This window comes from Saccharopolyspora hattusasensis, assembly GCF_050972075.1.
Taxonomy (GTDB): Bacteria; Actinomycetota; Actinomycetes; order Mycobacteriales; family Pseudonocardiaceae; genus Saccharopolyspora; species Saccharopolyspora hattusasensis.
The window spans coordinates 7,520,170-7,750,855 of the sequence record NZ_JBPCDC010000001.1; the positions used below are offsets into that span (position 1 = coordinate 7,520,170).

Consider the following 230,686-nt stretch of genomic DNA (forward strand, 5'->3'; position numbering starts at 1 on the left):
GGTCCGCCGCGATCGCCGAGGCGATCAAGCCGCGCTGCCGCTGACCCCCAGACAGCTCGTACGCCCGCTGTGACGCCCGCAGCTCCGGTTCCGGCACCCCAACCTGGGTGAGCAGCTCCACCGCCCGGCGGTGGGCCCGCTCCCCCCGGGCGATGCCGTGTGTGGTGAGCGACTCGGTGATCTCGGCGCCCATCGTGCGCGGCGGGTCGAGCGACACCAACGCGTCCTGGGAGACGAGACCGGCGAGCCGGCCACGGACCGCCCGCCACTGCTTCTCGGAGTACTGGCGCACGTCCTGGCCGTCGACCTCGAACCGTTCAGCGTGAACGACCGCGCCCGGTCCGGACAGCCCGACGATCGACCGGGCCGTGACGCTTTTGCCGGACCCCGACTCGCCGACGAGGGCCACGCACTCGCCGCCGCGGATCGAGAGCGACACCCCGTGCACCACCTCGACCGGCGGCCGGCGGCGGCCGGCCGGAAAGCTCACCCGCAGTCCGGCGATCTCGACCAGGTCGCCACGCGCAGGTTGTGACCGCAGCCGTGTCCGAGCCCTTCGAGGGCGTCGTACTCGCAAAAGACGCCGATGGTAGGGCCCTCGCCGTTACGGTGGTCGGCGACGAACGCGGTCGGGAGGTCGGCGCTGCCGCGTTCGACACTGAACCCGGCGGAGTCGAGCTCGTCGGCCAGCATTCCGCTCGCGTAGGTCTCGTCGAACCGGAGCTCCGGGCGTTCATGGATTAACCGGGCGATCTCGGCCAGCCGCGGCCGGAGATGGGCGATCTCTTTCCTCAGCTCGCCGAGAATCTCTGCCGTTCCGGTCGCGTGTGTCATCGCTGGTCTCCGGTCGACGAGCCGGCGCGCAAACGTGGCAGGGTGCGGGCGATGATCTGTAGCCCGGCAGTGAGGTCGTCCTCGCCGGTCGCGTAGCTGATCCGGATCCGGCCGGGCGCGCCGAAGGAGCTGCCGGGGACGGTGATGACGCCCTGCTCGATCAGCGCGCTGACGACGTCGACGTCGGTGCCGTACGCGCTGACGTCGGGGAAGACGTAGAAGGCACCCTCCGGTTCGGGGTCGAACAGGCCGAGCGGGCCGAGCACGGCCTTGCACAGCCCCCGGCGACGGGCCAACACCTCGCGGAACCCAGCGGTGACATCCTCGCCGGTCAGCGCGGCGAGCGCAGCGGCCTGGGTGACTTCCGCAACGTTGGACGTCGTGTGCGACTGGACGGCGGTGGCGGCGGTGACGATCCGGCGAGGGCCGGCGACCCAGCCGACCCGCCAGCCCGTCATCGCGAACGACTTGCTGACCCCGCCGATGGTCACCAGCCGGTCGGCGATGCGCGGGTCGACCCGGGCCGGGGCCGGGACGGGCCGTATCGCCAGGTCGGCATAGGTCTCGTCGGCGACCAGCCACAGGTCGCGGTGGACGGCCCAGTCCAGGATCGCGGCCAGCTCGGTCTCGTCGTGGACCAGGCCGGTGGGGTTGTTCGGCGAGCACAGCAGCAGCACCCGAGTGGTCGGGGTGCGGGCGGCCTCCAGCTCGTCGACGGTGACCTTGAGCGTGCCGGGGGCGGGTTCGACGATGGCCGGGGTGCCGCCGGCCAGCCGCACCGAGGACGGGAACGTCACCCAGTACGGCGCGGGCACCAGCACCTCGTCACCTCGGGAGAGCAGTGCGCTGAAGGCACCGAACAGGGCCTGCTTGGCGCCGTGGGTGATCAGCACGTCGTCCAGGCCGATCCTGCGGAACCCGTGCACCCAGTCGTTCGGCGACCGCCGCGCGCAGCTGGGCGTTGCCCGCGGTCGGCCCGTAGCGGTGGTTCTCCGGGCGATGCGCGGCGGCGACGGCGGCGTCCACGACGTGGTCGGGAGTGGGCAGGTCCAGTTCGCCGGCGGAGAAGTCGATGACCCGGATGCCGGTGCGGCGCAACGCGGCCGCACGCTGCCGGAGTTGCGCGGTCGGCGAGAGCGTGACCGTCATCGGCACACCGCCTGGGTCAGGCGGTCAGTGGTCGGGGTCAGGCGTGCTGCGCTGATTGGACTCTCCTTCGAATTTGTCCACGGGGAGGGGGCCCGTGCGTCGGTTGCGCTCGGGTGCCGTGGCTGCCGGGTGGGCGACTGATGAGAGCGTCCAGGGCATGCGTGACCGTGGCGTGGCTGCAACGTGAACGAAGGATAGATATTCCAGATCGTAATATTTACTGGGAAAAGATATCCAACGGCTGGTAGCGTGGGGGCCGTCCGTTCCCCCAACTCGAAGAAGGTCGCGTGACTGCATCGATGGTTCTCGCCGGGGGCGAGTTCCTCACCAGGGTCAACTCGACGTTGCCGTCGCTCGGCGAGACCGACCGGCGGGTCATCGAGACCATGCTGGCCAATCCCGAGGCCGTGGTGCGCGGCACCGTCACCGACCTGGCCGCTCGGGCCGGCACCGCCCAGTCGTCGGCCGTGCGCACCTGTCAGCGGCTCGGCTACCGCGGCTATCAGGACGTCAAGGTCGCGATCACCCGCGACCTGGCGAACCAGACTCAAAACAGCTCCGAGCTAGCCCACGAGGACGGCATCGACGCCGCGACGTCGGCGTCCGAGATCGTCGAGCGGATCTTCCGGCGCAGCGGCCGGGCGCTGATCGACGCGGCAGGCACCGTCGACGCCGACACGCTCTCCGCGGCCATTGAGCGGATCGCCACCGCGAATCGGGTCCTGGTCATCGGCAACGGGACGTCGGCCGCGCCCGCCCACGACGCCGCCTATCGACTGCAGGTGCTCGGGATCGTCGCGTCGGCCCCGCCGGAGGTTTTCGCCCAGCACTTGGGTGCCCGACACCTCGACCCCGGCTGCGTCTGTCTGGTCATCAGCCACACCGGGGCCAGCCGGGAAAGCCTGCTCGTCGCCGAGGCTGCCCGCGCCGCCGGGGCCTATGTCGTCGCGATCACGAGCTTCGTCAGCTCGCCGCTGACCCGCACCGTCGACGGCGTTCTCGTCGCCGGTGGCCCCGAGTACGGGTTCCGGCTGGAGGCGATGGCCAGCCGGCTCGCTCACCTCGCCGTTGTGGACGCACTGTTCGTCGGTGTCGCCGTCCGGCGTCCGCAGACGTCGGCGACCGCGCTCGACCTGATGGCCGACGTCACCGTCGACCACTCCCTGTGATCTTTCGAGAACGGAGTTCTGAATTGCCCCAGAGGTCCTGGCAGCTGGTCGTGCTCGATATGGCCGGGACGACGGTCCGCGACGACGGCATGGTCGAGGCGTCGGTCGCGGCGGCCGTCGATGCGGTCGAGCCGGGCCGGGTCGTCACCGCCTGCGACTTCGTCGAGGCCCGCGGCCTGCCGAAGATCGAGCTGTTCGGCGCCCTTTTCGGCCGCGACCACCCCGATGCTGAGAAGGCCCTCGCTGTGTTCGAACAGGACCTGCTGGCCCGAGCCGCCGCCGGCGCGGTCACCGCCGTCGATGGCGCCCCGGCCGCGCTGGAGGCACTCCGGACCGGCGGGGCGGCGGTGTACCTGGCCACCGGATTCCCGCGCGCGGTCACCGACGCGATCATCGCCTCGCTGGGCTGGGGCGATCTTGCCGACGGGATCGTCGTTCCCGACACGACCCTGCGCGGCCGCCCCCATCCCGACCTGATCCTCTCCGCCGCCCTGGCCGTCGGGGTGGACGCAGTGAGCCGCATCGCTGTCGTCGGCGACACCGTCAACGACTTGCGCACCGCCGCCAACGCGGGCGCCGGCGCGGCGATCGGCGTGCTCACCGGCGCGCACGACCGGGCCCGCCTGGAAACGGTGCCGCACACCGCGATCGTGGACTCGATCGCCGACGTCCCCGCGACGCTGGCCGGGTCCTGATCCTGAAACGCGGCCGCGGTTCTCGGCGAGCGGGTACTGGGCCGACGTCCGCCGGTTCCGGGCGACCGTGCTGTACGTCTTGGGGAGCATGCCGCAGCTGCTGGCGGGTCCGGATCCTCACCGAGACCGGCTGCGCCCGGACGAACCCGGCGAGATCGTTGTGGTTCACAATCATGTCCTCCTGGCCGCCGACCAGGCGGCGCCGCCCGACCTCCAGAAGGATCGTGCTGGAACGCGGCTTCGCCCGGGATAAGGTCGACGCGATCCTGCGGCGGAACCCGGCCCGGCTGCTCCCTGCCCGGGTGACGTCGTTGGTCTTGTGAACCGAGAGCTGTCGACGGCCGTGTCGGCCAAGACGGCCAACCGAGACGAAACAATCCGCCTCGACATACATCGACACGATCGCCTCGGCGGCATACTCAACGAATCCGCGCCTGCCGAAGGACGTGCGCAGGCCAGAATCCCGCGGCCGTCTCTCCTGTGAGGCCTGTCGGTCAGTACGCACACCCGGGAGATGAACTCTGGGCAGGGAGCCGTCAGCGTTACGGGCTCACGTCCACAGAAGACTCGACTCCCGTCTCGGGTCGAAATCTTGATATTGGGCGGTACGGTGGGGGCGCGCCCTTGCACCGAACGCGGCAGCCCGGACGGAGTGGTCCCGTCGGTTTCGTTTCGGGGTTGTTGTCCCGGCCCATCCGGGGGCCGGGGCAGGGATGTCGTTGTGGGATCGTCGATCTTCGCCGGCTGCTTTGCCTAGAGGAGGCAGCCACATGACCGCACATGCTTCCCGTCCCTGCGCCCTGCCACTGCGGGTGGCCCAAGATCCTCCCAGGCTCCGCTCGGGTCTGGCTCTGCAGTGCTCGCGCCCGACGAGCACGTCCGTGGTGATACAGGCCGGCGGCGACCTAGACTGCCGAACCGCCGCCCGCCTTCATGAACTGCTAGCGGCCCGGTTGTCCTCGATGGTCGACACGGTCGTGCTAGACCTCTCCGGGCTGAACTTCATCGGTGTAGCGGGGCTGGAACTGCTGCTGCACGCCCACCGGCAGGCCGACAGCCGCGGTGTGGACCTGCGGCTGGTAACGAGTGCCCACTGCCTGCAGCGGGCGCTGATCGCCGCAGAGCTGACCGAGTCGTTCCGGTGCTATGCCACGCTGGAGCGGGCGCTGGCCACAGTGACTGGACGCGTGCGCGACCTGTACGCCGCCGGCTGAGCATCACGCCCTGCCGATGAGCCGGGCTCGCATGCGGCGCGACCGCGACACGCGTAGCAGCGTTCGCTTAGGACGCTGCAGGGCGGCGCGGGTCGCCGCCTCGGCACCCAGCGGGCCGTCCCTCGCTTCCGCGACCCCGCCGCCGTGCACGGCGGGCTGGACGCACGGTGGCGGCGTTCGTTCCCCTGTGACCCGCCGTACCTCCCGCACTTCGCCGACTGCCGCGCCTGAAAGTGATTGCCTCCAGTCGCCTCCACGCAATCCTCTTACGTTTGCTCCCGTCTCGCGCCGGTTACCCGAATACAGCCGACCAAGCAAACCGAGCAAACCGGAGGGCGGCACCGTGAGTACTGCACAAACTGAACGCCAGGAAGCCGCGAGACTTCCAGATGGGGACGTGGTTCGCGTTCTCCTGGAGCAGCACGCACGCATCCGTGACCTCTTCGCGGAGGTCAAGAACGCACAGGGCGAGCTGAAGCAGAACCGGTTCGACGAGCTGAGGGCTTTGCTGGCCGTCCATGAGACCGCCGAGGAATTGGTCCTGCGGCCTATCGCGAAGAAGACGGCCGGCGAGGCCGAAGTCGAAGCGCGAAACCACGAGGAAGAGGAAGCCAACCACGTACTCGCCGAACTGGAGAAGATGGACGTCAACAGCATGGACTTCGACGCCAAGCTCGCGGATTTCGAACGTTCGGTGATTGATCATGCCGAACACGAGGAGCGGGAGGAATTTCCCGCCGTACGCCATGGTTGCCAGCAAGATCAGCTCAACGGTATGGGTAGTCGGCTGCAAACGGTCGAGAAGATGGCCCCGACCCACCCCCACCCCACTGCCGCGGGGTCCCCGACTGCCCAGATGCTCACCGGCCCCTTCGCAGCGATGGTCGACCGCGTTAAGGATGCGATCGGATCCGGTGGCAGATGAGGGCCAAGGACCCGTGAGTGTTTCTGGGCGCGATAGCACCCGAAAACGCTCACGGGTCCTGGCTGTGATTATCGGCTGCCCGATCGGCACATCACTTCCAAAAGATTTCACGTGTTATCCCGCCGCTTGGTAGTGGCGCGCACCCTGAACCCTGGGCGGGGTCAAATGGTCGCGCGGGAGCCAGCTCGCTAATGTAAGTGTGTGGTCCATGCCAGGGGGGCATGGGAGAACGCTGCCACGCGGCTCGGGCCCTGTGGAGCTCAAGCTGGGTGTTTCTGCAGGAGTCGCTCCCGCGCGACAATCAATCGTTTCTCCAGCTGCATGCAGGCGGCTTCCGTTTGTCCCGCCCGAAGCATTATTGGATGCGGGAATTGGCACTGTAATGTCCTTCGCTATACCACTTTCGTTCGCCATCCTTCTGTGTTGGGGCGCGCTGTTCGTGATTTGGTACCTGACCGGTGTCCCGTTGGGGCCGGGGGCTACCTCTACTGAGCAGAGGGGAGCCGGCTGTCGCCCTACCGGTAAGTGCGTATGTGAGCGGCAGGTCGCACACTTTGTGGCCGGTTTCAGTAGATCCGCCCACTCCCGTGCGCTGTCGGCCTGCTTCGTGGCTACTCAGCAGTCGTTGAGTGACGGTTTCACTTGCGACTCGGTACGCGGCGGGCCGTTGGCAGTGTGCACCTGGGCATGTACTGCCTGCTCGAGGGTCCGAAAAAGCATCTGGCCGGTTTGCTGTAACCCGCCGACCTTGGCTCAGTCGACCACTCGGTTGATCAGGTGCTCTTTCGGCCCATACGGGCCCGCCGCGGCAGGCTTCAGGTCTTCCGCCTTCTCTACGCCAGACATCAGCATCTCGGTCATCGGTACGTCTCCCCGGATCGGTGGGTGGTGACCGGTGACGGCGACGCTCTGTCCATCGGCGGAAACCACCTGATCCACGCCCTGCGCCAGGATTGTCACTAGGAGGGAGCGCAATTTCGTGAGAAATTGACGTTCACCCGGGTGACGGTAAATTTCTCGCGAAATCGCAACCCCACCGACGACGCGGCCGCGATCTTCCTGGTCGAGCACGGTGATCCTCTGTGGCCGTACTTCCGGTTCGCCCAGCCGGCCCGCGATCTCCCGCCAAGTTGAGTACGACGAACTGGCACCGGTCGAACGGCATCCGGAAGCTGAAAATTGGCAGATCACGTCCAACCGGGTGCGGGGCGTGCAAGCTCTTGAAGGTCGGCTACGACGCGAACCCGCTGGAAAGCGGCGAACTGGAGCGCTACGCGGTGCACCAGGTCGCGATGGCCACCCTCACCCAACCCCGCAGCGAGCAGCCAGTGCACACCGACCACCAGGACCGGGCCCGCCAGGTGCCCGGCTGCCCGGCAACGCGGAGCGGATGCGCGCGGAGATCGCCTCCGAGATCCTCGGTGTCGAGTACTTCGCGCGGGTCTCCCGTTGCACGTGGTCGAAGTTGCCGGGGTCTGGCAAAGAGGGATGCGCTCCGGGCTGATTTACACCGTTCGTCTTTACAGTCACTCAGCTACCAAGTTCCCCTGGTTCCTGAAGGTGCGCGGGCGGTTCCATGTCCAGGCTCGTACCAACGGCTTCGGCCCGAAGCTGGTTGAGAAAGGCATGGGCGGCGAGAGCATGCTCGCGGTGGCCGCCGGGTAGAAAGTTCCATCACCAGGGCGTGGGCTAGCGTCATCACAGCAAGGACTTCATGGGTGGGCTCATCCCTCCATTTGACAAGCAGCCCAACCCTCATCTGCGCCCCAGCCCGGTCGTACCGTACAGCGGACGCAGTTCGACGGGAGCTGTTTCGGGCGCCTCGCGTGAAAGTTATGAGGAGGCTGGCCTGCGATTGTGGCGCTGTAGGTCGACGCCGGGTCGTTGGCAGTGCGATCAGGAGATGATCACTTCGACGGCCGCGTCGGCCAGCGCGTCGCGCAGGTCCCCGGTGGGCTCGGTGTCGACGACGACGCCGGTGAGCTGGTTGAGTGGGCAGACGTGGTGGCCGGCGATTCGGCCGAACTTCTCGCTGGAGACCAGGGCGTAGGAGCGGTGGGCGTTGGCGAGCACGGTCCGGCGCACCGCGATCTCCTCGAGGTGGTAGTCGGTGAGCCCGGCTTCGGGGTGCAGGCCGCCCGAGCCGAGGAAGGCGACGTCCGGGTAGGTGTCGGCGAAGAATCCGGCGGCGGTTGCGTTCGACAGCGCTAGATCTCCGGCTCGCACGCGGCCGCCCGAGACCAGGACGTCGAGTCCGGGGCGATCGGCCAGTTCCGAGGCGACGACCAGCGAGTTGGTCAGGATAGTGGCGGACAGTCCGGGTGGGAGCGCCCGGGCCACGGCGGCGGCGGTCGTTCCGACGTCGATCATGATGATCTGGCCGTCCCGCACGAGCGAGGCGGCTGCGCGACCGATCTTGCTCTTGTTCCCGGTGCCCAGGCGTTGGCGCTGCTCGATGGGCGGTTCCTGTGAAATCGGCGGCTCGGTGCTCGCCGCGCCGCCGTGCACGCGGGTGAGGATCCCGCGTTCCTCGAGCGCCACGAGATCTCGCCGGATTGTCTCCCCGGAGACGGCCAGTTCCCGCACGAGCGTGTCCGTGCTGACGATCTGCGCGCTGCGCACCATCTCGATGATCAGGGCATGGCGTTCTGCGGCGAGCATAGATCGGATTGTAGCTGTGGACTTCTGTGGAGCGTGTGCCTCGCGTTGGCAGACCGGCGCGTCGCGGTCTTCTCGATCGAGCGCGCCCAATGCAGGTTCTCGGCTGGTCCAGCGATCTCTGATCTAGCGGGCAACGGAACACCCGGCCTCGCAAATCCTCGAATTTGCACAAAGCCGAGACCAGCCTTTCCTGGAGGCACCCGCGCAGCACCCGCTGCCACCGGCGCCCCTGTCCGGGCCGACCAGCCGACCTTCAGCCATCGAAGGAAAAAGCTCATGGATCTATCGCATCGGCGCTGATCCCGGTGGTGCAGAACTACGGCGTGATCCTGCTCCTGCGCTTCGTGCAGGGATGGGGCTGCATGGTAACGGTCACCAGCGCGGTGGTCAGTTCCTGGTTCCCGACGCGGGAACGCGGCCTGGCCATCGGGGTGCTGCTCGGCGCCATCGGCCTGGGGTCGGCATTGGGAGGTTACGTCGCGGGCGTGCTCACCCCGGCCATCGGTTGGCAGAACACTTTCTGGTTGATCAGCGCGGCGACTGGGTTCGGAGCTGCGCTGTTCTACGCACTGGTCCGGCAGCGCCACCTCTGGAGGAGGAACGGACGCTCGCCGCTGCCGGACCTGCCCTTCGCACTCGCAGCATCTACCGGGAGCCCAAGCTGTGGCTGCTGGGCCTGATGGTGATGTGCTGTTTCTTCAACGCCTACGGCATATACGCCTACCTCGCGCAGTACCTGTACACCGTTCCTAAAGTTTCAGTGAATCTCTAGGAGTCCACCGTTACCGGCGGACGGTCCCCGTCTTGCCCGCGTGGACGCAGTGCGGGGTGGACGCTTCCCAGCGACCTGCCCGCCTGCGCGGGTCTTCCGGTCCGCTCCACGTCCTTTCGACCCATTCGGGTCTGGGTTTCCGGCCACTCCGGCACCCATCATGATGTCCTCGGCCAGTGTGGCGAGGTTGTGTGCGGCATTCAGGTCACGGTCGATGACCAGGCCGCACGCGGTGTTGTCGCAGCGAAACACCCGGTCCGAGAGGCGTAGCTTGGCTTTCACCACACCACAGGCCGAACATGTTTTGCTGGACGGAAACCACCGGTCAGCGACAACCAGCCGGCCGCCGTGCCAGCTGGTTTTGTAGTCGAGTTGCCTCCTGATCTCGGCGAACCCGGCATCGCTGATGGCGCGCGCTCACTTCCGGTTGGCCAACATCCCTGACACGCCCAGGTCTTCGACCACCACGGTGCCGATGTGGGCGGCGAGTCCGGTAGTGAGCTTGTGGATCCCGTCGCGCCGCAGGTTGGTCACGCGGTGGTGGATTCGGTTGCGACGCCGGTTGGCACGTTTCCACCGATTCGACGCCTTCTGTCCCGTACGTTTGCCCGGTCCTTGCCGACGCGACACCGTGCGAGACCACCTGCGCAGCTTTTTCTGAGCCTTGCGCAGGTGTTCCGGGTTGCCCACGGACCCCTGCTCGTCGGTGACACCCGGAACTGGTCGCGAGCACATCGCGAGGTGCGAGATCCCGAGATCCACTCCCACGGTCGCGGCAGGATCAGCGGGTTTCGTCTCGCTGCGTTGGACTTCGCAGGTGAAAGCGACGAACCAGCGTCCACCCTCGAACCGCACAGTGGCCGACAAGATGCGTGCGGTTCCCGTTTCGATACGCCGGGCGAGCTTGCGGGTGGACTCGTGCGTCTTGAGCGTCCCCAGCCTGGGAAGTGTGACGTGGTGCCGGTCCGGTTCGATGCGGATGGTTCCGGTGGTGAACCGCACTGACAATGCTGACCGGTGCTTGGACTTGAACCGCGGAAACCCGACCTTTCGGCCCACGCGCTTGCCGCTGCGGGAGTCGTTCCAGTTCTTCAACGCACGAGCCAGGTTGTCCAGTCCGGTGTTGTAGGACTCTTTGGAGTTTTCCGGCCACCACGCAGCCACCTCGTCCTTGGTGGCGTTCCAGGCGCGCCGAAGACCAGCCAGGGACCAGTTCAACGACGACGTGAGCTGATCTTCGCCGATGCCGTAGGTGCGTTCGGCGGTGCGCTGGTCCAGGTTCGCCTTCACCCCAGCCAACGCCCAGTTGTAGGCCACCCGCGCCGCTCCGCAGTGCGACAACACCGCACGCTCCTGCGTGGGCGTGAGGTCGAGCGCGTACCGGTACGCCTGATGCACCATGCTCACAGACCAGTGACCTCAGCGGTCGCGCACGCGACACCCGCTTCCGCGCGTTTGCGTGCCGACCTGCGCCCGTACAGGCGTGCACACATCGAGGTGAGCACGTCCACCATGTCCCGCACGAGGTCGTCTTTCACTTCTTCTGGGTTGAGCACGACGATCCGACGTCCGGTGGCGGCCAAGGCGGATTCCAGGTGTTCGACACCAAAACGAGCCAACCTGTCGCGGTGCTCCACCACGATCGTGGACACCCGTGGGTCAACGAGGAGTTTCCGCAACTTCGGCCGGTTCCCGTTCAGACCAGAACCGACCTCCTGGTGGCTGCGGTCGGCTGCGCGCTCGTCCCGCACGTCGCCCCGCTGGGTCTTGGTGCCGCCGTGCTGATCGCGCTGGTGGCCGGCTGGGGGACACCGGCCACCAATGGTCCTGGACTGTCGTTGCCGTCGGACCTGTTCGGTAGTGCCGCCGCCGGCCCCGGCGTCGGTCTGGTCCTGCTGGTCGCCGGTGCCGGCGGGATCATCTCGCCGATCCTGGCGCCCTACATCGCTTCGGTCAGCAACTGGACCGTCGGCTGGTACGTCACGGCGGACGCCACATTGGTCGGTCTACTGATCAACCTCGTGCTGGGGTCCGAGCGGTCGTCTCAAACGGCCGCCGAGCGACCACTCATTACCGCCAAGGAGGCATGACGTGTGGTACCGGGCAGGAGTACTGGCCGCGTCTGCTGTGGCTCAAGGAGAACGAGCCCGAGATCTGGCAGCGCGCTGACAAGATCGGGCTGAACACCTATCTCAAGTGGCGGGCTACCGGGCGGTTTGTGACCGAACCCTCGGACGACTTCATCCGGTCGCCCAAGCCCGAGGTCGCCGACCTGTACACCCGCATCATCAAGGCGGCCGGCCTCGTGGAGGACCTGGGGAAGTTCCCGGAACAGACCCGCTCGACCGATATCGTGGGGTCGCTGACCGCTGCGGCTGCCCGCGATCTCGGCCTGCGTGAAGGCGTGCCGGTGCTCGGCGGGTTCGGCGACCTGCCTGCGATCACCGCGGGGGTCGGACGATCCGGCTTCAACGACGTCCACATCTACTTAGGGACGTCGTCGTGGTTGGTCAGCGTCGTGCCCGATCGCAGTTCGCTGGACGCGCCGCTGAACTTCAGCTTCGACGCGGATCGGGAGGGCGCGGTGTTCGCGCTGCAGACCGGCTGCCTGGCCTATGACTGGGCGACCGAGCAGCTGTACCGGGCCGAGAAGGGCGTTCTCGGCGATTCCCTGCACGACTTCCTGGCGAAGGAGGTGGCCTCGGTCGAGCCCGGATCGCTCGACCTCGTCGCGACGCATTGGCTGGCCGGTGAACTGCCGCCGCTGTCCAAGAACGCCAAGGGGATCTTCCTCAACCTGACGACCTCCCACGACCGCCGGCACATGCTGCGGGCCGTCATGGAGAGCATCTGCTACACGCACCGGATGAACCTCGAACGGTTCTCGCGGAGCACCGGCGCCCAACTGGAGAGCATCCGCGTGGTCGGCGGGGGAGTGACCAGTGGGGTCTGGATGCAGATGCTCGCCGACGTCCTCCAGATGCGTATCGAAGTTCCCCGGGCACCGCGCTACACCGGCGCTCTGGGGGCTTACTACTGCGCGATGATCGGGTTGGGCCAGATCGCCGACTACGACTCGATCGTCGACGAGGTGCCCATCGAGCGGGTGTTCACCCCGAACCCGGAAACGAGGCGGTCTACGACCGGCTTTACGACGTCTACCGCCAGCTTTCCCCGGCGCTGCGTGATGTGTTCGACCAGCTCAACGGCAAGTACTGAACCAGTTGGAGCGTGTTTCCACGTGCGTATCGTCATGACCGAGTTCCGCCAGGAGAGCAATTCCTTCAGCCCCGTACGCTCGACCCTGGAGCAGTGGCGCCAGGGAGGGATCCTGGATCCGGAGCAGGTCCACGAGTCCCTGGCGGGCAAGCCCTGCGCCATCGGCGGAATGATCCAGGCCCTGGAGGACCACGCGGCCGACGCTGAAGTCGTGCACGGGACCGTCATGTTCTCGCAGAGCGGGGGCATCGCAGAACAAGCCATGGACCACTACCTCGAGCGACTGATTCCGCAGCTCGAGGCGTGCCTGCCGCTGGACGGGGTGCTGTTGTCGTTCCACGGCGCCCTGCAGACGACCGAGTTCGACGACCCCGAGGCGGAGATCACGCGGCGGGTTCGTGCGATCGTGGGCGACCGATGCGTGATCGCAACCTCGACGGATTTGCACGGCTACATCTCGCAGGACCTCGTCCGGGACGCCGACCTCATCGTCGGGTACCAGACCTACCCGCACGTCGACTTCTTCGAAACCGGTTACCGCACGGCGAAGTTGGCATTGGAGGCGATCGCCGGTGGCACGCTGGAGATGGCTTGGGTACCGATCCCGATGATCGTCTCCGCGTCCGCGTACAACACGCTCGAAGGCCCGTTCCGGGATTTGATCGACGATCATCAGCCTGTTGACCTGCGCAATCTACAAGAACGGCCGTCGGATGCCGAACAGTCGGATCGCGATTTCTCAGCCTTCGACGAGTACCGGCTGGTCGTGTGGGTTGTGATGGAACTGGCCGCCTCCAGCGGTTTAGGCGAGGGACTCAGGCGTTGGGGGTGAGGTCGGTGAGGAGGGTGTCGAGGACCAGTTCTTCTTCGACTGCTTTGCCGGTGTTGCGCAGGGCCTCGGTGAGGTCAGCGTCCCATCGGGCGGTCACCTGGTTGCCGGTCAGGTCGTGGCCGCGTGCCGCGACCGCCAGGTAGGACTCCGTGTCGAAGCGCCAGGGGCGTGCGGGGAAGCGGTCCAGGACGGCATTTGCGATGCGCAGGCCGCCCCAGTCGAAATCGCCGTGGTAGCGGAGTTCGGCTCCCGCTTCGGTCAACAACCGCAGCAGGTGAGTCACCGCTGCAACCGGCTGGCCGTTGGTGCAGATCAGCGGTCGGCATGTGCTCCCGAGGCGGTCGGCTGCGGCCGTGACCACCACCGGGTTTTCGCACACCGACACCAGTTGCTCGGTGAACACAGGGGGATCGCGGACCAGTTGGCGCAAGGTCAACACCACCGGCTGTCCGGCCTCGTGCCAGGCGGCCAGCGCGCGGCCGGTCGGCGTGCGGTCGTCGCCAGGCAGGCCCAAGGTCAACACGGTGCTGGACACGTCGTCACGCAGCAGGCCGACCGAGGCCCATACCTCGTGCCGCCATTCGGAGCCGCTGCCGTTCGGGATGCCTGTCAGAGCACGTGCGGCCCCGAGTGCGAGAGTCGCGAGGGGGCCCTCGTCCAGGGCATGCGCACGACCTGTTACCCGTGCCGCGAAGTGCCCCAGCGGCTCGCCATCGGCAGGCAGGTTCCGAACGACCCCAGCTAGATCGTGCAGAATCGGGCCAGCGACTTTTGGGCTGCCCGCAAGCCTGCGGACCAGGCCAGTATCGCGGATTGCCGAGTACCAGTCGGCGAGTTGCTGGCCGACCACTTCTTCCAGCGGGGCGAACGCATCCTGCCAGGCTCGCGCCAGTTTCGCTGCAACCGCTGCCTTTTCGGACACCGGTCCGGTGAGCGCTACGACCGCGGCCGCCAGGCCATCCTCGCAGGCACCTGATCGGCGCAACACATCGTCGACGGTGTCCAGTAACACCGTTACCTTGCTACCAGCACGTGGGCGCCGTCCTAGCAGCCGGTGCACGGCGGCACGTTGGGCGGCGGTAGCGTCAGCGAGCGTGACCGTGCCGTGCAGGGTTTGGCCGCGTTCCATTCGGGTGCGGATCCGGTTGACCAGCCAAACCAACTCAGGATCGCCGAGCAGCCGTCGCAGCCGATCTTGATCCAACGGGCTACCCCCACAAACCTTGCTGCGCAAGGGAATCCTGCAGGGGTACGCGGGTTCGCGTCGAACCGTCCCATTCCCAGTTCGTCACCAGCACGGCGGGAACCCCGTCCACCCTCGACAACTGCGCGATCCGCAAGCCGGGAACCTCCGGGTAGCAGCCCCATTCGCGTTCACTGGTCAGCACCACGTCGAGGTCGAAGGCGGCGAGCAGACCCAGGTACTTCGCCCGCGCGTTGTCGTCGACGCCGGCGAAAGCCTCGTCGAGGGTGACCAGGCGCGGTGCGTTCGGGTTACCGGCCGAGGCGTAGTGCGACGATGCCGCAGCGAACAGCGGCACGCTGGCGGCGAGCACGCGCTCACCGCCGGAGGCCGGTCCGCTCGCCGATCGCCATTGCCCGTGTTGGTGCCGCTGGATCACGAACCGGTTCCACTTCCGGTAGTCCAGCGCCTCCGTCAGGTGTTCCAACCAGGTTCCGGCCGTGTTCCGGGCGCGGACCTCGGCGATCTGAGCCTGCAGGAACCCGCCGACAGCGGCCCTGTCGTCCGCCGACCACGCATCCGACGTTTGCCGCAGCAGCCGCTCCCTGGCTACCGCAAGCCCCGCTGGGCCGTCCTCCAGCGGCCGCCACAGCAGCCGTAGCTGCATACCGGTGCTGGTCGGTCTGGCCGCCAACTCCTGGTTCATCAGCGCCACCTGTGTCTCGGCCGCCGAGATGAGTTCCTGCAGGGTGCTCGCCACCTCGTTGACCAGGTGGTTTTCCAGGGTTTCCCGTTCCCGTTCGTTGAGCAGCCGCTCCCGGTCGGCGACCTCGGTGGCCAGTGCCTCGGTCAGTTCCGGCACCGACGCCGGTCGGCCCTGGAACTCGATCTCCACGACCACGCCGTCCTCGCGCAGATCAGCGGAAGCCCGGTTACCGTGCCGCGACAGCGTGTCGTGCAGCGCCTTGTGCTCGTTGTTGACGCGGTGCTGCGCCCGTTCCCAGGCGTTGTCGTCGTCGGTGACGTCGGCGAGTTCCTCGTTGACCCGGCGGGCCAGCCGAACCGTGGGGACCGGGGCCCACGTTTCGGCCGCGTCGGGGATCTCGAGCTCCGGCAAGGCGATCGCCAACAGCCCCGTCCCGGCGAACCGGCGGAACAACTCGGCCGCCGTCGCGCGTTCCTCGGCCGCCTCCTTGAGCCGTTCGCCCAGCTCTTCGCGACGCCCCTTGGCCGCCCCGCGCTGCTCGATCGCGCGATCCCGGTCCAGCCCGGTCTGTTGCTGGCCGGATTCGTTGTCCCGCAAGGATTCCGCGACCTCGGCGAGTTGTCGCTGCAGCTCGGCCACCGCCGCGCCAACGGTACTGCTGAGGGTGCGCTGATGTTCGTCGGCGGCAGCGGCCTCGTGCTCTGCCGTGCCCGCGCGGTCAGTCAGCTCTTCAACCGTGGACTCGGCGTGCTCCAAGTCGACCACAGTCTCCCCGGCGTGCCTGTCGGCCTCGCGGACTGCGTCTACCGCTGGCCAAAGGCCCGCAATGACGACGCGGTACTCGCCCAGGGCATTGTCCACTTCGGATAGTTCGGAGCGTGCGGTGGGAAGGCCGGCATCACCAGCACCCTCGTCCAGCGCGGTTCGGGCAGCTTCCTCGACCGCGGTTGAGGTCACGACATCCTGTTCGGCTTTCCCCTGCCGCGCGGTGAGCCGCTGGTGTTCCTGATCAAGTGAGGCCAGCTGCGCGTGTGCTTGACGCAACCGTGTGTCGCTGGGCACCGCCGCGACTTCCTCGGCGAGCTTGGCCTTGCGTTCCTCAAGACGTCGGCGTGCTTCGGCGACTTCGGCGAGCTCAGCCTGCACGCGCGCGAGTTCTTCGCGCAGCTCGCCAAGCCGGGCGCGGCGAGCCGCTTCGCGAGCGCCGCGTCCGATGTAGGTGGCGACTGGTTTGTGCCACGCGCCTTCCAACACCCCGATCTGGAACCGCCCGTCCGGGCTGACCCAGGTCTGTCCGTGCTCACCGAGCCCGATCGAGGCAAGCACGCTCATGACCGTGGCGTCGGAAACCGCGTCGGCGTGCGGGTCGGCTCGGTCCACTGCTGGTTTGAGCAGCGCACTCAAGTTCACCGACGCGGGTTCGCCGGTCCGCAGCAGGACATCGTTGGTGTCGGTGGCCCGGAGCTCGCCGCCTGGCGTTACCCAGGCGTCGAGGATTCCGGCCGCTTCCAGCGCGGCTTCGAGCCCGGCCCGGCGTGCCTCGTCGACGTTCTCGGCGAAATCCACCAGCCGCCATAGCGGCGCACCCGGACGCCCTTCACGGGCTGCGTTGTCCCTCGTGTGCGGAACCGGTGGGGCGCTGTCTTCCCCGCTTTCCAGCCGATCGATCTCGTCGGTGAGTTCGGTCCTGCGCTGCCGACCGGCGCGTTCCTGCGCTTCGAGATCGGCCGCCGCCGCGGCGAGGTCCCCGGCCGCCGCGTGACCGGCAGCGCTCACCGCCGTCGCGGCAGGGTTCGGCCCGGCGAGCGTCTCCACCCACAGCTCCAACTCGGCCATGACCGCGGCAAGATCTGCGAGCCGGAGTTCCGTCGCGTTCTCCAGGTGCTCGCGCACCGCCGACACCAGCTCGACGCCGTTTTCCCGTAACCTGTTGTCGGCGTCGACGCGCCGATCCGCCAGATCTGCGGCTTCCGCGTCGAGCTCTGACACGCGACGGCGGGCAGCCGCGAGTGCCTGCACAGCGTGCTCGACCGCCTGGACCAATCCGGTCACGTGTTTGATCGCTCGCTGCTGCCGAACCGCGAGCTGCTCGGCAGCTCGGCGCAGCGCCGCCAGATCAGGTTGTTCGTCCAGCGGACGATCGATGTCCTCGGTGTGCTCGACGGCAATCCTGGCACGGTCGGCGACGTCGACACCGGAGCGTCGGACGCCGGTCAGGGTCTCCCGCGCGGCGGACAGCCGCTGCATCGCGGCTTGGTGCCGATCGCGTTGCGTGGCCAGCCTTCCGACTGCGAGGTTGCGTTCACCGGCGATCCGCTTCGCTTCGCCTGCCAGCCTTTGTGCATGCTGCCCGGCTAGTTCCAGTTCGCGCGCGCTGCGCATTTCCGGGCTGGCGCGCAGCGCCTCGTCCCGAGCCTGCAGTCGTTTCCGGGTGGTAGTGAGCTCGGTGAGCTTCAACCGGATCGCGGTGAGTTCTTCCTCGGCCCGGGTGAACTCGGATTCCGCCGCACTCAAGTCGCGGCCGACCCGCTCGTAGTTCGCCTGCGCGAGGCGAGGCTGCGCCGCCCGCCGCCGCGCCGCGATCCGCGCGTACCGGCGGTAGTGGGTGAGGAACGACTGCGCGGCATCGCGTGCTTCGACCATCGCGGCCAGCGCCTCGCGGTCTTCCTCAAGACTGCGGAAAGCTTCGGCGACATCCGCGATCAGCGCTTGGTCCAGCATGGGCAACGCTTCGGTTAGCGCCTTGGACAGCGCCTGCTCGCTGGGGCGTTTGGACAGTTGCGGCTGGCGGAGCTGGATGAGCAGGTCGACCAGCGCACTGTAGCGCTGCTCGCCGAAACCGAAGAAACTCTCGTCGACCGCACGCCGGTAGTCCCGGGCGCGGTCGTAGACCGTGCCCTGCTCATCGAGCGCGTCGATCAGCCGGTCCCGGGACAGTGCGGTTCCGGTCGCATCGACCAGCGCCAGGTCATCGCCGATCCGCTTGCTGGTGACGAAGTACCAGTGCCGCGCGATTCCCTTGCCGGACACCGCTTTCAGGCCACAGCCGATGGTCCGGAACACCGGCGCACCTTGCTCGTCGACGCGGCCGAATTCGAGCCAGGTGTAACCGAGACGCTCCGGATGCGGATGTTCGCCGCCGAGCAGCAGGTTCCACTCCATCCGCTTCTTCGGGTCGGCATCCGGCTCGACCCGGTGCGGCGAGAGATCACCATCGAGCAGGAAGGGAAGGGTGAGCGCGAGCACCTTGGACTTGCCCGTGCCGTTGTTACCGCGCAGCAGCAGCCGGCCGTCGCGGAACCAGAACTCCTCGGCGTCGTAGTAGAACATGTCGATCAGGCCGGCACGCAGCGGCTGCCATCGCTGCACCGCGGGTTCCGGCAGTTCTCGGGTCATTTCGCTTCCTGGAGGGTGGGTTCGGCCAGCGCATAGCGGGAGAGAGCGGGCAGCGCAGTGACGAAGCCGTCCGCCCGATCGACCAGCCGCAGCGCCTCCAACCTGCCCAGCGCGTTCTCGGTCAGTTCGACTTCGGCGCCCGGATCGGTTGCGTTGCGCCGCCAGTAAGTGCGGTGCTCGTCGCCCTTGCGCCGGAGATACCGGTGCAGTTCTTCCAGCGGCACGGCGCGGTTGGGGTGCTGGGCGAGGTGCTCGGCGAGCAGCAGTGTCGCGTGACCTTCGGTGCCGCTTTCCGGCATCCGGACGTCGGTGAGGTCATCGAAAGGATCCACCATGGCGATGCCCTCGGCGCGCGCCTCGGCCACCAGACCCGTGAGCTCGGTGATCCGTGCAGTGATGGCGGCACGCTGGCTGGTGAGATACGCGCGCTCCGCATCGTCGAGTCCCTCGTAATACAACACGGGTTCGTCCAGCAGCCGCCGGGTGAGGCGATGCCGGATGCGCTGGTTGCGCAGGTCGTCTGTGGTAGGCGGGATCTCGTAGAGCAGCGCGGCCAAACGGTCCTCGAATCCCTCAGCCGTCACTGTCGACGGGCCACGCGGAGCGGCGAGAAGGGCGGACAGCACGCGGCGTCGCACGTCGTAAAGCGCGTCGCCGGTGTCTTTGACGAACGCCTCCTCGTCCCCGGCGACCCGGGTGAGCACACCTAGGTCGAGCAACAGCCGCACCACCGTCGCCAGGTCGGAGCGCTCCGCCCGGCTGCTCAGGGTGAATTCGACCCCGGCCGTGACGAGTTCGGGATCGGCGGCACCGAGCACGACCTGCTCGGCGAGGCGACCGAGGGTGATCTGCGCGTCGGCGCGTTCCAGCGCGGCCAACGCCAGGCACGTCAGGACGTAGCGGCGGCGACCGAACGGCTGCTTGGACCGCACGTCCCGCGCCGGATTCGTGGTGTCGGTGTTGTCGGCCGGCTGCTTGACGAGCCGGGCGACTTCGCTGTCGATATGCAGCCGCCAGCCGGTGTTGCGGTCGAACCATTCCCGCAGGTCGGGTGCGTACCGGCGGATGAGGACGAACGCGGGATCCGTGGCACGAAGCAAGGGACGCCGCAGCAGGGCCCGGGCGGCACGGCGCATCTCGTCGGCGCGGGAAGCCGACATGGCATCGCCGAGCGCGCTCATGCCTGGTCCGCCTCTCCGCGATTCACAGTGGTGGTTGCGTCCAACCCAATCTCCGGTTGCGTGGTTTCTTGTGGCTGGTTTGCGTCACGGTCCCCTGGGGTGCGTTGAGGAGGACTGAGATTGTCCCAGGGCTACTCATGCGCTTTGCTCCACTTGCACTTCGGCGGTCAGATCGATGATCTCCACCAGGTGATCGGGCCCCCGGAAGACCCCTTGCGGCGTGTGGATCTCGGCTTTCCGGCCGTCATCGAGGGAAGTGAGCCGGATGGTCATGGTGCCATCGGTGGTAGTGGTGATGACCGTATGCTGACCTGGTGCGCGCGCCGCCAGGGCATCGCCGAGCAGGTGGAGGAACAAGCGGAACGCGGCCGGGTCCAGCTCGCCGAGATCGGTGAGGCGCGTCGGGTGTTCGGTCACGAGAGCGCGCCTGGCCGCCGCGGTCTCGGCTGCCTCCTTCGCCGCGAATTCGGCTAGATACTGGCGCTGCGCCGAGCGGTCGACGACCCGGTTGGGCTTGCCGCGACGTTCATAGCTGCCGGTCTTCCGCAAGCGCGGACTGATCTCCAGAGGAGGTGCCTGCGCCCATGGAGTGTTCGCCGGAACCGGGTTGTCCGCTTCGTCGTTTTCCGCAACCAAGTGCCGCGACGGCGAAAGCCCGAACGCAGCACGCCACAGCCGATGCATGTCCTCCTCCCTGGGCGCCTGCGCGAACCAGCGTGCCAGGCTGCGGAAATCGGCGGACCGGTCGGAACGCCCGGCGCGGCGCTCGTTGAGCGTCGCCACCACCTGCAGCAGTTGTGGAATGGCCGTGCGAGCCCGGGCGCGAAGCAATTTGGCCTGACTGGGATGCTGCGGCTCGCTGATGAACCAGCCCCGGAAGCCACGCCAACGGTCAAGCCAGCGCAGCCGCCCGCGTTCGAACTCAACCTGGCGCGGATCGTCCCCATCCTCGCCCACGCCGGGGGCGGCATCGGCGGCTTCCCGCTCGGCAGCCACGTCCAGCAACCGCGCGACGCCGATCTGCTCGATGTTGCCGACCAGCGCGGCGATCTCTCCGCCGGTGGCGACCAGATCCTTGATGAAACGCTCCAGATAGTCGATCAACCGGTCTTTATAAGCACGAAAGGCGTCCAAGTCGGCGTCGTGCAGATCGATGGTGCGCTGCAGCGAACTCATGAAGGCTTGCGCGTTGTCGGCGAGATCGGTGAAACGGTCGACGAGCGATCGCAGCGACAAATGCACCTTCGCCGGATCAGGGTCATCCTGATGCACCAATTCCAGCAATGCGCGGAGCTGCGTTGCGATGTCCGTGAGTGCAACGGCCTGCAGAGCCCCGCGCCTGCCAAGGGCCTCGTCGTAACTCGCGAGCGCCTGCTCGGCAGCCTCGCCCGCATGCGTGAGCTGGTAGAGGAACCGGGCGCGGTGGAAGTCCTCGACCGTGGTGACGCGGCTGGTGTCCGGATCGGAGCGAAGATTCCCCCAATCCACCAGCCTGGAAAGCGCATCGACGATGGACGGCAGGTCCCCACCGATAACCTCGTGGACATCCTCGGGCCGAAGGTGAACGATGAACCGAAGCTTGGCCCGCACGAAAGAGCCCATGATCCGGCGGTAAAGCTCAGCATTGGGCGCACTGAGATGAGCGAAAGGACGAAAATCGACCTCACTCAAGCCTGTACCCCTCTCTCGAAGACCGCATTCGAGGGTACGGCAAGCCCTCGGGAATGCCACCGCCACCCTCATCGATTCCGTGGGCGGCCTTGGCCGGGAGCGCCGAGGCACGGTCACGCCGTGTTCGCGGTAGATGCGGCGGACCTTGGCGCACACCCCGGGGCGACTTCATCGGCAGGCGCTCCTTCTGGGAGCGAGCGAGTGACTGGCTGGCCGGTGCGGAAGTTGTGCCAGATCGCGGCGGCCAGGGCCAGCACACGCTGGGCGACGCGCACGCTGACACCCTCGACCGTGCGGGCGCCGTGTTGTTTCAGGCCCAGAACAGCCGTGAGCGTTTTTGGGTGCCATAGCACCCAAAAACACTCACGGGTGTTCTCTGCTTACCGAGGGTGTCCAGGTCAGTATTCACAAACGGATCATGGACGCCCTCGCCTCATGCCGGCAGGAAATTGGACTTACTCGTCTAGGCCTGGTGGAGCACGCCCGAGCGGGCGGTGCCCCAGACGGGGATGTCCCGCAGTTCGGTCGGGCTTACCTGGTAGGGATCCTCGTCGAGGATGGCGAAGTCGGCGAATTTGCCCGGCTCCAGGCTGCCCGCGGTGCGCTCCATTCCGAGCATGTGCGCGGCATCCACCGTGATGGCGCGCAACGCGCGGTCAACGCCGATGCGCTCACCCGGGGCGAGCACGGTTCTGCCATCGGCCCCGAAGCGGTTGACCGCCACCCAGGCCGCGGTGAGGGGGTGCATTGGCACCGCGACGAGGGAGAAGTCTGAGTGGAGGGCGAACGTCACGCCCTCGCGCTCCAGCGACCCGAGCCGTCCCACAGCCTCTGACCTGTCCGGGCCGTAGCCGTGGTGGCTGTGCACGTGGCTGCGGTAGTGGACGAAGTAGCAGTTGACGCTGGCTTGCGCGCCCAGTGCCTTCATCCGCCGGGCCTGGTCGGGCGTGCTGATGCAGTAATGCTCGAGGGTGAAGCGGTGATCGAAGCGAGGACGGGCGTTCTGCAGTGCCGCCAGCGCATCGAGTGCGGCGTCGATGCTCTCGTCCCCGTTGGCGTGGCAGTGGATCGGAATGCCCGCTTCCCAGAAGGGAAGCATGCGTTCGTGCAGCTGCTCCCATGGCACGTCGTTGCGCACGCCGTTGCTGAGATCGAGATAGCCGGGGAAGCGCACGCGCAGGGACATGGCGGGGAACGAGCCGTCGGCGAGGAACTTGACTCCGTGGAAGAAGAGCGTTTCGCTGTTGCGCCCGTGCCGCTCGGCCAAGTGGTGGGTGGCCTTGGCGCCGTGCTGGTCGTGGAGGGTCATCTCGTAGGAGACCAGCGCCATCCGCACGGGTGTGGTGGGATCGTTGAACGCGGCGTCGTGAATGCGCCACTCGTGCTCGGGGTCGGTCAGGCCGAACAACAGCTCCGCAGTGGTCGTGACGCCCGAGTGCACGGCGAGTCTGGCCATGTCGCGCAGGCCTTGTTCTCCGGTGTCCGCCACGAGATCGGCGGCCGAGCGGCCTACGGCGGCCTTGTGCGCGGCGAGCTCGATGAATTGGCCGTTGAGCCGGCCATCGTCGTATCGTCCGACGCCGTGCACGGTGCTGTCCTCGCCGACGTGCGTCGTCTTCAGCGCGGCGCTGTTGGCGTACAGGAAATGCGGTGCATAGGAGATGATGAACACCGGCCGATGACCCACCACCGCGTCCAGTTCGTCGCGATGCAGGTGTCCGCCTTGGATGGCCGGGTCGAATCCCCAGGCGACCAAGGTCTTGCCGGGTGGCATCTTGTCGTCGAGGGCGCGCAGTTCCGCCACGACGCTCTCGCGCGTGGGGTGTCCCGGGTTGGTACCGCACGGACCCGGCGAGTCGATCGGGCCGACGTAGGGCACGCCGAGGTAGCCGGAGGAGAGCGCGAAGTGGGTGTGCGGGTCGATGAAGCCCGGCATGATGACCTTGTCGCGCAAGGTGTCGTCCACCTCGTAATCGTGCCGGTCGAGCCACGGCTTCATCGATTCGATACTGCCGGTGGACAGCACTCGGCCGTCCATGACGGCGACGGCGGACGCACTCGGACGTCCCGGGTCCATGGTCAGCACGCGCCTGGCGGGGAAAACGGTGATCTTGGGGCTCATGAGGACATCGCTCCAGGGTGGAAAGCCGAGTTGGGGTCGGAGAGAGAGCGGCGAGAGGTTTCGGGAATACGCCACGCCGCGACGAGCGCGACAACCGAAGCGATCACGAGGTAGTAAGCGGGCGCCAGCGGGTTACCGGTCGCCCCGATCAGGAACGTCGCGATGAACGGTGCCGTTCCGCCGAACACCGCGTAGGCGAGGTTGTAGGTGAGCGCGGAGGCCGTGTAACGAACCCGCGTGGGGAACAGCTCGACGAGCATCACCGCGGTCACGACGTTGCAGGACACGGCACCGAGTGCCAGCAGCAGTTGGCCGATGACCGCCATGGCCAGCCCGCTGCTCCCGGCCAGCAGGAACGCGGGAAGTCCGCCGACGACCAGGAGGCCGGCGGCGGTGAACATGGTCATGCGCCTGCCGACCCGGTCCGAGATGCGGCCGACGACCGGGCACAGCGCAGCCGCGAACAGCAGGGCGAGCACATTGGACAGGAGCGTGGTCGATGCGTTGTGGCCCGCGGTGACCTTGAGATAGGTCGTCATGTAGGTAGTGAACATGTAGAACGACAGCGCGGTGGTGCAGATGAACAGCCCGAGTTTGGCCATGGATCGTCCGTGCGATCGCAAGGCTTCCCGCACCGGTGCCGAGGCGACCGCGTCGTTGTCCGATACCTGCTGGAAATCCGGTGTCTCGTCGAGCTTCTGACGGATGTAGAAGCCGCACACGCCGAGCGGTGCCGCGATGAGGAACGGGAGTCGCCAGCCCCACTCGGTCATCGATGCGGCGCCGAGCGCGCCGCTGCACGTGAAGGACACGATGCCCGCTGCGCCGAACGCGGTGAAGGTGCTCACCGGGAGGAAGCTCGAATACCAGGCGCGCTTGTCCGTGCGGCTGTGCTCCAGTACGAACGCGCAGGCTCCGGCGTACTCGCCACCGGTGGAGAATCCCTGCACGCAACGGATCAGCACGAGCAGGATCGGCGCGACGATGCCGATCGTGGCATGGGTTGGCAGGATGCCGAGGGCGACCGTGGATCCGGCCATGAGCAGGATGGTGATGGCCAGGGTGCGTTTGCGGCCGATGCGGTCGCCCAGCGCGCCGAAGTACGCCCCGCCGATGGGACGCAGCGCGAAGGCCACCGCGAACGCGGCGAAGGTCTTGAGCAGACCGGCCGTCGGGTCGTTGCTGGGGAAGAAGTTGGTGGCGATCTCGGTGGCGAGGAAACCGTAGAGGGCGAAGTCGAACCATTCGACGAAATTGCCGATGGATGCCGCGTAGATGACCTTGCGCAGCATCTTCGCTTCTTGGGCGTCTTGCTTTGTCATGGCACCTTCTAGGTGGCTGGTGTGTTCCGGGAAGTACCCGGCAGGTGCCTCGAACTTCGAGGCTCAGCGTGGACTGGATTCGATCGGCGACCGTCTTTCCGGCCGTTTACGGCGATCTCAGCCCTGCAAGATTTGTCCGAATTCGGTCTTTTGATGAAAATGAGGCCGTTCGACACCAGTCACCTAGGGTCAGTTGCTGGTGAAGACGCACTCCTCAGCATTGACAGCGCACTGAATCTCGCGGACCGCCACGCGCGAAGGGTCCTCCGACGCGTAGTCGAGCGCGCCCTCGAACCAGGCCTCGAACAGGTAGCAGGCCCTGTCGACGGATCGCGTCGAGCCTGCTACCGGCAGCAGCGCGGAATGCGCCACCCGTACCTGCAGCACACCGTGGCCGGGGTCAAGTTCGTCGATCTCGAAGCGTCCCCATCCGCGGCGGCTCAGGCGGTCCAGGTAGTGCCGCACGATCGCGGCTCCGGACAGCCCGAGGCGCGTGGCCTCGTGGGCGCACCAGTGTCGCGCCGAGCGGCGGCCGGCGCCGCGGAACAGCTCGGCGGAGGAGTCCCGGCCGACGTTCCGCTCCACGGCATCCAGGTTGTTCACGAGCAGGTGCTGAGGCACCAGCACCATGGGCAGACCGTCGACGCTCCACCTGCCTGTTTCGGCATCGACCTCGACCGTTACCGGCAACTCACGTGCCCCGGGGTTCTGCATGCAGAAATAATACAGAGCGCCTAAGATGGGTCAAGGTCGCGAAATCGCTATGCCAGGATGGTCGACATGGGACGGCGGCAGCGGACGCAGATGGAACGGGCCTATGCAGAGATCAAAGCGCGATACATGACGCTGCGCCTCGCCCCCGGCGAGTGGGTCGACGACATGCAGCTGAGCCAGGAGCTGGGGCTGAGCCGTACGCCGCTGCGCGAAGCGCTGTTCCTCCTCGCTTCCGAGGGGCTCATCCAGGCCCAGGCGGGCGGCGGCTTCACCGTGCGACCGCTGGACATCGCCGGCATCAGCAGCCTGTTCGAAGCGCACATCGTCACCGCGAAGGCGATCGCGAGACTGGTGGCCATTCGCGCTCTCCCCGAGGAAATCACCGAACTCCGCGAGGCCGATGCGCTGGTCAACGACGGGATCCGGCGACGGTCCGCGCCCGATATCGCCGAGGCCAACGCCGCGCTGCACAACCTGGAGGCCCGAATTGCGCGGAATGAGTACCTCTCGGCGCTCGCCGCCCGGATCTACGACGAGGGGCAGCGGCTGGGTTACCTCGCGTTCGGTGGCGCGGAGGACTGGAACGCCAGCCGCCTCGATGACCACTTCACGCGGGTCAGCCACGATCACTCCGCGCTCATCGACGCCTACCAGGCCCGCGACCCGGAGAAGGCGGAAACCGTTGCGGTGAATCATGTTCGCCTGTTCCGCGAGCGCATCCTCACCTACATCGCGTCCAGCGGCGCCGACGAGGTCGACCTCGGCGGCGACGTCATGACGTCGGTCCACCTCACCACCGAGGACCTGCGACGGGCCATCGCGGATGGGAAGCGGCGAGAAGCGGGCGCCTGACCCGCGGACCCCGGTAGGAGAAAGCGCTCGGCCGACGTGCAGCCGGCCGAGCGCAGCCGACAGTCGAGTGAAAATTCGGGGTCGCCGGAAGAGTGCCGATAGCTTGGCGAGGCCCTCGGAGACCACGAATTCGAACGCAGATGGCCGAGGTACGTTCGAGCGGATCGGCGAGGAACAACAACGGTGGAGTGTCGGCGGACGAATCGCTGAACACCGTTTGCGGCCACCGCTACGGGCGACTCGACGTCGGGCCGATCGCCATCCGAGACGACACACGAGACGACCGGCCGGGGACAAGGATGCTGGATCCCTGGCCGGTCGTTGCGAGGAGGACACGTGCAACTGCTCCTGCGGATCGGCTTAGCGCTGCTCGCACTTGGCGAAGGCATCCCCACGTTGTGGGCCGCGCTCGCCCCGTTGTCGTTTCACCTCGGCTTCCCCACTCCGGAGCTCGCGTGGCTGACCGGGTTCCCGCCTTTCAACGAGCACATGACGCGCGACTTCGGGCTGATCGGGCTCCAGTTCGTGCTGATCGTGGCATACGCCGCGGTGTCGATGCGGTGCACGTTGGTTCGCGTGGTCTTGGCAGCCTCGCTCGTCTTCAACGTTCCGCACCTGATCTACCACCAGCACCACGGTGCGACCGGTAACGCGGTGCAACTCCAGGTGATTTCCCAGGTCGCACCGATCGCACTGGCCGTCCTACTGCTGATCACCAACGAACTGGCGAACCGGCCGACACCACGAGAATCCACCGCGGAACAGGCGTGACCGCTGACTCGCGTCGGCAGGGCACCACCGTGACGGCCACGACGTCGTGCCGGCCAGTGGGTGCTCGAGTGTCACCAGGCCGACGACGACGGCCGGGCACCCGGCCCCGAGGTAGAAGGCCAAGCACTACAGGATTGGGCCAATCGTGCGAATCTTCGTCGTCGTCCTCATGGACGGCGGTGTGGTCGCCGATGATCGGTTGCGGTTCTGGAACAGGTCGCTGGGGAACGGGAGGAACTTCCGCTGGGACAGCCGAGGAACGGGCAGGACCCCCTCCTTTCGGGGTTTCACCCGTCGCACTGCCGACTTTGCCAGGATTGGATTTCCCGATCCGGCGGCGCTCGGGGGCACGTGCCGAACCTGCGTCGCCAGCCGTATCCGCCGCAGCACTACCCGGCGCTCCCGCCGCACTACCCGGTTCCGCCGCCGCAGCCGTACTTCTTCCAGCGGAAGCGTTGGCAGGAGCAGGCGAAGCGGGTTGTCCTCACCGTGGTCGCGCCGTGGATGGCGGCGCGGTTCCTGCTCAAGCCGGAGACCGGTGAACGGGTTCGTGACCGGAAGCTGGTGCTGCTTGCGTCCTTGCGCGCGGTGTTTGTCACGTTGGTGGTGGCGGCGGTCGTTGGCTTCCGGCGGACGGGGGGCGTGCTCGTCGGCTCGCTGCAGGTCTTTGCGCACATCTGGTTGCCTGCCGCGGTGCTCGTCCCGGTGCTGTTCGTCGGGCTGCTCGTGGCGACGCGGTCCGGTCAGCGGAGCAGGTTGTTGCCGGGGGCGCTGCGGATGCTGTGGCGGCTGCTGCTCGGCGCGGTCTGCCTCTCGTTGTCGTTGCTGGTGTTGGGGCAAATAGCCGATGAATCCCCGTTGGTGGAGCGCGGAACGCTGCGCATCGTGGAGGACGGCCGCGTAACGGACCGCTACTACGAGACCACCCGCGACGGGGACGGCAACCTGATCACCCGCTTCGACAACGGCGACAGGGTTTTCTCCGATGAGGAGGAGGGCAACGCGCTCATCGAGAGCGTCGGGGCGCTGATCAGCTACGTCTGGTTCCCGATCTTCGGTTGTTGTGCCGTGTACTGGGCGGCGCGGTCCGGGCTGTGGCTGGGCGAGGTCCATCCGTTGCTCGGGTTGATGAGTTCGGTCGTGCTGATGTTGCTGGTCACCGGGCAGGGGGTGGCTGAGCTCGGCTCCGCGGGAACGTTGTTGCTCGTGCTGGTGGGTTGTGGCGTTGTCGGGACGCTGGTGCTCGCGGTCTTCGAGTTCAGGCGGGCCCGGGCGGTCGGATTCCGGGTCCGCAGCGGGCCGGAACCGGTGCAGCAGGACTGCGGCGCTGCGTCACCCGATGCTCCGACGTTGCCGTTCGGACTTCGGGCACTCGACCAGCTTCCGGAAACCGGTGGAAATGCGGGGGTTTCGGCGCAGCACCGGCAGCGGGCGGGACGCATCGCGGCAGGTGCCGGCAACGCGATCGCGGTCGTGGGACGCAGGATCGCGAGGCCGTTTGGCCCGATCGTCCGCTTCGTGCGGCGAAAGCGGGTGGCACGCCAGGTTGATGCGGCCAAGCCACGAATGTTCGCCGTCGTGGTCTTCCCGTGGTTGACGGCCAGATACCTGTTCAAGCCCGAGGTCGGCCCGCTGCACCGGGATCGGTTGCTGGATCGGCTCGGTTTTTGGCGCACGGTCGCCGGTTTGGTCGTCGTCGTCGCCACCACGATCAGATTCCGGGGCCCGTCAGATCTGTTCTGGGACCTGGTGGGGAAGGGTTATGCCACCATCGGGCTCGCGGTGTTCATCGCGCCATTGCCGATCTTGATGGCACTCGATGCGCGGCGGAACGGCTACGGCCCCCAGCTGTGGCCTGGGTTCGTGCGGATGGTCAAGCGGGCAGCACTCGCGCTGATCGTGATTCCGCTGCCGCTCGGGATCATCGTCGGCGTGGTGTTGCTGGCCTTCTTAGCGGCTTGGCTGACCTTCGTCGTGGCTTTGCCGGTCATCCTGCTGGGCGTAGCCGCGCTGCTGTGGTGCGTGCCGTTCGTGGTGTGCACGTTCTTCTGGGCCGTGCGCACCAGCGTGTGGATGAGCGAGGTCAACCCGTTGCTCGCGCCACTCGCGGGCACCGCGTTCGCGGTGTCGATCAGCATCCAGGAGCTCGTCGGCGGCGACACCAGGAACGTTCCGCCCGCGTTGTGGCTCACGCTGAACATCTTCGGACTGATCACCACGGTGTTGCTGGGAACCGCCGAGTACCGGCATGCCAAGGCGCTCGGCTACCGGCTGCTGCGCTTCCAGGAGGCGGTTGCGGCGCCGGTCGATCCACCGCGGCCGAGCTCGGGGTTCGTCCGCCCGGTGCTGCGTGATCTGGGCCGCTTGGCCCGCGAGCACTATCGCTACATCCGGCAGTACGACCGGTAGGCGGTCCGCCCAGGTCGGCGAGCCCTGGTTCGCGGTTGCGCACCGCGCCTGCGACCCCGTCTTCGCGCATGCCGCCGCCACCGGCCGCCGCCCCGTTGCTGGCCAACTTGTTCCGGCCACCGATGGACAGCCCGATCATCCCGATCATCCCGGTTGCTCAGGGTTCGATGCCCTTTCGGGCAACGTTGATCGAATTCGGCCGGATCTGTGCGGTGGACGCAACCCCGGTGGGCGTGGTGCGTCTTTCTTGTTGACAGAGCGGTGAGAAACCGTGGACACGCCAAAGGAAAAGGGGAGCACGATGCTCAAGCGTCACCGTATGACGACGGCCATCACCGGCATTCTGGGTGGAGCACTGCTGGTCACCGGCTGCGGAGCCGCCGCCGCACTACAGCCCTCGCCGGCGCCCGGGCGTGACGCGGGCAATGCCGGTATGGCCTCGGGCGGGGGCGGCGGGGACATCGGCACGTCGAATTGCTCGGAGGCCGATTTCCTCGCCACCGCGACACCTGTGGAAGGCGAGCCCGGCAGTTTCATCGTGGCGTACGGGAACCGGTCGGACAAGACCTGCACGATCAACGGCGGCGTGCCCAACCTCAAGGGCGTGGACATGAGCAACTCGCCGATCGAGGACCTGCCCGTCGAGGACGTGCGGCTTCCCGACGCGCCCAAGAAATTCACTCTCCAGCCCGGCGAGAGCGCATACGCCGGCATCGGCATGATCCTGACCGACAGCGGCGACCCGGACGCTCATGTCCTCACCGGGTTCCAGTCCTCGCTGCCGGACATGTCCCAGGCCCAGCCGGTCAACGTCCTCGGCGACGACGAGGTGAAGTTCGCCGCGAAGTACCTGCGAGTCAGCTCGCTGGTGCCTACCGCAGACGAACTGCGGAACTAAAACCCATGCGAGTCCCGCAGAATCAACCTCGCCGTGCGATCAGTCGGGCCGTGTCCGCGCAGGTGTCGTGACGGTAGCTGGCGACGGCGACCGTGCACTCCCTGTGGCAGCGCGAGCCCGATGGCTTCAGCGAGGCCTGCCGGGCTTCTGGTGACCAGCGCGACCTGTCCGGCCATGTCGGTCGTTGTCACTCCACCGGCTTCGAACCGGTCCCGGCCTGTCGGAGCCGGTGGTCCAGCGCGGTGTGGCGGCGGCCGGAGCCGACGGTGCGCACCGCCTGCCCGAGGGCCTTTTTCGAACCGACGAGGACCACGACCTTCTTGGCCCGGGTGACCGCCGTGTAGAGCAGGTTGCGCTGCAGCATCATCCAGGCGCTTGTGGTCAAGGGGATCACCACGCACGGGTATTCGCTTCCCTGCGAACGATGGATGGTCACCGCGTAGGCGTGCACCAGTTCGTCGAGTTCTGTGAAGTCGTAGTCGATGTCCTCGTCCTCGTCGGTTCGCACGGTCAGGGTCTGTGCTTCGTTGTCGAGCGCGGTCACGACGCCCTGCGTGCCGTTGAACACGCCGTTGGTGCCCTTGTCGTAGTTGTTGCGGATCTGCGTGACCTTGTCGCCGACGCGGAAGATCCGTCCGCCGAACCGCCGCTCTGGCAGGCCCTCCCTGGCCGGGGTGATCGCTTCCTGCAACAGCTGGTTCAGCGCGCCTGCACCTGCGGGGCCTCGATGCATCGGGGCGAGCACCTGCACGTCGGTGCGCGGGTTGAACCGGAACTTCCGCGGAATCCGGCGGGCGACGACGTCGACGGTGCGCTCGGCGGTCGGTTCGGATTCCTCTACGTGGAACAGGAAGAAGTCGGTCAGTCCGTGTGTCAGCGGATAGTCCCCGGCGTTGATTCGGTGCGCGTTGGTCACCACCCCGGACTCGGCGGCCTGCCGGAACACCTCGTTGAGCCGCACGTGTGGAATCGGGGTGCCAGGGACGAGCAGATCGCGCAGTACCTCACCGGCTCCGACCGACGGGAGCTGGTCGACGTCGCCGACCATCAGCAGGTGCGCGCCGGGCGGGATCGCCTTGGCAAGTTTGTTGGCTAGCAGCAGGTCGAGCATGGAGGCCTCGTCGACCACGACGAGGTCGGCGTCCAGCGGGTTGTCCCGGTCGTAGGCGGCGTCCCCGCCCGGCTGGAGCTGGAGCAGCCGGTGCACGGTTGCCGCCTCGTGTCCGGTGAGCTCGGTCAGCCGCTTCGCCGCTCGTCCCGTCGGCGCGGCGAGGATCACCTTGGCCTGTTTCGCCTGAGCCAGTGCGATGATCGACCGCACGGTGAAGCTCTTGCCGCAGCCTGGGCCTCCGGTGAGCACGGCGACCTTCTCGGTCAGGGCCAGCTTGACGGCGCGCTCCTGCGCCTCGGCGAGTTCGGCGCCTGTAGTGCGGCGCAACCAGTCGAGGGCCTTGTGCCAGTCGACTCCGGCGAAGGCGGGCATCCGGTCCGCGCCGGTGTTCAGCAGCCGGGACAGCTGGTTGGCCAGGGCGACTTCGGCGCGGTGGAAGGGCACGAGGTAGATCGCGACGGTCGGCACCTCATCGTCATCGGTGGGGATCTCCTCGCGGACCACACCTTCCTCGGCGACGAGTTCGGCGAGGCATTCGATCACCAGACCGGTATCGACGGCGAGGATCTTCACCGCCTCGGCGATCAGCTCGGTCTCCGGCAGGTAGCAGTTGCCGTCGCCGGTGGACTCCGAGAGCGTGAACTGAAGGCCCGCCTTGACCCGCTCCGGGGAGTCGTGCGGGATTCCGACCGCTTTGGCGATGGTGTCGGCGGTCTTGAAACCGATTCCCCACACGTCGCCTGCCAGCCGGTAAGGCTCCTCCTTGACGGTCCGGATCGCGTCGTCGTGGTACTGCTTGTAGATCTTCACTGCCAGCGAGGTCGAGACACCGACACCTTGCAGGAAGATCATCACCTCCTTGATCGCCTTCTGCTCCTCCCACGCGTCGGCGATCAGCTTCGTCCGCTTCGGGCCGAGCTTGGGGACCTCGATCAGCCGCGCGGGGTCCTGCTCGATGACGTCGAGCGCGGCGACGCCGAAGTGGTCGACGATCTTCTCGGCAAGCTTTGGGCCGATGCCCTTGATCAGGCCCGACCCCAGGTAGCGGCGGATACCTTGCACGGTCGCAGGTAGCACGGTTGTGTAGTCGTCGACGTGGAATTGCCGCCCGTACTGTGGGTGCGACCCCCACCGGCCGCGCATGCGCAACGCCTCGCCGGGCTGCGCGCCCAGCAGCGCGCCGACGACCGTCACCAGGTCACCGCCGCGGCCGGTGTCGATCCGCGCGACGGTGTAGCCGCTGTCCTCGTTGGCGAACGTGATCCGCTCCAGCGTGCCCTCCAGCACCGCGGTCCACGTCGCCGAGTCCCGTCCCTTGTCCACCGACAACACGTATCACGAACGGCTGTCAAGCAATCCGGCGGTCACCACATGCAACGGCACCTCCCGACGCCTCGGGCTCCGGCTGATCCGCTCAACAGGACGAACGTGCTGAGCTGGATCCAGGACATCGGTGGTTCTCCTTCGGTTGGGCGAGGGGTGTCAATTTCGCGAGAAATTGGCGTTCACCCGGGTGACGGTCAATTTCTCGCGAAATTGCGCCGCCCTCGGTTCGTGGGAAGCTTGCCGAAGGACGGTACGTTTCTTCGGTGGACCCGGCATTCTGGCCGGTGGCGTAGCGCGGGTACCGCGGCGTGCCGGCGAAGGTGTCGATTGGCTCGGACGGCCGGACCAGGATCGCCGACGTCGTGATTGGCGCGAGCGTCGGCGATGCCCGGTACTACCTGGAGCGCCCGCGAATGGACAACGAATTCCACGGGCTCGGCGCGTTACTGATCACGAACGTAGAACTGAGATCGTCACGGTGAAGGTGCCGTCGTGCGGCACGGTGAGGATGTGCATCCGGCGGCCGGGGTAGGTGATCGAAGCGGGCCTGATCGCGGGCTGCCGCGGCTGTGCCCAGTCGAATCGCAGCACCACCCGGCCGCGGGTGAGCGTCAGCCCTCGCGCGTCGAGTGCGACGGTGTCGGAGTCCCTCACCACCAACGGGATCTGCTCGGTTGCCGGTGCGTTCGCCCGCACCGACCTGGTGATCCGGTCGGGATGCGCGGTCACGTCGGTGACGACCGAGCCGCTCGCGGTGCGGAAGCGGAACCGGTACGGCTCGCCGCCCAGGAACTCCGCCTGCTGCGGTCCGTTCGCGTCCGTCACCTGACCTGGGAAGACCGTCGCCCAGCAGGCGTGGTCGTTGTTGTTCATCGACTGGACGACCGTGCCCGCCACCGGGTGCCACAGGAACGTCAGGCCGGTGCGGGCCAGCGAGGTCGCGCGCCTTGTGCCGAAGTAGCCGCCGAGGTAGAACTGCGGCCTGCGCAGGAACAGGAAGTTCTGCCCCTGGTCGCTGCGGATCTCGGTGAAGTTCGCCCGGAGGTATGGAAGTTTCGCGATCGCGGCCGCGCGCTGGGCGCGGGTCGGATAGCGCTCGCCGTAGATCGCGTGGGTGAGGATGCGCGGTGAGGTGTCCTGTTTGACGAGTGCGGGCACCGGTGCCGGGTCCGCCGCCCAGGCCGCCCGTGCGGCGGCGAGGTCTTCGCGGCTGGACAGGAACGCGGACAAGTTCGGCACCACTGGCACGAACTGGTTGTTCAGCGCGGTACGTTCCGGGTCCGGCCGCACGTCGGCGTAGAACCGCGACGAGGTGCGGGAGTTCGGGCCGACGTTGGCGAACCAGCCGGAGCCGTCGGGTTCGCGCAGCAGGTTGTAGCTGAGCCAGTCGGTGTACTTGCGCGTCATCGTGACGAGGTTGGCGTCGTTGGACTGGCGCCACGCGTCGGCCATCTCCGGCAGCATCACCTCGAAGTTGTAGTTGGTGTCCGCGCCGGTCAACTCGTAGAAGAAGCCCGCAGGACTCTGCCCGTTCGCGGCAAGGCGCGCGAAGGCCTCGGTCAACCGCCGCCGCAGCGCGGGGTCGGGGTCCTGATTCAGCGCGAGCGAGGCACCGGCGAGCCCGGCGGTAACCTGGTTCGCGTAGTGGATTGTGGGCTGCCAGGCGCTACCGTTGCCCGGGTCGAGGAGCCACGTCATCGCTTTGCGCAGCGCCGAGGTGATCTGCGACTGGCGTTGCGGCAGGACGTTCGCCTCGCGCAGCAGGGCGTTGGTCTTACTCAGGTACCCCAACCCGAAGCCGGTGGCGGCGAGCCCGTGCTCGGTCGGCGAATACTCCGGCCACGAGCCGTCATCGTGCTGCAACCCCAGGTAGTGCCCGAGCCCGGCATCGAGCGCGGCGAGCAGAGCCGCGTTGCCCCGGTACGGGTTCCACGTGCGGGACTTCGTGGCGAACCAGGCGAGCGTGTAGACGTGCTCCTGGACGCGGGCGTTGTACGGCGCCGCCGGGCTGCGCCACCAGCCTCCGGCGAAGAAGCCGCTCGAGTCCATGTCGGCGACCATCGGCGAGACCGCACTGAGGTACGACGCGAAGCGCTGCTCCTCGGGTGCGAACAGGCGCCGGATCGGCGTGGTGGGCGGCGGTGCGGGCAGTGCGAGTGCGCGGGCCGGCAGTGCGGCGAGCAGTCCGAGAGCGGCGGCGCCGGTCATCAGGCTGCGACGGCTGAACGTATTCACGGGCCTACCTCCTTGTGGCCGATAAACCCTCACCCGCTCCGCAGCCGCACGTCAAGAGGATAATTCGAATTATTAGAGGCTTGACGACACGTGGGCCGACGACGCAGAATCCCTGCCAATTCGAATTGGCAAGCGGGGGTGCTCGTGGCCCGACGGCTCACCCAGCAAGACATCGCCAGGATGGCAGGAGTCAGCCAGGCCACGGTGTCGCTGGTGCTCAACAACCGGCAGGACGGCAACGTCCGGATCGCGCCGGCGACCCGTGCGCAGGTGCTGGAGGTGATTCGGAAGACCGGCTACGTCGCGAACCCGATCGCCCGCAGGATGCACGACCGGAACAACCGCATTCTCGGCGTGTTCACCTACGAGGCAGTATTCCCAAGCACCCACGCGAACTTCTACCAGCCGTTCCTCGAAGGCATCGAGGAACAGGCCGAGGAGGTCGGCTGTGACCTGTTGCTGTTCACCAGCGCCAAGGCCGCCGGGGCGCGGCGGCGGATTTTCGGCGACGACAGCCGGGTGCGGCTCGCCGACGGCAGTCTGCTGCTCGGTCGCACGGTCGACCGCGACGACCTGACCCAGCTGCTCGCCGAGGGCATCCCGTACGTCTCCATCGGACGACGCGATGACGCGGGCGGCCCCGTGCCGCATGTCGGCGCCGACTACCGCACCGCGGTGCGAGACCTGGTGGACCGCGCGGTCGCGCTCGGCCACCGCGGGTTCGCGTACGTGGGGCCAGGTGCGGGCGCGGAGTCGTCCGCGGATCGGCTGCAAGGATTCCGCGAAGCCGTTGCGGCACATGGCCTCCAAGGGGTGCATGTGCAGACCGCACGGCTCGACCAGCTGCGCGGAGCGGGCGCCACCGCCGTGCTCACCGAAGAGGTGTCGGACGGGGCCGCGCTCGTGCTCGCCGCACGCGAGCGAGGGCTCTCCGTGCCGGGCGACCTCACCGTGCTCTCACTCGGCGCCGTTACCCGGGCGGCACCGGACGACGTGGCGCTCAGCGGTTTCCGCATCCCCAGGCGCGAGATGGGGTGCCGGGCGGTGCAGGCGCTGACCGAGGTGCTCGAACACGGCACCACACCGCAGGAACTGCTCCCGTGCGAGTTCGTCGAGGGCTCGACGCTGGGCGCACCACGCCTTTGACCAGGAGGAATCGTTGCTTGATCACACCACGGACGTCGTCGTCGTTGGCGGCGGACTCGGCGGTGTCGCCGCCGCGCTTGCGTTGCTGCGCGCGGGCCGCCGGGTCGTGCTCACCGAGGAGTACGACTGGCTCGGCGGCCAGCTGACCAGCCAGGCCGTGCCGCCCGACGAGCACAGCTGGGTGGAGCGCTTCGGCGTCACCGCGAGCTACCGGGCGTTACGCGACGGCATCCGCGACTACTACCGCCGCCACTACCCGCTGACCCCGAGCGCACGGGCGTGGCGGGAGCTCAACCCTGGTGCGGGCAACGTGAGCAGGCTCTGCCACGAGCCCCGCGTCGCCGTCGCGGTGATCGACGAGATGCTGGCGCCGTTCCGCGGCAGTGGCAGGCTGACCGTGCTGCAGCCGTACCGGCCGGTGGCCGCACGCACCGACGGCGACCGGATCGTGGCGGTGGCCGTTGCGCACCGCGACACCGGTGAACAGATCGAGCTCTCCGCACCGTACATCCTGGATGCAACGGAGACGGGTGAGCTGCTTCCGTTGTCCAGCACGGAGTACGTCACCGGTTTCGAGTCCACTCTGGACACCGGCGAGCCGAGTGCGCCCGACGTCGCGCAGCCGGCGAACATGCAGGCGGTGTCGGTATGCTTCGCGGTCGACCACGTCGACGGCGACCACACCATCGACAAACCGGCGCGGTACGACTTCTGGCGCGCGTACCAGCCGGACTTCTGGGGCGACCGGATGCTGTCGTTCCGCTCTCCCAACCCGCGCACGCTGGCCATCTCCGAACGCACCTTCACCCCGAACCCGGACGACGACCCGCTCGCCGTCGTGTCGGACCAGCGGCTCAGCGCCGGTGACAGCAACCTGTGGACGTTCCGGCGCATCGCCGCGCGTCGCAACTTCGTCGAGGGTGCCTACGACAGCGACATCTGCCTGGTGAACTGGCCGATGATCGACTACTTCGAGTCGCCTGTGATCGACGTGCCGGACGCCGACGCGCACATCGCCGCATCGCGGGAGCTCTCACGTTCGGTGCTCTACTGGCTGCAGACCGAGGCACCGCGCCCGGACGGCGGCACCGGCTTCCCCGGCCTCCGCCTGCGCAGCGACGTCACCGGCAGCGCGGACGGTCTCGCGCAGGCGCCGTACATCCGCGAGTCCAGGCGCATCAGGGCCGAGCACACGATCGTCGAACAGGACCTCTCGCTCGCCGTGCGCGGCGACAAGGGCGCGGTGCAGCACGCCGACGCCGTGGGTGTCGGCATGTACCGCATCGACCTGCACCCGTCCACCGGTGGCGACAACTACATCGACGTCGCGAGCTGCCCGTTCGAGATCCCGCTCGGCGCGCTGATCCCGCAACGGGTGGAGAACCTGCTACCCGCGGGCAAGAATATCGGCACCACCCACATCACCAACGGTTCCCACCGGCTGCACCCAGTCGAGTGGAACGTCGGCGAGGTCGCGGGCGCGCTCGCTGCCTTCTGCCTGGCGCACCGAGTCACCCCTCGCGCGGTGCGCAACACCCCCGGCCTGCTCGCGGACTTCCAGCGGTGTCTGGAACGCGACGGGGTCGAGCTCCGCTGGCCGGACGTGTCCGGCTACTGACGCAGGGAGACGAAAATGACAAAGTTGTCACGACGACTCGCGGCACTCATCGTCGCCGGGCTGCTCGCCCTCACCGGCTGCGGTGGCGGATCATCCGCACAGTCCGGACCGAAGTCGCTGCGCATGACCGTGTGGACTGCCAACGCGGCGCATCTCAAGCTGCTCAACGACATCGCCGCCGAGTACAAGGCCTCGCACCCGGACATCGCCGAGATCAAGTTCGACTCGGTGCCCGCCGACGGCTACACCACGACGCTCACCACCCAGATCGCCGGCGGTAACGCGCCGGACCTGGCCTGGATCCTGGAGGAGTCGGCACCGGACTTCGTGGCGTCCGGTGCGCTCGCCCCGGTGCGCGGCAAGATCGAGAAGGCCGACGAGCTCGTGCTGTCCGCGACGAAGCTGTGGGAGAAGGACGGCGAGTTGTACGCCTACCCGTTCTCCACCTCGCCGTTCGGGTTGTTCGTCAACACCGACCTGGTGAAGGACTCCTCGGCGGACTGGACCTGGGACCAGGCGATCGCGGCGGCCTCTGCGTCGGCGGCCGCGTCCGGCAAGGCCGGCCTGGTACTGCCGGACTTCAAGTACCAGAACTGGGCGGTGCTGTCCGCGATCTGGCGCGGCTGGGGAGCTGATGCGTGGAGTGCGGACGGTCGCTCGTGCGGGTTCTCCAGCGGCGAGATGAACGACGCGATGTCGTTCCTGCACAAGGCCATCTTCACCGACAAGGCGATTCCGGGCCCCGGCACGACGGTGGACTTCTTCGCCGGGGACGCGGCGATGGCGATCGGCCAGATCTCCCGGTCCAGTGCGTTGAAGGACGCGAAGTTCGGCTGGACGCTGCTGCCGCTGCCGTCCGGTCCGAAGGGTGACTACGCGGTGATCGGGCAGGCCGGGATCGGTGTGCTGAAGCAGTCGCACAACGTCGAGGCCGCGACGGACTTCCTCGCCTTCCTCACCAACCAGGCCAACTCCGCCAAGCTCGCGCAGTTCTTCCCCCCGGCGCGGTCGTCACTGCTCAACGCGGAGACGCTCGCCAAGAGCAACCCGTTGATCAAGGCCGAGCAACTGCAGTCCGTCGTCGTCGACGGCATCAACAAGGGCGTGGTGAAGCCGAGCCACAAGGGTCAGGAGGAGCTGAACCAGACGATCCGCGCCGCGCTCGACCCGTTGTGGAAGCCGGACGCGAACGTGCAGAGCGTGCTGAACGATGTGTGCACCAAGATCAAGCCGCTGCTGGAGAACAAGTGACGGCGGTCGCACACTCCACGCGGGCCGTAGCTCGCGAGCGGACGTCGTTCTGGACGCAGCGCAGGCGCGACAACCTGGTCGGTTACCTGTTCGTCGCGCCCGCGCTGCTCGGCAGCATCGCGTTCGTGCTGGTGCCGCTGACCTTGGTCGGCTGGTACAGCCTCAACGAGTGGAACGTGCTCGCCGGCACGTTCCACTTCGTCGGCGCGCAGAACTACCAACAGCTGCTCGCCGACGAGAAGCTGCGCGACTCGCTGGTGGCCACCACGTGGTTCGCCGCCGGCCTGGTCGTGCTCAACCTGTCACTGGCGCTGCTGCTCGCCGTGCTGCTCAACCAGAAGCTGCGCGGCACCACGGTCTTCCGTACGTTGTTCTTCTCACCCGTCCTCGTGTCGCTGGTGGCGTGGACGCTGGTGTGGCAGCTGATGCTGCAGCCGGAGGGCAGCGTCAACAGCCTGCTCGGGTTCTTCGGCGCCGACGGGCCGAACTGGCTGCGCGGTGAGTCGACCGCGATGGTCTCGGTGATCGTCGTGCAGGTGATCAAGAACGTCGGCCTGAACATGGTGCTGTTCCTCGCGGCGCTGCAAGGCGTGCCGCAGCCGTTGTATGAGGCGGCGAAGATCGACGGCGCGGGTGCCTGGACCCGGTTCCGCCGCATCACCGTGCCGTTGATCAGCCCGACGATCCTGCTCACGTCGATCATCACCATCGTCGGCTCGCTGCAGGTGTTCGCGCAGATCGCGGTGCTTACGCAGGGCGGTCCGGGCACGTCCACGACCGTGCTGATCTATTACCTGTACCAGCAGGCGTTCCAGTTCCACCACTTCGGCTACGGCGCGACGATCTCGGTGCTGCTGTTCGTCATCGTCGCCGCACTGACCCTGCTGCAGTGGCGGATGCGCCGGAAGTGGGTGCTGCATGAGGCCTAGGGTCAAGATCGCGCTGTACGGGCTGCTGTGCCTGCTGTGCGTGCCGTTCGTGTTCCCAACCTGGTGGATGATCACCTCGTCGATGAAGCCGATCAGCGAGATCTTCTCCACCTCGCCGCTGCCGTCGGAGTGGACGTTTTCCACGTACCGGCAGGTGTTCGAGATGCAGCCTTTCGGGCAGCAGTACTGGAACAGCCTTTACATCGCGGTGATCGTCACGGTGGGCACGATGGCGGTGGCGGCGATGGCCGGGTACGCGTTCGCGCGTATCCGGTTCCCCGGCCAGAACGTGCTGTTCGTGGTCGTGCTGATCGGCCTGCTCATCCCGAGCGAGGTCACCATCGTGCCGCTGTTCCAGATGTTCCAGTCGCTGGGCCTGACCAACACGCACTGGCCGCTGATCATCGTGCCGATCCTCGGGGCGCCCTGTGTGCTGGCGATCTTCATCATGCGCCAGTTCTTCATCGCCCTGCCGGCGGAGCTGGAGGAGGCCGCGCGGATGGACGGCCTCGGACGAGCGGGCATCTTCTACCGGGTGGCGCTGCCGCTGTCCCGGCCCGCGCTGGGCGCCGTCGCGATCTTCACGTTCCTGCATTCGTGGAACCTCTACCTGGAGCCGATCGTCTACCTGTCCACACCGGATATGTACACGCTGCCGCAAGCGCTCACGCAGTTCGTCGACATCTACGGCGGTCCGATGTGGAACGTGCAGCTCGCCGCCGCGACCATGACTGCGGTGCCGATTCTCGTCGTGTTCGTGCTGGCGCAGCGGCAGTTCATCGAGGGACTCGCGCACACCGGCGTGAAGGGGTGAGTCCCTCGATCGACCCGGAGATCGCCGCGCTGGTAGACCTCGCCAGACCACCGGTGACGCCAGCGGGAATCGACGCGGTCCGGGCGGCAGGACGCGTCGCGGAGAAAGCCCGTGAGTGTTTTTGGGTGCCATAGCACCCAAAAACACTCACGGCCGCCTGCGCATTCAACGTGTACGGGCTGTAATGGTCCGCCCACACCCAAGAAGTCAGCTTGCACCTTGAGGCAACATTCACGGGTCGCGCATGCCCTATCGCCTCGGGTGACCTGGTCACGACTGATGTCGCTGCATAGATTTTCGGCACGGCGTCGAATTTCCCCGTTGCTCGGCGTCACCTCTGTCTCGATGCGAATGGAGCACGATGATGAAGATGCGAAAGCTGGCCACGGCCGCCCTGCTCACGCTGGGGTTCGCCGGCGGTATCGCCGCTACCCAGGGTGTGGCGTCCGCCGCCTCGTTCGTCCCGGGCGGGGTTTACTCGTCGCAGTACTCCTGCAATAAGGCGGGCAACGCGGGCTTAGCGCAGCGCCGCTGGGTCGGCTGGTACTGCCAGGACCTGCACAACCACGGCCGGTACCAGCTGTGGGTGCAGCCGACCTACTGATCCAGTGCGTGGTGCGGGGGTGCGTCCGTTGTGGACGCGCCCCCGTTTTCGTTGCGGTTTCCAGGCTGAGAGCTCCGGTTCCTTCGCGAGGAAGAGACTTTGCTACCTGGCGAAACACTACTGTGTTGCGGTGAACCGGTCATGCCCGTACTGCGAGCACGATTCGGTTGTCGATTCCTCTGGCGAAACGATCAGGCGGCTGGGCGTGCGTCTCGAATCCCTTGCTGCGCAGCTTGTTCAACACGGAACCGAGGGCTTGCTCGCTCTCGTGCACCTCCATCACCACCCGCTTGATGCGCGGCCAGTCGTCGTCCGCGATGCCGTCCAGGGCTGTCGCTTCGCCGCCCTCGATATCGATCTTCAGGAGCTCGATGTCGTCGTGCCGGGCCGCCGATTCGCGCAGGATCTGCGAGAGAGGTCGCACCGGCACGGACACCGCCTCGTAGCTGTACACCTGTTCCGCTACCGCCGGGGTGGCGTAGGTGGCGATCGTCTCCCTGTCCTTGAGCTTCACGTCCAGGTACGCCGTGGAATTTCCCGGCATCGCGGGGAAGAAGTAGAACTGGGCCGTGCCGGCCCGGTCGGCGAGCCCTTCCGCGTGGACGGTGACGTCGGTGAGGCCGTGCAGGCGGATGTTCGCGCGCAACGCCGCCACGGTTTGCGGCATGGGCTCGATGGCGATTACGGAGACCTGCGGGAAGCGCTGCTTGACGAACAGGGTGAACAGTCCGATGTTGGCTCCCGCGTCGACGATCAGCCCTGTCGGTTCGATTGGTTCCAATGCACGCAGGTAGCTGTTGCGGCCGAAAATCTCGTCGTAGATCAGCTTTGCCTCGGAGAGCACCGGGTTTCCGGTTGCCGGGGTGTAGCATTCGAGATCCTCGGCGACCGCGACGAGGTTCAATCTGGTCATGGCATCCCCACTGACGTTTGGCGTTCGGTGTCCTGCGGCGACCGCCCTTGCTGGCGTCATGTGGCCGGCGAGGCGCGCCCGGCCCGGGGTGTCTGCCGGGACAGGAAGTTCTCGAGAGTTTCGGCGCCGGCCTTCGCCGCGTTGGTGCGGAGCAATTCCGCTCGCCATTGCGCCAGGTTCGCCTGGATGGTGGGGTCCGCGGTTACTTCGTCGACGGCCGTGCGCAGCTCCTCCACGGTCACGGACTCGGTGTCCACGGTCCGGCCCAGCCCCAGCTCCGCCGCCCTCCTGCCGTTGAGCGCCTGCTCGGGGGTCTGCGGCAGCGACACCAGCGGCACCCCGTGCAGGAGCGATTCCATGGTGGACCCCATGCCGGTGTGGGACACGAACACCGAGGCGTGCCGGAGCACCTCGAGTTGCGGAACGTGTTGGTGGACCTCGAAGTTGGCGGGAACCGCGTCCGGCCGCGCGCGACCGGTGGCCATGACGACGTGCCAGCGGCTGTCGGCGAAGGCATCGGCGCAGACGCCGAGCAGATCGGGGCGGTCGTTGAAGACCGTGCCCAGGGCGACGAGCAACACCGGTGAGTCCTTGGGTGGTTCCCAGGCCCCGGGCCGCGCCCGTCTGGGCAGCGCCGGTCCGAGGAAATGGAACTCGGGGCCGAACGTGTCCCCGGCGATCTGGAAGCGTCGTGGGAGGAAAACCAGATTCAGCGGGGCACGCGCATCGGTTGGTCGAAGCGTGCCGGGGTGGATGCCGTGTTCGGCGCTGAACCTGGCTAGCGTGCGGCCGACCTCGAACATCCGGGGATCCGCCGGGTTGAAGTCGGCGGGCCACATGATCGACTGCAGCGAGAACTGCTCGTTGCCGACCATGTTCGGTGCCAGCCCGCATCCTGGCACGCCGAGCTTCGCCGCCAACGCACGACCGGCCAATCCCATGACGTCGAAGCACACGCAATCGGGGCGGTCGGCCCGGAATGGCTCCAGCAGGTCTGCGAAGGTCGTGGTCAGTTCCGCGGCGCCGTGGGCCATCATCGCGATCAGGTTGTCCGTGGTGTAGTTGCGGCCCGCCATGCCGCTCAGCTCCACGCTCCACGGCATTTCCACCACGTCGGCGCCCGCGCGCGCGACTGCGGCCGCCTGCTCCGCACCGGTCGCGTACGTGACGCGGTGACCGCGTGCCACCAGTTCCTCCACCAACGGCAGCGTCGGGTTGACGTGGCCGTGCGCGGCCAGTGAGACGAAGGCGAAGTGCTTGGTCATCGTCCTCCCAGATGCGCCGTGCGCGCTACACCTACCCGCCTCGCACGTTGTCGATCCCAGTGCCGGCTGGATGTCCGCGTCAGCCGATGGCTGCACCGATCCTACGCGGCGAGGACCTGGTCGTGTCGCCGTTGCGCGAAGTCCACGGCGAAAACCCGCCAGCTGCGGAGAGAACTTGGACGCGACGGAGCCCGCTTGGTTCAATGCGGTCAACACCACGGTGATCGGAAGCGGGAGAGCGAGCGCATGTCGGAGCACGTGGGAACCGCGGAGTGGCACGGGGTCCAGGTCTACTTCTACGAGGAGGACAAGGACGACCTGATCTTGAACTGTGTCCGGCCGTTGTTCGGCCGGCTCGCTCCGTTCGCCGAGCGGATGTTCTACACCCGGCACTGGTTACGCGGCCCGCACCTGCGCCTGAGTTTCCTCGCGTCCGGGGGCGACTTCACGAACGTGATCCACCCCGAGACCGAGCGGACGGTCGCCCGGTACCTCACCGAGAATCCGTCGACCGCCGAGATCGACGAGGAGGAGCTGCTCGCAGTCCACCGTGCGGTGGCTGAACAGGAGCAGCAGCCAGGGCCGTTCGTGCCCTTCCACCCGGACAACTCCGTGCAGCTGGCCCCCTACGACCGGCGCATCCCGGTGCTCGGCAGTGCGGCAGCCGCGGAGCTGCTCGAGGGCTTCTACCATGAGACCAACGCCCAGGCCTTCGCCGCGCTCGACGACGTTCGTTCGGGCAGGAGCCGGCTCACCACCGCATTCGACCTCATGGTGGCCACTGCACATGCGATGTGGCCCGGCATCAACCGCGGATTCATCTCCTTTCGCTCGCACGCCGAAGGTTTCATCGCGCGAGCCGGGGACCCGCGGCGGCGCCGTGCGTTCTGCGACGAGAAGTACCGCGCCCAAAAAGCCGGCCTGAGGCGGCGGCTGGTCGCCGTCCTCGCCGTCCTCGACGCACTCGACGGGCTCGACGGACTTGACGGGCTCGACGGGCTCGACGGCGGTGGCGAGGTGCCGTTGGTCCGCGAATGGGTTGCGGTGCTCGGCCGCTACCGGGCGCGGGCGCGACCGTTGATCGCCTCCGGCGAGGTGTCGTTCGTCGCCGCGGAGCAGGGGTATGCGCAGCAGAGCTGGGATCCGCAGATGCTGGCCCACAGCACGTTCCACAGCCTGCTGCAGGGCGAAGGCGGGCGGATGGCCCGTTTGCAGCGGGACCCCGACTTTCTCGCTTTTCGTTTCGCGCTGAACTACCTGTACCTCCACCTCAACCGGATCGGTGTCCGGCCGGTCGAGCGGTTCGTCCTGTGCCACCTCATCGCCAACACGGTGGAGGACCACTACGGCATATCGGCCCACGATTTCGTGGCGTCGTGAGCCTGGCGTTCGGCGTTCGCTGGCTGGGCTAGGCTTGCCGTTCGTGGACAACGGTGACGTCGTGTCCGTGCCGGTCTTCCGCCCGGACCTGGTCGGTGTGCTGTGCAGTCCCAGTTCGCCCGGCCCGCATCCGGCCGTGCTCGTGGTCGGCGGTTCGGAGGGTGCGATACCGGAGTGCGCGGCAAAGCGCTTGGCGCAGGAAGGCTTCGCCGCGTTGGCGGTGGCTTTCTTCGGGGTCGGGTCGCTACCGCGGGACCTCGTCGAGATCCCGCTGGAGTACTTCGCCGGCGCGCTGGACTGGCTCGCCCAGCGGCCGGAAGCCGACCCCGGGCGGCTCACCGTGGTTGGTCGCTCGCGAGGCGGCGAGCTGGCGCTGCTGCTCGCCGCCGCCTATCCGGAGCGGATCAAGGGAGTCGTTGCCTACGTGCCGAGCAGTGTGGTGTGGCAGGCGGTTCCGTCGGACCCGCGCGCCATGCTTGGGGCGCCGCGTTCGTCGTGGAGCCGAGATGGCGTACCTGTCCCGTTCGTCGCCATGCCGCCGCCCACCGCGGCCGACGCGGCGCAGTTCCGGGGTTACCTGAGCGGGGAGCCGGTGGCCTTCCGCCCGGCGTTTGAACGCGCCATGACGCAGTGGGACGCGGTGGTCGACGCGACCATCGAGGTGGAGCGGATCAACGGCCCCGTGCTGGTGCTCAGCGGCGGGCAGGACCAGCTCTGGCCGTCGGAGCTGTTCGCCGAGCGGATCGTCGAGAGGTTGGTCGCGCACGGCCACCGCTTTCCGCACGAGCATCTGCGCTATCCCGGCGCCGGACATCGGCTCGGCGTCCCCGGCGCCGTGCTCCGGCCGCGTCGCGCCGGTTTCGACCGACTGTTGATGGGCGGCACTCCGGAGTCCGATGAGGACGCCAGCCGGGACAGCTGGCCCCAGGTCCTCGACTTCATCGCGCGGGCCGGAGCGTCCTGAGAGCCTGCTGGTGAATGGTCTGGGTGGGTGGTCGCTTAGCGGAACCTGAGAGAGGTTCCCTGGACTGCGGGTGCCTCTCCTGATGTATGTCCAATACGCGGCGATGATTTCGCCTCCGCGCACCGTTGTCCGGCGGCGCTGCCGGTCAGCGAAACTGTTCGGGCAACGCGCTGCCCGGCGATTCGGTTGTCCGCCCGCGTTCACCGCACCGGATTTTCTCAGATGTTTCTCAGCTTAGGACGTGCCGTCGTCAATTTCGGCCGATGGCTCGTTTCAGAAGCGAGGAGTCACCCCGCTGCTGCTCCATTCGGCCGAAAACGTAAGTAAAGGGTGCGTCTGGCAAGTGGACTAGTGATGTTTCACGACGGTCAGTCGCAGCGCTGCGCGAGTCCGATGAGGCCTCGAAATGTCGGCGAAATTAACTCGTGATCGGCGCTCGCGTGCTTAAAATGGCGCTGTCGGCGTCGGGATCCTGGGTACCACGTTGACAATTCAATTATCCGATGAGAGCGATTTGGGGACCGATATGGAAGATCTCAAGCTCGATCTCGAGAGCCTCGAGGTGGAGAGCCTCAGTTTCGGCGGTGACGCCGATCGCGACCTGCAGTCCCTGGGCATGGGCCACGGGATGACCGAGGTCGGGTCGTCCGCGGGGTGCTGCTGCTGCACCTGCAGCTGCTGTTGCTGCCCCTGCGGATGAGTTGACTCCACGCGCGGAAGTCGCGGAGTCCGGCATGCTGAACTCCGTCGCTTAGGCGAGTTCTGCTCGTCAACCGCCTAGACGGGAGCGGGGTTCCGGGACGTGTTTCGCCGGCGCTTGTTGCCCGGAACCCCGTGCCTCCTCGCGCGTCCCCCTACTTTCGTCGACCGCGTGATCCTTTGGATGGAGCAAGTGAAGCCGAAGCTCAAGAACGACACGCTCTACCTTCCGTCGGCCGAGGGGATCTACTTCGTGAGCAATCACGGAACCCTGACGCTGGAGGGCAAGCACATCTACCAGTGGGTCGACAAACTGGCTCCGTTCCTGACCGGTGCGCACACGCTCGACGAGATCACCGCCGGCCTTTCCGGGGATCGCCGCCGAATGGTCACCGCGTTGATCAGCGGCCTGGTGGAGAAGGGATTCGTCAAGGACGTCGGGGATGACCGCGAACACGGGTTGGACGAACGGGAACTCGCCGCCTACGAGTCGGAGATCGCGTTCGTCGATTACTACCGCGATTCGGCCGCGTACCGCTTCCAGCGGTTCCGCGAGCGCAAGGTGCTGCTGATCGGCGCCGGCCAGACGGCGGCGGCACTCGCCCAGGCCTGCTTGCACGCCGGGGTGCGTGATGTGCGGCTGGTGATCACCGACGAAGCCGCGACCGACCGGTCGCGCATCGAGGAGTACGTCGGACGAGCCCGCGACCGAGACCCGCGGCAGTCGCTGGTCGAGGTGGTGGACGTGGCGCTGGACGACTCGCTGGAGGCGGTGCGGAAGGCAGTCGAATCCTTCGACGTGGTCATCCACGTGTCGGACAAGCCGATGCTCGGCCGCGCCCGACTGCTGAACCAGGTCTGCGTCGACCGGGGAGTGCTGTTCATCCAGGCCGTCGTGGTCGAGGGAGGCGCCTGGATCGGCCCGCTCGTCAACCCGGTCGGCGTCGACGCGTGCTGGGAATGCTCCTGGCTGCGCGTGCTGGGCAGGAACCCCGTAGCCGGTGAGCCCTTCGCGGACCGTCCCGATGCCGTTCCCAGCGAGTTCCTGGCCGGGCCGACCGCGGCGATCGTGGCCAACCACCTCGCCTTCGAGGTGTTCAAGCACATCACGGAAGCCGGCCCGGTCGAGACGGCAGGTGCCGTGGTGGGTCTGGATCTGGAAACTCTGCAGAGCGCCGGCCACCCGGTGTCCCCGCACCCGCTCTGCACCGCGCACGGTACTTCCGCACCACCCACCGAGCAGGACTTCCTGGCGGTCGTCAACGCCCTCGCTGCGGGGCCGGAGCTCTCCGGCGAGGACTTCTCGCGGGCCGCTGCCGAATGCTTCGAAGAGGACACCGGCCTGCTCGGCCGCCTCGACGAAGGCGACTTCGGGCAACTCCCGCTGAAGGTGTCCAGGGCGGAATTCTCCAACGCGCTGCTGCGCCCTGACTTCGACCAGGAGGCGGCCGCGGCGGTCGCGGTGGCCACCGATTTCACCGAGGCCCGCGAGCGCGCCACTCGCCGGGCCTGCGAGCTCTATGCCGCCAGCGTCGTCGACTACCGCAGGTTGCGAGGTTCCGGCGCGGGCGATGCGCGCACCTGGGGGCTGGACCTGGCGTCGGGCGCCGCCGTCTCGGTGGTCGCCGCCAATGCGTTCCCCGGACTTCGAGCAGCGGTGCCCACGGCCGCGGACGCACCCGGCCTGGCATCCGGTTTTACCTGGTCCGAGGCGGTTGGTCGCGGGCTGCTCGCGCTGACCAACCAGCTGACCGCCGCAGAACTGGAGCACGCCCGTGACCCCTTCCCTCGCGTGGGCCAGAACGCACTCCCGCAAACCGCGATCGCGCAGCGCTACCTGACGATGCTGGAGATCCTCGGCATCGACGTCGAGGTCTACGACATCACCGGCACGCTCGCGGTGCCGACGTTGGTGTCCTGCATGGGAATGGACACGGTTGGCTGCGCGTCCGGATTCGACGAGGCGCGGCTGCTCGAAGAAATCCTCGAGCAAGCGCTACGCCACCACCAAGCGCACGCGGAGAAGTGGCCCGGCAACGCCATGCCGGAACCCCTTCCGCAACTGCCGAAGGAGCTGCGCGGACCCGAGCGCACCCGGCGGAGCACGGCGGTCGGCGAACCTGCTCCACGGCAGTGGCCGGAGATCCGGGCACTGCTGCTGAGCCGATTGCAGGATGCCGGCCACCGGCCGGTCATCGTGCCGCTCGATCACGATCCCGTGATGAACCTGGTGCTGCCCTACATCGTCAACGTCGTGCGCGGAGAAGAGAACTAGAGTGTCCGAAGACGTTCGCAAGGGGATCGGCGGAGCCGTCCGAGTCGGGATCACCGGGGAGGGCAGGCTCTACGACGAGGTGCGGCGCGTGCTCTCCCGACACCACCGGCTGCTGGTGGTGGGGAAGAACGACCGGGACGCCGCGCGGTCCAAAGTGGATGTACTTCTGCTGGTGCAGGACGGCTGGGACCGGCAGTGGCAGCGGGAGTGGAACGACTGGTGCCTCACAAACGACGTGCCGCTGCTGCCCGCATACCTCACGCCCGGCGCAGCTCTTGTCGGCCCGTGCATGTTACCCGGGGATGATGACGGCTGCCTGGTCTGCGTCGACGAGCGCCGCCTGCGGGCGCGCGACGACCTCGGCGACTACGGCAAGGCGCTCGCGGCTCAGCCGGCGCTCATCGCGCGAATGGGCGTGCTGTGGCTGACCACCTTCGCCGTGGACCTGCTCAGCAGCCTGATCGCAGGCGAGATCGACCGGTTCGGCGCGGACCGCACCACCATGACCACTCGGCGAGCGATGATCCGGCTCTCCCTGGACGAGTTGCGCACCAGCATGCACCGCTGGCTGCCCGATCCGTTGTGCGAGCGCTGCGGTCGGTTGCCCGATGACTCCGCGGCGGCGGCCGGCATCGAGCTCCATCCGCGGCCGAAGGTGTCCCCCGACACCTACCGCGTTCGGTCGCTGGCGGGGGAGCGGGACAAGCTGCACCGGATCTACGTCGATCGGGAAGCCGGATTGTTGCGCGCCGTGTACAAGGAAGGGCGCAGCGTCTTCCCCAGCGCCAGCGCCCCGATGGGTCTGCGGGCCACGACACGCACCGAAGTGGGCTACGGCCACCAAGTGAATTTCGCCGCGAGCCAGCTCACCGCGATCGCCGAGGGCATTGAACGCTACGGCGGGATCGAACCCGGTGGAAAGCGGACCGTGGTGCGGGACAGCTACCGGGAGCTCGGCGACGACGCGCTGGACCCGACGACGCTCGGGCTGCACTCCGACGAACTCCACCAGCTGCCGGGCTTCCCGTACCCGCGCTACCACCACGACCTCGTCTGCAACTGGGTCTGGGGCTACTCCTTCGCCCGCAAGCGGCCGATCCTGGTGCCGGAGAACTACGCCTATTACGGGACGGTCCACCGGAACACGAGGGAGCACCCGTTCGTCTACGAGATCTCGAACGGCTGCGCGCTCGGCGGGTGCCTCGAGGAGGCGATCCTGCACGGCATCCTCGAGGTGGCTGAGCGCGACGCCTTCCTGATGACCTGGTACGCCCGGTTACCCGCGCCCCGCATCGATCCGCGTTCCGCCCCGGACCCGGCCGTACCGCTGGTCATCGAGAGCATCGAAAGCTTCTCCGGGTACTCGATCGAGGTCTTCAACATCACGCTGGAACAGGGCATCCCCTGCTTCTGGGTCATGGCCGTGGATCGGCAGGGGATGCCGGACATACCAAAGGTCCTGTGCGCTTCGGGTTCGAACCTCAACCCGGCGAAGGCCCTGACAAATGCGCTGATGGAGTTGGGGCCGCTGGTCAGCAGACCTGCCGAGTTCCACCGGCAGAACAGGCCGCGGGTCGAGGAGATGCTGGCCGATCCCTACGCGGTGATGTCGATGGAGGACCACGCAGCGCTCAACGGTGCGCCGGAGGTCTTCGACCGCTTCGACTTCCTGCTCTCCTCGCCGGCGCGGCAGACCTTCGCCGAGGCGTTCAAGGACTACTACCAGAAGCCGAAGAACACGGACCTGCGCGTGGATCTGGAGGAGACGGTCGGGCAGTACTTGCGTTGCGGGCTCGACATCGTCGTGGTCGACCAGACCACACCGGAGCACCGCGCCGGGAGTTTCAACTGCGTCAAGGTGATCATCCCGGGCTTGCTGCCGATGACCTTCGGGCACCAGCGCCGCAGGGAGCGGGGTTTCGAGCGGTTGTACCGGATTCCCCACCAGCTCGGCTACTACGACAGGCCGCTGACCGACGCCGACATCAACCCGCATCCGCATCCCTTCCCGTGAGGCCAGGACTGGAGGTGACATGGGCAACTGGGACCTGACCATCGGCGATCGGTACCTGCAACGGACCGTTCACGAGGCCGAAGACCTCTTCGCGCAGGTGCTGGGCGAGGAGCCAACCGGCCCGGACCCACTGCCGTTCAAGGTCTACCGAGGTGTGCGGCGCTACCCGTTGCCCGGTCGGCTGTCATGGGATCTGGGCGACGTGCGCAGCACGTTCGCCGACTTTGCGGGAGCCGGCGCGCCGAACCGCGAGGAGACCTCCCCGGAGCGGGTCCTGTCGACCTTGCTCCACTACGGGTACGGCTTCTCCCGGTGGGACGTGGGGCCGGGTGCCGTCTGGCCGCATCACCGGATGGTTCCATCGGCCCGCTGCTACTTCCCCACGGAGCTGTACCTGTGGCTGCCCCGCTCCGGTGACTTCCCGGCGGGCATGTACCACTACGACACCCTGCACCACGCCGTGGCGTTGATCCGCGAGGGGGAGTTCCTGGGGGAGCTGAGCGAGCTCCTGGGGGCCGACCTCGACGAGGCCGGAAGCGTGGTGCTGCTGTCGTCGCTGTTCTGGAAGAACGCCTTCAAATACCGCGGCTACTCCTATCGGTTGTGCGCGCAAGAGGCAGGGATGGTCGTGGGCAACCTGCTGATGGTCGCCGGTGCGCTGGGACTGCGGGGTGACGTGCACTACCAGTTCCCGGATCGCCCGGCGGGCCGCCTGCTGGGTCTCGAGCCCAGCGAGGAACACCTCTTCGCCGCACTGCCGCTGCGTCCCGCCGGAAGGTCGCCCCTCGAGGGCGTGATCAGGGTTGCGGGCGGACGTGCGGGCCTGGAGCACCTCCCGCCGATGCGGCACACCTACGTGCGGCCGGAGGGCCCGTCGCACGCGCACGACGAGTTGTTCACCTCGATCGCTGAGAACTGCCTGCTCGACGACGGAGTTGACTTTGCCCGGGAACTCCCGGCCGTGTCGCGTTGCCCGCACGAGGTGTCCTCGGTGCTGCCGGCACCGCCGGCCCGGGAAGAGCCGCTGGACCTCGGTGCTGCGTTGCGCGCCCGCAACTCGGGCAACGTGCTGTTCAACCCGGTCGCGCGAACCCTTCCGCTCGCCGATTTCTGGGAGATCGTCCGGTATGCGACGGAGCCGTACACGTGCGATCTGCGGCCTGGCGTGGCAGCGCCCGGAGTCAGCCTGCACGTCGCGGTGTTCGACGTGGCGGGGCTGCCGCCCGGCATCTACCGGTTCTGCCGCGAGCACGGCGGACTGCACGTGGTGTCGGAGGGCGATTTCTCCCGCCCGCTGCAGGGCGCCCTACCAGTGCCCAACCTCAACCTGTGCGCGTCCAGCATGGCCCTGTACCTCGCCGCGGACTACGCCGAGACCAGCCGCGTCTTCGGCAACCGGGCCTACCGCTTGATCAACCTGGAGGCCGGTCTCGTCGCCCAGCGGCTGTGCGTGCTCAGCGCCGCCCACGGCGTCTCGGCCCGGGTCCACAATGGATACGACTCGGCCACCATCGAGGCCATCGTCGAGCTGGACGGGGCGAAGCTGACGCCCTTCTTCCAGATCGCCGTCGCGCACAACCGACCGGGAGTCCAGCACGGACTGCCGGTCATCTTCTGACGTGGGGGTGGGAAGGTGAACTACCGCGTCGAACCCACCTTCGTGGTGCGTGCTGCGGAGCTGCCGCTGGCCGTTTTGGCGCGTCTGCGCACCGAGAAGACGGCGCAGCTCGTCGAGCAGATCGTCGACATCCAGGAGTGGCTGGACGCCCAGGGGGAACCGCTTTCCGATGCCTTGCACCCGGTGATCGGGCGCGTCACCGAAACCCCGTTGCGGCGCCGCCTGATCAGCCTGCGGCGAGACGTGTACCAGGGGCGTGCTCCCCGCGCCGGCGGTCCGGACGCTGATTTGCTGGCGGCGGTGCCCGCGGAATTGGCCGATGCGCTGGACACGTGGCGCCGCAAGGTGATCGACCGCGATGCCCTGATCATCCGGGCTGGCGACGAACTGCTCGTTGAAGAAGAAATGCAACGGCGCGCATTGCACGACATCGCATCCCGTCCCGCCGTCCAGCGGGGACTGGTGCTGGCAAGTAGGGACCTCTACCTCAGCCTCGGCAAGTGGTCGCCGTCCCGTGCGGACCGCAAGCTGGAGCGCAAGTTGGCGAAGTACCTCTCCCGCATGGCGGCCAAGACCAGCCCCTACAGCACTTTCACGGCCTCCGCACAAGGCAGGTGGTCCTCCAGCACCGGAGCAGAACTGTCCTTCGACGGCGCCGGACGTCGCAGCGTCGTGGAGTTGAACGCCTTCCTCCAGCAGCAGATACCCCGGGCATTGGCGACGTGGCCGGAGATCCGGGCGGGGCTGCCGATGCGGGTGAACAGCAGCGTCGTGGAGGACGGCGAGATGATCCGCTTCCTCGGTCGCAAAGACGGTGAAGCCGTCCTCGAACTCAACGCGACACCCACGTTGCGGCGATTTCTGGGACAGGTACGGCACGGCAGCAACCGAACCCACGGTGGGGTCGTGCATGAGCTCGCCGCCGCGGACCGGCGCAACCGCAGCGAGGAGGTCGCCCGCTTCCTGGACCAACTCATCGACATCGGCCTGATCGAGATCGGCTTCGAGCTGCCGGACAACGACGTGGACCCGCTCGGCGGGCTGGTCGACCTGCTCGCCCGCTTCGATGGCGAGCGCGTCGCGTCCGCGCGGGAATCGCTGGGGCGGCTGCGGTCCGCTCTCCAGGACTACGAGGACCTCGAAGCCCCGGCCGCGCGGCTGGACCAGGCCCAGGCCATCCATGACCGGCTCAGGAACGTCTACGACCTGCTCGGCTGGAGCGCGTCGGGTGAGCAAATCCCGAAGAATGCCTTCTACGAGGACGTGCTGATGACCGGGGTCCGGCCAGTGCGTGCCCCGGAGCCCTGGCAGGAGCTGTTCAACGACCTGGACCTGGTGCGCCGTCTTGCGGGGCTCTACGACCGGTTCCTGCCCGGGCAGATCGCAGCGGAGGAGTTCTTCGCCGAGCACTACGGCAGCGGTGCCCAGGTGCACTTCCTCGATTTCTACAGCGCTTTCTGCAAAGCGATCGGGCAGCCGGGAAAGCGGCCGGCGGGATTCCGGGTGGGTGGGGCCGAACTGGCGCTCTGCTACGAGCAGGCGTTTCCGGTGCCCAGGATGGGGATCGAGCGGTTGGACCAGCTGGCCGATCTACAGGAGACGCTGGTCGCGCTCGTGTCTGAGGCCCCCGTGGACGGGGAAGGGGTGCGGCGGCTGCCCGGCGAACCGGTCCGCGACTTCCTCCGCAGCCTGCCCGGCCACGTCCGTCCGCAGGAGTCCCTGGCCTGCTACCTCCAGCCGCTCGCCGGCACGGATGGTCAACCGCGCGCCGTGCTCAACGAGCTCATGACGGGTTTCGGGCGCAGCCAGGCGCGCTTGCTCAGGCTCGATCACAAGGCCGGTACCGGTGCGTTCGAGCAGCCCGAGCTCCCCGCCCCCGGCCCGGACGGCCGGTACTACGCGGAGGTCACCGGGACGGTCGGGTCGAACCTGAACCTGAAACGACCGGTGACCTGCTACGAGATCAGCTACCCGATGAGCACGAGTGACCGGCCTGGGAAACGGCGAATACCGCTCAACGATCTGGTGGTCGTCCACGATCCGCAGGCGCGGCAGCTCCGCCTCGTCTCGAAGAGCCGGGGCATCGGTGTCATACCGGTGCACCTCGGCATGATGGTCGAGTTCCTGCTGCCCCCCGCTTACCGGTTCCTCCTCCAGATGTTCGGTCAGGCCGTGCCCCGCTTCGAGTTCATCAAGCAGCTTTCGACGGCCTCGGCCTCCGGCGAGCTCGACGGCGTTCGCCGGTATCCCCGGCTAGTGCTAGGTGAACTCGTCGTCAACCGGGCCTCGTGGGTCGTGCGGGCCCAGGACTTGCCGTGGCGACCCGCCGGGGGCTCGGGCGTGGGGCACCTGATCGACGTCACCCGGTGGCGCCGACGGCACGGAATCCCGCGGCAGTGCTTCGTCCGGGCCATCGCCGGGCACGGCCACGCCGCCCAGAAATCGCGTGTGGACGGGATGTTCGACAAGACACGCAAGCCGGTGTACGTCGACTTCTCCAGCGCGCTCTTCCTGAACGTGCTCGACGAGGTCGTCGCCGGAACCGACGAGGCGCTGGTGTTCGAGGAGATGTTGCCGGGGCCGGCGGACCTGGTCGCGCGGGACGGAGATGCCAGGCGCGCCTGCGAGTTCGTCGTCGAACTGACCCGGGGAGGCCGGGATGACTGAGCCGCGCTGGACCAGCAGGCACATCCACTACCAAGAGCCGCTCGATCGGCTGATCAACGGCGCGATCCGCCCGTTGTTCGCCGACCTGACCGGCGGATGTCTCGTCGAGGACCACTTCTTCGTCCGGCACTGGCAGGCCGGCCCCCACCTGCGGCTGCGGCTGAAGCCGCGGACACCCCAGGACGCGGCGAAGGTCGCCGACCTGGTGGACCGCCACGTGCGCGGCTTCCTCGACACCAGTCCTTCGCGGACGGTCATCAGCGAGCAGGAGTACCTCCGAATCGCGCAGCCGCTGGTCGCCGTGGAGCGCGGCCAGGACACCGTCGAGCCGCTGCAACCGGACAACTCGATGCGCACCGCGCACTACGAACCCGAGCTCGGACGCTACGGGGACACGCCCGAGGCCATGCGAGCGGTCGAGCGGCACTTCACGGAATCCAGCGAGCTGGCTGCCGACATCGTGGCGTCGGATGTGCCGGCTGATCGCCGGAGTGGACAAGCCTTGACGATGATGTTGGTGTCGGCGATGGTCGCCGCCAACGGCGCCGGCGGGTTGACCGGGTACTTCGATACCGGGCAGCGCGGTTGGGGACGCCAGCTCCTCTTCGGCGACGTGGCGGCCAGCGAGCAGCTGTTCGAGGCGAAGTTCCAACGGCAGCGGCCCCGCCTGGTACGGCTCATCAGGAGACTTGTCGAGCTGGTCGAAGCCGGCGCAGCCGATGAGGCTGGGCCCGAAGTGGCCCGGTGGACCGCCTCGACGACCGCGCTGCGCCAACGGCTCGACGGGCTGCAGCAGCAGGGTCTGTTCGCACCGCGGGAGCTGCTGATGGGCTCCACTCCGGATGCAGGCCTGCGCAGCGTGCTCCTGTTCTGCTCGCACATGCACAACAACCGCCTGGGCATCTCGTTGCCGGCGGAGTCCTATCTGATGTACCTGCTGTGGCGGTCAATTTCCGAGATCACCGGGGGTGCGAACTGAACGCCGAGCGGCCAACGACTTTCCACAGTGCCGGAGCCCGCGCGAGAGATCGGGAAGCGGGACGCGACGCGAGCTCAGCGGCGCGCGAGTACCAGGAACTCGCCGAGAGCATGCCGTTTCCCGAGGAAGTCGACTGGGACGACGCTCCCTCCCAGTTCAAGCTCTACCGCGGCCACCCCCGGATACCTCTCGGCTACGAGAACCGAACCGCCACCGCGCCCGCCGATCGGCTGGGCCTCGACCGGCTGGGCCTCGACCGGCTGGGCCTCGACCGGCTGGGCCTCGACCGGCTGGGCCAGCTCCTGTTCGACTCCTACGGCGTGGCCCGCTACCGGTGGACTGCCGCGGATGCGTTGCGAAGGCTGATCGGGACCAGGGGGGCCGACCCGCCCGGTGGCGCGAAGCTCGCCCGCAACTCGCTTCGCCCGGTCCCTTCCGGAGGGTCGCGGTTTCCCGCCGAACTGTACTTGGTCTCCGCTCTGGACAGCGGAGTCGCGCCAGGAGTCCACCACTACGACGCCGCGCACCACGCCCTGGTGGCGGTCCGCGAAGGCGACTGGACCGCGGAACTGGCTGCTGGCCTGGGCGTTCCCGGTACGAGGGCGAGCCTGACCGTGTTGGTGAGCGCCTTTTTCTGGAAGAACGCCTTCAAGTACGGTGACCTGACCTACCGCCTGTGCGGCCTGGACTGCGGCGTGCTCGTCGGGCAACTGCTCGAGGTGGTCGCGCGGTACCAACTCCAGGCGAGGGTCTCGTACCAGTTCGTGGACGACGACCTGGACCGGTTGCTGCGGCTGGACCCGATGCGGGAGAGCGTCTACGCGGCGATCACGATCGGCGAGCTCGAGGAGGCGGATGCGGCACCGAGTGATTCGGGTACGCGACTGACCGACGACGTGCTCGTATCGCGGACCGGGGGATCATCGGTGTCAGAGCCGGACTGGTCGCTCGACCTGCTGCCGCTGCAGGCGCGGGTGCACCGGGCGTCCCGCTTACCCGATCGGACTTCGCTGCGCGCGGCAGGGGCCAAGCAACCCGTCACCGCGTCCGGAGTCCTGAGCCGGGCGACGTTGAGCCTGCCCCGCCATCGGACCGATCTGCTGTCAGGCCTGTCGGCCCGCCGCTCGTCGATGGGCTACTTCACGCCCGCGGACATGAGCCTGAAGGCGCTGTCCGCGCTGCTCGCCGCCGCCACGCAGGGTTACTCCAACGACCTGGACCAGCGTCAGCGGTCGATGCAGCACACGATTCTTTTCTGCGCGGTGAACCGCGTGTCCGGAGTGGACCCGGGCGTCTACCGCTACCGGCCCGCGTCGGCGGACGACGAAGCCGGGCTGGAACTGGTGCGGGCGGGCGACATCGGTGACGAGCTCCAGGAGTCGCTGCTGATCAAGCTCTTCAACCTCACTCACGCCAACCTTTGCGTGTATCCGGTGGGGGACTACGGCGCCGGGTTCGAGGTTTACGGCGACCGCTGGTTCCGGATGCAGAACATGGAAGGCGGCATCATGACGCAACGGCTCTACCTCGCCGCGGCGGCGCTGGGCCTGCGATGCCACGCCAGCCTCGGCTACGACGTGCGGCGGACCAACCGGCTGCTCGGTGTCGACGGTACCGGGCTGACCAGCCTGATCCAGGTGATGATCGGTTCCGGTCGAGCGCCCGGGGACTTCTACGAGGCGGCCTGGCAGTAGGCTCCCGCGACGCACGCCGCTTCGGCGATCGTCGCGGGAGCGGGGAATCAGCCTGCGGAACGTGCTTTCGACAACGGACCGGTGCGCCGAGCGGCCTGCTTGCTTCGGCGCTGCATCATGCTGTTGATCGCGCGGAAGGACATCCGCGAGAGGGAAACCGCCAGTTTGTTGCTCTGCAAGCCCTGCTTCTGGTAGCGCAACGCTTTGCCGACGGCGGCGAAGCCGTACTCGAGCATCGTCGTTTCGTAGTCGCGGATCGCTTCGACCGTCGGCGTGCCGCCGCGGTGCACCCGGACAAGATTGCGGCACAGCAGATCCGCGTCGCGCAGTGCGGTGTTGCCGCCCAGTCCGCCGACGGGCGACATGCTGTGCACGGCATCGCCGAGCAGCGTGATGTTGGTGCTCTCCCACGGCTTCACCGGGACCGAGGTCTGGTAGGGCACGAGCAGCGCGCTGTCCGGGTCGGACTCGGCGACGAGTCTGCGCAGCTGCGGATGCCAACCGGAGATCAGCCGCTCGATGAACTTCTTGAGCTCGGTGCCATTGAGCGCGTGGATGTTCGCTGGGCAGGCGCTGCGGCGGACGACGAAAGCCGTTCCGACGTAAGCGTTGTCACCGGGAGTCGAGGGAAGGCCATCGTGGTCGGTGGTCCGGTCGAACTCGGTGGTCCGGTCGAACTCGGTGGTCCGGTCGAACACCGAGATGGAGAGGAAGTAGGGCGCCGGCGCCATGATCATGTTCCGCCCAGTGGACAGGGGCGGTTCCAGCCAGTCACGCACCTCTTCGGTGAGCGGAAGCTTGAGGCCGATCCCGAACGCGTCGGTGTCGACCCGCTCCACCTGTGGCAAGTACTGCTTGCGGAGCTGGGAGTTCACGCCGTCGGCACCGACGAGCACGTGGCCGGTTGCCGTGGTGCCGTCGGCGAAGTGCGCGGTGATCATGCCGCCGGGACCGCGCTCGTACCGCTCGAACTTCTTGTTGAAGTGCAGCACGTCGTCGAGGTCGGTCAGCAGCACCTCCCGCAGTGTGACGCGGTCGATGGCGTGCGAACGTTCGGCGGGGCCGGATTCCGGGGCCACCTGCGAATCAGACTCCAGAACCATGAGTTCGTGCAGACCCTCGGTCAGGAACCGGAAAGCGCCGAGGTCGACCGTGCTGGCGACGAACGCGTCCCAGGTCGTCGTCGGGAGACAGGAGTGCAGCGCTTTCGCCCCGTCCGGATCGATGTGGATCCGATAGCCCTCCAGGCGGTCGGTTTTGGTGCGGTCGCGCTCGTAGACGGCTACCTCCGCACCGGCTCGTTTCAACCCCTGCGCCAGGCACAGCCCACCGATACCACCGCCGATGACGATGACCTTGAACGATGTGTCGGACATTCTTCCGTGGCCTCCTGTGCTCCCGGTATTCGTCATCGGCGTCGTGGCGCCGCCCGGATGTTCCCATTCGGTTGTTGGTTGCTCGCCGCGCAATCCGGTCGGTAGGGTGCGGAATGTGTTGGCAATCGATGACCTGAGCCGTCGCTTGCCACGATTCGCGCCGGTGACGCGAAGTTCACCGCGGCGGCGAACTCACCCCCAGGTTCGTCCGGCCCCCGCGCAGACTTTTTCATACTAGCCCTTGGACGGTCCAGGATGCAGTTGCACGACATAGAGACGAAGGCCGGGTACGACCTGTGGGCTGGTTCCTACGAGCAGACACCGAACCCGGTGGTCGCAGTGGACGCGCAGCACAGCATCCGGGTGTTGGCGCCGGCTTCCGGGGAGCGGATTCTGGATGCGGGGTGCGGCACCGGCCGCAACCTCGCCACGATGCTCACCGCCGGAGCGGCGCCCGTGGGTGTCGATTTCTCCCCGGGCATGCTGGAGGTCGCTCGAATCCGTTGCCCGGAGGTTCCGGTCTTCGAAGCGGACCTACAGGGTGCGCTGCCTTTCGGCGACGCCGCATTCGACGCGGTCTACTGTGCGCTGCTCGGCGAACACCTGGACCATCCCGGCCGCGCCACCGCCGAATTCCACCGGGTGCTGCGCCCCGGCGGTCGGCTGGTGTTCTCCGTCTTCCACCCGATGATGGCGGCGACAGGGATGTCAGCGCAGTTCGAGTACGACGGCAGGGCCTACAAGCTGGTGGCCCACCCCTACACCGTCGACGACTACGAGGGCTGGCTTGCGGAGTCGGGTTTCACCGCGGTGCAACGCCACGAGTTCGTCGGCGATGACCGGATGGTCGCCGAGGTGCCGTGGTCGTCCTGGCTCGTGGGCAAGCCGATCCTGCTCGTGCTCACAGCGCAGAAGCACGGCTGATCACGTCCGTGCGCGGGATCGTGCCGCCGCTGTTGCCCGCCGAACGGCCGTCGGCGGCGCTGACCTTGATACCCCGCACCTGTGGTGCGGGGCATCCCACAAGGTGGCGGGGCCGTGACTAGGATCGGCTTCTCGTTTGTTCCCATTGTCGGCTCATGGCCTCAGTGTGGAGATATTTTTTCATGCGCCTGGCAAGAAGGTCCGCCAAAGCTTCGATTTCTTTCATGTCTTGTTGGCGGATCGGCAGACATATGCGGGATGTATGGTCACTCGTCGAATTTTCGACATTTCTGAATTGCTCAATATTTGACGGCTTGAGGATTCCGAGCTCGTATCCAAGAATCACAGCACCGACACGGTTGCGTAGATTAAACTTGCGGTAGATATTACACAATCGGGACTTTACGGTATCTTTCGAGATGTACAACCGCATCGCAATTTCATTGTCCGTAAGTTCGCAGGCGATGCAATATATGACGTCCCTCTCTTCCTTGGTGAGATTTATCAACTTGTCGGTGCTGAATTTTTGCGGTGACGTTCGCACTACATTAAAACCGTTCGTACTAGTTTGAAAATGACGGAATCGCGTGGGTGCGGCCGATTGGCGGCTGGAGGATCTGCCGCCAACCGGCCGCGACGGACCGATGCCGGGCCGGGGGGTACGACACTTGGATATCCAGTATCGACCGGCACCGGGCCGTGTCTGGGGTCATGCGGTACGTCTATGTCGTCCGATAGTCGCTTCGGCTGGTGACTCTTCCCGCACCGCCTCTTCAATGCAGTCGCGGCACGGTCTCACAAGTGGTGGCGCATTGGACTTGCCCATGTTGAGACCGCATCGCGACGTCGCGATGGTGCCGGGCTGGCGTTCGTGTGCATACCCGAGATGGTCAGTCCAAACCACCCGGACCCCAGGCAGACCCGCGCACCCTTCCATCGCGGGCACTGGTCCGAATACAGCCGGTCCGCTCACTCTGTGCCCCCGTCTGATCTCATGGCATGCGCCCGAACGTGAAGTACATGGGAGAGTCGCCGCAATTTGTCCGCTAGCGCTACCTGATTCTCCAGGGGGTAGTCCCCCCGCACGATATTGAACTGCGCATCGCTGATTGCCCATTGGGATTCGGCAAGCATCACAGCAAGCGTGCCGGCCGGAACCTGACTCGCCACGGGTGGCATATCGGCCAGTCGATCAGCTCGGCCAATGACAACTAGCAGGCAGGGAACGCACGCTGCCCCCTCACCCTCCTCGCACACCTCCACCAGCACGCGTCGAAACGTCTCCCCAGACACGGACGTCACCGTGCCATCCCTAAATTCTTCCGCGCAGTGCAGGACACGTTTCGACTCACGCACGACGCCCTCTCTGTAACGGAACCACCGCACGTCGCTACCCTCGTGCGTCTGGTCGGGCGGACCAGGTGGACCAGAAACGCCGCCGTGACTTGGCATAGTGCCGCCGTCTACCCCGGACGGTCCATCTGAGAAGCTGGGCGCGTTGATCATGTTACTTCCAACCCTGGTAGTGCTTCCGTTCCCCTGGTAGCACTCGATGGTGTCTGGTAGCGATCAAGTACCACCACTACTCAAACGGGTGATCAATCAAACCGAAACGGCCGATAGGATGTGTTACATGCCTGCTACCGCTGGTACACCGCGTGCAAGGGCGTTGTCTGCTGCCCTCCGGGAGGTCCGAACAGCGTCCGGGGTGGGTGTACGAGAGCTTGCTCGCCAAGTCGGCTATACGCACGTAGAAATATCGAACTGGGAGACGGGCAAGCGTGTACCGAAGATCGAAGCAGTAGCTGCGATTCTCGGCACGCTACGCGTAGCAGGAGAAGATCGTGATCGGATTCTCGATCTTGTCCGCAATGTCCATGAACCTAATTGGCTCACGGTTGGGCTAAACGGTATTCCTCAACAACTCGCGGGTGTCATCGAATGCGAGCGTTCGGCTACGTCAATTGTTGAGTGGATACCCATGGCCGTTCCTGGCCTGCTGCAAACACTCGAATACACGCGAGCAATAAAGAAAACTAGCGGACTTTCGGAAAATGACACCGAGCTTCGCGTCATGTTGAGCGCGAGTCGCGGCGAAGTTATTACCCGACGCAAGCCAGTTGAGTTCTGTGCCTACATCGGCGAAGTTGCGCTATCTGTTCCTATTGGTGACCGAGAAACGATGCTTGAACAGCTTGCAAATCTCAGCGATCTTGCGAAGCGTCCAAATGTTGCAGTGCGCATCGTTCCAATTCAAGTCGGATGGCATCCAGGTCTTGCTGGTCCGTTCGTGTTCTATGAGTTCTCCGATTCATCCCCCGTCGTTCATTTTGAACACCACAGTTCGGGCGCGTTCATACACGCAAAGCATGACGTAGATGAGTATCGCAAAGCCATTCGATGGCTTGACGATATTGCGATGGAGACGGGGAAATCACTTGAATTTATTGCCAAGGCTTCAGCGCATTGGGAGGAGGTGAGCCATGATTAATTACAAATGGCAAAAGTCTAGTTACTCACATGCAAATGGAAATTGTATCGAGCTAACGACAACGTTAGACGCAATCCGCGATTCGAAAGACCCGTATGGACCGACCTTGAGCGTCGACGTGTCGACGTTCGTTCGTGCGGTGCGGCAGGGTCGTTTCGACCGCTGAATGTATGACGCCCCGGTGCGTGGCACCGGGGCGTCATAGTTAATTTCTGCCTTGTATCTTCGATGACCCTCGACTATGCCTCGCCATGTCGAGTATGCGCGCTCAACAACGTCGAAACTGCATTGGTTGCACACCGATCGCTGGTTCGAGCGGGAGGAACCCGATCCGAGGTGTAACGCCTTGGCTCCGCGCGCATATGCCTCGCGTGTGGGCTGGTAGCAGAGCAGTTCGAAATTTTCGCCGACGTGCGGTGCGCGCTCCTAGTCGAACCCTATTACGCACAGGTAGTCCGTGTCGCCTTCGCTGAAGGCCACCGAGAAACTGATCGCCTGCCGTCGGACTTCTCCGACAGGCGGGAACAGCACGGCTTCATCACCGTGCGCGGGCAAGGTTGACCTGTCCGGTTTTAGTCGTTTCGGGTAGTAGGTCCGGGAGTCGTTCGGGTGTGGTTGCCGGCGCGGAGCGCGGGCCGGATGCTGGCTACCGCGAGGTTTTGGGGTGCGTTGCGGGTGCCCGGTGGTGGTGGTCTTCGTCGAAGGCCATGTCACGCACCAGGTGAAGGCGATTTGTTGTGCCCCAATGCCCTTGAACCAGTTCTGCCGGCTCAGCGGGGCTAGTGGAGGTGGGTGGCAGGGTGATCAGGTGGATGGCAGGGCGGTCAGGTAGTCGAGTTTCGATACCGGCGGCTTTGCAGTCCGGGCGGCGCCAGCGCCGTATACGGATGGCCTGCCAGGCCCCGAGCAGTTCGGTTCGCAGGTTTTCGTCCAGAACAAGGATCTTCCAGGCTGCGGGCTGCGGGCTGCGGGTCCCGGCGTGCCCGTGCCCGCGCCCGCCCACGATTTCCATTGAAATTGCGGAGGTTGTCCACAGGCATCGGCGTGTCGGGGTGCGACACGCCGACGTTCCGCAAGTTCCATTGAAATCGAAGGTTCGACTTCAATGGAACTTGCGGGGTTGTGTCCGCCGAGGCTGACTCGGGTCCAGGGCAGGGTTTTCAGCTGTTGGTGTAGGCCAGACCGGTCGCCTTTGACTGGGAGCAGCCAGCACGCCCCCACCTTCTCCACCCCGGAGACGAAGGAGGCGCCGGTGCGTTCGGCATCGGCGGTGATCACCACTTTCTCCAACGCTTTTCGGCCCAACCGAGCCGGCAGATCCGCGGGCTGCGGCGTTCTCATCACCGGCCTCCACCGAGGTGGAGGCCGAGAACGTCGCCACGGGAGTTCATCGCAGCCACCACGTGTGTTCGGGGGCATGCCGGCCTTCCCCGGTGGGACCGCTGACCGCGGCCCGCATCGTTTTGCCGTCAGAAGGCGACGACCCTCAGATCAACCTTGCACACGCCCTGGCTTTATCACCGTGCGCGGGCAGCGGGACGCGGCGTTACTGTGCGCTGCTCGGCGAACACCTGGACCATCCCGGCCGCGCGACCGCCGAATTCTACCGTGTGCTGCGCCCCGGCGGTCGGCTGGTGTTCTCCGTCTTCCACCCGATGATGGCGGCGACAGGGATGTCAGCGCAGTTCGAGTACGACGGCAGGGCCTACAAGCTGGTGGCCCACCCCTACACCGTCGACGACTACGAGGGCTGGCTTGCGGAGTCGGGTTTCACCGCGGTGCAACGCCACGAGTTCGTCGGTGATGACCGGATGGTCGCCGAGGTGCCGTGGTCGTCCTGGCTCGTGGGCAAGCCGATCCTGCTCGTGCTCACAGCGAAGAAATCCGCCGGTTGACGTCCGTGCACCGGATCGTGCCGCCGCTGCTGCCCGCCGAACGGCCGTCGGCGGCGCTGACCTTGATACCCCGCACCTGTGGTGCGGGGCATCCCACAAGGTGGCGGGGCCGTGACTAGGATCGGCTTCTCGTTTGTTCCCATTGTCGGCTCATGGCCTCAGTGTGGAGATATTTTTTCATGCGCCTGGCAAGAAGGTCCGCCAAAGCTTCGATTTCTTTCATGTCTTGTTGGCGGATCGGCAGACATATGCGGGATGTATGGTCACTCGTCGAATTTTCGACATTTCTGAATTGCTCAATATTTGACGGCTTGAGGATTCCGAGCTCGTATCCAAGAATCACAGCACCGACACGGTTGCGTAGATTAAACTTGCGGTAGATATTACACAATCGGGACTTTACGGTATCTTTCGAGATGTACAACCGCATCGCAATTTCATTGTCCGTAAGTTCGCAGGCGATGCAATATATGACGTCCCTCTCTTCCTTGGTGAGATTTATCAACTTGTCGGTGCTGAATTTTTGCGGTGACGTTCGCACTACATTAAAACCGTTCGTACTAGTTTGAAAATGACGGAATCGCGTGGGTGCGGCCGGTTGGCGGCTGGAGGATCTGCCGCCAACCGGCCGCGACGGACCGATGCCGGGCCGGGGGGTACGACACTTGGATATCCAGTGTCGACCGGCACCGGGCCGTGTCTGGGGTCATGCGGTACGTCTATGTCGTCCGATAGTCGCTTCGGCTGGTGACTCTTCCCGCACCGCCTCTTCAATGCAGTCGCGGCACGGTCTCACAAGTGGTGGCGCATTGGACTTGCCCATGTTGAGACCGCATCGCGACGTCGCGATGGTGCCGGGCTGGCGTTCGTGTGCATACCCGAGATGGTCAGTCCAAACCACCCGGACCCCAGGCAGACCCGCGCACCCTTCCATCGCGGGCACTGGTCCGAATACAGCCGGTCCGCTCACTCTGTGCCCCCGTCTGATCTCATGGCATGCGCCCGAACGTGAAGTACATGGGAGAGTCGCCGCAATTTGTCCGCTAGCGCTACCTGATTCTCCAGGGGGTAGTCCCCCCGCACGATATTGAACTGCGCATCGCTGATTGCCCATTGGGATTCGGCAAGCATCACAGCAAGCGTGCCGGCCGGAACCTGACTCGCCACGGGTGGCATATCGGCCAGTCGATCAGCTCGGCCAATGACAACTAGCAGGCAGGGAACGCACGCTGCCCCCTCACCCTCCTCGCACACCTCCACCAGCACGCGTCGAAACGTCTCCCCAGACACGGACGTCACCGTGCCATCCCTAAATTCTTCCGCGCAGTGCAGGACACGTTTCGACTCACGCACGACGCCCTCTCTGTAACGGAACCACCGAACGTCGCTACCCTCGTGCGTCTGGTCGGGCGGACCAGGTGGACCAGAAACGCCGCCGTGACTTGGCATAGTGCCTCCCACGTGTGTTGACCTGACAAGTACGCTGTGCATGAACAGACCGGATGATCAGGTAACAGGTTGGGAGTCTCCAGAATGACAACGGCAATACCCTAAACGGGTGATACGCCGGAATGACACGAAGGATGCATCGCATGGCTACAGCGATAGGATCGCCGCGCGCACGTGCACTATCAGCAGCTTTGCGTAAAGCACGCGAAGATCGAGGATTGAGCTTGCGTGACCTAGCGAAACGCGTATCACTGAACTACTCGTATCTGTCGAACCTGGAAACCGGCAAGCGCGTTCCAAATGTAGAAACTACAGCGACGATTATCGGCGCGCTTCGCCTATCGGCGACTGACCGCGAAAAAATTCTCGCCCTAGCTCGCAACGTAAGCGAACCAAATTGGCTGACTGTCGGCATTCCAGGGATACCGCATCAACTAGCCGGGGCATGGGAGTGTGAACGCGCAGCGTCATTGATTACCGCGTGGAATCCTTGCGTCGTACCTGGATTGCTGCAAACTACAGACTATGCGCGGTCAATCGCGGTAGCGAGCGGACTGGAAACACACGAAGTTGAATCACGCGTCATGGTCAAACTTTCCAGGCGCGAAATTCTCACCAAACGTGACCCTGTGATGTTTAAGGCCCTGGTTGCCGAAACTGCATTGCGCGAACCGATTGGTGACCCCACGGTCATGGTGGACCAACTACGCCACTTGCTCACCATCGCGGAACGGTCAAACGTTGTAATAAGGATAGTTCCGCAGCGGGTCGGATGGCATCCCGGCCTGATGGGTCCTTTTGTCCTATATGACTTTGCCGATTCGCCTTCCGTTGTGCATTTTGAGCACTACAGTTCGGGTGCGTTCGATCAAAATGAGGACGACGTAAAGGCGTATCGAAACGCAATAAAAAGGTTGGCAAGCTTTGCCTTGAGTGCGCGTGATTCAAACGAATTCATCGCGCGACTTATTGTGGATGAATGGAGTGAAAATGGAGAAACAAATCCACTGGATCAAGTCTAGTTATTCTGGGCCTAACGGTGATTGCGTCGAACTGGCCACCACGTTAGACGAAATTCGAGACTCTAAGGACCCTCACGGGCCGACGTTGGCTGTCGACGTGTCGACGTTCGTTCGTGCGGTGCAGCAGGGTCGTTTCGACCGCTGAATGTATGAGGCCCCGGTGCGTGGCACCGGGGCGTCATAGTTAATTTCTGCCTTGTATCTTCGATGACCCTCGACTATGCCTCGCCGTGTCGAGTATGCGCGCTCAACAACGTCGAAACTGCATTGGTTGCACACCGATCGCTGGTTCGAGCGGGAGGAACCCGATCCGAGGTGTAACGCCTTGGCTCCGCGCGCATATGCCTCGCGTGTGGGCTGGTAGCAGAGCAGTTCGAAATTTTCGCCGACGTGCGGTGCGCGCTCCTAGTCGAACCCTATTACGCACAGGTAGTCCGTGTCGCCTTCGCTGAAGGCCACCGAGAAACTGATCGCCTGCCGTCGGACTTCTCCGACAGGCGGGAACAGCACGGCTTCATCACCGTGCGCGGGCAAGGTTGACCTGTCCGGTTTTAGTCGTTTCGGGTAGTAGGTCCGGGAGTCGTTCGGGTGTGGTTGCCGGCGCGGAGCGCGGGCCGGATGCTGGCTACCGCGAGGTTTTGGGGTGCGTTGCGGGTGCCCGGTGGTGGTGGTCTTCGTCGAAGGCCATGTCACGCACCAGGTGAAGGCGATTTGTTGTGCCCCAATGCCCTTGAACCAGTTCTGCCGGCTCAGCGGGGCTAGTGGAGGTGGGTGGCAGGGTGATCAGGTGGATGGCAGGGCGGTCAGGTAGTCGAGTTTCGATACCGGCGGCTTTGCAGTCCGGGCGGCGCCAGCGCCGTATACGGATGGCCTGCCGGGCCCCGAGCAGTTCGGTTCGCAGGTTTTCGTCCAGAACAAGGATCTTCCAGGCTGCGGGCTGCGGGCTGCGGGTCCCGGCGTGCCCGTGCCCGCGCCCGCCCACGATTTCCATTGAAATTGCGGAGGTTGTCCACAGGCATCGGCGTGTCGGGGTGCGACACGCCGACGTTCCGCAAGTTCCATTGAAATCGAAGGTTCGACTTCAATGGAACTTGCGGGGTTGTGTCCGCCGAGGCTGACTCGGGTCCAGGGCAGGGTTTTCAGCTGTTGGTGTAGGCCAGACCGGTCGCCTTTGACTGGGAGCAGCCAGCACGCCCCCACCTTCTCCACCCCGGAGACGAAGGAGGCGCCGGTGCGTTCGGCATCGGCGGTGATCACCACTTTCTCCAACGCTTTTCGGCCCAACCGAGCCGGCAGATCCGCGGGCTGCGGCGTTCTCATCACCGGCCTCCACCGAGGTGGAGGCCGAGAACGTCGCCACGGGAGTTCATCGCAGCCACCACGTGTGTTCGGGGGCATGCCGGCCTTCCCCGGTGGGACCGCTGACCGCGGCCCGCATCGTTTTGCCGTCAGAAGGCGACGACCCTCAGATCAACCTTGCACACGCCCTGGCTTTATCACCGTGCGCGGGCAGCGGGACGCGGCGTTACTGTGCGCTGCTCGGCGAACACCTGGACCATCCCGGCCGCGCGACCGCCGAATTCCACCGGGTGCTGCGCCCCGGCGGTCGGCTGGTGTTCTCCGTCTTCCACCCGATGATGGCGGCGACAGGGATGTCGGCGCAGTTCGAGTACGACGGCAGGGCCTACAAGCTGGTGGCCCACCCCTACACCGTCGACGACTACGAGGGCTGGCTTGCGGAGTCGGGTTTCACCGCGGTGCAACGCCACGAGTTCGTCGGCGATGACCGGATGGTCGCCGAGGTGCCGTGGTCGTCCTGGCTCGTGGGCAAGCCGATCCTGCTCGTGCTCACAGCGAAGAAATCCGCCGGTTGACGTCCGTGCACCGGATCGTGCCGCCGCCGCTGACCGCCGAGGCCACCTCTTTCCCTGTTGCCGCAGTCCGCCGCTTCGCCTGAATTTACCGGAGGGAATATTCCGGCTTTCACAAATGGCTGTCCTTAAAGGACTCGATGGGGGTCGCAGGTTCAAATCCTGTCGTCCCGAAAGGGCCCGCTGGACGGCGCGAAAGCGCAGTTCCGGGCTCTTTTGTGTTTCGGTGTGGATTTTGCGACGAGCACCTCGGTAAACCGGTCCACGGGCAGCCCGGAACCTGGCGGAGAATCGTCGTCGTCGAACTCGTAGCCTTCAGAGGCCGGATCGCCCGTCGGCGATCAACCTGTACACCAGCACGCACGAGTCGACGCACCCGGCGCTGAGCCACGCCCAGTCGATCAGGTGTGCCCGCCCGGTGACGTCTTCCGCGGAACAGCTTGCAACCAACCATCTCGGATGCGGGCGAACCGAGAAGAAGGTGCAAGCTCTCGTGGTTACAGGTGCAGAGTAGGTATTGATGTCTTGGGTGTCATCAGCCGTTCGCCTTACTCTCAGTGCGTGAGCTTGCCAAGGAACAGCGATTCGAATCCCGTAGTGCACCCGATGAAAACCTAGATCCGCGAGGAATGGGTGCGAGCATCTCGACAGCGACGAGCGAGGCGTCGGGACTCGGCTTGCTGGCGTTGATGGCGTTGAGTTCGGCGCTCATCGAGACGCCCTGATCCCTGGCACGACCTGCCGGAGTTCCACAAGGTCGAGATGCGCCGGGAGTGTTCTCGTCGTTGGGTCTTACGCCTCGTGGCCACAACGCCGTCCGATGAGGAGGACATGTGCCCAAATTTCCCGCGTTCGCCACCGCGGTGGCGGTTTTCGTCGGAATTGCAACAGCATCGTGGACGATGCCCAGTAGCGCTGCTCCTGCGAACCCGCTGACCATCGCACCGCCGACGTTATCGGGCAACTGGTATGGGGCGGCGCCGTATGTGACGCCGCTGTACGGCAATCCGCCGGCTCTGCCGAAGGTGATGGCGGCGACAGGGCAGAAGACCTTCCAGCTGACGTTCATTCAGTCTCCTAGGGGCGGTGGAGGCTGTACGCCAACCTGGGATGGAGCGGTCCCGGTAGCCGCGGACACCGCCGTCGCTCGAATCATTAACGGTGTGCGCTTGGCCGGCGGTGACGTTTCCGTTTCGATCGGCGGCTACGGCGGCACGAACTTGGGCCAAACCTGCGGCAGCGCGGAGGATACGGCCAGCGCTTACCAGCAAGTGATCGACAAGTACGCTCTCCGGGCGATCGATTTCAACCTCGAAGAGCCGGAGTACTCGGACCCCGTCGCCACGAAGAAGGAAGTGGGAGCGGCGCAGATCCTGCAGCGGAACAACCCTGGCCTGTACATATCAGTCACCACCGTGGCCACACCCAGCGGAACGACACCGCAGGGGCAGAACCTGCTGAACACGGCGAAGTCCTTGAACTTCACGCCGGACAACTACTCGATCATGCCGTTCAACGGTTTCCCTGACGTCAGCAGTCAAATCTCCGCGATCGAGGCGTTTCACGGAGTCCTGATGAGCACATTCGGCTGGGACAGAGCGACCGCGTTCGCTCATGAGGGCGCGTCGCTGATGAATGGGCGCTCGGACTTTGGCGAGTACTACACCCAAGCCGATTTCCAGACGCTGCTGGACTATTCGATCAGCCACGGCATGTCCCGGTACACGTTCTGGTCGCTCAACCGAGACCGCCCATGCACACCGCCCGACAACGGAAAGACTTTGGGCACCTGCAGTAGCGTGCCGCAGCACCACTGGGACTTCACCAGGTTAACCGCGCAGTTCGCCCAACGGACACCGCGATGAAGGTCGGCGTCGAGGACCCACCGCCTGCTAGTTAGGGGTCTTCTTGGGGTGTGGGTGGTGGTGATTGTTGCGTTCCGAGGTGGCCCGTGCGTGATTTTCGGGGCTATAGCGCTCGAAACCGCTCACGACAATCGTGCTGGTGGTGTGGTGGTGGTCGGGTGGCGCCTTCGGCGTGCCCTCAAATACCACGGCGTGCAACTCAAGACGTCGTTTCTTTAGCCCGCCAACTGATTGGGGGCCAAGCCGAAATGAAGATCTCGGCCCTGGTGCGGTCGGTTGCGGTGCCAACGTGGTGTCCACTACCCCGGGGGAACCTCAGGCCGCGCCGAACGCGCACCAATCTGCGCCCCTGCCGGACAGTACGAATCCTGTGTGCCCGCACGCCAACAACCCGCCGATCACCGCGGTCGGTCTCGTTCTGGAAGAACTCGCCCTCCGGGCAGTCGACCTCTTACTAGCCTGAGTTTCCCTCTTAACATGATCAACATCAGAGTTTCGGCTGATCAGAGGGCGCGTTTCATGATCCCCGGCGTATTACCCGACTCGCTCGATCACCGTCGCCGGAAAGCAAGAACCGCGACAACGAGCACGCACATGACGGCGATGAGCAGGAAAAGGCCCCAAGGAATGGCCCACGCCTGCGTCGTGTTCTCGACGGCGGGGAGCGGGGCTGTCGAGCCTGCCGCGTCAGTGAGCAGCGGGACGAGGGTGACCGTCCCGGTCAGTTGCAGCGCAGAAACCACGCCGCGGAACGGCACGGAAACCTGCCACGTTTCGCCTGGGAGCAGCCGGGGCGAATCGTCGATCTGCCCGGAGGGAACGGACCATGTCCCGAAGGGGCCGGAAAGGGATACCGCTTGCCGGGCCGAGAGGATGACGTTGCCGGTGTTGCGGATCGTGTAGGTGGTGGTGGCGTCACCCTTGCCGAACGGGTTGGGCGTGCCCGAGTAGTGCACGCCCAGACCCTCGACCAACAGGCCCGGCTTGAGCCCGCCACCTACGCGCAGCTGAATCCGGATGCCGACACGTCGCTCCACACCACCCTGCGTCAGCGAGGTGACGATGCCGCCCATGTGGTCGCCGGCCGTGGCGTTTTCCGGAACGGTGACGGTGAACGGCACCTCGGCGGACTGGCCGGTTTGTTGTCGGTGTCGTTCGCGTGGCTGGCCGGCGAGTAGATCGAGTGGTGGTAGACCAGCACCGTGTACTTCGCCTTGCCGCCCTGCTGGTTGATCACGTCGGTGATGTAGCCGAGGTGCGCCTCGTCAGCGCCGTTGGCGTAGGCGTTGCTGTTGATGTCGATGAACAGCACGTCCTTGTAGATGTACCAGTAGTCGCCGCCGGACTGGGTGTCGGGGCTGCCCTTGTAGTACGACGCCGAACGATCGGTGTTCGGGGTCCAGAAGTGCTGCTCGTAGGCCTTGCCGCCGACGTCGTGGTTACCGATGGTTGCGGCCCACGGGTACTGGCGCAGCTTGTCGGGCGCCAGGAACGCGTCCCACTGCGGCTCGGTGTTGGCGGTCTCGACCTGGTCGCCGCCGGAGACCAGCAGCTCCGCGTTCGGGGTCGCGGTCAGGGCGACGTCCAGGGTGTCCTTCCACCCTTCGCCGTCCTTCGCCACGTTGCCGGACGAGCCGATCTGCGGGTCGCCGAAGAACAGGAAGTCGAAGTCGCCCTTGAAGTCCTGGGTCTTGAAGGAGTACGTCGGAGACCAGCTGTCCCCGGCACCGACGCGGTAGGAGTACGCGGTGTCCTTCTTCAGGCCGTCGATCGTCGCGTGACCGTTGAAGCCGCCGTTGACGCTGTTCGCGGCGACGGTCGCCGGGAAGGTCACGGCGTTCTTCGGGAACTGGCCGTCGATGAGCTTGTCGGTCGGGGCGACCTGCACGACCTGCGCAGTGTCGGTCGAGGAGTACCAGCTCACGACGCGTTGGGATTCCTTGGCGCCGACACCGAGGATGATGCCGGTGAGCGTCGCGGGCTAGTCGGCGAAGGCTGCGCTCATCGGACCGGTGCCGAACGCCACGACGACGCCCACGGCCGCCGCCGTGACACCGCGAACGACGCGGCGTCGGACAAGCCCCGCGGCATCGCTGGATTTGATTGTCTTCATTGAATTTGCATCCGTTCCGGTCTTAAGGGTGAGAAGACCGGTTCGTAGCGTTTCCGCTGTTGACGTCGTCCAGGTGAACGTGGACGGACGGACCCGTTGCACGAGCCGGAAGAGCTAGTGCGTCAGAGTCCGAAAATTCGCTGCACGAACCACGCCACGCCCATCACCGAGACGCCGGCCGAGATGACCCCGGTCGTCCATCGCCGCGCGACCGGGACGCGGTGGCGCAGCAGGGCGAGCAGCGGGAAGACAACCGCGATGATCGCCAACTGCACGACCTCGATGCCGAGGTTGAACACGAGCAACGACCAGAGCAGCGTCCACGACCAGGCCTCGTCGATACCCAGCGCCTCGGCGAACCCGAGTCCGTGCACGAGGCCGAAGCAGAAGACCACCGCAAGCCGAGCCCAGCCGGCACGATCCAAGAGCCTGTTGAGGCGACCGGACTCGGCCGCCTCGAGATCGGTGGCGTGCGACCCGCGGCGCCATAGCCGCCAGAGCGGCCAAGCCGCGACGACCGCAATCGAGAGCGCGATGGCGGGCTCCACAAACGACGCAGGCACCCGCACGAGGCCGAGTGCGGCGAGGATGAAGGTCACCGCGTGGGCGAGGGTGAATGTCGTTGCCGCCAGAACGATTTCGCGCAGGCGGCGTGAGCCCGCGATGAGCGCCAGCAGGAACAGGACGTGGTCGAGCCCGGTGAGCAGATGCTCCGCCCCGAGCTGAAAGAACTCCCAGAACCGCTCGGCCCAGGACTGCTGCGTGGAAAACGACGGCTGCCTCGCATCGAGCGCGGCGCTGCCGGAGGTCAGGTCGAGGTCGTAGGTGACGATCGTCTTGGTATCGCGCACATAGCCCTCGGAATCCGGGAAGAGCCCGCTGTGCACCTCGTGCGAATCTGCGGCCGCACACCGGTAGTCGAGAACCAGCCGCGCGTATGGCACGCCGTCGCGTTCTTCGATCGCGAAGTGGCCATCCTGCGTCGAGGTGCACGCCTGCCCCCGGACTGTGACGCCGAAGCGGCCGGTCACGTACTTGACGACCGAGCCGGCGTGGGTGTCGAGCGCGGCGGCCTGCGCTGCCGAGTCCCGGACCTCGAATGCCGCGTTGCCTTGCCGGAAGAGCGGATCGTTGCGCTCGTAGTCGGCAACCGAGACGACGAGCAGGTCGTATTCCAGTCCGAGCTCAGCCCGGACATGCCCCGATTCGGGCGAGGTGACGTCGACGTAACCAGTCGAGGAGAAGCCGTGTGCGAGAGCGGGTGCCGCATTCAGTACGACGGCCACGGCCACGGCAGCGGCGGCGACGATGGCGCGGAAACGACGTCGGGGAAGGTCTGGCATGAACTCCTCTTTCTGCGGTCGACCGCAGACTGCTCGGGGCAAGCGAACGAGCGGCAGACCACGAGCGAACAAACGGCGACCGCATTTCGAAGGAGAAAGGCCGCGCATCGGAAATCCCCGTCGATCGGGTAGGAAGGAGACGACCTTCTCGCCCGCCTGGGAGGATGATCCGCTTGCGCTCGCGACTTCTGGCCGCCGGCATCACCTCGGCGGCCGCGATCGCCGTACTGGTCAGCGGATGCGGCTCGCCCGACGACTGGTCTCAGCCGCACGCCAAGCCCAGCCCGGTCGGCACCCTCGGCCCCGGGTTCGTCAACCCCGCCGCGCCGCCCACCCCGGAGGCGACGATCACGCCCAGCCCCGGCTCCTGGGCCGGGGTCCGTCCGTCGCCTGGTTACCGCGTGGTGCTGCTCACCGCGGGAAACGACCCCCAGACCAGGACTCTGGTGACCGCCGTGACACAGTGGGCCGAGGAGGAGCAGATCAGCCTCAAGATTGTCACGGCCGACGAGCCCGGCCAGCTCATCGAGCACATCGTCGAAGCCATCGACCTGGGACCCGACCTCGTCATCAGCGCCGGCAACGACCTCGTCGATCCCCTCGCCGTGGTCACGGCCAGCCATCTCGACCAGCAGTTCCTCGTGCTCGGCGCCGAGTTGGCCGAGCCCACGGCGAACGTCACCGCAGCCAACTGGACCGGCGCGTCATTCCGCGGCGAGGGTCTCGGCATGTCCTCGACGTACGATCCCGCCTCGATCACGCCCGAACGCGCCGCAGCCGCCGTCAGGGCAGGAGTCGCCAGCGTGCTGAACGGTCTGACCGGCATCGTGATCCGGCTCGACTAACGCCTCGCTCCACGGCGAAGAACGCGTTGCCGTGGTCGGCGATCTGAGGTTGGTGTCCGCATTGCTAGCCGGACCCGCTCCTGCGGTGCACATTCCGCTCGCACAGCCAGGGCACGGCTTCAGATGGTCAACGGCGGACCATAATTCTCGGCTTAAAGCCACGATCCTTCCTGCATCAGGCATCGAGAGAATACGCCCTGCCGCCAGGAAACGGTCGGCTCACCGGCAGGCGATACCACGCCACTACGGCTTGCGGCCTATCGCGCCGTAGGCGTCCAACGGCTCTCCCGCGTCGGTCTGGGCAGCGCCAGGCCGCCAGTGGTTGATCGGGGTCAGACCAGGCCCGGCCAGCTCCAGCCCGTCGAAGAACTTCGCCACCTGCTCCACCGAGCACAGCCGGTACGGGATCGCGCCGCTGTTCGCGTACTCCTCAGCCGCTTTGCGCGCCGTCTCACTGACGTTGGTGTTCTCCCACAACACCAAGTAGCTGCCGGACGGAACCGCTGCCATCACCTGGCGCGTAATCGACAACGCCTCCTCGTAATCGGGGACATGTCCGAGTACGCCCATGAACATCACCGCGATCGGCTGTGTGAAGTTCAGCGTGGATCGGGCATCCGAAACGATCACCTCGGGCTCGTGGTAGTCGGCGTCGACGAAGGCGGTCACGCCCGCGTCAGTGGTGTTGGTCAGCAACGCTCGGGCGTGCGTCAGCACCAGCGGGTCATTGTCGACGTAGACGACCTTCGACTCCGGCGCGACCGCCTGGGCCACCTCGTGGGTGTTCTGCAGCGTCGGCAGCCCCGTCCCGATATCGAGGAACTGACGGACACCGGCTTCAGCTGCAAGATAGTGCACCGCCCTCATCAAAAACTGCCGAGATTCCTTGGCGATCTGCACGATCTCCGGCTGGATAGCAATCCACTCGTCCCCCGCAGCCCGGTCGACGGCGTAGTAATCCTTCCCGCCCTGCCAGTAGTTCCAGATCCGCGGCGATGACGGTGCGGTGTAGTCGATGTCAGCGCTATCAGCCACCAGGTACTCCGTTCCTCGTCACGGGGCCTCCGCCCGTACCTTAGCGTGACACCCCAAACGGCTTTCCGTCACCACCAGCGTTCCCAGACCACCTGCATCTGTTGGGGCAGCACGCCAAAATCCGGCGTACCAATCGCTCGCTGCGTGTCTCCGGACTGTCGCGTGCTTTTCGCGAGCACTGCTGCGCGTTGCCTGGGCGGGTGCATTGCGTGATCTCCGGTGGTCTGAAATGGTGCAGCCACCTAAGGTCGGTGTCTGAGGCCGAAAGCAACGATCTGTCTGGGGAGGTCGACCGCTCCTGATCGCAGTGATCGTCGACAGTTCCATTGTCGCGCGGCCCAGGGCAGTGGACGAGGCCTGGGCTCGGCCGTGTTCCCCCTGTCAGATACGGGTTTCCGCATATCCACGTCCGAACGAGCCGTGCCGAGGCCCCTCACCGATGCGGTGGCAGGAGCGGCTTCCACCACTCCGTTTCCGTTCCAGCACCAAGGCACTTCCATTCCATGATGAAACGAGGAGCATAAAGTGAAGGTCGAGAAGTGGATCGTGCGGGAGCACGTCGATGGCGTGCCCGATGTCGACCGGATGTATCAGAAGGTGGTCGAGGACCTCGTCGTCGACCTCGCCGACGACGAGATGCTGCTCCGGACGAGGTACGTCTCCGTCGACCTCTTCCTGCACGGCATCACCCTGGCCACTCCGGTCGGTACGCACGCGGGAGGCGACTCGATCATGGAGGTGATCGAGGCCGGGCCGCGAGCGGCGTTCGCGGTCGGCGACCTCGTGCAGGGTTGGGGCGGCTGGCGCACCCACCTCGTGAGCACCGGTGCCGAGATGCCGTGGAACACCGGTCCGTTCCCGATGGTCTTCCCGGCCTTCCGCAAGCTGAACCCGCAGCACTTCGACGATGCGCTTCCACTCCCGACGGCCTTGGGCGTCATGGGCGGTGCGGGCTTGACCGCGTGGGGCACGATGACCAAGTTCCTGACGGTCCGCCCCGGTGACACGGTGGTGATCAGCGCTGCTTCCGGCGCGATCGGCACCCTGGTCGGCCAGCTGTCCATGCGAGCGGGCGCCCGGGTTGTCGGGACCACCGGCTCCGCCGGGAAGGCGGAGTACCTGACTGGTCTCGGTTTCGACGAGGTGATCCACTACCGGTACGGCGACGCCGCCGACGCGGTGCGCGAAGCACTCGAGAAGGCGGCGCCAGACGGCGTGGACAAGTACTTCGACAACATGGGCGGCACCATCACCGACGTGGTGTTCCGGATGCTCAACGTGCAAAGCCAGGTGGCGGTGTGCTGGCAGTGGGAGAGCCAGGTCGGGGAGGAGGACACCGGTCCTCGCCTGCTGCCCTACGTCATGTACCCGCGCACCACCATCCGCGGCATCTACGCCCTGGAGTGGTTCACCGAGGACAACTGGAACGCACTGGAGAAAGACCTCGGCGGCATGATCCGGCGCGGCGAGATCACCTACGACCAGACCATCTACGACGGCTTCGATGCCATTCCGGCGGCATACCGCAGCCTCTACCTGGAGCGCGAGGCCAATCGCGGGAAGGTGCTCGTGCGGGTGTGATGCTGATGCGGCTCGCCCGGCGCTTCCTCATCTTTCGAGGGGCGTTCCGGGCGCCGGATCCTGGGCGGTGTTTCAGTCGCTTGGCCTGGCGGGCGACCCGGCTTACTTTCCCTATGGCTGTTTCAGCGCATTCTCGATCGCCGTGGCCGCGACCCGGAGTCGGCGGACCGATTCGTCGATTCTGCCGATCAGGCGTGATGTGGGACCGGAGATGTTGATGACGGCGGTCAGCTCACCCGTGTGGTCGCGGATCGGGACGCCGACCGACGTCAGGCCGATCTCCACTTCCTCGCTGGCCATCGCGTAGCCCATGGAGCGCTCGGCGTGCAGTCGCTCCAGAAGTTCGTCGAGGGTACGAGGCGCCGCTGGGGCGAAGATCGGCATTCGGAGGTCCTCTTCGGTGAGTGCTTCGACCAGTTCGTCGCCGGAGTCGAACAGCAGCGCCCGTCCGGATGCTGTGCAGTGCATTGGGGAGCTCCGTCCCACCCAGCCGCCGGCTCGAAGGGATTGGGTGGATTCCTCGCGCAGGACGGTGAACGATCGGTTTCCCCGTTGCACGGACAGCAACGCCACCTCGCCGGTGCGTGCCACGATTCCGCGGAGCGCGGGGCGGGCAGCGCGCAGCAGCGCCGTGTCTCCCGCGCTGGAAGCCAGCACCAGCAGGGTCCACCAGTTTTCGGCGAGGGGACCCGCTGCTTTTGCTGCGGGTGAATCGCCGCTACGTTTCGCAAGCATTGGGTCTTTCTCGCCTCCTCCCTTCGTTATACATGTGTCGTTTGTATACTTGCGGTGTGTCTGTGACTAGGAAGGTTCGCCGGTTTCCGGTGGCGTGTACGACCTTGGGCTGCACGTGGTGTGGTGCCCGAAGTACCGCCGCTCGGTCCTTGGTGGTCGGGTTGCGGCACGACTGGAAGAACTGATCCGCGTGAAGGCCGACGAGCGGGGGTGGGCAATCGTGGCACTGGAAGTGATGCCGGACCACGTGCACCTGTTCGTCAAGCACGACCCCAAATCGTCGGCATCGTACGTGGCGAACCAGTTCAAAGGCTTCACATCCCGTGTGTTGCGGGAAGAGTTCCCGCTCCTGCGGTCGCGCCTGCTCACGTTGTGGTCCTCGTCGTATTTCGCGGCGTCGGTGGGTGCGGTGAGCGCCGATACGGTAGGTCGGTACATCGAAACCCAGTGGGAGCGCACGTGAGGCGCGCCTACAAGTTCTTGCTCCGGCCGACCAGCAAGCAGCAGCAAGCGTTGCGGGAAATGCTGGCCGATCACCGTGTGCTCTACAACGCCGCGTTGCAGGAACGCCGGGACGCTTACCAGCACCCCTCGCATACCCGAGTCCGCTACGGCGACCAGTCCGGCCAGCTCAAAGCGATCCGAGCGTTCGACCCCGAACGTCAGGGGCGCTGGTCGTTCTCGTCGCAGCAGGCCACCCTGCGGCGGCTGGACAACGCGTTCACCGAAGAAACGTAGCGCGGATGCCCCGTCGTTTAGGGCGGGGAGGAAGCGCATCAATTCCGTGCTTAAGCCGACCACTCAGGCAGCGGGGCGGGTTTGCCGTTCGATGTACTGGCGCATCACGGAAATCGGTGCGCCTCCGACCGGCCCGGCAAAGTAGGAGCCCGACCACAACCGGACACCTCTCCAGTAAGCGAACCGCAGGTCTTCGTGCTCCTAACGCAACAGCCGGGAGGATACCCCCTTTGAGGGAGTTGACCAGTTTCGACACCGCGACCTTGGGCCCCGCGCCAAGGCGTTGAAGGACGTCAAGGCCCGGTTGCCGATGCGGCAGCGGGCGGGCATGCCGAAGTTCAAGAAAAAGGCGCTCGCGCGTCCGAGCTTGAACTACACGCTGCGCGGGTACCGGATCACCGACGGTCGCCTGCACCTGGCGGGTGGCGTCGTGTGCACGGTGGTGTGGTCCCGCGAGGTTCCCTGCGCGCCGTCGTCGGTGCGTGTGTACCAGGACGCCCAAGGGCACTGGTATTGCTCGTTCGTGGTCGCGACCGAGGTACGGTCGTTGCCGGAAACCGGTCAGGTGATCGGCATCGACTGGGGTGTGACCGAGACCGCTACGACCACATCCGAAGCGCACGATCTTCCGCATGCCGAGCACGGCAAGCGTGCGGCGGTGAAGCTGGCCCGCTATCAGCGGATGATGGCCCGGCGTGCCGGCCTGACATACGAGCCGAGGCGTGCGCGTCGTCGAGTGGGCCGTCGTGGGGGAGCATGGTCTCGGCGGCACGGTTTCCGCCGGATCGTGGTGGTGAACAGTGCGCGACCGAACGCCCCGTGCTCACCGGCTCCGGTGACCACCAGGTCGCCTGCCACCACCGGGAAGGAAGCTGAGATGCGTGTTGCCGTCGCCCAGACCGCCACCGGCCCCGACAAGAGCGCGAACCTGGCCGAGATAGCCGGTTTCGCGGCGCGCGCTGCCGAAGGGGCGGCCGAGCTGCTGATCTGCCCGGAAGCCGCGATGGTGACCTTCGAGGACGACCGCGCCCGGATCCGGACGGAAGCCGAGCCGCTGGACGGCCCGTTCGCCACCGGTATCCGCGAATTGTCGACCGAAACCGGTCTCACCATCGTGGTCGGCATGCACGAACCGTCCGGTAGCAGCGACGGCCGGGTGTACAACACCTCGATCGTGGCTTCGCGGGGCGAGCTGATCGCCCACTACCGGAAACTGCACCTCTACGACGCCTTCGCGATGCGGGAGTCCGAGGACATCATCGCCGCCGACGCCGACCCGGTCACGTTCCGCTGCGGCGGCCTGACCGTCGGCTTGATCACCTGCTACGACTTGCGCTTCCCGGAGATCTTCAGGGACTTGGTGGACCGGGGCGCGCAGCTGTTCGCGGTGTCAGCAGCATGGGTGCGCGGCAGCTTGAAGGAAGACCACTGGACGACCCTGCTGCGGGCACGAGCGGTGGAGAACACCTGCTACGTCGCGGCCGCGGGACAGGTCAACCCGAAGAACATCGGCCGCAGCGCGGTCTTCGACCCGCTGGGCCTGCAACTCACCGATCTCGGCGAGCAGCCCGGCGTGGCGGTGGTGGAGGTGACGGGGCAGCGCTTGGAACACGCCCGGGCCGTGCTGCCTTCACTCGCGCACCGCCGCTACGCCGTGTCACGGAAGTAGTCGCGAGTGTCCGGATTCGCTGGCCGAACCCGGGGTGGGGGGCGCGGGGAATCGCCGTGGGGATCGGACACCTGGTGCGGACCGGGGTGACCACGGATCGAGTGACTGGCCGAGGTGGTCGGAGGTCAGATCGAGTATGACGTGCCCTGCGTCACGCCACGGCCCTTGCGGTCGACCAGGCCGTCCAGCCCTGGCTGAGCACATACGCGGCCAGCAGGATGAGCGTGACGGCTCCGTCGGCGATCAGCGCCGCGTCAGCGCCGTCGGCCCCGCCGCCGAAGGACAAGGCGGCCAGGGTCAGGGCGAGTTTGTTGAGGATTGCGAGCTCCCAGATCCCGGCGTAGAGCCGGGGGCGGTAGACCAGCAGCAGGAACACGCCCGCGAAGAAACCGAAGCCGAGCATGCGCCGGGTCTCGACCATCCGTGTGGCCGGTCCGGCGTCCGCGACGGCGCCCACTGCGCCGGCCACCGCGGCGACGGCGCCAGCGGCGGCGAGGACGAGCAGGGCCCGCGCGACGCGGTCACGGATCCGCGGGGAGCCGGTGCCGGTCTTGACGTGACGGGATGGGGCACGAGCGGGCATCGACGCTACCTTTCACCCTAACGGCGTTAGGGTGCTAACCTAACACCGTTAGGTCCTTCTAGGAAGGCGGGACGGATGGCTTCCCGCGCACTGAGCCGGCTCACCCCGCGAGCCCGGGAGATCGTGCAGACCGCGCGGCAACTCCTCGAGCGGGAAGGTCCCGATGCGCTGTCGATGCGTCGCCTCGCCACCCAACTCGGGATCCGCGCCTCCTCGATCTACGAGCACCTCCGCGACAAGCAGGCACTGGAGGCGGCGCTGATCTCGGTTGGCTTCGAGGAGCAGGCCGAACTGTTCGCGCAGGCCGTCCATCGATCCGACACCCCGATCGCCGCCCTCACCGTCGCGTACCGCGACTTCGCGCGCTGCCAACCGAACCTCTATCGGCTGATGACCGAGCGGCCCCTGCGCCGCGACCTGCTCACCTCCGGCGTCGAGGAGGCGGCCGCAATGCCGGTCCTCGAGGCCGCCGGCGGTGACCGCGAACGAGCACGGGCCATCTGGGCTTTCGCGCACGGCATGGTCATCCTCGAGCTGAACCAACGTTTCCCACCCGACGCCGATCTCGACACCGCCTGGCGCAAAGGCATCGACGCGTTCCACGGCACGGGCTAAGCGAGGTGACGTGATGACGGCGTGGTAAGCCGGGCTGCGGTGGTGGACTTCGCGTCGCCTGGCGCATTTCCGGCGTTGCGGTTGTCGGGTTGGGTGTGGTTTGCGCTTGAATTCGTGTGAGGTGAAGGGATCGGCTCTGGTGGTCATGGCGGTCGCGGGGCGCTGTTTCCTGGGCTGCGTTCGTGTGATCGGTCACGTGCTCGGTTTTCTTCCCGCGCTGCGAAGGCATGTTCTGTTGGCTGCGTGCCCGTGACCTCACCGTCTCCCGGACCCCGGTGGTTTTCGGTGGTGGCGCGGGCAGGAAGGTGATGATCGCTGCGTTCCGAGGTGGCCCGTGCGCGTTTTTCGGGGCTATAGCGCTTGAAACCGCTCACGATTCATCCCACCGCCCACAGTGGACCCAAAGCGAACACCACGGCCAGGTGGCATCGTGCGTCAGGCTGACGCGGCGGAACGGTCGGCTCACGCCACCGGCTCGGGTCGCTCGGCGCCCGTCCGCAGCGACAGCCGCGATGTCTCGGGCAGCGCGAAAGCGACCACGAAGACCGCGGCGGCGACCACCATGAGGTAGAACGCTGGCGCGATGGAGCTGCCGGTGACCGACACCAGCCAGGTGGCGACCAGGGGCGCCGTACCGCCGAAGACCATGTAAGCCAGGTTGTAGCCGATTGATGAGGCGCTGTACCGCACCCGCGTCGGGAAGATCTCCATCTGGATCGCTACGACGGCGGCGACCACGAAGCTCCACGGCAGCGCGACGAAGAGCTGACCGAGGATGGCTGTCAACAGACTGCCTTGGGCGGCGAGTAGGTATCCAGGCACGCTCAGCGCGATGAACCCTGCCGAGCCGATGAACAGCAGCGGCTTGCGTCCGATCCGGTCGCCAAGCAGCCCCGCCGCCGGCACCAGCGGGACGGTCACCGTGAGCGCGGCGGCGTTCGCCAGCAACGCCGCGGTAGGACTGATCTTGATCGTCACTGTGAGGTAGGAAACGAAGTACGTGCCCAGCGTGTAGGCACCCAGCCCGCTTAGCGACGCGATGGCGAACACCAGCGCGATTTGCCGGCCATGATCCCGCATTGCCACGCGCAGCGGCGCCCTCTCGACCTCGTGCTTGCCCGCTGCCTCCTGGAACGCCGGCGTCTCGTGCATGCGCAACCGGATGATCAAACCGACGATCGCGAGGGGGCCGCCGATTAGGAATGGCAGCCGCCAACCCCACTCAACGAACGCCGCCTCGGACATGATCACCCGCATGCCCAGCACGGTCAGGGTGCCAAGGACGGCCGGTAGCGTGGTGAAGGTTGCGGAAATGGCGGAAAACAGTCCGCGCCGGTTGGGCGGTGCATACTCGGTGATGAACGACGTCGCACCGGTGAACTCCCCGCCGCCGGAGAAGCCTTGGACCAGCCGGCACAGCGCCAGCAGGGCTGGCGCGAGCAGCCCGACGGTGGCGTAGGTGGGCAACAGCCCGATTGCCATCGTGGCGGCACCCATCAGCAGCACGATGGTAGCGAGCACGTTACGGCGGCCGAGCCGATCGCCCAGATTGCCCCAGACAACGCCGCCCAGGGGCCGGGCAACGAAGGCCACGCCATAGAGCGCGAACGCGGAAAGCAACGCAGCGTAATCGTTGCCTGGTGGGAAGAAGAGCATGGCGACGATTGGGATGGACGCCGAGTAGATCGCGAAGTCGAACCATTCCACGAAGTTGCCGATGCTTCCCGCGGCGAGCGCCTTCAGCCCCGATCGTGGGCCGCGCGCGCCGAGGGCGTCGTCGGTCATGTCCGAACCTCCTTGAGGAAAGCCCGCTGGGGACGCGCCGATCGATGTGACGGGCTGCAGGGCATGTGTTCCAACAAGTGGGCGACGGTATAGCTTACTAGGCCAATAGTCAATTTTTGACCTTTAATAAATCAATGCCAGTAAGTTTCCCCACCAATAGTTTCCCGCCAATAAGGCCATGGCCAAGCCGGTGACGGATCAGGGCCCCGGCGGTTTGATCTTTTGGGTGGAAGTTCCGGTTTGGTCCGGTTTGGTCTTGGTGGTCCTGGTGAAAGGGTGAGCGCGGCTCTCTGGTGATCTTTCAGGTGCTTACGCCGAAGGATCGTGTCAGGAGCCGCGCTCGTGTCCACAGTATCGTTGTCGTCGATCAGTCCGGTTCTTGACCAGTTGGCTGGTCTGGCCCGCCAGGATCGCGGGCGGGCACTGGATTCGGCGTTTCCGGAATCGTCGCTGGTGGCAAGGCTTTTCGCAGGTGCCCGACCGAAGGAAGCGGCGGGGTCGGCGCCATGACCTGGTGGCGGTGCTGGTCCTGGCGGCGTGCGCGACGCTGGTGGTGGGCACCGACTCGGTGACGGCGATCTGGCAGTGGGCGGCCGGCACCTCGCAGGAGGTGCTGGCGCGGATCGGTGCCCGGCGGGACCCGCTGCGGGGCCGGTACCTGGTGCCCAGTGAACGCACCTTCCGCCGCGTGCTCGCCGGCCTGGACGGCGAAGCTTTCGATGCGGCGACCTGCGGGTATGCGGTTGATGTGGTCCGCGGCCGTGCCCCGGTTCCGGTTGTGTCCCGCACTCCTGGCCCGGTTGAACGAGAGGAACGCCGCGCCGCCCAGCGCGAGCGGGAGCATCCCGCCCCGCCTGGGCTGCTGCCCGGCGCGGCGGTGGACGGCAAGGCCCTGCGCGGGTCGGTGACCGCTACCGGTACGCGCACCTTCCTTCTCGGCGTGATCTCGCACGTCACCGGCGTGGTCCTGGGTCAGCAGCAGGTCCCGGACAAGAAAGGAGAAGGCGGTCAACTCGAGAAGCTACTGGCACCGCTGGATGCCGCGGGGATGGTGTTCACCCTCGATGCCTTGCATATCACCAAGAAGACCGCGCGCCTGATCACCCAGGACCTCGGCGCCCACTATGTGCTTATTCTGAAGGGAAATCAGCCGTCGGCACTCAAGGCCGCCCGCACCGCCCTGGCCGGGCTGGATACCGACTGGGCGGCCAGCAGCACGGTCGAGAACGATTGCGGCCACGGCCGCACCGAACGCCGCGGCATCCGCACCGCCACCACCGACGACACGCTGTTTCCCGGAGCTCGCCAAGTCTTCCGCATCCGCCGCGACGTCGGCGGCCTCGACAATATCTGGACCAGCAAGGAAATCATCCACGGGGTCACCAGCCTGCCCGCCGGCCTCGCTCGCCCCGAACACCTCAACCACTACCAACGCCAGCACTGGACCGTCGAAAACCGTCTTCACTGGACCCGCGACGTGACATTCCACGAAGACTCTTCCCAACTCGGGACCGGCACCGCACCCCGCGCCCTGGCCGGCCTGCGCAACCTGGCGATCAGCACGTTCCGACTTGCCGGACGCGCCAACATTGCCCACGCACGACGCGACCTCCACAACCACAACGACGCTTTCACCGTCTTCGGCATCTAGCACAAACGGTCAAACCAGACAAAGATCAACAACGCCGGGGCCCTGGGTGACGGATGAGTCTTCTACAGTCCCGGATGGTGTGGCAAGTGGCCGCACGGCCTACCTCAGCGGCGAGAGTTTGGCTGCGCGGTCGTCTCCAGTACCCGGATCCGGCGGCATCGGTCATTGACTACAGGAGCAGGAGCGGGAGGATCTATGGGAAAGTTTGTGGTGATCTGATGCGAGAGTTGTATTGGTGGACTCGATGAGTCCTTTGGGCAGGCCGTGTTTTAGGGCCGCGTTGATGGCGGCGCGGAGCTACCGGTTTCATCACCCTTGGTTCGGCGGATTCTGCCGTCGCCTGCCGACACTTTCAGTTTCCTGCCCAGACGCCAGTTGCTCGTCCCGCCTCGCCGCCGTCGTCGCCACCGATTGCGGATGCTTGTCCGCCACGGCACCTTGGGAGCTGGAGCATCCTGATCGGAAAGGGAGAGCGTTCATGCGGCAGGTGGTGACAGCTGCGCGTACGCGGGAGCGGATGTGCTTCGTGTGGGCGGCGACATGATCGGACAGGTCGCGAACCTCGTTGCGCTTGGGTTCTTCCTCGGCCTGGACAATTTCCGGACCGCAGTCCTGCTCGGGCCGCTGCGGCTCAGTTGGCGCAGGATGATCCTGGTTTCGGCGAACTTCGGGTTCTGGGACGGCGCCGCGCCCCTGGTGGGCCTGCTCCTCGGACATTACGTCGGTGAGGCCATCGGGCCCGTGGCCGACTACGTGGGCCCGGTCGCGCTCGGTGCGTATGGCCTGTACCTGCTGCTGCGAGGGTGGCGGCACCCGATGACCGACTCCGAGCAGGAGCTAGAGCACTCGTGGGTGCTGTTCGGTCTTCCGCTACCGCTGAGCGTGGACAATGTGCTCGCAGGCGCCAGCCTCGGATTGCTCGGGTTCTCCCCGTGGCTGCCAGCCGTGCTCTTCGGAGCCATCACCGCCGTGATGTCCTTCGTCGGGCTTGTGCTGGGCCGCACCACCTTCCGCCTTATTCGCAGGCGACTCAACATCCGCTACGAGATCGTGACCGGCATCGCCCTCGTCATCGAGGCGATCGTGCTTGGCCTCTCCGCCGGCGACTGAAGCACCGGCGCTGATCGACACCGTCGAACTCGTCGATGCGGGGTAGCGGGTGATCGGCTGTCAGGCGGCAGAGTGCCGTGGGGCGGTCAGCCAGGCGTCCAGTGACCACGCTCCCGCGCCGACGATCAGTAGGAACACTGAGCCGAACAGCTGGCTGAGTTCGGGGCGTGCCTCGTGTATGTAGCTCCACACCCCGCCGTGGGCCAGGAGGGGGAACTTGGTGAAGACCTCCGCACCGAGCATGTCGATGATCATGGGGATGGCCGCCAGCCGGGTGAGCAGCCCGAGGATGAGCAGCACGCCACAGCCGATCTCAAACACCCCGTCGAGGTAGGCGAAGAATTCCGGCGCTGGTAGTGGGGTTTCGTTGGCGAACCGGCCGGGGCCGAGCTTGGCCGGAAACAGGAATTTCTGGATCCCCTCGGACAAGAAGATGCCGCCGACGACCAGCCGGATGAGGATCGTCGCAGCCGGGGCATCAGTGCTGAGCAGTCGCGTCCACCATCCCGTGCGCACCGCAGTGGTCATGACGGCGCTCCTTCCGGGTTGTCGCGATGTTCTCCGGTGTGGTCGTGGTAGCCGAGGACTTCCCGTGCCAGCTCCCGCAGTGCCGCCCGATCGGCAGCTAACGCCTCCAGGCCCGCATCGGTCGCGCGGTAGACCCGCACCGCTGACGGCCTTCCACCAGTTAGTGCTCGGTCTCTCGATGGAGAAATCCGATATCGGCTTCCGCTACTACGAGGCGGTCGAACTGCTGTGCAGCCGCCGCAAGGCCCGGGCGGGTTGGAGGTGAGCCGCGCCGCTCCCCCGGCCGTGTCGCGTGGTGTTCATGGCCTGGGCCCCTTCCGTTCCCCGTAGATATCGGAATTCGATATCGTCTCCCGGAATCGTAAGCCGGTACAAGATCGAGGACGAGGGCATCAGGTCCTTGCAGGCCCGGAATTAGCTTGTGCACCGACATGCTCGCCACTCGCGCGGGGCAGCGGCCTTGCCCGGCGGGGCCCGTAGGGGCCGGGGCGGACTGCGGCCATCAAGCCTGCGTCCGGCCGATGGTGAACATGCCGAGATCCGCCGGATCCAGGCGGTGCAGCCGCAGGCCTGCCGGCGCGAGTTCGTCGCGCAGCTGCGGTTCGCTGACCAGGTGCCAGGCGTAGCTCAGCTTGCGCTCATCGACGATCTGCTCGTTCTGGTAGGTGCGATACGTCATGTGCCAGGTCAGCATCTCCTCGCCGGCGGGTTCTGCCCGTGCCCGGCATTCGTAGCGCCGACGTCCGACGCGCTCGGATGCCACCACCGCCTCCGGGACCTCGACCGGCTCGGCCGGGGGTTGGAGGTTGAGCACCGCCCGTCCGTCCGGCGCGAGGCGTTCGGCCAGCAGCCGCCAGATCTCCAGACGCTCGAGAGGGGAGAAGTGGCCGATGACGTTCATCGCGACCACCAGGCTCAGCCGGCCGGGCAGGGCAGCGTCCAGGAACCCCTCCGGTAGGACCGTCACCCGCTCGCGCAGCGAGTCGTGTCCGTTCACCCTGGCCAGCAGCGCCGACCGCAGGCCCGCGGAGGGTTCCACGGCGAAGATCTCGGCGTCCGGCAGCGCGTCCGCGAGCACCAGGGTTCCGCTGCCGCTGCCTGCACCGACGTCCACCACCGGCCCGGAGGTGGTGTCGGTCGCGCGGGCCGCCGCGGCCAGTGCGGGACCGAGGGCGCTCCAGAACGGGCCGATCAGGATGTCGATGAACTCCGCCGACTCGGCGTACTGGTCGATCACGGGACTCCTCGTGTCCTGAGACGGGTGTCGGGCTTCTGGTGTGGTCAGTTCTGGCGCGCGCGGCGCTGGAAGTCGGGCGCCCAGTGCAGCCGGCTGGGCAGTCTGCCGGCGGTCAGCGAGGTGGGCATAAGACAGACAGGAATGATAACCATTATCGTTAAGGTCTGCCAGTGATGCTGCCGGTCGGGTCCTGGATGGAAAGGGACTGGACGAGGGGGTCGCGGTGGAGCGCTTCGGCGATGTCGGCGGGATTCAGCACGCCGTCCGCGAAATGCACTCCTGGGGCGATCTTCTCCCGGAGGACGGCGTCGGCCGTCAACGCCGCGACCACGCCGCTGAGCCGGTACGGGTCGCTGGTGCGCAGCGTCAGCGACGATGACGCTCCGGTGGTGGTCGGGATGCAGGCGGTGAGCACGTAGTACGGGTCGCGCTCGCGCAGGTCCGATTTCGCCGCCTGCGTCAGCAGTTCGATGTAGTCGTTCCGGAACTCGGGGTCGTCCGCCCAGGCCATCGCCAAGGTGGTCGGAATGGCCTGGGAAGCGTAGGCCGTGTAGAAGCGCAGTTCGGCGAGTCGGAGTTCGGCCGCCAGCCGGGCGCTTTCGGTTGGCAGGAAGGGCATCGCGTCGACGGTCTCGGGAAAGCCGGGCGGCTGCACAAAGCGCTGCGGGGTCAGGCTTCGCGAGGCCACGGCCCCATTTCGCCATCGGGCCAGCGATTCCCCGAAGTCGGGGCCCTGGGCCAGGAGGATGTCCGCCGCCGATGCCGGTGTCATGTGCACGGCGCCGCCGACGTGGATGTCCAGCCGATCGCCGGGGCTGGCGATGAGCCGGGGGAGCAGCCCGGTCAGGCCTGGCATCAATCCTGCGGAGAAGACGGCTACGTGGTCGCCGAACGTCGGGCCGAGCGCGCGGAGGGCTGGGATGTCCCCGGCGACGTCGACGTAGTGCGCGCCGGCTTCGAGCGCCGCTCGGGCCACGGTGTCGAGGATGTGGTACGAGGGGCCGGCGCAGTTCACGACGAGGTGTGCGCCGGAGCAGAACTCCTTGAGGCTCTCCGGTTCGCCGATGTCTACGTAGGACAAGTCGATTCCGGGTAGATCTCCGGACAGGGTGCGTCCTCGCGACGGATTGCGCCCGCCGACGCGGATCCGGTCGTAGCCGTGCGCGCAGAGTCGGCGGACCGCTGTGGTGCCGACTTCGCCGTAGCCGCCGAGCACGGCGATGAGCCGATCGGCCATCGTTACCCCTTCCGTAGGCTGTTCATTACAACGATAATCGTTTCCATTACTTTTGGACCAGAGGGAGCAACCGTGTTCGACGTGATCGTGATCGGCGGTGGGCCCGCGGGGCTCAGCGCCGCGCTCGTGCTGGGACGGCAGCGCCGCCGGGTGCTGGTCGCCGATGGCGGCCAGGTCCGCAACGCACCCGCGGACGAGATGCACATGTACCTGAGCCGGGACGGGTTCTCGCCGCACGAGCTGTTGTCGCTGGGGCGCGCAGAGCTGGCCGCTTACCCCGGTGTCGAGCTGCGGTCGGGGCAGGTCGCCTCGGTTTCCGGCGGCATCGACGGCTTCACCGTGGAGTTCGGCGACGGAAGCCGGGAACGTGCGCGGCGGCTGATCCTGGCGACCGGGCAGGTCGACGAGCCCTACGACATCCCGGGCGTACCGGAGCGCTTCGGCCGCAGCATCTTCCATTGTCCCTTCTGCCACGGGTGGGAGGCCACCGGTAAGACCCTGGCGGTGCTCGGCCGCGACGTCCCGCAGGTGATGCTGGGCCTGTATTTGGCCGACCGCTACAGCGACGACGTGGTCGTGGTAACCCATGGAGCGCACGAGTTGCCGGACGATGTGATCGCCAAGCTCACGGCGCGCGGTCTCGAGGTGCGCACCGAGCCGCTGGCGAAAGTGACCGGCGAACTCGACGCGCTCCAGCTGCACTTCGCCGACGGATCGGTGCTGGAGCGGCAGGTCATCTTCCACCGCGCACCGACCAGGCAACGCGCACCGTTCGCCGCCGATCTCGGTTGCGCGATCCTGGAGGACGGCTGCGTGCAGGTCGACGAGCTGCAGGCGACCACGGTTCCAGGGGTGTTCGCGGCCGGGGACATGGCACGTGTGCCGGCGGTGCCGGACGCGCTGACCCTGGTCAGCCAAGCCGCTGCGGACGGTGTCCGAGCGGCCGTCTGGTTGGAGCAGGGCCTTTTCCGCGCCACTCTGGCCGATTCCTGACGTTTGACAGTCGTGAGTGCGCAAGCGGGCTGCAACCCGCTTGCGCACTCACGACCCCGGTCCCGTCAGCGTTCGGACGAGGCCAGCGCGGCGAGCCCGGAGATCGTCGGGGCTTCGAGGAAGTCCCGGACCGCCACCGCGATTCCCTTTTCCCGGGCGAGCTTTCCGAGGACCCGGACCGCGAGCAGCGAATCGCCGCCGAGGGCGAAGAAGTCGGCCGCGCGGTCGGCCCCGCTGATGGCCAGCATCTCCTCCCACACCTCGGCGATGGTGCGTTCCAGCTCGGTTCGCGGTGCACCACCCTCTTCGGTCCGGCCGTGGCGTGCGTACCGGCCGGCGCGCAGCTCTTCGGATTCCGGTGCGTCCGCCGCCGCGGGCAGCGCCACCGGGTCGTCCCAACCGCCGGGCTCGGCGAGCGTGCGGGCGATACCGGTCAGCTCGCGGAACATCGCGTCCACGGTGGAGGCGTCGAAGAGCTCGTCGACCAGGGAGAACACCAGGTACATCTCATCGCGCAGCTCGAACATCCGCACTTCCAGCGCGACCTGCGGGGTGCGAAGCTGCTGGTGGTGGTCGGCCATGTCGATGCGGCCCAGCGGGCCGGCGGTGTCCGGCACGCGTTCGCCCATCGCCGCGTCCATCCCGAGCGTGCTCTGGAAGACGATGGGAGCGACGGGGCGGTGCGTGCCGCGCCGGCGGCCCAGTTCGCGGGACACCTCGACGCCGCTGATCAGGTTGTGCGACGCCGATTCGCTGAACCGGCGCTGGTTGTCGGTGGCCAGTTCGGCGAAGGTGGCGCCTTCGGCCAGCTCGACCGGGATCAGCATCGTCGAGGCGAACGCGCCGACGATCCGGTGCACGTCGGGGTGCAGCGGCAAGCGGTTGAGCTGCAAGGAGTTCAGCAGCATGCGGCGGTGTCCGGCCTGGCGGGCCAGCACGATCGCGTAGGCGGTGAACATCGCCGCCGACGGCGTGACCCCGCGCGCGGTGCACTGCTTGCGGAACGCCGCCCAAGTTTCGGCGTCCACAGTGGTCTGGCGGGTGCCCATCAGCGCTGGCCGCACCTCGCGCGGATCGGCGACCAGCGGCAGGGCGGGCGGCAGCGGGAACTCGTCGAGGCGGTCGAACCACCAGTCGCGGTCGGCCTCCCAGGCCTCGGTGTCGGGCAGCGTGGCTACCGACGTGACGTAGTCGCCGTAGTCGACCTCCAACGGGGGCAGCATCGCGTTCCAGTCGGCCACCAGGGCGAACAGGTCGCGGTAGAAGACGTTCGACGACCAGCCGTCGATGATCAGCAGGCTGACCGCGTTGTGCAGGCGAGCGCGGTCGCCGGGCAGCAGCGTCAGCCGCATCGTCATGCCGGGGCCATGCGCGGGGTCGGGGCCGGTGGTGCTCATCTGCGCACGGATGGCGGCCACCGTCGCGTTGGCTTCGTCCTCGGAGGCGTCGCGCAGGTCGATCACTTCGACGGCCGGTACGGCTTCGGGGTCGTCGGCGGCCAGGATGCGCTGCCGGCCATCGGGCAGCACGCGGGCGCGCAGCGTGGGCTGGTGCCGCACGAGTCGGCGCAGCGCGTCCTGGAGTGCCTCGGGTGCTTCGTCGGGGTCGACGTCGGTGAGCCCGATGTCGACGTAGTGGTGCGCCGATTCGTAGGACAGCTCCCAGCCGTCCTGCTGCCCGACGAAGTAGCCCTGCTGCAACGGCAGCAGCGGGAACGGTGCGACCGGGTCGGGGCGGCGGGTCACTTCGACCGGCAGTGCCCGGCCGCTGGATGCGCCCGCGCTGCGGCGGGCCACGAGGTCGGCCAGTTCGGCGAGGGTGATCTCCACTCGTACGTCGGACAGGGCGAGCGCCACTCCGAGCTTGCGGCGGACCACGGCGGACATTCGCACGGCGAGAACCGAATCCCCGCCGAGGTTGAGGAAGCTCGAATCCGGCGGGATCTCGTCCAGGCCGAGCAGCTCGGACCAGATCTCGGCCAGCACGGTGCTGATGTCGGGTTCGGTGGTCAAGGTTGCTCCAGTTCGTCGGTTCGGGCGGCGAAGACGTGCTGGCCGAGGGCGGCGAGCGGGTGGTTCGGGTCGGGCAGGTCGAGCAGCGGGGCGAAACCGGCCGCGGTCAGTTCGGCCAGCCACTCGTCGCGGGTCAGGAAGATGCGGTCGGTCCCGGCCCGCACGTCGGTGGCACCGGGTTGCGGTTCGCCGTCGCGCGGGGACATCAGGAACTGCATCGACGTCATGGCCTGGTAGTGCTCCCGGCACGACTCGATCACCACGAGCAACCCGCCGGGCGCCAGCAAATCCCGCAACCGCGCCAGCACGTGTCCGATGTGGACGGAGTTGTGCAGGACGTTCGCGGCGAGCACGACATCGGCGGAGCCAGGATGCACGGGCTCGTCGGAGTTGATGTCGAGGATTCCGTAGCGGAGCAAGCCCCCGAACCGCTGCCGCCCGGCGTCCAGGAAGAACTGGGACACGTCGGTGAACAGGTAGTCCAGGGCCTCATCGGCGAGCGCCGGGACCACGGCGGCGGTGGTCCCGCCGACACCCGCTCCGAGCTCCAGTACGCGGAGCGTGCCACCGGCGCGCCGGCATTCCCCGCGCAGCAGATCGACGGCTGCCGCGTTGAGGTACCGGTTGATGACGTTGTCCTTGTAGGCGCCTTCGGCGGTCGCGAGGTCTCCGTCGGGGAACAGCAGCGTCTGCACGGCCACCTCGTCGCGGAGCAGCCGGGGAAGCTGCTCGATCGCCGCCAGGAAGAACCGGGCCATCTCCGCCGGATATCCCAGGCCGCGCGCGGCTTCGTCCACCCGCGCGGCGGCGTCGGCCGCCTGCGCTCGGCCCACGGCACGGAGGCCGTGCACGAATCCCGTGGTCTCTTCTCGTTGCAGCAGGCCCTCTTCCTGGAGGGCGGTCAGCCAGCGGCGGAGGATCCAGCGGTGCCTGGGTGCGACGCGCAGCCGATCGGCGATCTGGTCCCAGCGGTGCCTGACCCCGGGCCGGAACAGGCCGTTGCGGCCGAGAGTGCGGGCCATCGCCAGCACCGCGGCGTGGTCGAGCTGCCGCATGAAGCCGGGCAGCGCGGCGGTGTCGACATCGTGGATCGCGGCCGCGGCGGATCGAGCGACCTGGTCCAGAACTTCAGCCCGCATCTCGGCCTCCCGGATCGACCGTGATCGGCACCGGTGCGTGGCCTGCGCGTCGCAGTTCCCGCCGGGCGACCTCGGTGAGCCGGCGGCGGACGAATCCGGGCAGCGGCTCGTGCGCCGTGCCCGGGCCGGGGATTTTCTGCACCGGTCGGGCGGCCGACAGCGCGGGGGCGATGACTTCGAGCAGCCGTGGATCGGCCGGGTCCAGGCCGACCACCGCGTCCAGGTCGCCGATGGCGTGGCGCAGTTCGGCGGCGGTAGTGCCGGTGTCGGCGTCGAGCAGCCGGTTCGGGATCTGCGCGACCCGCACCGGCGAGCCGCCGAGACGGGCCCGCAGGGCCGCGATCCGGTTGCCGGCGGGAAGGTCAGGCCAGCCGATCGCGGTCGGTGCCGCGACGGGGGCGCTGGGTTCGACGTGGAGCACCGCGTCGAAGCGGAAGCGGGTCAGTTCGGTGTCGGCGCGCATGGTTTTCGCGAAGGTGGCCATCCGGACCTCGCGGCCTGCCGCCGCGGCCAGCGAGGCCAGCAACGGCGGATCGAAGAGCAGTTCCTCGTCGCGGTCCACCCGTTCGTCCAGCTCTGCGTCCGCGACGGCGGCGTCGAGCCAGCGGTGGTGGTCGCGCAGCAGTCCGGCATGGCGAACGTCGCCGACGATCACGGTGCCACCGGGCGCGACCATGCCGATCGCGTCCTGCACGACCGCGCGCAGATATTCCACGTCGGGGAAGCACTGCGTGACGGAGTTCAGCAGCACGCAATCCGGCCGAGCGCCGGGAAAGGCGGTGGCGATGGCCTCCTGCACCACAGCGCTGCGCGCCTCGTGCGCGGCGGCTTGCACGATCACGGCACCGTCCGGCGCCGATGTGGACAGCTTCCGGACGGCATCGGGGGTGACGTCGGTGCCGACGTACGCGTCGATGTGCGGATGCAGGCGGTGCATGAGCATGCCCGTGCCGCAACCGAGTTCGAGCACCCGGCGGGGTTTGTTGCGCAGCACGAGTTCGACGGTGTGGCGCAGCCAGTCGGTCATGTGCTCCACCGGGAACGGCTCGCCGGTGTCCGATGCCCGCCAGCCGGACAGGTCCAGGTCGTCGGCATGCCGCCCGGAGGCCTTGGAGTAGGTCCAGTCGTAGACCTCGCTCCACTGGTCGAGGTGTTCGGTGAGTAGCGCGCCCGGCGTCGGCCGCACGGCGAGCGCCGCGCGGGCCGGGACGAGACGCACCGCTTCGTCGGCTACTTCGGCCGCGGCGATCCACGGGTGGGCGCTGAGGTGCTCGGCTGCCTGCCAAAGGGCGGCTGTGCTGTCGGCGGGCACGGGGTCGTCACCGGGCACGGGTTTCCTCCGATCGGTCGGAAATGGTGGGGAGCAGGCTGCGCTGGTGCAGCCGGAGGGTGCGGTCGGCGCGATCGGCGATCGTCCGGTCGTGGGTGACCAGCAGGACGGCGAGTCCGTCGGCGCGCAGCCGGTCGAGGAGGCCGAGCACGTCGTGGGCCGTGGCCTCGTCGAGCGCGGACGTGATCTCGTCGGCCAGGAGCACATCGGGCTTGGCGGCGAGCGCTCGCGCGAGGGCCACGCGTTGGCGTTGCCCGCCGGAGAGCTCGCGCGGAAAGCGCTTGGCGGTGCCTTCGAGCCCGACCACGCTCAGCAGTTCGTCAGCTCGTTTCCGCGCGGCAGCGCGAGAAACGCCGTCCAGCACCTGTGCGGCCCGGGCGATGGCGGAGCCGACGCGGTGCGCTGGGTTGAGCGCGCTGGCAGGGTCCTGGGCGACGAATTGCACGGCGCGCAGTTGCGTGCGGGACCGGTGCTCGACCCGGCCCGGGAGGGGGTCGCCCCGCCACCGGAGTTCGCCCGCATCGGCCGCGTGCAGGCCGGCCAACGTCCGCAGCATGGTGCTCTTGCCGCCCCCGGACGTTCCCAGCACGGCGACGAATTCGTGCCTGCGGAGTTCGAACGCGCCGTTGTGGAGCAGGGGTGCGCCGCCTTGGGAGATCGTCAGGCCGGATGTCGAGAGCACGGGTGCGCCCGATCTCGTCGAGCATGTTCGCGCCGAGGCAGGCCTCGCCGCTTGCCCGAGTGAGATGACGCGGTCGCTCACCTTCGACACGAAATCCCGGTCGTGCGAGACCAGCAGCGTCACCGAACGCCCGTCACCGCGCCGCGTCGCGATGGCCCGCATGACCAGTTCCAGGGCTTCCGGGTCCAGACCGGTCGTCGGCTCGTCGAGCACCAGCAAGGGCCGATCGCCCACCAGCGCGCGGGCCAGCGCGACGCGTTGCGCCTGCCCACCGGAAAGTTGACGCGGGAGCCGCCGCCACAGCTCGGCGCTGTCGAGTCCGATGTCGTCGAGCGCCCGCCGGGCCAATGACACCTCCGGTGCGCCTTCGGCGACGAGGGAATGCACGCGCTGCAGGGGATTCAGCGCGGCGGCGGGATCTTGGCCGACGATGCCCGCCGTCCGATACCGCCACCGCCGGGCGGCCCGTCCGGGCAGGATCGTCCGCCCTTCCCAGCAGACCGCTCCCTCCGCCCGACGCAGTCCCGCCGGCAGGGCGTCCAGGATCGCGCGCAGCAGGGTGGATTTCCCGCTGCCGGACGGGCCGACGACCGCGACGACATCACCGACGGCGGCCTGCAACGAGAAATCCCGGATCACGGCGCGTCCCCGCCCGTCGAGCACGGTCATGCCGCCGACTTCCAAGCCGCTCACGCCGACCTCCTGTCGAGCAGTGACGCCGCCCCCGCGACACCGGCCGTCAGCACGGCCAGCGCGACCGCAGGTGCGATCACCCCTGCCGGGTTGAGGCCGGACCCGGGCAGGTTCTCGCGGATCATCAACGCCCAGTCGGCCATTGGTGGTTGGGCACCGAAACCGAGCAGGCCCAACGCGGCCGCGAGCTGCACGGCGACCACGAACCGCATGCCGACGTCGGCCGAGATCAGGCCGGTCATCGAGGGCAGGACTTCCCGGATCAGGAGCACCGCGTCGCGTTCGCCGCGGCAGCGCGCCGCCTCGACGTAGCCGGATCGGCGGGAGATCCGGGTGGCGTCGCGGACCACCCGCAGGGTCAGCGGGGTGCCGCCGCAGACGGTTGCGGCCACGACCGCGGCGTCACCGGGCAGCGAAACCGCCAGCACCAGCGCGACGAGCAGCAGCGGGATGGCGAGCAGCAGGTCGGCGATCGCGGTCAGCAGCCGGGAGATCCAGCCGTCGGACCAGCCGGCGAGCAACCCGCCGGCGACACCGAATGAGGTGGCCAGCAGCGCGGCGAGGATCGAGACCAGTACGAGGTCACGGCCACCGGCCAGCACCCGCGACAACACGTCGCGGCCGAGCCCGTCGGTGCCGAGCAGGGCGGTCGTGTCCGGGGATGTGTGCGGCAGGCCGATGATCTCGGTCGGGAGGTGAGGAGCGAGCAGCCCGCCCAGGACGGCCGCGCACACCGCGGCGATCGCGAGGCCGCAGGCCATGATCGCGCGCTTCATGAGGCGCCACTCCGAACCACGTCGGCCAGCCACAATCCGGCGAGCACGACTGCCGCCCCGAGCATTGCCACGGCCTGCACTGCCGGCACGTCACGGTTGGCGACGGAGCTGACGAGTAACTCCCCGAGGCCGTTGTAGCCGAACACGGTCTCGACCACCGTGGTGGCCGCGATCAAACCGCCGCAGAGCACCGCGAGCACTCGCAGCAGCGGCGCGAACAGGAGGGGGAGGACGTGCCGGGCCGCGACGCGCCAGTGCGGCACACCGCGCAGGACGGCATCCTCGACGTGCGGGAGTCGTCGCACGTCCGCCATCGCCCCGGCGAGCAGGCCCGCGCCGTATGCCGCCGCCGGAAGCGCCAGCGACAGCGTTGGCAGCGCGAGCAGTTCCGGGCGCTGCCACGGGGACTGTCCAATGGGGAGCAGTGATACTCGCGGCAGCCAATGCAGCAGCCCGGAGAACAGCGCGACCAGCGCGCCGGCGACCACGACCTGCGGGACTGCGGCCGCGGCGGCGATCGCGCCGCCGACCGGGGACCGCAGCCGAGTCGAGCTGCCCACCCAAGCCGCCATCAGCATCAGCGGAACCGCGACCAGCAGCGAACAGGCGGTCAGCGCCAGCGTCGCCGGCAACCGTTCCGCGATCAGTCCCGCCACGGGCCGGTCGCTGACCAGCGACCGGCCCGCGTCACCGTGCAGCAGACCGCCCAGCCAGCGGCCGAAGCGCAGCCAGACCGGGGCGGCCAGCCCGGTCTGCTCGCGCAGCCGGAGCAGCTCCGCATCGCTGGCCCGGCCCCGGGTCCTGGCCTGCGCCGCGTCCCCGGGCAGCAGTTCGGTTCCGGCGAAGACCAGGACGGCGACCGCGAGCAGCAGCAGGGCGCTGCGCCCGGTCGAGCGCAGCGGTGGCGGAATCACGAGGCGTTGATCCGGACCTGGTCGATGAACAACCGCTGGAAGCCTGGTCCAGTGGGCAGTCCCGCGACCTGCGGGCGCGCCAGGTCGAGGCCGTCGCCGGCGCCCCACACCAGGTAGCCGCCTTCGTCGCGCACCTGCTGCTGCAACCGGCCGAGCTGGGCGCTGCGCCCGGCTTCGTCGGGGGTGGCCAGTGCCGCGTCGAAGGTTAGGTCCCAGTCCGGCCGGTGCCACGCGGTCTCATTGGTCGGTGAGGTCGACAGCAGCGTCATGCGAGCGACGTCGAGGAACGGGATTCCGCCGAGGTAGCTGACGTAGAAGTCGGCCTGCGAGTAGACCTGGGTCCAGTAGGTGTCCTGCGGTTCCACCTGCACGCGGATCTGGATGCCGGCGGCCTTGAGCTGGTCGGCGAGCAGCGTCGCGGCGGTGTCCATGCCCGGGTAGGCGGTGGTGGTGCGCAGCGTGAGATCCAGCCCGCTCGCGTGCCCCGCCTCGGCGAGCAGCTGTCGCGCTCGGTCGAGGTCGCGCCGGCGCTGCGGTGGTGCCGGTGCGGTCGGGTCGGCGGGGGTGAGCAGGTCGTTGCCGACCATGCCCTGGCCGAGGAAAACGGTGTCCACCAGCTGCTTGCGATCCACCGCGAGCTTGATCGCCTCGCGAACTCGGGGGTCGTCGAACGGTGCCCGGTCCAGCCGCATCACCACCGGGTACACCGTGACCGCCGGCCGGTGCACGACCTGCAGACCGTCCTGTTCGGACTGCCGCGCGGTCGCCGGGTTCACGCTGCCCGCAACGTCGGCCTGCCCGGCGGCGACCGCGTCCGCCCGGGCCTGTGGATCGGCGATCGCGCGGATCTCGATGCGCCGCAGCGGCGGGCGTGGGCCCCACCACCGGTCGTTGCGTTCCAGCACGGCGGCGGCGGCATCGCCGCCGACCATCCGGAACGGGCCGGACCCCGCCACCGGGTTGCCGAAGTCAGTGCTGCCCTCGGGCACGACGAAGGTCGCAGACTCCAGTGCCCTGCCGACCTCGGTGAAGGGCTTGCGCGTCACCAGGTTCAGGGTGTGGTCGTCGACCGCGGTGGACGCCGCGAGGTCGAACATGGCCATCCGGCCGTAGTTCTCGGCGGCCTTGTCCTGCATCCGGCGCAGCGAGAACAGCACGTCCGCCGCCCGCACAGGTCGTCCGTCGGTGAAGGAAGCATCCGGCCGCAGCGCGAGCGTCCAGCGGGTCTGCGTCGTGTCCGGCGTCCATGAGGTGGCCAGTCGGGGCTGCGTGTTGCCATCCGCGCCGGGAAAGGTGAGCACGTCGTAGAGCAGCGCGAAGCGCATGGCGTCGGACTCGTTGCCGAGGCCGCCGTGTGGATCGTTGCTGGCGGCGGCGGGAGCGCCGACCGCGGCGTAGCGGAGTGTGCCGGTGCTCGTGCCTGGCGTGCTGTTGGCGGCGCACCCGGTGGCCACCAGGGCGGTGGCCAGGGCTGCGCCGAGGACGAACTGTCGTCGTTGCATCGAGGTCCTTCGTCAGTCCGGGCCCGTGCGCTTCCCGGGCGGCCATGGCCGCCCGGGAAGCGCACGGGTGGTGGATCAGTGATCCAGCGCCGTTTTCAGCGCTTCGTTGATGGCCGCGGCGACCTGCGTGATCGCGGGTGGCTGCAGCAGCGAGTAGTGGTGGGCGTCGACGCCGAACACGTCCAGCGGTCCGGCGAGGTGACGGCCCCAACCCAGGTCCGCCAGACCCGGCGGGTTGTCATCGACACCCATGCCCACGCCGGAATTGCGCGGTGCCGGGCGATCTGCGCGGACCAGCAGTGTTCTGGTGGTCTCGTCGTCGAGCAGACCGGGTTCGTGGTCGGCCAGCGCCCGCAGGTGCCGGGCGAAGACCGCGATCCGCCGCCGGGAGCTGTCACGGCGGCCGAGCAGCCGTGCGGACCGCAGCCGTTGGTCGATCTCGTCCCAGCGCCGGCCGGGTGGCAGCCGCCGGATCGCCTCGATGACCGCCGAGGTGTCCAGGTCGGGTCCCGCCTGGAGGTCGGCGCCGGCGAACCCTTCCAAGGAACCGAGGAAACGCCAGACGACGGCCAGTTCCACCTCGTCCGGATCGCCGGCGATGTGCGTGATGTGGTTCGGATCGTTGGAGTCGAGCATCACCAGCAGCCGGGTCCGCTCACCGAGCGCGCTTAGCTGGCGGGCCATTTCCTGCGCGAGGTCACCGCCCATGGACCAGCCGCCGAGCAGGTACGGGCCGTGTTCCTGCGATCGGCGGACCACGTCGAGGAAGCGCGCGGCCATCCCGGGGATGTCGGTGGCGCCGCGGCCGTCGACCAGTTCCGGATCGGTCAGCGCGACGACGTCCACGCGGTCATCGAGCAGCCGGGCCAGCTCGGCGTAGCAGACGACGTCACCGCCCGAGGGATGCATCAGGAACAGCGTGTGCTGCCCGTCGCCCGATCGGACCGGCAACGCGATGTCTTCGTCGGCCACGTCTGTGCTGTCCCATGTGGACGGATCGGTGGCGAGTCGCTCGACGCGTTGGACGTAGTCGGCGAATGCCCGGTCGAGCTGATCCGGCGGCAGGACGGGTTCCAGCGCATCCCATTGCAGCAACAGCCGCCCGCCCTGCTCCAGCGCCTGGTGGTCCAGCAGGGTCTGCGGCGTCTGGCTGAGCGCGGCGACCTGCGTGCCGACCCATTCCGGATCGTGTTCCGCGCCGATGACGTCTTCGAGGCCCAGCGCGCTGGTGAACACCACCGGCACCGAGACCCGGTGGCCGCGGCGGGACGACTGCTCGGCCAGCACTTCGACGCCGGAGAAGTCCCGGTGGTCCAGGTCCGCGAACAGCATGTCCTGCGCGGCTCGGGCCCGCTGCAGGAAGGATGCGGGCTCGGAGTGGTCCACCGCGTGCAGCACGAGCGAGGTGAAGTCGCCGACCACGTCGGACACCTGGGGATGGATGTCGGGGCGGTCGAACAGCGTCAGCATGATCGCGAACCGGTCGCTGCCCGACCAGGCCGCGAGTGTCTCGGCGTAGGCGGCGAGCAGCACGGCCGTGGGCGTCACCCGCTGCCGGGCCGCGGTGGCCTGCAACGCGGCCCAGGCGTCGGGATCCAGTGCCGCGGCCCGCCGGACGAATCGAGTCGGCGCGCCGGATTCGCGCACGGGCAGCGCGGGCCCGCCCGGCAGCGAGTCGAGCTTGTCACGCCAGTACGCGGCTGCCTGCTTCCCGCGCTCGCCGTGGCGGCGTTGCTCCAGCGCCGTTACGCACGCGGCGAAGTCGATCCCGATGTCCGGCAACGGCTGGTTCGGTGCCTGGTAGAAGTGCCGCAGTTCGCGGTCGATGATCCACCAGCTCGCCGCGTCGCAGATCAGCACGTCGACGCCGACGAACAACCGGACGCCGCCACCGGGCAGCCGCGCGGCCTGGATCTGCAACAGCGGCCACCGGTCCGGCGGCCCGGGCTGCCGGCCGATGCGCTCCCGCAGCCGTTCCAGCCGCGCCGCCCGGCGCTCCTCGGGCAGCGACGTCAGGTCGTGTACCCGGACGCGGTAGGCGGGCACGTCGTCGAGGACCTTCGCCCGGCCCTGCGGGGTGATGATGGTCCGCAGCATGGGGTGGCGGGCAAACACCTGTTGCCACGCCCGTTCGTACCGGTCGACGTCGAGGTATTCGCAGTCGTACTCCAGGTAGAAGTGGCAGGGCACGTCGCCCCACTCGTAGCCGCCGTCGCGGCCGACCCAGTAGGCGTGCTGCACCCGCGTCAGCGGGAACGTCCCATCCGAAGCCACGACCGCTGCCGCCGGTGCGGGTTCGGGGGGTGCGGGTTCGGCTGCCGTGATGCGGGCCGCGAGCGCGGCGACGGTCGGCTGGGCCAGCAAGTCGCGCAGTCGCAGATCGACGCCGAAGCGCTCCCGCACCGCGGCCAGCATCCGCGTCGCGAGCAGGGAATGCCCGCCCAGCAGGAAGAAGTCCGCGTCGGCCGAGGTCACGGGCGAGCCGAACAACTCGCTCCACAGCTCGGCGACGGCACTTTCGGCGGGATCCGCCAAACTCCCCGGCGCCTCGGCGCGATCGATGAAGGCAGCCTGCGTCATGCGGTCGGCCAGTCCGGTGGCGGCGATGGCGACCACCGGTGGCGTTGTGCCGTGGAGGATCCGGTCCAGCGCTGCCATTCCGGTCTCGGCGTCCAGCGCGTGGTCCAGCGCCACGGTGCGGTCGGTACCCAACGGGCCGACCCGCCAGCCGTCCCACACCGCGCTGATCCACCGGGTCGAGTCGTCGCGGGCAGCCATCGCCAGGGCATCGAGGAAGCCGTTGGCCGCCGCGTATGCGCCCATGCCGATGCCGCCGACCAGCGTGGTCGCCGACGACATCAACAACACCGTGCGAGGCCGCAGCTGGGGCGGGAGCTCGTCGATCGCCGCGCGCAGCGCGAGCGCGCCGCCCGCCTTGGCGGTGATGTGCGCTGCGACGAGTTCGGCCGTGGTCTCCCGCAGCGGGGTCGCGTCCGTGGTCGCGGCGACGCCCGCCGCGTGGATCACGATGTCGAGACGTCCTTGCTGGGACAGCTCGCGCAGAAGTGCTGTCGTCCCAGGCACATCTGCGGCGTCGAGCGCGCGAACCTCCACCTGAGCGCCGGCTTCGCCGAGCCGCCGGATGGTTCGGAGCCGCTGTTCGGCGGTCCTACCGGGTTCGGGGCGGGTTGGCAGGCCGGCGCGCGAGGTGAGGACGACGCGGTACCCGTTGCGGGCGAGGTGCTCGGCGATGGTCAACCCGACATCACCCAGCCCGCCCGTGATCAGCGCGAGGCCGCCGGATGGCGGCGTGACCTCGGCCTTGGGGCGCCACGGCACGATCGCCCGCAGCCACCGGGAATCGCCGCGCACCGCGATTTCCCAGCCCGACGACCGTTCCGCCGAGCCGAGGTCGGCGATCTCCGCGACAACTGCCGCGGCATCATCCGAGCCGGCCGGCAGATCGATCGTCCGCCACCGCAATCCGCGCAGCTCCTGGCCCAGGATTCGGGGGAGCACTCGCAGCGCACCGTGTACGGTGCCGGGAACGTCTCGGCTGTCCGCCTGCTCGCCACCTCTGGTGATCTGGAGCAGCAGTGGCGGGGACGGCTCCAGATCGGCGAGAACACGTGACAGCTCGGCGTGGCGGAGGATTTCGGTCGTGATGTCCTCGCTGTCGCCGGCGAACAGGAGCACACCGGAGACCGGTTCGGATCCGGCGAGCTCCCCGAGGGAAACGCAGTTCGCGCCCAGTGCCGTCAACTCCCGCTGGACGGTCGCGGCCAAAGCGTCGTCGGAAGCGGCGGCAACAAGCCAACGCCCGGGCAACGAGGTGGGTCGATCGAGTGGCAGGAGTTGTCGCCAGCGCGGGATTTGCAGCGGCTCGGTGGCATCCGGCGCGTCTTCGGCGCGAACCTGCCGGGGCTGCGGAGGGTCGATCCACAACCGCCGCCGCTGGAAGGCGTAACCCGGCGCGGCGATGCGACGACGCGGTTGGACGTGCTGAGCGGCGAAGTCGACGTCGAGCCCGTGCGCCCAGAGTTGGCCGACGGCATCGCGGACGGAGATCGCTTCGTCGGGTTCCTCCGCGGTGAACGTCGTCAACGCGGTATGCAGCGCGGGAAGTCCGTTGCGCCGGGCGAGGCCGGCCAGCGCGCTGCCCGGTCCGGTCTGCACCACGACGGCCGGGCCGTCGCCGTCGACGGCGGTGCGCAACGCGTCGGAGAACCGCACGGTGTCCCGAAGCTGGCGTGCCCAGTGCTCGGCCGTGCTCAACTCCGCGTCCGCGTGAGTACCGGTGACGGTCGTGACCATCGGCACCGACAGGGACCGGGGCCGCAAGGCTTTCGCAGCCTCCCGGAGCGCGGGGATCGCGGGCTCGACCAGCCGCGAATGCAGCGCGGCATCGACCCGGAGCAACGCAGGCCGCTTGTCGCCGCCCAGGCCGGCCGCTAGTGCTTCGACGGCGCGTCGCGGCCCGGAAACAACGCACGAATCGGGCGCGTTGACTGCCGCGAGGTCGACGTCGGGGTGGTTCGCGAGCAGCCGGGCCACGTCGGTTTCCGGGAGCTGGATCGCGAGCATGCTCCCGCCGCCGGCGGCACGAGACGCCCCGGTGCACCGGATGGCGACGAGCCGGGCGGCATCCTGCAGCGAGAGCCCACCGGCCACCACAGCGGCGGTGTACTCACCGAGACTGTGGCCGAGCACTACGTCCGGGCGCACGTTCCAGGAGTCCAGCAGTCGAGCGGTCGCCAACGACGCGGCGAACAACGCGGGCAGGCCGTAGGCGGCGTCGCGGACGCGCCGCTGCGCAGCGTCGCCGATCACGGCCTCGCGAATGTCGTTTCCCAGCAAGGGGCGCAAGAGGTCAGCGCATTCGTCGACGCAGTCCCGAAACACCGGCTCCTCCGCGTAGAGCCGCGAACCCATGCCCGGGTACTGGCTGCCGGCGCCGGGGAAGGCGAACACCACGCGTGGTCGCGTGGAAAGGGCCTGGACCGCGGTTCCGCTCGGCGAAGCAGCCGGGATGTGACCAGCGCGCACGGCGGTGGCCACGCGGTAGGGGAGCGCCGGCCGTCCGGATTGCAGGGTGTGGGCGAGGTCCGCCACATCCGCGGACTCGGCTTCTGCGATGGTCATTGCGGTCCGCTCGGCCGCCGCGCGGTTGTGCGCGGACACAGCCATGATCTGCGGTCGGGAATCCGATTGCGCCGCGGGGCGGCTCGGCGCGGGGCCCAGCACGACGTGGCAGTTAGTGCCGCCGATGCCGAACGAGCTGACCCCGGCCAATTCCGGGCCCTGCCACTGCTTGGTCTCGGTGACGACCTCGAACGGCGACCCATCCAACCGCAGCAGGTCGTTGAGCGGTTCGGCGTGCAGCGAGGCGGGCAGAATCCCGTGCTGGACCGCCAGCGTCGTCTTGATGAACGAGGCGATCCCCGCAGCGGTGTTGGCGTGCCCGATATTGCTCTTCACCGACCCCAGCCCGCACCAGGCGGGACCCGCATCGCCGAAGATCCGCCGCAACGCGGCGGTTTCCACCGGATCGCCCAGCCTCGTGGCAGTTCCATGCGCCTCGACGTAGCCGACCTGCCGGGGATCGACACCGGCGATCGCCTGCGCCTCGGCGATCACCGCCGCCTGCCCGCGCAACGACGGCGCGGTGAATCCGGCCTTGTCGGCACCGTCGTTGTTGACCGCGGAGCCGTGCAGCACCGCCAGGACCGGATCGCCGTCGGCCAGTGCGTCTTCCAGCCGTCGCAGCACGACGGCTCCGACCCCCTGCGAGTAGACGATGCCGCTGCCTTCGGCGGAGAAGGGACGCACTGCGCCGTCGGCGGAATAGATCCCCTCGGCCACGTGCAGATATCCGTGTCCCTGCGGGACGATCAGCGAAACGCCGCCCGCGACGGCGGTATCGCATTCCTCGTTGAGCAGCGACTGCGCGGCGGTGTGCACGGCGACCAGCGACGTCGAGCACGTCGTGTTCACCGCGATGGCCGGACCGGTCAGGTTCAACCGGTAGGCCACCTGCAGCGGCAGGTAGTCGGCGTGCGTGGCCATCGCGGTCTGCAGGCTGCCCACCGGGTCCGCGCCGCCGCCGGTCGGGCTCCACCGGTCGGCGAGGTTGCTGGCCAGGTAGGAACTGTGCGCGGCCCCGGCGAAAACCCCGACCGAGCCGGCGCCCAGCCCGCAGCCGTGCCCGGCCTGCTCCAGCGCTTGCCAGGTCACTTCCAGGAAGAGCCGTTGCTGGGGGTCGAGCAGAGCGGCTTCGGCATCGGTGAGGCCGAACGGCTCGGGGTCGAACAGGTCCTGCCCGTCGATCAGCCCGCCGACCGGCACGTAGTCCGGGCGGTTGCGCAGGCGCGGCGGGACGCCGCGGGCCGCCAGCTCCGCTTCGGTGAAGCGGGTGAGTCCTTCGCGGCCCGCGACGAGCATGTCCCAGAACGCTGCGGCATCCGGTGCTCCGGGAAAGCGGCAGGCCTGTCCCGTGACGGCGATCATCGGGCCAACTCCGCGGCGTGCGCGCGGGCGGCGCGGCGACCCGACACCGGCGATGCGGACCGAGCGGGGGCCGGTTCCGTTCGCTGTGCGATCAGTGCGGCCAGGTCGCGGACCGTGGGATTGGCCAGGAAGTCGACCACCGCGAGGCCCGGATCGAGTTCCGCGCTGAGCCTGCGTTGGGCTTGAACCAGGGTGAGCGACGTGGCACCCAGCTGGAAGAACTGCGTCGTGGTGTCCACTTCGGACTTCAAGAGGTCGCAGAACACCCGCTGGATTGCCGCCTCGGTCTCGGCCGCATGCCTCGACGGCGCTGCCGGAGGTGGCGGGGATGGCGGTGGTGTGGCGGGCGCGGTCACCGGCGACGGAATCATCGCCGGTGGCGCGGTTTCACCTGCGTCGCGGGCGAAAGTGAGCTCGAGGAGTGCCCCGTCCCGCAACCGCTCGGTGGTGCGCAGGCCGGCGGCCGCCGCGGCCGACAGCAGCTGCTTGGCTCCTTCCCCTGCCGCGGACAGCGCATCCGCCGGCGACAACGCGCCGGGGGCGAAGGTGATCGCGACATCCAGGCCGCGGGCCGTGGCATCGCCTAGCGCCGCGTCGAACCCGAACACGACACCCCGTTCGACGGGCTGGTCGGCTTCGGGACCGGGCCGCGAACCGGCCGCCGCGGGAGTCCCGGCGACCGGTTGCGCGCTGGCGGCATCGTTCGCGACGGCTCGTCGGAACGGGTTCTCCAACGCCTTGTAATCGATCTTCCCGTTGGCCGTGACCGGGAATTCGTCCATCGTGACGAAGCGGGTGGGCACCATGTACTCGGGAACGTTCTCGCGCAGCCGCCGTCGCATGTCCTCGTCGGTCATCTCGGCGTCGGCGTGCCGGACGACGTAGGCCACCAGGCGGGGCCGGTCGTCGGGGCCTGGTGCCGACAGTGCCACCGACTTGCGGATCCCGGGCAGCCGGTCCAGCACGGATTCGACTTCGCCCAGTTCGATGCGATGTCCCCGGATCTTGACCTGCCGGTCCAGGCGCCCGAGGAACTCGATCCTCCCGTCCTGGCGCCAGTGCCCCATGTCACCGGTGCGGTAGAGCCGCAGGCGCAGCTGCGGGTGGGTGATGAACCGGTCGGCGGTCTGCTTCGGATCCCCGACGTAGCCGCGCGCCAGGCCATCGCCGCCGATGTGCAGTTCACCGGGCTCGCCGACAGGCTGCGGGCGGCCGTGCTCGTCGAGGATGTGGAACAGCTGTCCCCGAAGCGCGCGACCGTAGGGAATGCTGCGCCACCCGGGCTCCACGTCACCGATGGGATGGCAGATCGACCAGATCGACGCCTCGGTCGCGCCGCCGAGGCTGACGATCTGCGCGTTCGGGGCGAGCGCGCGCACCCGGTCCGGCAACGTGACCGGGATCCAGTCCCCGGACAGGAACACCAGCCGCAGCGGTCCGAACGCCTCCCGGGCCGGCTCGGGATCGACCTCGGCGTACTCCACCAGCATTTCCAGCAGCGCCGGAGCGGTATTCCACAACGTCACCCGGTGCTGACGCATCAGCTCCAGCCAATGGCCCGGGTCGCGCTGCCGCTCGGCGTCGGGAAGCACCAGAGCTCCGCCGACCCCGAGCACGCCGAAGATGTCGTGCACGGACAGGTCGAAGCTGACCGCCGACAGCGCCAGCATCCGGTCCTCAGCGCCGATCGGGAAGCGATCGACGAGGTCGTCGATCGTGGTGCGGGCGGCCCGGTGCTCGATCGCGACCCCCTTGGGGCGTCCCGTGGACCCGGACGTGAAGATGACATAGGCGAGGTCATCTGGTTCCGGCCGCCGCAGCACCGGCGCTTCCGCTGCTTCACCGTCGAGTGCGCCGCTTTCCGGTAAGCGGTGCACCGTGACGTCTTCGGGCCATTCCACCTGTGCGCCTGGGCCTACCACGGCGTGCCGGATGCCGGCCTGGGCGCAGGCGGAGGCGATGCGGTTTGCCGGCCACGACGGCTCGAGGGGAACATAGCCCGCACCGCTGGCGCATACCCCGAGGATCGCGGTGATCTGCGCCGCGCCCTTCCCGGCCGCGACCGCGACGAGATCGCCCGGACCGACACCGGCTGCCGCGAGCACAGCGGCCGTCTGCGCAGCGTTCGACGAAACTTCCTTGTGGTTGAGTGAATTCCCGGTACCCAGGAGAGCTGGTTCGTCGGGACACCTCTCGGCGGCTGCCCGCAGCGGATCGTCGAGCAGCGAGCCAACCGGGCCGAACGGCGCACTCGTCAGCTTTTCCGCCGGCCGGAACGATGGGTCCCAGCCGAGGGTGGTGTCGGTCCAGGCAGCGGGGTCGTGGGCCAGCCGGTGCAGCAGTCGGGTGTGGGCGTCGAGCATGCCGCTGACGAAGCCTTCGGGGAAGGCTCCGTCGACCGAGTCCCAGCACAGTTTCAGGGCGCCGCTTTCGGCATAGACGATGTGGTCCAGCAACACCTGCGGGGTTTGCGAGATGCCGAAGACCTCCGCGCCGAGCCACCCGGCCGGATTGCCCTGGCCATCGGACAGTCCCAGCCCGCTGGTGAAGACGACGGGGTACTTCGGTGTCGCCGTGGGAGCCCCGGCGGAGTGCTGCGCCTCCATACCGGACACCGCCCGATGGTCCAGGTCGGCCCAGAACTGCCGGTTCGCGCGCGTCGCGTAGTCGGCGAAACCCGCCCACCTCGCGGGATCCAGCTCGGGCATCGCGACTAGCGCGGTCGAGGTGAAGTCGCCGACCAGCGACTCCAGCTCGGGGTCGTCGGGCCGGTCGAACAGCGTGGTGTTCAGGCAGAACGGCTCCGTCGCGCCCCAACGAGCCAGGGTGAGTCCGAAAGCCGCGAGCAGCACCCCGGTCGGGCTGAGACCGTGATCGGCCGCACTCGCGCGCAGCGCCTCCCATTCCGCCGGCGCCAGCGTCGTCGATGCCCTGCTGAACCGGTGGTTGCGCACCTGGTCGACGTCGCACGCTAACGGCAAGACCGGGCCGGGCGGAAGCGACGGGGCCCGTTCCGCCCAGTAGGCACGATCACGATCCCGGCGCCGCTGCTCGTCAGCGTCGGACTCCCGCTTGCGGACCACATCGGCGAAAGTCGTGCGCAGTGCGGGCAGCTCTGTCGACGGATCCTCGACCAACGCGCCCCATTCGGCGAGCAACTGCATCAACCCGGTTAGGTCCAGCGCGAGCACGTCGATCCCCATGCAAAGCCGCGTCCGGCCATCGGGCAGCAGGATCGCCTGGATGTCGAACAACGGCCAGCGGTCGGCCGGGCGTACCTGGTGCGACCAGGCATGCCGCAACTCGGCGGCGGTGCTTTCGGCGGTCGCCGGATCGACGCCCCGCAGATCGGTGATGGGAATCTCGTAGCGCGGCACGGAGTCCAGCACGCGCTGGCGGGCGTCTTCGCCCACGACCATGCGCAGCATCGGATGCCGCCGAACCAGCGCGTTCCACGCCGAGCTCAGCAGGTCCAGATCGGATTCCGGGGCCGTGGCAGGGATTCGGTCGTACTCCCGGTAGAAGAAGGTCGCCACCCCGCCGAGCGGGAACGCCGAGTTGCGGCCGACCCAGTAGGCCGACTGGATCGGGGTGAGCGGGAACGACCCGGTGGCCTCACCCGGCTCGACCACGCCTTCGGCGATCGAGCGAACCGTTGCCGCGCCGAGGAAAGCGGTGAGCGGGAGATCGAGATCGAGCTCCTCGCGAAGGCGGCGGCGCAGCCGCACCGCGGTGAACGACTCCAGGCCCAGCTCGACGAGGGGCGTGTCGGTCTCGATCGTGCCGGTTGGCACGTCCATTACCTCGGCGAGGGCCGCGGCAACGGCAGCGAGGTCGACCGACGATCCCGTCGGGGTCGCGCTCATGGTCCTCCTTCGGAGAGCAGGCGAGGTCGGCTTCTGGTCACAGAGCGTCGATGCACCGAACAAGAAAACGACAATCGTTTTCGATTATGGGCCGATCGGTCACGGTTATGTCAAGAGGGAATACGTACGGTGACGACTGGTGACGCCAGGTCGATCGATCGGGAGAAGATGGCCTGTGCTGCGGCATTCGAATTTGGCGCTGCGCTGCTACGACCCGAGGCCTGCCATGTCCCTATGGGCATTGCCACATCCGGGCACGTGGTGGTTCCCCACGGGGACCACGTCGATTACGTGCACGATGGGCACCTGCACCGGGTGCACGACGACCACTCAGCGCGCCGGGGACCTGCTCGACCCCATGTCGGGCGGGACGCCAGCGCTGGCACGGTGCTGAACCGGGTGCCAGGAGAGTCCCAGATGCCGTTTCGCTGGACGGTCAATCCTTACAGGGGTTGCACCCATGCTGCATTTATTGCTATGCGCGCGTCGCACAGCTACCTAGATCTCGACACCGGGCACGATTTTGACAGCAAGATCGTGGTTGAGGCAGTGGCCGCGATCGCCGAGGCGGGGGCGACGAGCCTGACGCCTTCGATGCTCCACCTGCGGCCGGGCGCGCGCGAGTGGTACCACGCCTGGCTCAGCCGCGAGCGACGCGATCTGCTGCCGCTGTACGAGCGGCTGTACCGCAACGGCGCGTATGCCCCGAAGTCGTACCAGCGGGAATTTACCGACCTCGTCGAGCAGGCCAAGCGTCGTCATGGGTTGGCAGACCCGCAGCGATCGGAGAACTTCCGCACACAGCGGCATGATCCGCCGCAGTCCGACGCGGACCGGGACCGGGAGCGTCAGCTCTCTCTTATGTGACGCGGTGCCGACGAACTCCGCGACAGTCAAGGTGCAGGCCGACGCGAAAGCGCCCGCCGGGCCGTGGTGCCGGGCGGGCGCTTCGTGGTCGCCGACGACTGCTGATCAAGCCGTGTGCGGCGCGACCTCGTGCTCAATGCGCTCGAAGATGTCCGAATCGGTCTCGCGCTGCCATTGGGGCATGTCCGCCCAGTCAGCGACGTAGGCGGGCTTGGGGTCGTTGAAGTGCTTGTAAATCTGGCCGGTCCAGCACAGTGCGACGAACCGGCCTTTCTGCTCGCGGGTGAGCTTGGCAGCGTTGCCGTCGGTGGCTTCGATGAAGTCGTGAACCTGCTGGTACACGGCTGCGGCGCTGGCGCGCTCCCAATCGGGCGTGTCCTCCCACGGGGCGATGTAGCCGGGCTTGGGCTCGCCGGGGTAGTGCTTGTTCACCCCGGCGAGCCACGCCTCGCGGAAGATACGACCCTTCTCGTCCGACACTGAACCTCTCCTCACTGCTTCGGGCCGGATGCGGACACAACGTCCTTGATCTGCGAATCCAGGTAGCGCACGTGTCGGTCGCCGAGGTACGGCACCAGGTGCTCTCGCAGGTCTCCGAGTTTGCGGCCAACGTATCCGACCGATGCCGTCTTGCGGGCGCTGTCCACTGCCGCGGCGCCGCTCATGACCAGTTGGTCGACGTCGCCTCGCTGGGCGCCGACGGTTGCGAGGTCGACGAGCACGCTCCCGCGACGTCGCGCTGAGGTGGCTTGCCCCAACGCCTTGTTCAGTGCGGGCTCGGCCAAGTCCGGGCGGCGCAGCGTGACGAAGCACGAGGCGCGTTCCTCATCCAGCCGCGACCCTTCGAAGCGGAGCCAACCGGCCGCGGGCGCCTTGTCGTCGAGGCTGGCGACTTGCTCGGCCCTGTCCAACGCGCGTTGGCAGGCGGGCAGGTTCCCGAGTCCGGCGTACGTCTGCGCTTGGACGGCGGCGACCCAATACCGAGTAGTCCGGGTGGGATTGCCCCTCACGGCGAGTCGTGCGGCGCCGTCAAGCAACGGGGAGGCGTGCTTGTACTGGCGTTCGTAGATGTTGATGAAGGCGTGGCGGGTCATCGCGCACGCCCAGAGGTCGAACTCGCGTGCTTCCTTGCTGACGTGGGCGGCTTCGGCGTAGCACTGCGCGGCGTCCGCGTAGTTGTCGCTGTCGAAGAAGACTTCCCCGCAGAGTTGGAACAGGTCACCGGCGAGCGTGCACAACTGGCGCTGTACGGCAGCGGTTTGCGGCTCGTTCAGGCTGGCGTTCAGGGTGGCGAGCTGCTGCCGTGCAGCCGGGAGGACATCGCGTTTCGACCGCGATTCGGCGAATTGCGCCCACAGCTTGGCGTTCAGCCGCTCGTAGGCGTCCACGGTCGCGGGGTCGAGGTGGCGGGGGTGCTCGGCGGCGTGCCGGACCCGGTCGACGTCGATAGCGGGGATCGCGAGCAGGCTGCCCGTTACCGTCACCAGGCGGAGTAGTTCACGGCGATTCACGTCGTCATGTTGCCAATCGTCGTCATGCGGCGAGCCGGGGAACCGCGGTTGTCGTGTTGCTGGGTCAATCCTTCGTACCGGCGCGCCTTGCAGCTCGGCAATCCTGATCCGCTTCTCGTCTGCGACGACGCGGTCGAAGTGGGCGAGTAGTTCGCCGCCTGCTTCGAGTACCTGATCGGCGGTCTCCCAGAAGTCGCGGCCGGGGAACTGGCGGCCGGCCTCGATGTGGGAGATCGACGTTCGCGAGTACGCGGTGATCCTTCCGATGTCGGTTTGGTCGAGGGGCGAAGCCTCCCGGTAGCCGCGGAGCGCAGCGCCCAGGGCGCGGCGCAGTTCCGTGATCGCTTCTGGCGTACGGGCCATGAAGGTCTCCAGTCGTGTGCGCAGCACGTGTCCGGTACGCGCCTCAGCGTAGCTTAGAAGTTTCGGTATAGCTGAAATTTCGGCTTTGATCTGTTCAACGTCCATCGGTCACGTCAACTCACTTACTGTGCATATACGGCACTTCTCTTGCTTTGCTCGGCATGGAATGGAATTTCAGAGCCGGATCAAACCGACGAGCACCTCGCCGAGCACTTCACGCGGGCGTAAACCATCCCCAGAGGGGAGACGGTTCGGACAGGTCGCCCGACCACACGACCCCGGTCGCAGCGATCCCCGTGCGCCGATGTTTTCCAGTCATGACTTGGTCATGACTGGAGTCGCATGAACCCAACTCGCCACCACCCCAATCTGAGCGTCATGGTTCGCCCGCCGGGCCCCGTGGTGCGGGGATGAGGTCCCGGAGGTATTCGCGGTGCTGGGCGGGTAGTGCCCTGCCGCCTGGTCGTGGTGTTCGCTTTGGGTCCACTGTGGGCGGTGGGATGAACGCGGGTCGCCCACCGCGCATGGTGATTTCCCATCGCTGGTTGTGCAGGGTCCGGTGGTGGTGACCGCAGAGCATCACCATGTTGCTCAGCTCGGTGGTTCCACCGTCGGCCCAGTGGGCGAGGTGGTGTGCTTCCGGGGTTCCCGGCGGCCGGTCGCACCCCGGGAACGCGCACACCCCGTCCCGCTGCAGCAACGCGGCACGGATCTGGGCGGGCGCGGTCCGCTTCGCCCGGCCCACGTCCAGCGGGAGCCCGTCCCCGTCGAGGACCATCGGCAACACCTCGGCATCGCAGGCGATCCGTCGGGCGTTCTCGGCGGTGATGGCCCGTTCGGTGTTGAGGGTCCCGGGCATACCGGTCTCGGCGGCGACGAACCCGAGCCCCTTCTTCAAATCCTCGAAATCGATAGAGATCGTCAGGTGCGGGCGCTGCCCACCCGTGCGCGGAACCCCGTCATGATCCAGCGCCAGGTCCAGGATCGCGGCGAACCCGTCGGCGTTGCGCTGCCCCACCGTGCGCGGGTCCTTCTCCCCCTCCACCTCCGGACGGGGAGCGGCCAGGGGCTGCATGAGCGCTGCGAACTTCGCGCCGGTCTCGCGGTCGAGGCGGGATTTGATGACCGTCATTCCGTCCCGGGCAACGGTGTAGTGCAGCTCCCGTGACTCGTGCTGGTCTTCCTCGTCGTCGTAGGCGCCGTCCTGGTCCAGCAGATAGCGGATGCGCTCGGCGAGTTTCTCCAGCTCACGAGGCGTCATCGTCCGCGCATACCCGGCCAGGGTTGATTCGACCTCGCCGACCTGGTGGCAGCGGGCATACTCCGGCAGGCGACGGACCCCGTCCACGATCACCCGCGCGTGCTCCAACCCGATCGCACCCTCGGCCAAAGCCGCGGCGGTCTCGGGTAGGTCGGCGGGCATGACCTCGCTATACAAGCTCTGCCGGTCCTCAACATTGCGGGCGACCTTGACCCGGGTTTTCGCATCACGCGCATCGATGTTGAGCAGCCCCTGCAGCCACACCTGCGTCGACCGGAACCCCAACTCGGCATACACACCACGGTGGTCGGCTTCGGCGATGCACAGCAACTGCTCCATCATCAACACCCGCATCCCCTCCTCCAGTTCACGGATACGGGCGGCGAGTTCGGCATCCGTGCACGACACCGCCGACCGGGCACCAGCGGTGCCGACGGCCGGATCCTGGGTGTTCAACAGCGGTGTCATACCAAGTATTCTCCCGCATTAGAACGCCTGTTCGCACGTCTTTTATGGTCGCTTGATCAGGTGAAACACCCGCCCCAAAGCCCAAAAACCCAACCCGAGCGGAAGCGAAACCACCGAAAACCACGACACAGCACCGAAAACCAGGGCACGCCGAAGGTGACACCCAACCACCACCACCACACCACCACCACCAGTACGAGCATCGTGAGCGATTTCATGCGCTATAGCAACGAAAAACGCGCACGGGCCACCTCGGAACGCAGCGATCACCACCACCCACGCCCCCGGTACCCCGCCACCCCGCAACGCAAAGCCCCACCCCGCAGCCCCCACACTCCACCGCCACGGGGATGGCCACCCACAACAGAACCCCCAAAGGCCGCGCTGCCACCGCAATTACGGACGTCGCCCCGATGGTGATTCCGGGACTTCTCCAAACCGCCGACTACACACGCGCAATCATGGTGGCGGGCGAAATCGCGCCGACCGAGATCGAAACTCGCGTCTTGGTGCGCGTTGGCCGACGTGAAGTCTTCACACGCCGCCAGCCCGCGAACTTGCTTGCTCTGGTTGACGAAACTGTCATCCGCAGAGAAATCGGCGGGCATTACGTCATGATCGACCAGCTGCGACACTTGCTCGACATCTCCGAGCGGCCCAACGTCACGCTGCAAGTCATGCCCGCCGGTTGCGGCTGGCATCCCGGATTGGACGGCCCGTTCATGGTGCTCGAATCGGCGGATGGACTACCGATCGTGCATCTCGAAAATCGTCGGGCCGGACTGTTCTTCCACGAACCGGATGATGTGCAGGCATATCAACTCGCAGCGGAGAAGATAAGGAAAGTGGCTTTGAGTCCGGCCGCGTCCGCCGAGCTCATCGCCGGTGTCATCAGCGAACTGGAGACGACACGATGACCATGTCGCACACCCCTAAATTATTATAGCTGCACCGAACACGGGGACACGGCTAGGTGTGGGAGTTTCGCCCACATCATCCCCCACACCAGTTCCACACGGTTACCTAGCGACTGCGTAGAGCAACGAAGCGACTACGCCGACCGGAACCGCGGGGAGGGGTGACGATGGGCAGTTTCACGACGCCGCTCGTCGTGATGGCCGTCTTTGTCCTCGGTCTGGCCATGATCAGTGGGTTAGTCATCTTCGCCGATGAGGTGCGGTTGCGGCGCGAGCGAATGCGGCGCAACGCCAACCAGGAGGGCGCCGAGCAGGACTGGCAGGAGGCGGCACGCCGTGAACTCTTCCGAGATTGACCTCTTGTTGGCAGAGCTGCGCCGTCAGGCGTGGGGACTGTGGGTGTTCGGCCCGATGTCGTGGCTGCGGTGCGCAGGTGGCAGACGTGCGCGGACGTGGTGATCCTCCGCGGCGAGGAGGACGCGACCGCCTACCGCACGTCGACCATGCCGGGCTCCGACGTGTTCATGCCGGAGCTGGTGTCGTGGCAGTACCACTCGTCGGCGGTGTGGACTCTCCGGGCGGCACTCGCGCTTCCGTCGCCGGGGCACGCCCAAGCGCCGATCGCCGTGCTGAAGCCCGACCCGCTGTGCTTCCTTCCTCCCGCCCTCGGCCGCCCCATGCGGTCGGCGGCTTGCCGTGTCCGCTCTGACCGTTCGCGTCGTGTCCCGCCTGTTCGAACTCGTCCGCTGCCGAACCTGCTTCGTCCACCACGGTCCCGAGCACGTCGAGGAACAGGACCCGGATCTCGCGCACATCTACCGCCATTCCGGCAATCTTCCCACGGGAATGCGGGTGTCCGTGCGTGCTCTCGCACGGACGTGTTCACGTGGGCTCGTGAGTGGCAATGCCGGTTCTTACCGGATTAGTCACTCACGACGGGACCCACGGAAGAAGCAGAAGAGCCTCAAATCGTTCCCATCGCCGACGTAGGGTCGTTCGGCGTCATCGATACCGACCATCACTACCCGGACCTGGTTACCGCCATCCGGCAACGCCCGCATGCGAGCACAGTGGACGAGCCACTGGTCGTGGTGCCGCGGTTGATCCTGAAGGGAAATGGACCTCAACCTGCAGGGGCAACAGGTCACCGAGCAGAGCTTCGACTACACCGTGTCCTTCGGGACCAGCGGAGGGTTCGAGCTCCGCATCGAACACGACTACACACTCCGGACGTCGCACGGTGTGCTGCGTTTCTCCCCGGAACCGTCCAATGCGGACTCAGATGATCTGCAATCCCTTGCGGAACAGGTCATCAGCAAGGCATCCATCGAGAACGATGGCACGCTCATCGTGAGATTCGCCAGCGGAAGCGAGCTTCGTGCGCACCCCAGCCGCATCTACGAGGCCTGGACCGTAGCCGGCCCCGGCGGGATGAAGGTCGTGTGCATGCCGGGCGGCGAGCTCGCCGCCTGGAAGGCGAACAAAGCCTAGCCAGATGGCATTAGTCGGCTCCCCAGATGACCGCGGTTCCGACGCCGTAGTTCGTTCTCTCGGCGATCGGAGGGCGTCGGCGGCCCAGGCGTACCCAAGCGGTGCTCTCGGAGGTCGGCTTCTGTTTGGGCGCGTTGGCCGGGTTGATCAAGACGGGGGTTGATCAAGGCGGGTGCAGGCCCGGCCGAAGTGGTGGGTGGTGTGGTCGGCTCAGTGGGCGAACGATGCCACGCCGAGAGCCCCGCGTGCAGACGACAGCATGAAGGATATGGCGATTCGGGTTCGTCTGGAGGCTCTCATTCAGGCAATCCGCCCACTCGAGTGAGAGTCGTGCAAGCCGAGTCCGGTCCGGGCAACATGCGCGGACCTCAAGGTGGTGTCCAGGGTTGTCAGCAGCTGCTGTGCGAAGGTGATTGCATCGGGCTTGCGGTGCGGTCGCAGTGTCACATGTTGGATGGCCTGCTGGCGGTCACGTGCGCACACGCCTCCCCAGATTCCCCAGCTCGTGCCCTCGTCGCTTTCGTAGGTCAGGTCTGGGAGCCAGCGTGCCGAACTGCCGGCGATGGCCTGGCGCGCGTTCGGTGGCGGCCTTGAACTCGGACAGCGATGCGGGCTCCGGCAAACCGGTGTGCTGGCGTTCGCGGCACTCGCCGCACAAACCATCAAGGGTAATAGTGACTTTCGGGCAAATTTCGACGTCGATCGGGCACCGTCCCGCCAATCCATTCTGCGCGGTATCGGCGGCGCGGTGTTCTTCCCTTTTTCCTTGGCGAATGGCACGGCGGATTTTCGCGTAACGGGGCACCTGTTCAACCGAGAAATCCGCGTTACCGGCCCGGCGAACGCGATGGCGCTTGACCTGCTCGATGAGCTCCTGCCGGTGAAGGGGCCCTGGCTGGTGTGCTCGCCGTCGTGGCTTGCGGTGGTGGACAACGGGGCCACCTACGTGGACCCGGCCGACGCGCCTTCGCCGCAAGTTGTCTGGCAGGCACGCAAACCGCAGGCACCGGAGATCAGCTTCCGCACGCGTACTATGACCTGGCCGGACGGATCGAGTTTCAAGTTCTCCCTGCGCGGCCGTACCGAGGAACAGCACCTGCGGAAGTACTACGAGTCCCCGGACATCATCCATTGGAACGGGCGGCCGACGTAGCACCAGCGCGGGGCGCGTTGCGCCTTTCCAGTCCCCATCGCCGTTCACCTCTCGTCGGGAAACGTGTAACGGATTCGTGATTGCCCCGATAGCTCTGACGTCCGATCGCTTCCGCCGCGCGGACGTTTCTGCCAACTGTAAAGGGGACCGATGCAGGAGCCGATGTGCGCAACGATGCCATTGCCGGATGGCGTAGGGGCAGCCGGATCCGTCCGGGCCCCGCGGTTGAACGCGACAGCGCCTCCGGACGACCCGCTCCCCGCACGGCCCGCGATGGTGTGGGAACGGCGGTACCGATTCGCGGTGATCGCCAGCGATGTCGTTGCAACAGCGGTGGCTTCGGCAGCGGGGGCGGTCTGGGTGGCAGTGCTGGACATCGCGGTGCTGCCTCCGATGGTGCTGGCATTGCTCACCGCGGTGGCCGTGTTGTGGGCCCTGGTCGGTTCCTGGAATATCAGGGTCCTGGGGCAAGGACACGAGGAGTACCGGCGCCTGGGGCGAGCGATCTTCTCCGCTGGCGTCGTCCTGGCGGTCGCGGGGCTTGCGGTACCGCCATTAGACGTGCGGCCATGGGTTTTCGGTGTCTTACCCGCGCTTGCGCTTCTGGTACTCGCTCAGCGGTACCTGCTGCGCCGCTACCTGCACAGCGCCCGCAGCGGCGGCAGGTGCCTGCTACCGGTGATCGCCGCGGGCAGTAGGCACACGCTGCGCGATCTCATCGCCCGCACACGCCAGCAGCCGCACGTCGGATGGCAGATCCAAGCGCTGTGCCTTCGTCCCAAGGCCGGCGAGGGGACGGTCTGTGAGGTGGATGGCGTTCCGGTGATCGGTGATGTCGATGAGCTCGCTGAGCACGTCCGGCGCGGCGGGTACCGGGTGGTCGCCATCACCGCCGATGCCTACTGGACTCCGCGCCGCTTGCAGGAACTGGCGTGGAAGATCGAGGACACCGCCGCCGAGATGGTCGTTGCCCCGGTGCTGATGGAGGTGGCCGGTCCCCGGCTGCACGTGTCGTCGGTGCTGGGGATGCCGATGCTGAAGGTCAGCGAACCCTCCTTCACCGGCGGTCGCCGAGTCGTGAAGGCTCTCGCCGACTGGGTGAGCGCGCTGCTCCTGCTGGGCCTGATCGCGCCGGTGATGCTGGCGATCGCCCTCGCCGTGAAGTTGTCCGACGGTGGACCGGTGATCTACCGGCAGCGCCGGACCGGACGAGGCGGCACCACGTTCACGATGCTGAAGTTCCGCACGATGGTGGTGGGCGCGGACGGGATGCGAACCGCGTTGCGCCCGGACAACGATGCGGAAGGACCGTTGTTCAAACTGCGCCGCGATCCTAGGGTGACCAAGGTCGGTGCTCTGCTGCGCCGGTACTCGCTCGACGAGCTGCCGCAGCTTTTCAACGTCCTCGCCGGGCACATGTCGCTGGTCGGCCCGAGGCCGCCACTGCCGGAGGAGACCGAGACCTACGACTACGTGGTGGGGCGCCGCTTGCTGGTCAAGCCGGGGCTCACCGGGCTGTGGCAGGTCAGTGGTCGCAGCGACCTGTCGTGGGCCGAAAGCGTCCGGCTCGACCTGCGGTACGTGGAGAACTGGTCGCTGGCGATGGACGCCGTGATCCTCTGGAAGACCGTGCGCGCGGTACTGACCAAGCAGGGTGCGTACTGACGGCCGTTGGCTCGTCAGCGGCGGCGGGCGACTGGCTCGTCAGCGGCGGCGGGCGACTGGCTCGTCAGCGGCGGCGGGCGACGTCTGTTGCGATCGCGGCGATGTCGTCGTGGTAGCGCTGCGGTGCGAAAACCTCCTGGGCGTGCTGGCGAGCCTGCGCTGCCGTGTCGAGAGTTCCTTGCCATTGGGCAAGCGCATCGCTGATTGCTTCGGCGAGGGCGTCGGGGTCGTCGGCGGGCACGATGCGGCCGTAGCGTCCCTGCGCGACGGTTTCCGGCAAGCCCTGCACATCGGTCACGATCACCGGGGTTCCGGCCAGTTGCGCCTCCACAGCGGTGTTGCCGAAAGGCTCGAACCGTGACGGGACCAGCGCGATGTCGGCGCCCCGGTAGGCATCCCAGACGTCCGCGCGGAAACCGCGGATGGTGACCACCTCGGCCAGGTCGTGACGCCGCACGAGGTCCGCCAGTTGCCGCTCGTACCACTCGTAACCGGTGAACGCGGACCCCAATAGGTCGAGGACGACGTCGTAGCCATCAGCGCGCAAGCGGGCGATCGCGCGCACCGCGACGTCGGTGCCCTTGCGCGGTGACAGTCGGCCGACGAGCACGATCCGGACCGGATCGGGTCGCTCACCGCCACGGGACGCGGCATGCGCCGGCCCGGCAATACCGTTGTAGACCAGGCGGATCCGGTGACGCAGCCGAGGCAGCGGTCGCGTGATAACGCGAGCCGTGGCCTCGCTGTTCACCACGACCGAGGTCGCACACAGCAGGGGAGCGGCGAGCGCGGTCCTGATCAGGCGTGGTGCGCTGTCCTCAGCCTCGTGCACGTGGGCGATCACCGATCGCCGGGTCGAGCGGGCGAGCAGGAGCCACAGCGGCACGGTCACGGTATTGACGTACACGACGTCGGGGCGGGTCCTCCGCAGCAAGCGCAAAGCCGGCGCCACTGCCCGCAGGCTTTCCAGCAGCAGCCGCAGGAACCCGGCCGGGCGCAACGCCGACTTCCGCAGCACCGGGGTCGGGCACAGGACCACGTCCGCGCCTTGGTCGCGAAGTCGGTCTGCGAGCGGCCCCCGCTCCGGCAGCGCGACCACCACCCGCCAGCCCGCATCGGTCAACGCGATGACCGATTCCAGGAATATGCGGTCGGATCCGTACAGTTCGGCACCCGGATGGACCATCAGCGCGGTTCGTTGGACCAACGTCGCTCCAGCTCTTTGACGGGGATATGGGGTGGCAGCACCGAGGGCGAGTTCCGTGCACCCGCCATGCTCGTCCACGCGGCTAGCAGGAACAGCCAGACGCAGGCGACGTTGGCCGGAGCGCCGAGCCCTTCGGTGAACATCGAGTTGGCGAGCAAGCCCGACAACACCGCGAGGATCAGGATGCGATCCAGCCGCGGCTCGGGCCGGAGGTTCCGCAGCGCGACCGCGGCGGTGAAGATGCGGCCGAGCAGCACGAGCCACACCACTGCGCCGAGCAGTCCGGCGTCGACGAGCACGTTCACCAGCCCGTTGTGCCCGCCGCCCAACCCGATCTCGTCGAGGAACAAGCCCCGTGAGGCGGTGAGACCGTGGCCGTAGAGCGGGCGTTGGACGAACGCATCCAACGCGTAAGCCCACAGATCCGTCCGCGAATTCAAGGACGCGAGCCGTTCGGCGGACTCACCGCGGACGAAGAAAGCCTCGATCAGCGGCCCCGCGGCGAGCCACGCGGTGATCAGCACGAGCGCCAACGCCACCGTGATCTCCAGCCGCCGGCGGCCGCGCCACCGCAATCCCGCGATCGCCAGGCAACCCACGATCGCCCCGAACGCGGCCCCCCGCGTGTTGCTCCCGATCAACCCGGCGGCGCAGATCGCCAGCAGCACGAGGTAGGCGGGCAGCGGCCAGTGCGGGCCCGGCCGGGCCAACCGGTGACCGAAGGCGTACGTGACCAGGATTACCACCGCGAGCGCGAGGAACTGGCCCGCGTCCACCGGATGCAGGTACAGCCAGGTGAACCTGCCGGGCTGCGTCGGAAGCCGGGGGAACGGCACGACCACGCCGAAGACGACCGAGGCGCTGACCAGGACTGCGAAGGCGTGCGCGATGCGGTGCAGCGCATCCCGGGCGCAATGGCGGGCAATCGAACGGCTCAGCGCCAGCACGACCACGACCTGGCAGGCCCGCACGAGGGCCAGTTCGCGGTAGGGCGAGTACAACGCCGAAAGCACCAGGACGGCCGCGTAGGAATAGGCCGAACAGGTGATCCAGTCGGCGCGCCGCAGCTGGGACGTGGGGCGGAAGCGCAGGAACAGGAAGCACGCCACGGCCGCGTAGACGGCGATTTCGGCCAGTACGAACAGGTCGGGCGAGCCAGACACCGACTGGTCGTCGGCGCGAACGCGGAACTTGTATTCGCTGGCCACGATCAGTGCGAGCACGCACACGACGGGCCAGCGCTCGGCGTCGTAGGCCCGGCGACGCGACACGCCATAGCGGCGTCGAAGGGCATTCCAACTCACGGCCGGTCCTCGGATCAGGTGGGTTCGGGCGCGAATACGCCGAAGACGGGTTGCCGAATGGGTGTAACGACTACCCGCCGTCGGCATATTACAAGCTGGGCACCGAATCGAGTGAGCCGCGCGAAAGCAGCTGTGCGGCTCCAGGGCTGCCCGTCGTGATTCGGTGGCCGCCCTTCGACGAAACGGTAGAACGAAACATGCGGATTTCGATGATCGGAACCCGCGGCGTGCCCGCGCGTTACGGCGGCTTCGAGACGTGCGTCGAGGAGGTGGGGAGACGACTCGTCCAGCGCGGACACGAGGTCACGGTGTACTGCCGCAACCTCGGCGGGCGCGGCCCCCGCCCCGAACGCCACCTCGGGATGCGGCTCGTGCACCTTCCCGCGCTGCGCCGCAAGACATTGGAAACGCTGAGCCACACGGCCCTTTCGGCGTTGCACGCGGTGGCACGGCCACCGGAGGTGGCGGTGGTGTTCAACGCCGCCAACGCGCCGCTGCTGCCGCTGCTGAGGCTCCGCGGAATTCCCACGATCACCCACGTCGACGGCTTGGAGTGGAAGCGGGCCAAGTGGGGGCCTGCGGGGTCGGCCTACTACCGCCGTGCCGAAGCGCTCGCCGTCCGCTGGTCCGACGCGCTGATCGCCGACGCCCGGGGAATCCAGGACTACTACCGCGATCGCTTCAACACCGAGACCGACTACATCCCTTACGGGGCACCGGTCCTCACCGAGGCCGGGACCGACGGCATCACCGATCGCGGGCTCAGCCCCCGCCGCTACCACCTGGTCGTGGCCAGGTTCGAACCGGAGAACCACGTGCACGTGGCGGTCGAGGGCTACCTCCGCAGCAACGCCCGCCACCCGCTGGTCGTGGTGGGATCGGCACCCTACGCCGACGAATACACCGCGAGCATTGCGCGAGCGGCGAAGGGCGATCCCCGGGTGCGGCTGCTCGGCGCGGTGTGGGACCAGCGACTGCTGGACCAGCTCTACGGCAACGCCTTGACCTACATCCACGGTCACTCCGTCGGCGGCACCAACCCCTCGCTGCTGCGCGCGATGGGCGCAGCAGCCCCGACTTCCGCCTTCGACGTACGTTTCAACCGCGAAGTCCTCGGCTCGTTCGGCCGCTACTTCCGCGATCCTGGCGACCTCGCGGCGTTGTGCGACGCTGCGGAGGCCGACCCAGCTGGCACCTTGCTGCGCGGAAAAGAGCAGGTGGCCTCGCTCGACCGCTACACGTGGGACGGGGTAGCGCAGAAGTACGAAGAACTGGCCGCCCGCGTCCTGATCGAGGACGGGCGCACAACCAGGCCGCGCGGACTGCCCGGCGCGCGGGGTGACGTCGCAGCGGCCGTGCCCATGACGGAAACCAAGGAGGTCCGATGAATCGCGCGCGGAAGCTTTCGTGCGTCGCCGCAGTGGCCGTCGCCGCGTTGTCGGCAGCGGTGGTGCCGGGGCCGGCAGCGATAGCGGCGGAGTTGCCGCAGCCGGTCGCCGCCGGGGCGCTGCCGACGCCGCAGACCGACGGTGTGGTCTTCGCGGTAGCCATCGTAGGCAACACCGCCGTCGCCGGCGGGAAGTTCAGCAAGGCGCGCCCGGCCGGCGTGGCGCCGGGGGGACCAGGTGAGGTCACCCGAAACAACCTGCTGGCCTTCGACGTGACCACCGGCGAACTCCTGCCGTGGGCACCGGTGGTCAGCGGCAGCGTGTTCTCCGGCGCGGACCCGGGACCGTTTTGCAAGACCGCCGGCACCGGGCGGTGGATCTGCGACACCGTGTTCCGGATCGAGGTTTCGCCGGACGGGAAGAAGGTCTACGTCGGCGGCGACTTCGACAAGGTCGACGGCCAGTGGCGCTCGCGCGTGGCCGCCTTCGACGCCGCGACCGGCGCGCTGGACCCGTACTTCAAGCCCCGCGTGGCCGGCCGGGTCCGCGGCCTGTCGATCACCGACGACACCGTCTATCTCGGCGGCGGCTTCAACGCCGTCGACGGCGTGCCGCGCACCCGGCTCGCCGCGGTGTCCACCGGCAGCGGCGCGCTGTTGCCCTGGGCTCCTACCGCGGACCGGGAGGTCTTCGCGGTGCTGGCCGCCCCGGCCCAAGGGCGCACGGTGATCGGGGGTGCCTTCGACAACGTCAACGGCACCTACCGGCACGGACTCACCGCGGTCGACGCGGCCAGTGGTGCCCTCGTACCGTGGAATTGGGTCACGCCCTCGTCCGATGACACGATCACGGACCTGGCCACCGACGGCACGGGCACGGTCTACGTCGGTTCCTACAACTGGCTCGGTGGCAACCCCCGGCTGGAGGGCAGGGGCGCCATCGACATCGCCACCGGCACGCCGCGCTGGATGGATGGCTGCTACGGCGACACCCAAAGCGTCGCGGTAGCGGGCGGTGTGCTCTACAGCGCCTCGCACACCCACAACTGCGCGGCCATCAACGCCGTCCCCGAGAACGGAACGATCGACTACCACCGGCTGCTCGCCGAGACGACGACCGCTACCAAAACGGCCCAGCGCAACGTCAACAACGTGCGATCCGGCGACCCGATCCCGGAGTTGCTGCCGTGGCTGCCCAACACCAACGGCGGCCCCGCCGGCAGCCCGTGGTTGAACGGGCCGTGGGCAGTGGACAGCGACGGTCGCTACGTGGTGGTCGGCGGCGAGTTCACGACGGTCAACGGCAGCGCCCAGCAGTCGCTGACCCGCTTCGCCGCCCGGGGCGTGCCCGGCGCTGTCAACAACGGGCCGCAGGTGCCGTTCCCAGCCCCGGAGCTCAACCGGCGCCTGTTGGGCGGAATCTCCATCAGCTGGACGGGAACTTGGGACGCGCAGAACCGGGAAATCCGCTACGAGGTGATGCGCACCGGAACCGCGAACCCGATCTACACCACCACCAGCAGCGCCTGGCCGTGGTCGGTGACAACGATGAGCTTCACCGACAACCAAGCGCCGCAGGGCAGGGCCGAGTACTGGATCAGGGCGGTCGACGCCGACGGCGCAGTGCTCAGCACCCCGCGCAGCAGCGTCGGCTGATCCCGAGGGGACGCGGGGACGTCGGAGCAGGCGTCCCCGCGCTCACCCGCGTGGGCCGGTGAGCACGCCGATGTCGGGGTGGTCCAGCGGTGGAATGCCGAGTATCCGGGCGACATCCGGCGGCAGGGCCCGACCGGCGCGGACACCCGGCGTGGAGGGGCGAAGCGAGTAATCGCCCCGGCCCGGATCGCGGAACGGGGCGGGCGGCGGTGCTACCGCCAGGCTGTGCAGGTCGAGTCCCGTCCGTTCCCGCAACTGCGGCAGCGTGCTGATCGCGACGACCTCACCCGAGCCGAGCGACCAAGTGCCCAACGGTGCCGAGCCCGCTGCCCGCAGGAAGGCGTTGCCGTCGCTGGCGGAGATGAACGGTGACGCCGGTTGGGGGTGCGGCTTGTAGTCGGCGGACTCGATGAACGGCTCGGTGTCGTGCTGCCTGATCAGGAAGTTGTTCACCAGCTCGGTGTTGGACGTGATCCAGGACAGGCCCAGCTCCGCGCTGTAGGGGTCCGAACTCGCAGACCGCTTGTCGTTGTACAGCCCGAGCTCGATCCCGTTGTCGGCGAACGTGTTGTGCACGAGCCGGACGTGGTCTGAACTGGAGACCTTGATGCCGTGCCCGCCGTTGGAATCGACGACGTTCGACGCGATCAGCGCCCTCGCTGAGACCTCGTAGTACAGGCCGTTCACGGCGTTGCCCCGCGCGATGTTGCGGACCACCACGGCATCGGTGCACCCCAGATCGCACCACCACCCGGTGCCTATGTTGTCGGCGAACGTGTTGTCGGACACCCACGCCCGCTTCGTGCGCGTCACCTTCGCCCCCGCCGCTCCGATGGCCTCGCCGGTCAAGGCGAAGTGCTCGTTGTTGTTGCGCGCGAAGGTGTTCGCGACCAACCGGAGCCTGTCGGCCCGGTTGGCCATCAAGCCGACCAGGCCGTTGTCGAGGAACTGGTTGCCGATCACGTGCGCATCGGGTTGGAAGACCGCGGCGCCACTGGAGGCGGAAGCGGCGAAGATGTTGTTCTCCAACACCACCGACGGCGCGTTCACCACGACCATCGCGCCGCGCTGGCCGTACTTCTGGTTCGCGCCGTAGTGCGCGATCCCGATCCCGCGAATCGAACTGCCCGCGGCTTCCGGGCCGTCGAACTGCAGCAGCCAGTCGAACTCGGTTGCCTCGACGAATCGCCCGGCCGGGTCCTCGCCGATCACCAGTTCCTCGCGCGCGACGTCGACGTAGAACGTGCCACGGGTGACAGATCTCCGCTCGCCCACCTGCCGAAGTGGCCTGCCGTCGACGAAAACCATGTCCGGTAGCCCGGCCAGCGGGTGCGCCGGGTCGATGATCTCGGGCAGGAAGCAGGTCCGGCACAGCGGCGGGTTCCAGCCCGCGTGCCGCCACACATCGCCGTCGCGGGACCACTGAGAGACCACCCGGCTGCCCTTGAGCCAGACGCGCTCACGCGGATACGGCTGGATGGACAGCTTCTTGCCGATGACGCCGACCGTCTCCCGGTACGTTCCCTCTCGCAGGACGATCGTGGCGCCGGGCAGTGCCCGGCGCACCGCCTCGCCGAGACTGCGTAGCGGTCGCGCTTCGTCGCCCTGCGCGGAGTCGTTCCCGTTGGTGGCGACGAAGAGCGCGCCGGCGGGCACCGGGTAGTACGTCTTGTCGATCGTCGCGTCGATGGGATGCGCTGCGGTTCTGTCGTTGCCGTTCGCGGCGCAGGACGCCAGCAGCGCGGCCACGAGGGTGATTGCGGTCACGACGGCGATAGCGGGTACGCGCCGGTCGCGGCGATGCGGCCGGTTCATGCCGGCCCGGGCTCCAGCTCGCCGAGCACACCGGGCGAGGGGAGCGAGATTCGTTGCCGCAGCAAGGTGCTGGACGTGTGGGTGGTGTAGCTGAAGTAGCGGACTCGTGCCCCGACGGTGGACAGCTTGCGCTCCAATGCCTCGGCGCGTGCCGTGCCGCGCCAGTCGCTGCCCTTGAACAGCACGTCGAACCGGAGACGTTCCCACATGCGGAACTTGTCCTCGTACTGATCGGTGACGGCCTCGGCGACGCACCGGATGTTGCGCACGATCTCGAACCGCTCCTCGAAGGGAATGACCGGCTTGCGGCCCTTCACCTTCAGCAGGACGTCGTCGGTCACCACACCCGCCACCAGGTAATCGCATTCGTCACTGGACCGCTGCAGGATGTTGAGGTGTCCGATGTGGAACATGTCGAAGGCGCCGGGTGCGTATCCGATGGTGGGCATCGTCACCGCTCCTGATCCGCAGCCGTGCGGTCGAGGCGCGCCATGTCACCGAACCACTTCGGCAGCGCCGCGGCGAGGAATGCGGTGTTGAGCAGGAAGAGCGCGCCGTAGAGCAGGGAGAACGCCATCGGGGACCCCAGCAGCAGGAAAGCCAGGCACAGCACCCCGTAGTCGGTCGGCAGGACCAGCAACGACCGCAGGATCGAAGGCGATCCCGCAGCGGGGGCCGGTGTGCCGGACCCGAAGTTGCGGCCGCGGCGCAACTGATCGTTGAGAATCATCGCGAAGAACATGACGGTCTCGACCGCGGCGTAACCGAGCGGGACCAGCAGGAAACCGCTGGGAAGGTCGAAGAACCGGAACGCGCAGACGAGCACGGCCAGGTGCAGGGTGGCGATCTTCGCGCTGTCGATCACGTGGTCCAGCCACTCGCCCGCGACGCTGCCGGTGCGCCGCAACCGGGCGAGTTGCCCATCGGCCGAATCCAGCGCGTACCCGACGACCAGCGCCAGGCTCACCGCGATGCCCAGCGCCCACGACGGTGTGGCGGTGGCGACAGCGGCGATGCCGGCGAAGGTGAACAGCGCGCTGACGGCGGTGACCTGGTTCGGTGTCGCCTTGAGCACGAAGGCGGCCGCCGCGAGGTAGCCACCAGCCTTGCGGTTGACGAACCGCGAGTAGGCCGGCGCTCCCTTGGCCGGCTTCTGCGCGGACGGCAACCGGCGCAACGCCGCCGCAAAGCCGGATTTCGGCATGTCGGTGGTGGTCATCGAAGCCTTTCACTCCTGCCAACACGTGTGGAAATCACTGGGTAGGCCAAAGCGCGGTGCCGCCGGGCGGAGGAACTTGACAGGCGATCACCATCGTCTGAATACTGAAAAATATCGGTAGTTCTCCTCCCGGGTAGCCCGACCGGTCGACTTGCCCCATCGACCGCGATTTCCAAGCGGTTTCCGATCACTGCGCTCACGCGGTATTCGCCGCAGGGGCCCGGTGCGTTACCGATCGGCGCCGGCCTGTCCGGAGGAACACCCACCTTTTGGCACACAGAGCGGAATGACGGTCGATGGACGACGCCCACCCGGCACCGACGATCTTCGGTGCGTTGTGGCGGTATCGCTGGATCTCGTTGATGATCGTGGCAGCCGCGGTGCTGATCAGCCTGCTGGTCCCACTGGTGGCGGGCGACGGCCGCAGCGCCCAAGCGCGCATCGTGCTCAAGGCACCCGACCAGACCGGGGTCCTCGGGATCGAGATGGCCAGCGAGTCCAGCTTCCTCCGCTACGTCAAGCAGCGGGCCTTGTTCGTCACCTCCGACGAGGTGCTCGACGACGCGCGTGCCCGGCTCGGCGGCCAGGAGACCGTGCTGCAGCTGCGCGCCGCCATCACCGCGGACGCCTCTTCGAGCGGCGAGTCCATTGAGATCAACGTCGACGGGCCGGGCTTAGAGCGTTCCGTGCTGATCGCCAACGCCGTCATCGCCGCCTACCAGGACCGGTCCAGGGCAGAGGTGATCGCCACCACGGACAAGGCGTTGGAGACGTTGCACGCGCAACGCGCGGCGATCGTGGCCGAGGCCGGCGCGCGCCCGCCGAGCAGCCCCGTCGGCTCGGCCGCCGGCTCGACGCTCAGCGACCTGGACAAGCAGATCACCCGGATCCAGGTGGTGGCCTCGCAGTTCGCCGACGGGGTGTCGTTCGTGGATGTCGCGTCGCCGGAGAGCACGAGTCCTTGGCGCGCGGTCCTGCGCGATCTCGCCGTCGGCACGGCCGTCGGCCTGATGCTCGCGGCCGCGCTGGCCTGGTTCCGCGCCGATCGCGATCACCGGGTGCGCGATGCCGACGACCTCACCCGCGTCGTCGACGAACCGGTGCTCGGCGAGATCGAGACGCTGCCCTCCCAGGCCATCCTGGCGCTGCGCAGACCGGGCGTCCCGCCGCTGCGTTCCTACCAGCTGGTGGCCTCCGGTCTGCGCTCGACGGTGGGCCGGGGAGTCGTGCTCGTCACGGGCCCGTCCGGCGGTGAGGGAGCGACGACGACCACGATGCAGATCGCCAGCGCCGCCGCCCGGGACGGCCTGCAGGTGCTGGTGGTCGACGCCGCGATCCGCTCCCGCGACCTGTCTCAGATGCTGGGGCTGGCCGACTGGCCCGGGCTGACCTCGATCGCTACCGGGGACGCGTCGCTGGCCCAGTCGGCGCACCCGGTGCACCTGGGCAACGGGGTCGGGTTCAGCGTGGTGCCCGCGGGGCACGGACAGCCCTACTCCCGGGAGCAGCTGCGTTCCGGACTGCTGCAGCAGGTGATCGCGGAGATGCGGTCGCGCTACGACCTGGTGTTGGTTGACCTGCCCCCGCTGATCTCCCAGCCGGAGACGACGTCGCTGATCAGCGCGTCGGACGGGGTGGTGGTGACGGTGCGGCGAGACGGCGATCTCGGTTCGCTGCGCAGGTTGCGCGAGCAGCTGCAGCTGTTCGGCGGAACGATCACCGGGTACGTGCTGACATTCGCCGGGGCGGCCCCGGCCGGGCGCGTTGCCGAATCTCCCGCCCCGCAACCATCCCGATGACCACGACCGGTGCGCGAGCACCGAAACGGCACCTCGTCGCGAAGGTCGCCGCCCCGGTGTTGTCGCAGGGCATCACCGCGGGCACGAGTCTGGTGCTTCAGGTGCTGGCCGCCCGCACGCTGGGGCTCGCCGAGTTCGGATCCTTCGTGCTACTGCTGGCGTTGCTGGTGACGGCGATCGCGCTGTACACGGGCTGGGTGGGTGACTCGCTAGCGGTCCTCGACCGCCACGAACCCCGCACCCGGGCCAGCATCGTCACCAGCGCCCTCGCGGGCTGGATGCTGTGCTTCGCCGTCGCAGTCGGCGCGGCCCTGCTGCTGCGCGACGGCGAACCAGCTACCGCGCTGGCCTTCGGGATGATGGCAGTGCTGCGACTGGCCGCGGAAACGGTGCGGCGGTTGCTGATGGCCAGATTGCAGTTCTGGCACCTCGTGGTCAACGATATCGTGCACGTCACCGGGACGGTGCTCGCGCTCGCATCAGCTGCGCTGGCCGGGCTCTCGCTGCCCGCGCTGTTCGTGTCGATGGCCGTCGGAGCGGCCGCAGCGGTGTTCGTGGGAGTTATGCAGCTACCCGCAGCGGAATTGCGGCGGCTGCGGGCCGGAACCGCCGGTCTGCCCGCGGTGATGTCGTTCGCCGCCTGGAGATCCTTGCAGGCCGCCTTGCGTCCGGCCGCGCTCCTCGGGTCACGCGCCCTGGTCGCGCTGCTGGTGTCCACGGCCGCGGTGGGGGTGCTCGAAGCCGGTCGCCTCGTCGTCGCACCGCTGCAGGTGGTGATCAACGGCGCGGGCAGTTTCTTGCTGTCGAACTTCGTAGCCGAGACGAGGCAGGACGCCGTCGCCGCGCAACGGCTCGTCCACCGCGCGACGTGGCTGCTGATCACCGGCACCGGAGTCGGCGGCGTCGCGCTGACATTGCTCGCCAACCCCCTGGGAACCTTGCTGACCGGTCAAGCCGTGGACCCCCTGCTGGTACTCGGGTGGGTCGCGTACTTGATGGTCTGGGCAGCGGGACTGCCCCATGTCACCGAGGTGGTCGCCCGGCGCATGTCGCGCCACATTTTCTTCGTCCGGCTCGCGGATTCGGCGCTGGGCATCGTGCTGGTCGCGGTCGTAACAGTCCTGTCGGGCTCCGTGATCGCCGTGCCGTGGCTCATGGCATGCGGAGGAATCTACTCGGCATGGCACGTGCGACGCCTGGCGATCCGCTCACGACGCGAAGCATGAACAGCCTAACCAGAATGGAGCGCGGGCCGATCCCGGGGCGACGCCACCGGCGCTTCAAGCGCTCTCGGGTTCGCGGCCCCGCTGCGTCGGGTCCCGGAGGGACGATGCCGGCCATCAGGCGTTTCGTTACTGTGGTCGCACGGAACGGATTCTTCGGTGAGGAGTGCGAGCATGGGACTTTTCGGCGGAATGCTGGGCAACGCTTCGCGGATCGATCCTCGTGCAGCAGCGCAGGAGTTCGGGCGCTTGTTGGCGCAGGGGGAGGAAGTTCATGCCGCCTACCAGTTGATCCGGGACTCGTTCCTCTTCACGGACCGGCGCTTGATCCTCATCGACAAGCAGGGGATGACCGGCCGCAAGGTCGAGTACCACTCGATTCCGTATCGCAGCATCACCCACTTCTCCGTCGAGACCGCCGGCACCTTCGACCTCGACGCCGAGTTGAAGATCTGGCTTTCCGGCAACGCCGAGCCGATCACGAAGCAGTTTGGCAAAGGCGTCGACGTCTATGAGGTCCAGGCCCTCATGAGCGCCTACGTAGCGCGCTGAGCGAGTCGCGAAGCACGGCAGCTCTGGATGCGGCGACGGGGTCCTTGGCCGATCGAGGTTCTGCAGTACAACCAGGTCTCGAGGGTGCATGGCACTGATCACGCGGAGATGTGGGTTGGCCTGGATGGCGACCTGCCGGCCAAGGCTTTGGGGCGTGCAGCGCGGTGAGTATCTCCTTGAGAGTGGCCGCGTTCTCGACGACGTTCGAGTCGGCCAAGCTGGTGGAGGAGGAAGAACCTCTCATTCTGCGCTTCGAGAGGAGCTTGTTCGTCCACATCGGACGTCGAAGCAAGGAACGTACTCCCTGCCATTCTCAACGTATAGCGCACTGAGGGGCTTGCGGCAAGGCCCGGGTGGTGCCGCAGAATCTCCGGCGCTTCCCCGGCGCGTACTCGGCCAGCATGACTGGCGCCAGAGATCTCCGCGCCTCAGGGCCTGTTTCCGAACTCATGAGGCGCAGCGGTGCGGGTAGCGGCGCACGCCCGTCTTCGGGCCGCGCAATTTCGCGAGAAATTGGCTGTCACCCGGGTGAACGCCAATTTCTCGCGAAATTGCGCACTTCCTGGGTGTCTGGGAACCCGTGGTGGGCGTTGCTTGCCTGGAGCGAACGGGTTTGCCGCTTCGGGGTCCGCAGCTGCGTGCTGCTGCAACGAGCGGGCGCGAAGTACCGAGTCCCCTGGGGCGCGGCTCCGTGTCGTCGGTCACCGAATTGGTTGAGGAATCAACCAGTGGGCTGCGGTGTTGCAACGGTCGTGAAACGCATCGGATTCCTATCCTTCGGACACTGGTCCAGCACTCCGCAATCGCAGACCAGGACCGCCTCCGACTCGTTGCTGCAGGCCATCGACCTGGCCGTGGCGGCAGAGGAGCTAGGTATCGACGGCGCCTACTTCCGGGTGCACCACTTCGCCAGGCAACAGGGTTCCCCGTTCCCGCTGCTGGCCGCGATCGGCGCCAAGACCTCACGCATCGAGATCGGCACCGGCGTGATCGACATGCGGTACGAGAACCCGATGTACATGGCAGAGGATGCCGGGGCGGCGGACCTGATCTCCGGCAGCAGGCTCCAGCTCGGCATCAGCCGTGGCTCGCCAGAGCAGGTGATCGACGGGTGGCGATACTTCGGCTACCAGCCAAGCGAAAGCGAGACCGACGCCGACATGGCCCGCAAGCACACTGAGGTGTTGCTGAAGGTGCTGGAAGGCAAGGGGTTCGCCGAGCCGAACCCGCGCCCGATGTTCGCCAACCCGCCCGGACTGCTGCGCATCGAGCCGTACTCCGAGGGGCTGCGGGACCGGATCTGGTGGGGTGCCGGCTCCAACGCCACCGCGGCCTGGGCAGCCAAGCTCGGCATGAACCTGATGAGCTCGACCCTCAAGGACGATGAGGGCGGGGCGCCGTTCCACGTGCAGCAGGCCGAGCAGATCCGGGCGTTCCGCAAGGTGTGGGCCGAGTCCGGGTGGCAGCGCGAACCGCGCGTGTCGGTGTCGCGCAGCATCTTCGCGCTCACCAATGACCTGGACCGCGCGTACTTCGGCCGCGACGGCGACAGCGAGGACCACGTCGGATACATCGACGCGAACACGCGGGCCATCTTCGGCCGCACCTACGCCGCCGAGCCCGACGTGCTGGTGCAGCAGCTGGTCGGCGACGAGGCGATCGCCGAGGCTGACACGCTGCTGTTGACCGTGCCCAACCAGCTCGGGGTGGATTACAACAGTCACGTGCTGGAGAGCATTCTCACCCACGTCGCGCCCTCGCTCGGCTGGCGCTGACATCTACCCGCAGGGGAGTCACCATGGGCAAGATCCTGATCATCGGCGGTACTGGATACACCGGCAGCAACGTCGTCACCGAGGCAGCCGCGCGTGGTCATCAGGTGACGTCGTTCTCGCGGTCAGCGCCCACCACGCCGGTCGCCGGGGTGCTCTACAGGCACGGCAGGGCCGAGGACGCCACGGCGCTGATCGCCGGCCAGGACGTGGTGGTCGCGACCCTGTCGCCGCGCGGGGACCTGGTGGGCCGGCTCCACGGCCTGTACCAGGACTTCGCAAATGCGGCGGCCAGCACCGGGGCACGCTTGATCGTGATCGTCGGGTTCGCGTCGCTGCGCCCCGCGCCGGGCGAGCCCAGGTTCGTTGAGGGGGAGATCTCCGAGCAGTTCCGGTCGGAGGCGCTGGAGATGGACGGGATCCGGGAATGGCTCGCGACCGGCGCGCCGGACGGACTCGACTGGACCGTGTTCTCGCCTGCGGGCGGCTACGGCTCCTGGGCTGCCGGCGAGCGGACCGGCGCCTACCGCCTCGGCGGCGACGTGGCTCTGTTTGACGAGAACGGCAAGTCGGAGATCTCCGGTGCCGACTTCGCGCTGGCGGTCGTCGACGAGATCGAGCGCCAGGAGCACCCACGCGAACACATCTCGGTTGCCTACTGAGCGTTCCGGGTCATCGGGCGCGGCGAACGGCATCTATGCCTGCTGTCGTTCGAAGAACGCCCGTGAGTGTTTTTGGGTGCCATAACACCCAAAAACACTCACGGGCGGTCACCTGCACCGATGGACCTGCGCGCACTCGAAGATCATCGGCACACGGTGTCGACATCGTCTGGCGACGTCAGCTTGGCGGGCGGGGCGAGGGGTACCGGCCGATGAACTCCAGCCGCGACCAGAGCGGGGACTCGCGGGTCGGTTACCGGGTTGGAAACGCACGATCTGCGGGTCGTGGTCGCTGGACTGCATGGCGAACTCGGAGTTGATGTGCACCACGTCGTAGTCCACCTGCCGCGGTGTCCGCGACACCAGCATGTGGTCGAGGGCCTGCGAGCGGCCCTCGAACACGTAGCTGTAGCGCTCGTTCTCCGGCAGAATGTTGATCAACGCCGTCAGCGCATCCCCCTGGGCGAGGGTCTGCAGGGTCGGCGAGAACTGGTAGTCGTTCAGGTCGCCGGCGACCACGACGTTCGCCTTCGGATCGGCCGCGAGCAGCTTGTCGGTGAACGCGTGCAGGACCTCGGCCTGCTTCACACGCTGCACCTCGGAGCTGCGGTTCGGTGGCTGGTTGATCCCGTGCACGGACTGGTCGCCGCCCTTCGAGGCGAAGTGGTTCGCCACGACGAACACCGCCTTGCCCTGGAAGGCGAACTCGCCGACCAGCGGCTTGCGGCTGTTCTGCCACGCCGCGTTGCCCGGGTCGACCCGGCCGGGGGATACCGACAGGTGTGGCTTGCTCTTCTCGTTGGTCACCACGTCGACCGCGGTCGTGGCATCACCGCCCGGCCGGTCCACGAACGACACCCGCTTCGGGTTGAACAGGAAGCCCACCCGGATGTTGCCACCCGGCTGGCCACCGTCGGTCATGTCCTGGGGGTCGATCTGCCGCCACTCGTAGCGCGGGCCACCCGCCGCCACGATCGCGTCGGCGAAGCGCTTCAGCGTCTGGTCCGCCGCCACCACGCCGTCGTTCGCACCCGCAGGTCCGTTGTTGTCCTGGATCTCCTCCAGCGTGACGATGTCGGGCAAGGACAGGTGCTTCACGATGCCGCTGGCCAGCCCGTCGAACTTGGCCTGCTCGTCGACGGCCGACAGGTTCTCCACGTTGTAGGTGGCCACCGCGAGCTCGCCACCCTTTTGCGGACGGGTGACCTCGCGCACCAGACCGTTGTCTTTGAGCTCGCCAAGGATCGAGGCCTGGACGGTGTACCCGCCGAACTGGCTGTACTCGACCGGTCCCGAGGTGTTACCCGTGAGGACGTCACCCACGTTGGCCTGCGGGAACGGTTGTTCGGAGAACGGGATCAGCGATTGCACCGTGAGGATCCCGCTGTTGGTCGCGTCGTAGCCGAGGTACACCGAGCCACCCCGGGCAGTCGGGTGCTCGTTCGGCTTGGTGGTCACGTAGAGCTCGTTGTAGGCGGTGGTCCCGCCCACGGCACGCGCGTCGACGATGCTGATCAGCTCACCTTCATGGGCCGCCCATAAGTCCAACGCGTACTTCGAGGGCTCCAGCGGCAGCGATTCGATACTGCCGCCCGGCTCCGGGACGTACTGCTCGGGCACCGTGTTCTCGGTGATCGCGACCGCATCGGGCGGCTCATTGCCGCGCGAGGCGGTGGTCCAGGTGGCGCTGGTGAGCTCGGTGGTCGTCGGGAAGCCGGACGAGGGGCGGTACTCGGCCACCGCACCGGTGACGGCGTCGCCGACCGCGACGTCCGTGGTCACCGAACCGGTGACCACGAAGATGCCCTCGCTGGTCCGTGGGTCGTTGTCGGGTTCGGGTCCTGCACCCAGAAACCACGTGCCGAGCCGAAGGTCCGCGTCGCGGTCACTATGCCGGGGACCCGCACGACCTTGCCGGCCATCGGGGATGTCCGGGTGATGCCCTGGACGTCGTGAATGCGCGCGTCGGTCACCCCACCGCCGGGCCCGCCGGGCCCCTCGCCCTTGGAGTTCTCCGGGGTCGGCGAGCCGGCCGCGAAGTCGGCCGCGTTGTCGTCGGTGTCGACCAGCCCGGGGCGGTAGACGGAGATGGTGTTGCTGCCCGCAGGAGCCGGGCCGGTCTCCCGGACCACCGCGCTGCCGTAGCCGACGAGGTGGACGATCCGCGAGTCGGCCGCGCAGTCGCCGGCGCCGTGGCCTGCCAGCGGGTGCTCGCGGTCGGCGAGGCCGGCAGGTACTGCACGCTCATCCCGGTCAGGTCCGCCGCGGCGCTGCCGACTGTCGCCAGTTCGATGAAGTCCTGGGTGAGGTGCGCGCCGGAGTTCCCGCCGCCGCCGTACACCTCGGCGATGACCGGGCCAGTGCTCGGTACCGCCGCAGCGGGCGTGACCAGCACGGTCAACCCGCCAACAGCGGCAACAGTGACCGCCGCGAGTGCACGGCGGGGATTACGTAGGAGTGATGTCACGACCCAATCGGGTGAACCAGTGGGACCCCGTCGATCAAGCTTCGGTGTCGGCCGCACATCCAAACGGCGAAGGTCAGTTGAATCGCAGCTGGACTGCGCCGCGTGCTGGCGTCGAGTTCCTGGTACCTCGGTACGAACAGCCCGGCAAGCCGCGTGTCTTCAAGCCCTGTTCCGCGGACTACACGCAGTTGTTCAGGGCCACACTAGGTCCCGCGGCTGGGCCGCCTGGCGTGCGGCGCTTCGGGAGAACCGGGCCACTACAGGTTGTGCGAGAGCAGCCGGCTCAGCGCCTCGTCGACGTTCATCCACCGGTGTTCGTCACCGGGTGCGACCGCGTCGTAGGTGTCGTTCAAGAACTCCGCAAGCTGATCGGCATTCACTTCGAAGGCGGCCTGCCCTGACGGCGAGCTCAACTCGATCACGACCAACCCCGGATCGTCTAGTCGAGGGCGGATTCGCACGTCGCCTTCGCCTGCCTCGGCGACCAGCCCGTCGGCCAGCAGGTCGCGGGCGATCACCCAATCCACCTGACCGGCCTTGCCCACGTTGAGCTTCATGCAGATCTCGTACGGGTTGCGGCTGTCGTACCCCAGTTCCACGCCAACCGGCGCGATCACACCCGCCGGGGCTACTAGATTGAAGACCATGGTGGCGAGCACCGTGCCGTGATCGTTTGCCATCATGTCCGCACTCCCAAGCGTCGGCTTCACTTCCTAGATACCAGCATGCCCAACCCGGGTTCATGTCTTCTTCACGATGTCTTCAGGTCCCTGGTGGCAATCCGGATGCCGCGTTGGCCGACGCCGCCCGGGTCAGCCGACCGGCCGTCTATGCCTGCCTTCCGGAGACCCCCGGAGACCCCGACGTCGAAGCGCGTCGAGCGAAAACCGGCGGAAATCGATGGCTTTCCCACGAGGACATGGGTCACCCGACATGACGCAGGTGTAAGTGAGGGCGACGGCATTCTTGCGGAGTCGAAGAACCCGCCGGAGTCAGGGGGCGAGTCAGGAGAGTCAGGATCGGGAAAGTACTCCACCACTTCCTTCAGATTCAGCGTGTCGAGGCCGAGTGATACCCGGTCACCCAGCACCCGGGAAGGCCTGGAGTAGATGTCGAATATCGAATCCCCATGGGTGAGGCCCGGGAAAGCCGATTCCATTCTATTTGGGTGCGCAGTCGATCGAATACTTCTCTCCTGCGTCCGCTCAACGGTGCCGTGATGGGGGACAGTCGATCGGCATGAGCCGATTCGTCGAATTCGACTTCTGGCGGCTGGCGCCGAAAACTCGCTCCATTCGGCGGAGACAGTGCAGGCTCTCGCCCAGGCGCTGGAACGCGATGAGCGTCGGCGGGTGTGAGACGGCCCCGTCCCACACCCGCCTTGCAAACCGGCTCAAAGAACTCGCGCGCGGCTGTGCGGGCCGCGCACCGGCGATCCGACCGGGTTATCCGCCATCACCGCGCCCGGATCACCCGCAGCACGGGGCAGGCGGGCAGGGGTCGACCGTGACGTCGTCGATCACCGGTCCCCACGCACTGTTGGGGGTCGTGCTGGCGAACGTCAACGTCGTGGATGTACTGGTGGCCACGAAGGTCACCTGCCGTCTCACATAGCCCATGTTGGTCATTGTTTTCCTGGTCGTGTCAAAGGAGAAGTCTTGGAAATTCTGCCCGTCGATGAGGACCTTGCCCGTTTTCAGTTTCGTCGATTCGCCGGGATTGCCGGCAAGGGAGTACGTCACTGTGTACCCTGTACCCGGGACCGTCTTGAAAGTCTGGGAAACAGCCCCCGCATTACCGCCGTTGAGGTCGACGGACTGGTCACCGTCGGCAGCCTGCCAGAACCCTGCGCCGATCAGGTCGACATTCCCGCTCGCCACCCGCCACGGTCCGATAGACTGCCCCATCGCGAAGTTCTGGAACGTGTTTGCTGCCACCGTTGGCGTTTCGAAACTGCCGTCGTCAAAATGGCTAATCGCGCTAGGCGACGCGGAAGCCGGTGCCGTCAACAAGATGCCGACACCGCCGAACAGAACGGCCGCGGTGGCAGCAGCGAGGTAGTTTCGCATGGGCAGCAATGAATCCTCCAAGGGAAGGGCGAGTTGCAATAGTCCGCAGTTCAGTTATCAAAATCGCAGGTTGGCGACAAAGAAACTGGTTGCGGCCCACTGAAAGTAGCCGGTTGATTCGCATGCCGCAATGGGCCTTTCGGGTGGGTTTGGGCCGTATGGGTGGTCCCGTCTGGCCTGCTTAAAATTTAAGCCCCCGCAATTGTGCCTGACGATGCGTGATCGCCAGACTTACATTTGACTATTCAAGATTTCCGAAATTTTTCCGACCTGGACGATCATCGGATGAATGAACTGATCGTTCTTCGAGCCGCGTGGCGGTCGTGGCCTGCTGGCGTTGTCAACGGCGGCCGAGGCTGCAGCCGCTAACGGCGGCAGGCGGAGAAAACGTGGTACCGCCACCCACAGCCGACATCATGAGTCCGGGCGGCTACCTCGAATGGCCCAGCCTGCTCTCGTGCCCGAGTGCGGGAACAGAACCGCGGCCACGGGTGGCCGCACGGGTGAATTGGGGGAGCGACATGCCGAAGTACTTGGTGCAGGGCAGCTACACCGCCGAGGGGACGAAGGGGGTGCTCGCCGAGGGCGGAACCGGGCGGCGGGAGGCCGTTGAAATGGTCCTCGGGTCGTGCGGCGGAACGCTCGAGTCGATGTACTTCGCGTTCGGCGACGACGATTTCTACATCGTTGTCGACGTGCCCGACGACGTCTCCATGGCCGCCACGGCTATGGCGGTGCAGGCCACCGGCGCCGTGACGTCCAGGGCGGTGCCGCTCCTCCGCCCCGAGGACATCGACGAGGCTGTGCGGAAGGCTGTCGACTTTCGCGCCCCCGGTTCCTGACGGCGGCTGATGTCGGTGCGGCCCGGACCTGCGGCCACCGGAGGCTGCTGAGCGCTGCCGGGATCGCGACGATGCGCCGTCACCCGGGGTGGGCGCAATTTCGCGAGAAATTGCGCCCACCCCGGGTGACGGCCTGCTGCGGAGTTTCATTCCGGCGGCGAAGGTCGATGCGCTGGACGGTCGAAAGTCATCCAACGCGCAACGTGGAACCGAGACTCCCAACGTTTTCCGCTGAACCAGCGCGGCTCCCGTCGGCCCCACGTCGTGACCGTGTTCAGCCGTTCGCTTCCTCCGCCATCGAGTTCTCCAGGCGGCGTGGCCGGGTGAGCTGTTCGGGCTGGAGGAGGGTTTCGAGCTGGGTGGGGGAGAGCAGGCCGGTGTCGGTGACCAGTTCGGTGATGGTGCGGTCGGTGGTGAGCGCCTGCTGGGCGATGGTGGTGGCGTTGGCGTAGCCGAGGTAGGGGGCTCAGCGCCGTGACCAGTCCGATCGAGTTGCGCACGGTCGCGTCGAGGTGGCTCTGGTTGGCGGTGATCCCGGAGACGCATCGGGTGTCGAGCGCGTCGCACGCCGCGGTGAGGTGGGTCAGGGACTTCAGCAAGCTGTGAACGATGATGGGCTCGAAGGCGTTGAGCTGGAGTTGACCGGCTTCGGCGGCGAGGGTGACGGTGACGTCGTTGCCGATGACCTCGAAGGCGACCTGGTTTACGACCTCGGGGATGACGGGGTTGACCTTCCCGGGCATGATGCTGGATCCGGCCTGCACGGCAGGCAGGTTGATCTCGTTGAGCCCGGCCCGTGGCCCCGATGAGGTCAGACACCCCATGATTTTGTTTGTCAAGCGGCTTGTGAACATGAACGTGGAGGTCGGGCTGTGGCAAGCTTGGGTTCCACGGTGCTGTACGAGGAGATGGAGGAGTTTCTGGACCTCCGGAGCCGCCTTGTGGGAGGAGGCTTCAAACCGCCCACCGGGGCCTTGGCTGAAGACCGTGGTCTTGAACGGTGTGGGAAAAGGCGCGACGGGATCGCGTCAGGTATGGGCCGGGAAGATGAGCGATGGGTCGAAAGGCCCTCTGTCGTCAGAAGCGTCGAAAACATATTAGGTGGCATCAAAACCGGGGTCTACCGCTTATCCCGGGATGAGTCTGGGAGTTACCCGCTTACTGCCCAGGCGGTGTCCGGCGTACAGGCAGCATGAGCCCGGCCCGGGCTCTCGTATGGAACATGTGAAGGCGTGCCCCGACATTGCCGTCGATCCGATCGGCGGCGAGAGGGAGAACTCCAAGCGGCGGAATCCGTGAGGAGCTGAGTACCGTTGCGGGGTGCGCTGGCGGACTCGCCCGTAGTAGCTGTGAAGTCCCTGCGTATCGCAGTGGGGGTGGAGCCAAGGGGTGGGGTCGTCCTGGTGAATGAGTGTGATCAACCGGAAGGGAGGAGTCGCATGAGTGAGCCGAAGTTGCAGGGCAAGTCGTATGACATTCCCAAGCGGCTGGTGTGGGATGCGTGGTTGAAGGTGAAGGAGAATGGAGGAGCGGCCGGGGTCGATGGGGTGACGATCGAGCAGTTTGAGGAGAGGCTGAAGGATAACCTCTACAAGCTGTGGAATCGCATGTCGTCGGGATCGTATTTTCCCGGCCCGGTGCGCGCGGTGGAGATACCGAAGAAAGGAGGGACGAGGGTTCTGGGCATCCCGAACGTGGTCGATCGGGTGGCGCAGACGGTGGCGGTCATGGCGTTGGAGCCTGCCGTGGAGAGGGTGTTCCACGACGACTCCTACGGCTACCGCCCTGGCCGGTCGCCCCTGGACGCGGTGCGGGCGTGTCGGCAGCGGTGTTTCAAGAAGGACTGGGTCGTCGATCTGGACGTGAAAGCCTTCTTCGATTCGGTGTCGTGGGATCTGACGTTGAAGGCGGTCGCACGCCACACGGATCAGAAATGGATTCTGCTCCACGTGGAGCGATGGCTAAAAGCCTCGATGCAGATGCCAGACGGCACCGTCACCGAAAGAACCCAGGGAACGCCACAAGGTGGTCCAATATCACCGTTGCTCGCCAATCTGTTTCTGCATTACGGGTTTGATCTGTGGATCTCCCGGGAATTCCCAGGAGTCCAGTTCGAACGTTTCGCGGACGATGGTGCGCCACGAACGCTGAAGGAGGATTTGGTGTAGAAGACGAATTCTTTGGATGCGGTGTTGCACTGGTGATGGAGGTATGGCCCTCCGGGGTCGCTGTGCAGGCGGAGATCCCAAATCACCGCAAGCTGCGTCGGTGAATGAGCCGGGGTGGTGAGCGTTGCGGAAAAGGCGTCCTTGATGGCGTCAGATGGGAACCGAGAAGGCGAACGTGAGTGAACCACTGAGGAAGTGTCGTAAGCGAAGCGACGACATCGAAACCGGGGTCCCGTTGTTGCCCCGGGATAAGTCAGGGGGAGACCTGTTTACTGCCCTGGCGGTGTCCGGCATAAAGGTGGCGCGAGCTCGGTTCAGGCTCCAGTGCGAAACGTGGGAACGCCTCGCCCCGATAGGGCCGACCGGGTGTTGGACCGGTCGGCGAGAGGGAGAACCCCAAGCAGCGGAAACTGCGAGGGGCAGAGTACCGACGCGGGGCAGGCGGGCGGACCGTCCTGTAGTAGTGATGAAGCCTGGTAATGCGGGCGGAGCGAAGGGGACGGGTTGCTCTGGTTCGTTCGGCGATCAACCAGCCGTGCTGGGAGGAGTCGGGTGAGCGAACCGAGGTCTCAGGACAAGCCGTTTGATATCTCCAAGTGGGTTGTGTGGGAGGCGTATCAGAGGGTCAAGGCCAACAAGGGCGCGGCTGGGGTGGATGATGTGTCGATCGCCGAGTTCGAACAGGACCGCGATAAGCACCTGTTTCGTATTTGGAACCGCATGTCGTCCGGGAGTTATTTTCCTCCTCCGGTCAAGGCCGTGGAAATCCCCAAGGCTGGCGGAAAGGGAGTGCGGTTGCTCGGCGTGCCGACGATCGCGGATCGAGTCGCTCAAACGGTCGCCAGAATGTATCTGGAACCGAAGGTCGAACCGGTCTTCCATCCGGATTCCTACGGTTATCGACCGGGGAAGTCCGCGTTGGACGCGGTCGGAGCGTGTCGCAGACGTTGCTGGAAGGCGGACTGGGTTATCGACCTGGACATCAAAGCCTTCTTCGACAGCGTTCCGTGGGACCTCATCCTCAAAGCCGTGGAGCATCACACCGACCAGAAGTGGATTCTGTTGTATATTAAGCGGTGGCTGCAAGCCCCGCTGCAACAACCGGATGGCACGCTGGTCGAGCGGAATCGTGGAACTCCCCAGGGTTCGGCGATTTCCCCATTGCTGGCGAACCTCTTCATGCACTATGCGTTCGATGCGTGGATGACTCGGGAGTTTCCGAACATTCCGTTCGAGCGCTACTGTGATGATGCGGTCGTGCACTGCGGAAGCCAGCGGCAAGCCCGCTGGGTGCGAGACGCCATCGCGGCCCGGTTGGCGCAGGTCGGTCTGGAATTGCACCCGGACAAGACGCGCCTGGTGTACTGCAAGGACGCTGACCGGCGTGACGATTATGAGGTCACGTCGTTCACATTCCTCGGGTACACATTTCGTCCCCGGCTGGCCAAGAACAAACACGGGAAGCATTTTGTGATCTTCCTGCCCGCGGTCAGCAAGGAGGCGGTCAAGGCCATGGGACGGGAAATTCGTTCCTGGCACTGGGCCAAACGCAGTGACAAGTCTCTCGACGACCTTGCACAGATGTTCAACAGCGTAGTGCAGGGATGGATCAATTATTATGGGCGCTTCTACAAGTCCATGTTGTATCCCCTCCTCCGTAGACTCAACAGACACTTGGTCCGGTGGGCCTGCCGGAAATACAAACGGTTAAAACGCCGAGAACGCCGGGCCATGCGCTGGCTCGCCGAGGTGGCCAAGCGGTCACCCCGTCTGTTTGCGCACTGGCGGTTCGGGTTACGTCCTGACGGCTGGGCAATGGGAGCCGGATGAATCGAGAGGTTCAAGTCCGGTTCTGCGAGAGCCGGGCGGTGTGATCCCGCCCGGCTACTCACCCGGTGGTCCATTGTGTGACCGAGCGTCAGGCTCGTCAGGTGATAGAAGCGATCGGGCGTCGGTTCGCCGACATTGGATTGAATCTGCACCCCGACAAGACACGGATAGTGTACTGCAAGGACGACAAGCGGCTCCGGGACTATTCGACGGTGTCGTTCACGTTCTGCGGGTATGCATTCCGCCCCCGGAAAGCCTTCAACAAGGCTGAAAGCAGGGCATTCACGGGCTTCATGCCGGCGGCGGCTCCGGACAAAGTATCGGGGATGAGCCGTAAGGTCGCCTCGTGGAAGATGCATCGGCGCACGTCTCTGATCTGAACGCGTTGAGTCAGCGGACAGACCGGGCGCACGGCGCGCGGATCTACGACTACATCCTCGGCGGCAAGGACAACTACGCCGTCGACCGGGCTGCCGCGGAGGCCACCAAGCAAATCTGGCCCGCGCTTCCAGTGCACATGCGCGCCAACCGCGAGTTCATGCACCGCGCTGGCCGCTACCTCGCCACCGAGTGCGGCATCGATCAGTTCCTTGACATCGGTACTGGCATCCCCACCTCGCCTAACCTGCACGAGGTCGTGCAGGAGGTGCGGCCCGAGGCCCGCGTCGTCTACACCGACAACGACCCCATCGTGCTCGTGCACGCCCGCGCGCTGATGTTCAGCACCAAGCATGGCCGCACCGCTTACGTGAACGCCGACCTGCGCGACCCGGACACGATCCTGGCATCACCAGAGTTCCGCGAGACCTTGGACCTGAACCGCCCGATCGGGCTGATGCTCATCGCGGTCGTGCACTTCATCGAAGACGACGACGAGGCGCTGGACGTCGTGCGGTGGATCGTCGACGTGCTGCCCTCCGGCAGCTACCTGGCCGCCACGATCGCCACCGACGACTTCGCCCCGGAGATGCTGGCGCAGGTCCGCCGGACCTACCACGAGCACGGCGAGACCCTGCGCTGGCGCTCCCAGGCCCAGGCCGCCCGGTTCTTCGACGGCCTCGAACTGGTCGAGCCCGGGATCGTCCAGATGCACAAGTGGCGCCCGGACGACGGCATCGCCCTGAACGCCCCGGAAGCCGACATCGCCATGTACGGCGCCATCGGCCGCAAGCCCTAGTCGATGAGGATCGAGTGGCCGGACTCGATGGCCAGTACGGGGCGTCGGTCCGGACGTTCGGAACACCTGTGTTGGCTGTCCTCTTAGGACTGTTTTCCGCGTTCCACCACCGCGCTGTCCGGCGGTCCAGCCGTCCGAGAAGTGATGCGACCGTCCGCCGGCGCGCACAGCGGAGCAGTCGATCACCACGAAATTCGCGGCGGCCGCGGCGCTGCGCCGGAGCAGCGACGAGCGGACGAATCACAAGGACATCGATTTCCTTCAACTTTAGATGTTCTGGCTGTTGGTCGCGGGCTGGTGAGCGGTGTGGCCGTCGCCAGTCCCGTCGTTCGGCAGGCTCAGCTCCCGCAATGCAGTCGAATGTTTGACGACTTCCTGGAGCAACGCATCGATGGCCGCGCCGGTCTCCTGTTTCCGTTCTTCCGCCTTCGCGCAAATGCGCCGGTAGTGCACTTCGCTCGCGGCGTCTTGCTGTTCGCAGCGTCGACGCGTCCGGTCGAGCAGCCGCTCGGCATCCTCCTGCGCCAGCGCCGTGATTCTTTTGTACTCCTTCTGAACATTCCGCCGAAGACGGTGCTCGCGCTCGCGCTCCGCCCTCTTCCGGCACGCGGTTTCCCGATCGAGGTCGGCCCGGCGCTCCGCCAACCAGCGAGCAAAATCGCAAGCCTGCGCTCTGATCTGCTCGGCCGTTCGCTCCGCCTCCGCCAAGAGCCTCGCGGCCTCCTCGCGCGCTTGGCCGATGATCGCGGCGGCACGTTTCTCCGCGAATTCGACGACCTCCGAGTCGTGCTGCTGCTCCTCCTCGTCTGTGGAGCGAAGCTCCTCGCGGAGCTGGCGGAGCTCGGATTCGAGCAGGTCGAGATGTTCGGCGACCTGTGCTCGATCGAATCCACGCCACCGCTCGGCGAAAGCCGGCCGGGCCGGAACAACATCATCCATGGCGTCTCCATCCCCCATCTGGAGCGCGGTACTCGTGCACTGCGAAACCGAGCACGTATGGACGGCCGCGCCATGCCGTGATCTTCGCGTGTAGCAGGCGAACCGAGCTCGGTGGCAGCGACACCATGGTTGGCGGGCCGGGACGTTGCAGCGATGTCAACTCGGTTTTACCACCCGAGTGAGCGACGCCGCGGATCCTTGGCGGAGCCGCGGACAGCGGTCGGCCGCTTCGTGGCCCCCGGATGCCTGGCGAAGGCGCGGACGGTTTCGGGAGCGCGCCAACGGAGGTCACCGACCGGGGCGCGGCTGAGCGTCGTTCCGGAAGATCCGCCGCCGCAGTCACTCGTTCGTGCGAATTGTCGCGGTGCCGTCGGGATGCGGCCAGGCCAGCATTTCTCGTGTGGTGGTTTTGGGTGCGGCGGTCTTGGTCGCAGTGGTGATGTGGACGGCTACGAATATCGACGGCTTGGTCGTGCTGACCGCGTTGTTCTTGCGCTCCGCGCAGGTGGGCAGCCCGCGCCCGTGGCAGATCGCGGCCGGTCAGTACCTGGGGTCCACGTGCCTGATCGCGGTGAGCCTGCTGGCGGCCATCGGGTTGATGGTCGTGCCGGAGTCCTGGATCGGGTTGCTCGGTCTGCTGCCGCTGGCGCTCGGAATCTACGGGCCGTCCGGGGCAGGCGAGCAGGAGCGGGATCTGCCGACCATCGGTGTGCTGTCGGTCGTTTCGATCGTCGTGGCCAACGGGGCGGACAACCTCAGCGTCTACAGCGCCGCATTCCGCGTCTTCCCGCCGGCGCAGACCGCGCTGACCGTGGTCGTCTTCTTGGCGCTCATCGGGGTGTGGTGCCTGGTGAGCCGATGCGAGTTTGTCCTCGCCGGGGAGCGCCGTTGCGCGCGGCGGACAGGCTCTCCGGCCAGGCCAGCTGGCCCGAAGCTCCTGCGAGTCGGGTTCTTTGCCCCCGGTCAACATCCGAGCGACGCACTGGCGCACGCTGATCAAGCGATGTACCAGGACAAGCGGAGCAGAGCGGAATGACGACGCAGGCCGGTACTGCGACGGCGGGTTCAGGCACGAGTGCGGGGGTCGTGAAACCGTCCGCGGACGGTTTCACGACCCCCGCTGATCGCTGCGGGTGTCCGCGGTAGGTGGCGGGTTACCGGTTGCGCGGCGCCACCGACGGGAACGACGGCATGTCGGGGAGACGGCCGGGGGACTTGCCGGGGGACTTGCCGGGAGACTTGGACGAGCCGCCGGATTTAATGGTCTCGTTGATCCAGTCGGTGTGCGCCACGAGGTTGCTGTAGATGCCGGGTTTCTCCGCGCAGTTCTCGGCTTGGCCGCGGCTGGTCGCGCCGACAAGTGCGAAACCGCCGTCCTCCTGCACCACCGCCGGGCCACCGGAGTCGCCGTAGCAGGCGCTGACCTTGCCCTTCTGGTTGTCGATGCACAGCTCACGTGCCGAATCGAAGGGATCTTGCGAGCTGGTGCAGTTCGACGCGGCGATCGTCTTGGTTGCCAGCTCCTTCAAGGTCACGGGCGGCTCGCCGCACTTGGGCGTCCCGCACGTCTGGCCCCAACCGAGCAGTTGCACTGCGGTGCCAGGCTGCGGTGACGTGGCAGAGATCTTGATCGGCTGGGCCTCCACCGGCTGCGACAGGTGGACCATGGCGATGTCGTAGCCGGTGGCGATTTCGTTGCCGGCCTGCTTCTGCGTTGACTTGGGGTGGGCCACGAACTTGTCCGGCGTGACGAGCTCACCGCCGCTGGTACGGTCGGTTGTCCCGATCCGGTACTGGACTTTGCTTGGCTGTTGCCCTTCCACGCAGTGCGCGGCGGTGACCAGCCACTGCTTGTCGACCAGCGAGGCACCGCAGTGGTGTTGGCCGTCGGTGGACTGCATGGACGCCATGAAGCTGTAGGTCTGCGTCGCTTGGGTACCTCCGATGATGAGCGGCGTAGCCACGGCACTGGCGGTTGGTGCTGCGAGCGCCAGGCTGGCCAGCATCGTCGCGGAGAACGCGAGAATGCTTCGGATCAGAGAACCTCGGGGCATGTTCTCTCCTTCCGTTCCCGAGCTCCGCGCCGGGGGAACGGAAGGAGCCGGGAGCTGGGGTTTGCGAAGTATCCGGCGATGCTCCCCCATCAGGACGAACATTTCGTTACGCCAAATGGAGCAATCGCGAGGGGTGTCCGATCAGGTGCTGACAGTGAGGATGGCGGGCCGCTGGATGGTGATATCCGTTGCGTCGCGGGGGTTTTCGCGGGGCGGGTCGACGTGTGGTGGGGGGTCACGCCGGAATGTCGGCAAATGCGGGGGGTGAACGCAGGGTTCTTCGTGGTCTAACGGTTTGTCGAGGATTATCTGCTGGTGCCTCGGATCATCGGCCGCACGGTTCGGGTGCCCGCCGTGATCACCGTGTTGGTGCTCGGCGGAACCCTGCTCGGGGCGACACGCGCAGGGCTTGCATGAGCAACTGCCACCAGTTCCGTCTGCTCACGAACGGACCGCCCACCTGTGAACCGAAACGGCGGCGAGCCGGTTGTAATTGCCTTGGCAGCGTTGGCGAAGCGGCTCGGGTGCTTCTACCGTGGACGGTGCTGGCTCTTGGCGGGCTCTCCAAGGAACGTAGTTCTGGCGCCGCTGCATCGGACCGAGCGAGCACAGACGGAAATCGTCTCACATCCATCCAGAGCTTGATCTCAGCTACCCCCGTCGCGCCAAGCGGAGAGCGGTGCCGGGGTGGGAGGTGCCATGTTCTTCCACGTACAGCGGATGATCAACGAGATCGTTCCTGACGAGCCGGACCCCGGCGCTGCCAACGCCTTGCAGGAAGGCTTGGGCGGCCAGTTCGGTGAGATGCGGACGATGATGCAGTACCTGTTCCAGAGCTTCAACTTCCGAGGTCCCGAGGGCAAACCTTATCGAGACCTGCTCTACGGCATCGGGACGGAGGAGATCAGCCACGTCGAGCTGATCGCCACGACGATCGCGCGGCTGACGGATGGTTCGCCGCGATACCGGGGGTCCAAGGACGAGCCGCTCGATCAGCCAGGTGCCAAGGGAGCGACGCCGTTGTCGAACGCCCTTGCACAGGGCAATATCCACCACATGCTCGTCGGCGCGCAAGGTGCGCTGCCCGTCGACGCCGTGGGCAATCCCTGGTCGGGCTCGTATGTCTACAACAGCGGTAACCTCGTGCTTGATCTGCTCTACAACCTGATGCTCGAGTCGACCGGCAGGCTCCAGAAGTGCCGCATCTACGAGATGAGTTCGAACAAGACGCTGCGATCGACGGTGTCGTACCTCATCGTTCGCGACCAAGCGCACGAGAACGCCTATGCCAAGGCGCTGGAAACCCTCGGTGTGAACTGGGGCAAGACCTTGCCGATTCCCAAGACGAACGCCGAGCGGTACCCAGAGGTCGCCACTCTGCTCGAGAGAGGTCTGCACAACAGGCAATACACCTTCAACCTCGACCACCAGTCCGAGGCGGCCAAGGTTTTCCAGGGCACTTCGCCGTCGTCGCACGACGGCGAAGTGTTGCGCATGGCGCAAGCGCCAGAAGGCGTGCCTTTCGGCATCGCGCCGGAGCGGCCGGAGGAATTCAGCCCAGGTCTCGACCCGGAGCTGATCGAACTCATCCAAGCGACAGCGGAGATGGAACTAGCGGAGGCCGACGAGCCGGTAAGGTACGGACCTGCGTGAACAGCACCCCTGATGCGGCCAAGCATCGATCAGCTTGCGCTGACTGAGGTTTCGGTGCTCGTTGTGCGGGTAGTCGGGGGAAGCCAGTTCCCTTATCGGGTTTCGGCATCCTTGGTGGTAACGGTGGGACTGACCCGGCCCGTGTGGGCCGGGTCAGTTCTGTTCAGGTAGGCAGGGAGGTTGCTGCCCGAAAGCAAGAACCACTCGTCCGAATACTCCACGCCAGGCATGCCGTCAGCGAACTGGTTCCTCGATCTGGTTTATGGCAGCGAGCAATCATTGTCGCGGTTTTGTTTCCTGTGGTGTGCAACGAACTTGTTGGGGCTCCTGCTTTTTGCAGGTGTAAATGGTGCCTCAAGTTTCGCATCTATGCAGCCGCTGCGGCGCAGGCCAGAGCGTAGTCCCGCAATAGATCAGGGTCGGCGTGACCGGGGCGAACTGCGTTAAATCTCGCTGCGGTCAAGGTGTCGGCAGCCGGGTCGTCCACGTGGTATTAGGCACCAGCAGGGGCTTGCCGTGATAGGCGGCGTCGCCGACTCCGTGCACGCGACGGGCGTCGAACTCGGCCGCGACCAGCCGCAGCAGCTCACCGGGCAACTCGACCGGACTGGCAGTGCCTTTACCCGCCCACAGCCGGAACAACACCGGCAGGCACACCGGCACTGTGCACCACGGCAGCCTGACCACGATCCCGGCCACCACCCACCGATTCCCCCGTGCGATCCCATATACCGCCCTGCGCCGCACCGTCATGAGTCCAGAACGTGTGAAAGACCTTGCGGCCCCATCGTTTGAACAGCGTGTCGTCGATCACCACAGTGATGGGCTCGTCCTCGGCCACCAGACGCTCGACGATCAACCGCGCCGCGATCAGCCCCAACCGGTCGACATCCCACACCGCGTGGGAAAAGAACCGGCACGCAGCATGAAACGAGATCGTCCCGGCCATCCGTGCCCCCGACAGCATCCCCACCACGGTGCGCCGCCCGGTCTGCGCGACCATCCCGGTGGCCAGCACGGTGAACACCGTGAACGTGCCGCGACGGCGAAACACCGGGCGGAACATCTCCAGTAACGCCGCCCACGACTCTGGCAAGATCATCGCCAGAACCTACCGAACCCGGCTGTCTCATCCACTCACGCGACACCGCCCCCCATGACGCGGCCTGACAGCGGGAAGTCCATCATGGAGGGCGTGCCAGACACACCCAACCAGCAGATCCGCACCGCTGTTACCCAGCGGATCACCGCCCACGTCATCTACGGCTGGCCCCACCTCGGCGAACCCGTGGTACGTCACCGGGGACAGTTCTGCTACGTCGGTGCCGTCCTGCCCGGCGATCGGGAACCCACACCCATCTTGCGCCTGCGCTACCAGGGATCAGCCGACCGCTGGGCCATCGCGATCTACCTCGCAAGCCAGGACCGGTACACAGAGTCCGAACTCCCTGCCTCCTTCGGACCCATGACCGCAACCCCAGAGCAAGGCATCGATCACACCTTCATCCTCTACGCGGGCCCCAGCCAACGCTGACGGCGCCCAACCGCCCACGCACGATCAACACCGCGAAACTGCGAAACACGAGGGTGCAGAAAAGACTCAAAAGGTACGGCAGGTGCAACGGCATCGGCCGACGTTTGCACAGGGCATACGATGGCAACTCGAGGGGAGCAGGAGATCTGCGAGGCAAACGAGGAGATGAGATGCCATGGTTGCCCCGGAACAACGCGGCACTCGCACAACGGCTGAGACCTCGCGCCTCAGGGACTACGAAGCCGCCTTAGCCGCACCTACCACTACGGGCAGCGAATCTGCCCTCATGCTCACCGGCGCCTACACCGCAGTCTCGCCCTGGGTCGTCGGGTTCGCTGGCTCTCAGCCATTGCTGAGCATGAACAATCTCATCCTGGGACTGATCGTCACGGCGATCGGTCTGGGGCTCACCGGAACTCCGGAACGCAGCGGTGGCATCAGCTGGACTGCGGCTCCTATCGGAATTTGGCTGATCATCGCGACGTGGGTCACCACTTTCGGTCTGCCGACGGTGGGGATGATCTGGAACAACGTCGTCGTCGGAGCACTGTCGATCATCCTGGGCCTGGCAGTCGCGGGGATGGTGGCTGTGCGACGCCCCGGTTCGGAAAGGGGAACTTTTCGGTGAGGCATCCTCAGGCCTGAGTGCATGATCGGTGGAAGCGCAGAAGACGACTTCGGAGTGGAAGACGTCGATGTGCATGATCTTGGCCTCGGAGCCGCTGCTGGCGCCCGTTCACCCGGGGGTGGCGCAATTTCGCGAGAAATTGCGCCACCCCCGGGTGACGAACACGATCTCCCCGGGTGTGGCGTCGACAGCTGGAGGGGTTGCCGAAGTGTCCGGTCAAGTTGCGGCATGGCGGGTTCGGGGATGGGTTTCGTACATGCGGATGGCAACGCTGAGACCGGTGGCGAAGCTGAGGGCTGCTGCGGCCCAGATTGCGGCGCGCAGGTCCCAGAGGTCGGCGACGATGCCGCCGAGGACGGCGCCGGCGGCGTAGCCGCTGTCGCGCCAGAGGCGGTAGACGCCGACGGAGCGGGCGCGCCAGCTGGGGTGGGCGACGTCGCCGATGGCCGCCAGCAGTGTCGGATAGACCATCGCGGTTCCGGCTCCCAACAGGACGGTGGCGAGCGCCCAGGCGGAGAAGCTGTGCGCCACGGCGATGAGTGCCAGCGCGGCTGCTTGGGTGAGCATTCCGGTGGTGATGAGGTACTTGCGGCCCCATCGGTCGGACAGCGCGCCGGTGGCGAGTTGTCCGATTCCCCAGACCGCGGGGTAGAGGGCTACCAGGAGTCCGACGCGGTCGACGGCCAAGCCGGCGCCGGCGAACAGCAGCGGGAACAGGCCCCAGGACAGACCGAAGTTGAGGTTGTTGACCAGGCCGGCGTGGCTGGCCGCGGACAGGGCCGGGTCGGTAAAGGTGGTGCGGGCGAAGACCTGCCGGTTGGTCAGGCTGGCGTTTCTGCTGCTGGTGTGCTGGGTGGCTTCCAGGCGGGCGTGATCGCGGGTTTCTCGCACTACGAGGGTTGAGAGGCTGAGCCCGAGCACGACGTAGAACGCCCCGAGCAGGAACGGGGCGGGGCGGAGCCCGTACTGCGCGGCGAGATAGCCTGCGAGTGCCGAGGTGATCGCGACCGCGCCGTATCCGGCGGCTTCGTTGAATCCCATTGCCAGCCCTCGCTGCCGAGGTCCGACAAGATCGACTTTCATGATCACGGTCGTCGACCAGGTCAGGCCCTGGTTGATGCCGAGCAGGAGGTTGGCGGCCACGATCCAGCCCCAGTTCGGGCCCCAGATCAGCATCAGGGGAACGGGGATGGCGATCAACCACCCCGCGACCAGGACGGGTTTGCGGCCGAAGCGGTCGGACCAGGTGCCGGCGAAGTAGTTGGTGGCCGCCTTGCTCAGTCCGAAGACGAGCACGTAGCTCAACAGGAAGGTGTAGCCGGCCAGGTGGAATTCCTGCTCGGCCAGGAGCGGGAGCACTGTCTGCTCCTGGCCGACCATCCCGCCAACCAGGGCGTTGACCGCCACGAGCAGGCTGAACTGGGCGAGGTTTGCGCGCAGGCCCAGCCGCAGGCCGGTGGTGCTCATGCTCAGACCTCCAGCGAACGGCCGTCTCCGAGGTTGACCAGGTAGGCGGAATTTCCGGGCACTTCATCGACGAGCGGAACCACGTCCACCGTGCTCATCGCGGGAACCCATCCCTGGGCGGGTGTTCCATCGCCCGCTTGACCTGGTTATACACTATTCCAAAGAGGATTGGAGTATTGATGGGTGATCGAGACGCGAAGACGGCCTTGTTCGACCAGTTCGCCCGCGTCGGCAAGGCGCTGGGCAGCGGCAAGAGGCTGGAGCTGCTCGACCTGCTCGCCCAGGGCGAGCGCACGGTCGAGGCGTTGGCACGCGCGGCGCAGCTGGGGATGACCACCGCCTCGGCGCACCTGCAGACCCTCAAGCAGGCGAACCTGGTCACCACCCGCCGGGATGGCACCAAGATCTACTACCGCCTCGCCGGCACGGATGTCGCCGCCCTGTACGCGCTGATGCGCACCGTCGCCAATGCCTACCTGCCCGACGTGGAAGCGGCCCGCGCCGCCTACCTCGGTCCCGACGATGCCGAACATGTCAGCCGCGAGGAACTGCTCCGCCGGGTCCGGCTCGGTGACGTCGTCGTGCTCGACGTGCGTCCGCGCGAGGAGTACGAAGCCGGGCACATCCCGGGCGCGGTGTCGATTCCGGTGGAAGAACTGGCCGACAAGCTCGGAGAGATCCCGGCCGATCAAGAGATCGTCGCCTACTGCCGCGGTAGCTACTGCGTGCTCGCCCACGACGCTGTCCGTCTGCTGGCCGCCCACGGTCGCAGCGCCCGGCGGCTCATCGACGGGATGCTCGAATGGCAACTTGCCGAGCTGCCCGTTGAAACGAGCTGAACTATGGGGGTGGGCCCGGTGTAACACGCGGCTGGCGTCTTCTCCGCCGGCCGCGCCACTGCGGTCCTCGAACTGGGCGCCGGGCACGGCCGCGACAGCCTCCACTTCGCCCGGCGCGGATTCACGGTGCACGCCGCGGACTTCAGCCGCAGCGGCCAACCCCGAAGGCGCGTTCTACGCCTTCGCCAAGTACCGCTGTGCGCTGCGCTCCGAGGAGGTCGTGCAGCGCCTGCTGGCTGGTGGTGTCGCGGTGCGCGCAGGCAGCGAATACGGCCCCTCGGAGGAAGGCCACATCCGGCTCTCCTTCGCCGCCGACTTCGATACGCTCGACGAAGGACTGAACCGCCTGCAGAAGATCTTTGCGCGACTATAGGAGGCATCGCTGACCACCACACCGGGGCGCCGCGCGCCGGCCCGCAGCCGGCCACGTCGGGACGCGGTCCGCAACCGAGAACGCCTGCTCAAAGCCGCGGGGGAGCTGCTGCGCGCCGACCCCGGCGGTGTCTCCATGCCCGCGGTCGCGGACAGGGCCGGCCTGTCGGTGCCCACCGCCTACCGGTACTACTCGGCGCTGGACGACCTGCTCAATGCCTACCTGCACCGAGTGATCGTCGAACTGCGCGACTACAGCCACGACTGCCCGAAAACCGGTCCGGCGCTGTTCGGAGAAGTCGCCGTCGAATGGGCCCGGCTGCTGGAGAGCTATGGGGCCGCGATGGTGCAGCTGCGCTCCCGCAGCGGTTTTCTGGCGAGGCTGCGCGGCAACGACCCGGTCATCTCCACCGTGCGGGAGGCGTGGGAACGACCGGTCCGCAGTGTGATGCGGCACCTGAAGATCCCGGACGAGCACTTCGAACACGCCTTGCTCCTGTGTAACATCATGTTCGACCCGCGCGAGATCTTAGACCTCGTCGAGACCGGCCTCACTCGTGACGAGGCCCTCCGGCACCTCGAACACGCGTACTTCCAGGCACTTGTGGGATGGGCCAACGCCGCCGGCGCCTGAGTTCCACGGCGATCGTCCGGGGCATTCGGTGCGAGTCGTCCACCTGCATCGGACTATCCACAAGGGATCTTCGCGCCCGGCAGCAGCAACGTCAACGGCGCATGCCGCGACGTGTCGGTCAGCCGGCGGACGGCGGCGAGATTCGGTTCGTGCTCTGGATCACGGCGCGCGGCGCAGCGCTGCCCTGAATCTGAGGCCACCTGCTGGCAGCAGGACAGCCCGTGCCTTCGGCCTCCGCCGACGTCGGCCGGCGACCCGAACGCCCGGCCGCGGCATGACCGTCGCCAATGGACAGTCATGCCGCCGGAGTCCCGCATGTCACAGTCTCGGGTTGAACAGGTCGGTGACGCTGCCGTCGGCATCGATCAACTGGTTCCCTGCGCGGTGAACTGGGAAAAGGCTTTCGAGAATCGGTGGAGGCTGGATACCTCTGGTGATGCCGCGGATCTCCGACCACCGGCCGGAGGTCCGGTAGTAATTCACCGACGCTTCCGCTGCCGAACGTGTGGGTATCCCCACGGCGTAATGGTTCTTGACTGGGGGGATGATGGCCAAGATGAGGAAATGCGCTGCCGCCGCGGTCGGTGGCGTGGCCATGGTGGCGGCGTTGGCGGTGCCCGGCGTTGCGGCGCACGCGGCCGCAGTGCCTGAACAGGACAAATCCTTCATGACGCAGGCCGCGCAGGTGAACCTGGCGGAGATCACCATAGGCAAGCTGGCGCTGCAGAAAGCCACCACGCCGCAGGTGCGCTCGCTGGCGCAGGAAACGCTCACCGACCACCAGGACGCGCAGGGCAAGCTCGAACGGCTGGCGGAGCAGAAGGGTGTGACGCTGCCGTCGTCGCCGAATGCGCAACAGCAGAGCACCGGAAAACAGCTGGAGAGCGCGTCGGGCGCAATGTTCGACACCATTTACCTGCATGCGCAGATCTCCGGGCACCAGGAGGCGAGCACGCTGACGCGTTCCGAAATCGATTCCGGTGGGAATGCTGACGTGCAGAGCTTCGCGAAGGACTTCCTCCCGGCGGTCCTTAAGCACCTGAGCCATGCCCAGGAGGCCGCGAAGGCCCTCGGAATTCCGCCGAAGGGGGCCAACACGGGTTCCGGCGGCCTGGCGGAGCGAGCGCAGTCCAGCGCTGGCGATCTGGGCCTGGTCGCGGGCGGTTTGGCGATGGTCGTGGCTGCCGGTGCGGTGCTGCTGCGGTGGCGTCGGCGGACCGGGTGAGCTCATGGCGACGCCGGGCGCCGGTGGTCGTGCTGGCGCTCGGCCTGGTGACCGCGGCGGCGGGATTCGGCCACGCTCTGGTCAGCGGTCCCGCCCTGCCGCACACCGGGACCGTTCCGCCTGCCCATGCGGGACCTTTTCCGGCTCCAGCGCAGGAAGCGCTGGAGCCGGTGTCGCTGAGCGAGGTGCCGCAGCGCATGCGGCTATCAGCGATGGGTGTCGACGCGCCGGTGCAGCCAGTGCTTCCCGGGCCGGACCGCCAGCTGAGCGTGCCCGAATCTCCCGACGTGGTCGGCTGGTGGAGCGCCGGCGCCGCGCCGGGTTCCCGGACCGGCACAGTCGTGTTGGCTGGGCACGTCGACACCCACAGCGCCGGTCCGGGTGCGCTGTTTCGGGTGGCTGAACTCCAGCCGGGCGATCGGCTCGAGGTCACCTCCGCGCACAGCACGACCCGGTACCGGATCGCGGCAGTGCGCAGCTACCCCAAGGCATCCCTGCCGGCGGACCTGTTCGACCGCACCGGCAATCCGCGCCTGGCGCTGATCACCTGTGGAGGCCTCTTCGACGACAGCACCCGCCAATACGAGGACAACATCGTCGCCTACGCCGTTCCGGCATAGGCGGCATCGCGTTCGTCCACCTCGTCACGTGCTGGGCGCGCTCCCAGTAGCGTTCGAAGGTCTGCTGCAACCATTCCTGGTCGAACGGCTGATCCCCGCGCTGCAGGATGCTGTCGCCGGGCACCTCCGGGAGCTGAGGGCGTGGCTGGTTCTGGCGATTTCGCGCGAAATCGCCGCTGGTCCCTCGTGGGTGTTGGCGATTTCGCGCGAAATCGCCAACCCTCGCCGAGCTGCTCGTGCAAACGTTTGAAGCGCGAAATGCTGGGCGTCTCAAAGCTGGACCCATCGGTGTTCCGGTGCTCTTTGCCAAGTCCATTGAGACGGGAGGATGCCGTGCATACGCGGCGTCGCCGAGCTGGATGGAGCTGTGCCTCGGCTCCGGTCCCGTCCCGGGTCTGAGGGCGTGGCTGGTTCTGGCGATTTCGCGCGAAATCGCCGCTGGTCCCTCGTGGGTGTTGGCGATTTCGCGCGAAATCGCCAACCCTCGCCGAGCTGCTCGTGCAAACGTTTGAAGCGCGAAATGCTGGGCGTCTCAAAGCTGGACCCATCGGTGTTCCGGTGCTCTTTGCCAAGTCCATTGAGACGGGAGGATGCCGTGCATACGCGGCGTCGCCGAGCTGGATGGAGCTGTGCCCCGGCTCCGGTCCCGTCCCGGAGCCGAGGGCACGGCATCAATCGTCGTTGCGCCCGTAACCGCCGCCGCCCGCGGTCTGGATGCTCAGCGTCTCACCCCGTTGCAGGTCGAGACGGTTCATCGCGGATAGCTGCTGCGAACTGCCGTTGCGGACGACGTGGACCTGTGCCGGGGATCCGGGCTCGCCGCCGTGCAGCCCCCACGGGCGCCGGGTGACCCGTGCGGTGGCCACCACCGCTGAAACCCGCCCAGCGGTCACTTCCAGCTCCCGCACGAGTCCGCTGCCGCCGTTGAACCTCCCGGCCCCGCCGGTCCCGTGCGCGATGGCGTAGCGCTTGACGCGCAGCGGGTATTCGCGCTCGATGACTTCGCACGGCGTGTTTCTGGTGTTCGTCATGTGCGTGTGCACGGCGTCCGCGCCGTCCATGCCCGGCAACGCACCTTGACCGCCACCGTAGGTTTCCACGTACGAGAAGTAACGTTGCGTTTCGGGATCGTGGCCGCCGATCGTCACGATGCTCATGCTGCCGCTGGAGGCAGCCGGGACGCGGTCCGGAACGAACTGCTCGAACGCGCCGAACAGGACGTCGACGATGCGCTGGGCGGTCTGCGTGTTGCCGTTGGACACCGGGGCCGGGAACTGCGCCGCGACCACGCTGCCCGGGCGAGTGCGCACCGAGACCGGGCGCATGAGCCCTTCGTTGGAAGGCAGCGTCGGATCGGCCAGCGCTTTGACCGCGTACGCCGCACAAGCCTCCGCGATCGCGTAAGAGCAGTTCACCGCTCCCGCTACCTGGTCCGCGCACTCGGTCAGGTCGACCACGAGTTCGTCGCCCCGCTTGCTCACCGTGGCAACGACGGGCACGTCCTCCTCCCGGACCCCGGTGTGCTCCAGGTAGTCCGCGAACCGTGCGCACCCGTCTGGCATCGCGCGCAACGCCGCGCGGGTGCGGCGCTCGGCGTAGTCGATCAGCGCCTCGCCTGCCGCGCGGAACCGCGCCACGCCCCAGTCCTCGACGAGCTCCTGGATGCGCCGGGCCCCGAGGCTGTTGGCCGCGACCTGGGCCATGAGATCGCCGCGGGTCTTGTCGGCGGTGCGGACGTTGGTCAGCAGCAGGTCGAGGACGTCCTGCTGGATCTCGCCCCGCTTGATCAGGCGCAGCGGCGGAATCCGGATGCCTTCCTGGAAGATCTCGGTGGCGTGGGTGGCCATGGATCCCGGCGCGAGCCCGCCGACGTCGACGTGGTGGGCCATGTTGGCGACGACCGCGATGACCTCGCCGCCGACGTGGACCGGGGTGATCAGGCACGTGTCCGGCAGGTGCGATCCGCCCAGGTAGGGGTTGTTGGTGATGACGACATCACCCGGGGCCAAGGAGTCGACGCCTATCTCGGCCAGGGTGTTGCGGATCAGGGTGGGCATCAGGCCCAGGTGCAGCGGGATGTGCTCGGCTTGAGCGATCAGTTCGCCGCCTGCGCGGTAGACGCCTGCGGAGCAGTCGCGCCGGTCCTTGATGTTGGGGGAGTAGGACGTGCGGATCAGCGCGGTGCCGACCTCCTCGGCGATGGACTCCAGGCGGTTGCGGGCGATCTCCAGGTCGGCGGGGTCCAGGGCGATGTGCTGCGTCATCGGGCTTCCTCCGGGTGGATGTGCAGGAATCCGTGCTCGTCGTGCCAGCACGCCTGCCCGGGGGAGACAACCGTGGTGGAGTCGAGCTGTTGCAGGACGAGCGGTCCGGCGAGGCTGACTTGTGCCGGCAACTGCTCCCTGCGGTAGACGGGGGTGTCGTGCCACTGGCCGTCGAAGTACGCGCGGCGCTTGCCCACCGGGTCGGGAGCATCACCGGTGGGGAGTTTCGGCTCGACGCGTTGTTCTTGCCATCCCGCGGTGACCGTGACACGCGCGGTCACGATTTCCAGCGCCGCGTCGGCGTCGCAGAACCCGTAGCGCTCCTCGTGGATCGTGTCGAATGTTCGGCGCAGTACGGCGAAATCGTCCGTCCACGCGGTGCGGAGTTCGTAGCTCTGCCCGAGGTAGCGAGCGTCCACGGCACGTTCGAACACGGCATCGGTGGCGCTGACACCCTCGTCTTCAGCCAGGAAGTCCTGCGCCTGAGCGGCCAAGGTGTCCAACGCTTCGGACACGGACGGCATTGCGGAAGCAGTCGTCGCCGACACGTTGAGGGCGAAGTCGTGTCGCACGGGCGTGTCCAGCATGCCGACCGCTGACGCGATTCCCGGGTGCGGCGGAACGACCGCGGCACGCATGCCCAGCTCACGGATGAGCTCCGCGGCGTGCAGCGGCCCGGCTCCGCCGAAGGCCATCAGCGTGCACTGGCGCAGATCCACTCCGCGCTCGACGCTGACCTTGCGGATACCGCGCCCCATGGTCGCGTTGATGACGCGCAAGACACCGGCCGCGGTCTCGGTATCACCGAGCCCCACATCTCGCGCGAAGTCCGCCAGCCGCCGCCGCGCAGTTGCCACGTCCAGCGGTAGGCGCCCGTCGAGCAGGCTGTCGCCGAGGCGGCCGAGGAGCGCGTGGGCGTCGGTGACGGTGATGTCGGTCCCGCCGTGGCCGTAGCACACGGGCCCGGGCCGAGCACCTGCGCTGTGCGGCCCGACCCGCAGCCCGTCCCCCGAGTCCCGCCATGCGATGGAACCGCCCCCGGCCCCGATGGTGTGCACATCCACCATGGGCATGCGCAGCGGGTATCCCTCGATCTCACCTGCGGTCATCTCGTCCGGCACGCCGTCGCGGATCAGCGCGATGTCGGTGCTCGTGCCGCCGATGTCGAAGCTGACCACGGAGGGCAGTTCGAGCTGCCGGGCCCACCGCGCCGCGCCGACCACACCGCCGGCGAGTCCGGAAAGGACGGTGCGAACGCTCTGCTCCTGCGCCACGCGCGAACCGAGCAGACCGCCGTTGGACTGCATCACCCAAAGCCGCGCCGGAACACCGACCTGCGACAGCTGCTTGTCGAGGCGGTCGACGTAGCCGGCGATCTTCGGCTGGACGTAGCCGTTGAGCACCGCTGTCGAAGTGCGTTCGTACTCGCGCATTTCCGGTGTGATCGAGGTGGCGGCGAACACCGACGGCACCGCCTCGGCCTCGCGGAGCGCCTCGACGACCTGGTCCTCATGTGCGGGGTTGGCATAGGCGTTGAGCAGCGAGACGACCACGACGTCGGGTTTGGCCGCGCGGATCCGGGCAATCAACTCGTCGAGGTGGCGCCGGTCCACCGGCGCGAGTTCCGAGCCATCCGCCGCGAGCCGTTCGCGCACTTCCCAGGTCAGTTCGGCGGGAGCCAGGGGACGCGGGCGGCGCGCGGTCTGGTCGTACAGGGAAGGGCGCGTCTGGTAGCCGATCGCCAGCAGGTCCCGGAACCCGTCAGTGGTCACCAGGCCGACGCGTGCACCGGTACCGGTGATCACGGTGTTGGTGGCCACCGTTGTGCCGTGCACGAAACGCGCGACTTCACCTGGTTGACCGGCCACTTCGGACAGTGCTTCGGTGAGGCCGGCGATCACCGCTTCGTCCGGGGCGTGCGGAGTGGACGGGACTTTCCACACGAAGACCGAGCCGTCCGGTCGGTTCACCGCGATGTCGGTGAACGTGCCACCGGTGTCGATGGCCACTCGGTAACCGCGCTCTTCCGCCGGTGTGGGAAGGGACATCAGAACTCCTCGATCAATTCCGCCGACCGACCGCGTCGGCCAGGATGTTTCGGTTGCGGGTCTCGGGCAGCAGAGCCAAGGCGACGAACCCGAGCACGGCTGCGATGGCACCGACCCAGAACACCGCGGTTCCCAACCCGATCGCGGTGCCCCACGCGCCCACGGACAACGGCCCGAACGCTGCGAGACCGCGCCCGACGTTGTAGGCGAAGGCCTGTCCGGAGGCGCGGGACGTGGTCGGGAACAGCTCCGCGAGGTACGCGCCCATACCGCCGGCCTGCCCGGAGGCGAAGAAGCCGAGCACGAAGCTGATGGCGTACCCGATCTCGGGATGTGCGATGGGGGAGAACACGAACAAACCGATGCTCGCCACCGAGCCGAGGAAGAACAACGCGAAGGTGGGGCGGCGTCCGATCGCGTCGTGGACGAACCCGGAAGCCAGGTAACCGGCGAACGAGCCGACGATCACGACCCAGGTGTAGCTCGCGGTACCGATGACCGAAAGGCCGCGCTCGGACTTCAGGAACAGCGGCAGGAAGACGAACACCGAGTAGTAGATGCCTTGGATGCAGATGCCCAGCAAGGTCGCGAGCAGCGTGGTCCGGAGCTGACCGCGGGTGAACAGCGCCGCGAACCGGTTGTGCCGCACGGGGGTGATAGCGGCGAGATCGACGCGGTCGCGCGTGGTCCGGCGGATGACGAACGCCACCGCAGCAGGCAGCACGCCGATCGCGAAGAGCACCCGCCAGGCGAACTCGGGCGGCATGAACGAGAACACCAGCAGGTACGTCGCGGTGGAGACGGCCCAGCCGATGGCGTAGCAGCTCTGCACGAACGCCAGGACGCGGCCGCGGCGAGCGGCCTGGGTGTACTCGGCGACCAGGGCCGCGCCGACTGCCCACTCGCCGCCGAAAGCCACGCCCTCCAGCACCCGCCAGGTCAGGAACTGCGGAAAGTCCTGCGCAGTCGCGGTCAACGCGGTGAACACGCTGTAACCGATGATCACCCAGGTCAGGACTCGCACGCGGCCTAAGCGGTCGGCGAGCACACCGCACACCACGCCACCGACCGCGGACGCCACGATGCTCAGCGCCGTGACCCAACCCGCCAGGGCGGTCGAGATGCCCAGCACCGGTAGGAGCACGGTCAGCGCGAAGGAATACATGGTCCAGGTCAAGCCGTCCAGACCCCATCCGATGCCGGCAGCGGCTACGGCACGCCGGGCATCGGAATCCGATCTGTTTGGGGTGTCGGCCTGCGTTGTGGTCATGACGAGCTCCGATCCCTGGGGTTCCCTACCTCTTCTGAGCACCGGAGCGGCCACGAGGCCCGCCGATCGCTCCGGGGAAGTGCTGAACGGTCCGATGTGGACGGATCGCGGGTGGTGCCGCTGCGGTCCTCGGCCACGTCATCCGGCAGTCCCGAATTCTCGCCGGGCGCGGCAGGATTCCTTTTCACCGAAGGGGAAAGCTCGGCATCGGCTGCGACCCTGCGCACCGTGAGCCACAGCATGGTGTCGCCGGCGACCTCGCTCAGGCGCCTCGTCGTGTTGGACGCGACAACGGACAGCTTCGACCTGCACCGGCGGTGCAGGAAGACGTGGTTCAGGGCGCCATTGGCCACGTACGAGAACGAGTCGATGCCAACACCGGCGAGCGCGGATCGGACACGATCACTGTCGAGTCGGACACCGCGCGGCACGGTGTAGAGGTCTTCCATCGCTGAGCACCCTTTCGCGTCAGCTCGATCTTCGGGCGGCGTGGAACGTGCGCACCCGCTGGAGATCGCGGACTTCGCCGGCCGGCCGGAATCATGAGCGCGCCGATGGCGACGGGCTCGAGGGCCGCTTCGGGTTCGTGCCACCCGGTCGGCTCATTTTGGAATTCGAACCGTATACGAAAGCTACCTTGGGGTGTCCCAGAACACAAGACCCCGCGTCACCTGGGGCGACGCGGGGTCTTCGGCTGGGGGCGGGCCGCGGATGGGTTCAGGAATCGTGCGGCACCAGCGGGGTGGCAGGCAGCTCGCCCGCCAGTTCGATGCCGTCCACCGTGCGGGTCTGGAGGAACTCCACGACCCTGTCCCGGAACAGGTGGACGTGCCTGGCAGCGATCTGCTCGGCCGCATCCGCGTCGTGATCGCGCACCGCCGCGAGCATCTCCTCGTGGTCCTTGCAGGTGCGCTTGAAGTGCGAGACGAGGTCCGCGGCGAGCCCGGCGTCCCCGCCGAAGCTCAGGTACGCGAGGCGCTGACCCTGATCGTGGATCGGCCACGCCAAGCTGCGGAGGTGCTCGTTGCGCGCATGCAGCGCTTCCAGCCGGTGCAGGTGCGCGTTCGCCGCCGAGATCGCCGCCGGTGAGCCCGCCTTGATCGCCTCGTTGACCTCGGTATTCGCCCTCGCGAGTTCCTCGATGCTCCCCTCGGTGGCGCGGGCCGCCAGCAGCCGCGCGGTCGCCCGCGCCACGACGATGTGGGCCTCGAAAAGCTCGGCGATGTCCACCAGGTCGAGGGGACGCACCGTGAAGCCACCCTTGGGGCCGACGTTGACCAGGCCTTCCGAGCTCAGGCGGAACAACGCCTCGCGCACCGGGGTCCGGCTCAGGCCGAGTTCTTCGGCCAAGCTGATGTCGTCCAGGCGCTCGCCGGGGCGGGCCTGCAGCGTGACGATCTTGCGCTTGAGCTCCTTGTGAGCCTGGTCCATGACGGAACGATCGCGCTTGGGCACGGGTTCACCTTCCCGCCGGCGGGCACTGAGTCCGCAGCTCGCCACGACTAACTCCAGGCTCGAATACTAGTGGAATTCCAACGCGTCCCGCGGCCGCCGGGTGTGCGGGGCCACAGGGCGATCTATAAAAGATCGGCTATAGCTTTACTGCCTTTTCATATCGATGAGGTATTGCAGCGATTCGCCGGGGGAGTTGAGAATCCCCGTCCATGGATGCAGACGTCATTGTGGTGGGGCTCGGCAGCGTGGGGGCGATGACCAGTTGGCGCCTCGCCGAGATCCACGGTGCGCGGGTCGTCGGCGTGGAGCGGCACGCGCTCGGGCACGACGCCGGGGGCTACGCGGGCGAGTCGCGGCTGTTCCGCACCGGGTACCACGAAAGCCCCGAGTACGTCCCGATGCTGCTCCAGGCCCGCGACCTCTGGCAGGAACTGGAGCAAGGCGGGCAGCGGACCCTGTTCCATCCCTCGGGGGTGCTGTCGATCGGCGCTGCGACGATCGCGCCGATGCGCAACGTGCTCGCTTCGGTGCAGCAGCACGGCATTCCGCACGAGGTGCTCGACGCAGCCGAGCTGCAGAGCCGGTTCCCGCAGCACGGGTCGATCACCGATGAGATCGGCGTTCTCGACCGGCTCGGTGGTGTGCTGCGGCCCGAGTCCGCGGTGCAGGAAGCGCTGCGCCGGGCGCGGAGAGCGGGGGCTGAGCTGATCGACAACGCCCCGGTTACCGGGATCGAGGCAGTTCCCGGTGGCGTGCGGGTCTCGACCGCGCGGGGTGTCCGCACCGCCAAGCACGTCGTCATCACCGCGGGTGCCTGGGCGGCGCAGCTGCTGCCGGAACTGCGGGAGTTGCTCGACATCCGCCCCCTGGTGCTGACCTGGTTCGCCCCGGAGAATCCGAAGCAGTACGCACCGGAGGTCTTCCCCGGCTTCATCCGTGACCTCGGGGACGTCCACCTGTTCGGCGTCCCGAGCGTGGACGGCGCTTTGGTGAAGGCGGGCTGGGCCGACGCCTGGGGCTCGATCGACGATCCTGCCGAGCTGACCCGCTTCCTGGAACCGAGCGCCCTTTCCGGGGTCGGCCGCGAGGTCCACACTCTGGTGCCGGACCTGCCGGCACACCCGAGCCGGCACTCCGTCCACATGGACTCCTACACCCCGGACCGGCGGGCCGTGATCGGGGCAGTCCGGCCCCGTGTGGCGGTCGTCGCGGGGCTGTCCGGCCACGGCTTCAAGCTCGCGCCCGCGTTCGGCGAGATCGCGGCACGCTTGGCCCTCGGACTGCCGCAGCAGCACGACATCTCGGTGTTCGCGCCGGACCGGTTCGGGGGCTGACGTGGAGCTCCGGCTGCTGCGCCACTTCGTGGCCGTGTACGAGGAACGCAGCTTCACCGCTGCGGCGCGACGCCTGCACACCGTGCAACCTCCGGTGAGCCAGGCGATCGCCAACCTCGAGCACGAACTCGGGGTGCGGTTGTTCGAGCGGACCAGTCGCTCCGTGTGGCCCACCTCCGCCGCCGACGTCCTCTACCCGGAGGCGATCTTCCTGCTCCGGAGGGCCGCGGAAACCAAGACGCTGGTGCGCGGGGACGCGGGCCGCACCCCGGTCCGGATCGCCGCGGTGACCTCCGCGTTCCCCGCCCTGCTCCCGGCGCTGCTGCCGGAACTGGCGGAGTGGGATCCCGTGGTGGTCGACCTTGGCAGCTCCGAGCAGCGGCACGCCCTCGCAGCCGGGCGCATCGACCTGGCCATCCTCCGGGACTGGGCGGACGACGCCCCGGACCACATCGTGCTCGCCGACGAACGGCTCCTGCTGGCCGTTCCGCTTGATCACCCCCTGGCGGAGGCCGACACCGCATCCCTGCGTTCCGTCGCCACGGAGCGGATCGTGCTGTTCGCCCGGGACCGCGCCCCGGTCGCCTTCGACGCGATCGCCGCGGCCTGCGCCGAAGCCGGGTTCTCCGCCGAACCGGTGGCCCACGTTCAGAGCGAGCAGGCGATGCTGGGTCTGGTCTCGGCCGGGCACGGCGTGGCGATCGTCTCCGAGATCCTCGGGCTCACGTCCTGGCCCGGCGTGCGCTTCCTGCCGCTTCCCGACACGACCACGCGCTCGCCGCTGCGTGCGCGGGTCGCCAGCGGGGATCCGCTCGGGTTGCTGCCGGTCGTCGAGCGCGCCTTCCGGTCCGCCCAGCAGGCGCTCGGTTTCGGCGGGAACGACCCCGCTCGCAGCAGCGCGAATCATGCCACCGCCCCCGACGCCGGATAGGCCTCGGGAAGGCACCCGCAACCAACACCGTAGGAGTCCCGTGGATTACTCAGCTTGGTCACTGCTCGTCGACGCCGGCCTGATCGGCCTTCTCCTAGTGGTCGGAGCCACGCTGCGGGCGACCATCCGGCCGCTCCAGACCTTGATGGTTCCGGCCAGCGTGCTCGCCGGTGTGCTCGGGCTCGTGCTCGGGCCCGGGGGATTGGGCCTGCTGCGCTTCTCCAAGCAGCTCGGCGCGTACTCGTCGGTGCTCATCGTGGTCGTGTTCGCCTGCCTGTCCTTGACCGACGACGTCGACCTCCGGCGGCTCGGTCGCTCGGTGGCCGGGTTCGCGAGTTACGGCGTTGCGTTCTACGCGGCCCAGATCGTCGTCGGCGTCGTGCTCGGTCTGCTGGTGCTCGGCCCGCTGTTCGGCACGCACGACGGGTTCGGCCTGCTGCTGTTCGCCGGATGGGCCGGCGGGTTCGGCTCGGCCGCGGCGATGGGCACGGTCTTCGGGGACGGCGGCTGGACGGAAGCGCAGTCGCTGGCCTTCACGTCCGCGACCGTCGGATTGCTCGTCGGCATCGTCGGCGGCATCATCCAGGCCAAGATCGGAGCGAAACGCGGGTACGCCAAGGAGTTCAAAGGGCTGAGCGCGTTGCCCGAGCACCTCCGCACCGGGGTCCTCCGCACGGATGAGGAGCGGCCGGCTATCGGCACGCACACCTTCTCGGGCGGTTCGATCGAGTCGCTGAGCTTCCAGGCCTCGATCGTCCTGGTGATCTCCGCAGCGGCGTACGGGGTCAACACGCTCCTCGGCGAGGTCTTCCCGTCGGTGTCGTTCCCGCTGTTCTCGATCGCGTTCGTGGTCGGGCTGGTTCTGCGCGGGCTGCTGTCGGCCACCAAGACGCGTCGGTTCGTCGACCCCGAGTCGCTCAAGTCGATCTCGGGCAGCGCTACCGATGTGCTCGTGGTCTGCGGCATCGCCTCGATCGTGCCGAGCTTCGTCGCCGGCTACTGGCTGCCGCTGCTGGTCCTGTTCGTCGTCGGACTGGCGTTGTGCCTGCTGCTCGGCCTCGGTGTCGCGCCGCGAATGCTCGGCGACGCTTGGTTCGAGAAGCAGATCTTCACCTGGGGCTGGGCGACCGGTTCGGTCTCGACCGGGCTCGCGTTGCTGCGCATCATCGACCCGCGGCTGCGTTCCCGGACCCTGGAGGACTTCGCCATCGCCTACCTGCCGCTCCTCCCGGTCGAGGTGACGGCGGTGACGTTCACCCCGGTGCTCGCGCTCGCGGGCGCGAGCTGGGCCATCGCCGGAATCTGGGGCGGTATCGCGGTACTCGCCCTGGCCCTGCCCCTCCTGTTCATCCGCCGAGCACCGGCCAGCACCGGGAGTCGTGCGTCAGAACCGACCAGGTGACATTCGCCGGGATGCCGTGTGCGCGGCATCCCGGCCCGCACCTGGATGCGGCGAACGTGTTGCCGTTCAAGGGTTTCGATCCGAGGTAGGTGCGCACCCCTGCCCGGTTCTAGCCGGAATGTTGCCCGCTCCGCTCCGGGCTTCCGGGTGCACGGCGGCTGAGCGCCTCGTGGGCGGCGATGCGCAGGTATTCCTGGAAGACGGCCCCAGCAGCATGTGCAGGGGAACCCTCGGGCGGGGCTGCGACCATCATCGTGGTGGTGGGTCGCGAGGAGATGGGAACCACCTGCACCGCGTCCGGTTTGAATCGGGATACCGACTCCGGGAGAACGGTGAATCCCAGGCCTCCGGCCACGAAACCCAGTGCGGTCTCCTGGTGGACGACCCGATGCGTCACCCTCGGGAACGGCACGGGGCCGCTGAAGATCAACTGGAGCTGGGCGACGAACCCGGGCATCTCGCGCGGGGGGAAGCTGATCATGGGTTCGCCGGCGAGCTCCTCCGGGGTCACCTCGGCGTACGACGCCAACCGGTGGTCCGAGGGCAGGCAGGCGACCAGCTGTTCGGTGTAGAGGTCGTGGAGGGGCAGGCCCATGCTCGCGTCCCCGCCGCGGACGACCCCGAGGTCCAGGGTGCCGTCGTGCAACTGGTCGAACTGCTCGCCACTGGTCAGCGGGGTGAGCACGAGCTCGACGCCGGGTAGCTCCTGGCGGAAGCGCCGCACGGCCAAGGGCATGACGCTGTAGCTGGCAGAGCTGACGAACCCCACGGTCAGCTTCCCGGCGTGTCCCGCGCGCACTTCGTGCAGGTCGGTGACGGCGTCGTCCAAGGCGTCGAGAAGTCCGCCGAGTCGTCTGCGCAGCTCTTCGCCTGCCGGTGTGAGTCGCACCCGCCTCGTCGTGCGGTGGAACAGCTCGACACCGAGTTCGGCTTCCAGCTGGCGGATCTGGTGGCTCAGCGGGGGCTGGGAGATGTGCAGGCGTTCAGCCGCGCGGCCGAAGTGCAGCTCGTCGGCGACGACCATGAAGTACCGGAGGCGGCGTACGTCCACCAGCCGATTGTAAAAGGTCCGGGTATCAGTTCGCGACGAACAGGTATTGGACAGATCTGAATGTCGCGAGGTCTGATGGGCCTCGTCCACCTCCATCCCACGATCTTCCGGAGCCGCGTCGTGCCTCTACTCCAGTCCCAGTACGCCGTCATCGGTGCCGGTCTGGCAGGTTCCGCCGCCGCGTGGCAGCTGGCCTCCCGGGGGCACGAGGTCACCCTGCTCGAGCAGGCGACTCCAGCCCACCGCGGTGGAAGCTCCCACGGATCGGCGCGCATCCTCCGCTACGCCTACGCCGAGCACTTCTACTCCCGGTTGATGCTGGCGGCGAAGCCGCTGTGGGACGAGGTCGAACGAAGCGCGGGCAGGGAGCTCATCACGCCCATCGGTGCCCTCGACTTCGGCGCGCAACGCCATCCCGGACACCTCGCGCAGGTCCTCGGCGACCTCGGCATCGACCACGAGTTGTTGAGCGTCCAACGGGCCACCGAGCGGTGGCCGGAGTTCCGCTTCGACACCCCCGTCCTGTGGCATCCGGGGGCCGGCGTGATCAACGCCCAGGCCGCCGTGGCGGCGATGGTCGACCTCGCAGCGGCGCACGGAGCACGCCTTGAGACGGGCTGGCACGTGGCGTCGGCTGCTCGGGCTGGGGCCGGCTACCGGCTGGTCTCAGCCGGCGGTGACGTCGTTGACGCAGAACGAGTTGTGGTGTGCGCCGGCGGATGGTTGCCCGATCTGCTGTCCGAACTGTCACTCCCGCAAGGGTTCCTGTCCGGGATGCCGTCGTTGGTGGTCCGCCAGGAACAGGCCTACCACTTCCCGTACCGGGACCGGGCTGCCGCCGGGGGCAGTACGCCTGCCGCGCCATGGCCGACCTTCGTCTACAAGAGCGACCGAATCCAGGTGTATGGCCTGCCGGGCGGCGAGGACGCAGGTTTCCGCGGCCAGAAGGTCGCGGAGTTCAACGGGGGCAAGCGGCTGGCGTCAGCCTCGCAGCAGGACCAGATCGTCGATCCCGGCAACCGCCGACGAGTCACTTCCTACGTGCAGGAGAACATCCCCGGTCTGGCAGCGGAGCCCTATGCCGAGACCACGTGCCTGTTCACGAACACCCCCGATGAGAACTTCGTCCTCGACCGCGCCGACGGGGTCACCGTGGTGTCCCCCTGCTCCGGGCACGGGGCGAAGTTCGCACCCCTGATCGGTGTCCTGGCCGCCGACCTGGCGAGTGCCGCAGACGCTTCGGACGCCCACATCGTGCCGCCGGAGTTTCGCGTTGCGGTCAAGCTGGGCTGAGCGGTGCCGTTCGCCCCGTGCCACGAACGAACCCGGATCCCACGACGAAGGGGACGCACCATGCTTGACCGGCCCAGCACAGTCACGTCGTTGCTCCGCGACATCCACGATGTCGGTACAGACCCAGTTCGAGGTGGGTATTCGCGTCCCGTCTTCTCGAACGCCGAGCTCGACCTCCGGACGTGGTTCACTTCGGAGGCTGCCGCCCGGGGGCTAGATGTCGAGACCGACCGCAATGGCATCATGTGGGCCTGGCTCGACATCCCGTCAGGGGAGCGAACCGACGCGGTGGTCACGGGCAGCCATCTCGACTCGGTGCCGGGCGGCGGAGCCTTCGACGGCCCCCTGGGCGTCGCGTCCGCGCTCGTTGCGGTGGATTTGCTTCGAGGTCGAGGACACCAGCCACAACGCCCCTTGGCTATCGCCGTCTTCCCGGAAGAGGAGGGATCCCGGTTCGGATTGGCTTGTCTCGGCTCGGGAATCATGACCGGGGTCGTGGACGTGGCGCGGGCGCTCAACCTCACGGACCAGGAGGGCAACACCCTGGCCGACGTCGTCGGTCGCAACGGCCTAAACCCGAACCGGCTGGGACCGGACCGGGAGGCGATCGGCCGGATCGGGGCATTCGTCGAACTGCACGTCGAGCAGGGGCGAGGTCTCGCCGACCTCGCTCAGCCCGTGGCGATCGGCTCGTCGATCATCGGACATGGCCGGTGGCGGTTCACCGTGACAGGACAGGGGAACCACGCGGGAACGACGCTGATGTCCGACCGGCGCGACCCCATGACCGTGGCGGCGCGCATTGTCCTGGCCGCCCAGGACGCAGCACGTTCCACGCCGTCTGCCCGCGCGACGGTCGGACGAATCGCGCCGGTCCCGGGTGGCACCAACGTCATCGCGTCCTCTGTGGACGTTTGGCTCGACGTGCGGCACCCGGACGACGAGGTATTGATCCGGGTGGCAAATGTGTGATGTCAGGCGGCGTAGCGGACTTCGGGTTTGCCGAAGTAGGAGCGAACTCGGTCGGGCAGCTTCTGGAGGCGGTGGAGGAAGGAGCGGACCGCTTGTTTCAACTCGTCGCGGGTTTTGGGGGCTGTGCTGGTGGACATGGTGCGTTTGAGGTCGGCACCCCGGATCTCGTCGGGGTTGAGTTCGGGGCTGTATCCCGGCAGGAAGTGCATCTCGATCGCCTCAGCGTGCTTGGTGATCCATTGCTGGATGGTCTTGCGGCGGTGGACGGGGTGTCCGTCAACGATCAGGTGGACCTTGCGGTCCAGATGGCGGGTCAGCCGGTCCAGGAACCGCAGGAACACCTTGCCGTTGAACGAGCCGGTGTAGACGGTGAAGTACAGCTCGCCTTTGTTCCCGATCGCGCACATGGCGTTCACGCTGAACCGTTTGCCCGTTTTGCCCACCACCGGTGTCTGGCCCGCCGGTGCCCAGGTGCGGGCTACGGTGGCGTCGGAGCGGATCCCGGTCTGGTCCAGCCACAGGATCTGTGCGCCCTCGCGGCGGGCGCGGGCGGCGATGGCCGGGTAGTCCTCCTCCAGCCATCGGCGTACGGACTCGGGGTCCTGTTCGTAGGCCTTGCGGATCGGTTTCTGCGGCGACAATCCCCAGGAACGCAGGTAGTTGCCGACGGTGCGCAGGTTCAACACGATGCCGTGGCGCACCCGGATCAGCTCGGCCACTGTCTTGCGGGTCCACACCAGGCCGGTCAGCCCGAACGTGGCCGGGGTGTGCTCGGCCACCGCATACCGCAGCTTGCGCTGCCGGCGGGCACTCAACGCTTTCTGCTCGCCGGGTTTGCGACCCCGGCGACGCCCGGTGAGACCCTTCGAGCCGCGTTTCCGCCACGCCTGCACCCATCTGGACACCGACTGCGGGGCCACCGCGAACACCCGGGCTGCCTCGACCTGCGTCATCCCACCATGAACAGCAGCGACCACCCTGCGCCGCAGATCCTCCTGCGCCTCAGGCGATAACCTCCGCGTGTCCCGCACACCAGCGATCATGCCAGAACAACGAAGATCACACCTATAAGTTCCCGATCAATATGTCGTTCTTCCTGAAGCGCAGGGTGGTCGGTGACCGGGCGCGTGGGGGCATTCGCGCCCGGTCACCGGGGGAAGGTCTGGTGCGGCGGAGGCCGGGGGAGGCGCCGCACCGGCCCGGCTGGGGAGGTCAGGTCTCGTGAGTGATCCTTCCGGTAAGAACCGGAAGGATCACTCACGAGCGTTCAGGCACACAGGTGGTGCCGCCGGGTGGGCTCCTCCTGGGGCGCCGAGCTGGCCTGGGTCGGCTCTGGGGGGATCCCGGTGGTCTGTGGGGGTTCTTCTTCCGCCTGGTGTCTTCGTTGCGGGTTTCGGCTTCGGTGTCGGCTATGAGGTGCCAGACCGTGTAGGCGGCTTCGCCGCCGCCTACGGCGTGCTGGCCGGATCGAGAACGCGAGGGCTGTTGCGGGTAGCTGGGTGGTGAGTATGGCGAAGAGCAGGGTGAACAGGACGAACGTGCTGAGCTGGATTCAGGACATCGGTGGTTCTCCTTCGGTGGGGCGAAGGGTGGTGCCAATTTCGCGAGAAATTGACGTTCACCCGGGTGACGGTCAATTTCTCGCGAAATTGCCACCACCTGCACGAACGCACTGCGGCGATCACGAAGCGCGACGATGCCCCGTCACCCGGGGTGGGCGCAATTTCTCGCGAAATTGCGCCGTCCTCGGGTGACCACAGGCGGGTGGTGAGGGTGTGCCGGCAGCGCATGCGGGTGTCCTCGCGGATCCAGTCCCTTTTCGGGCTGGTCGTGCAGCTCCGCTACGTTCGGCTGGGGTGGTGTGGACCCGCAAGGCGGTGGCCGAGTTGATCCGGGTGCGGCACGGCGTCGTGTTGAGTTTGCGCACCGTCGTCGACTATCTGCGCTGTTGGGGTGTGTCGCCGCAGAGACCGGTCCGCAGGCCTACGAGCGGGGCCCCGAGGCCGTGTGCCGATGGGGGGAGGAGGACTATCCGGCCATCGTTGCTCGCGCTTGCCGCGAGGGCGCGGTGATCTCGTGGCTGGGCCAGACCGGGATCCGCTCTGATGCCGCAGTGGGCCGAACCTGCCGAACCTGGGCACCGGCCGGCCGGACACCGGTGGTGGGCAAGGCCAGGGAAACGGTTCAGCGTGATCACCTGGACCGTACGGTCCAGGTGATCGTCGACGGTCGTCCTGTCCACCGCCGTAAGACCGTCCGCAAGTGTCTGGACCGATCACGCTGCGGCGATCGAGATGCACTTCCTGCCCGGATACAGCCCGGAGCTCAACCCGGACGAGATCCGGGGTGCCGACCTCAAGCGGACCATGTCCACCGGCACAGCACCGAAAACCCGCGACGAGTCGAAACAAGCGGTCCGCTCCTTCCTCCACCGGCTCCACAAGTCGCCTGGCCGAGTTCGCTCCTACTTCGGCAAACCCGAAGTCCGCTACGCCGCCTGACATCACACATTTGCCCTACGAATCAATAATTCCCGACCTCGGCCGAAAGGGTGATTCTGGTCCTGCATCGGTTGCCGGCCAACTCGTACGGCTGGCCTGGTACTCGGGTTGCTCTGCGGATCTCATGCCACCGCGGAGTGGGCTAGCGGTTGCCCCCTAGGGCTTTCACGACCGCTGAAGTTCGATCGCCCACGCCCAGCTTGGTGAAGATGTTGCGGAGGTGGTTCTTGACCGTGCGCTCCGATATGCCCAGCGATCGTGCGATCTCCCTGTTGGAGCGGCCGCGAACGAGTTGGTCGAGCACCTCCCGTTCCCGCTTGGTCAGCGGGGACAGCACGTGGCCGTTCGCAGCGACTTTGGGAAAACCATCGTTCTCGTCTGGTCGGGTCAGCTCGATCCGGAGCGCAGCAAGCTGACCGACCTGGTGCAGGACCTGGCGCATCGCGCGTGAATGCTCAACGGCCTCGTGCAGCAGAGCGGTTATCGCCCGGTCTAGCGCCCGGTCGTGGGAACGGGCCATCAAATGCCTCCACTCGGGCGGTTCGGCCGGGGTCGCCCGGTACCCGGTTCGTCGATCAGCACTTCCTATTTCGCCACGCGACCAGCGGAGATAACTGAAACGGCGATCAAATCGCTCGAATGCCGCAGGAGATACCCCGGACGGCCCAGCACGGTTGGGTGGGTCCGGCACTAGTACGAAAGCGCTGGGCCGAATTGTTCATGGCGCATTGCTCCTGATCGCTCGTAGCGTGGCCGATGTTGTCGCACACCACCAGCAACAGGAGTGTTCAACCATGTCGGCTCTGGCGAACGCGGCCGAGGAACCGTTATGTTCCTCGACGCAACTTCGGCGCGGGATCCCGGATTTCGGAATGGACGCGGATGCAGCGCTGAATGCCGTGGCGGGCAGGTTGCGCGGCGGCCGCCGTCCGGAGCGAAACCTCGCGACCTTCCTCACCACATCGATCGAACCGGAGGCCCAGCAGCTCTACCGCGCCTACCTGAACTACAACCTGGTCGACCGCGAGCAGTACCCGGCGATGGACGAACTGCTGCGCGAATGCGTGCGAATCATCGGCGCGCTGTGGCACGGGGATTCGCGACGAGTGGTCGGCAGCGCCACCACGGGGTCCAGTGAGGCCGCTCTGCTGGCCGGGGTCTCGTTGCTGCGGAGCTGGCAGGAACGCACCAGGGGCGAGCTGTCCCGCCCGAACCTCGTCATGGGTGCCGGCGCGCACGCCTGCTGGAAGAAGTTCTGCCGCCATTGGGGAGTCGAGGCCCGGATCGCCCCGGCCAGGGCCGGTCGGCTGGCCCTCGACGGCACTGCGGCCGCGGACCTGTGCGACGAAGGCACCATTGGCGTGATCGGCATCCTGGGGTCCACTTTGGATGGTCGTTACGAGCCGATCGCCGAGATCGCGGCCGAGCTGGACAGGCTCGACCAACAGCGCGGAATCGACGTGCCCGTGCACGTCGACGCCGCATCCGGCGGATTTATCGCACCGTTCCTGGACACCGAGCTCTGCTGGGACTTCCGCATCCCGCGGGTGGTTTCGATCAATGCCTCCGGCCACAAGTCGGGCATGGTCCTGCCGGGCTTGGGTTGGCTGCTGTGGTGCGACCGGGGCCGGCGCCGCCCCGAACTGGGGATTCGGATCAACTATCTCGGCGGCGACGACACCCACTATGAGCTGAGCTTCTCCAGGTCGGCAGCGCCCGTGGTCCTTCAGTACTACAACTTCGTTCGCTTTGGATTCGCCGGTTTCCGCGCCGTGCACGCGCGTTCGAGGTCGCTGGCGCGGCAGCTGGCCGCCCGCCTGCACGACACCGGGCGGTTCCGGCTGCTTGGTGACGGCAGCGAGCTGCCGGTGGTTGCACTGACCGCGGAACCGCCGATCAAGTTGCGGCGGTTGGCGATGCACCTGGCCGACCGCGACTGGGCGGTGCCGGTCTACACGCTTCCATCGGAACTGGACGGCGTCGAAGCGATGCGCGTCGTCGTCCGCAGCGATTTCACGCTAGAGGCGGTCGAGGATTTCACGGCCGCTGTTGAAGAGTTCGTCTCCACTGTGAATTGATCGGAGAGGAGAACCATGCGTCCCGTCAGAATCATCAGCAGGTTGGTCGACCGCGAACCACCACGGCCCGGTGCTGGAATCCGGGTTTCGCTCTTCCAGGGCGAGAACCCGGCGGGTTCACCGACCGCGAAGGCGGAGAACCTCGCCAGGATGGAGGAAGTTCTGGCCCTGGCGGCCGGCTACGAGAGCCAGCTCTGCGCGTTCCCCGAGTGCTTCAACACCGGCTACGCGCTCGGGCCGGAACAGTGCGAACTGCTGGCGGAACCGTACGACGGCCAGTCCGTCCAACTCGCCCGGAAGCTGTCCAAGCTGCACGAAGTGGCAGTCGTCCTGCCCTACGTGGAACGGGCGGAAAGCGGCGCCTTGCACGATTCGGTGGCCATTGCCTCCGACGGCGAGCTCATCGCCAACTACCGCAAGACGCACCTGTACGGCGCCGCCGAACGCGTGAACTTCACCGCTGGCGAAGAGATTCCGCCGGTGGTCGAGGTGAACGGATTCCCGGTCGGCTTGCTCAACTGCTACGAGTGCGAGTTCCCGCCGCTCTACGAGAGCCTGGTCCGGCGCGGTGCGCGGTTGATCGTCGGTCCCACGGCTGCCGACCGGCATTTCACGCTCCAGGACGGGACTCCGACGCTGGTCCCCTATCCCGATGCCACCGAGCACATCATCCCCGCGATGGCGGCCGTGTGGCGGGTGTTCGTCGCCTACGCCAATCGGCGGGGCTGGGAGGTGTCGGAACGCGGGCAGTGGGAGTACCGCGGCAATTCCGGCATCTGGGCGCCGAACGGTACCGCGGTGGTGAACGCCGGCCCCGAGGAGCGAGCGGTGGACTCGTTGCTGGTGGCCGACTGCGTGCCGCACACCGTGCCGCCGTTCAGCCCGGAAGGGGATCACCTGGGCGATTCGCGCATCGAGCCATCGGACCACCTGCTGCCGGCAGGCTGACTCCACCGCATTCGGTCGGTCGCCGTGCAGGAGATCGTGTCGGCCTCGACAGCGATGGGCGTGCCCGCGACGGAGGTCACTTCGCCGCGGAGCACCGCCACCGCCTGGTCCCCGCTGGCGTGCGGCGATCGCTTGCAGGGCACCGAACTGCGCAACCGGTCGCCTCCAGGCCGGCCGCTGATGATAGGTGCCGGGACCGCCGCACGCAGAGCGGCCACAAAGCGGCCTCACCCGAAGGTGCCTCACCCACGCACGACCAAGCTGCGCGAAACATTCCCGCGGCGCATCCTCAACTCGTATGTTGGCGAGGGGGGTGGGCCGTGACCGCGATGGAGGTTCAGCTGCCGCCGGCGCGCTACGAGTTCGGCGGCGACGAGTTCGTCTTCGTCGAGCTCGACCGGGAGATGAGCCTGGAAGCCAACCTCAAGGCAATGGCGATCACCGGTGCGCTGCGCCGCGAGAACATCGACGGAGTCATCGACATCTGCCCGTCCAACGCCTCGTACCTGGTGCGGTTGAACCCCGATCGCCTGCACCCGGCCGAACTGGTCGAAGAACTGCGCAGATTGGAGCACACGGCCGGCGCGCTGCCGGACGACCATGCGGTGCGCACCCGCATCGTCGACGTGCCGGTGCTCTTCGACGATCCGTGGACCCGCGAAACCCTGCTGAAGTTCCGCGACCGGCACCAGGATCCGGACGCCACGGACCTCGAATACGCCGCCCGCATCAACGGTTTCACCGATGTCCGGGCCTTGGTCGAGGCGATCACCGCGGCACCATTCCTGGTCACCATGCTCGGTTTCGTCCCGGGACTGCCGTTCTGCTACCAGATGGTGCCGCGCGACCGGCAGATCCAGGTGCCGAAGTACGTGCGTCCGCGGACCGACACGCCGGAACGGGCATTCGGGTACGGCGGGGCTTTCGCCGTGGTCTACCCGGTGCGCGGGGCCGGCGGGTACCAGCTTTTCGGGATAGCTCCCGCTCCGGTGTTCGACCTCGCGCAGCGGCTGCCGGACTTCGCCGACGACATCGCGTTCCCGCGACCCAGCGACGTCCTGCGGTACCGGGCGATCGATCGGGACGAATACGACCGCACCCGTTCGGAAGTGGAGGTCGGCCACTTCCGCTACCGGATCCGCGACGTGGAGCTGGTTCCGGCGGAACTGCTCGCCGACCCGGACGCGGTGAACGGCCGGCTCTTGGAGGTGCTGTACCGGTGAGCTTCCTGATCGTGCGCTCGGGCGGCTTGTCCACGACCGTGCAGGACACCGGTCGAGACGGGCGGTACGCCATCGGAATGCCGCCGTCGGGGGCCGTGGACCAGTACTCCTTCGCGGTCGCCAACCTGCTCGTCGGCAACCCGGACGGGGCTGCTGCCCTGGAAGCGACGTACCTCGGACCCGAACTGGAATTCACCGACTCGCGCACCATCGCGGTGACCGGCGCGGACAGCGGCGTCACGATCAACGGGGAACCCGCCCCGCCTTGGCAGGCGCTGCGGGTATCGGCAGGTGACGTGCTGGCGGTCCAACAGGTCCGCGCTGGTGCCCGTCCGTACGTCGCAGTGGGCGGCGGTATCGACGTGCCTCCCTACCTGGGCTCGCGCTCGACCTACATGCTCACCGGTATCGGGGGTTTCCAGGGGCGTGCGCTGATCAGCGGCGACCAGCTGCCGCTCGGTGAGGCCGGACGGGCCCCGGCGGCCGGCACCGAGGTGCCCGAGGAGCTGCGCCCAGAGTTCCCGGCGACGACCGAACTCCGGTTCGTCGTCGGGCTGTGCGCCTACCGGTTGACCGGGCGCGCGCTGGAATCGTTCCTCAGCACGGAGTGGAAGGTCACCAAGGACGCCGACCGGGTCGGGTACCGGCTGCGCGGCGGATCGCTGGAGTTCGTCGAACGGGAGCAGCCGTTCGGTGCGGGCAGCGACCAGGCCAACGTCGTCGACCTCGGCTACCCGGTCGGCTCGGTGCAGGTTCCCGGCGGCGACGAGCCGATCATCCTGCTCAACGACGCGGTCACCGGCGGTGGGTACGCGACCATCGGCACGGTGATCTCGGTGGACCGGGACCGCTTGGCGCAGACCAGGACCGGGGGGCGGGTGCATTTCGTGCCGGTGGACGTCGAGGCGGCGATGGCTGCCCGGCAGGAGCGGAGTGCACGTCTGGAGAAGGCGCGGGCGGCGGTAGCACCCGCTTAGCGCCGTTCAAGGGGGAGTCGATGTCTACAGTGGATGCTCAGATGCCGGGGGTCTTCTACCGGCGACCGTCGCCCGACGAGGACCCGTTCATCGAACCCGGCAGCATTGTCCGGCCGGGCCAGACGCTGGGGCTCATCGAGGTGATGAAGACCTTCAACGAGGTCAAGGCGGACCGGGCCTGCCGGGTCAGCAAGATCCTGCTCGACGATGGCGACGAGGTGGACGTCGGCCAGACGATGTTCGAGGTCGATGAGCCATGACCGGGCTGCGGCGAGTGCTGGTGGCAAACCGCGGCGAGATCGCCGTTCGGATCATCCGCGCGTGCCACGCGGCGGACATCGAAGCGGTGGCGGTCTACTCCGATGCCGACGAGCACGCACGGTGGGTGCAGATGGCCGACGATGCAGTGCACATCGGCCGGTCCGCCGCGCGGAAGTCCTACTTGGACCCGGATGCGCTGCTCAAGGCGGCGCGGTCCACCGACGTGGACGCGGTCCACCCGGGCTACGGATTCCTGTCGGAGAACGCCGCTTTCGCCCGGTCGATCGATGAGGCCGACCTGGTGTTCATCGGGCCGCCCCCGGCGGTCCTGGAGCAGATGGGCGACAAGGCGGCCGCGCGCCGCGCCGCTGAGGCCGCTGGCGTCCCGGTGGTGCCCGGCAGCGGCCCGATCACCGATCCGGCGGACGCGCCGCGGGCGGCTCTGGAGCTCGGGTTCCCGCTGCTGCTCAAAGCGGCCGCGGGTGGGGGAGGCCGGGGGATCCGGCCGGTCCGCGATGCCGAAGAACTGCTGGACGTGCTGCCCGGAGCCCAGGCAGAGGCGCGTTCGGCGTTCCGGGACGCGACGATCTACCTCGAGCGCGCGGTCCCCAACGCGCGGCACGTGGAGGTGCAGGTGCTCGCCGACGCGCAGGGGAACGTGGTGCACCTCTTCGAAAGGGACTGCTCGGTGCAGCGGCGCCGGCAGAAACTCCTCGAGGAGGCGCCCGCACCGGCCCTGCGCGAGACGACCCGGCAAACCATCACCTCGGCGGCGGTGCGACTGGCCGAGCACGTCGGTTACCGGAACGCCGGCACCGTGGAGTTCCTGGTCGACAGCGATGAGAACTTCTACTTCATCGAGATGAACGCGCGCGTCCAGGTCGAGCACCCGATCACCGAGGCGATCACCGGGGTGGACGTCGTCGCGGAGCAGCTGCGAATCGCCGGTGGCGCCCCACTCACGCTGGATCAGGACTCGATCGAGTGCCGGGGTGCCGCCATCGAGTTGCGCATTAACGCCGAAGACCCGGCGCGCGCCTTCGCCCCAACGCCTGGCGATGTAACCGCACTTCAGCTGCCCGGCGGCCCGGGTGTGCGGGTGGACACGGGTATTTCGCAAGGGGACCGGATCAGCCCGTTCTACGATTCGCTCATCGCGAAGCTCATCTGCTGGGGAACGGACCGCCAGCAGGCCTACGCCAGGGCGCGGCAGGCGCTCGCCGAGTTTCACGTCGAAGGTGTCGCGAGCACGGTGGCACTGCACCGCCGACTGACCAGCAACGCGGAACTCGCCGACGGCCCGGTCCACACCATGTGGCTGGAACAGGTTCTCGCCGACGACTGACCGCCTCGCCGGGGATACGGCTCGTGCACCCGGTGGGACGACGCTCTGACTTGGTCACCACTGCCCGGGTAGCCCAGGTGGGCCTGACCCTCACCCGTGCGGGGGCTGTGGTGGATTCGGAAGCGTGGTGTTCCCACGTCCTTGCCCGGACCAGGCGATCACGGATTGTAGCGTCGTGGCCATGCAGATCAGGACAGCGCTCCTAGCGGTGGTCGGCATCGTGGGGCTGGCGGCGGCGGGATGCAGCGGCCCAGAACTGGACAGCGCGGTCTTCGCCGACACGCCCAAGGTGGTTCTGGCACCACCGCAGGTCAACGTCCTGCCGGGTATGCCACCCCCGCTCGACAAGGGTGATGTATACGCGGCAGCCCGTCCCGGCCACCTGTCGGAAGCGATGAACGGCGTGCGCAACCTGGTGTACGTGCCCAACAGCCTGGACGGCACGGTCTCGGTGATCGACCCGAACACCTTCAAGGTCGTGGACACCTTTCCCGGGGGCGAGGAACCGCAACACGTTGTTCCGTCCTACGACCTGAAGACGCTCTACGTCACCGCGGACAAGGTGCCGGCCGGGACGCTCACCCCGATCGACCCGAAGACCGGCAAGCCCGGCACCCCGTTGCCGATCCAGGACCCGTACAACCTGTACTTCACCCCGGACGGCCGCTCAGCGATCGTCGTCGCCGAGTACTACAAGCGCCTGGACTTCTACGATCCGCACACCTGGCAGCCGCAGGGCCAGCTGCACGTCCCGGACTGCGCCGGGGTCAACCACATGGACTTCACCGCCGACGGCAAGCTCGCGCTGGTGACGTGCGAGTTCGCCAACAAGATGATCGTGCTCGACGTCGCCGGCCGCCGGCAGGTGCGCACCTTCGAGCTCGACCGCGTCCCCGACGGGATGCCGCAGGACAGCCGGCTCGCGCCGGACGGCAGGACGTTCTACGTGGCCGACATGATGGCCGGCGGCGTGTATCTGTTCGACGGTGCGGCGAACCAGCAGATCGGCTTCGTGCCCACCGGCAAGGGCGCGCACGGGATCTACTTCTCCCGCGATTCGCGGCGGGCGTTCGTCGCCAACCGCGGGGAGGGCAGCGTGTCGGTCCTGGACACCACGACCCACCAGCCCATCGGCAAGTGGCACATCCCCGGCGGCGGAAGCCCGGACATGGGCGGGGTTTCCGCGGACGGCAAGCAGCTGTGGTTGTCCGGCCGGTACCACAACGAGGTCTACGTGTTCGACACCGACACGGGCCAACTCCTGGCCCGCATCCGGGTCGGCGCCGGTCCGCATGGCCTGACGTACATGCCGCAGCCAGGCCGGTACTCCCTCGGGCACACCAGCAACCTCCGCTGAAGCCAGTCATCCGGTCTTCGTGATCTCGGCCGGCGAGTGTCCACCGAGGTGATCCGCCACTCTTTGAACGCCTCCGCATCTTCCGGCGACACCGCATCCCACTCACACCCGAGCACATCCAGGAAGTTCAGCCACAACGCCAGCGAATACGCATACTTCCGCCACGTTAGTTAGCGGTTTGCGTATCATTCGCCAGGCTACACCGGTAAGGAAGTTGAGGGCCTGGTCCGCGAGATCGTCGAGACCCCGCCTCGACCGGTCTGCGAGGTTTACGTGTGGGACCAACGATGTCGCTTCACCGAGGATGGGCCGCACCGGAGTGCGGCCGACGTGCGTGCAGTGGCAGCCTGGCAAGTGGTACTGACCGGCCCGGAAAACAACAAACGCATCCCGTGCCCGATGAACGGGACGTTGTTGGCGAATCCGTCTCGTCGCTGTTAGGCGGTGGGACGGAGACATCACCCTAAGAGTCGATCCGGCAGGTTTGTACTGCGGTTTCTGGTTTTTCACTGCTTAGGTGTCTCTTGTGGACAGCTCTTGTCCCAAGGGGTGCAGGTTCAGATCGTGTCGTCCCGTTGGGCTGAAGAAGCCGCTGATCAGGCCGTTGGGGCCGCGTGCCGTGCTGACCCCTGCGGTGTCCGCCCGGTTCAGGACTCTGTGGACCTTGCAACCTCGCTCGCCTGTCGTTGAGCGACACGGGCAGGGTTCGGTGCCTGTCCGGATCTGTTGCGGGGCGGCGGCATCGGTACATGCGTACCGGTCTGGAGCCGCGAGTGATCGTTGCTCTGTTCGGGTCAACCTTGTCACGTCTGTGTGATGGTGATCTCTTGATCTTCTTCTGTTAAGTTAGCCTAACCTTTGCTAGCGTTCTGGTTGTCGCCCTGCCCGTTCCGGTCGTCGAGCTGAGGAGAAACGTGGCTGTCGACACCCTGACCGAATCCGTCGCCGAGTCCGTGTTCGAGTGCGTGGGCAACACGCCCGTAGTCGCGCTGAACCGGCTGTTCCCCGAACCCGATGTCGAGGTGATCGCGAAGCTTGAGCTGATGAATCCCGGCGGAAGCATGAAAGACCGCTCCGCGCGGCACATCGTCGAATGTGGACTGCGTGAAGGGTCCATCCGCCCGGGAAGCCACCTGGTGGAGAGCAGTTCCGGCAACTTCGGGATCGCGCTGGCGATCGCCGCGCGCATCCACGACCTGCGGTTCACCTGCGTGCTCGACCCCAAGGCCGCCCCGGCCAACGTCGCGATCCTCCGGCACCTCGGGGCCGAGGTCGACGTGGTGACCGAACCGGACGAGATGGGCGGCTACCTGCACACCCGGATCCGCCGGGTGCAGCAGATCGTGGCGGGCTCGCCGGGGGCGATCTGGATCAACCAGTACGCCAACGACCGGAACTGGGAGGCGCACTACCACGGCACCGGCGCCGAACTCGCCGAGCAGCTGATCCGACCGCCGTCGTACCTGTTCGGCGCGGTCAGCACCACTGGCAGCCTGCTCGGTTGCTCCCGGCGGCTGCGGGAGAGCTTCCCGGACCTGCGGGTGGCCGCGGTCGACGCCGTGGGATCGGTGATCTTCGGTGGCCCGGCCGGGCCGCGCGACGTGCCGGGCATCGGGGCCAGCCGGGTCCCGGAGCTGTTCGCCCCGGCGGAGATCGACGACGTGGTGCACGTCAACGACTTCGAAACGGCGTTGGGCTGCCGCGACCTGCTGGCCGCAGAGGGCATCTTCGCCGGCGGCTCGACCGGGGCGGTGATCGCGGCGATCCGGCGCATGCTGCCCGGGCTGCCGCGCCCCTGCCGGGTGGTCGCGATCTTCCCGGACCGCGGCGACCGCTACCTAGACCTGATTTACGACGAAGACTGGTTCGCCGCCGCCAGGCAGCGCTGCACGAACTGACGACGAGGAGATCTAATGTCCACTGAGGAATCCCCGAAGATGCTCTACCTGAGCCGCAGCGACATCGCGGCGGTCGGTGGTGCGGAGGCCGAGCTGTACGTGGAGGCGTTGCGCGCTGGGCTGATCGCGCACGCCGAGGGCAAGACGGTGCAGCCGCTCAAGCCTTACCTGCGAGCCGCTGGCAAGCACATCGCCGACCGGATAATCGCGATGCCCGCGCACGTCGGCGAACCCGGGCTGTCCGGGATCAAGTGGATCGGCAGCAAGCACGACAACCCGATCCGGCGCGGCCGCGAACGGGCCAGCGCGGTCATCGTGCTTAACGATCCGGAGAGCAACTACCCGGTGGCCGTGCTGGAAGGCAGCATGATCAGCGCCTGGCGGACCGCCGGGGTGACCTGCCTGGCGGCCCGGCACCTGGCGCGCAGCGGGTTCACCGACGTCGCGCTGGTGGGCTGCGGGGTGATCGGTCGCACCCAGATCGCCGCGCTGCTGCAGCAGTTCGGGCACATCGAGTCGGTCCACCTCTACGACAAGCAGGCGGAGGCGGCGCACGCGCTGGCCGAGCAGATCAGCGGTGCCCACCCGGCGGTCAAGGCGCGGGTCGCCGGCACCGCGGAGGACGCCGTGCGGGCCGGTGATCTCGTCGTGCCGTGCACCGTCACCAGCCAGCCCTACCTCCCGTTCAGCTGGATCAAGCGGGGTGCACTGTTGTGCAACGTGTCCATCATGGACGTTCACAAGGAGGTATTCCTCAACGCCGACAAGGTCGTCGTGGACGACTGGGAGCAGTGCAACCGGGAGAAGAAGATCATCAACCAGCTGGTGCTGGAAGGCTCGTTCTCTCGCGAGCAGCTGCACGCCGAGCTCGGCGAGATCCTTGCCGGAACCAAGCCCGGGCGCACCGACGACGACGAGATCATCCTGCTCAACCCGATGGGCATGGCGGTCGAGGACATCGCCTGCGCGGGTGCGGTGTACGAGCGGGCGAAGAGCCGAGGCATCGGGACCTGGCTGGATCTGTACTGATGAGCGCGGAATCGGCCGAGCTGGTGATGCGGGACCTCGTCGATGTGCTGCTGCAGGAGGACCTGGCCGGCTTCGGCGCCCGTGCCGAAGCCGACCGGCCCGCGGAGCTCGTCGGTGAACCGCTGGCTCCCGGTGAGCTGTGGTGCCGGGTGAAGCTGGCGGCCGGGTGGGTGTGCTGCCGGGTGCGGCCCGGTGGCGCGTTGCAGCGCTACCGGTACGCCCGCGGCCCGGTCTGGTTGGGCGGCGGCGGTTCGGCGGCACGGCCGCTGCGGCCGGAGGAACTACTGGCGCTGGCGAGCGGCGAGCTGGCCGATGCCGCCGAGGTGTCCGAGGATGTGCGCGCAGCGGTCGAGCACACCGAGGTGGTGCTCGGGCAGCGCGCCGCGCTCGACTTGGCGCCGCAGGACGGGCGGTTGCTGGCGGGGGAGCGGTTGGCGGCGACGCGCAACCGCCCCTTCCACCCGACCGCGCGGGCCGCGTCGGGGTGGACTGCTGGCGAGGTGGCCCGGTACGGGCCGATGCGCCCCGAACCGCTGGCCCTGGACTGGGTGGCGGTTCGGCGGGACCGGCTGCGCTTCGGCACGGATCCCGATTCGCAGCGGCTGCCGGACCTGGTCCTCGACGCGGAGGCGCGGCAGGTTCTCGCCGATATCGTGGGCGACGAGTACCTAGCGATTCCGGTGCACCCGTGGCAGTTCGACCACTTGCTGCCCGCGCAGTTCGGCGAGGAGCTGGCCACCCGGGCCGTCATCCCGCTGGTTCGCGGTCTCGGCCGATTCCACCCCACCGCTTCCATCCGCACCTTGACCACCGCGCCCGAGTCCCGGCGCCACGTGAAACTCCCGCTCGGGATGGCCACGTTGGGGGCTACGAGGTTGCTGCCCCCGCGCTACCTGGCCAACGCCGAGCGGGCGCAGGAGTGCATGCGGGAACTCGTCGATCGGGATACCGTGCTGCGCCGCAGGGTCGCGCTGTGCGACGAGCGGATCTGGTGCGGCTGGCACGACCCCACCGACGAGTTCGGTGATCGGCCCGGCCAGCTCGCCGCCCAGGTGCGGGTCTACCCCGAGCTGGACGGACTGGTGCTTCCGATGGCCGCGCTGGCCGCCCACGAGTGGGACGTGCTGGCACCGGCGATCTCGGACCGGTTCGACCCGGTCCTTTTCTTCCGGGAGCTGGCGAAGTCGTTCTGCGAGTTCGGTTTCGCCTTCCTGCGCTACGGGGTCCTGCCGGAGCTGCACGGGCAGAACGTCGTCGTGCAGTTGCGCGGCGCACGGGTGCAGCGATTCGTGCTCCGCGACCACGACACGTTGCGGCTGTTCCCGGAGTGGATGGCGAGCGCCGGGGCGCGGGACCCGGAGTACGCGATCAAGCCCGGGGCTGCGCAGTCGCTTCGGCTGGAGTCGGCCGAATCGCTGGTCGGCTACCTCCAGACCCTCGGGTTCCAGGTGAACCTCTACGGCATCGCCGATGCGCTGTGCCGCCACTTCGGCCTTGACGAAGGCGTGCTGTGGACGCAGTTGCGCCTTGCGGTGCGCGAATGCCTGCAACCGTTGCCGGCTGCGGTATCCGAGGTCCTGCGTGCGCGGTTGCTGCATGCCGAGACCTGGCCCAGCCGCGAGGTGCTTGGGCCGCTGCTGCGCCAGGGCCGGTCCAGCGGTGTGAGCATGCCCGCTGGCCTTGGTGCGGTCCCGAATCCGCTGGCCAGCGGGATGGTGGGCTGATGCGATCGTCCGGCCGGACGTTCGCCGTCCTCTGCCTGGGTCAGTTCGCAGCGACCGCAGGACTGACCATCGTGGTTCCGCTGCTGCCTTTCTATCTCGCTGGCCTGGGCACGCCGGAAGCCGAAATCCCCTGGTGGACGGCGGTTTCGCTGGCGGCCCCGGCGGTGGTGCAACTGGTCAGCGGTCCGCTGTGGGGTTGGGTGGGCGATCGCTTCGGCCGCAAGGCGATGGTGGTGCGCGCGCATGCCGGTCTGGGCCTGGCCATCGTGCTCATGGCGCTGGCGAGCACCCCGGGCGAGTTCCTGGCGTGCCGGTTGCTGCAGGGCCTCTGCGGCGGCGTGGTCAGCGCGACAGCCGCATATGCGAACGCCGCAGCGGAGACCAACCGCCGCGGTCGTGCGCTCGGCTCGTTGTTCGGCGCCACCGCAGCGGGGTCGCTGCTCGGACCGCTGGTGGGCGGACTGCTGGCCGGGCAGCTCGGATTCGGCCCGTTGTTCGCGGTGGTGGCCGGGCTCCTCGTGATGTCCAGCGTGCTGGCCGCCGTGCTGCTGACCGAACCACCGGGCCGCGCTCGGCAACGTCGATCAGCGCGGGCGGTGGCCGGGATCCTGCTGCGGTCGGGGGAAAGCCGTTCGATGCTGCTGGCCGGGCTCGCCGCTCAGGCTGCGATCTACGCGCTGGTGGTGGTGTTCGCGCCGCACGTCGAGCAAATGACCGGTTCGGTGGCGAGTGCGGCGACCTGGGTAGGTGTGCTGCAGGCCGTGACCTGGCTGGCGTCGTGCGCGGGCAGCCCGTGGTGGGGTCGCCGCAACGACGTCCGGCCCGCGCAGCTGGGTTTCGCCGCGGCCGCGGCCTGCTGCGGGCTCGCGGTTGCTCTCCAGGCGGTAGCGAGCGTGGAAGTGCTGGTGCCGCTGCGGCTGGTGCAGGGCTTCTGCTTCGCAGCCCTCGTGCAGTCGGTGCTGCACGTGACGGCTCGCCGGGTCCCGGACCGGGGCTGCGGCACCGCCTTCGGTTTCAGCACCGGGGTGCTCGACCTCGGCCAGGTGCTCGGACCGCTCGCGGGCGCGGCGTTGGCGGTCCTGCTGCCGCCCGCGGCGGTGTTCTCCCTGATCGGAACGTTGCTGGGCGTGGCCGCGTTGCTGGCCCTGGCCGGCCGATCGAAATCCGGCACGGAGTCCATCCGGCCGGCCGAGATTCGCGAGAAGGTGTTGCGTTGACTTCTCTCCTCCCTGGAGGAAGGAGATTCAGTCCTCGCGGACTGAGTTTCCTGCTTCAACGACCGCAGCGTCCCCACCGTGGCGGTTCGGTCTCACACGATCTCACTCAGGCGTTCGGACCGGGGTGGTCCGGGTTCCCGCTCGACCAGCGGTACCCACGTACCTGCTCGGGTGTTCCCACTTGCGTCGGGGTGGTAGGTCTCACTTACCGAGACAAGACTATCAGCGGTCGCTACGCGACCGACACGCGGGATCTGCTCCTCCCCACCCTGAAGGACGGGGCATCCGCAGATTGGAGATCAGGTGAAGGACGTTCTGGCACGTGCTGCGGCGCGACAGCGCTTGCTCAACGCGCTGGTGCGGGAAATCGGCGGAGAGGTGAGCGACGAGGCGTTGCGGGTTCCCCTGCGCACAGCGGACGGAGTGCTGCGAGCCGAGGTTCGCTACCGGTCGGAATTCGGCCACCACTCCTACGGGCCCGAGGTGTTCCGGGAACTCGTCGACGGCAGCCGGCTCCCGGTCGACCACGACGAATTCGTGGCGCTGATCGCCGGTGAGCTCGCCGAGCGGGGAGTCGAGGCACCAGCGGGGGCGGCGGAGGAGTTCAGCCGCCAGGTCGCCAACAGCGTCGCCAGGACGGCGCGCTACCTGGCCCGCGAACAGCGCTCCACCCCCGTCACCCCGGCGGAGATCACCCGGCACGCCGAGCAGTCGCTGCTGCTGGGGCACCCGTTCCACCCGACGCCGAAGAGCGCGGAGGGATTCAGCGACGACGAACTCGCCCGCTACGCACCGGAACTCGGTGCGTCGTTCCAGCTGCACCACTGGGCGGTGGCACCCGATCTGCTGCTGGAGGACCGGGTGGCCGACGGGCCCTGGATCCCGACCGAGGCCGAGGAGAAGGCCCGCACCGCCTTGCACCCCGACCAGTCCGACTACGAGCTGCTTCCGGTGCACCCGTGGCAGGCGGCTTACCTCCAGCGGCAGCCGCAGGTCTCGGCGCTGGTCGACGCGGGACGGCTCGTGCCCCTTGGGCCATTGGGCGCGGAGGTGTATGCGACGTCCTCGGTGCGCACGGTGTGCGATCCCAGCTTCGAGACCGCGTGGAAACTACCGCTGCACGTGCGCATCACCAACTTCGTCCGCAACAACCCGATCGAGCACCTGCGCCGCGCCGCCGACGCCGGCCGGCTGGTCGGCGACGCCGCGAACCGCTGGCGGCACGGCGGGTTCGAGGTGCTGCCGGAAACCGGTTATCGAACCGTCGACCCGGACGTCGTCGGCGACCTGGCGGCGGATTTCGCGGTGCTGTTCCGGCGAAACTCGTTCACCGGCTCCGGGACGGCCCCGCAGGTGCTCGCCGCGCTCCTGGAAGACCGGCTCGACGGGCGCGCCCCGGCGCTGGTGGACCTCGTGGCGGAAGCGGGCCCGCTTTCGCCCGGGCACGTCGCCGACTGGTTCCTGGAGTACTTGCGGATTTCGTTGGGACCGGTGCTCGCGGTGTTCACCGACCAGGGCATCAGCTTCGAGGCCCACGTCCAGAACACCCTCCTGCACGTCGAGGATGGTTGGCCCCGGCGGTTCTTCGTGCGTGACATGGAAGGCACCAGCGCCAGCCGCGACCGCGTCCGGCCCGGGATCGTCCCGCCGGGCAGCCCGGTGCTCTACGACGACGCCGAAGCGTGGATGCGACTGCGCTACCACCTCGTCACCAACCACCTCGGCCACCTGGTGGCGGTGCTGGGCCGGTTCACCCCGGCGAGCGAGCGGCAGCTGTGGTCGGTGGTGCGGGACTTCCTGCACCAGTGCCCCGGTCGCTACGCCGCGGAACTGCTGGCAACGCCGGTGCTGCCGGCGAAGGCGAACCTGCTCAGCCGGTTCGCCGAACGCGGCGAGCGCCCGCTCTACGTAGACGTCCCCAACCCGATTCGCGAGGTGAACCGATGACCGCGGAGCTGGTGCATGCGGCACTGACCGCACCGAGCTTCCAGAATGTGCGGCGCCGGGTCTTCCGCCAGCTGGTGGAGTCCCTGGTCTACGAAGGCGCGCTGAAGACCAGGCAGGACGGCGACGAGCACTTCGTCGACGGCGTGGACGCAGCCGGTGCGGGGGTCTGCTACTCCTTCCGCTCGGTGCGCCGGTTCGGCTTCGACCGCGTCGGCCTCACCTCGGTGGTGCGGCGCGGCGACGTCGAGGCGGAGTCGATCACGCTGTTCCTGGCCGAAGTGCGCGACTCGCTGGACGCCGATGCCGAACACCTGACCGGCTTCGCACGCGAGCTGGAAGAGACCCTGTTCAAGGACGCCCTGTCGGAGCACGCCCGCACCGGGCGGCAGACGGATCTGTCCACTGCGGACTACGACACCCTGGAATCGGCCATCACCGATGGCCACCGCTACCACCCCACGTACAAATCACGGCTCGGGTTCGACGCGGCGGACAACATCGCCTTCGGGCCGGAGTTCGCCAACCCGGTGCGCCCGCTGTGGCTGGCCGCGCACCGCCGCATCACCGAGATCAGCGCCTCCGCATCGGTCGACGCCCATTACGTGGCCGGCCAGCTCGGTCCCTCGGCCGTCGAATTCCACCGCCGCATCGAAGAGCTCGGGCACGATCCGGGCGACTACGTGCTGGTGCCGGTGCACCCGTGGCAGTGGCGGGAGCGGATCGCCAGGGCGTTCTCCGACCAGCTCGGCCGCGGTGAGCTGATCCCGCTCGGGACCGATCCGGACGACTTCGGCGCGCAGCAGTCGATCCGCACCCTGGCCTGCTGGGACGCGCCGCGGCGCCCCTACCTGAAGCTGTCGATGTCCATCGTGAACACCTCGACGAGCCGAGGTTTGGCCGCGCACACCGTGCGCAACGCCGCGCGCATAACCGACTGGCTTCGGCAGGTCGTCGCCGGGGACGACTACCTGCGCGACGAGCTGCGCCCCGTCCTGCTCGGCGAGGACCTCGGCGTAGCGGTGACCCCGGAGTCCGGGCTGCTGCAGGCGGACACCTACGGGGCCTTGGCCTGCATCTGGCGGGAGAGCCTGCACCGGCACCTCGAGCCGGGGGAGCGCGCAGTGCCCTTCACCGGACTGACCGCGTGCCAAGTCGACGGCACGCCCCTGATCGACCCGTGGGTGCGCGAGGTCGGTGTCGAGGAATGGGTGCGGCGACTGCTGCGGGTAAGCGTCCTGCCGCTGGTCCACCTGCTCTGCCGACACGGCATCGCGCTGGAATCCCACGCGCAGAACATGGTGCTGGTGCACGAGAACGGCACGCCGGCCAGGGTGGTGCTGAAGGACTTCCACGACGGGGTGCGGTTCTCCCGCGCGCACCTCGCCGAGCCGCAGCGGTGCCCGGAACTGGCCGGGACCCCGGCGCACCACCAGAACCGCAACTCGTTCGTCGAAACCGACGAACTCGCCCTGGTCACCGACTTCCTGCTGGATGCGTTCTTCTTCATCAACCTCGGCGAGCTCGCCATCTTCCTCGCGGACCACTGCGACCTCGACGAGCGGCGCTTCTGGCGGCTGGTGCGCGACGAGATCCGCGCCTACCAGCAGCGGTTCGGCGAACTGGCCGACCGCTTCGCGCTGTTCGACGTGTTCACCCCGACCATCGAGGTAGAGAAGCTGACCACCCGCCGGCTGCTGCCCGACACCGAACTCCGGCTGCACACCGTGCCGAACCCGCTCGCGGAGGTGGACCGGTGCTGAGGCACAACACCGTCAAGGAACGCCTCTCCGGAAGCGGCGAGAGCTACGGGCTTTTCTGCTCGATCCCGTCTCCCGCGCTGGTGGAGATGGTCGGCTGCGCCGGGTACGACTTCGTCGTCCTGGACACCGAGCACAGCCTCGTGGACCCGCAGCAGCTGGAAAACCTAATCCGCGCTGCAGAAGCCGTCGACCTGGTCCCCTTCATCCGCGTCCCGGAAGCCGATCCGGGCGCGATCCTGCGGGCGCTCGACGCGGGCGCGCTGGGCGTGGTCGTGCCGCATGTGCGGACCAGAGCCGATCTCGACGCGGCGATCCGGGCCGCGCGGTACGCGCCGGAGGGCATGCGCAGCCTAAACGGCGGTCGGGTACCGGGCTTCGGACGCATCGAGCTGACCGAGTACGTCCGACGCGCCAACGCGGAAATCATGGTGATCGCGATGATCGAGGACGCCGAAGGCGTCGATGAACTCCCGGCGATCCTGGCCGGCGGCGGAGTCGACCTGGTGCTGGAAGGCGCCGCTGACCTGTCCCAGTCCTACGGCGTGCCGTGGCAGACCCGGCACCCGGTGGTCCGCGAAGCACTCCAGCGCGTGCACGCCGAGTGCAAGGCGCGCGGCGTGCCGTTCTGCGCGATCCCGCGGACCCGAGAAGACCATGAGCAGTGGCAAGCCGCCGGTGTCCGGACCTTCATCCTCGGCGAGGAACGCGGCCTGGCGGCCCGCGCGCTGCGCACCCACCTCGACCAGCACCGGGGGACCCATGCGTGACCAACTGGTGAAACTCGTGCAGGACCGCGCCGGCGGCGAACCGGTGTGCCTGTTCGCCTACGACCTGGACCAGCTCACCGAACACGTCCGCACCGTGGTGGAGTCACTCCCGCCGTGGTGCCGGATGTTCTACGCGATGAAGGCCAACAGCGACGATCGGCTGTTGCGCGCCCTGGCGCCCCTGGTCGCCGGGTTCGAGGTCGCTTCAGGTGGGGAACTGGCCAAGGCGCGGGCGATCGGGGCGGATATCCCGGTGATCTTCGGCGGGCCGGCCAAGACACCGCGGGAGATCGAGCAGGCGCTGGTGCAGGGCGTCACCCGCCTGCACGCGGAGAGTGTGCTGGAACTGCACCGGATCTCCGAAGCCGCGGCCCGGCTCGGGCGCACCGCGGACGTGCTGCTGCGGGTCAACCTGGCCGGCCCGTTCCCGAGCGCAACCCTGGCGATGGCCGGGCGCCCCACCCAGTTCGGGATTTCCGAACAGGTCCTGCCGGATGCGATCATCGCGGCGCAGACCCTTCCCGGGGTGCGGTTGACTGGCTTCCACCTGCATTCGCTGTCCAACAACCTTTCCGCGCCAGCACATCTGGAACTCCTGGAGCACTACCGGCGCACCGTGTCCAAGTGGGAAAGGGAGTTCGGGCTGCGTTGCGAGGTGCTCAACGTCGGCGGCGGGATCGGGGTGAACTATGGCGACCTGGACGACCAGTTCGACTGGCCGCACTTCGCCCGCGGACTGCCCGCGGTGGTCGCCGGATTCCCGGACCACCTGCGGGAGATCGACTTCGAGTGCGGCCGGTACCTGGTCGCCGAATCCGGCTCGTACGCGGTCGAAGTCCTCGACGTGAAGCGCAACCACGGCGTGGACTACGCGTTGGTGCGCGGCGGCACCCACCACTTCCGGCTCCCGGTTTCATGGCAGCACAGCCACCCTTTCACCGTGCTGCCGTTGGAGCAGTGGTCGTCGAGCGCACCGCGTCCGGTGCTTCGCAACGCCCGGGTCACCGTGGTCGGCGAGCTGTGCACCCCCAAGGACGTGCTCGCGCGCGACGTGCCGGTGGCGCAGATCCGGGCGGGTGACGTGCTCGTATTCAGCCACGCCGGAGCCTACGGCTGGGAGATCTCGCACCACGACTTCCTCAGCCACCCGCATCCGGAACATGTCTACTACGGCGACATCTGGTGAACAACTCGGCCCTAAAGGACTGAGCTTTTAAGCGGCTCGGTCCGTAGGGGCTTTGCTTGCGCTCCCGTCTCGCCGCTGGCTGTGATGAGACGGGTCGCATACCCACCTAGCCGGTGGGATCGGGCATGTTTACAAATACCCACGCCGAGCGTGCGCGGTCGCGCACGTTGACCCCGGCGACGACGTCGGCGGGTCCAGCGAGACCACACCGACGACAAGAGAAAACGTCCCGATTGGGCCTGTTGGCCCGCTCGGTGTGACCGCACAGCGGGCAGTGCTGCGAGGTGTAGTGCGCGTCCACCTCGATCATGGGAACGCCTACACGCTGGGCTTTGTAGGCGATGTAGTCCCCGAGTTGGGCGAACGGCCAGGAGGATTGCGTGGCCCGCTGGTCGCGTCGAACCGTGACCCGCTCGCGGATACCGCCGAGTTCTTCGAGGGCGATTCCGCGTCCGGTGCGTTGGGCGACGGCCACAACATCCTTCGCGATCTTATGGTTCATGTGCGCGGCGTGCCGCGCTTCCCGCTTCGCACGCTTTTTCAGCAGGCGAGCTGCCGAACGGGTGTTTTTGGCCTGGATCTCTGTCTTCTTCTTAGCCTGCCAACGCCGGTAGCGATTCAGGCGACGACCGGAATAGTTCGCGGCGTCGCTGGTGGTGGCCAGGTTGTTGATGCCCCGGTCCACCCCGATCCCCTCCACCGGCTCACACTGCGGTTCTTCGGGAACGTCGCAGGTGGCGATGATGAACCACTTGCCGTCCCGGAACAGCAGGTCCGACTCACCCTGCCGGTGATCCACCAGGGTTTTCAGGTCCCTTTCCGAGCCGGTGAACGTCACGTTGCGCATCCGCCCGTGCACGGTCCAGATCGACACCGTGCGCATATCGTATCTCCACGACAAGCACCGATCATCGTAGGTATGCGCAGCATTCTCGCGGAACTCGACCGGCTTGGACGCAGCCTTGACGCGACGTTTCGAACCCGGCTTACCAAGGTTGCCGTTGCGGATGTTCCCGCGCAGTGTGGTGTAGGCATCGGCGACGCGTTTGATGACGTGCTGCGCGGCCTGGGCACCCAGACCACGGTCCTTGAGACGGGCGTAATGCAGCGACCGCAGTTGCTTGACCGAGCCCTTCAGCCCGTGGGCGTCGAAACCGGCCCGCGAAACGTCGTTCGCGGCCTTGTTGACCGCGTGCAGGGTCGTTTCCAGCGCCGACACCTGCTCCGGCGTCGGCTGCAACTTGACCTGCACAACGATCTTCACGTCGATCACCATAGCGTTGGTCCATGTCACGCCGAAGTGCCGGCGTGGTCCGTTCACCAGCGACATCCTCACCAGGTCCGAAGAGATCATGCGCGAGGTCTGCGCGGACTTCGGAGCCCAGCTGCGCGAGTTCAACGGCGAAACCGACCACGTGCACCTACTAGTGCACTACCCGCCACAGGTCGTCTTGTCTCGCCTGGTCAACAGCCTTAAAGGTGTCTCCTCGCGCCGCCTGCGTCGGGAGTTTCCCGAGCACATCCGCAAATACCTGTGGGGGAGCCACTTCTGGTCCCCGTCCTACTTTGCGGGTTCCTGCGGCGGAGCACCGCTGGAGATCGTCAAGGAGTACATCACCAACCAGAAACGCCCCAGTTAAAACGGTGTCCCCGGCGCGCAGCGCACCGGGGACACCGTGCTCTAGGGATCGCATTCCTCCCGGCGTGAACAGCCGGGGTTCCTGCGATTAGCTTCGCTGAAGTCAACGGACGGTTGGAGTGCTCGCGATGCCCTGCTGGGGCCGCTGATCGCAGTGGAAACGACACCGAGTGCAGCGTGCTGATCGGCTCGGCTCAAAGCACTCCAGTTGTGCCCAGCAGCGCGCCAACGGCGTAGGTAGCGCCGAGTGCCAGCGCGCCGCCGGCCACGACCCGGACCGCGGCTCGTGCTCGGGACCCGCCACCGATCCAGGCGGCGATCGCGCCGGTCAGGGCGAGCGCGGCGAGCGTGGCCGCGAACGTCACCGGCACGCGCAAACCGGGACCGGGCAGCAGGATCGCGAGCATCGGCAGGACGGCGCCGATCGCGAAGGAGACGAATGAGGCGATGGCGGCGTGCCACGGGCTGGCGACGTCGTCCTGGTCGATGCCGTGCCGCTCGCGTACCTGTGCTGCGAGCGGGTCGTGGGCGGAGAGCTCCTCGGCGCCCCGGTGTGCGGTGTCCGCGGAGATTCCTCGTTGCTCGTAGAGGTGGGCGAGAACCCGCTGCTCGCGTGCCGGGTCCTCGTCCAGCGCACGGCGCTCCCGCTCGATTAGCGCCCGTTCGCTGTCGCGCTGGCTGGAGACCGACACGTACTCGCCGAGGGCCATGGACACTGCCCCGCCGATCGCTGCGGCAAGCCCGGCCGTGAGAATCGGTCCGGTGGAGACCGTCGCGCCCGCCACACCGACGAGGACTGCCGCGGTCGAGACGATCCCGTCGTTGGCGCCGAGAACGCCGGCCCGCAGCGCGTTGAGCCGCTGTTCGAGCGGGACGATGCGCGGTCGATCCAGCTCCGGAGAATCCGCCTTAGCCGAGTGATCAGCGATATCCGTGATAGCCACGATTAGGGACGTTATCCCGGTATTATCCGGGTTGCAATCAAGGAGAGACTTACCTCATTTCCGTCATTTGTCGTGCAATTAGGAAAGGCTCTCCTTGAACAGGGAAGCCTCTGCTGGGCTCCGGCCCAGGGTGTGGATCCGGTCTACCAAGGTCGTTGCAGGCAAGGGAATTCCCGTCTCAGGAAAGCCTCAGCTGATTTGCGCGCGGAGGGTGAACGGCGGGCCATTCGAAATAGGGATTGCTCTCTCAGGTGAATTGTCTGCGGCGTTTTGGTGTGGTTCCCGAAAACGGTCGTGAGCCTACGCGCCTTGGCCAGACCGCCGGCTTACGATCGTGGGGATCGAGCACGACGAGCTGATCGGCCAACGCCGCGCGGGCCGTGTCAGCCGCGGTAGCGGGCGGCGGTGAAGACTGCCCGCGCCGAGATATGGCTGTGCGTATTGTGGTGGGCGGTCCGGGAACTGCTCCAGAAGTTCGAACCCAGACTCGGCGAGGTGGGCCGTCAGGACTTCAGCGGGCAGGACGCGGCGGGTGATCACGTCGGTGGGGCGCTCACCGGTGTCGTGGCGTCTCCACTCCCGGTACATGGTGGTCAGGTGCTTCTCGGGGGCCAGACGACCCGTGTGGTGACCTCGGCATGCAGGCTGGCGGTGTCGATCCGGGAGGCGAAGGGCCCGGCCTCTTCGGGTGCCGGCGGGGCCAGCGGCCGGAGCCCGATCTGCATGAGCCCGAGGAAGTTCTTGGTCTGGGTCGGGTGGGTCACCGATCGTGGTAGTCCGGGTCGGGCCAGGCGCCTTGGTGCCCATCGCCTCGGCGGCCGACGGCGTGCCTTCCACCAGTTCGCCGCGGAACAGCTCATCCATCTTCACGGAGTTCTCCCTACCTGGTGGGTACTGTCTGTGCTTGGCAAGGCACACACAGTTTCGACCCGGGAGAGATCGCGGACGTTCACAAAAGCCACACACTTTGCCGCGCTGAGCAGCGACCAGGCGGCGAGCGGCATCAGGAACAGGAGCGGCCCATGCACGAGATCGAGCACGTCGGCGCAGCGATCAAGTTGCGCCGCAAGGCATACGGTATGACTCAAGTCAGACTCGCTGAGATGGCTGATGTTTCGCTGTCGCTTCTCGGCAAAATCGAATCTGGCGGGCACGCCGCGACCCATGCTGTGCTCGCGAACGTGGCGCGCGCCTTGCGGGTTCCCGTGGAAATGCTGACCTGCCAGCCAGCCCTACCGCGAGAACCTCCGCGACGCCGAAACGCGCCGGGCCGTGGAGGCGCTGCGGTCGGTCTGCGTCGCAGTGATCTTCCGCCCGACGTGACGTCCCCTAAGCACCCGTGAGCAAGAGCAAGAGCAAGAGCAAGTGGACTGGGCACGGGCCGCGCGGCCATGATGATTGTCAGCAATTAGAAAGGAGCGGTACGTGTCATCGCTGGGGGAAGTTGTCTCGTGCCTCTACCTGTTCTTAGGAAAGTGCGACCACGCCCAGACATGGCTCACCAAGGCCCAAGAGCTGGCCGAGGAAGCCCACGAACTGACAGCCCACGCCCTGACCGCGCCCTGACCGGCTCAGTGGCATCGGACGTGTTAGACGGTCTTGGCGCTCTTGCCGCCGCACCTTTCACGGTTGCCGATGCCGCTAACCCTGACTTTTCATGGCGGTCGGTGAGCGGGTGAGGGGGTTGGGTTTTGCTGTGGTGGGGCTGGTTTTCGCGGCCTGGGCGTGATGGTTGCCCGGCTGTCGGGCCGGGTGGCCGGGGGTTCCACGGGCCCCGGGGTCTTTCTTGGGTCGTAGGGGCGGGTTGGCGCTGGTTAGGGTGCTTGTGGCAGGGCGGTGATGCGCTGCCAGGCGCTCTCGATCTGGGTGGCCCAGGGCCAGGTGCGGGGAATTTTGAGTCGTCGTCGGCGGCCGCCGCGGACGAGGCGGGCCGCGGTGTGCAGGATGCGGTAGCGCAACGTTTTCGGCTCGGCTTTGGCCAAAGCGCCGTCGAGGGCGAGGAGTTTGAGCCAGGAGAGCAGGATGGCGGCGGTCATGGAGGTGGTCAGCCAGGCGGTGTTGATCGCGAAGTCGCGGGAGGGGAATCGGCCCAGGCCGGTGTCCTTGCCGGTGCGGATGCAGTCCTCCACCCGGGCGTGCACCCGGTGCGCGGCGTCGATGTACTGCGACTGCCCCAGCCACCCCTTCGTGGTCTCGGGACGGTTGGTGACCCACAGCGTGTAGCGCCACCCGTCTTGGGTTTCGAACAGGGTCAGCTGCGCCCCAGGATGGGGACGTTCGCGACGCACGAACACCCGCATCTTCTCCGGCCAGGCGGAGAGTTGGTCGCCGCCTGGTCCCTGCCGCAGCAGCCCGGTCAGCTCGGCCACGTGGGCCTGCTCGACCCAGCAGCGGGCGTGTGTGCACCGGGGGTTGTCGCAGGCGTCCTCGGCGCGTCGCTCACGCAGCTGCCCGCGCGGCCCGATCGCCTGCACCCACGCCCGCTCGGGCACCAGCCGGATCGCGGTCTTCTCCCGCTCGGTCAGCGCCCACCCCACCGAGTAGATGAGCTGGTATCCGCGCCGGGACGCGAGCTTGTCCAGATGTGCGATGAGCTCGTGACTGGCGCCGGCACCGTCCACAGTGACCATCAACCGCCTCCGAAACTGTTGTGGCAGCGCGGCAATCGCACTATCGGTGATGGCGATGTGGTCCTCGGCTGTGTTGCTGCCGGCCGAACCGCGGCGCAGCATCCACGCCAGCGGCTCACCCCCGGTGTTGTCGCAGTAGGCCTGCAGCGGGTGATGGCCGAACCCCTTGAAGTTCGCCTCCGCCCACTCCTTGTCCGAATGCGCGTCAGTGACCGTCGCGTCGATGCGGACGCAGGTCACCCCCTCCAGGGTCTTGTCCGCGATGCGCACCCCGGGAAGCGTGCCGTGGCGTGTCACGATCTGGTCCCACGCATACCGGCGGGCAGTGTTCACTGCGGCGGTGATCTTCTTCGCCGTGCGGGTTCCGCCGTCGGCGATCTCTTCCAACGTCCGCCACGCGGTGGGCACCGACGCCACCGGCCCGAACAGCTCCCGCTGGTCACCCATCACCCGGAAATCGCTGATCGCCCGCGCCCCGTCGGCGATCGCGCACGCCACATCCGCTACCACCCGGCCCCGGTTATGCACCAGCAACCGGGTGCCGGCCAGCGCCTTCGACAAGCCTGCGGTCAAACCCGTCTTATCGGTCAACCCGCGCAGCAGCGCAAGCCCGGCGTGCGACACGATCCCCTCACCATCAGCGGTGACTTCCAAACCCCGCGACCACCCAGTAGCCTGCACCTCGAAAGTGCTCCTCACCTTGGTTGCGATACGGACGTCAGACACCCGTATCCTCCCAGGTCAGGAGCACTTTCTGTGTTCAGGCACGCCGCAACACAACCGACCCACATGAAAAGTCAGGGCTAAGATCATCTGGAAGACCCAATCGACGGGTCCAGGGCTACCTGGCGAGCATCGGAGCCGGCTTCACCAACTCAGCCACAAGCGCCGCTGTCCCGACCCCACCCGAGCCGGGAACAAGGTTACGCCGAACCGCGGCCGTCCACGCTGAGGAAACCGGGCGAGACATCGGCCGCAGACCCAACAGCAGATCCACGCGCAACCACGTGCGCGAGGTAGCGTCGCGGGAAGAACTGGACGCGCTTTTTACCGCGCTGTCCGTCAGCGGAAAAGAACTCGACAAGCCGGCATATCCAGGATGAATGGTGAAACTTCCAGATGACACAACCATTGGTTATCGAACCAAATCCAGAACCTCGGTCGAACCGCCCATCAATACACTGGCAACGATGATAAAATCAAAATCCACATCAACAAGTAAGGACAAATGGATTTCCGATCGCATATCCGGGATCGGGTCCGGGTAGGCCTGGCACTCCACTGCCCGCTGGCGCTGCGCTGTCCGTAGGGACTCGGCAAGAGCCTCCTCGACCGTGCTCCGCGGCACCCACGCGTTCGCCGACGTCATCAGTCTCGGCAGCTCAGGTTTTGGCGTCCAGTCGACGCAGGTCGGGAGTTGCTGGGTGCTGCGTGCGAACTCGCGCAGTGCCTCGTGAACTCGCGCGATGGGAAGTTCAGCATGACGAGACATGACCATCTTGTGCCCGTCCATGGTGAAGTAATCGACGTACTCGGAATTCGTGCCATCAGCGGGAACGAGGGCGGATGTGGCGTCGAACCACATGAGTGACCCTATCGTGCCGCGCACACCGAGGGTCAAAGTCGGCGCACTCGTCGGGCTCATGGAGGGAAAACCACGCAAGGCCAACCTCGGGACGTTGGCGCTCTTGATCGCGCTCGGCGAGCCCGCGGATGATTTCCTGGAGGGCGCCCTCGGGACGCGCGCCAGCGGCGTGCTGGGTGCCGGCGACGCCATCCGCATGCTCGCCGGTGGCGGCCGGACCGCCATCGTCACCGCACCCGGCGGCCACTTCTTCACTGTGGCGGGAACGGCCCGGTTCCAACGCGACCACCCGCGGCTCGGCCGGAGGCTGCGGGTCTTCTCGATCCACCGGCCGCTTCCGGAGCTGGTCGAGGAGCTCAACCGGTTCAATCCCGCCGTCCTCAGCGGCTTTCTCGGCATGCTCACGCTGCTGGCGGGAGAGCAGGAAGCCGGTCGGCTGCGCATCCGCCCCGCGTTGATCATCCCCGGCGGCGAGACGTTGACCACGGGCCTCAGGAAGCGGCTCGCCACCGCATTCGGCGCCAAGGTCCGGGCCGCCTACGCCGCCACCGAGTGCGGCTTCCTCTCCATGGGCTGCGCGCACGGCTGGTACCACGTCAGCAGCGACTGGGTGGACGCCGACTACCGCCCGACCCCGCCCGTTATTGGGCTGTTGTGACCGCTGCGGGTGTCCACGGCGTGGGGATCGCTGTTCCCCGGTAGCGATACCGGGTGACCGGGACCGCTCGGGCATCGAACAGGGTCGTCTCGACGTCTGTCGGCCACCACCGGGGAAGGTGGCGGCGTCGGAGCTGCTTCCAGCGTCCTGACCCATGCCCCTGCGGCAGCGTGTTCCCCGCCATCCAGGTCCAGGGCCGAGCCGCCGACCTGCTCACGTTCCCCGCCGAGGACGGCGAGCCCGTCACCATGTCACCGATGCTCTTCGGCACAGCGCTGGATCGCGTCACTGGCATCGGGCAGTACCAGGTCGTCCAGACCGCGTCCAGCACGCTGCGCGTGCGCCTGCGGCCCGACAGCGCCGACGCCGAGCAGGTCTGGCAGACCGTGCGGGGCGAGATCACGCACCTGCTCAAAGAGCACGAGGTCGCCGACGTCACGCTCGAACGCGCCGACGAAGCCCCGCAGCAGGAACCCGGCGGGAAGTTCCGCCGGATCATCCCGCAGACCAAGCCCTGACGGCTCTACCGCAGACCGACTTCGCATCGCAGGTTCCCTCGGCGCGCTTGCCCCCTCCGCTTGAGACGAGAAGCCGCTGGACTCAGGTCCCTGGCCGGAAATACCGTGTCATCGGCAAACGACTTCCCGGGAGCGGCTCATGTCAGAGGAAGTTCGGGGCTTCTGCACGCTGTGCCGCTCGCGATGCGGCGCGGTCTACACCGTCGACGCCGGAGCGCTGACCTCGGTGCGACCCGACCCCGAGCACCCGACCGGTGCGGCGTTGTGCCCGAAGGGGCGGGCCGCGCCGGAGATCGTCCGCAGTCCGCGCCGGTTGACGCAGCCGTTGCGCCGCACCAGGCCGAAGACGGAACCCGATCCCGGTTGGCAAGCCATCGGCTGGGACGAGGCGATGCGCGAGATCGCCGAGCAACTCGCGCGGATCCGCGACGAGAGCGGCCCGGAGGCGGTTGCCTTCGCCGTGACCTCGCCGAGCGCGACCCCGATGTCGGACTCGATCGATTGGGTGGAGCGGTTCATCCGGCTCTTCGGCAGCCCGAACATCTGCTATGCGACCGAGATCTGCAACTGGCACAAGGACTTCGCGCACGCGTTCACCTTCGGCTGCGCTCTGCCGACGCCGGATTACGCGGGCGCCGACCTGGCGGTGTTGTGGGGCCACAACCCGGCCAAGTCCTGGCTGGCGCAGTCGGCAGCGCTGGCCGAGGCGCGGGCGCGCGGCACCTCGGTCGCCGTGGTGGACCCGCGTCGGTCGACCAGCGCGCTGCAGGCCGACCACTGGCTGCGGGTGCTGCCGGGCACCGATGCGGCGCTCGCACTGGGCTTGGCCAACGAGCTGATCCGCACCAAAGCCTACGACGAGGGGTTCGTCCGCGAATGGTCGAACGGTCCGTTGCTGGTGCGCACCGACAACGGCCGGTTCCTGCGGGCCGAGGAACTGGACCCCGAGCTCGACGGATTCGTGGTGTGGGACGAGGAGATCGGCTCGGCCGTCACCTACGACACGCAGCGAGCGGCAGCACATCCCGAGCGGTTCGCGCTTCTCGGCAGGCGTCGTGTGGCTACCCGGCACGGCGACGTGGAGTGCGTCCCGGCGTTCGAGCGGTATGCGGCCGCCTGCGCGGCATGGCCGCTGGAACGCACGAGCGCCACAACCGGCGTGGAAGTCCGGGAACTGCACGAGTTCGCCCGGGACCTCGCGAATGCCGGCTCGGTCGCCTACTACGGTTGGACCGGTGTCGGGCAGCACGCCAATGCCACCCAGACAGACCGGGCGATCGCCACGTTGTACTCGCTCACCGGTAGTTTCGACGCTCCCGGCGGCAACGTGGTGCTGCCGAAGCTACCGGTGAACCAGGTGACCACCCCGGGTCAGCTGACGGCCGAACAGCGCGAGAAGGCGCTGCGGGCGTCGGAATTCCCGCTCGGTCCGCCGATGCAGGGTTGGGTGTCGGCACGAGCGCTGTGTGAGTCCGTGCTTTCCGGGCAGCCTTACCGGGTTCGCGCGCTGGTCGGTTTCGGCAGCAATCTGCTCGTGTCGCAACCCAATCCCGGCCGCACGGCAGAAGCCCTGCGCAGCCTGGAGTTCCAGGTGCACCTCGACCTGTTCGCCAACCCCACCGCGGATTTCGCCGACATCGTGCTGCCGGTGAACAGCCCGTGGGAGCGCGAGGCCATCAGGGCCGGTTTCGACATCACCCAGCGCGCGCAGGAGCACGTGCAGCTTCGTCCCCGGCTGGTCGAGCCGGTCGGCCAGTCCCGCTCGGACACCGAGGCCGTCTTCGACCTCGCCCAGCGGATGGGAATGGGGGAGCAGTTCTTCGGCGGCGACATCACCGCGGCCTGGAACCACCAGTTGGCGCCGCTGGGTGTGACGGTGGACGAGCTGCGACGACGTCCGGGCGGCATGCAGATCCCGCTGGACACGCGGTACCGCAAGTACGCCGATGTCGGTGACGACGGCCAGGTGCTCGGCTTCGGCACCCCGACTCGTCGGGTGGAGATGTACTCCGAGCAGCTCGCCGACCACGGGTATTCCCCGGTGCCGGAGCACGTCACGCCGCCGGGGACGGATACCGCTCCGCTGGTGCTGACCTGCGCCAAGAACGGATACTTCTGCCACAGCCAGCATCGCGGGATCTCCTCGCTGCGGAAGCGATCGCCCGAACCAGTGGTGGACATCAGCCCGCAGGCCGCCGCGGAGCGCGTGATCAGCGACGGCCAGTGGGTGTCGATAGTGACAGCCAACGGCACCGTGCGGATGCGCGCCAGGATAGATCCGGCGTTGCATCCGCGGGTCGTGGTCGCCGAATACGGCTGGTGGCAGGACGCGCCCGACCTCGGACTGCCCGGTTCCGACCCGCTGCAGCAGGGCGGGCACAACTACAACCTGCTGATCAGCGACGACGTGCACGATCCGATCAGCGGGTCGATCCCGATGCGGTCCTTCGGCTGCGATGTGCGGCCGGAACCGACCGCGACCTGGCCCGGGCCGCGGTCGTTCACGGTCGCAGACATCGCGGCGGAGACCGACGGGGTTCGCAGGCTCCGGTCGCGGCCGTCGGACGGGGGAGTGCTACCCGACTTCCGGCCAGGCCAACACATCACGCTCAACCACCTGGATACGACCCGCAGCTACTCGCTGATCGGGGCGGCGCGCGTGGACGAGCGCGACGCTTACACCGTCGCGGTGCGCCACGTCCCGGACGGCGACTTCTCGACGTTCGTGCACGAGCGGCTACGGCCGGGCGCGGAGGTTTCCGTCGCCGCTCCGGCCGGCTCGTTCGTGATTCCGGCCGAAATCGACCTGCCGGTCGTGCTGTTGGCCGCCGGGATCGGCATCACCCCGTTCCTGAGCTATCTGGAAACCTTGGCCGCAACCGGTGGCACCGTGCCGAAAGTGGTGCTGCACTTCGGAAATCGCAACCAGCACTCACACCCGTTCGGCGACCGGATCCGCGAACTGCAACGGGCCATCCCGCAACTGACGGTCATCGACCACTACAGCCGTCCGGCAGGGGAAGGGTCGGCCTTCCGCAGCGGTCGGTTGCACGCCGGGCAGGTCGATGCCGAGCTGATCCGCCAGCGCGCCCGGTTCTACCTGTGCGGCCCCGAGGAGATGCTGCGTGATCTCTCCACCGGCTTGGTCGCGCGCGGGGTGCCCCGGTTCGAGATCTTCGCGGAGAAATTCCACGCCGCGGCCCGCGAGGTGGCCATCCCCGATGATGCCGCAGCGGAGGTGCACTTCGCGCGGACCGGGAAGACGCTGCGCTGGCGCAAAGCCGACGGCCCCCTCTTGCAGTTCGCGGAGGACGGCGGCATTCCACTGCCCAGTGGCTGCCGCCTCGGACAGTGCGAGAGCTGTGCCGTCACCGTCCTGGACGGACGCGTAGCGCACCTGGTGGCCCCCACCGACGACCTGTCCGAGGACGCCTGTCTGACCTGCCAGGCCGTGCCCGTCTCAGACCTGACGCTGGACGCCTGACCTCGTCAAACCCTGCAGTGCGCGGGCCTGCCCGTGGGTAGGCGGACCTGCACACCCGCTTGGTCGAACTCGTCAAGCCGGCGATTCGTTGCCGCCGGTCGGGCGTCGGAGGCTGTCACGGAGAGGAATCTCTCGTTTACGCCACCAGGGAGACAGTAGTCCGGGCGGGCAGGTTGTGCCTGACGTTCGGGTAAGTGGTTTGGGGACTGGGTGTGGTGGGCCTCATACTGCGCTGGAAATGGTTTGGCGAGTGAGGGGGCGCAGCGGCATGAACGAGCTCGCGGAGCGGGCGCGCACCTGGTTGCACGACACCTATGGGCAGCGTGTGGTGTTGAGGGATGAGGAGGCGATCCTCTCGACGGAGCGGGTGGCGTTCTTCGGTTGCCGCTATGTGGAGTCTGATGAGCCGATGTTGGCGGCGACGATCTGCGTTCCTCTGGATGGGGCGGATCCGTTTCCCGCGTCTAATGCCGGTCCGCTGGATGAGGCTCTCAATGTGTCACGGCGTGAGCCGGGGGCGTGGCGTTGGCGGGTCAACGCGCGTAACTGTGTGATCGCGACCGATGCCGCGGTGAATTGCCGGCCTGCCTCGGCGCTGCCGTGGGATCCGGCCGGTGAGACGCCGGGCTGGTGGGATCGGATGCTGGCGGCGTATTTCCCCGATGCCGAGGTGTTGATCTGCTCGACGTGGGCGGATGCGAGCAGGGCCATTGTGGACGGGGGTGTGGGGACTCGGGCCGTGGTGTGGTTGCGTCGTCAGCTCGGTGGGCGTGAACTGGCCGGTCACCTGCTGTATGCGGACTACGCGGATGACGCTGTGGTCTTTCTCGATGGTCTACGTGGGACTGTCGCCGAGCAGAACGACTCCGAGGTGGCTGAGCTTGTGGTGGCGCGTTTCCGCCGCCGGCAAGATGAGTCGGTCGGCGGGCTGCTGCCGTCGGAGGCCGCGGCGGACGAATTCGCCGGGGCTGTCGAGAAGGCGCAGGCGTGGCTGGGATACCGCTATGACGGCGAGGTGGAGCTAGTCGGTCCTGATCCGGCCGATGAGACCGAGCGTGGCTGGTTGTTCGCCTGTACCACCCGGAGTTTCCAGGACAGTGGCGACTGGCGTGACCAGATGCTGGATGCGGCTGTGGTGGTCCCGAAAGCGGCCGGTGAAGAGCCGTTCGGTTTGCCCAACCGTGATCCGTGGACGTGGCTGGATGACTGGAACGCCGGAAAGCCGGGGTTGATGCCGCCGCCGGAGCCCGCGCAGGCTGCGTGGTTCGGTCCTATGGTGGCCGAGCTTGGACCTGTGGCCGGTAGCAGCGTTCATGAGCATTGGTTCGGGGTTCTGGAGGAGATCGCTTCTTTTCCCGCGCGAACCCAGGCACTGGTGTGGCTGCGCAGGAAGGATCCCCGGGGCCGGGAGAGCGTCGGGCACCTGTTGATGGCCGTGAACGAGACCGAGGGTGTTCAGCTTTTTGACCCGATGGACGGGCGTGCTCAGCCGCTCATCGAAACCGCATCGTTCGAGTTCCGTGTCATGCGCTTTGGTTCGTGAGTACGGATGCGTGCTGCAGGTCCCCTTTTTCGCTCGCAAGCGTATCCGTTGAGGGTGATATCTTCATGGATTCGAGTGGCGTGGTGCACGTTGCTTGAAGGAGTCGTGTGTTCGTGGTGAGTGACGTGTTGTGGTTCGGGTGCCGGGCGGCTGAGGCCGCCCGGCTAACGGGCTTTGGTGCGTCACCGCGCCGGCAGGTCACGGGGCTGGTTCCCGCATACATCGTTGCTGCCTTGGGTGCCATCAGGAACGCCGGTGTTGGTGGCGTTGGGGTTGGGTGGGTGTGATGTTTTCGTCGATCATGGTGCCGGAGGGGGTGCGGCGGCTTTTTCAGGTGTTGACCGGTGAGGATATGACGGATGCGGATGAGGGTGTGTTGTTCGCGGTGGCGGACGTGTTGGAGTCCGGTGCGGCGGAGCTGGGCGAGGTGCGGGCGTTGGTGGCGGAGCTGGTGGGGAAGGTGCGGACGGAGTTTTCGGGGAAAGCGGCGGACCGGTTCGCGGACGGGTTGGGGATTTTTGATGGATTGTTGTCCTCGGGCCAGGCGGGGTTACTGGATTTAGCGGCGTTCGTGCGGAAGACGTCGCAGCAGGTGCGGTATCTGAAGCTGGTGACGATTTATGGTTTGCAATTGCTGGCGGTGGAGATGGCGTGGGCGATGCAGTTTGCGGGGGCGACCGCTGGCGCGACGCTGGCGTGGCTGGCGGCGCGGATGGCGGTGATGCGGTTTTTGTTGACGAGCTGGTGGAGGCAGTTGTTCATGCGGTTGGCGATGATGGCGGCTGGTGGTGTGGTCTTCAACGTGGTGCCGGATCTGCAGGCCCAGGTGCAGATGCTGGGTGAGAAATCGGCTGAGAAGTGGGATGGGACGCTGACCGAGCAGGCGGCGGGGATGGGGGCGTTCTCGGCGTTGGTGGCGCTGCCGATGTCGGCGGTGGGCGGTCTGGTCAGCAACGCGTTGACGAAGGTGCTGGTGAAGGGCCTGGGCGATGACGTGGACGCGGCGATCCTGGAGGCGGCGGCGAAGAAAGCGGTGGCCGAGCACGCGGAGTTGTATCCGGTATCGGCGATGGCGAAGTTCGCGGACGCGGTGGGCAAGAGCCTGGATGACTATGCGGGGATGTCGGTGGGGGCGATGTGGCTGGCGCGGTTCGGGCATAGCGTGGGGGAGGCGTTGGAGAACGCGTTGTCGGAGTTTTTCGGGGAGGCGGGATATTTGGCGGCCACGGGCCAGGAGGTGACCTGGAACCCGTTTAGTTTGACGGCGGGTTTGTTCGAGACGGTGTTCAGCGGTGTGGGCAACCTGGCGGGTTTGGCGTTGCGGGGCAAGCTGCACCCGGAAGGCCCGAGCCCATACCTCGAGAGCACCGGCGGGGGCGGGGACGGCAGCGACGATGGTGGCGGGTCCGGTGGGGAAAAGGCCCCGCTGCCGGGGGCAGGGTCCGGGTCGCAGACAGGGGATATCCCTGGCACCCCAGACAAGGACGACAGCACGTTCATCCCATCCGATGCCTCCGATTCCTCGGATGCCTCGCGATCGGATCGCTGGGCCGGCTCGGATTCCGGGGCCGGCTCGGATTCCTCGAGTGTGTCTGATGTGGACTCTGTGTTCTCGGATACCAGGTCGGTGGATTCGGCTGCGGTGTCGGTGTCTTCTGGTGATGGCCTGGTGGTGCCCGGTTCCGCTGTGGTGTCTGCCGTTGTTGTGGGCGGCACAGACGGTAAGAACGGTAAGGACGGCACGGACGGCACGGACGGTACGGACGGTAAGCGGGGTGCCGATGGCGGTGTGCCGCGCGGGGACGCGACCGGTGATGTTCCGGTGGTGCCCGGTGCCGGGCAGCACCGGCCGGGCACACCACCACCGGCATATTCCGGTGGGGTACCGGGTGTTGACCCGGACCGGCCGGGCACACCGCCACCGCCGTACAGTCCGGGTCCCGGTGGCGATCAGGCCGTGCCCGGGAAGCGGCCGCTGGCGGTGTCTGCCTCGAAGACACCGGACTCCCCGACGGTGACCCCGCATGCGTCTGATGTACCCGCGGATGCCCCGCGTCCGGGGACTGTCGGGTCTGGGTCTGTCGTGGGCCCCGGTGGTGTGCCTGGGGATCCCTCGCGTCCGGAGGCTGTCGGGTCCGGGTTTGCTGCGGATTCCCGCAGTGGTGTGGCCGGGGGGCATCCGGGGTCGCCGGGTGGGGTGACCGGCCGCGATGGGGATCCCGGTGTGGACTCGGTTGCGGGGCGTGGGGGTGCGCATCGCCAGGATGAGGCGGTGGTGTCGCCGGATTCGGCGACGCTGCCGGGGCAGGGGTCGCCGGCGGCGCCGTCTCTGCATCGGGATCCGGCGGCGGTGCCGGTGGGCTTGCCGGCGGACACGGTGCGGGTGCCGGTGACCGCGGAGATGGTCGCTGGTGGCGGGTTGGCGGAGTTCATGCCGGACCGTGTCGCGGATTCCCCGGGCGGGCCTGTGCTGCTGGTGTCCGACAGCGACCGGAACGCGGGTGTGGTGGTGACACCGGATCAGGGGTCGGCACTGGCGAAGCATATGGGCCGCAACGTTGTCGCGATGACGACGCCGGGACAGGCCGGGCGCGAGCCGCGGTTCATGGTGTTCGCTGCGGATGGATCGGCCACGCCGCTGGCCGGGCGTGGTGCCGCGGTACTGACCGGCGGGCGGAGTGGGGGCGTGGCCGGTCTGGCGGAGGCCTCGGCAACGGTCCCGGCCTCCGGTGACAAGACGGTGGCCCGGGGTAAGGCACCGGCTACCGGGACGGGGTCTGTCCAGGAGAGGTCGGTGGCTGGGGAGGTACAGCCCGCGGCGACCACGCCCGATGCCGGGGCGGGCATGGTACGGGATACCAGTCGGATACCGGTCGGGCAGTGGACGCAGGAGGAACTGGTCGGCGCGATCGCCCGGGCGAGGGAGCTGGGCTTGTCCAGCGACGAAAAGGACGCGGCGGCGCAGATTGTGTGGCTCGCGCATGACGTCGCGGGGTTGGCTCGTGGGGATGCTGTCGTGCCGCTGGAGGATGTGGTGGCGCTGGTCGCGGCCAAGTACCACGACCTCGGCAAGGATCACCGGGACCAGGTGGTGAAGTTTTCCCGGGCACTGGCGGACTGGCTGGGTACGCGGCGCAGCAAACCGGTCATCCACGCCGGAGCCGGGCCGGAGGGTCACACCGCGGACGGCGGTCCGTCGGGATCTTCGTCGGCTGCCGTACCGCGCAATGTGGAGGGACACCGGCATCGGGCCGAGACTGCAACTGCGAAACGGCGTACGAAGATTGCGGAGATGGAGGATTTGCTGAAGCCGCTTAAGGATGAACAGGCTTCGTTGGAGGCGTCGCTAGGGCGGGACGAGGCGGATGCAGGTTCGCGGACGCGGGGGGAGGAGCTGCAGGGGCGTATCGCGCGGTGGCAGGCGGTGCTCGACGGGCTTAAGACGAAGGATCAGCGAGTGCGTGCCCGGGGCGCGGAACGCACTCGTAAATGGAGGGAGAGACAACAGCGTAAGTCGCGGGCTGCGCGGTTGGGCGCGGGAGGGCCTTCGCCTGCTGGTCGGTCTGATCAGATAGCGGGGCGGTCCGAGGAGCCTTCTGCGGCGGCCGAGCTGAGTGCGTTGATCACTAACGCGAACGCTGGGCTGGACAGCATGCGCCAGCAGGAGCTACCAGTAGACCAACTGATCGATGCAGTGAAGCCGCACATGGAATCTTTTGGGGGCCATGACGGTCTCCGGGATGTGATGGCGCACCACATGCTGCGTTATCCGGGGGATCGCGAGGAAACCCGGAAGTTCGAGCGAAAACTACATAAGTTGACGACGGTGCGGAACTGGGATGAGTGGTACGAGCGGGACGCGACGCGGTTGGATAAGTGGGCCGGGATCGTGGGTCGTGATGCTGTGGACAGGTTGTTGGCTGATGCGGACATGGTCTTGGGGCCGCTAAGGGTGTCGTTGCGGTTCCGGACTGTGCTGGCGCAGTGGTTGGGTGAGCATCCGGGTGACCGTCGTGGTGCTCAGGCGGTGCGCGGGATAATGGCCGGTTACCTGGCCGGTGACCCTGACCTTGGCGTGGCGGTCAGTGGTTTGACTCTCGACGAGTTCGAGAACGCGAAAGCGGAAGAGGCGCGTTGGCAGGAAGATCGTGCTGCGAACCCGGCGGAGGCTGATGCCCCGATGGTGCGCGGGGTCGCTGATGATCCAGCGCTGGACGTTATTTCCCGGATTAGCTCGATACAGCATAAGTTCGAGGATGTTGGTCAGGAGTTGCGGCAGTGGACCCGCACCGAAGATCAAGATGCTGTGGACCTTTTGTATGATCAGGCGGACCAGGTCTTGGGGCCTCTTAAGGAGTCGGAGCCCTTCCGGGATGTGATGGCACACGAGTTGCTGATGAGGCGGAATAACCTGCGGGATGATCAGCAGGTGCAGCAGTTGATGACGAACCCGCAGGATGATCCGCAGTTGCGGCAGTTGCGGTGGGAACTGGCCCGTTACCTGGCTGGTGACTTGACCGGCGGTGCGGACCCGGATACGGCCGACAACTTGCTTTTCGCCGGGATGGGGCCGTTGCCTGAAAACATAAGATCTAGAGGCCAGCTGATGTATAACCTCCGCCTGACGATTGGCAAGGCGCTGAGTGGGTTGCAAGACGATGCTGTCAACGAGGTGCTGCGAAATGCGGCACTTGAGGACCTGCGTCGCGGGAAATACAGCCACGACACTTTGGGGAAGCGATTTTACAGATCTGAGCCCTGGGGCGGCACCGTTTTTGTGATCCGCGATTTGCAAGATGCGGTGGGGTCTCTGCGGCAGGTTTTGGCGGAAGCGGAGACAAACACTGACCGGCGGGACGAATATGAACCCAAGATCGCGGAGTGGTTGGATCTAAGGGGGTTTTTGGACCCCACCGCGATCCGCAGCCGGGCAAACGAAGCTGCCGATGCTGTTCGGTTGCTGCGCCAAGAGAACGCGAACCGGGAATTGCAGAAGGTTTTCGAGAAAGCAGGCGGCACGTTAGCGCGGCTGCTCGTTCTGCCCGATCAAAATCATGATGTGGTCGGTGAGGTCTACCGGCACTTCGGGGGAATACAGGCTGATGATCATCAATTGTGGGATGCGATCGCGCATCGGCTGCTGACGAATGCAGGTCAGGAGGATCGGATAGGGGATGCGCAGCAGTTCCTGGAGCGACTGCAGCGTCTGAGGCTCGAGGCATCGGCCGTTGATGTGCCTGCGGATGCCGCGCGGCCGAAGGCTGTCTTGTCCGGGTCTGTCGTGGGCTCCGGCAGTGGTGTGTCCGGGGGGCATCCGGGGTCGCCGGGCGGGGTGACCGGCCGCGATGGGGATCCAAACGAAGCTGCCGATGCTGTTCGGTTGCTGCGCCAAGAGAACGCGAACCGGGAACCGACGCAGGATGGTCGTATGTTTCCGGTGTTTGACAATGGAAAGGGAACCGGCCAGTGGTACCTCCATTCTCGCGATGGCGAGTTCGAGGCGCATGGTTCGGAGTTGCGGACGGCGGTCAACGACTCGGCTGTGCCGACTGATCCGGAAGGGGCACCCCCGGCCCCGGTGTTCAGGTGGGCGGGCACCCCAGGACCAAGCCAGACCAGCAGGACTGCGGGAAACGAGGAAAGGAATGCAAGAGAGAGGGCGAGGAGGGCTCGCGAGAAAGCGGAGGAGGCTGCGCGGGTTGCGGAGTTGGAGGCGTTTTTGGAGCGGGCTAACTCTGGTCAGTATTCGGTGGCGGCGTCGCAGGAGTCGGATGCGGCTAATCCGAGGCAGCGGGGGGAGTTGCAGCGGGAGGTACAGGATGCGCAGGCGGAACTGAAGAAGATCGCGGACGACCGGACGGCCAAGAAGGCAAAGCATGCAGCTGATCAGAAAAGCTCCGAGGAAAGGAGGAAGCGGGTGGTTGCGGATGCGCGGGCGTCGCTGGCGGCGGCTCGGGCTGGCCGAGCTGAGTTGGAGGAGTTGCCGGGGTTTGCGGGGGTTCTGCAGGCGGATCCGGATATGTTGCCGGAGTTCTATAAGGAGCCCCGGCGTCAGTGGGAGGCGTTGCAGCGGGAGGAAGCGGCGGCGCTGGAGGTGCTGCACGACCATGAGCGGATGCACAACCAGGAGAACGCGCAAAAGCGTAAGTCCATGAACCGCTATAAGGATGAGTGGGCGCAGGAGAGTAAGTCGCTGAGGGAGCTCATGGCTCGGCAGGCGAAGTTGGAGACGTTGACGGCGCGTGATGAGACTGAGACTCGGGGGGAGGAGTTGGCGGAGTTGGCGGGGTTGCCGGGGCGTATCGCGGAGGTGCAAGCGAAGTTGCCCGCGATTGCGAAACTGGAGGCGGAGCGGAAGGCAAAGAATGCGGAAAAGGATAAGAGGAGTAAGGCCCGCAAGAAGGCGAATACGTCGCTGGCGACGTTCAGGACTCGGCGGGCGGAGTTGGTGGAGTCGGGTGTGGTTCGGGGGCCGGAGTGGGCGGAGGTGGAGGGGAGTATCGCGGCCCTGGAGGCGGAGTTGGCCGCGATTGCGAACGACGATATGGGGAGCGGCGCAACGGCCAGGGGAAACGGGGGTGCGGATCGGGAGCCGCCGGCTGGGGTTGTTGAGTTGGTGGGGTTGGTTGGGCGTGTGGAGGGGCATTTGTCGATGGTGCCGGCGGATTTCCGTCGGGATTTGCATGAGCAGGTTGAGGAAGCGTGGGCGATGGCGAAGACGGGGAGCTGGATCCGGGCGGATCGGGCCCGGATTGATTCGAAGCTGGCGGGGATGCGGGGTCTCGAGCGGTGGTTGAGTGAGGTTGTCAGGTCGCCTGGGGTTGTGGAGTTGGAGGGGTTGGTTGAGCGGTTGGAGGGGCATTTGTCGATGGTGCCGGCGGGTGTTCTTCTGGATGTGCGTGCGGGTGTTGTGAAAGCGAAGGCGATGGCGCGGCAGGGGAGCTGGATCCGGGCGGATCGGGCCTGGATTGATTGGAAGCTGGCGGGGATGCGGAAGGGCGAGCGGTGGTTGGCCGAGGTTGTCAGCTCGCCTGGGGTTGTGGAGTTCGTGGGGTTGGTTGAGCGGTTGGAGGGGCATTTGTCGGTGTTGCCGGCGGATTTCCGTCCGGATGTGCGTGCCGGGGTCGTGCAAGCGAGGGCGATGGCGAAGAAGGGGAACTGGACCCCGGAGGAGCTGAGCTTGATTAATTCGCAACTGGAGCGGATGCGGAAGCTCGAGCGGTGGTTGCGTCTGGAGCCGGTTGTGTTCGGAGTTCATCCCGGCGTGGTGAAGTTGGCCAGCGGTTTGCGGGGTGTGCAGGTGGTGGGTGTGCATGTGACGCCGGATGGGCAGGCGAAGTTGGCGGATGGCGTGTTTGAAACACCTGAGGACTTCGCGGCGCGGGTGCTGGGGGACGCGCGTTTTGTGCCGGGTGTGCCGGTGGCTCTTTTGGGTTGTGGTGCGTTGCGGCAGCCGCCGGGAGGAGAGGACTCGTTTGCGAAACGGTTCGAGGACGCGTCTGGTGTGAAGTTGATGTTGGCGACCGAGGCCGACGTATGGCACACCGATGATGGTTTGATTCACGCTACGGAAACGGCTGTGACGCAGGATGGTCGTATAGTTCCGGTGTTTGACAATAACAAAGGAACCGGCTATTGGTCCCTCCGTGAAGGTGGCAGCGAGGTAGGTGCGCTTGGTTCGGAGTTGCGGGCGGCGGTCAACGACTTCCACCGTTATCGCGGCAGGCAGGTGGAAGCGCGTGGTTCGGAGTTGCGGACGGCGGTCAACGACTCGGCTGTGCCGCGTCATCCGGAAGGAGCACCCCCAGCCCCGGTATTCAAGTGGGCGGGCACCCCAGGACCAAGCCAGACCAGGACTGCGGGAAACGAGGAAAGGAATGCAAGACGGAGGGAGCAGCGGCATCGCAAGAAAGCGGAGGAGGCTGCCCTGGTTGCGGATGGGCGGGCGTTGCTGGAGAAGCTCACGACTCGGCAGGCGGAATTAAAGGCGTTGCCGGGGCTGGATGCGGAGCAGGCGGAGGAGTGGCTTGCGTTGCCGGGGCGTATCGCCGAGGTGCAGGCGAATGTGGCCGCGGTGGAGCAAAAGGAGGCGGTGCGGAAGGCAAGGCATGCGGCAGCGGAGAAGAGGAGGTACGGACGCACGAAGAGGAAAAAGAATGAGCTGGTCGATGCTCGGAAGGTGTTGCTGGAAGAGCTTATGGTTCAGAGGGCGGAGTTGGCGGAGTTGGCGGTGCTGGATACGGATCAGAGGGCGGAGTTGGAGGAGTTGGATGCGAGTATCGAGGAGGTGCGGAATGAGTTGGCCGCGGTGGAGCAAAAGGAGCAGGAGCGGAAGGCAAGGGGTGCGGCATCGGCGATGAGGAGGTACAAACGCACGAAGAGGGAACAGGATGAGCTGGTCGAGGGTAGGAAGGAGTTGCTGGAAAAGCTTACGGATCAGAGGGCGAAGTTGGCGGAGTTGGCGGAGTTGGCGGTGCTGGATACGGATCAGAGGGCGGAGTTGGAGGAGTTGGATGCGAGTATCGAGGAGGTGCGGAATGAGTTGGCCGCGGTGGAGCAAAAGGAGCAGGACCGGAAGGCAAAGCATGCGGAAAGAGTGAGGAAGTATAGGACCCGCAAGAAGAGGGATCAGGTGAATGCGTTGCTGGAGAAGCTTATGGCTCAGCGGGCGGGGTTGGAGGCGTTGCCGGTGCGTGATGCGGTTCAGGAGGAGGAGGTGCAGAGGCGTATCGCGGCCGTGGAGGCGGAGTTGGCCGCGATTGAGAACGATGGTAAGCGGAGCGGCGCAGGAAACGAGGGTGCGGATCGGGAGACGCCGGCTGAGAGCAGCCAGGCTGCGGCGTTGCTTGATGGGGGAGGGTCTTCGTTTGCTGGTGGGTCTTCTGCTGTGAGTTTGCTGGGGGCTGTGGCGGCTGAGGGGGTTCGGCCGGCTGGGGTTGTTGAGTTGGTGGGGTTGGTTGGGCGTGTGGAGGGGCATTTGTCGGTGTTGCCGGCGGATTTCCGTCCGGATGTGCGTGCTGGGGTCGTGCAAGCGAGGGCGATGGCGCAAAAGGGGAGCTGGACCCCGGAGGAGCTGAGCTTGATTGCCTCGAAGCTGGGGCGGATGCGGGGTCTCGAGCGGTGGTTGAGTGAGGTTGTCAGGTCGCCTGGGGTCGTGGAGTTGGAGGGGTTGGTCGGGCGGTTGGAGGGGCATTTGTCGGTGTTGCCGGCGGATGTCCTTCTGGATGTGCGTGCCGGTGTTGTGAAAGCGAAGGCGATGGCGCGGCAGGGGAGCTGGATCCGGGCGGATCGGGCCTGGATTGATTGGAAGCTGGCGGGGATGCGGAAGGGCGAGCGGTGGTTGGCCGAGGTTGTCAGCTCGCCTGGGGTTGTTGAGTTCGTGGGGTTGGTTGAGCGGTTGGAGGGGCATTTGTCGGTGTTGCCGGCGGATTTCCGTCCGGATGTGCGTGCCGGGGTCGTGCAAGCGAGGGCGATGGCGCGGAAGGGGAACTGGACCCCGGAGGAGCTGAGCTTGATTAATTCGCAACTGGAGCGGATGCGGAAGCTCGAGCGGTGGTTGCGTCTGGAGCCGGTTGTGTTCGGAGTTCATCCCGGCGTGGTGAAGTTGGCCAGCGGTTTGCGGGGTGTGCAGGTGGTGGGTGTGCATGTGACGCCGGATGGGCAGGCGAAGTTGGCGGATGGCGTGTTTGAAACACCTGAGGACTTCGCGGCGCGGGTGCTGGGGGACGGGCGTTTTGTGCCGGGTGTGCCGGTGGCTCTTTTGGGTTGTGGTGCGTTGCGGCAGCCGCCGGGAGGAGAGGACTCGTTTGCGAAACGGTTCGAGGACGCGTCTGGTGTGAAGTTGATGTTGGCGACCGAGGCCGACGTGTGGCACACCGATGATGGTTTGATTCACGCTACGGAAACGGCTGTGACGCAGGATGGTCGTATAGTTCCGGTGTTTGACAATAACAAAGGAACCGGCTATTGGTCCCTCCGTGAAGGTGGCAGCGAGGTAGGTGCGCTTGGTTCGGAGTTGCGGGCGGCGGTCAACGACTTCCACCGTTATCGCGGCAGGCAGGTGGAAGCGCGTGGTTCGGAGTTGCGGACGGCGGTCAACGACTCGGCTGTGCCGCGTCATCCGGAAGGAGCACCCCCAGCCCCGGTATTCAAGTGGGCGGGCACCCCAGGACCAAGCCGGACCAGCAGGACTGCGGAAAACGAGGAAAGGAATGCAAGACGGAGGGAGCGGTGGCATCGCAAGAAAGCGGAGGAGGCTGCCCTGGTCGCGGATGGGCGGGCGTTGCTGGAGCAGCTCACGACTCGGCAGGCGGAATTAAAGGCGTTGCCGGAGCTGGACGCGGAGCAGACGGAGGAGTGGCTTGCGTTGCCGGGGCGTATCGCCGAGGTGCAGGCGAATGTGGCCGCGGTGGAGCAAAAGGCGGCGGACCGGAAGGCAAGGAATGCGGCATCGCAGAAGAGGAAGTACGAACGCACGAAGAGGGAAACGAATGAGCTGGTCGAGGGTAGGAAGGTGTTGCTGGAAGAGCTTACGGATCAGAGGGCGGTGTTGGCGGAGTTGACGGTGCTGGATACGGATCAGAGGGCGGAGTTGGAGGAGTTGGATGCGAGTATCGAGGAGGTGCGGAATGAGTTGGCCACGATTGCGAACGAGGAGCAGGACCGGAAGGAAAGGAATGCGGCATCGCGGAAGAGGAGGTACAAACGCACGAATGAGCTGGTCGATGGTGGGAAGGTGTTGCTGGAAGAGCTTATGGTTCAGAGGGCGCCGTTGGCGGTGTTGGCGGAGTTGGCGGTGCTGGATACGGATCAGAGGGCGGAGTTGGAGGAGTTCGATGCGAGTGTCGAGGAGGTGTGGAATGAGTTGGCCACGATTGCGAACGAGGAGCAGGATCGGAAGGAAAAGGTTGCGGAAAGAGTGAGGAGGCATAGGACCGGCAAGAAGAGGGGTCTGGCGGATGCGCTGGCGTCGCTGGCGGCGGCTCGGGCTGGCCGAGCTAAGTTGGAGGAGTTGCCGGGGTTTACGGAGGTTCTGCAGGAGGATCCGGATACGTTGCCGGACTTCTATAAGGAGCCCCGGCGTCAGTGGGAGGCGTTGCAGCGGGAGGAAGCGGCGGCGCTGGAGGTGCTGCACGACCATGAGCGGATGCACAACCAGGAGAACGCGCAAAAGCGTAAGTCCATGAACCGCTATAAGGATGAGTGGGCGCAGGAGAGTAAGTCGCTGAGGGAGCTCATGGCTCGGCAGGCGAAGTTGGAGACGTTGACGGCGCGTGATGAGACTGAGACTCGGGGGGAGGAGTTGGCGGAGTTGGCGGGGTTGCCGGGGCGTATCGCGGAGGTGCAAGCGAAGTTGCCCGCGATTGCGAAACTGGAGGCGGAGCGGAAGGCAAATCATGCGGAAAAGGAGAAGAAGAATAAGGTCCGCAGGAAGGCGAATGCGTTGCTGGCGACGTTCAGGACTCGGCGGGAGGAGTTGGTGGAGTCGGGTGTGGTTCGGGGGCCGGAGTGGGCGGAGGTGGAGGGGAGTATCGCGGCCCTGGAGGCGGAGTTGGCCGCGATTGCGAACGAGGATATGGGGAGCGGCGCAACGGTCAGGGGAAACGGGGGTGCGGATCGGGAGCCGCCGGCTGGGGTTGTTGAGTTGGTGGGGTTGGTTGGGCGTGTGGAGGGGCATTTGTCGGTGTTGCCGGCGGATTTCCGTCGGGATTTGCATGAGCAGGTTGAGGAAGCGTGGGCGATGGCGAAGAAGGGGAGCTGGATCCGGGCGGATCGGGCCCGGATTGATTCGAAGCTGGCGGGGATGCGGGAGCTCGAGCGGTGGTTGGCCGAGGTTGTCAGGTCGCCTGGGGTTGTGGAGTTGGAGGGGTTGGTCGGGCGTGTGGAGGAACATTTGTCGGTGTTGCCGGCGGATGTCCGTCCGGATTTGCATGGCCAGGTTGAGGAAGCGTGGGCGATGGCGCGGCAGGGGAGCTGGACCCCGGCGGATCGGGCCTGGATTGATTCGAAGCTCGCGGGGATGCCGAAGTTGGTGGAGTCGGGTGCGGTTCAGGGGACGGAGTGGGCGAAGGTGCAGGGGAGTATCGCGGCCCTGGAGGCGGAGTTGGCCGCGATTGCGAACGACGATATGGGGAGCGGCGCAGCAGCCAGGGGAAACGGGGGTGCGGATCGGGAGCCGCCGGCCGGGGTTGTTGAGTTGGAGGGGTTGGTCGGGCGTGTGGAGGGGCATTTGTCGGTGTTGCCGGCGGGTGTTCTTCTGGATGTGCGTGCGGGTGTTGTGAAAGCGAGGGCGATGGCGCGGCAGGGGAGCTGGACTCCGGAGGATCGGGCCTGGATTGATTGGAAGCTGGCGGGGATGCGGAAGGGCGAGCGGTGGTTGGCCGAGGTTGTCAGCTCGCCTGGGGTTGTTGAGTTCGTGGGGTTGGTTGAGCGGTTGGAGGGGCATTTGTCGGTGTTGCCGGCGGATTTCCGTCCGGATGTGCGTGCCGGGGTCGTGCAAGCGAGGGCGATGGCGCGGAAGGGGAACTGGACCCCGGAGGAGCTGAGCTTGATTGCCTCGAAGCTGGGGCGGATGCGGGATCTCGAGCGGTGGTTGCGTCTGGAGCCGGTTGTGTTCGGAGTTCATCCCGGCGTGGTGAAGTTGGCCAGCGGTTTGCGGGGTGTGCAGGTGGTGGGTGTGCATGTGACGCCGGATGGGCAGGCGGAGTTGGCGGATGGCGTGTTTGAAACACCTGAGGACTTCGCGGCGCGGGTGCTGGGGGACGGGCGTTTTGTGCCGGGTGTGCCGGTGGCTCTTTTGGGTTGTGGTGCGTTGTGGCAGCCGGGAGGAGAGGACTCGTTTGCGAAACGGTTCGAGGACGCGTCTGGTGTGAAGTTGATGTTGGCGACCGAGGCCGACGTGTGGCACACCGATGATGGTTTGATTCACGCTACGGAAACGGCTGTGACGCAGGATGGTCGTATAGTTCCGGTGTTTGACAATAACAAGGGAACCGGCTATTGGTCCCTCCGTGAAGGTGGCAGGGAGGTAGGTGCGCTTGGTTCGGAGTTGCGGGCGGCGGTCAACGACTTCCACCGTTATCGCGGCAGGCAGGTGGAGGCGCGTGGTTCGGAGTTGCGGACGGCGGTCAACGACTCGGCTGTGCCGCGTCATCCGGAAGGAGCACCCCCAGCCCCGGTATTCAAGTGGGCGGGCACACCAGGACCCAGCAAGACTGCGGAAAACGAGGAAGGGAATGCAAGAGGGAAGACGAGGTGGGCTCGCGACAAGGAGAAGCAGGCTGCCCTGGTCGCGGATGGGCGGGCGTTGCTCGAGCAGCTCACGACTCGGCAGGCGGAATTAAAGGCGTTGCCGGGGCTGGATGCGGAGCAGGCGGAGGAGTGGCTTGCGTTGCCGGGGCGTATCGCCGAGGTACAGGCGAATGTGGCCGCGGTGGAGCAAAAGGAGGCGGACCGGAAGGAAAGGAATCTGGCATCGCAGAAGAGGAGGTACAAACGCACGAATGAGCTGGTCGAGGGGGGGAAGGTGTTGCTGGAAGAGCTCATGGTTCAGAGGGCGGAGTTGGCGGAGTTGACGGTGCTGGATACGGATCAGAGGGCGGAGTTGGAGGAGTTGGATGCGAGTATCGAGGAGGTGCGGAATGAGTTGGCCACGATTGCGAACGAGGAGCAGGATCGGAAGGAAAGGCATGCGGAAAGTATGAGGAACCAAAGGGCCCGCAAGAAGAGGGGTCTGGCGGATGCGGAGGCGTCGCTGGCGGCGGCTCGGGCTGGCCGAGCTGAGTTGGAGGAGTTGCCGGGGTTTAAGGAGGTTCTGCAGTTGGATCCGGATACGTTGCCGGAGTTCGATAAGGAGTCCCGGCGTCGGTGGGAGGCGTTGCAGCGGGAGGAAGCGGCGGCGTTGGAGGTGCTGCACGACCATGAGCGGATGCGCAACCAGGGGGTCGCACGAATGCGTAAGGTCGAGGACCGCTATAAGGATGAGTGGGCGCAGGAGAGTAAGTCGCTGAGGGAGCTCATGGCTCGGCAGGCGAAGTTGGAGGTGTTGACGGCGCGTGATGAGACTGAGACTCGGGGGGAGGAGTTGGCGGAGTTGGCGGGGTTGCCGGGGCGTATCGCGGAGGTGCAAGCGAAGTTGCCCGCGATTGCGAAACTGGAGGCGGAGCGGAAGGCAAAGAATGCGGAAAAGGAGAAGAAGAACAAGGCCCGCAGGAAGGCGAATGCGTCGCTGGCGACGTTCAGGACTCGGCGGGCGGAGTTGGTGGAGTCGGTTGCGGTTCGGGGGCCGGAGTGGGCGGAGGTGGAGGGGAGTATCGCGGCCCTGGAGGCGGAGTTGGCCGCGATTGCGAACGACGATATGGGGAGCGGCGCAACGGCCAGGGGAAACGGGGGTGCGGATCGGGAGCCGCCGGCTGGGGTTGTTGAGTTGGTGGGGTTGGTTGGGCGTGTGGAGGGGCATTTGTCGGTGTTGCCGGCGGATTTCCGTCGGGATTTGCATGAGCAGGTTGAGGAAGCGTGGGCGATGGCGAAGACGGGGAGCTGGATCCGGGCGGATCGGGCCCGGATTGATTCGAAGCTGGCGGGGATACGGGAGCTCGAGCGGTGGTTGAGTGAGGTTGTCAGGTCGCCTGGGGTTGTTGAGTTGGAGGGGTTGGTCGGGCGTGCGGAGGGGCATTTGTCGGTGTTGCCGGCGGATTTCCGTCCGGATGTGCGTGCCGGGGTTGTGAAAGCGAAGGCGATGGCGCGGCAGGGGAGCTGGACCCTGGAGGATCGGGCCTGGATTGATTGGAAGCTGGCGGGGATGCGGAAGGGCGAGCGGTGGTTGGCCGAGGTTGTCAGCTCACCTGGGGTTGTTGAGTTCGTGGGGTTGGTTGAGCGGTTGGAGGGGCATTTGTCGGTGTTGCCGGCGGATGTCCGTCCGGATGTGCGTGCCGGGGTCGTGCAAGCGAGGGCGATGGCGCGGAAGGGGAACTGGACCCCCGAGGAGCTGAGCTTGATTGCCTCGAACCTGGGGCGGATGCGGAAGCTCGAGCGGTGGTTGCGTCTGGAGCCGGTTGTGTTCGGAGTTCATCCCGACGTGGTGAAGTTGGCCAGCGGTTTGCGGGGTGTGCAGGTGGTGGGTGTGCATGTGACGCCGGGTGATGGGCAGGCGGAGTTGGCGGATGGCGTGTTTGAAACACCTGAGGACTTCGCGGCGCGGGTGCTGGGGGACGGGCGTTTTGTGCCGGGTGTGCCGGTGGCTCTTTTGGGTTGTGGTGCGTTGCGGCAGCCGCCGGGAGGAGAGGACTCGTTTGCGAAACGGTTCGAGGACGCGTCTGGTGTGAAGTTGATGTTGGCGACCGAGGCCGACGTGTGGCACACCGATGATGGTTTGATTCACGCTACGGAAACGGCTGTGACGCAGGATGGTCGTATAGTTCCGGTGTTTGACAATAACAAAGGAACCGGCTATTGGTCCCTCCGTGAACGTGGCAGGGAGGTAGGTGCGCTTGGTTCGGAGTTGCGGGCAGCGGTCAACGACTTCCACCGTTATCGCGGCAGGCAGGTGGAAGCGCGTGGTTCGGAGTTGCGGACGGCGGTCAACGACTCGGCCGTGCCGCGTCATCCGGAAGGAGCACCCCCGGCCCCGGTATTCAAGTGGGCGGGCACACCAGGACCCAGCAAGACTGCGGAAAACGAGGAAAGGAATGCAAGACGGAGGGAGCAGCGGCATCGCAAGAAAGCGGAGGAGACTGCCCTGGTTGCGGATGGGCGGGCGTTGCTGGAGCAGCTCACGACTCGGCAGGCGGAATTAAAGGCGTTGCCGGAGCTGGACGCGGAGCAGACGGAGGAGTGGAATGCGTTGCCGGGGCGTATCGCCGAGGTGCAGGCGAATGTGGCCGCGGTGGAGCAAAAGGAGGCGGACCGGAAGGCAAGGAATCTGGCATCGCAGAAGAGGAGGTACGAACGCACGAAGAGGAAAAAGAATGAGCTGGTCGATGGTGGGAAGGAGTTGCTGGAAAAGCTTACGGATCAGAGGGCGGAGTTGGCGGAGTCGACGGTGCTGGATACGGATCAGAGGGCGGAGTTGGAGGAGTTGGATGCGAGTATCGAGGAGGTGCGGAATGAGTTGGCCACGATTGCGAACGAGGAGCAGGCCCGGAAGGAAAATAATTTGGAAATAATGAGGAGGTATAGGGACCGCAAGAAGAGGGGGCAGGCGGATGCGGGGGCGTCGCTGGCGGCGGCTCGGGCTGGCCGAGCTAAATTGGAGGAGTTGCCGGGGTTTAAGGAGGTTCTGCAGTTGGATCCGGATACGTTGCCGGAGTTCGCTAAGGAGTCCCGGCGTCGGTGGGAGGCGTTGCAGCGGGAGGAAGCGGCGGCGTTGGAGGTGCTGCACGACCATGAGCGGATGCGCAACCAGGGGGTCGCACGAATGCGTAAGTTCGAGGACCGCTATAAGGATGAGTGGGCGCAGGAGAGTAAGTCGCTGAGGGAGCTCATGGCTCGGCAGGCGAAGTTGGAGGTGTTGACGGCGCGTGATGAGACTGAGACTCGGGGGGAGGAGTTGGCGGAGTTGGAGGGGCGTATCGCGGAGGTGCAAGCGAAGTTGCCCGCGATTGCGAAACTGGAGGCGGAGCGGAAGGCAAAGAATGCGGAAAAGGAGAAGAAGAAAAGGGCCCGCAGGAAGGCGAATGCGTCGCTGGCGACGTTCAGGACTCGGCGGGCGGAGTTGGTGGAGTCGGTTGCGGTTCGGGGGCCGGAGTGGGCGGAGGTGGAGGGGAGTATCGCGGCCCTGGAGGCGGAGTTGGCCGCGATTGCGAACGACGATATGGGGAGCGGCGCAACGGCCAGGGGAAACGGGGGTGCGGATCGGGAGCCGCCGGCTGGGGTTGTTGAGTTGGTGGGGTTGGTTGGGCGTGTGGAGGGGCATTTGTCGGTGTTGCCGGCGGATTTCCGTCGGGATTTGCATGAGCAGGTTGAGGAAGCGTGGGCGATGGCGAAGACGGGGAGCTGGATCCGGGCGGATCGGGCCCGGATTGATTCGAAGCTGGCGGGGATACGGGAGCTCGAGCGGTGGTTGAGTGAGGTTGTCAGGTCGCCTGGGGTTGTTGAGTTGGAGGGGTTGGTTGAGCGGTTGGAGGGGCATTTGTCGGTGTTGCCGGCGGATGTCCTTCTGGATGTGCGTGCCGGGGTTGTGAAAGCGAAGGCGATGGCGCGGCAGGGGAGCTGGACCCTGGAGGATCGGGCCTGGATTGATTGGAAGCTGGCGGGGATGCGGAAGGGCGAGCGGTGGTTGGCCGAGGTTGTCAGCTCGCCTGGGGTTGTTGAGTTCGTGGGGTTGGTTGAGCGGTTGGAGGGGCATTTGTCGGTGTTGCCGGCGGATGTCCGTCCGGATGTGCGTGCCGGGGTCGTGCAAGCGAGGGCGATGGCGCGGAAGGGGAACTGGACCCCCGAGGAGCTGAGCTTGATTGCCTCGAACCTGGGGCGGATGCGGAAGCTCGAGCGGTGGTTGCGTCTGGAGCCGGTTGTGTTCGGAGTTCATCCCGACGTGGTGAAGTTGGCCAGCGGTTTGCGGGGTGTGCAGGTGGTGGGTGTGCATGTGACGCCGGATGGGCAGGCGGAGTTGGCGGATGGCGTGTTTGAAACACCTGAGGACTTCGCGGCGCGGGTGCTGGGGGACGGGCGTTTTGTGCCGGGTGTGCCGGTGGCTCTTTTGGGTTGTGGTGCGTTGCGGCAGCCGCCGGGAGGAGAGGACTCGTTTGCGAAACGGTTCGAGGACGCGTCTGGTGTGAAGTTGATGTTGGCGACCGAGGCCGACGTGTGGCACACCGATGATGGTTTGATTCACGCTACGGAAACGGCTGTGACGCAGGATGGTCGTATAGTTCCGGTGTTTGACAATAACAAAGGAACCGGCTATTGGTCCCTCCGTGAACGTGGCAGGGAGGTAGGTGCGCTTGGTTCGGAGTTGCGGGCAGCGGTCAACGACTTCCACCGTTATCGCGGCAGGCAGGTGGAAGCGCGTGGTTCGGAGTTGCGGACGGCGGTCAACGACTCGGCTGTGCCGCGTCATCCGGAAGGAGCACCCCCGGCCCCGGTATTCAAGTGGGCGGGCACCCCAGGACCAAGCCAGACCAGCAGGACTGCGGAAGAGAAGGCAAGGTCTGCCGCTGCCGCAGTGCGGAGGAAGAATAGGGTCGGCAAGAAGGAGGTTGATAGGTTGCTGCGTGAGCGGGTCGCGGCGTTGGAGGCGGGGGTAGCGCAGCTCATCGCTCAGAAGGAACAGAAGGCGCGGGATTTACGGGTTGCGCGGTTGCGGGCGTCGCTGGAAGTGCTTCAGGCTCAGCAGGCGGGGTGGGATGCGTTGCAGGGGTGGAAATGGATTCTGCAGAAGGAGTCGCATGCGTTACCGGAGGCGGCGGCGAATATGCGGAAGGAGTGGGAGGCGCTGCCGGGGCGTATTCAGGCGGTGCAGGCGGAGATTTCGGCCTCTTCGCAGCTTGCCGGAAGTCGTAGTCGGGACGACACAGCCAGTGATCGCCCATCGCCTGATCCCGAAGGGTCTCGGCCCAGTCTGCGCACGTCAGAGCGCTGTCCGGCACAAGTTCCCGGCAAGACCGATGATCTGGTCGCAACCGCAGGGTATGCGAGCAGTTACAGTTTCCGGCCAGCTGCGGAGAGCCAGATTTCGGCTGCCGAGGGGCGCGTTGCGGAATCGTCTGGTGGGGAAGGCCCTTCGTCTGCTGGTGCGCCGGCTTCCGTTGTTGCGACTGTTGACCCTCGCGTTGTGGCGTTGGATAAACTGCGGGAATTGAGCGATGCGGCCGCATCGAATTTGGGGAACCTGGCTGACGAGGACGAGGTCCGTTTGTTGGAGGACGCGTCTAGGAAGTTGGGGTGGCCCCTGAATTCCGATCCGGAATTCTTGAACGTGATGGCCGATTACTTGAGCGCGGTGTCTCATGATTTGCCATCGGGTGCAGTCGAGAAGTCGGTCGACGCGTTTCGGGGGAAGCTGTCCGAAATTTGGGCAGCGATAACGGCTGGCAGTGCGGTCGCGAGTCCGGAGCAGGATGGGGGCATGCCGATGCCGTCCGCTGACGATGCGCGGGCGGAGACCGATGAGGACATGCAGTCGGAGTTCGCTGAAGATAACGACGATCGCGATGGGGAACGGCCAGAGTTGATGGAGCGGGTTCCTTCGTCTGTGTCTGGGCAGGTGTTGGGTGCGGGTGTTGAGGAGATTCCGGCGGGGATTATGGTGTCGCCGTCGGATTTGGGGGAGGATCTTGTTGCTGTAGCGCGTGGTTTGCCGGTTGAGGATGGCGTGTTGGCGGTGGTGGCGAAAGGTGATGGGCACGGTGGAGTGCTTCTCGGCGGTGAGAGTGTGGATGCTCAGCGGTTGGCTAATTTGATTCGCAGGTGGGGGTGGGGGAAGAGCAAGATCCGGTTGTATGCCTGTGAGGTCTCGGAGGGGTTCGCGACGACGCTGGATTGGGCGTCGGGTGTTGAGGTGATCTGGACGCGGGGCCTTGTGTGCTTCGGTCCGGATACCAATGGGCTTTCATCCATGGTGGTTGGTTACTATTTGGATGAGTATTTGAGCCTGAAGGTTAGGGAGGACGCCGACACTTGGGTTACGACCCGGCCGGAGGCTTGGCTACCGGGGCAGTCCCCGTCTGATGTTTCCTTGCCGCCGGGCCGGCGCGGGTTGAGTCCTCGCTGGGTGCATTTGCGTGCGGAGACGGCGCGGTTCCGGACGGGGCCGCAGTCGGATCTGGCGTGGCTGCGGGAGTCCGGTCAGACCGCGAAGGTGGCTCAGGCTCGCAGTGCGATCACGGCGGCTGATGACCGGCTCACCCAGGTTTACAGCATGGTGGATGCGCCGGTGCCGGAGGAGCCGGCCACGACTGTCACGGCGGCCGGTTCCGCCGAGACCGACGTGTTGGTCAAGGCGGCGACGGATGTCACTACCGCGGCCGCGGCGAGTGTCGAGCGTGCTGCGCGGCAAGCCGGGAAGTGGACGGCCGCGCAGCAAAAGTTGACGGCGGCCACGCAGCGGCAGGGCAAAGTGCGTGCCGAACTCAAGGCGGCACGGCAGGATCTTGATGCGGCATGGCAGGATCTTGATGCGGCACAAAAGTATCTTGTTCAGAAGCAGGCGGAGGAGAGGGCGGCCCGGGAGCGGGTGGAGTTGCTGGGAAACGAGGACGAGGGCCAGGGGGTTGTGCGGGAGAAGTTGCGTGCCCAGCACGCTGCCGCGGCAGCGCGGGTGAAGACCGCTGAAGCGGCGCTGACCGCTGTGCAGGAGCGGGTTGATCGACTGGCCCGGGCGGATCGGGAAGCGGGTGAACATATCGCTGTGGCGGATGCCCGGGTGGAATCCGAGCGTGGTTTCACTGTGGACGCGGCCAGGACCGCCACCAAGGCGGTGGCCCAGGCCCGTATCGCGGCGGATCGCGCGGATGTGACGGTCCGGCAGGTCGATCTGCCGTCGTATACGGGCGATGGTGCGATGGGCAGCGGGAAGATCTGGAGGCCCGGCGAGATCGATCCGGAGCAGGTTCTTGCGGCGTTGCCGGTAGGTGTGCGCGAGGGCGCCCGGGCGGTGGTCGAGGAGTTGTTCTCCGAGGCCAAGATCGGGGACACGCTGCGGCGTCTTGCCGATGAAGGTATCCGGGTCGAGGTCGATTCCCGTGAGCTGCATGTGAAGTTCGAACGGACCGCGGCGACGCCGGTGCAGGTGCCCAACGGTGAGGGTTTCACGGAGTGGGGTATTCGCTCGGCCGATGCGAGCCGGACTATCACGCAGGAAAAGAACCCACAATACAGTCTGCCCGCTGTCATCCCGAACATGCTGGGTGCGGCGACCGAAGGGGTGGCTCGTAGCTGGCTGTTGCATCCGTCGGTGCGGCCGTCGTGGGGGACCAACGAGCAACGCAACCTGGTGTCGACGACCGAGTTTTCCCGCGGGATCAACAGCCGGCCCGCGGAGCGGCATAGTACCCAGGTTCCGGAGCGGCATTTCGTCGTCGATGGTCGTTTCGTGATCGATGTGCGGGTGGGGGATGCCCCGCCGCGGACGTACCGCAGCGACGTGATCCGTGATGTGGCATTGGTCCGTTTTTACGGGGAGGATGTGCCACCGGCGACCATCAACCCGGGCCCGGGTGGGCCGGTCCTGCCGCTTCCCGCTTCCGCCTTGCATGAGGTGTTCGTGGTGCCGCAAGCCGCGGCGGTGCGGCGGATCCGTCAGCGGGTTCTGGCCGGGTTGCCACTGCCGAAGGTGGGTGTGGAAGTCCGTGATGCGGTGTCGCGTGAGTTGGCGGAAGACGCCGCGATCGTGAAGTTCGGGGAGATCACCGGTGGTGGTTACCGGTCGAGTCCGTTGCGGTTGCCGGGCGCGACGCTGAACACGTTGTCGTTGGAGGTGTCCGCGGCACTGCGGTCGGTGCGGCGGGTCGATGACCGTGTTGTCCCGGATGTGAACCTGCGGCAGATCGCCGCCGGTGACACGAAGTCCGACACGAGCGTGGCACAGTCGGCGAGTATCGAAGGTTCGGCGAGTGTGGGGCCTGCACTGGTCACCGAACTGAAGGAGCAACAACGCGGTCTCGGCGCGTATACGGTGATCACACCGTTCACGGTGTCCGGTGCGGCGGAATCGGGTGAGACGCTGACGCAGGTGGTGGGCACCAGTTCCGGGAAGAAGACCGTCGCGAGCATCGAGGGCGATTCCGTTCTGGTGGAGGCGACGCTGGACATGCGGGTGCAGCGGTATTCCACGGATCCGGAGCTGGAAGGCTCGGATACCGTGGCGGAGAAGGTGTTTTTGTGGATGCCGGTGGAGGAATTCGCGCGGCTGGAGGAGATTTCCGCGGCACACTCCGCTCTGCGGGTCGCCGAGGAGCACGACGGGCCGCACGAACCCCCAGCGGTTCCGGAGGGGCTGCGGCACAGCCAGAACTTCCGTGACCTGGTGGATCGTGTGCGTCCCGAGGTCACCCGCACGCCGGCCGAAACCGAAACCGATGCCGTAACCGAAGCCGAAGCCGTAACCGAAGCTGAAGCCGAAGCTGGGGGAGGGGATGCCCGGCTGGGAAACGACAGGGCCGAGCAGCTCGCTTTGTCGGTCTTGGCTGATTACGGTAAGCGTCCGGAGATCACGATTCCGGTGGGTGGGCGCCGGCAGCCCGACATGCTGGCGGCGGGTAAGAGCACCGGTGGTGGTGTGGTGGATCGGGCGCCGGGGATCGAGCGGGTGCTTCCGGAAGTGCGGCGGTTGCTGCGTGAGTCGGTGGGTGAGGAGCTGGCGTCGCTGGACCATGACGTGCGGTCGGTCGTGGAGAGCGTGTTGTCCTCGGCTTTCGGTGCGCCGGGGTTGTTCCGGGCGTTCAGTGGCGAGTTGCGTGGGGCGAGCGAGACGATCCGGGTCGGTGACCGGTTGGTGACGATCGAGGTCCGGCCGCGACTGGGTGCGCTGGTCGGGACCGGTCGGGTGGAGAAGGCCAATGTGGATGTCACCGCGAGGAACGCGATCCGTGGCGAGGGCAAGGCGAAAGCGGGCACGAAGCAGCGGATCGGTGTCGAGTCGGGTGCCACGGTCGGCACCAAACGCAAGGATTTCTGGCGCACCCTGGGTTTCCTCGCCACCGGGTCGGTCCAGTTCTCGCACAGCTATATCGGCACTGTCGGGCAGAGTCACAAGGTCCACCGGCGCGCGAGGTTCGTGGGGCCCGCGGTCACCTTCGACCGGCGGGTGACCTGGTCGATTTCCGTGTCGACGAAGACCATCCCCGCCGACACCGAGCAGCCAGAGCCGTCGCAGACCGGGCAGCCGGTGTCGCAGTCCGGGCAGCAGGGGTCGTGGTACCGGGGACTGGGTCTGTTGGGGGGGTGGGGGAGGCGGTCTGATGAGGCTGATAGCGGTGGTATCGAGCTTGACACGTTGTCCGGGGATACCGTGACGGCGGGGAGTGACTCGGACAGTGTGGGGAGTTTTGGTGGTGCTTCGGCGTCCAGCAGTGCCACGGTGTCCAGCAGTGCCACGACGGTCAGTGGTTCCACGGTGGATGGCTGGACGCGGGTGCTGGTTCCGGAGCCGTTGGCACCCATCACCGAGCAAGGTGATCTGAGGAATCTGGGTACGGTCATCAGGGACTTCGACTACGACGACCAGGACGGTAACCCGTTCCGGGTGCACGTGGAGTTCGTGATGCCGCAGGGTGTGGCGACGCCGTCCACGGTGTTGGGTGAGCCTGTCGAAGCGATCCTGGACGATCGTGCGGGTGGGCAGCGGCAGGACTTGACCACGGCTGGTGAGAACTCGCCGGATTCGCTGGAAGCGCAATTCGACCAGTTGGTGTCGCCGGGTGGGGTGGTGATCGCGGGGAGCCGGGTGCGGTTGCGGCTGTTCGATGTTCATCCGGTGGGGACGGCTGCGAAAAAGCTGAATCTGGAGGTGGGTACTGAGGGTGGGCTGAAGCTGGACGGTCAGGAGATGTGGGGCAGAGGTTTCGAGGGGCGTTTCCGTGGTTCGGCGTGGATGTTGTTCGGGGGTAGATCGAGCCGGGCGTATGTGGCTCCGTCGTTGACCGGGCGGGGCAGGTTCGGTGAGGAGGAAGGAGCCACGTTCGGTCGTGGCACCCAACGCCGGCGGGTCGGCCGGACGACCGGGGCCACGCATCTGTACCGGGCGCATGGGGTGTTCGAGATCACCAGTTACGGGGAGTCCGGGTCCGGGGCTGCGGGGAGCACCGAGACGGTCGTGGTCGGTGGTGGTGTGGAGTTCCTGCTTTCCGACGTCGTCGCGCAGCGGCTGCGCACGCACCCGGTCCGGGAACCGGCAGTGCAGGGACGGCCCCCGCGGACCCGGCGCCTTGAGTTGCCCGCGGGGGTGGAGCCGAAACCGGCACCGGTGACCGAGGTGCGGTATCCGCCGGAGTTCGTGTTCTCCGGTGCCGCGCTGGGGCCGACCCTCGTTACCGAGATCTCCAACGCACACGAGGTCGCTCCGCTGATCAAGAGCATGCTCTTCGAGCATGCTCCCGGTTTCGGTTCGGGTCGCTGGCTGGAGGTACCGACCGGGATCGCGGGGTCGGTGGACACACTGGCGTCGGTGAACGCCTTGGCTGCCCGGTTCGGGCAGGAAGCGACGTCCGGGGTGCCGTTGCTGGCGGCCCGGCCGTATCGGGGCGGCACCGAGACGATCGAGTTCGTCATCCGCGCACGGTACGCGCCGGACGCGGTGGCCACCCCGGATAAGGACACCAAGTCCGACACGTCGTTTCTGCATTCCGAGAAACGGGTGCACACTGTGGCCCGGTCGCGGGCCGTCGGCGGCGGC

173 protein-coding genes and 6 pseudogenes (1 of these 179 cut by a window edge) are annotated in these 230,686 nt (G+C 67.0%); 102 read left to right on the forward strand and 77 right to left on the reverse strand.

From position 1 onward, the window contains the following. Window positions 1-28 precede the first annotated feature (28 nt). From ACRXBZ_RS35755 to ACRXBZ_RS35770, 4 genes and pseudogenes are all read right to left on the reverse strand, one after another. A pseudogene (locus tag ACRXBZ_RS35755) lies at window positions 29-490 on the reverse strand (ATP-binding cassette domain-containing protein); the annotation flags it as partial. After that, window positions 487-834 carry a zinc-binding metallopeptidase family protein gene (locus tag ACRXBZ_RS35760; RefSeq protein ID WP_433882833.1) on the reverse strand — a complete coding sequence of 116 codons (348 nt, stop codon included), beginning with the start codon at window positions 832-834 and terminating at the stop codon, window positions 487-489. The gene ACRXBZ_RS35760 and the pseudogene ACRXBZ_RS35755, both read right to left, overlap by 4 nt. Next, entirely contained in the window at window positions 831-1,727 is an 897-nt protein-coding gene (locus ACRXBZ_RS35765; RefSeq protein WP_433882834.1) for an aminotransferase class I/II-fold pyridoxal phosphate-dependent enzyme, read from the reverse strand. The genes ACRXBZ_RS35760 and ACRXBZ_RS35765 overlap by 4 nt, the downstream gene beginning before the upstream one ends. Then, window positions 1,660-1,983: an aminotransferase class I/II-fold pyridoxal phosphate-dependent enzyme gene (locus ACRXBZ_RS35770; RefSeq protein WP_433882835.1), complete on the reverse strand. Its 324-nt coding sequence runs from the start codon at window positions 1,981-1,983 to the stop codon at window positions 1,660-1,662. The genes ACRXBZ_RS35765 and ACRXBZ_RS35770 overlap by 68 nt, the downstream gene beginning before the upstream one ends. 287 nt (window positions 1,984-2,270) lie before the next feature. Here ACRXBZ_RS35770 and ACRXBZ_RS35775 point away from each other — a divergent pair, with 287 nt between their 5' ends. Together ACRXBZ_RS35775 and ACRXBZ_RS35780 are read left to right on the forward strand one after the other, a co-directional pair. After that, window positions 2,271-3,152, forward strand: a complete 882-nt coding sequence (locus ACRXBZ_RS35775) for a MurR/RpiR family transcriptional regulator (protein WP_433882836.1) — start codon at window positions 2,271-2,273, stop codon at window positions 3,150-3,152. Window positions 3,153-3,175: 23 nt separating this feature from the next. Next, on the forward strand, window positions 3,176-3,847 hold the full coding sequence (locus tag ACRXBZ_RS35780; protein WP_433882837.1) for an HAD family hydrolase: 672 nt from the start codon (window positions 3,176-3,178) through the stop codon (window positions 3,845-3,847). Here the strand turns inward: ACRXBZ_RS35780 and ACRXBZ_RS35785 are convergent. Continuing rightward, a complete protein-coding gene (locus tag ACRXBZ_RS35785; protein WP_433884077.1) occupies window positions 3,750-4,241 on the reverse strand; it encodes a hypothetical protein in 492 nt (163 codons plus the stop codon). The two genes, ACRXBZ_RS35780 and ACRXBZ_RS35785, sit on opposite strands and share 98 nt — an antisense overlap. Window positions 4,242-4,728: 487 nt before the next feature. Between ACRXBZ_RS35785 and ACRXBZ_RS35790 the strand changes: the two genes are divergently transcribed. From ACRXBZ_RS35790 to ACRXBZ_RS35805, 4 genes are all read left to right on the forward strand, one after another. Further along, complete coding sequence (locus tag ACRXBZ_RS35790; RefSeq protein WP_433882838.1) at window positions 4,729-5,061, forward strand: STAS domain-containing protein; 333 nt, start codon at window positions 4,729-4,731, stop codon at window positions 5,059-5,061. A 343-nt stretch (window positions 5,062-5,404) separates the two neighbouring features. Further along, window positions 5,405-5,986 (forward strand): hemerythrin domain-containing protein, encoded by a 582-nt coding sequence (locus ACRXBZ_RS35795; protein WP_433882839.1) that lies wholly within the window; start codon window positions 5,405-5,407, stop codon window positions 5,984-5,986. Between the two features lie 208 nt (window positions 5,987-6,194). Beyond that, on the forward strand, window positions 6,195-6,878 hold the full coding sequence (locus ACRXBZ_RS35800; RefSeq protein WP_433882840.1) for an AbgT family transporter: 684 nt from the start codon (window positions 6,195-6,197) through the stop codon (window positions 6,876-6,878). Window positions 6,879-7,435: 557 nt separating this feature from the next. Next, window positions 7,436-7,651: a hypothetical protein gene (locus tag ACRXBZ_RS35805; RefSeq protein ID WP_433882841.1), complete on the forward strand. Its 216-nt coding sequence runs from the start codon at window positions 7,436-7,438 to the stop codon at window positions 7,649-7,651. Between the two features lie 231 nt (window positions 7,652-7,882). Here the strand turns inward: ACRXBZ_RS35805 and ACRXBZ_RS35810 are convergent, their stop codons facing one another. Further along, window positions 7,883-8,647 (reverse strand): DeoR/GlpR family DNA-binding transcription regulator, encoded by a 765-nt coding sequence (locus ACRXBZ_RS35810; protein WP_433882842.1) that lies wholly within the window; start codon window positions 8,645-8,647, stop codon window positions 7,883-7,885. Window positions 8,648-8,811: 164 nt separating this feature from the next. Here ACRXBZ_RS35810 and ACRXBZ_RS35815 point away from each other — a divergent pair, with 164 nt between their 5' ends. Then, entirely contained in the window at window positions 8,812-9,327 is a 516-nt protein-coding gene (locus ACRXBZ_RS35815; protein WP_433882843.1) for an MFS transporter, read from the forward strand. Window positions 9,328-9,404: 77 nt separating this feature from the next. Here the strand turns inward: ACRXBZ_RS35815 and ACRXBZ_RS35820 are convergent, their stop codons facing one another. From ACRXBZ_RS35820 to ACRXBZ_RS35830, 3 genes are read right to left on the reverse strand one after another with little or no spacing between them, the layout of a single operon-like run. Beyond that, window positions 9,405-9,827: a zinc ribbon domain-containing protein gene (locus ACRXBZ_RS35820; RefSeq protein ID WP_433884078.1), complete on the reverse strand. Its 423-nt coding sequence runs from the start codon at window positions 9,825-9,827 to the stop codon at window positions 9,405-9,407. A 9-nt stretch (window positions 9,828-9,836) separates the two neighbouring features. Further along, window positions 9,837-10,820: an IS607 family element RNA-guided endonuclease TnpB gene (tnpB, locus tag ACRXBZ_RS35825; RefSeq protein WP_433884079.1), complete on the reverse strand. Its 984-nt coding sequence runs from the start codon at window positions 10,818-10,820 to the stop codon at window positions 9,837-9,839. 2 nt (window positions 10,821-10,822) lie between these two features. Continuing rightward, on the reverse strand, window positions 10,823-11,170 hold the full coding sequence (locus tag ACRXBZ_RS35830; RefSeq protein WP_433882844.1) for an IS607 family transposase: 348 nt from the start codon (window positions 11,168-11,170) through the stop codon (window positions 10,823-10,825). Between ACRXBZ_RS35830 and ACRXBZ_RS35835 the strand changes: the two genes are divergently transcribed. Continuing rightward, window positions 11,138-11,509 carry an MFS transporter gene (locus ACRXBZ_RS35835; protein ID WP_433884175.1) on the forward strand — a complete coding sequence of 124 codons (372 nt, stop codon included), beginning with the start codon at window positions 11,138-11,140 and terminating at the stop codon, window positions 11,507-11,509. The genes ACRXBZ_RS35830 and ACRXBZ_RS35835 overlap by 33 nt on opposite strands. After that, window positions 11,506-13,470 carry a M81 family metallopeptidase gene (locus ACRXBZ_RS35840; protein WP_433882845.1) on the forward strand — a complete coding sequence of 655 codons (1,965 nt, stop codon included), beginning with the start codon at window positions 11,506-11,508 and terminating at the stop codon, window positions 13,468-13,470. Before ACRXBZ_RS35835 ends, ACRXBZ_RS35840 begins: the two co-directional genes overlap by 4 nt. On the opposite strand, the gene ACRXBZ_RS35845 is transcribed toward ACRXBZ_RS35840, so the two are convergent. The 8 genes and pseudogenes from ACRXBZ_RS35845 to ACRXBZ_RS35880 all read right to left on the reverse strand — a co-directional run bounded on the left by ACRXBZ_RS35845 (window position 13,454) and on the right by ACRXBZ_RS35880 (window position 25,765). Beyond that, window positions 13,454-14,704 (reverse strand): TIGR02679 family protein, encoded by a 1,251-nt coding sequence (locus ACRXBZ_RS35845; protein ID WP_433882846.1) that lies wholly within the window; start codon window positions 14,702-14,704, stop codon window positions 13,454-13,456. The two genes, ACRXBZ_RS35840 and ACRXBZ_RS35845, sit on opposite strands and share 17 nt — an antisense overlap. Next, window positions 14,679-18,755 carry a TIGR02680 family protein gene (locus ACRXBZ_RS35850; RefSeq protein WP_433882847.1) on the reverse strand — a complete coding sequence of 1,359 codons (4,077 nt, stop codon included), beginning with the start codon at window positions 18,753-18,755 and terminating at the stop codon, window positions 14,679-14,681. Before ACRXBZ_RS35850 ends, ACRXBZ_RS35845 begins: the two co-directional genes overlap by 26 nt. Next, window positions 18,752-19,936 (reverse strand): TIGR02678 family protein, encoded by a 1,185-nt coding sequence (locus ACRXBZ_RS35855; protein WP_433882848.1) that lies wholly within the window; start codon window positions 19,934-19,936, stop codon window positions 18,752-18,754. Before ACRXBZ_RS35855 ends, ACRXBZ_RS35850 begins: the two co-directional genes overlap by 4 nt. A 135-nt stretch (window positions 19,937-20,071) precedes the next feature. Further along, window positions 20,072-21,607 (reverse strand): TIGR02677 family protein, encoded by a 1,536-nt coding sequence (locus ACRXBZ_RS35860; RefSeq protein WP_433882849.1) that lies wholly within the window; start codon window positions 21,605-21,607, stop codon window positions 20,072-20,074. A 191-nt stretch (window positions 21,608-21,798) separates the two neighbouring features. Next, window positions 21,799-21,927, reverse strand: a pseudogene (locus tag ACRXBZ_RS35865) (IS982 family transposase); the annotation flags it as partial. Window positions 21,928-22,070: 143 nt separating this feature from the next. Beyond that, on the reverse strand, window positions 22,071-23,729 hold the full coding sequence (locus tag ACRXBZ_RS35870; RefSeq protein ID WP_433882850.1) for an amidohydrolase: 1,659 nt from the start codon (window positions 23,727-23,729) through the stop codon (window positions 22,071-22,073). Next, window positions 23,726-25,051, reverse strand: coding sequence for an MFS transporter (locus tag ACRXBZ_RS35875; RefSeq protein WP_433882851.1), 1,326 nt, complete (start codon window positions 25,049-25,051; stop codon window positions 23,726-23,728). The genes ACRXBZ_RS35870 and ACRXBZ_RS35875 overlap by 4 nt, the downstream gene beginning before the upstream one ends. Before the next feature lie 189 nt (window positions 25,052-25,240). Continuing rightward, a complete protein-coding gene (locus tag ACRXBZ_RS35880) occupies window positions 25,241-25,765 on the reverse strand; it encodes a DUF5943 domain-containing protein (RefSeq protein ID WP_433882852.1) in 525 nt (174 codons plus the stop codon). A 66-nt stretch (window positions 25,766-25,831) separates the two neighbouring features. On the opposite strand from ACRXBZ_RS35880, the gene ACRXBZ_RS35885 reads away from it, so the two are divergent. From ACRXBZ_RS35885 to ACRXBZ_RS35900, 4 genes are all read left to right on the forward strand, one after another. Further along, a complete protein-coding gene (locus ACRXBZ_RS35885) occupies window positions 25,832-26,617 on the forward strand; it encodes a GntR family transcriptional regulator (RefSeq protein ID WP_433882853.1) in 786 nt (261 codons plus the stop codon). Between the two features lie 336 nt (window positions 26,618-26,953). Beyond that, window positions 26,954-27,388 carry a hypothetical protein gene (locus ACRXBZ_RS35890; RefSeq protein WP_433882854.1) on the forward strand — a complete coding sequence of 145 codons (435 nt, stop codon included), beginning with the start codon at window positions 26,954-26,956 and terminating at the stop codon, window positions 27,386-27,388. Between the two features lie 351 nt (window positions 27,389-27,739). After that, the gene (locus ACRXBZ_RS35895; RefSeq protein WP_433882855.1) at window positions 27,740-29,797 is read left to right on the forward strand and encodes a hypothetical protein; all 2,058 of its coding nucleotides are present in this window, start codon (window positions 27,740-27,742) and stop codon (window positions 29,795-29,797) included. Between the two features lie 301 nt (window positions 29,798-30,098). After that, window positions 30,099-30,695, forward strand: a complete 597-nt coding sequence (locus ACRXBZ_RS35900; protein WP_433882856.1) for a DUF4232 domain-containing protein — start codon at window positions 30,099-30,101, stop codon at window positions 30,693-30,695. A gap of 187 nt (window positions 30,696-30,882) precedes the next feature. Here ACRXBZ_RS35900 and recD2 read toward each other — a convergent pair whose 3' ends face one another. Further along, the gene (gene recD2, locus ACRXBZ_RS35905; RefSeq protein ID WP_433882857.1) at window positions 30,883-33,129 is read right to left on the reverse strand and encodes an SF1B family DNA helicase RecD2; all 2,247 of its coding nucleotides are present in this window, start codon (window positions 33,127-33,129) and stop codon (window positions 30,883-30,885) included. Between the two features lie 453 nt (window positions 33,130-33,582). Continuing rightward, window positions 33,583-35,367 (reverse strand): hypothetical protein, encoded by a 1,785-nt coding sequence (locus ACRXBZ_RS35910; protein WP_433882858.1) that lies wholly within the window; start codon window positions 35,365-35,367, stop codon window positions 33,583-33,585. A gap of 144 nt (window positions 35,368-35,511) precedes the next feature. Between ACRXBZ_RS35910 and ACRXBZ_RS35915 the strand changes: the two genes are divergently transcribed. The 6 genes from ACRXBZ_RS35915 to ACRXBZ_RS35940 all read left to right on the forward strand — a co-directional run bounded on the left by ACRXBZ_RS35915 (window position 35,512) and on the right by ACRXBZ_RS35940 (window position 41,729). Beyond that, window positions 35,512-36,513, forward strand: a complete 1,002-nt coding sequence (locus tag ACRXBZ_RS35915; protein WP_433882859.1) for a LacI family DNA-binding transcriptional regulator — start codon at window positions 35,512-35,514, stop codon at window positions 36,511-36,513. A 13-nt stretch (window positions 36,514-36,526) separates the two neighbouring features. Then, window positions 36,527-38,131, forward strand: coding sequence for an FAD-dependent oxidoreductase (locus ACRXBZ_RS35920; RefSeq protein WP_433882860.1), 1,605 nt, complete (start codon window positions 36,527-36,529; stop codon window positions 38,129-38,131). A 15-nt stretch (window positions 38,132-38,146) separates the two neighbouring features. Next, a complete protein-coding gene (locus ACRXBZ_RS35925; protein ID WP_433882861.1) occupies window positions 38,147-39,382 on the forward strand; it encodes an ABC transporter substrate-binding protein in 1,236 nt (411 codons plus the stop codon). Then, entirely contained in the window at window positions 39,379-40,311 is a 933-nt protein-coding gene (locus ACRXBZ_RS35930; protein ID WP_433882862.1) for a carbohydrate ABC transporter permease, read from the forward strand. Before ACRXBZ_RS35925 ends, ACRXBZ_RS35930 begins: the two co-directional genes overlap by 4 nt. Next, entirely contained in the window at window positions 40,301-41,125 is an 825-nt protein-coding gene (locus ACRXBZ_RS35935) for a carbohydrate ABC transporter permease (RefSeq protein WP_433882863.1), read from the forward strand. The genes ACRXBZ_RS35930 and ACRXBZ_RS35935 overlap by 11 nt, the downstream gene beginning before the upstream one ends. A gap of 364 nt (window positions 41,126-41,489) precedes the next feature. Then, window positions 41,490-41,729 (forward strand): hypothetical protein, encoded by a 240-nt coding sequence (locus ACRXBZ_RS35940; protein WP_433882864.1) that lies wholly within the window; start codon window positions 41,490-41,492, stop codon window positions 41,727-41,729. 139 nt (window positions 41,730-41,868) lie between these two features. On the opposite strand, the gene ACRXBZ_RS35945 is transcribed toward ACRXBZ_RS35940, so the two are convergent. Together ACRXBZ_RS35945 and ACRXBZ_RS35950 are read right to left on the reverse strand one after the other, a co-directional pair. Then, window positions 41,869-42,642 carry an FkbM family methyltransferase gene (locus ACRXBZ_RS35945; RefSeq protein WP_433882865.1) on the reverse strand — a complete coding sequence of 258 codons (774 nt, stop codon included), beginning with the start codon at window positions 42,640-42,642 and terminating at the stop codon, window positions 41,869-41,871. A gap of 56 nt (window positions 42,643-42,698) precedes the next feature. Continuing rightward, window positions 42,699-43,907 (reverse strand): macrolide family glycosyltransferase, encoded by a 1,209-nt coding sequence (locus tag ACRXBZ_RS35950; protein WP_433882866.1) that lies wholly within the window; start codon window positions 43,905-43,907, stop codon window positions 42,699-42,701. A 246-nt stretch (window positions 43,908-44,153) separates the two neighbouring features. Here ACRXBZ_RS35950 and ACRXBZ_RS35955 point away from each other — a divergent pair, with 246 nt between their 5' ends. From ACRXBZ_RS35955 to ACRXBZ_RS35990, 8 genes are all read left to right on the forward strand, one after another. Further along, window positions 44,154-45,287 (forward strand): thiopeptide maturation pyridine synthase, encoded by a 1,134-nt coding sequence (locus tag ACRXBZ_RS35955; RefSeq protein WP_433882867.1) that lies wholly within the window; start codon window positions 44,154-44,156, stop codon window positions 45,285-45,287. Between the two features lie 61 nt (window positions 45,288-45,348). Further along, a complete protein-coding gene (locus tag ACRXBZ_RS35960; RefSeq protein WP_433882868.1) occupies window positions 45,349-46,251 on the forward strand; it encodes an alpha/beta fold hydrolase in 903 nt (300 codons plus the stop codon). 892 nt (window positions 46,252-47,143) lie between these two features. Next, complete coding sequence (locus ACRXBZ_RS35965) at window positions 47,144-49,225, forward strand: TOMM precursor leader peptide-binding protein (RefSeq protein WP_433882869.1); 2,082 nt, start codon at window positions 47,144-47,146, stop codon at window positions 49,223-49,225. Between the two features lies 1 nt (window position 49,226). Continuing rightward, window positions 49,227-51,239: a TOMM precursor leader peptide-binding protein gene (locus tag ACRXBZ_RS35970; protein WP_433882870.1), complete on the forward strand. Its 2,013-nt coding sequence runs from the start codon at window positions 49,227-49,229 to the stop codon at window positions 51,237-51,239. 19 nt (window positions 51,240-51,258) lie between these two features. Next, window positions 51,259-52,857: a SagB family peptide dehydrogenase gene (locus tag ACRXBZ_RS35975; protein WP_433882871.1), complete on the forward strand. Its 1,599-nt coding sequence runs from the start codon at window positions 51,259-51,261 to the stop codon at window positions 52,855-52,857. Window positions 52,858-52,872: 15 nt separating this feature from the next. Continuing rightward, a complete protein-coding gene (locus ACRXBZ_RS35980) occupies window positions 52,873-55,524 on the forward strand; it encodes a lantibiotic dehydratase (protein WP_433882872.1) in 2,652 nt (883 codons plus the stop codon). After that, window positions 55,517-56,503: a thiopeptide-type bacteriocin biosynthesis protein gene (locus ACRXBZ_RS35985; RefSeq protein WP_433882873.1), complete on the forward strand. Its 987-nt coding sequence runs from the start codon at window positions 55,517-55,519 to the stop codon at window positions 56,501-56,503. The genes ACRXBZ_RS35980 and ACRXBZ_RS35985 overlap by 8 nt, the downstream gene beginning before the upstream one ends. Window positions 56,504-56,613: 110 nt before the next feature. Next, window positions 56,614-58,197, forward strand: coding sequence for a SagB family peptide dehydrogenase (locus ACRXBZ_RS35990; RefSeq protein WP_433882874.1), 1,584 nt, complete (start codon window positions 56,614-56,616; stop codon window positions 58,195-58,197). Between the two features lie 47 nt (window positions 58,198-58,244). Here the strand turns inward: ACRXBZ_RS35990 and ACRXBZ_RS35995 are convergent, their stop codons facing one another. Continuing rightward, window positions 58,245-59,573: an FAD-dependent oxidoreductase gene (locus ACRXBZ_RS35995; protein ID WP_433882875.1), complete on the reverse strand. Its 1,329-nt coding sequence runs from the start codon at window positions 59,571-59,573 to the stop codon at window positions 58,245-58,247. Between the two features lie 255 nt (window positions 59,574-59,828). Between ACRXBZ_RS35995 and ACRXBZ_RS36000 the strand changes: the two genes are divergently transcribed. After that, window positions 59,829-60,497: a class I SAM-dependent methyltransferase gene (locus ACRXBZ_RS36000; protein ID WP_433882876.1), complete on the forward strand. Its 669-nt coding sequence runs from the start codon at window positions 59,829-59,831 to the stop codon at window positions 60,495-60,497. A 118-nt stretch (window positions 60,498-60,615) separates the two neighbouring features. Here the strand turns inward: ACRXBZ_RS36000 and ACRXBZ_RS36005 are convergent, their stop codons facing one another. Beyond that, window positions 60,616-61,041 (reverse strand): response regulator transcription factor, encoded by a 426-nt coding sequence (locus ACRXBZ_RS36005; protein ID WP_433882877.1) that lies wholly within the window; start codon window positions 61,039-61,041, stop codon window positions 60,616-60,618. Between the two features lie 1,089 nt (window positions 61,042-62,130). On the opposite strand from ACRXBZ_RS36005, the gene ACRXBZ_RS36010 reads away from it, so the two are divergent. The 3 genes from ACRXBZ_RS36010 (at window position 62,131) to ACRXBZ_RS36020 (ending at window position 64,883) form a co-directional block, all read left to right on the forward strand. Next, the gene (locus ACRXBZ_RS36010; RefSeq protein ID WP_433882878.1) at window positions 62,131-62,988 is read left to right on the forward strand and encodes a helix-turn-helix domain-containing protein; all 858 of its coding nucleotides are present in this window, start codon (window positions 62,131-62,133) and stop codon (window positions 62,986-62,988) included. Beyond that, window positions 62,981-63,154: a DUF397 domain-containing protein gene (locus tag ACRXBZ_RS36015; protein WP_433882879.1), complete on the forward strand. Its 174-nt coding sequence runs from the start codon at window positions 62,981-62,983 to the stop codon at window positions 63,152-63,154. The genes ACRXBZ_RS36010 and ACRXBZ_RS36015 overlap by 8 nt, the downstream gene beginning before the upstream one ends. A gap of 1,267 nt (window positions 63,155-64,421) precedes the next feature. Then, entirely contained in the window at window positions 64,422-64,883 is a 462-nt protein-coding gene (locus ACRXBZ_RS36020) for a class I SAM-dependent methyltransferase (protein WP_433882880.1), read from the forward strand. 115 nt (window positions 64,884-64,998) lie between these two features. On the opposite strand, the gene ACRXBZ_RS36025 is transcribed toward ACRXBZ_RS36020, so the two are convergent. Next, window positions 64,999-65,424, reverse strand: coding sequence for a response regulator transcription factor (locus ACRXBZ_RS36025; RefSeq protein WP_433882877.1), 426 nt, complete (start codon window positions 65,422-65,424; stop codon window positions 64,999-65,001). Between the two features lie 1,051 nt (window positions 65,425-66,475). Between ACRXBZ_RS36025 and ACRXBZ_RS36030 the strand changes: the two genes are divergently transcribed. The 4 genes from ACRXBZ_RS36030 to ACRXBZ_RS36045 all read left to right on the forward strand — a co-directional run bounded on the left by ACRXBZ_RS36030 (window position 66,476) and on the right by ACRXBZ_RS36045 (window position 71,090). Then, the gene (locus tag ACRXBZ_RS36030; RefSeq protein WP_433882881.1) at window positions 66,476-67,354 is read left to right on the forward strand and encodes a helix-turn-helix domain-containing protein; all 879 of its coding nucleotides are present in this window, start codon (window positions 66,476-66,478) and stop codon (window positions 67,352-67,354) included. Next, a complete protein-coding gene (locus ACRXBZ_RS36035) occupies window positions 67,323-67,499 on the forward strand; it encodes a DUF397 domain-containing protein (protein WP_433882882.1) in 177 nt (58 codons plus the stop codon). Before ACRXBZ_RS36030 ends, ACRXBZ_RS36035 begins: the two co-directional genes overlap by 32 nt. 1,267 nt (window positions 67,500-68,766) lie before the next feature. Then, entirely contained in the window at window positions 68,767-69,228 is a 462-nt protein-coding gene (locus ACRXBZ_RS36040; protein WP_433882883.1) for a class I SAM-dependent methyltransferase, read from the forward strand. Between the two features lie 830 nt (window positions 69,229-70,058). After that, entirely contained in the window at window positions 70,059-71,090 is a 1,032-nt protein-coding gene (locus ACRXBZ_RS36045) for a glycoside hydrolase family 18 protein (protein ID WP_433882884.1), read from the forward strand. 551 nt (window positions 71,091-71,641) lie between these two features. Here the strand turns inward: ACRXBZ_RS36045 and ACRXBZ_RS36050 are convergent. The 4 genes from ACRXBZ_RS36050 to ACRXBZ_RS36065 all read right to left on the reverse strand — a co-directional run bounded on the left by ACRXBZ_RS36050 (window position 71,642) and on the right by ACRXBZ_RS36065 (window position 74,546). After that, window positions 71,642-72,163, reverse strand: a complete 522-nt coding sequence (locus ACRXBZ_RS36050; RefSeq protein WP_433882885.1) for a hypothetical protein — start codon at window positions 72,161-72,163, stop codon at window positions 71,642-71,644. Continuing rightward, window positions 72,139-73,053, reverse strand: coding sequence for a purple acid phosphatase family protein (locus tag ACRXBZ_RS36055; RefSeq protein ID WP_433884080.1), 915 nt, complete (start codon window positions 73,051-73,053; stop codon window positions 72,139-72,141). The genes ACRXBZ_RS36050 and ACRXBZ_RS36055 overlap by 25 nt, the downstream gene beginning before the upstream one ends. Window positions 73,054-73,071: 18 nt before the next feature. Further along, the gene (locus ACRXBZ_RS36060; protein WP_433882886.1) at window positions 73,072-73,203 is read right to left on the reverse strand and encodes a hypothetical protein; all 132 of its coding nucleotides are present in this window, start codon (window positions 73,201-73,203) and stop codon (window positions 73,072-73,074) included. Between the two features lie 122 nt (window positions 73,204-73,325). Continuing rightward, on the reverse strand, window positions 73,326-74,546 hold the full coding sequence (locus ACRXBZ_RS36065) for a HupE/UreJ family protein (RefSeq protein ID WP_433882887.1): 1,221 nt from the start codon (window positions 74,544-74,546) through the stop codon (window positions 73,326-73,328). A gap of 173 nt (window positions 74,547-74,719) precedes the next feature. Here ACRXBZ_RS36065 and ACRXBZ_RS36070 point away from each other — a divergent pair, with 173 nt between their 5' ends. Next, window positions 74,720-75,391, forward strand: a complete 672-nt coding sequence (locus ACRXBZ_RS36070; RefSeq protein WP_433882888.1) for a type 1 periplasmic-binding domain-containing protein — start codon at window positions 74,720-74,722, stop codon at window positions 75,389-75,391. A gap of 243 nt (window positions 75,392-75,634) precedes the next feature. Here ACRXBZ_RS36070 and ACRXBZ_RS36075 read toward each other — a convergent pair whose 3' ends face one another. Next, window positions 75,635-76,426: an SAM-dependent methyltransferase gene (locus tag ACRXBZ_RS36075; protein WP_433882889.1), complete on the reverse strand. Its 792-nt coding sequence runs from the start codon at window positions 76,424-76,426 to the stop codon at window positions 75,635-75,637. Window positions 76,427-76,951: 525 nt separating this feature from the next. Here ACRXBZ_RS36075 and ACRXBZ_RS36080 point away from each other — a divergent pair. Further along, the gene (locus ACRXBZ_RS36080) at window positions 76,952-78,007 is read left to right on the forward strand and encodes an MDR family NADP-dependent oxidoreductase (RefSeq protein WP_433882890.1); all 1,056 of its coding nucleotides are present in this window, start codon (window positions 76,952-76,954) and stop codon (window positions 78,005-78,007) included. 111 nt (window positions 78,008-78,118) lie between these two features. Here the strand turns inward: ACRXBZ_RS36080 and ACRXBZ_RS36085 are convergent, their stop codons facing one another. Further along, a complete protein-coding gene (locus ACRXBZ_RS36085) occupies window positions 78,119-78,742 on the reverse strand; it encodes an IclR family transcriptional regulator (RefSeq protein WP_433882891.1) in 624 nt (207 codons plus the stop codon). A 94-nt stretch (window positions 78,743-78,836) separates the two neighbouring features. On the opposite strand from ACRXBZ_RS36085, the gene tnpA (ACRXBZ_RS36090) reads away from it, so the two are divergent. Together tnpA (ACRXBZ_RS36090) and ACRXBZ_RS36095 are read left to right on the forward strand one after the other, a co-directional pair. Continuing rightward, window positions 78,837-79,205: an IS200/IS605 family transposase gene (gene tnpA, locus ACRXBZ_RS36090; RefSeq protein WP_433882892.1), complete on the forward strand. Its 369-nt coding sequence runs from the start codon at window positions 78,837-78,839 to the stop codon at window positions 79,203-79,205. Continuing rightward, window positions 79,202-79,480: a helix-turn-helix domain-containing protein gene (locus ACRXBZ_RS36095; protein ID WP_433882893.1), complete on the forward strand. Its 279-nt coding sequence runs from the start codon at window positions 79,202-79,204 to the stop codon at window positions 79,478-79,480. The genes tnpA (ACRXBZ_RS36090) and ACRXBZ_RS36095 overlap by 4 nt, the downstream gene beginning before the upstream one ends. Before the next feature lie 63 nt (window positions 79,481-79,543). Here ACRXBZ_RS36095 and ACRXBZ_RS36100 read toward each other — a convergent pair. Then, a pseudogene (locus ACRXBZ_RS36100) lies at window positions 79,544-79,748 on the reverse strand (transposase); the annotation flags it as partial. A gap of 15 nt (window positions 79,749-79,763) precedes the next feature. On the opposite strand from ACRXBZ_RS36100, the gene ACRXBZ_RS36105 reads away from it, so the two are divergent. Beyond that, the gene (locus ACRXBZ_RS36105; RefSeq protein ID WP_433882894.1) at window positions 79,764-81,149 is read left to right on the forward strand and encodes a carbon-nitrogen hydrolase family protein; all 1,386 of its coding nucleotides are present in this window, start codon (window positions 79,764-79,766) and stop codon (window positions 81,147-81,149) included. Window positions 81,150-81,300: 151 nt separating this feature from the next. Here the strand turns inward: ACRXBZ_RS36105 and ACRXBZ_RS36110 are convergent, their stop codons facing one another. After that, on the reverse strand, window positions 81,301-81,732 hold the full coding sequence (locus tag ACRXBZ_RS36110; RefSeq protein ID WP_433882895.1) for a hypothetical protein: 432 nt from the start codon (window positions 81,730-81,732) through the stop codon (window positions 81,301-81,303). A 123-nt stretch (window positions 81,733-81,855) separates the two neighbouring features. Between ACRXBZ_RS36110 and ACRXBZ_RS36115 the strand changes: the two genes are divergently transcribed. Continuing rightward, window positions 81,856-82,347, forward strand: coding sequence for a TetR/AcrR family transcriptional regulator (locus tag ACRXBZ_RS36115; RefSeq protein WP_433882896.1), 492 nt, complete (start codon window positions 81,856-81,858; stop codon window positions 82,345-82,347). Window positions 82,348-82,809: 462 nt separating this feature from the next. Here ACRXBZ_RS36115 and ACRXBZ_RS36120 read toward each other — a convergent pair whose 3' ends face one another. Beyond that, entirely contained in the window at window positions 82,810-84,132 is a 1,323-nt protein-coding gene (locus ACRXBZ_RS36120; protein WP_433882897.1) for an MFS transporter, read from the reverse strand. A gap of 379 nt (window positions 84,133-84,511) precedes the next feature. On the opposite strand from ACRXBZ_RS36120, the gene ACRXBZ_RS36125 reads away from it, so the two are divergent. Then, complete coding sequence (locus tag ACRXBZ_RS36125) at window positions 84,512-85,783, forward strand: ISAs1 family transposase (protein WP_433882898.1); 1,272 nt, start codon at window positions 84,512-84,514, stop codon at window positions 85,781-85,783. A 540-nt stretch (window positions 85,784-86,323) separates the two neighbouring features. After that, window positions 86,324-86,893, forward strand: coding sequence for a manganese efflux pump MntP (locus tag ACRXBZ_RS36130; RefSeq protein WP_433882899.1), 570 nt, complete (start codon window positions 86,324-86,326; stop codon window positions 86,891-86,893). A 60-nt stretch (window positions 86,894-86,953) separates the two neighbouring features. Here ACRXBZ_RS36130 and ACRXBZ_RS36135 read toward each other — a convergent pair whose 3' ends face one another. The 4 genes from ACRXBZ_RS36135 to ACRXBZ_RS36150 all read right to left on the reverse strand — a co-directional run bounded on the left by ACRXBZ_RS36135 (window position 86,954) and on the right by ACRXBZ_RS36150 (window position 89,895). Next, complete coding sequence (locus ACRXBZ_RS36135) at window positions 86,954-87,421, reverse strand: DoxX family protein (protein WP_433882900.1); 468 nt, start codon at window positions 87,419-87,421, stop codon at window positions 86,954-86,956. After that, window positions 87,418-87,561, reverse strand: a complete 144-nt coding sequence (locus ACRXBZ_RS36140; protein ID WP_433882901.1) for a hypothetical protein — start codon at window positions 87,559-87,561, stop codon at window positions 87,418-87,420. The genes ACRXBZ_RS36135 and ACRXBZ_RS36140 overlap by 4 nt, the downstream gene beginning before the upstream one ends. 362 nt (window positions 87,562-87,923) lie before the next feature. Beyond that, window positions 87,924-88,658, reverse strand: a complete 735-nt coding sequence (locus ACRXBZ_RS36145) for a class I SAM-dependent methyltransferase (protein WP_433882902.1) — start codon at window positions 88,656-88,658, stop codon at window positions 87,924-87,926. A gap of 157 nt (window positions 88,659-88,815) precedes the next feature. After that, window positions 88,816-89,895, reverse strand: coding sequence for a saccharopine dehydrogenase NADP-binding domain-containing protein (locus ACRXBZ_RS36150; protein ID WP_433882903.1), 1,080 nt, complete (start codon window positions 89,893-89,895; stop codon window positions 88,816-88,818). Window positions 89,896-89,967: 72 nt separating this feature from the next. Here ACRXBZ_RS36150 and ACRXBZ_RS36155 point away from each other — a divergent pair, with 72 nt between their 5' ends. Continuing rightward, window positions 89,968-90,888: an NAD(P)/FAD-dependent oxidoreductase gene (locus ACRXBZ_RS36155; RefSeq protein ID WP_433882904.1), complete on the forward strand. Its 921-nt coding sequence runs from the start codon at window positions 89,968-89,970 to the stop codon at window positions 90,886-90,888. A gap of 65 nt (window positions 90,889-90,953) precedes the next feature. Here the strand turns inward: ACRXBZ_RS36155 and ACRXBZ_RS36160 are convergent, their stop codons facing one another. The 9 genes from ACRXBZ_RS36160 to ACRXBZ_RS36200 all read right to left on the reverse strand — a co-directional run bounded on the left by ACRXBZ_RS36160 (window position 90,954) and on the right by ACRXBZ_RS36200 (window position 110,309). Further along, window positions 90,954-92,900 (reverse strand): condensation domain-containing protein, encoded by a 1,947-nt coding sequence (locus ACRXBZ_RS36160; RefSeq protein WP_433882905.1) that lies wholly within the window; start codon window positions 92,898-92,900, stop codon window positions 90,954-90,956. Next, window positions 92,897-94,039 carry a class I SAM-dependent methyltransferase gene (locus ACRXBZ_RS36165; protein ID WP_433882906.1) on the reverse strand — a complete coding sequence of 381 codons (1,143 nt, stop codon included), beginning with the start codon at window positions 94,037-94,039 and terminating at the stop codon, window positions 92,897-92,899. Before ACRXBZ_RS36165 ends, ACRXBZ_RS36160 begins: the two co-directional genes overlap by 4 nt. Beyond that, complete coding sequence (locus tag ACRXBZ_RS36170; RefSeq protein WP_433882907.1) at window positions 94,029-95,369, reverse strand: class I SAM-dependent methyltransferase; 1,341 nt, start codon at window positions 95,367-95,369, stop codon at window positions 94,029-94,031. Before ACRXBZ_RS36170 ends, ACRXBZ_RS36165 begins: the two co-directional genes overlap by 11 nt. Further along, a complete protein-coding gene (locus tag ACRXBZ_RS36175) occupies window positions 95,359-96,744 on the reverse strand; it encodes an ABC transporter ATP-binding protein (protein WP_433882908.1) in 1,386 nt (461 codons plus the stop codon). Before ACRXBZ_RS36175 ends, ACRXBZ_RS36170 begins: the two co-directional genes overlap by 11 nt. Continuing rightward, window positions 96,741-97,520 (reverse strand): ABC transporter permease, encoded by a 780-nt coding sequence (locus ACRXBZ_RS36180; protein WP_433882909.1) that lies wholly within the window; start codon window positions 97,518-97,520, stop codon window positions 96,741-96,743. Before ACRXBZ_RS36180 ends, ACRXBZ_RS36175 begins: the two co-directional genes overlap by 4 nt. Beyond that, window positions 97,517-98,434 (reverse strand): ABC transporter permease, encoded by a 918-nt coding sequence (locus tag ACRXBZ_RS36185; RefSeq protein WP_433882910.1) that lies wholly within the window; start codon window positions 98,432-98,434, stop codon window positions 97,517-97,519. The genes ACRXBZ_RS36180 and ACRXBZ_RS36185 overlap by 4 nt, the downstream gene beginning before the upstream one ends. Continuing rightward, window positions 98,431-99,936 (reverse strand): ABC transporter substrate-binding protein, encoded by a 1,506-nt coding sequence (locus ACRXBZ_RS36190; RefSeq protein ID WP_433882911.1) that lies wholly within the window; start codon window positions 99,934-99,936, stop codon window positions 98,431-98,433. The genes ACRXBZ_RS36185 and ACRXBZ_RS36190 overlap by 4 nt, the downstream gene beginning before the upstream one ends. A gap of 75 nt (window positions 99,937-100,011) precedes the next feature. Continuing rightward, entirely contained in the window at window positions 100,012-106,443 is a 6,432-nt protein-coding gene (locus tag ACRXBZ_RS36195) for an SDR family NAD(P)-dependent oxidoreductase (protein ID WP_433882912.1), read from the reverse strand. Further along, window positions 106,440-110,309 (reverse strand): non-ribosomal peptide synthetase, encoded by a 3,870-nt coding sequence (locus tag ACRXBZ_RS36200; RefSeq protein WP_433882913.1) that lies wholly within the window; start codon window positions 110,307-110,309, stop codon window positions 106,440-106,442. Before ACRXBZ_RS36200 ends, ACRXBZ_RS36195 begins: the two co-directional genes overlap by 4 nt. A 417-nt stretch (window positions 110,310-110,726) precedes the next feature. Between ACRXBZ_RS36200 and ACRXBZ_RS36205 the strand changes: the two genes are divergently transcribed. Next, window positions 110,727-111,176, forward strand: coding sequence for a radical SAM family protein (locus ACRXBZ_RS36205; RefSeq protein ID WP_433882914.1), 450 nt, complete (start codon window positions 110,727-110,729; stop codon window positions 111,174-111,176). 105 nt (window positions 111,177-111,281) lie between these two features. On the opposite strand, the gene ACRXBZ_RS36210 is transcribed toward ACRXBZ_RS36205, so the two are convergent. The 3 genes from ACRXBZ_RS36210 to ACRXBZ_RS36220 form a co-directional block, all read right to left on the reverse strand. Further along, a complete protein-coding gene (locus tag ACRXBZ_RS36210) occupies window positions 111,282-111,656 on the reverse strand; it encodes a hypothetical protein (protein ID WP_168588009.1) in 375 nt (124 codons plus the stop codon). 11 nt (window positions 111,657-111,667) lie between these two features. Further along, window positions 111,668-113,050: a helix-turn-helix domain-containing protein gene (locus tag ACRXBZ_RS36215; RefSeq protein WP_433882915.1), complete on the reverse strand. Its 1,383-nt coding sequence runs from the start codon at window positions 113,048-113,050 to the stop codon at window positions 111,668-111,670. Window positions 113,051-113,426: 376 nt separating this feature from the next. After that, on the reverse strand, window positions 113,427-114,779 hold the full coding sequence (locus tag ACRXBZ_RS36220) for an HNH endonuclease signature motif containing protein (protein WP_433882916.1): 1,353 nt from the start codon (window positions 114,777-114,779) through the stop codon (window positions 113,427-113,429). A 350-nt stretch (window positions 114,780-115,129) separates the two neighbouring features. Between ACRXBZ_RS36220 and ACRXBZ_RS36225 the strand changes: the two genes are divergently transcribed. The 5 genes from ACRXBZ_RS36225 to ACRXBZ_RS36245 all read left to right on the forward strand — a co-directional run bounded on the left by ACRXBZ_RS36225 (window position 115,130) and on the right by ACRXBZ_RS36245 (window position 120,005). Further along, window positions 115,130-115,696 carry a DUF5753 domain-containing protein gene (locus ACRXBZ_RS36225; RefSeq protein ID WP_433882917.1) on the forward strand — a complete coding sequence of 189 codons (567 nt, stop codon included), beginning with the start codon at window positions 115,130-115,132 and terminating at the stop codon, window positions 115,694-115,696. A gap of 167 nt (window positions 115,697-115,863) precedes the next feature. Further along, entirely contained in the window at window positions 115,864-116,052 is a 189-nt protein-coding gene (locus ACRXBZ_RS36230) for a hypothetical protein (RefSeq protein WP_433882918.1), read from the forward strand. 760 nt (window positions 116,053-116,812) lie between these two features. Further along, window positions 116,813-117,187: a DUF6188 family protein gene (locus ACRXBZ_RS36235; protein ID WP_433882919.1), complete on the forward strand. Its 375-nt coding sequence runs from the start codon at window positions 116,813-116,815 to the stop codon at window positions 117,185-117,187. A 562-nt stretch (window positions 117,188-117,749) separates the two neighbouring features. Next, entirely contained in the window at window positions 117,750-118,340 is a 591-nt protein-coding gene (locus ACRXBZ_RS36240; protein ID WP_433882920.1) for a hypothetical protein, read from the forward strand. Between the two features lie 150 nt (window positions 118,341-118,490). Next, entirely contained in the window at window positions 118,491-120,005 is a 1,515-nt protein-coding gene (locus ACRXBZ_RS36245; RefSeq protein WP_433882921.1) for a sugar transferase, read from the forward strand. 64 nt (window positions 120,006-120,069) lie between these two features. Here ACRXBZ_RS36245 and ACRXBZ_RS36250 read toward each other — a convergent pair whose 3' ends face one another. Then, a complete protein-coding gene (locus ACRXBZ_RS36250) occupies window positions 120,070-121,212 on the reverse strand; it encodes a glycosyltransferase (protein WP_433882922.1) in 1,143 nt (380 codons plus the stop codon). Then, entirely contained in the window at window positions 121,191-122,516 is a 1,326-nt protein-coding gene (locus ACRXBZ_RS36255) for an O-antigen ligase family protein (protein WP_433882923.1), read from the reverse strand. Before ACRXBZ_RS36255 ends, ACRXBZ_RS36250 begins: the two co-directional genes overlap by 22 nt. Before the next feature lie 209 nt (window positions 122,517-122,725). Here ACRXBZ_RS36255 and ACRXBZ_RS36260 point away from each other — a divergent pair, with 209 nt between their 5' ends. Then, entirely contained in the window at window positions 122,726-123,904 is a 1,179-nt protein-coding gene (locus ACRXBZ_RS36260; RefSeq protein ID WP_433882924.1) for a DUF1972 domain-containing protein, read from the forward strand. Continuing rightward, window positions 123,901-124,407, forward strand: a pseudogene (locus tag ACRXBZ_RS36265) (hypothetical protein); the annotation flags it as partial. The gene ACRXBZ_RS36260 and the pseudogene ACRXBZ_RS36265, both read left to right, overlap by 4 nt. Before the next feature lie 1,194 nt (window positions 124,408-125,601). Here ACRXBZ_RS36265 and ACRXBZ_RS36270 read toward each other — a convergent pair. Genes ACRXBZ_RS36270 through ACRXBZ_RS36280 form a run of 3 tightly spaced genes read right to left on the reverse strand, consistent with a single transcriptional unit; the run spans window position 125,602 to window position 128,593 of the window. Continuing rightward, entirely contained in the window at window positions 125,602-127,374 is a 1,773-nt protein-coding gene (locus ACRXBZ_RS36270) for a right-handed parallel beta-helix repeat-containing protein (protein WP_433882925.1), read from the reverse strand. Then, window positions 127,371-127,823 carry an FAD synthase family protein gene (locus ACRXBZ_RS36275; protein WP_433882926.1) on the reverse strand — a complete coding sequence of 151 codons (453 nt, stop codon included), beginning with the start codon at window positions 127,821-127,823 and terminating at the stop codon, window positions 127,371-127,373. The genes ACRXBZ_RS36270 and ACRXBZ_RS36275 overlap by 4 nt, the downstream gene beginning before the upstream one ends. Window positions 127,824-127,825: 2 nt before the next feature. Beyond that, window positions 127,826-128,593 (reverse strand): CDP-alcohol phosphatidyltransferase family protein, encoded by a 768-nt coding sequence (locus ACRXBZ_RS36280; RefSeq protein WP_433882927.1) that lies wholly within the window; start codon window positions 128,591-128,593, stop codon window positions 127,826-127,828. Window positions 128,594-128,889: 296 nt separating this feature from the next. On the opposite strand from ACRXBZ_RS36280, the gene ACRXBZ_RS36285 reads away from it, so the two are divergent. The 5 genes from ACRXBZ_RS36285 to ACRXBZ_RS36305 all read left to right on the forward strand — a co-directional run bounded on the left by ACRXBZ_RS36285 (window position 128,890) and on the right by ACRXBZ_RS36305 (window position 134,601). Further along, a complete protein-coding gene (locus ACRXBZ_RS36285; protein WP_433882928.1) occupies window positions 128,890-130,392 on the forward strand; it encodes an AAA family ATPase in 1,503 nt (500 codons plus the stop codon). Further along, on the forward strand, window positions 130,389-131,618 hold the full coding sequence (locus tag ACRXBZ_RS36290) for a polysaccharide biosynthesis protein (RefSeq protein ID WP_433882929.1): 1,230 nt from the start codon (window positions 130,389-130,391) through the stop codon (window positions 131,616-131,618). Before ACRXBZ_RS36285 ends, ACRXBZ_RS36290 begins: the two co-directional genes overlap by 4 nt. Before the next feature lie 171 nt (window positions 131,619-131,789). Further along, window positions 131,790-132,167, forward strand: a complete 378-nt coding sequence (locus ACRXBZ_RS36295; protein ID WP_433882930.1) for a PH domain-containing protein — start codon at window positions 131,790-131,792, stop codon at window positions 132,165-132,167. A 752-nt stretch (window positions 132,168-132,919) separates the two neighbouring features. Further along, entirely contained in the window at window positions 132,920-133,942 is a 1,023-nt protein-coding gene (locus ACRXBZ_RS36300) for an LLM class flavin-dependent oxidoreductase (RefSeq protein WP_433882931.1), read from the forward strand. 23 nt (window positions 133,943-133,965) lie between these two features. Next, a complete protein-coding gene (locus ACRXBZ_RS36305; protein ID WP_433882932.1) occupies window positions 133,966-134,601 on the forward strand; it encodes an NAD(P)-dependent oxidoreductase in 636 nt (211 codons plus the stop codon). Between the two features lie 108 nt (window positions 134,602-134,709). On the opposite strand, the gene ACRXBZ_RS36310 is transcribed toward ACRXBZ_RS36305, so the two are convergent. The 4 genes from ACRXBZ_RS36310 to ACRXBZ_RS36325 form a co-directional block, all read right to left on the reverse strand. Then, window positions 134,710-136,383 carry an endonuclease/exonuclease/phosphatase family protein gene (locus ACRXBZ_RS36310; protein ID WP_433882933.1) on the reverse strand — a complete coding sequence of 558 codons (1,674 nt, stop codon included), beginning with the start codon at window positions 136,381-136,383 and terminating at the stop codon, window positions 134,710-134,712. Next, a complete protein-coding gene (locus ACRXBZ_RS36315) occupies window positions 136,380-136,733 on the reverse strand; it encodes a hypothetical protein (RefSeq protein WP_433882934.1) in 354 nt (117 codons plus the stop codon). Before ACRXBZ_RS36315 ends, ACRXBZ_RS36310 begins: the two co-directional genes overlap by 4 nt. A 592-nt stretch (window positions 136,734-137,325) precedes the next feature. Continuing rightward, window positions 137,326-137,751 (reverse strand): SsgA family sporulation/cell division regulator, encoded by a 426-nt coding sequence (locus ACRXBZ_RS36320; RefSeq protein WP_210435312.1) that lies wholly within the window; start codon window positions 137,749-137,751, stop codon window positions 137,326-137,328. A gap of 786 nt (window positions 137,752-138,537) precedes the next feature. Beyond that, complete coding sequence (locus ACRXBZ_RS36325; protein ID WP_433882935.1) at window positions 138,538-139,137, reverse strand: choice-of-anchor C family protein; 600 nt, start codon at window positions 139,135-139,137, stop codon at window positions 138,538-138,540. Window positions 139,138-139,658: 521 nt separating this feature from the next. On the opposite strand from ACRXBZ_RS36325, the gene ACRXBZ_RS36330 reads away from it, so the two are divergent. Beyond that, window positions 139,659-139,979, forward strand: coding sequence for a GYD domain-containing protein (locus ACRXBZ_RS36330; protein ID WP_433882936.1), 321 nt, complete (start codon window positions 139,659-139,661; stop codon window positions 139,977-139,979). A 274-nt stretch (window positions 139,980-140,253) separates the two neighbouring features. Here ACRXBZ_RS36330 and ACRXBZ_RS36335 read toward each other — a convergent pair. Then, window positions 140,254-140,794 (reverse strand): annotated as a pseudogene (locus ACRXBZ_RS36335) (lyase family protein); the annotation flags it as partial. A gap of 624 nt (window positions 140,795-141,418) precedes the next feature. Between ACRXBZ_RS36335 and ACRXBZ_RS36340 the strand changes: the two are divergent. From ACRXBZ_RS36340 to ACRXBZ_RS36365, 6 genes are all read left to right on the forward strand, one after another. Next, the gene (locus tag ACRXBZ_RS36340; RefSeq protein ID WP_433882937.1) at window positions 141,419-142,147 is read left to right on the forward strand and encodes a reverse transcriptase domain-containing protein; all 729 of its coding nucleotides are present in this window, start codon (window positions 141,419-141,421) and stop codon (window positions 142,145-142,147) included. A gap of 552 nt (window positions 142,148-142,699) precedes the next feature. Next, complete coding sequence (gene ltrA, locus ACRXBZ_RS36345) at window positions 142,700-143,977, forward strand: group II intron reverse transcriptase/maturase (protein WP_433882938.1); 1,278 nt, start codon at window positions 142,700-142,702, stop codon at window positions 143,975-143,977. Window positions 143,978-144,054: 77 nt separating this feature from the next. After that, window positions 144,055-144,357, forward strand: a complete 303-nt coding sequence (locus tag ACRXBZ_RS36350) for a hypothetical protein (RefSeq protein ID WP_433882939.1) — start codon at window positions 144,055-144,057, stop codon at window positions 144,355-144,357. Further along, the gene (locus tag ACRXBZ_RS36355) at window positions 144,324-145,154 is read left to right on the forward strand and encodes an SAM-dependent methyltransferase (RefSeq protein ID WP_433882940.1); all 831 of its coding nucleotides are present in this window, start codon (window positions 144,324-144,326) and stop codon (window positions 145,152-145,154) included. Before ACRXBZ_RS36350 ends, ACRXBZ_RS36355 begins: the two co-directional genes overlap by 34 nt. Window positions 145,155-145,514: 360 nt before the next feature. Then, the gene (locus ACRXBZ_RS36360) at window positions 145,515-146,174 is read left to right on the forward strand and encodes a hypothetical protein (protein ID WP_433882941.1); all 660 of its coding nucleotides are present in this window, start codon (window positions 145,515-145,517) and stop codon (window positions 146,172-146,174) included. Between the two features lie 352 nt (window positions 146,175-146,526). Beyond that, entirely contained in the window at window positions 146,527-147,129 is a 603-nt protein-coding gene (locus tag ACRXBZ_RS36365) for a cadmium resistance transporter (RefSeq protein WP_433884081.1), read from the forward strand. Between the two features lie 118 nt (window positions 147,130-147,247). On the opposite strand, the gene ACRXBZ_RS36370 is transcribed toward ACRXBZ_RS36365, so the two are convergent. Then, entirely contained in the window at window positions 147,248-148,147 is a 900-nt protein-coding gene (locus ACRXBZ_RS36370) for a S1 family peptidase (protein ID WP_433882942.1), read from the reverse strand. Between the two features lie 699 nt (window positions 148,148-148,846). On the opposite strand from ACRXBZ_RS36370, the gene ACRXBZ_RS36375 reads away from it, so the two are divergent. Continuing rightward, window positions 148,847-149,800 (forward strand): manganese catalase family protein, encoded by a 954-nt coding sequence (locus ACRXBZ_RS36375; protein WP_433882943.1) that lies wholly within the window; start codon window positions 148,847-148,849, stop codon window positions 149,798-149,800. Between the two features lie 459 nt (window positions 149,801-150,259). On the opposite strand, the gene ACRXBZ_RS36380 is transcribed toward ACRXBZ_RS36375, so the two are convergent. After that, complete coding sequence (locus ACRXBZ_RS36380; protein ID WP_433882944.1) at window positions 150,260-150,445, reverse strand: hypothetical protein; 186 nt, start codon at window positions 150,443-150,445, stop codon at window positions 150,260-150,262. Next, window positions 150,420-150,902, reverse strand: coding sequence for a transposase (locus tag ACRXBZ_RS36385; RefSeq protein ID WP_433882945.1), 483 nt, complete (start codon window positions 150,900-150,902; stop codon window positions 150,420-150,422). Before ACRXBZ_RS36385 ends, ACRXBZ_RS36380 begins: the two co-directional genes overlap by 26 nt. 93 nt (window positions 150,903-150,995) lie before the next feature. Between ACRXBZ_RS36385 and ACRXBZ_RS36390 the strand changes: the two genes are divergently transcribed. Both ACRXBZ_RS36390 and ACRXBZ_RS36395 read left to right on the forward strand, forming a co-directional pair. Continuing rightward, complete coding sequence (locus ACRXBZ_RS36390) at window positions 150,996-151,334, forward strand: hypothetical protein (RefSeq protein ID WP_433882946.1); 339 nt, start codon at window positions 150,996-150,998, stop codon at window positions 151,332-151,334. Window positions 151,335-151,620: 286 nt separating this feature from the next. After that, entirely contained in the window at window positions 151,621-151,962 is a 342-nt protein-coding gene (locus ACRXBZ_RS36395) for an SPW repeat protein (protein WP_190812642.1), read from the forward strand. Between the two features lie 216 nt (window positions 151,963-152,178). Here the strand turns inward: ACRXBZ_RS36395 and ACRXBZ_RS36400 are convergent, their stop codons facing one another. Then, window positions 152,179-153,429, reverse strand: a complete 1,251-nt coding sequence (locus ACRXBZ_RS36400) for an MFS transporter (protein ID WP_433882947.1) — start codon at window positions 153,427-153,429, stop codon at window positions 152,179-152,181. Window positions 153,430-153,608: 179 nt separating this feature from the next. Here ACRXBZ_RS36400 and ACRXBZ_RS36405 point away from each other — a divergent pair, with 179 nt between their 5' ends. The 3 genes from ACRXBZ_RS36405 to ACRXBZ_RS36420 all read left to right on the forward strand — a co-directional run bounded on the left by ACRXBZ_RS36405 (window position 153,609) and on the right by ACRXBZ_RS36420 (window position 155,274). Continuing rightward, window positions 153,609-154,268 carry an ArsR/SmtB family transcription factor gene (locus tag ACRXBZ_RS36405; protein WP_433882948.1) on the forward strand — a complete coding sequence of 220 codons (660 nt, stop codon included), beginning with the start codon at window positions 153,609-153,611 and terminating at the stop codon, window positions 154,266-154,268. A gap of 220 nt (window positions 154,269-154,488) precedes the next feature. Then, the gene (locus tag ACRXBZ_RS36415) at window positions 154,489-154,641 is read left to right on the forward strand and encodes a hypothetical protein (protein ID WP_433882949.1); all 153 of its coding nucleotides are present in this window, start codon (window positions 154,489-154,491) and stop codon (window positions 154,639-154,641) included. A gap of 84 nt (window positions 154,642-154,725) precedes the next feature. Continuing rightward, window positions 154,726-155,274 (forward strand): TetR/AcrR family transcriptional regulator, encoded by a 549-nt coding sequence (locus tag ACRXBZ_RS36420; RefSeq protein ID WP_433884082.1) that lies wholly within the window; start codon window positions 154,726-154,728, stop codon window positions 155,272-155,274. Between the two features lie 318 nt (window positions 155,275-155,592). On the opposite strand, the gene ACRXBZ_RS36425 is transcribed toward ACRXBZ_RS36420, so the two are convergent. Next, window positions 155,593-155,943 (reverse strand): hypothetical protein, encoded by a 351-nt coding sequence (locus tag ACRXBZ_RS36425; protein ID WP_433882950.1) that lies wholly within the window; start codon window positions 155,941-155,943, stop codon window positions 155,593-155,595. Here ACRXBZ_RS36425 and ACRXBZ_RS36430 point away from each other — a divergent pair. Continuing rightward, window positions 155,942-156,499, forward strand: a complete 558-nt coding sequence (locus ACRXBZ_RS36430) for a DUF4142 domain-containing protein (protein ID WP_433882951.1) — start codon at window positions 155,942-155,944, stop codon at window positions 156,497-156,499. The genes ACRXBZ_RS36425 and ACRXBZ_RS36430 overlap by 2 nt on opposite strands. Next, entirely contained in the window at window positions 156,478-157,119 is a 642-nt protein-coding gene (locus ACRXBZ_RS36435; protein WP_433882952.1) for a class F sortase, read from the forward strand. Before ACRXBZ_RS36430 ends, ACRXBZ_RS36435 begins: the two co-directional genes overlap by 22 nt. Window positions 157,120-157,790: 671 nt before the next feature. Here ACRXBZ_RS36435 and ACRXBZ_RS36440 read toward each other — a convergent pair. The 5 genes from ACRXBZ_RS36440 to ACRXBZ_RS36460 form a co-directional block, all read right to left on the reverse strand. After that, window positions 157,791-159,383, reverse strand: coding sequence for a hydantoinase B/oxoprolinase family protein (locus ACRXBZ_RS36440; RefSeq protein WP_433882953.1), 1,593 nt, complete (start codon window positions 159,381-159,383; stop codon window positions 157,791-157,793). Then, window positions 159,380-161,431 carry a hydantoinase/oxoprolinase family protein gene (locus ACRXBZ_RS36445; protein ID WP_433882954.1) on the reverse strand — a complete coding sequence of 684 codons (2,052 nt, stop codon included), beginning with the start codon at window positions 161,429-161,431 and terminating at the stop codon, window positions 159,380-159,382. The genes ACRXBZ_RS36440 and ACRXBZ_RS36445 overlap by 4 nt, the downstream gene beginning before the upstream one ends. 13 nt (window positions 161,432-161,444) lie before the next feature. Continuing rightward, window positions 161,445-162,701, reverse strand: a complete 1,257-nt coding sequence (locus tag ACRXBZ_RS36450) for an MFS transporter (protein WP_433882955.1) — start codon at window positions 162,699-162,701, stop codon at window positions 161,445-161,447. After that, entirely contained in the window at window positions 162,698-163,150 is a 453-nt protein-coding gene (locus ACRXBZ_RS36455; protein WP_433882956.1) for a hypothetical protein, read from the reverse strand. Before ACRXBZ_RS36455 ends, ACRXBZ_RS36450 begins: the two co-directional genes overlap by 4 nt. Before the next feature lie 268 nt (window positions 163,151-163,418). Next, window positions 163,419-164,156 (reverse strand): GntR family transcriptional regulator, encoded by a 738-nt coding sequence (locus ACRXBZ_RS36460; RefSeq protein ID WP_246868435.1) that lies wholly within the window; start codon window positions 164,154-164,156, stop codon window positions 163,419-163,421. Between the two features lie 209 nt (window positions 164,157-164,365). Between ACRXBZ_RS36460 and solA the strand changes: the two genes are divergently transcribed. Genes solA through ACRXBZ_RS36475 form a run of 3 tightly spaced genes read left to right on the forward strand, consistent with a single transcriptional unit; the run spans window position 164,366 to window position 167,823 of the window. Continuing rightward, window positions 164,366-165,490: an N-methyl-L-tryptophan oxidase gene (solA, locus tag ACRXBZ_RS36465; protein ID WP_433882957.1), complete on the forward strand. Its 1,125-nt coding sequence runs from the start codon at window positions 164,366-164,368 to the stop codon at window positions 165,488-165,490. A gap of 1 nt (window position 165,491) precedes the next feature. Continuing rightward, window positions 165,492-166,421: a LysR substrate-binding domain-containing protein gene (locus ACRXBZ_RS36470; RefSeq protein WP_433882958.1), complete on the forward strand. Its 930-nt coding sequence runs from the start codon at window positions 165,492-165,494 to the stop codon at window positions 166,419-166,421. A 40-nt stretch (window positions 166,422-166,461) separates the two neighbouring features. Beyond that, window positions 166,462-167,823, forward strand: a complete 1,362-nt coding sequence (locus ACRXBZ_RS36475) for a sodium/glutamate symporter (RefSeq protein ID WP_433882959.1) — start codon at window positions 166,462-166,464, stop codon at window positions 167,821-167,823. A 109-nt stretch (window positions 167,824-167,932) separates the two neighbouring features. Here the strand turns inward: ACRXBZ_RS36475 and ACRXBZ_RS36480 are convergent, their stop codons facing one another. After that, a complete protein-coding gene (locus ACRXBZ_RS36480; RefSeq protein ID WP_433882960.1) occupies window positions 167,933-168,874 on the reverse strand; it encodes a LysR family transcriptional regulator in 942 nt (313 codons plus the stop codon). 120 nt (window positions 168,875-168,994) lie between these two features. Between ACRXBZ_RS36480 and ACRXBZ_RS36485 the strand changes: the two genes are divergently transcribed. Continuing rightward, on the forward strand, window positions 168,995-170,167 hold the full coding sequence (locus ACRXBZ_RS36485) for an FAD-dependent oxidoreductase (RefSeq protein ID WP_433882961.1): 1,173 nt from the start codon (window positions 168,995-168,997) through the stop codon (window positions 170,165-170,167). Window positions 170,168-170,227: 60 nt separating this feature from the next. Next, a pseudogene (locus tag ACRXBZ_RS36490) lies at window positions 170,228-171,133 on the forward strand (allantoate amidohydrolase); the annotation flags it as partial. 8 nt (window positions 171,134-171,141) lie between these two features. Here ACRXBZ_RS36490 and ACRXBZ_RS36495 read toward each other — a convergent pair. Next, window positions 171,142-172,182: an IS630 family transposase gene (locus ACRXBZ_RS36495; protein ID WP_433882962.1), complete on the reverse strand. Its 1,041-nt coding sequence runs from the start codon at window positions 172,180-172,182 to the stop codon at window positions 171,142-171,144. An 816-nt stretch (window positions 172,183-172,998) separates the two neighbouring features. Between ACRXBZ_RS36495 and ACRXBZ_RS36500 the strand changes: the two genes are divergently transcribed. Next, the gene (locus tag ACRXBZ_RS36500; RefSeq protein ID WP_433884083.1) at window positions 172,999-173,211 is read left to right on the forward strand and encodes a helix-turn-helix domain-containing protein; all 213 of its coding nucleotides are present in this window, start codon (window positions 172,999-173,001) and stop codon (window positions 173,209-173,211) included. 162 nt (window positions 173,212-173,373) lie between these two features. Beyond that, window positions 173,374-173,640: a transposase gene (locus ACRXBZ_RS36505; RefSeq protein ID WP_433884084.1), complete on the forward strand. Its 267-nt coding sequence runs from the start codon at window positions 173,374-173,376 to the stop codon at window positions 173,638-173,640. 142 nt (window positions 173,641-173,782) lie between these two features. On the opposite strand, the gene ACRXBZ_RS36510 is transcribed toward ACRXBZ_RS36505, so the two are convergent. Next, window positions 173,783-174,160, reverse strand: a complete 378-nt coding sequence (locus tag ACRXBZ_RS36510) for a response regulator transcription factor (RefSeq protein WP_010314205.1) — start codon at window positions 174,158-174,160, stop codon at window positions 173,783-173,785. Window positions 174,161-174,434: 274 nt separating this feature from the next. Here ACRXBZ_RS36510 and gad point away from each other — a divergent pair, with 274 nt between their 5' ends. From gad to ACRXBZ_RS36585, 15 genes are all read left to right on the forward strand, one after another. Continuing rightward, window positions 174,435-175,718, forward strand: coding sequence for a glutamate decarboxylase (gad, locus tag ACRXBZ_RS36515; protein WP_433882963.1), 1,284 nt, complete (start codon window positions 174,435-174,437; stop codon window positions 175,716-175,718). A 15-nt stretch (window positions 175,719-175,733) separates the two neighbouring features. Next, window positions 175,734-176,666: a nitrilase-related carbon-nitrogen hydrolase gene (locus ACRXBZ_RS36520; RefSeq protein WP_433882964.1), complete on the forward strand. Its 933-nt coding sequence runs from the start codon at window positions 175,734-175,736 to the stop codon at window positions 176,664-176,666. Window positions 176,667-176,995: 329 nt separating this feature from the next. Further along, window positions 176,996-177,889 carry a 5-oxoprolinase subunit B family protein gene (locus ACRXBZ_RS36525; protein WP_246869233.1) on the forward strand — a complete coding sequence of 298 codons (894 nt, stop codon included), beginning with the start codon at window positions 176,996-176,998 and terminating at the stop codon, window positions 177,887-177,889. Beyond that, window positions 177,886-178,866, forward strand: coding sequence for a 5-oxoprolinase subunit C family protein (locus ACRXBZ_RS36530; RefSeq protein ID WP_433882965.1), 981 nt, complete (start codon window positions 177,886-177,888; stop codon window positions 178,864-178,866). The genes ACRXBZ_RS36525 and ACRXBZ_RS36530 overlap by 4 nt, the downstream gene beginning before the upstream one ends. Window positions 178,867-178,886: 20 nt before the next feature. Next, window positions 178,887-179,126, forward strand: coding sequence for an acetyl-CoA carboxylase (locus tag ACRXBZ_RS36535; protein WP_433882966.1), 240 nt, complete (start codon window positions 178,887-178,889; stop codon window positions 179,124-179,126). Continuing rightward, on the forward strand, window positions 179,123-180,472 hold the full coding sequence (locus ACRXBZ_RS36540; protein WP_168588056.1) for an acetyl-CoA carboxylase biotin carboxylase subunit: 1,350 nt from the start codon (window positions 179,123-179,125) through the stop codon (window positions 180,470-180,472). Before ACRXBZ_RS36535 ends, ACRXBZ_RS36540 begins: the two co-directional genes overlap by 4 nt. A gap of 181 nt (window positions 180,473-180,653) precedes the next feature. Then, a complete protein-coding gene (locus ACRXBZ_RS36545) occupies window positions 180,654-181,829 on the forward strand; it encodes a YVTN family beta-propeller repeat protein (RefSeq protein ID WP_433884085.1) in 1,176 nt (391 codons plus the stop codon). Between the two features lie 914 nt (window positions 181,830-182,743). Then, entirely contained in the window at window positions 182,744-183,727 is a 984-nt protein-coding gene (gene sbnA / locus ACRXBZ_RS36550; protein WP_433882967.1) for a 2,3-diaminopropionate biosynthesis protein SbnA, read from the forward strand. 15 nt (window positions 183,728-183,742) lie between these two features. Further along, entirely contained in the window at window positions 183,743-184,756 is a 1,014-nt protein-coding gene (gene sbnB, locus ACRXBZ_RS36555) for a 2,3-diaminopropionate biosynthesis protein SbnB (protein WP_433882968.1), read from the forward strand. Beyond that, the gene (locus ACRXBZ_RS36560; RefSeq protein WP_433882969.1) at window positions 184,756-186,480 is read left to right on the forward strand and encodes an IucA/IucC family protein; all 1,725 of its coding nucleotides are present in this window, start codon (window positions 184,756-184,758) and stop codon (window positions 186,478-186,480) included. Before sbnB ends, ACRXBZ_RS36560 begins: the two co-directional genes overlap by 1 nt. Further along, window positions 186,480-187,697, forward strand: coding sequence for an MFS transporter (locus ACRXBZ_RS36565; RefSeq protein WP_433882970.1), 1,218 nt, complete (start codon window positions 186,480-186,482; stop codon window positions 187,695-187,697). The genes ACRXBZ_RS36560 and ACRXBZ_RS36565 overlap by 1 nt, the downstream gene beginning before the upstream one ends. A 303-nt stretch (window positions 187,698-188,000) precedes the next feature. After that, window positions 188,001-189,644, forward strand: a complete 1,644-nt coding sequence (locus tag ACRXBZ_RS36570) for an IucA/IucC family protein (RefSeq protein ID WP_433882971.1) — start codon at window positions 188,001-188,003, stop codon at window positions 189,642-189,644. Then, on the forward strand, window positions 189,641-191,404 hold the full coding sequence (locus ACRXBZ_RS36575) for an IucA/IucC family protein (protein ID WP_433882972.1): 1,764 nt from the start codon (window positions 189,641-189,643) through the stop codon (window positions 191,402-191,404). The genes ACRXBZ_RS36570 and ACRXBZ_RS36575 overlap by 4 nt, the downstream gene beginning before the upstream one ends. Further along, on the forward strand, window positions 191,398-192,171 hold the full coding sequence (locus tag ACRXBZ_RS36580) for an HpcH/HpaI aldolase family protein (RefSeq protein ID WP_433882973.1): 774 nt from the start codon (window positions 191,398-191,400) through the stop codon (window positions 192,169-192,171). The genes ACRXBZ_RS36575 and ACRXBZ_RS36580 overlap by 7 nt, the downstream gene beginning before the upstream one ends. After that, window positions 192,164-193,357: a type III PLP-dependent enzyme gene (locus ACRXBZ_RS36585; RefSeq protein WP_433882974.1), complete on the forward strand. Its 1,194-nt coding sequence runs from the start codon at window positions 192,164-192,166 to the stop codon at window positions 193,355-193,357. Before ACRXBZ_RS36580 ends, ACRXBZ_RS36585 begins: the two co-directional genes overlap by 8 nt. Before the next feature lie 106 nt (window positions 193,358-193,463). Here the strand turns inward: ACRXBZ_RS36585 and ACRXBZ_RS36590 are convergent, their stop codons facing one another. Continuing rightward, on the reverse strand, window positions 193,464-194,678 hold the full coding sequence (locus ACRXBZ_RS36590) for an RNA-guided endonuclease InsQ/TnpB family protein (protein WP_433882975.1): 1,215 nt from the start codon (window positions 194,676-194,678) through the stop codon (window positions 193,464-193,466). Here ACRXBZ_RS36590 and tnpA (ACRXBZ_RS36595) point away from each other — a divergent pair. Further along, window positions 194,599-194,997 (forward strand): IS200/IS605 family transposase, encoded by a 399-nt coding sequence (gene tnpA / locus ACRXBZ_RS36595; protein ID WP_433882976.1) that lies wholly within the window; start codon window positions 194,599-194,601, stop codon window positions 194,995-194,997. The two genes, ACRXBZ_RS36590 and tnpA (ACRXBZ_RS36595), sit on opposite strands and share 80 nt — an antisense overlap. A gap of 193 nt (window positions 194,998-195,190) precedes the next feature. On the opposite strand, the gene ACRXBZ_RS36600 is transcribed toward tnpA (ACRXBZ_RS36595), so the two are convergent. Continuing rightward, window positions 195,191-195,940 (reverse strand): VIT1/CCC1 transporter family protein, encoded by a 750-nt coding sequence (locus ACRXBZ_RS36600; RefSeq protein ID WP_433882977.1) that lies wholly within the window; start codon window positions 195,938-195,940, stop codon window positions 195,191-195,193. A gap of 593 nt (window positions 195,941-196,533) precedes the next feature. Further along, window positions 196,534-196,704 carry a hypothetical protein gene (locus tag ACRXBZ_RS36605; protein WP_433882978.1) on the reverse strand — a complete coding sequence of 57 codons (171 nt, stop codon included), beginning with the start codon at window positions 196,702-196,704 and terminating at the stop codon, window positions 196,534-196,536. A 258-nt stretch (window positions 196,705-196,962) separates the two neighbouring features. Here ACRXBZ_RS36605 and ACRXBZ_RS36610 point away from each other — a divergent pair, with 258 nt between their 5' ends. Beyond that, window positions 196,963-197,283: a helix-turn-helix transcriptional regulator gene (locus ACRXBZ_RS36610; RefSeq protein ID WP_433882979.1), complete on the forward strand. Its 321-nt coding sequence runs from the start codon at window positions 196,963-196,965 to the stop codon at window positions 197,281-197,283. Window positions 197,284-197,365: 82 nt separating this feature from the next. After that, window positions 197,366-197,506: a hypothetical protein gene (locus ACRXBZ_RS36615; protein WP_433882980.1), complete on the forward strand. Its 141-nt coding sequence runs from the start codon at window positions 197,366-197,368 to the stop codon at window positions 197,504-197,506. Between the two features lie 248 nt (window positions 197,507-197,754). On the opposite strand, the gene ACRXBZ_RS36620 is transcribed toward ACRXBZ_RS36615, so the two are convergent. Together ACRXBZ_RS36620 and ACRXBZ_RS36625 are read right to left on the reverse strand one after the other, a co-directional pair. Next, window positions 197,755-199,296 carry an IS1380 family transposase gene (locus ACRXBZ_RS36620; protein WP_433878012.1) on the reverse strand — a complete coding sequence of 514 codons (1,542 nt, stop codon included), beginning with the start codon at window positions 199,294-199,296 and terminating at the stop codon, window positions 197,755-197,757. A gap of 409 nt (window positions 199,297-199,705) precedes the next feature. Next, on the reverse strand, window positions 199,706-200,215 hold the full coding sequence (locus tag ACRXBZ_RS36625; protein ID WP_433882981.1) for an Imm1 family immunity protein: 510 nt from the start codon (window positions 200,213-200,215) through the stop codon (window positions 199,706-199,708). Between ACRXBZ_RS36625 and ACRXBZ_RS36630 the strand changes: the two genes are divergently transcribed. The 5 genes from ACRXBZ_RS36630 to ACRXBZ_RS36650 form a co-directional block, all read left to right on the forward strand. Continuing rightward, window positions 200,154-200,813 (forward strand): phenylacetate--CoA ligase family protein, encoded by a 660-nt coding sequence (locus ACRXBZ_RS36630; RefSeq protein ID WP_433884176.1) that lies wholly within the window; start codon window positions 200,154-200,156, stop codon window positions 200,811-200,813. The genes ACRXBZ_RS36625 and ACRXBZ_RS36630 overlap by 62 nt on opposite strands. 170 nt (window positions 200,814-200,983) lie before the next feature. Further along, window positions 200,984-201,331: a hypothetical protein gene (locus ACRXBZ_RS36635; RefSeq protein ID WP_433882982.1), complete on the forward strand. Its 348-nt coding sequence runs from the start codon at window positions 200,984-200,986 to the stop codon at window positions 201,329-201,331. A 139-nt stretch (window positions 201,332-201,470) separates the two neighbouring features. Next, entirely contained in the window at window positions 201,471-204,815 is a 3,345-nt protein-coding gene (locus ACRXBZ_RS36640; protein ID WP_433882983.1) for a molybdopterin-dependent oxidoreductase, read from the forward strand. Window positions 204,816-205,083: 268 nt separating this feature from the next. Further along, on the forward strand, window positions 205,084-206,358 hold the full coding sequence (locus ACRXBZ_RS36645; RefSeq protein ID WP_433882984.1) for a YrhB domain-containing protein: 1,275 nt from the start codon (window positions 205,084-205,086) through the stop codon (window positions 206,356-206,358). Between the two features lie 286 nt (window positions 206,359-206,644). Next, a protein-coding gene (locus ACRXBZ_RS36650; RefSeq protein WP_433882985.1) for a DUF8616 domain-containing protein crosses the window boundary here: on the forward strand, window positions 206,645-230,686 show its 5' portion. It continues 4,140 nt past the right edge of the window; the window shows 24,042 of its 28,182 coding nt (coding positions 1-24,042); its start codon is at window positions 206,645-206,647; the stop codon falls past the right edge of the window.

Excerpts from the sequence above, each read along its gene's own strand:
- ACRXBZ_RS35760 (WP_433882833.1), bottom strand. The coding sequence starts at position 834 with ATGACACACGCGACCGGAACGGCAGAGATTCTCGGCGAGCTGAGGAAA.
- ACRXBZ_RS35770 (WP_433882835.1), bottom strand. The coding sequence starts at position 1,983 with ATGACGGTCACGCTCTCGCCGACCGCGCAACTCCGGCAGCGTGCGGCC.
- ACRXBZ_RS35785 (WP_433884077.1), bottom strand. The coding sequence starts at position 4,241 with ATGTATGTCGAGGCGGATTGTTTCGTCTCGGTTGGCCGTCTTGGCCGA.
- ACRXBZ_RS35800 (WP_433882840.1), top strand. The coding sequence starts at position 6,195 with ATGCCAGGGGGGCATGGGAGAACGCTGCCACGCGGCTCGGGCCCTGTG.
- ACRXBZ_RS35810 (WP_433882842.1), bottom strand. The coding sequence starts at position 8,647 with ATGCTCGCCGCAGAACGCCATGCCCTGATCATCGAGATGGTGCGCAGC.
- tnpB (WP_433884079.1), bottom strand. The coding sequence starts at position 10,820 with ATGGTGCATCAGGCGTACCGGTACGCGCTCGACCTCACGCCCACGCAG.
- ACRXBZ_RS35840 (WP_433882845.1), top strand. The coding sequence starts at position 11,506 with ATGACGTGTGGTACCGGGCAGGAGTACTGGCCGCGTCTGCTGTGGCTC.
- ACRXBZ_RS35850 (WP_433882847.1), bottom strand. The coding sequence starts at position 18,755 with ATGACCCGAGAACTGCCGGAACCCGCGGTGCAGCGATGGCAGCCGCTG.
- ACRXBZ_RS35855 (WP_433882848.1), bottom strand. The coding sequence starts at position 19,936 with ATGAGCGCGCTCGGCGATGCCATGTCGGCTTCCCGCGCCGACGAGATG.
- ACRXBZ_RS35870 (WP_433882850.1), bottom strand. The coding sequence starts at position 23,729 with ATGAGCCCCAAGATCACCGTTTTCCCCGCCAGGCGCGTGCTGACCATG.
- ACRXBZ_RS35875 (WP_433882851.1), bottom strand. The coding sequence starts at position 25,051 with ATGACAAAGCAAGACGCCCAAGAAGCGAAGATGCTGCGCAAGGTCATC.
- ACRXBZ_RS35880 (WP_433882852.1), bottom strand. The coding sequence starts at position 25,765 with ATGCAGAACCCCGGGGCACGTGAGTTGCCGGTAACGGTCGAGGTCGAT.
- ACRXBZ_RS35885 (WP_433882853.1), top strand. The coding sequence starts at position 25,832 with ATGGGACGGCGGCAGCGGACGCAGATGGAACGGGCCTATGCAGAGATC.
- ACRXBZ_RS35900 (WP_433882856.1), top strand. The coding sequence starts at position 30,099 with ATGCTCAAGCGTCACCGTATGACGACGGCCATCACCGGCATTCTGGGT.
- ACRXBZ_RS35925 (WP_433882861.1), top strand. The coding sequence starts at position 38,147 with ATGACAAAGTTGTCACGACGACTCGCGGCACTCATCGTCGCCGGGCTG.
- ACRXBZ_RS35935 (WP_433882863.1), top strand. The coding sequence starts at position 40,301 with ATGAGGCCTAGGGTCAAGATCGCGCTGTACGGGCTGCTGTGCCTGCTG.
- ACRXBZ_RS35940 (WP_433882864.1), top strand. The coding sequence starts at position 41,490 with ATGAAGATGCGAAAGCTGGCCACGGCCGCCCTGCTCACGCTGGGGTTC.
- ACRXBZ_RS35945 (WP_433882865.1), bottom strand. The coding sequence starts at position 42,642 with ATGACCAGATTGAACCTCGTCGCGGTCGCCGAGGATCTCGAATGCTAC.
- ACRXBZ_RS35950 (WP_433882866.1), bottom strand. The coding sequence starts at position 43,907 with ATGACCAAGCACTTCGCCTTCGTCTCACTGGCCGCGCACGGCCACGTC.
- ACRXBZ_RS35955 (WP_433882867.1), top strand. The coding sequence starts at position 44,154 with ATGTCGGAGCACGTGGGAACCGCGGAGTGGCACGGGGTCCAGGTCTAC.
- ACRXBZ_RS35975 (WP_433882871.1), top strand. The coding sequence starts at position 51,259 with ATGGGCAACTGGGACCTGACCATCGGCGATCGGTACCTGCAACGGACC.
- ACRXBZ_RS35985 (WP_433882873.1), top strand. The coding sequence starts at position 55,517 with ATGACTGAGCCGCGCTGGACCAGCAGGCACATCCACTACCAAGAGCCG.
- ACRXBZ_RS35990 (WP_433882874.1), top strand. The coding sequence starts at position 56,614 with ATGCCGTTTCCCGAGGAAGTCGACTGGGACGACGCTCCCTCCCAGTTC.
- ACRXBZ_RS35995 (WP_433882875.1), bottom strand. The coding sequence starts at position 59,573 with ATGTCCGACACATCGTTCAAGGTCATCGTCATCGGCGGTGGTATCGGT.
- ACRXBZ_RS36000 (WP_433882876.1), top strand. The coding sequence starts at position 59,829 with ATGCAGTTGCACGACATAGAGACGAAGGCCGGGTACGACCTGTGGGCT.
- ACRXBZ_RS36010 (WP_433882878.1), top strand. The coding sequence starts at position 62,131 with ATGCCTGCTACCGCTGGTACACCGCGTGCAAGGGCGTTGTCTGCTGCC.
- ACRXBZ_RS36015 (WP_433882879.1), top strand. The coding sequence starts at position 62,981 with ATGATTAATTACAAATGGCAAAAGTCTAGTTACTCACATGCAAATGGA.
- ACRXBZ_RS36030 (WP_433882881.1), top strand. The coding sequence starts at position 66,476 with ATGGCTACAGCGATAGGATCGCCGCGCGCACGTGCACTATCAGCAGCT.
- ACRXBZ_RS36035 (WP_433882882.1), top strand. The coding sequence starts at position 67,323 with ATGGAGAAACAAATCCACTGGATCAAGTCTAGTTATTCTGGGCCTAAC.
- ACRXBZ_RS36050 (WP_433882885.1), bottom strand. The coding sequence starts at position 72,163 with ATGGGCGGCATCGTCACCTCGCTGACGCAGGGTGGTGTGGAGCGACGT.
- ACRXBZ_RS36060 (WP_433882886.1), bottom strand. The coding sequence starts at position 73,203 with ATGAAGACAATCAAATCCAGCGATGCCGCGGGGCTTGTCCGACGCCGC.
- ACRXBZ_RS36065 (WP_433882887.1), bottom strand. The coding sequence starts at position 74,546 with ATGCCAGACCTTCCCCGACGTCGTTTCCGCGCCATCGTCGCCGCCGCT.
- ACRXBZ_RS36085 (WP_433882891.1), bottom strand. The coding sequence starts at position 78,742 with ATGCTTGCGAAACGTAGCGGCGATTCACCCGCAGCAAAAGCAGCGGGT.
- ACRXBZ_RS36110 (WP_433882895.1), bottom strand. The coding sequence starts at position 81,732 with ATGCCCGCTCGTGCCCCATCCCGTCACGTCAAGACCGGCACCGGCTCC.
- ACRXBZ_RS36120 (WP_433882897.1), bottom strand. The coding sequence starts at position 84,132 with ATGACCGACGACGCCCTCGGCGCGCGCGGCCCACGATCGGGGCTGAAG.
- ACRXBZ_RS36130 (WP_433882899.1), top strand. The coding sequence starts at position 86,324 with ATGATCGGACAGGTCGCGAACCTCGTTGCGCTTGGGTTCTTCCTCGGC.
- ACRXBZ_RS36135 (WP_433882900.1), bottom strand. The coding sequence starts at position 87,421 with ATGACCACTGCGGTGCGCACGGGATGGTGGACGCGACTGCTCAGCACT.
- ACRXBZ_RS36150 (WP_433882903.1), bottom strand. The coding sequence starts at position 89,895 with ATGGCCGATCGGCTCATCGCCGTGCTCGGCGGCTACGGCGAAGTCGGC.
- ACRXBZ_RS36165 (WP_433882906.1), bottom strand. The coding sequence starts at position 94,039 with ATGCGGGCTGAAGTTCTGGACCAGGTCGCTCGATCCGCCGCGGCCGCG.
- ACRXBZ_RS36180 (WP_433882909.1), bottom strand. The coding sequence starts at position 97,520 with ATGAAGCGCGCGATCATGGCCTGCGGCCTCGCGATCGCCGCGGTGTGC.
- ACRXBZ_RS36190 (WP_433882911.1), bottom strand. The coding sequence starts at position 99,936 with ATGCAACGACGACAGTTCGTCCTCGGCGCAGCCCTGGCCACCGCCCTG.
- ACRXBZ_RS36195 (WP_433882912.1), bottom strand. The coding sequence starts at position 106,443 with ATGATCGCCGTCACGGGACAGGCCTGCCGCTTTCCCGGAGCACCGGAT.
- ACRXBZ_RS36200 (WP_433882913.1), bottom strand. The coding sequence starts at position 110,309 with ATGAGCGCGACCCCGACGGGATCGTCGGTCGACCTCGCTGCCGTTGCC.
- ACRXBZ_RS36205 (WP_433882914.1), top strand. The coding sequence starts at position 110,727 with ATGCCGTTTCGCTGGACGGTCAATCCTTACAGGGGTTGCACCCATGCT.
- ACRXBZ_RS36215 (WP_433882915.1), bottom strand. The coding sequence starts at position 113,050 with ATGGCCCGTACGCCAGAAGCGATCACGGAACTGCGCCGCGCCCTGGGC.
- ACRXBZ_RS36220 (WP_433882916.1), bottom strand. The coding sequence starts at position 114,779 with ATGACACCGCTGTTGAACACCCAGGATCCGGCCGTCGGCACCGCTGGT.
- ACRXBZ_RS36225 (WP_433882917.1), top strand. The coding sequence starts at position 115,130 with ATGGCCACCCACAACAGAACCCCCAAAGGCCGCGCTGCCACCGCAATT.
- ACRXBZ_RS36230 (WP_433882918.1), top strand. The coding sequence starts at position 115,864 with ATGGGCAGTTTCACGACGCCGCTCGTCGTGATGGCCGTCTTTGTCCTC.
- ACRXBZ_RS36235 (WP_433882919.1), top strand. The coding sequence starts at position 116,813 with ATGGACCTCAACCTGCAGGGGCAACAGGTCACCGAGCAGAGCTTCGAC.
- ACRXBZ_RS36240 (WP_433882920.1), top strand. The coding sequence starts at position 117,750 with ATGGCCTGGCGCGCGTTCGGTGGCGGCCTTGAACTCGGACAGCGATGC.
- ACRXBZ_RS36245 (WP_433882921.1), top strand. The coding sequence starts at position 118,491 with ATGCAGGAGCCGATGTGCGCAACGATGCCATTGCCGGATGGCGTAGGG.
- ACRXBZ_RS36260 (WP_433882924.1), top strand. The coding sequence starts at position 122,726 with ATGATCGGAACCCGCGGCGTGCCCGCGCGTTACGGCGGCTTCGAGACG.
- ACRXBZ_RS36270 (WP_433882925.1), bottom strand. The coding sequence starts at position 127,374 with ATGAACCGGCCGCATCGCCGCGACCGGCGCGTACCCGCTATCGCCGTC.
- ACRXBZ_RS36275 (WP_433882926.1), bottom strand. The coding sequence starts at position 127,823 with ATGCCCACCATCGGATACGCACCCGGCGCCTTCGACATGTTCCACATC.
- ACRXBZ_RS36280 (WP_433882927.1), bottom strand. The coding sequence starts at position 128,593 with ATGACCACCACCGACATGCCGAAATCCGGCTTTGCGGCGGCGTTGCGC.
- ACRXBZ_RS36285 (WP_433882928.1), top strand. The coding sequence starts at position 128,890 with ATGGACGACGCCCACCCGGCACCGACGATCTTCGGTGCGTTGTGGCGG.
- ACRXBZ_RS36290 (WP_433882929.1), top strand. The coding sequence starts at position 130,389 with ATGACCACGACCGGTGCGCGAGCACCGAAACGGCACCTCGTCGCGAAG.
- ACRXBZ_RS36295 (WP_433882930.1), top strand. The coding sequence starts at position 131,790 with ATGGGACTTTTCGGCGGAATGCTGGGCAACGCTTCGCGGATCGATCCT.
- ACRXBZ_RS36305 (WP_433882932.1), top strand. The coding sequence starts at position 133,966 with ATGGGCAAGATCCTGATCATCGGCGGTACTGGATACACCGGCAGCAAC.
- ACRXBZ_RS36320 (WP_210435312.1), bottom strand. The coding sequence starts at position 137,751 with ATGATGGCAAACGATCACGGCACGGTGCTCGCCACCATGGTCTTCAAT.
- ACRXBZ_RS36325 (WP_433882935.1), bottom strand. The coding sequence starts at position 139,137 with ATGCGAAACTACCTCGCTGCTGCCACCGCGGCCGTTCTGTTCGGCGGT.
- ACRXBZ_RS36330 (WP_433882936.1), top strand. The coding sequence starts at position 139,659 with ATGCCGAAGTACTTGGTGCAGGGCAGCTACACCGCCGAGGGGACGAAG.
- ACRXBZ_RS36340 (WP_433882937.1), top strand. The coding sequence starts at position 141,419 with ATGAGTGAGCCGAAGTTGCAGGGCAAGTCGTATGACATTCCCAAGCGG.
- ACRXBZ_RS36360 (WP_433882941.1), top strand. The coding sequence starts at position 145,515 with ATGTTTGACGACTTCCTGGAGCAACGCATCGATGGCCGCGCCGGTCTC.
- ACRXBZ_RS36370 (WP_433882942.1), bottom strand. The coding sequence starts at position 148,147 with ATGCCCCGAGGTTCTCTGATCCGAAGCATTCTCGCGTTCTCCGCGACG.
- ACRXBZ_RS36375 (WP_433882943.1), top strand. The coding sequence starts at position 148,847 with ATGTTCTTCCACGTACAGCGGATGATCAACGAGATCGTTCCTGACGAG.
- ACRXBZ_RS36385 (WP_433882945.1), bottom strand. The coding sequence starts at position 150,902 with ATGATCTTGCCAGAGTCGTGGGCGGCGTTACTGGAGATGTTCCGCCCG.
- ACRXBZ_RS36395 (WP_190812642.1), top strand. The coding sequence starts at position 151,621 with ATGCTCACCGGCGCCTACACCGCAGTCTCGCCCTGGGTCGTCGGGTTC.
- ACRXBZ_RS36400 (WP_433882947.1), bottom strand. The coding sequence starts at position 153,429 with ATGAGCACCACCGGCCTGCGGCTGGGCCTGCGCGCAAACCTCGCCCAG.
- ACRXBZ_RS36405 (WP_433882948.1), top strand. The coding sequence starts at position 153,609 with ATGGGTGATCGAGACGCGAAGACGGCCTTGTTCGACCAGTTCGCCCGC.
- ACRXBZ_RS36430 (WP_433882951.1), top strand. The coding sequence starts at position 155,942 with ATGACGCAGGCCGCGCAGGTGAACCTGGCGGAGATCACCATAGGCAAG.
- ACRXBZ_RS36425 (WP_433882950.1), bottom strand. The coding sequence starts at position 155,943 with ATGAAGGATTTGTCCTGTTCAGGCACTGCGGCCGCGTGCGCCGCAACG.
- ACRXBZ_RS36440 (WP_433882953.1), bottom strand. The coding sequence starts at position 159,383 with ATGACGCAGCACATCGCCCTGGACCCCGCCGACCTGGAGATCGCCCGC.
- ACRXBZ_RS36445 (WP_433882954.1), bottom strand. The coding sequence starts at position 161,431 with ATGTCCCTTCCCACACCGGCGGAAGAGCGCGGTTACCGAGTGGCCATC.
- ACRXBZ_RS36450 (WP_433882955.1), bottom strand. The coding sequence starts at position 162,701 with ATGACCACAACGCAGGCCGACACCCCAAACAGATCGGATTCCGATGCC.
- ACRXBZ_RS36455 (WP_433882956.1), bottom strand. The coding sequence starts at position 163,150 with ATGGAAGACCTCTACACCGTGCCGCGCGGTGTCCGACTCGACAGTGAT.
- solA (WP_433882957.1), top strand. The coding sequence starts at position 164,366 with ATGGATGCAGACGTCATTGTGGTGGGGCTCGGCAGCGTGGGGGCGATG.
- ACRXBZ_RS36495 (WP_433882962.1), bottom strand. The coding sequence starts at position 172,182 with ATGATCGCTGGTGTGCGGGACACGCGGAGGTTATCGCCTGAGGCGCAG.
- ACRXBZ_RS36510 (WP_010314205.1), bottom strand. The coding sequence starts at position 174,160 with ATGGCCCGTTCCCACGACCGGGCGCTAGACCGGGCGATAACCGCTCTG.
- gad (WP_433882963.1), top strand. The coding sequence starts at position 174,435 with ATGTCGGCTCTGGCGAACGCGGCCGAGGAACCGTTATGTTCCTCGACG.
- ACRXBZ_RS36520 (WP_433882964.1), top strand. The coding sequence starts at position 175,734 with ATGCGTCCCGTCAGAATCATCAGCAGGTTGGTCGACCGCGAACCACCA.
- ACRXBZ_RS36525 (WP_246869233.1), top strand. The coding sequence starts at position 176,996 with ATGGAGGTTCAGCTGCCGCCGGCGCGCTACGAGTTCGGCGGCGACGAG.
- ACRXBZ_RS36535 (WP_433882966.1), top strand. The coding sequence starts at position 178,887 with ATGTCTACAGTGGATGCTCAGATGCCGGGGGTCTTCTACCGGCGACCG.
- ACRXBZ_RS36540 (WP_168588056.1), top strand. The coding sequence starts at position 179,123 with ATGACCGGGCTGCGGCGAGTGCTGGTGGCAAACCGCGGCGAGATCGCC.
- ACRXBZ_RS36545 (WP_433884085.1), top strand. The coding sequence starts at position 180,654 with ATGCAGATCAGGACAGCGCTCCTAGCGGTGGTCGGCATCGTGGGGCTG.
- sbnB (WP_433882968.1), top strand. The coding sequence starts at position 183,743 with ATGTCCACTGAGGAATCCCCGAAGATGCTCTACCTGAGCCGCAGCGAC.
- ACRXBZ_RS36560 (WP_433882969.1), top strand. The coding sequence starts at position 184,756 with ATGAGCGCGGAATCGGCCGAGCTGGTGATGCGGGACCTCGTCGATGTG.
- ACRXBZ_RS36565 (WP_433882970.1), top strand. The coding sequence starts at position 186,480 with ATGCGATCGTCCGGCCGGACGTTCGCCGTCCTCTGCCTGGGTCAGTTC.
- ACRXBZ_RS36575 (WP_433882972.1), top strand. The coding sequence starts at position 189,641 with ATGACCGCGGAGCTGGTGCATGCGGCACTGACCGCACCGAGCTTCCAG.
- ACRXBZ_RS36585 (WP_433882974.1), top strand. The coding sequence starts at position 192,164 with ATGCGTGACCAACTGGTGAAACTCGTGCAGGACCGCGCCGGCGGCGAA.
- ACRXBZ_RS36610 (WP_433882979.1), top strand. The coding sequence starts at position 196,963 with ATGCACGAGATCGAGCACGTCGGCGCAGCGATCAAGTTGCGCCGCAAG.
- ACRXBZ_RS36630 (WP_433884176.1), top strand. The coding sequence starts at position 200,154 with ATGAGTGACCCTATCGTGCCGCGCACACCGAGGGTCAAAGTCGGCGCA.
- ACRXBZ_RS36625 (WP_433882981.1), bottom strand. The coding sequence starts at position 200,215 with ATGAGCCCGACGAGTGCGCCGACTTTGACCCTCGGTGTGCGCGGCACG.
- ACRXBZ_RS36640 (WP_433882983.1), top strand. The coding sequence starts at position 201,471 with ATGTCAGAGGAAGTTCGGGGCTTCTGCACGCTGTGCCGCTCGCGATGC.
- ACRXBZ_RS36645 (WP_433882984.1), top strand. The coding sequence starts at position 205,084 with ATGAACGAGCTCGCGGAGCGGGCGCGCACCTGGTTGCACGACACCTAT.